The sequence below is a fragment of the Veillonella parvula genome (assembly GCF_040097785.1).
Taxonomy (GTDB): Bacteria; Bacillota; Negativicutes; order Veillonellales; family Veillonellaceae; genus Veillonella; species Veillonella parvula_D.
The window spans coordinates 230,685-461,370 of the sequence record NZ_JBBNNS010000001.1 but is presented as its reverse complement, the minus strand read 5'-3'; the positions used below and the strand labels follow the sequence as shown (position 1 = coordinate 461,370).

Here is a 230,686-nt window from a genome sequence, read left to right as displayed (position 1 = left end):
TGTGAAAAAAGGTGACAAGATTGTCATTACTGTTGCTGAACATCATGCGAATCTTGTAACATGGCAATATGTGGCAGAACAGACGGGGGCAACCTTAGAATACATGTATCTTGATGAACATGGGCACTTAAAAGATGGTGAAATCAATAAAATTGATGAAAAGACTAAAATTGTTGCTTTCGCTCATGTTAGTAACGTGCTTGGTATGGAATTCCCAGTAAAAGAATTAACTGAGAAGGCTCACTCTGTAGGTGCTATTGTTGTTCTAGACGGTGCTCAATCTACACCTCATAAAAAAATTGACGTACAAGCATTGGATTGCGATTTCTTCGTATTCTCTGGCCATAAAATGTGTGCATCTCAAGGGATTGGTGTACTATACGGTAAACGTGATTTATTAGAAACTATGCCTCCATTCCTATTGGGTGGCGATATGATTGAGTATGTAAAAGAACAAACTGCTACATTCAATGAGCTTCCATATAAGTTTGAGGCAGGTACTCCAAATGCTGATGGTGCTGTTTCCTTGCATGCAGCTATTGATTATTTGGAATCCTTTGGAATGGATGCTATAGAAGCCTATGAAGAGGAGTTAGTAGCTTATATTCTTCCTAAGATTGTTGAATTGCCACATGTCCATGTTATTGGTTCTCAAAATCCTAAGGAAAAACATGGCGTTATTGCGTTCACTGTAGATGAGGTACATCCTCATGACGTAGCTACGATTTTGGATTCTAAGGGAATCTGCGTTCGTTCCGGTCACCATTGTGCACAACCATTAGGTGCGTTCTACAATGTATCTGCATCTACTCGTTTAAGTATGTACTTATACACTCGCAAGGAAGATTTAGACGCATTCCTTGAAGTATTAAAGACTGTTCGTTCAGTAATGGGTTTTAAAGATTAGGAGAGTTACCACTAATGGAAATGGATCAATTATATACGGAACTTATTTTGGAACATAACCAAGATAAACGTAATAAGCATGAATTATCTGAATTTACAAATTCTGAACATGGACATAACCCTAGTTGTGGTGATGATCTAACATTACAACTCAATGTAGTAGATGGTATCATTAAAGATGCTGCATATACAGGTTCTGGTTGTGCTATTAGCCAAGCATCTGCATCTATGATGATTGATATCATTAAAGGCAAATCTGTTGAAGAAGCGCTTCGTTTGGTAGAAATTTTCTTAGGTATGATTAAAAAAGAAATTACCGATGAAAATGAGTTAGAAGAATTGGAAGATGCTATGGCATTAAAAAATATTTCTAATATGCCAGCACGTGTGAAATGTGCAGTTCTTGCATGGCATACATTGAAAGAGGCTTTAAAGAAATAATATGAAGAAAACGATATTATTTGATTTAGATGGAACCTTAACTGACTCTCAAGAAGGTATTCTTAAAAGCATTAAATTTGCATTGGAACATTTCGGTTATACTGTACCTGATGAAGAAACATTACAATTGTTCTTAGGACCACCATTGGTAGATGCTTTCCAAGAATATTGTGGTTTGACCTTTGAGCAAGCGGAAGAAACATACTTTAAATTCCGTGAACGTTATGGTACCATTGGTAAATTTGAAAATAAAGTATATCCGAATATTGTAGACTTATTGGCTAAATGCAAAACTGAACAATATACTATAGCTGTAGCTACTGCAAAACCAGAGCATTATGCTAAAGATATTCTTGATCACTTTGAATTGACACCATACTTTGATGTTATTGTTGGTGCTAATTACGAAGCGGGATTGTTACACAAAAAAGAAATTCTTGAAAAAGCTCTCACGCTATGTGGTAACCCATTAACTGATGAAAATGGTCGTCGATTGACATTCATGGTTGGAGATCGTAAGTACGATGTAGAAGCAGCTAATGAACTTGGCTGTATCTCCATCGGTGTTACCTATGGTTACGGTACAGAATCTGAGTTAAAAGAAGCGGATGCTGAATATATCTGTGATGATGTTGATGAAATTGCTGATGTTCTCAATCTTGAAGAAATGATGGTTCGTAGATAAGCTATATAAATAGAATTACATATCAACCCAAATAAAAAGCTAGAGGAAATCCTCTAGCTTTTTTGCATTTTCATTTTATGTTATTTTTTTAGGCCACTCTTTTTAGCTAATGTTTTGATAACCTTAGCACTTTGTTTTTTCAACTTGCCTCCTGTTTGTTTGAGTTGGATACGTGTACGAGAAACACGACCAAGTGTAGTAATCTTAGTTTTGCGACGTGGCTTCATATCACGTTCGTTACCAAAGTCGCCACGTTGCACACTTGTTGCCTTTACTTTTTCAGCTCTAAAAGATTTACGTAAGGCTTTCATAATTAACGTAAGCGGTAATGTTTGCTCGAAGGAATACAAATCAACTGCTACATAACCAAGTGCAGGATATGTGTGCAATGTAAAGTGAAAACCTGGTGCGACAGAAAGAAGGGCGATTTCCTCATCCATAACCTGACAACTGATTTCATCTACATCAAGTTCAGCTAAGTCAAATGCGGTTGCTACACTTTCCTGTACAGCTGTAGCGGATGAAATTGCGTCTTCATCGCAGGAATATAAATCAATTAACAGTTCTTGTCCTAATGCTTCTGCCATAACAACACCTTCCTTCAGAAAATAATATCTCATTTATTATACATAGATTTAAGCATTAAGTCCAATTATATGAGAATACATTAAAAGTCAAACGTTATTTTTATGAAATTTGACTTTTATGTTGACTAAGGTTAAAAAGTCAAATATAATAAAGTTATGCTAAAGAACAAATAGTCAAAACTATAGTAAATAAACTTTAAAGGGGTGTTTTTTATGAGTATGATAGCTGATAAAATAGAAAAATTTATATTAGACCGTATGCGTGAAGAACAAGAAAAGCTAATTTTAAAGCGTAATGAATTGGCTGATGAATTAGATTGTGCGCCATCCCAAATTAGTTACGTGTTAAGTACGCGTTTTTCTAATGAGCGCGGTTTTGATGTTGAGTCAAGACGTGGCTTGGGTGGATATATTCGAATCAAAAAAATTAACCCAGAAAGTTCAGATTCTTTACCTGCTGTTACAACTTATCGGATTTATGAAGGTCCAAATACGGTAGAACGATTAATTGATATGCGAGATGTAGATCAATCATTATTTCAATTATTACAATCTGAAAAGATTACCCGTCGTGAAGCTCAATTGATGCATAATTCTTTTGCTACATTAATTGAAAATGTAGACGTAGAAGAACGTAATGATGCTGTTCGTCAATTATATGCATCAATGGTGGACACTTTACGGAAGGAGTGATGATTTGTGTTATGTGATCATTGCCATAAAAATGAAGCTACTATCCATATGACTAATATCATAAATAATCAAAAGACTGAGCAACATCTTTGCAGTGCTTGTGCCACCGAGTTACAACAAGCTGGGAAATTATCTCCTTATAGTTCTTTTATGAATGATATGTGGGATAATAACTTTTTTACTAATGATTTTTTTAAGAATATGGTGTATCCAGATAACTTATTAAAAGCTCATCAATCTAAGAGATGCCCTCAGTGTGGTATTACTTATGATGAATTCAATCGGGTAGGTAAGTTTGGCTGTGGTCAATGTTATGAGACTTTTAATAGTGAAATAAATCCATTATTAGAACGAATACAAGGTAGTTCTGAGTATGAAGGGGCTATACCTAGTCGTGGTACTAATGTATTTAAAGCAAAGTATGAAGTAAAGCAATTGCGCCGTCAATTAGATACAGCTATTCAAGCTGAAAACTTTGAAGAAGCCGCAATTTTAAGAGATAAAATTAAAAATCTAGAAGTTATCATCGATGGTGATAACGAATAGGAGGTTCTTATGTTAGATACTATATTGGACTCTCCGCTAAGTCAGTGGCTGTGTCAGGATACAGAGGCGACTGACCACATTGTAATTTCAAGTCGTATACGATTGGCGAGAAATTTTGATGATATATTGTTTACGAATCGTGAAGATATAGTTTCCTTAGAAAAAGTGAATACAATCTCTCGAGGCCTATTGCCAATATTAAAAAAGGCTGATGAGCATCAATATACAAATATTAGCCTTGAGCAATTAAGTCAACGTGAACGTGCTGTCTTAGTTGAAAAACATTTAATGAGTCCTGCTTTAGAGGAACAATTACCGTATCGTAATTTGATCGTATCTGATGATGCTTCTATCGCAATTATGATAAATGAAGAAGATCATTTACGTATTCAATCTATGGCTTCAGGACTTAAATTGCAACAAGCTTATAATCATGCAGTTCAAATTGATAAAGCTATCGAAGCAAAATACCCTTATGCCTTTGATGAGCGATTTGGTTATTTAACTGCTTGCCCCACTAATGTGGGTACAGGTTTACGGGCCTCTGTTATGTTACACTTACCCGCATTGACGTTATCTGGTCGTATTACGAGACTCATTCGTAACATAATACAATTAGGTTACTCTGTACGAGGTTTGTATGGGGAAGGTTCCGAAGCTTTAGGTTGTATTTACCAGATTTCTAATCAACGAACGATGGGGATTAGTGAAGAAGCAACTATTGAGCAATTGATTAAAATCGTAGAAGGAATTATTGCAGAAGAACGAAAGTCCCGGCAATCTTTATTACACAATGATAAAGAAGGTTTGGAAGATATACTTTGGCGATCCTATGGAGTTTTACAATATGCACGACGTGTAAGCGGTAAAGAGGCACTTAGTAAGCTTAGTGATATTCAATTAGGTGTAGATTTAGAAATATTACCATTCTGGGGTAAAGATACTTTTAATGAGCTTGTTGCTATAACTAGACCAAACTTCCTCTCTAAATACTTAGGTAGTGAAAATTTGACAGATACCGATCGCGACAGCTATCGTGCAAAGGTGATACGTCAAAAAATTTCAAATTAATATAAGTACATAAATAATTAATGCATGATTATTTATTTTGTATAGATTGATTTATATAATTTTCTTAGTTTACTGTTAAGAGATTTGTAAAAAATAGTAAATATTAATACTAGATAGCATAATAGATTAATAGAGTTTAATAATATTTTTGATATTCCAATGGTTATTTCACCATTGTTTACATATATTTGAAAAGAAATAATTACAATTTACATAGATAGATGAGGTGATATTATGATGCAACGGTTTACAGACGATGCACAGCGTGTTCTTTCGTTAGCTCAAGAGGCTGCTTTGGAGTTAGGACATGACTATGTCGGTACTGAACACGTACTCATCGGCCTTACAAAGGTTAAAAATGGTGTAGCAGCTAAAGCTTTAGAAGAGCTTGGCCTTGTTACAGAAGATATTTTTGAAGCTGTAGAAGAACATGTAGGACGTGGTAATAAAAAGGCAACGTCAATATATATGACACCTCGCGTTAAGCATGTGCTTGAGCTTGCCATTCAAGTAGCAAATCACATGAATCACAACTACGTTGGTACTGAGCATATTCTATTGGGCCTACTTAGCGATGGTAGCGGTGTTGCTGTTGCTATTCTACGAGCTATGAATATACGTAGTAATGACGTAGTAGAAGCAATTCGTAGTATTCTTGGCTCGAATAAAGGTAGCAATAATGGTGGTCAAGAGGGAATAAATAGCAATAATGATTTAGGTGAGCTGTCAGATTTTGCAACTGACCTTAATGAGTCTGCTAAACAAGGTAAGATTGATCCTGTTATTGGCCGTGATACGGAGATTCAACGAGTCATTCAAATTCTCAGCCGTAGAACTAAAAATAATCCTGTTCTTATTGGTGAACCAGGTGTAGGTAAAACAGCTATTGCCGAAGGCTTGGCACAGCGTATTGTGACTGGTAATGTACCGGAGATTTTACGTAATAAACGCATTATTTCTCTTAGTATTGGTTCTATGTTAGCGGGTGCCAAGTACCGTGGTGAATTTGAAGAACGGTTGAAAAAAGCCATAGATGAAGTACAACAACATGATGATATGATTATCTTTATAGATGAAATTCATACATTGGTTGGGGCAGGTGCTACTGAAGGCGCTATGGATGCAGCTAATATCTTAAAGCCTGCTTTGGCACGAGGTGAATTCCAAGTTATCGGTGCCACAACACTTGATGAATATAAGAAACATATAGAAAAAGATGCTGCTTTAGAGCGTCGTTTTCAACCCGTTCAAGTAGGAGAGCCTAACGAAGAGGATGCTCTTGAAATTTTAAAGGGATTAAGAGATCGGTATGAAGCTTTCCATAAGGCTAAGATTACAGATGAGGCATTAACAGCAGCTGTGTCTTTATCTAGCCGATATATTACAGATCGATTCTTACCTGATAAGGCTATCGATGTAGTCGATGAAGCTGCATCTAAGGTTCGTATGAAAGTATTTTCTGCAGCACCTGATGTTAAAGCATTAGAGGATCGCCTCAATACAGTTAAGAAAGAAAAAGAAGCGGCTGTTACGTCTCAAGATTTCGAAAAGGCTGCAAAGCTTCGCGATGAAGAACAATCACTAGTAAAAGAAATTGGTGATAAAAAATCTATCGCTAAAGAAAAAAGTGATCAAAAGTTAATAGTAACAGAGGAAGACATAGCTGCTGTAGTAGCGCAATGGACAGGCATTCCAGTGGCTAAAATTGCAGAAGAAGAGTCTGCAACCTTACTACATTTAGAAGAAGAACTTCATAAACGCGTAGTAGGTCAAGATGAGGCTGTTACTGCTGTAGCTAAAGCTGTACGCCGTGCAAGGGCTGGATTAAAAGACCCAAAACGGCCTATTGGTTCATTCTTGTTCCTTGGACCAACAGGGGTTGGGAAAACTGAGCTAGCAAGAGCGCTTGCATCCTCCTTGTTCGGCGATGAATCTGCTATGATTCGACTTGATATGTCTGAATATATGGAAAAACATACTGTGTCTCGCTTAGTCGGTGCCCCTCCAGGTTATGTAGGCTATGAAGAAGGTGGCCAGTTAACAGATGCGGTACGTCGTAAACCATATAGCGTTATCCTCCTCGATGAAGTGGAAAAGGCACATGCAGATTTCTTTAATATTTTGTTACAAGTTCTTGATGATGGTCGTCTTACTGATAGTCAAGGAAGAAATGTAGATTTCAGAAATACAGTTATTATTATGACAAGTAACTTAGGTGCTAAAGCTTTACATAAAAACTCTCCAGAACTTGGTTTCTTAGCAGCTAAAAAGGCTGATTCTAATGTTGATGAAAATAAAGGAATTGATTTTAAAGAGGCTAAGAAGTCGGTAATGGATGCGGTAAAACGTTATTTTAGACCTGAGTTTTTAAACCGCATCGATGAAATGATTGTATTCCATCCATTAACTGAAGAGGACTTAAAAGAAATTGTAACTATCTTGATGAGTGATGTTACAAAACGTCTTGAAGAGCGTGATTTACAATTAGAAATCTCTCCTGAGGCTATGAAATTACTCGTTAAGGAAGGCTCTGATTTTACGATGGGGGCTCGACCATTAAAACGTGCTATTCAACGTTTAATTGAGGACCCAGTGTCGGATCTTATTTTGAAAGGAGATGCAAAAGAAGGCAAAATTATTAAAGCAGATGCAAAGGATAATGATCTTGTTGTATCAATATGATAAAAAATACAAATTATACAGTTGATGACTACCTTTCATATAAAAAATATAAGTTAAATGGTATACTATAGAATGATGATAGTTAACCATGTAGTAAAATTATGCATAAAAGGTCATGAATGGTTATCATTCATGACCTTTCTTTTTAAATGTATTGAGGTGTTATGGCAAAAGCAAAATCTGTATTCTTTTGTCAAAATTGTGGGGCTGAATCCTCTAAGTGGATGGGCCGTTGTCCACAATGTGGAGAATGGAATACATTAGTTGAAGAAATCATTAAAGAAACTAAACATAGTCGAACACCTTCTCGAGGTGTTGGAAATCAAACGACGAAGCCTACCGCCTTGCCAGATATCGAAATTTCTTCTATTGCACACGTATCTACAACCTTTGGTGAAATTGACCGTGTATTAGGTGGGGGCATAGTGCCTGGTGCTCTAATGCTTTTAGGTGGTGATCCTGGTATTGGTAAATCTACTCTGTTACTACAAGTATCCCAGAAGGTAGCCGATACAGTAGGAGCAGTTCTTTATGCATCTGGTGAAGAGTCTCAGTTACAACTTAAACTTCGAGCAGAACGACTGCATATTAATAGTGAACGGTTACAAGTTATTGCAGATACTGATCTAGATCATATATTGGAGCAAGCTGAAGCAATGACTCCTTCTTTACTAGTCATTGACTCTATACAAACTATGTATACGGGAGATATAGATGCTGCGCCAGGCAGTGTTAGTCAAGTTCGTGAATGCACATCTCGCCTACTTCGCTTCTGTAAAGAACGAAATATACCTACTGTAATCATTGGTCATGTAACAAAGGAAGGCAATATTGCAGGGCCTCGTATGTTAGAGCATATGGTAGATGTAGTGCTTTACTTTGAAGGGGAGCGTTCCTATCAATTCCGTATATTACGGTCTATTAAAAACCGTTTTGGATCTACATCAGAAACAGGCATTTTTGCCATGGTAGAGGAAGGGTTACAGGAATTGTCCAATCCGTCTGCTTCTCTTTTAGCCGAGCGTTCCGATGAAGAAAGCGGCAGTGCCGTCATGATTTACCTTGAAGGGGTTCGTCCCATCTTAGTAGAGGTACAAAGCTTGGTAGTTACTACGGCCTTTGGTATGCCACGACGCACGGCGATAGGTTACGATCTCAATCGATTAATCGTATTATTGGCTGTTTTAGAAAAACGCTGTGGCTTTACATTAGGTAATAAAGACGTGTATGTAAATGTTATCGGTGGTCTCAAGGTAAATGAACCGGCTTGTGATTTATCTATGGCGGTTGCTATAGTATCAAACTTAAAAAATCGTATCGTGCCAACAGATATGGTTATCTTAGGTGAAGTAGGCTTAACTGGTAATGTTCGCAGTATTCCTCGCATTGAACAGCGTATTAATGAAGCTAAGAAATTAGGTTTTAAAAAGTTTATTATTCCTGAAGGCAACTATAAACAAATCAAGGATAATGATAGTTCTATCAAAATTAAAGGTGTCAAATCTATACAAGAGGCGATGCAACTCGTATTTTCATAATTAGGAGGTGATTTCATGATTTATCGGATTTTACGCTATGTAATAGCCATTTTAGTAGGTACAGCAGCCTACGTGGGAATGGATAGCTTAGCACCTATTATTGACCCGTATTTGGTTTCTCAATTTGAATCTTTTGGGGACATGTCATTAACAATTGCACGCATTGCAGTATTAATCGTAGGTACTCTATTAGGCCTTGTTATTGGTTATCTGATTTCATCATTTATTTTGAAACAAGGTTTAGTAATTGCTAAAAGATTAGAGCGTATTCTTACTCATATTCCAAATCAAGAATTGATTGCAGGCACCATCGGTTTATTATTCGGCCTTATTATTGCAAATCTAATTGGTGTTGCATTCAATCAAGTACCTATTATAGGACCTTATATTCCTATAATTTTGAGTGCTATTTTTGGATATAGTGGACTTAAAATTATGGCTCGTAAAGGCCCCGAAATGTACAATAATTACGTACAACAATGGGGAGGAGATAGCACTAAAAAAACAAGTCGTTTTAAAATGTTTTCAACTCATAAATTAGATAAATCCTCTAGTACGCCAAAATTACTAGATACTTCAGTTATCATTGACGGTCGTATCAAAGAACTATGTGCTACGGGTTTTATTGAAGGTCCTCTTATGGTGCCACTATTTGTATTAAATGAGTTACAGGTAATTTCTGACTCTGCGGATGCTACGAAACGCAACCGTGGTCGACGTGGCCTTGATATTTTGAAGGATATGCAAGATGCCAATAAGGTTGCTATAGAGGTCGTTGAAGATGATTATGATGATCTTGTAGAGGTTGATTCAAAACTTATGCGACTTGCTTTAGATAAGCAATGGAAGTTGATGACAAATGACTTTAACTTGAATAAGGTGGCTCGTGTACAAGGTATAGAAGTACTTAACCTCAATGAATTGGCAAATGTATTAAAACCTGCTCTAATCGCTGGAGAATGGATTCGCGTTCAAATCATGAAAGAAGGTAAGGAAGTACACCAAGGTGTGGCTTATCTCGACGATGGCACGATGATTGTCGTAGAGGATGGTAAGCCTTATGTTGGTCAAAATGTAGAGGTTATGGTTACATCCATATTACAAACGAGTGCTGGTCGTATGATCTTTGCTCGTGTAGATGGAGGACAAAATGGGCAAGGCAATTAGTTGTATCGTTCTCGCTGCAGGTGCTGGTCGCCGTATGGGATACAAAGAAAATAAGATATTTATTCCTTTAGGAGGATATTCTATTATTCAACGTACCATACAGAATGTAGAAAAGATTGAAGGTTTAAAAGAAATTATTCTTGTTGTAGCTGAAGGCGAACAAGAATATATGTCTAACCATATTCAAGGGTTGGATTTGCATATTCCTGTAAAGATAGTACTTGGTGGAAGAGAACGTCAACATTCTGTGGCATATGGACTCAAAGCTGTATCAGAAGATAGTAATATTGTGCTGGTTCATGATGGAGCGCGTCCATTAGCATCTAGGGAACTGTTTGATGCTGTTGTTAGGGCTGCAATAGAATATGGAGCTGCTACTGTAGGTGTCCCTGCTACGGATACGATTAAACGGGTTAATACAGAGCATACTGTAATAGAAACATTAAAACGCAGTGAATTATACCAAATTCAAACGCCACAAGGCTTTCAAAAAGAACTATTTAAAGCGGCCCATCAAAAGGCTCATGATAAAAAATATTTAGGCACTGATGATGTGTCCATCGTTGAGTATTTAGGGCAGCCTGTACATATAGTAGATGGAGATTACTGTAATATTAAAGTGACTACACCTAATGATATTGTTGTAGCAAAACGATATTTAGGAATTGAGGATAAACGTATGCGCGTTGGATTTGGTTATGATATTCATCAATTAAAAGCAGGTCGTCCTTGTATCTTAGGTGGTGTTCAAATCGAATCTGACCTTGGCCCTGATGGCCATTCCGATGCGGATGTTCTCATCCATGCCTTGATGGATGCCCTGTTGGGAGCTGCAGGTTTACGGGATATTGGATACTATTTTCCGCCTGAAGATGACCAGTATAAAGGGATTTCTAGTATGCTTTTACTAGAAAAAGTAAATTTCTTATTGAAAGAACGTGGGTTACAAGCCTATAATATTGATATTATGGTTATTTCTGAGACACCTAAATTAAAACCTCATATTGATATGATGAAGGCTAATTTACAGTCTATTTTAGAGATATCATTAGATCGCATTAGTATTAAAGCGACAACAAATGAAATGCTCGGGGCTATTGGACGCCGCGAAGGCATTGCTGCACAAGCTGTCGTTTCTGTATATGAAGGAGAGATTTAATCATGAGTTCCATGAAAGTTCGTTTTGCTCCAAGCCCTACGGGTCCATTCCATATTGGTGGTGCTCGTTCTGCTTTATTTAACTGGTTATTAGCACGTAAGGAAAAAGGCACATTTGTATTGCGCATTGAAGATACAGATTTAGCTCGTTCTACACGTGAAAGTGAAGAGAATATTAAAGCTTCCTTACAATGGCTTGGCATGAACTGGGATGAAGGCATTGATGTAGGTGGTAATAATGGTCCTTACCGTCAAACAGAACGTCTTGATTTATATAAAGAAGTAACACAACGCTTATTGGATGAAGGTAAAGCTTATGAGTGTTACTGCACACCTGAAGAGTTAGATGCGGTGCGTCAAGATCAAATGGATCGTGGGGAAACACCAAAATACAACGGTCATTGTGAACACTTAGATGAAGAGACAAAGGCTAAATACATTGCTGAAGGTCGTAAACCTACAATTCGTTTGCGTGTACCGTTGAATAAAACTTACGCTTTTGATGATATGGTACGTGGGCATGTATCCTTTGAATCTAATGGCGTTGGTGATTTTGTAATTGTAAAATCTGATGGCATTCCTGTATATAACTTTGCTGTAGTAATGGACGATCATATGATGGGGATTACTCACGTTATTCGTGCAGAGGAACATTTATCCAATACACCTCGTCAAATGGCTATTTATGAAGCTTTAGGTTGGGAGGTCCCTAAGTTTGGTCATATTTCTTTGATTCTTGGTAAAGATTACAAGAAAATGTCCAAACGTCATGGTGCTACCTCTGTTGAACAATATAAACAATTAGGCTACTTGCCAGAAGCACTTGTAAACTTCTTGGCACTTCTTGGTTGGGCTCCTGAAGGTGAAGAAGAATTCTTCACACAAGATGAATTAATTCAGGCTTTCTCTATGGATCGGGTAGCGAAAAATCCTGCTGTGTTTGATATTGATAAATTGAACCATATAAATTTCCACTACATGAAGAATTTGAGCGATGAAGAATTATTCCACCTTTGTTTGCCGCATTTGAAAGAGGTTGGTTTAGCTCCAGATAGCTTGAATCAAGCTGATATTGATTGGTTGACATTATTATGCTCTACATTCCGTGATCATATTAGCTATGGTGCTCAAATCAAAGATCATGTAGGCTTGTTTATGGGCGAAACAGTATTCCTTGAAGAGGGGCATGAAGAGGAGTTGCGTGCTGTATTGAATGAAGAAACAGCTCCAACAGTTCTCGGCGCTTTCCGGAATGCATTGGCTGAACTTGATGAAATTACACCTGAAGTTGTAAAAGCAACAATCAAGGCCGTAATGAAAGAAACCTCTTTAAAAGGTAAATTCGTATTTATGCCAATCCGTGTAGCTTTAACAGGTCAAATGCATGGCCCGGATTTGAATAATATTGTTACATTACTTGGTAAAGAAAAGTGCTTACATCGTTTAGATAATGTAGGTGCATTAACAAAATAAATTTGATCAATTAATCAAAGGAGTTCACGTAACAGGTGTTATGTGAACTCCTTTTGTATATGTTGTTAATATTCTATAGAAATGCTATAATAATCGGCGTATTAAATTTTGATTTATTATGAAAGCGAGTGTTTTTATGAGTGTTATTCGTTCTATTAATCACTTATTCAATAGTTATCTATCCTGGATAGTACTATTGATGGCTGTTTTAGCATATATGCTACCTGCAGTATTTTCTTGGATGACTCCTTATATTGCTTACATGCTACAGTTTGTTATGTTTGCGATGGGGTTAACATTAACGGCTCAAGTCTTTATTGATGTATTTAAGCAACCAATGAAGGTTATTCTCGTATCCGTAATCCAATTCTTATGGATGCCATTGGCAGGTTTCTTAGTAGCCTTAGCATTTAATTTTCCTCCAGAAGTTGGGATTGGTTTTATCTTGTTGGGTGCATGTCCTGGTGGTACTGCTTCTAATGTAATGACCTTCCTTGCAAATGGTAATGTTCCCTTATCCGTATCAGCAACAACTGTATCCACATTATTGGCACCTATTTTAACGCCTTTATTTGTCGTATTATATGCAGGTGCAACATCTTCTATTGAAATTCAATTTATGCCAATGTTTATATCTATTGTAAAAATCGTGTTAGTACCAATTATTTTGGGGATTGTATTGAATTACTTTATTGGCGCAAAAATTGAACCTGTAAAATCTGTATGTCCAACCATTGCAGCTATCGCGGTATTGCTTATCTTGGCAGCTGTAACTGCAGTTAACCAAAAGCAAATTGCCGAAACCGGTTTCATTATTTTTGTAGCGTGTTTAGTACAAAATTTGAGTGGTTATGTTGTGACATACTTTGTATGTAAAGCTCTCAGTATTGATGTGTCTTCTCGTCGTGCTATGCAAATCGAAGTGGCTATGCAAAATTCTGCATTATCCGTATCTTTAGCACTAAAACACTTTACACCACAAGCTGCGGTAGCAGGTGCAGTATTCTCCATCATTCATAACTTTACAGGATCTATTTTTGCAGGTATTTGCCGTAAACACGATGATCAAGATAAATTAGAAAATGCTTAATATTAATTGATTTGATGTAATGACATTATTATTACTTGTGTGCTATAAAAGCTATTGTTATGAATGATAATAGTAATTTAATATTCTGATTATATATCCTCATCTTTCTAATTAAGCTATTTAAAATACCTATGTATGATATGTGAATAGCTGCCTATGAAAGATGGGGATTTTTCTTGTAAATATTGACATTCTATAGCTTTATTGGTAAAATATTTTTATATATAAATATAGATTATATAATAATAGCTGAGACTGAAAGAAGTACTCTACAACTAACTTTTTAGCGAGAACCGATGGTGGGAGGGTTCATGGATAGGTAGATGAAATGCATTCACGAGCTGACACTCCGATTATAGGTAGGTTTGTCCGGCGACGCACCGTTATGCGATGAGTGGGTATCGCTATTGGTACCTAACAGAGTGGAACCGCGGACCATCGTCTCTGTATGAGATGAGAGGTCTTTTTTATTTTACAAAATTGGAGGCATCGGTAACGATGAGAGAAATTACTGTTTATAATACTATGACGCGCCAAAAAGAGGTATTCAATCCTGTAACACCAGGTGAGGCAAAAATGTACGTATGTGGTGTCACACCATACAATCATCCTCATATTGGCAATGCTCGTCCTTTTGTGACTTGGGACGTAATTCGTCGCTATATGAAACATGTAGGCTATAAAGTAACCTATGTACAAAACTTTACTGATGTGGATGATAAAATCATCAATACTTCTAATGGTGAAGGCATCTCTTGGGATACCATTGCAAATCGTTATATCGATAGTTATTTTGAAGTAATGGATGCATTAGGTGTACAACGGGCTGATATGTATCCACGTGTATCTACGCATATTGATGATATCATTGCTATGATTAAAACATTGATTGACAAGGGCTACGCCTATGAACTCGATGGCGATGTATATTATAGTGTGGAGAAATTTGAACATTACGGTGAGTTATCTGGTCGTACATTAGACGATATGGAAGCAGGCGCACGTATCGAAGTAGATGGTCGTAAGAAGAATCCTATGGACTTTGCTTTGTGGAAAGCAGCAAAACCTGGTGAACCTTATTGGGAAAGCCCATGGGGGAATGGTCGTCCAGGTTGGCACATTGAATGTTCTGCTATGAGCCAAAAATATTTAGGTACAGAATTTGACTTCCATGGCGGTGGTAGCGATTTGATTTTCCCACATCACGAAAATGAAATTGCTCAATCAGAAGGTTGCTCTGGTCAACATCCAGCAGTGCGCTACTGGTTGCACAATGGTTTTATCACTATTAATTCTGAAAAAATGTCTAAGTCCTTGAATAATTTCTTTTTGGTAAAAGATATTTTAGAACAATATAGTCCTGATGCATTGCGTTACTTCTTATTGAGCACGCATTACCGTAGCCCATTAGATTTCTCTGATGAGCGTTTAGAAGAAGCTAATAAATCTTTGGAACGGTTAAGCACGGCTATTGAAAACCTTCTTTATCTTGAAAAATGTGAACCAGGTGCATGTGATGAAGCTCAACGTTTATTAGAAAAAGCGAAAGAATACGAAGAAGAATTTGAGGCTGCCATGAGCGATGACTTCAACACGGCTTTAGCAACATCTAGCATGTTTGGTCTCGCAAAGGAAATAAATATTTATTATCAAGCAGTAACAAGTAGAGAAGGCGTTGTTTGCCAAGAGGCAATTGCTGAAGTAAAACGCATTTTCAAATTTATGACAGATGTTATTGGCGTTCTCGAAAAAGCTTGGGAAGGCAACACGGGCGCCAATGCTGCTGAATACGAAGAATTAATGCAAGTTATTCTTTCTGTACGTCAAGCTTGTCGCGAACAAAAACAATGGGCATTAGCTGATTGTATCCGCGATCGATTAGCTGAGATTGGTATTACCATTGAGGACTCTCCTCAAGGTGCACGGTGGAAAAAACGTGAAGTTTAAACAATTTCAATTCTTAAAGAATGAAGCGATAAAAAAACTAACGGCTCTTGAAGAAGAGCCGCTTCGTTTGCGCAAACGAACAATAGAGGAGTGCTTAAGTGCTGATGCAGTTATGCTAGCATATATCGGTGATGCAGTATACTCCATGTATGTGCGTGAACGCGTGGTACAAATGAATATTACAAAAGTACAGATTTTACATACTATCGTTACTGAATTTATTTGCGCTAAATCACAGGCGAAAGTATTGCTAGAAATAGAAAATACTTTCACAGAAGATGAACAAGCTCTTGCACGCCGTGCTAGAAATAGTAATGTAAACGTGCCTAAAAGTAGTACTGTTCAAGAATATCGCAGTAGTACGGCCTTTGAAGCAGTACTAGGATTTCTTTATGAAACGCGCCAAGAAGAGCGCTTACAGCATATCATGGGGCAAGCCTTTTCTATAACTCTACGAGGTATGTAGTATGGATAATTATATTGTAGGTCGCAATGCGGTTAAAGAAGCCCTTAAAAGTGGTCGTTCTATTCAACGTATTTTGGTCAGCGAAGATAGGGTAAAAACAGGGCTAGCTGATATTGTAGATCTTGCTAAATCTCAAGGGATTGAAGTTAGACCAACACCAGTTAAGCAGATGAATAAGTACGATTTAGAGGTACCACATCAAGGGGTTATAGCTCTTGTATCGGCCGTTCAATTTAAAGAATTGGGAGAGGTATTACAAGAAACAACACATGAGGTTCCTTTACTCATCTTAACGGATGGTGTTGAAGACCCACATAATATGGGAGCGATTATTCGTACTGCTGAATGTGCAGGAGCTACGGCTGTACTCATTCCTAAACGACATAATGCGCCTATTAATGCTACTGTTGCAAAGACATCTGCAGGTGCTATTGAACAAATTCCACTTGTACAAATTGGTAATGTAACGCAAACCATTAAACAACTTCAAAAACAAGGGTTTTGGGTAATGGGGGCTCATATGGAAGGAGATCGTACCTTGTATGAAGCTGATATGACAATTCCTACGGTTATCGTCATTGGTAATGAAGGTAAGGGGATTAGTCGCGTTGTAAAAGAAGCTTGTGATTTCCTTGTAACAATTCCTATGTATGGGAATTTGAATTCTTTGAATGCATCTGTTGCAGCTGCAGTTCTTATGTATGAGGCGGTACGTCAACGCCAAGCGAAATAACTATGCTGAAAGATATCTTAATTGTAGACGGATACAATGTAATTTTTGCATGGACTCATTTGAAAAAATTGGCTCATGAGTCTTTAGAACATGCGAGAATGGAACTTCGAGATAGATTGTTAAATTATGGTAAATTCAAGGGCTATGAAGTAATCCTTGTGTTTGACGGTAAATATACAAAATCCGGAGGCTCCATTGAATCCATCACAAGTGGATTCATTGAAGTATATACTGAGGATGGAGAAACGGCGGATTCATTTATTGAACGAGAGGTATTTTTACGTAAAGGCAAATATACTAATGTATATGTTGTAACCTCCGATGGGGCAGAACAGAATCAAATTCTAGGCTCTGGAGGGTTGCGTATTCCTGCTCGTGAGTTGCAAAATATGATTCGTATTGCTAAGGAAGAAGAACGACTTCAATATGCTCATGAACATAGACGTGATCAATTTTCAGTGCGTCGTAATGAAGTGGGAGGTTTATTATCTCCTGAAGTGGCTGAAAAGCTTGAGAAATTGCGTCGAGGTCATTGATAGTTGAAAATCGTATACTGTTCCAGTATAATAAATATATTGGTTTTTCTCGCTCAATTGTAAGGAGGAGCTTATGAAAATGATTCATACACGCAAGTCCGATTACAATTTCAAGGAAATGACCGATGAGCAAGTTGTGGCCATAGCTCAGGAAGAGCAAAATGAGTTTGCAATCGATTATATTGTTAATAAATATAAGAACTTTGTTCGAGCTAAGGCTCGCTCCTATTTTTTGGTAGGTGCCGACCGAGAGGATATCATCCAAGAAGGGATGATTGGACTCTATAAGGCGACGCGAGATTTTAAACATGATAAATTAGCGTCTTTTAGAGCTTTTGCGGAACTTTGTATAACTAGACAAATTATTACAGCCATTAAATCGGCTACAAGACAAAAACATGCGCCTTTGAACTCCTATATATCCTTAAATAAACCGGTGTATACAGAGGACTCGGAGCGTACATTGATTGAAATGCTATCTTCAACAAAGATTACAAATCCTGAAGACCTCATTATCAGTCAAGAGGAATTAGATGATATTGAGCGCAATATTGGCCATATTTTAAGTGATCTTGAATGGGAAGTTTTGGAAGGATACCTTGATGGACGTTCCTATCAAGAAATGGCTGAGGTTACAGATCGTAGTATTAAATCTATTGATAATGCGCTACAAAGGGTAAAACGTAAATTAGAGAAGTATTTAGAACATCGTGTATTGGGCTCGCATCGAGCATCACAGGAAGGATGACAGTCGTGACAAATTTCTTAATGATTGTAGAAGTAATCGTATCTATTTTATTAATTGTAGTAGTTGTTGCACAAAATAGCAAAAACGCAGGCATGGGCGGTGCTGTTTCTGGTGCAGCAGACTCTTCTTTTGGTGGTAAGCAACGCGGTTTAGATGCCTTCTTATCTAAATGTACGATTATATTGGGGATTATCTTTGCTGTGTTGAGCTTAGTGTTAGGGGCAATGATTAATCAATTCTAATGATGAAAGCCTGCATTGCAGGCTTTTTATTTTTTCATCCTAATAAGGGGGTGCAGACTTGAAGAAGAAGGTATTGGACTTTTATAAATCTATACAACCACATGCATACCATATTGAGGATGCAGCAATGGATAATCGTATTCAAGGTGGCAAAGATCTTGAAATGTTTATTCGATCTGCGAAAATGCTCGCCCGTGAAGGCGTATTAACTTCGTCTCGACCAGATGTATATCGGTATGAAGATCAACAACATGAAGAATATGAAGGTATCTATAAAGGTTATCGTAAGTCATATGGCTTTGTTATCATGCTAGATGATGAAGATATTTATGTAGCCGAACAAAATAAAGGTACAGCCATGCATAATGATAAGGTGCGTGTTCGCGTTGTACCATCAGATTATACTAAGCATAAACGTGAAGGCATCATCGTTGATGTTATTGAGCGTGCCAACGAAACTATTGTGGGTACTTACGATAGACAACAACATTTTGGCTTTGTTGTACCTGATGATGAACGCATTGGTACTGATGTTTTTGTGGACTTAAAAAATACTTTAGATGCTCGTAGTGGAGCTAAAGTATTAGTAAAAATTACAAAATGGCCTGAAGGCGACAAAAAGCCTGAAGGAATTATTACAGAAATCCTAGGTTATAAGGGGGATGTAGGCCTAGATATTAACTGTATTATGGCTAACCATAAGATTCCTTTTGCCTTCCCTAAAGAGGTTATTAAGGCTAGTAAGAAGATAGATACTGTTATCCATGAGGATCCAAAACGTTGGGATCTTAGAGACTTACAAATGGTAACTATCGACGGAGAAGATGCAAAAGATCTTGATGACGCTGTAAGTGGTCGCAAATTACCAAATGGTAATTACGAACTAGGTGTACATATTGCGGACGTTAGTCATTATGTCACTTCTGGTCAGCCTATTGATAATGAAGCGTATAAGCGTGGTACTTCTGTTTATTTGGTAGACCGAGTGGTACCAATGTTGCCAGAGGTATTATCGAATGGCATTTGTAGCTTAAATGCACATGAGGACCGCTATGCTATGACGTGCATGATGGAGATTGATGATTCGGGTACAGTTGTTAATTATCGTATTCGTCCGTCTATTATCCACGTAGGACGCCGTTGCAGCTATAAGGAAGTTTATAAAGCGCTTGAAGAAAATATTATTCCTGACGATTTAGTAGAGTTTATACCTATGCTTCGCGATTTAGCAGAGATTTCAAAGATTTTAAATCGGATGCGTCGTCATAGAGGGGCATTAGACTTTGATTTTCCTGAATATAAGGTATTACTTGATCTCGACGGTACACCGTTGCGTATTGTAAAACGCGACCGAACTATGGCAGAGCGACTTATCGAAGAATGTATGCTCATTGCCAATGAAACGGTAGCAACACATTTGAAAGATACTGAACGTACATCGGTATATCGTATTCATGAAAATCCAAGTGAAGAGAAATTGGATTTATTCCAAAAGGTATTAAATTATTTAGGTCAAAATCTCGTCCTCAGTGCTGATGGCGTAACGCCACGAGATTTCCAAAAAATCCTTGATGTGGTGAAGGGACAAGATATTGAGCAAGTAGCGCAAATTATGATCTTACGCTCCATGCAGCAAGCAAAATATAGCATTGAAAATGTCGGCCATTTTGGGTTAGCATCTACATGCTATACGCATTTCACATCTCCCATTAGACGGTATCCGGATTTGATGGTGCATCGTCTTTTAAAAGCGGATATGCACTGGAAAGGTGGATACTCTAAACGAGATGTAGATGAAGCCTTCTTGGCAGGTGCTGTGGAACATTCTTCCATACAAGAACAAGTAGCAACCGAAGCGGAACGTGAAACTACAGATCTTAAGAAGACTCAATACATGGTTCCTTTTGTAGGCGAAGTTTTTGAAGGTACTATTGCGAGCATAACCTCTTTTGGCATGTTTGTAGAATTAGAGAATGGTATTGACGGTCTCGTGCATATTAGCATGATGAACGATGATTACTATTTCTTTGACGAAGAACACTTTGTCCTCGTTGGTAAGCGTACAGGTAAAACCTATCACTTAGGTGAAAAGGTTACGGTTACACTTGTAAAAGCCGATGTAGAAAAGAAACAAATCGACTTTGTCCTTGGTGAAGTAGATAACCTGATAGCTATCCAAGAAAAATTGAACAGTGGTTCCGATTATGCTACTAGTCGTGATGGTTTTGGCAGTTCTAAGGATCGTAAATCATCCCGTAAAAGCGGTAGAAAATCGTCTAAACGAGATGACTCAAAAACTGGACGTTCTAGATATGATGCTTTCAGCAAAAAATCTAAAAAAGGTAAATCGAGTCACAAGAAGTCAAATAAAGCTACAAAACGTGGTCAATCTAAAAAATCTAAAAGTAAACGTAAACGATAGAGGAGAATATGGCAAAGAAAACTAGCCCATCGCTTATTGCTGATAATCGTAAAGCACGTCATGATTTTCATATTCATGAAACCTATGAAGCTGGCATTGCTTTAACAGGGACAGAAATAAAATCTATCCACCAAGGTAAGCTCAATCTTAAAGATAGCTTTTGTCGTATAGATAAAAGGGAACTCTTGTTGTATGGCGTTCATATTAGCCCATATGAACAAGGAAATCGCTTTAACCATGAACCAGAGCGGACACGTAAGTTGTTGATGCATAAATCTGAAATCAATAAGTTACATGCTCAAGTTAAGGAGAAGGGGTTTTCTTTAGTACCACTTAACTTTCATTTCAGTCACGGTTATGTCAAAGTTACCGTAGGTCTAGTAACTGGTAAGAAAATTTATGATAAGCGCCAAGATATGGCAGAACGTGATGCTAAGCGCGATATTGCTAAGCGAATTAAAGAACAACAAAAATATTAATGATTATAAGGAATCAAGTCGATATGGCTTGGTTCTTTTTTTATATATTTGTTAACTATATTGTTTTTGGTGGTTGATAAAAATACAGTAAGAATTTATAATGTAAACAATAAGAGGTGTTTGTAGTTGACATTTTCTAAGTAGAGGAGATACATTATGAATCAGAATATTCGGTACATTACAGAAATTGCTATCTTAACGGCTATGATTACAGTATTAGGGGCAATTAAAATACCTAATATTATTCCTGGTATAGAGTTTCAACTATCTGCGCCGTTAGCGGTCGCTATATGTGCTGTATTTGGGTTCAAAAAGTATATTATTAGTGGATGTTTATCTAGCTTGATTGGATTAGCATTAGGGACACAATCTATTCTTAATGTTATGATTGCCATGCAATTCCGTCTCATCGTAGGTCTTATTCTTTGGATGTGTCAAAACCATATGATTGGTATCATGATTTCTGGTCCAATTGCATCTGCTTTAGCGCGATTATCTTTGTCTTTATATGTTGGTAAGGCTGCATTACCTATGATAGCTCTCGCAGCTCCAGGTATGATCTTTACAGTAATTATGGCACCAGTATTTGTGAAAGTATTCCATAAAATTCACAACCAAGTACCTCAAAGTAATGTAGTTAAAGGTAAGGTATCATAATGGATGAATTATATAGTGTGCGTATGCGCGCAGCTCAAGGTGGTCCCCATGAAAACGGGGGCCACCATATTTCTGGCGCAGAACGCATGGTGACCTTAAATCAAGTTGGATTTATAGCCCAGTCTTTAGCTGAACGAGCTTTGCATCACAGTAAAGGGACTGCTGATTTTATTAATATTACAGTGGACTTAATTCCGTCGGAAACAATTACATATATAGATTGTTTAAAAGTAAAAGAACATACGGCAAACACAGTTACTGAAGCACATCAATTAGCTGTAAAACTTTTACAGGGGACTGATATTAGTGAGTCAGCTATTAGAAATTCTATTTTTTTATTAAAAAGTCTAGTTTCATCTATGCGGGGAGCTATGTTAGTTGACGCAATTTCTGGTGAGCGCCTCGATGCAGGTAATCGTGGTGTTCGCGTAAGTCATATGGACTCCTTTGATTCTGATAAACTAGGAGATAATGAACATATGAGAGAGGCCTTAGTATTGGCGTCTAAGGTGCAATCTGCAGAAGGGATTGTAGGCGAATTATGTTGGTCTGATGATCCAGATTACACAATAGGCTACGTTGCTTGTAATGGTGTTTATCATCGCATCCCTAATATGAAGGAAATTGGCTCTAATTTAGGGGGACGTGTATTCTTTGTAAAGCCGAATATTGATTTGGAAGGCGTAATTGAGTACTTGGAAAAAAAACCTGTACTTGTTCAGTGGTGATCGTATGTATAAATTCTTCCAAGAACAATTAGATAGTAAAATAAATAACCATAATTTGCGTACTCTAATGGAATACTGCCCTATAGATGCAGTACGAGTTAAAAAAGATGATAAAGAATATTTGATGATGGCGTCAAATAATTATTTAGGTCTTACCTTTGATCAACGTGTAATAAATGAAGCCGTTAAAGGGGCTCAACAATATGGTACTGGATCAGGTGGATCGCGTTTGGTATCCGGTACATTTCCCTTGTTTACAGATCTTGAAAGAGAACTAGCAAAATTTAAGAATACAGAAAAAGCTCTTGTGTTTAATACTGGATACATGGCAAATGTAGGTACTATTTCTGCCATAGCAGATAAAAATATGACCATTTTTAGCGATGAATTAAACCATGCTAGTATTATTGATGGTTGTAGATTGAGTAAGGCTACTGTAAAAGCCTATAGTCACTGTGATGTAGAGGAGTTAAAGTTTTTACTTAAACAAGTAGATCGTAATGCACGTAAGCTCATTGTCACAGATGGGGTCTTTAGCATGGATGGCGATATAGCCCCATTAGATAAGCTTTACGAGGTTAGCCGTGAGTATAATGCTTTACTTATGGTAGACGATGCTCATGCGACGGGGACCATTGGTAGCGGTCATGGAACGGCTGCTTATTATGGTCTCGAGAAAGAAGTGGATATTCAGCTAGGTACATTGAGCAAATCGTTAGGTTCTGTTGGCGGCTATGTAGCTGCTAATAGCACCATCATTGATTATCTTGTGAATATGAGTCGTAGCTTTATATTCTCCACTGCATTATCTCCTGCTGACATAGGGGCAGCCCTGGCTGCGTTGCATATTCTTGAGTCTGATACATCTGTATTAGGACGTTTACAAGAGAACGTAAACTATATGGCTCTTCAATTGATTGCCATGGGAATTGAAGCGACCAATGAAACTCCAATTTTCCCAATATTAATCGGAAGTAATGAAGATACACTAGCAGTATCTGATTATCTATACAATGCTGGAATTATAGGTACAGCGATACGTCCGCCTACAGTTCCTGTTGGTGAAAGTAGAATTCGTTTAACCGTTACAGCTGCTCATAATAAAGAACAAATTGATTATGTGTGCCGGACATTGGATAAAGCTATCAAAGAATTGAATTAATTTTATGATTCTATATAATAGCTTCATTTGTAGTAGTGGATAAAGTAATCTAGAAGTTATAGATTTAACTGAATTATAAAGGCTCTATATAATTGACAGCTGTATTAAATGGGCTTATAATTATGAGACCGACGCACGGGGATGTAAAGGTTTCGACAGGGGTGCGTGTGGTATAGATAGCGAGTCGGCGTTCCATGAGGCCGTTAAACGGTGGGAAAACATTTAAACGCAGAAGAAAATTTTGCATTAGCTGCATAAGCTACGTCCCTCATACTTGTGCCTACCAAGTGTGAATGGACGTCAAACAGTAGGCTGGTCTAATTTAGTTGTTCATATGAATTAGGCGAGACAATATGAACTGGGGTTGTGTAGCTTGTCTGTGAGCGATAGCAACCCGAGATCTCAATCATAGACTGTGCTCGGAGAAGTCTATATGGCAACACTCTTGGACAGGGGTTCGACTCCCCTCATCTCCACCAAATAAGAAGCGTACATTTTAAGAAATAAGTTTGCGCTTACAGATAAATTTGTGATTATTCGGCTATAATAGATAAAGGAAAGCAGATTAAGTGGTTTTAAAACCGTCTAGGTAGATTCTTAGGCGGTTTTTTGTATATTAATAATAAAATTTTCAAATTAATTTAAATAAAGAGTCTTTGAGGTGATAAAGCATGGAAATTTTACTTATGTCATATTTAGCAGGAACAAAAAATATAACAAAAAAGTATCTTTCAAAAATGATTTCGAATAAAATAGTTTTTATTCCTACTGCTGGAAATGTTGAACCATATACTGGATATATTGATGAAGGTGTTGAGATGTTAAAGTCTTTAGGATATGAATTGGAAATTATTGATATTTCTAAATATGATGAAGATTATTTAAAGAATAAACTTTCAAAGACTGAATGTATCTGTATATCTGGTGGTAACACATTTTATCTATTACAAGAGCTGAAAAAGAAAAATCTTATAGGCCTACTTTATGAAAGAATCAAAGAAGGCTTATTATATATTGGTGAATCTGCTGGCGCAATTATTATGTCTGAAAATATTGAATATAATCAGATAATGGATGATAAAAGTATAGCATCTGAATTAGATGATTATATGGGTGTAAATGTATTTAATCATTATGTTGTGCCTCATTTAGGAGAGTATCCATTTGAAGAGACTGCTCAGAAAACATTAGATACTTATCAAAATAAGATACCATTAGTGCCGATAAACAATAATGAAGTAATCTTAGTTGAGGATCATGGTTATACGGTATTAACTGAAAAAAAGTAAACTAGTAATATATAGTTTTATAATTCTAAAACTATTTAAGTTCATATTGAATATAAAATGTCAATAGTTTTTAACATTTTTGTTGTATACAATATATGTGGGTTTAATCAGATTTTATCTATGTTCTACAAAGGTAGAGGGGTATCGGAAAAATTGACTTTGTCTATAGAATCCTGTATAATATATAAAGACATTTATGTAATTATGACACATAGATGATTAGTTTCGTGTAAAGGAGTACAGATAATGAAGTTCCGTTATTCCCGTATGTTAGCGGCTCTCGTTGTATCCGCTGTAATGGTTGCTGGTTGTGGCAGTAATCAACAGCAAGCAGGTGATGTGAGTGTCAATGCATACAAAATTACTGCAAGTGATGCACAGGTAAACCAAACCTATGCTGGTACTGTCGTTGCAGAAAACTCTGTAGCTGTACATGCTCGTGTAACTGGTTACGTTGTTGAAAAATATGTTAAAGGTGGGGAGCAAGTTGTAGCTGGTCAACCATTATATCGTATCGATTCTCGTCAGTACGAAGCTAGTCTTGCTAATGCAGAAGCACAAGCTGCTCAAGCTAATGCGACTTATAAAAATGCTGAAGTAGATCTTAATCGTTATGAAACATTGGCTCAACAAGATGCGATTGCGCAGCAACGTGTAGATACGCAACGCAGTACTACAGAACAAGCTAAAGCAGCATATGAAGCATACCAAGCATCTGTAAAGATTGCTCAAGATAACTTGGGTGACACAATGGTATATGCACCATATTCCGGTACATTACGTATGGATGATATTGATATGGGTGCATTTGTACAAGCTGGTTCTACAACATTAGTTACAATTGACTCCATTGATCCTATCTTTGTTGAGTTTAGTATGACTGAACAAGAATATCTTGACTTCATGAAAAATCCAACTGGCGATGATTCCAATGGTCCAAACATTCAATTAAAACTTGCAGACGGTGAAACATATAATCAACCGGGTTCTATTGTTCAAGCAGCAAAAAGTCTTGATCAATCAACAGGTAAGCTTGTGTTGAAAGCATCTTTCCCAAATCCTGATCATTTGTTATTGCCAAATATGTTTGCTACAGTGATTTCTCCTGGTCAAAAACTTAAAGATGCTATTCTTGTTCCTAGTCGTGCCATTCTTCAAATCATGGATAAAAACTTTATCTATGTTGTAAATGCTGATGGTGTAGTAGAACAAAAAAGTGTTGAAGTTGGCGGTACAAGTGGTAGCGATACAATTATTAAAGCCGGTTTAGCACCTGGAGACACAATCATCGTTGATGGCTTAACTAAGGTTAAAAACGGTGTGAAGGTTAATGCTAAATTGCTTTCAAAAGAACAATTAAAAGCTACAAAATAGAAGGGGGCTAGATCGTGTCGAAATTCTTTATTAATCGACCTATCTTTGCCATTGTAATAGCCATTGTTATTACCTTGGTAGGTCTCATTTCTATGATGAACCTTCCGATAGCTCGATATCCACAAATTTCTCCACCTACAGTTCGTGTAAACACTGCCTATACAGGTGCAACGGCTCAAGTTGTTAATGATACGGTAGCCAGTGTTATTGAAACACAAATCGTAGGCGTACAAGATATGGACTATATGACATCTAGTAGCTCTAGTAATGGTAGTTACTCTTTGACTGTTCAGTTCAATCAAGGCACAGATGCCGATATGGATACGGTTAATACACAAAACCGTGTACAAGCAGCACTTGCTCAATTACCTGCAGAGGTACAAGCAGTTGGTGTTACAACTACTAAATCTTCTGGTGATATGGCTATGGTATTTTCCTTGAACTCACCTGATGGTACTTATGATTCTACATTCTTAAAGAACTATAGTACCAACTATATGATGGATGCTATTAAAGCCATTAAGGGTGTCGGTTCTGTACAAGAGTTCGGTTCTGATTATGCTATGCGCATTTGGTTAGATCCAGCGAAGATGCAAAATCTTGGTGTTACCATTTCTGAAGTAACAGCAGCTATTAAGGGACAAAACTTACAGGCTGCTGCAGGTACAGTTGGTCAAAATCCTACTAATGGGGAACAAGCATTTCAATACCCTATCAAAATTGAAGGTCGTCTTGTAACACCTGAACAATTTGGTAATATTGCTATTAAAAGCTCTAATGGTAAGGTATTGCATCTAAAAGATGTTGCTCGCATTCAAATTGGTGCTAAAGGATATGACTTTATTGCTAAGTCCGCACATAAAGAGGTAGCAGGTTTTGCTATTTCCTTACAAAATGATGCGAATGCATTAGAAACTATTGCGAATGTTAAGAAGGTACTAGATGAACAATCTAAATCTTTCCCACCAGATATGCAATATAACGTAGTTGTAGATAATACTAAATTCGTAAGTGCTTCCATTAAAGAGGTAGAGCATACATTTGTAGAAGCATTGTTACTCGTTCTTATCGTAGTATATGTGTTCCTACAATCTTGGCGATCTACGATCATTCCTATGATTGCTGTTCCAGTATCCTTGCTAGGTACATTTGGTGCTTTCGTATTACTTGATTTCTCTATCAATACGTTAACATTATTCGCCATGGTATTGGCTATCGGCCTCGTTGTTGACGATGCTATCGTAGTAGTAGAAGCGGTAGAGTATGAATTAAAATATAATGGCTTACCTCCGAAAGAGGCGGCTATTAAAGCGATGGAAAATGTACAAGGCCCTGTAATTGGTATCGCCTTTGTATTGGTAGCTGTATTCGTACCAGTTGCCTTCATGGGTGGTATGACAGGTATTCTTTACAAACAGTTTGCATTAACAATCGCTGTATCTGTTGTTATTTCTGCGATTGTTGCCCTTGTATTAACACCAGCACTATGTGCTACGATGTTAAAACCTCACACACCTAAAGAGCGTGAAGATTGGGTACATCGTCAGTTAAATAAATTCAATGCAGGCCTAGAACGTTTCAGCAATTGGTATGGTATCCAATTGGCTCGTTTAAGCCATCGTTTGAGCTTAACCGTTATTGCATTGCTTATCTTTGCGGGGGGAACAGGCTTAGTATTCCACTTCTTGCCTACATCCTTTGTACCTGCAGAGGATAGCGGTTATTACATGATTGCTGTTAATGAGCCGCCAGGTTCCACATCTGAGCGTACGATGGCGACCCTTGAAAAAATTGCCTCTTTCTTGGAAGGTAAAAATGATCCTGAAAAGCCAAAAGATGAGCAATTATTCCAAGAAGTATTTACAGTAGCAGGCTTTGACCTCTTAGGTGGTGGTCAAAAATCAAGTGCAGGTGTAATCTTTGCTACTATGTCTGACTGGAAGTATCGTACAACACAAGCAACATCAATTAATGCCATGGTTGGTCAAACATTTGGCTTTGCTGCTGAAAAGGTACCAGAAGCAACTGTAATTGCTATGAACCCACCATCTATTCCTGGTCTAGGTTCTACAGGTGGTTTCAGCATGTACCTCATTAACAAAGCTGGTGACAGCCCACAAGTTATGGCGGAACGTGCTAATGAATTCTTAGCAGAAGCTCGTAAGAGTCCAGCAATTCGATCTATTTACACTACATTTGATACATCTACACCATCCTTACAATTTGATGTGAATCGTGAAAAAGCGGCTCAAGATGGCGTGGCATTAGCTGATATCTTTACTACATTGCAAGGTTTCTATGGTAGTATTCAAGTCAATGACTTTACTACATATGGTAAAAACTATAAAGTAGTAGTTCAAGCTGAAGACGCTTACCGTCAAAATGCGGAACAGCTTAATATGCTAGCTGTTCGTAATAGCAAGGGCCTTATGGTTCCAGTTTCTAACTATATTACGAAAGAACAAACAGGTACACCGTCTAGTATTACTCGTTTTGATAATGCGATGGCTGTACAAATCGGTGGTTCTCAAGCGAATGGTTACTCCTCTGGTGATGCGATTAATGCATTGAAAGAGGCGGCAGCTAAAACATTACCAGCCGGTTATACATATGACTGGGCAGGTCAATCTCGTGAAGAGTTGAAAGCTGGTTCTCAAACCATCATGATTCTTGGTTTAGGTCTAGTATTTGTATTCTTAATTTTGGCTGCCTTGTATGAATCTTGGAAGGTACCATTTGCCGTATTGTTCTCCGTACCATCTGGTATGATTGGTGCTTCTTTAGTTCCATTCTTGTTGAACTTTACAGGCAGATATTCCTTAGCTAATGATATTTACATGCAGATTGGTCTCTTAACCCTTGTTGGTTTGGCTGCCAAAAATGCGATTTTGATTATTGAGTACGCTAAGATCCGTGTTGACGAACGTGGTATGAACGTTGTTGATGCCGCTATCGAAGCTGCAAAAATTCGTTTACGTCCAATTTTGATGACATCCTTTGCGTTTATCCTTGGTGTATTGCCATTGGCAGTATCTACTGGTGCTGGTTCTGGTGCTCGTACATCCATGGGTATTACTGTAGTAGCAGGGATGACAACAGCAACATTGTTTGGTATCTTTATCATTCCAATGCTGTTCATCATCATTGAAACACTTGGGCCTGGTTTGTTTACAAACCGCAAAAAAAATCACGACTAATCATTTACATTAGATAATTTTTTAGAATGATAAAAACACGTCACTACTTAGTAGTGGCGTGTTTTTTTATATAATTTATGATATAATAATAGAGTTAAAAATCGGATTGACGTAAGTCGATATTAAGTGTGAAATTTATATAAAAGAGGTATATTATGAGTGATGTAAAAACATATGTAGCAGGTCATAAAAGCCCTGATACAGATTCTATTTGTTCTGCTATTTCCTTTGCTAATTTCTTAACACAAATGGGTACACCAGCTACTCCAGTATGTGCAGGTGAAGCAAATAAGGAAACAACATACGTATTGAATCATTTTGGTTTTGAACACCCTCAAATCGTTAAGAATTGGGAAGAATTTGCTCCAGAAGGTGGTAACTTATATTTAACAGACCACAATGAATCTAAACAAATCATTGACGGTTACAAGTCTATGAATATGTGCGGCGTTGTGGATCATCACCGCATTGGTGATTTCGAAACTGATGGTCCTGTATTTATGCGTTTAGAACCAGTAGGTTGCTCTAATACAATCATTACTAAATTGTACATGGAAAACAATCAAGAAATTCCTAAAACTATTGCTGGTTTGATGTTGTCCGCTATCATTTCTGATACTGTTTTATTCCGCTCTCCAACATGCACAGAAACAGATAAAGAAATGGCACATAAATTGGCGGAAATCGCTGGTGTAGATATCGAGTCCTATGGCCTTGATATGTTAAAAGCTGGTGCAGATATTTCTGATTTGACTAACGACGACATCGTTCGTACAGACATGAAAGAATTCTCCGAAGCAGGTAAAACAATTTCTATCGGTCAAATTTCCGTTATGGATACAACAGACGTATTGGCTAAACAAGGTGAATTAGTACAAGCGTTAGAAGCTCTTCGCAGTGCTAATAACTATGATGCATCTTACATCATGATTACAAATATTCTTGATGAAAGTACTACATTGTTATTCAGCGGTGATGTAGAAGCTGTAGTAACAAAAGCATTCGAAAAAGAAGTTAAAGATAATGGCGTATTCTTGCCAAATACTATGTCTCGTAAAAAACAAATCGTACCACCAATTCTTGGTGCTATGAAATAGTATAGTAGTATACAAAGGGAAAAGAACGTTGCTTGCAACGTTCTTCTTCTCTATTTATATGATTATGAAACTATAGTATATGTAAGGGCGATAGGGGTGTTCCGATGAATTCATTATTAACAGGTTTAAATAAAGAGCAACAACAAGCCGTTCAACATACGGAAGGCCCTTTATTGATTTTAGCCGGTGCAGGATCTGGTAAAACAAAGGTTTTAACTGTTCGTATTGCACATTTATTGGGTCAAGGTGTTAATCCTTATGAAATCTTAGCTATTACTTTCACCAATAAAGCGGCAAAAGAAATGAAAAGTCGTGTAGAAGGTTTAGTAGGTGATGTAGCTAATCGAATTTGGCTCAGCACATTCCATAGCTTCTGTGCGAAATTTTTGCGTTTTGAATTAGATAACTTCTTAGGTTATAACAGTAATTTTACAATCTACGATACATCTGATTCGCAAGCTGTTATTAAGGCTGCTTTAAAAGCATTAAACCTCGACGATAAATATTATCCTGTAGGTGCTATGATTGGTGCCATATCTGATGCAAAAAATAAATTGTTATTTGCCTCAGATTTTAGAAAGCAAGCGAGAGACTTTTACCAACAAAAGGTTGCTGATGTATATGAGTATTATGAACGGGAATTGCGTAAGAATAATGCTCTAGATTTTGATGATCTTTTATTGGTAGCTGTTAAATTATTGCAGTCCAATGAGGCTGTGTTAGATAAATATAGCAAGCGTTTTCGTTATGTTATGATCGACGAATATCAAGATACGAACCATGCTCAATATTTATTGGCTAAATTATTAGCCTCTCATTGGAAAAATATTGCCGTTGTAGGTGATGCTGATCAAAGTATTTACGCATGGCGTGGCGCAGATATTCAAAATATTTTGGACTTTGAAAAGGATTATCCGAACTGTACATCCATCAAGTTAGAACAAAACTATCGTTCTACAAAGATTATTCTTGATGCAGCGAATGCGGTAATTGAAAATAATGAAGGTCGTCCTAAGAAAAATTTATGGACCGATAAGACAGAAGGGGCTAAAATTCAGCATTTTACGGCTCAGTCTGAACATGAAGAAGCTGCTTTTATTGGCGATACAATTGCTAAAAAGCACGATATTCATGGTGTGCCTTATGGTGATATGGCTATTTTGTACCGTACAAATGCTCAATCTCGTGTACTTGAAGAAGCACTGATTAAACGGGCTCTGCCATATACGATGGTAGGGGGCACGAAGTTCTATGATCGTAAAGAAATTAAGGACGTTTTAGCTTACTTACGCGTGTTATATAATCCATTCGATGATTTGAGCTTATTACGTATCATCAATGTACCTAAGCGTAGTATTGGTGCTACTACAGTGGCAAAACTACAAGATTATGCTCGTGCAAATGGCACGTCCTTGTTTATGACATTAACACAGCTGCATCTAGTAGATACGATTAAAGGTAAGACAAAGGAAAAGTTAGAGGAATTTGGTATCCTTATCTTTACTCTCGTAGCTGAAATGGAAGATAAAACTGTACTTGATATCTTAGAATCTATTCTTGATAGAACCGGATACTTGGCACAATTAGAAGAGAGTACAGATCCACAAGATCAGGCTCGCGCTGAGAATATCGGTGAACTTTTATCTGTAGCTAAAGACTTCCAAGATACAAATCCAAATGGTACAGTGGAAGACTTCTTGGAACAAGTAGCACTCGTAAATGATGTTGATTCTTTCGAGCAAGAAGAGTTTAAAGTGACATTAATGACATTACATGCTGCGAAAGGTCTGGAGTTCCCAATCGTATTCTTAGGAGGCTTGGAGGAAGGCTTATTCCCACATAGCCGCACCTTGATGAACCCTGAGGAAATTGAAGAGGAACGCCGCCTTGCTTATGTAGGTATTACTCGTGCTGAAAAGGAATTATATATTTCTAATGCCACTACGCGTACCGTATTTGGACGCACTAGTAGCTATTTACCATCTCGTTTTATCGATGAAATTCCAGAAGAGTTGGTAGATGGTTTGCGTGCTAAGCGTAAAGTACCTGATGATATTAAGCGTCATGTACCGCAACATATGAGTGTTACCAGTCGCCCTGTAACAAAACCAATTGTTCGCAATGAAGTGATTGCCGCTTGGAAAATAGGTGACACAGCTATTCATAGTAAATGGGGCAATGGTAAGGTTATCAACGTTGCCGGTGAAGGGGCTGGTATGAAGCTAACTATTGAATTCCCCACACAAGGTGTACGTGTGGTCATGGCTAAATTTGCACCGGTTAAAAAGGGATAAAACTTGTGTATGGCAGTTAACCTCTCTACCTTGCTTGTAAGGAACGTATAGAATGTTACTGTACAGTAAAAGGGATGTAATATGAATCCGAAAGATAGAATTAAAGAGTTACAACAAGAGCTAACTCATGCGCAGTATTTATACTACGTAAAAGATGCTCCTACAATGAGTGACTTTGAATATGATAAAAAATATCGTGAGCTTGTAGATTTAGAAACAGCTCATCCAGAATATATTGTGCCGTCTTCTCCAACACAACGGGTAGGTATGAAGGTGGAAGGCTCCTTTGAAAAGGTCGTCCATGGCCGCCCTATGTTGAGCTTATCTAATGTATTTAGTGCTGATGAAGTACGTGCATTTGCTAGTCGTGTAGAGAAGGAATTAGGTCATAAGCCTTCTGCTTATGTGGTAGAACTTAAAATCGATGGTTTAGCTGTTAATTTGCACTATGAGAACGGCATGTTTGTACGTGCTGTAACACGTGGTGATGGTCGCGTTGGTGAAGACGTAACTGCTAATGTGCGTACTATTAAATCCATTCCTTTATATCTAGAGGATGCGCCAGAATTTATCGAGGTTCGCGGTGAAGCGTATATGCCTCATAGTGAATTTAAACGTATAAATGAAGAACGTGACGAAGAGGGCTTGCCTACCTTCGTAAATCCTCGTAATGCAGCAGCTGGTTCTTTGCGTCAGCAAGATCCTGCCATTACGGCTAGTCGTAATTTAGCATTCTTTGCCTATGCAATCGGTTCTGAAGTGGGGGCTAATATTCATAGCCAAGAGGAATTATTACAAAGCTTGGAAACGTTCAAGTTTTCTGTAAACCCTCATTACCGCGTATGCAAAACAATTGACGAGGTCATAGACGCTATTAATTATTGGGGTGAAAAGCGCCATGAGTTGCCATACGATACAGATGGTATGGTAATTAAGGTCAATAGTTTTGAGGACCAAGAGGTACTTGGCAGTACTGCGAAGGATCCTAAGTGGGCTACAGCTTACAAATATCCTCCAGAAGAGGTAGAGACCATTCTTAAGGATATTACTATTAATGTGGGGCGTACGGGGGTTCTTACTCCAACTGGTGAATTGGAATCTGTATTCGTATCCGGTACAAATGTAAGTCGTGTAACATTACATAATCAAGACTTTATCAATGAAAAGGATATTCGCATTGGTGACCACGTTATCATTCACAAGGCGGCTGAAATTATTCCAGAAGTTATCCGCGTAGTTCCTGAAAAACGAACTGGTTCTGAGGTGCCTTTCACAATTCCTAACACATGTCCAGTATGCGAATCTCCTACAGTTCGTCGCGAAGGAGAAGCGGCTGTACGTTGTACGAATAAACATTGTCCTGCTATTGAGAAAGAGCAAATTATTCACTTTGCCTCTCGCGATGCTATGAATATTGATGGTTTAGGTCCTAGCATTGTAGAAAACCTCATCAATAACAAATTAATCACTAATGTTGTTGATTTATATCATTTAACAGTAGATCAACTAGTTACCATGGATCGGATGGGTAAGAAATCTGCAGAGAATTTGGTGAAAGCCATCGCAGACTCTAAAACTCGTGGATTAGACCGCGTATTGTATGGCCTCGGTATTCGCCTAATTGGATCTAAAGCAGCCGGCACAATTGCTAACGTTGTGAAATCTATGGAACGATTCTTGACAATTACTAAAGAAGAATTGGTGGCGGTAGAAGAAATCGGTCCTACTATGGCAGATAGTATTGTTGAATACCGTCAAGATCCTGCTCATGTAGAAATCATAGAAGGTTTAACAGCGGCAGGACTTAAGATGACTGTAGATGTTGTTGAAGCAGCAGGCAACCAAATGGAAGGAGAAATCGTCGTTCTCACAGGTAAACTTGAAGTTATGGGCCGCAGTGAAGCTGGTAAGATTCTTGAAGCTCATGGGGCTAAGGTGACAGGTTCCGTTTCTAAGAAAACAACCCTTGTTATTGCTGGCGAAGACAGTGGTAGTAAGCTTACTAAAGCAAATGAATTGGGTATTCGTGTTATGAATGAAGAAGAGTTTGTAGAACTCCTACGCGAACTCGGAGAAATCCAATAGACATACATTCTACAATATTTTGAAAATATATATTATTTGCTTTATAATAAATAATTATGAAAGGATGTGTCTCGATGAAAATCAGCCAAGAGGAAATAAAAAAAATCGCCTTACTTTCACGCTTGGAAGTTAAGGAAGAACATATGGCACATGTAGAAAAAGAGTTGTCCGACATCTTGACTTATGTTGCTGAACTAGATGCATTAGAACTTGATGGTGTGGAGCCTATGGCTCATGCAGTACCATTGCACAATGTATTTAGAGAGGATGAAACAAAACCATCCCTTGATCATGATTTAGCTTTATCCAATGCTCCAGAAGCAGAGGATGGGTACTTTAAAGTACCTCGCGTTGTACAAGAATAGGAGGTTTCGCTGTGGCAACAATTCATGAATTACACAAGAAACTAGTGAATAAAGAAATCAGCGCTGTTGAATTGACGAATGCTGTTATTGCACATAAAGCGAAAGTGGAACCGACTGTACATGCGTACTTATCCGATTCTCATGATCGTGCTTTGGCTACAGCTAAGCTTGTAGATGAAGCAATTGCTAAAGGTGAAGCTATTTCCCCATTGGCAGGTATTCCTGGTGCAATTAAAGATAATATTTGTATTAAAGATGAACCTGCAACATGTGCATCTAAAATGTTGGAAAACTTTGTGCCTCCATACAATGCATCAGTTATTGAACGTTTACAAGACAATCATTACATTAGCCTTGGTAAACTTAACATGGACGAATTTGCCATGGGTGGCTCTACAGAGAACTCTGCATTAGCTAAAACTACTAACCCTTGGAATGCTGATTGCGTACCAGGCGGTTCTTCTGGTGGTAGTGCAGCCGCTGTATCCAGCGGTTCTGCTATTTGGGCTCTTGGCTCTGATACAGGTGGGTCTATTCGCCAACCAGCATCCTTCTGTGGCGTTGTAGGTTTAAAACCAACATACGGTAATGTATCTCGTTATGGCTTAATTGCCTTCGCATCCTCTTTGGATCAAATTGGCCCTGTTACACGTGATGTAACAGATGCAGCGTTAGTATTAAATGCAATCTCTGGGCATGATACAAAAGATTCCACATCTATTCCAGGCACTCGTGTAGACTACACTACAGCACTTGTAAATGATGTTAAAAATCTAAAAATTGGTGTACCAAAAGAATTCTTTGGTGAAGGTCTCAATAGCGAAGTTCGTAAAGCTGTGGAAGAAGCTATCGAAACATACAAAAAATTAGGTGCTGAGATCATTGAGGTTTCCTTGCCTAATTCTAAATATGCATTGTCTGCATACTATATCATCGCATTGGCAGAAGCTAGCTCCAACTTGGCTCGTTATGACGGTGTAAGCTATGGTATGCGGGTACCTGCAGATAACTTAGTAGATATGTCTACTAAAACTCGCACAGAAGGCTTTGGTCCTGAAGTACAACGTCGTATCTTGTTAGGAACTTATGTATTGAGTGCTGGTTACTATGATGCTTATTATTTGAAAGCATTGAAAGTTCGTCGCCTTATTAAAAACGAATTTGACGAAGCATTCTCCAAGGTGGATTTAATTTTGACACCAACTGCACCTAATACATCCTACAAATTTGGTGAAAAAGCTAATGATCCATTAGCAATGTACTTAGAAGATATCTGTACAGTACCAGCAAATCTTGCAGGTATTCCAGGTATTAGCATCCCAGCAGGTATGAGTAGCAATAATTTGCCAATTGGCTTACAATTACTTGGCCCTGCTATGGGTGAAGAAACATTATTACGTGCTGCTTTCACATTTGAACAAGCACGTCCAGACTGTCAATTAGTAGCACCAACTGGGGAGGTTTCTCTATGAGTAGTAAATACGAAACAGTCGTTGGTTTAGAGGTTCATACAGAGCTTAAGACTAAGTCTAAAATCTTCTGTGGTTGTACCACTGAATTCGGCGGCGATCAAAATACACATGTATGCCCAGTATGCCTTGGCTTACCTGGTGCTATGCCTGTGTTAAATAAACAAGTAGTAGAATTTGCTATCAAGGTTGGTTTAGCATTGAATTGTGAAATTCTAAACTTCAATAAATTTGACCGTAAAAACTATTACTATCCAGATTTACCTAAAAACTATCAAACATCTCAATATGATTTGCCAATTTGCTTAAATGGTCATTTGGACATTGAAGTAAATGGTGAAACTAAACGCATTGGTATTACGCGTATTCACATGGAAGAAGATGCAGGTAAACTCGTTCACAGTGGTAACACTATTTCTGATTCTAAATCTTCTAACGTTGACTACAACCGTACAGGTGTTCCTCTTCTTGAAATCGTATCTGAACCAGATATTCGTTCTGGTGCAGAAGCAAGAGCATATGTTGAAAAACTACGTTCCATCTTGCAATACTTAGAAGTATCTGACGGTCGTATGGAAGAAGGCTCCTTGCGTGGTGATTGTAACGTATCCGTACGTTTGCGTGGTACTAAAGAGTTTGGTACACGTACAGAAACTAAGAATGTTAACTCCTTAACAGCTATTCAAAAGGTTGTTGAATATGAAGCCTTGCGTCAAGCTAAGTTGATCGAAGCTGGCGGTAAAGTAGATCAAGAAACACGTACTTGGGATGATGCTCAAGGCATTACGATTGGTATGCGTAAGAAAGATGAAGAAAACGATTACCGTTACTTCCCTGAACCAGACTTGGTACCAATTGTAATTACGGACGAAAAAATCGAAGAAGTACGTCGTGCGTTACCTGAATTGCAAGATGCTAAGATTGAACGCTTTGTATCTGAATATGGTTTGTCTCGTGAAGACGCAACAATCCTTACTGTATCTCGTAAAACTGCAGATTTCTTAGATGCTACTGTAAAAGCAGGTGCAGATGCTAAGACTGTGGCTAACTGGATGCTTGGTGACTTGTCCAAGATGATTAATGAAAGTGGTTTAACATTCGCTGAATCTAAAGTAAGCCCAGAAAACTTGGCTGGTATGATTGCTCTTATCGATAAAGGTACAATCTCTGGTAAAATTGCGAAAAAAGTTATCGTATCTATGTGGGAATCCGGCAAGGATGCTGATACTATCGTAAAAGAAGAAGGTCTTGTTCAAATCACAGATACTGGTGCTATTGAAGAAATCGTTAAGCAAGTTATTGCTAATAATCCACAACCAGTGGCAGATTTCAAAGGTGGCAATGGTAAGGCTATTGGTTTCTTAGTAGGTCAAGTTATGAAAGAATCTAAAGGCCGTGCTAACCCAGGTATGGTAAATCAATTGCTTCAAAAATACTTGAAAGACTAATTTGCCCGTTAGCCTATAGTCACATAAAGTAATACAAACAAAAATATCCCCTATAGATATATGAATTTATATCTATAGGGGATATTTATTTGCATTTTTATCAGAAAAATATGATATAATAAGTTGTATAAAATTAATTATTCTTTTGGTCATATAAAGGACGTAACGATGTCTGATCAACACAATACAAATAACAATCAAAATACATATAGAAGTAGTGATCGTAGTGATAGCTACAGTAGTAATACACGTGCGGCAGAACCTAATACACGGGTATTATCTGATGATGAACGCCGTGACTTTGATGGTGTAACCATTGAAGAGGTAGGAGACTCTGTTCATGTGGACTCTACACCTAGTAATATGAACGAAGAGTATCAACGCGGTGAAGAGTACAATCAATATGGGCCACATGTTAAGGTGTATAGCTTTAATAGTACAAGCTGGCTTAGTCGTATCATTTTGATTATCATATTAGCTGTTGTTTTAGCAGCTGTTGTATTCTTCGGTGGCATTATCCTCTCTGTAGTAGGGGTTGTCATTTTAGTGGGTGCTATTGTTTCCTTTATCTTTGGGCTCTTTTAATGGTATAATATATATATTATGACTAGACGGTGGCTGAGCCATTCGATGATTTAAAGGGGACCTATGAACGTAGTTTTATCCACATTAAACTCAAAATTTATACATTCCTCCCTGGCTTTGCGGTATCTGAAAGCCTACGGGCAGGCTCACGGACAGGCATACGATATAGTAGAATATACTATTAATATGCCTGTTTTACATATTCTTAGCGATATTACAGAGCGCAATATAGATGTATTGGGCTTCGCTTGCTATATTTGGAACATCGAAATGACCTTACATGTGGTGGACATGGTGAAAGCCGTTCGACCAGATATTAAAATCATCTTAGGCGGTCCGGAGGTATCTTTCACTGCCGATGAAATTCTAAATCGTTGTCATGCTGTAGACTATGTTGTACAAGGTGAAGGGGAAGAAGCTTTCTACCAACTCATTAGTGCATTACAAAATGGTAAGGATGGATTAGGAGAAGAAATCCCTGGTGTACGAGGCCGCCATATTACAGGTCAACTTATGGGATCCACTGAGGCCGTAGAGGTTAAAGATCTTAGTACCATTCCATTCCCATATGTAGAAGAGGATATGATTGATTTAGAACATAAAATTATCTACTATGAGTCCTCTCGTGGATGTCCGTTCTCTTGTCAGTATTGCTTATCTGGCAATAAGAATACAGTGCGATTCTTCCCACAAGAGCGAACCTTCAAAGAGTTACAATGGTTTATCGACCATAAGGTAAAGCAAGTTAAGTTTGTAGATAGAACATTTAACTGTGCACCACATCACCATCGTCCGTTGATGGAATTTATGCGAGATGCTAATACAGAGACGAACTTCCATTTAGAGATGGAACCTGAGCTCATGACAGAATGGGAAACAAATATTCTCTGTAAAACACCGCCAGGTCGTATTCAAATCGAAGTGGGCGTACAAAGTACACATAAAAAGACCTTAGATGCTATTAACCGATATAACGATTGGCCGTACATTCAAAAGGCAATTCGTCCTATTATAGAGGCTGGTCGTACCCATGTGCATATGGATTTAATTGTAGGTTTACCTCATGAAAATAAAGCGCGATTTGGATTATCCTTTAATGATTTATTTAGCTTACAACCTCATGCGCTGCAAATAGGTTTCTTAAAATTACTAAAAGGCTCTGGTGTACGCCGCATGGAGGAATACCAATATATTAGTGATCCGTTAGCGCCATATGAGGTATTAACCACTCATGTATTACCTTATAAAGATGTACGCTTCTTAAAGCATTTTGAAGATGTATTTGAGCGCTTCTATAATAGTGAGCGTTTTAGAACCGTCTTTGGCTATATTGGTAGCAAGCTTATTAAGGAACATACTGATACATCAATAACTGGTGAGGATACAGTAACAAATCATGTACCACCTATGAAAAAGTATGATCCTTCTAAAGTAGAGCCTAAAAAAGATGCTTTCACCTATTTCTGCGAAATGACACAGGCTTGGCTCGATGCTGGAAATCATAAGGTAAATTTGAAAGATATCGACCAAATTGAGTTCTTGTATAATTTCTTCTTGTCTAAGGGGGACAATGTGGCCGCTGAATTACTACAATACGATACCCTTGTAAGTTATCGTGGCAAGGTTCGTAGCGAAGCCGTTGGTTTACCAAGACAAACAAAAGAGCTTTTACAAGAAGGGGAAGCATTCTGGCGCAACGAAGATATTGCATCTCAGTATATTCCCAACTATACATTTAAAGAATGGCGTAAAATTCGCCAACAATACGTGGAAATGCCTATGTCTAAGGACACGGCACATGTATTAGGTATAGAAAATGTACCCAATACACCATTTACAGTAGTGATAGACGTTAATAAAGAGGTAAAACCCTTTATACGTCCTGAAATAGAGGCTTGTTAGTAATATAAAAATAGTAATTTTTGATAGTTGAAATATTACATAATAAGCGATGATTGGTTAGTTAAATAGGAGTGTTATGACCGATACAACGAGACCAAAACGATACCGCATGGTATCTAAATATTATAAAGAAACCTATGGGCAAAAGGTTTATAAATTGCCTGTTGCCTTACCGCTTACGTGTCCAAATCGAGATGGTTCGGCCGGCGTAGGGGGCTGCACCTTCTGTGGTGAAATCGGTGCGGGCTATGAAAATCGTCCTGCTTGGATGACAGTGCGCATGCAATTAGAGGAAAATATTGCTCACATAGGTCCTAAATATAAGGCGAAAAAATTTATACCTTATTATCAAAACTTTAGTAATACTTATTTGGGACTTGATGATTTTAAAAGCTATATGGAGCAAGGCTGCATCGACGAAGCCGTAGGTATTGCTATTGCGACGCGACCAGATTGTATAGCCGATGAATACTTAGATATATTGGCTGATATTAGAGATCGCTTTCAAAAGGATATCTATATTGAATTAGGATTGCAAACGGTCAATTATGATACATTAGAGAAAATTAATCGGGGTCATGATTTAGCTCAGTTTATTGATGCTGTATTGCGGATTAAGAGATTTGGATTTAATGTAACAACCCATATGATAGTAAATCTTCCATGGGATACTATGAAGGATACCATTGAAGGAGCCCGTATCTTATCAGCACTCGGTGTGGATCAAGTTAAATTACATGCCTTATATATTGTGAAAAATACATTGATGGCTAAGTGGTACCAAGAAGGTCAGTTCACCTTAATCAGTGCAGAAGAATATGCTGACCGTGTAGTCAACTTTATCCGTCATTTACACCCTGACATTGTACTGCAGCGTCTTGTTGGGCGAGCGCCTGAAGATAATACACTCTTTACAAATTGGTCTATGGGATGGTGGCGCGTACAAGACTTAATTGATGATAAGTTAGACGAACTGGATGCCCATCAAGGTGATTTATGTGATTATTTAAACGGCAAAGCCGTTCGTAAGTTTATAGATTAGGAGGTTGTATGAGCGAACAAGTATTTACATTTCCTACATATGACCTAGCACAATCCATACTAGGTCAACATAATCGATATTTGCATATGATGCTTGAAGTCATCTCTGTAGATGTAGTGGCACGCGGGGATACTGTGGTTATCAAGGGCGATGAAAAGCAAGTAGAGGCTCTGTATCGTACGTTAGAGGAACTGGTATTCTTATATCGTGAAGGCAGTACCATTACTGAGTCCCAAGTTCGTATTGCGGCTAAACTTGTAGCGAACGGTAAAGCTGATGCTGTACATACTATGTTTGAAGATACCTTATCCGTTAATATGCGCGGTAAAAATATTACGCCTAAAACGGAAGGTCAGAAATACTATGTAGATAGCATCCGTAAAAACACCATTACCTTTGGTATAGGCCCTGCCGGTACAGGTAAAACATTCCTAGCCGTAGCGTTAGCCGCATTCTATTTAAAAAACCGCAATGTAGATAAAATTATTTTGACTCGTCCTGCTGTAGAGGCTGGTGAACGATTAGGCTTCCTACCTGGTGAATTACAAGACAAGGTAGATCCTTATTTGCGACCTCTTTATGATGCATTACATGAAATGTTTGGCATCGAGCAAGTACAACGCTTTATGGAACGCGGTACTATCGAGGTAGCACCATTAGCATATATGCGCGGTCGTACCTTAGAAAATGCCTTCGTTATTCTAGACGAAGCTCAAAATACGACGGCTGAGCAGATGAAGATGTTCTTAACACGTTTAGGTAACAACTCTAAAATGGTAGTCAACGGTGATAAGACACAAATTGACTTGCCACCACGTGTTGTGTCTGGTCTCGGCGAGGCTGAAAAGGTATTGCGTCATGTACCTGGTATTAATATGGTTTACTTTAGCGATCAAGACGTTGTTCGTCACGATTTAGTAGGCCGAATTGTAAAAGCTTACGATCAGTATCATGAACGTAAATTAGCTGGTGAGACTGCGGAAACTAACGCAGCATCTAAAGAGCATGTAGCGAAAGGATAAGCATGTATATACACATTAGCTATGATGAAGGAATTCAAGAGGATTCCAATATTGAGGCTGTTATACGCAAGGTCTGCGATGAAGTGAGTCGCGTATATGGCCTCGAAGAAGATGAAATGAGTATTTTACTCTGCAATAATGCTAAAATTCACGAGCTTAATAAGGAATATCGAGGCATCGATAGACCAACGGATGTATTGTCCTTTGCCCTCAATGAAGGGGATGATTACGAAGGTAGTGAAGAGGAACATCACTTACTTGGTGATATGATTATTTCCTTAGAGCGTACTCGTGAACAAGCTATTGAATATGGACATAGTTTTGAACGGGAATTAGCATATTTAACGACTCACAGTTGCTTACATATCTTAGGCTATGACCATATGAACGACGAAGATAAAAAAGAGATGCGCACAGAGGAAGAATTTATCCTAGGTAATCTAGGTTATGTGCGGGAGGATGCACCATATAATGAATAAGAACGAACATTTTAAATCAGGCTTTGTTGCCGTTGTAGGACGCCCTAATGTGGGTAAATCTACTTTAATTAACGCTCTTATTGGCGATAAGATTGCTATCGTATCCGATAAGGCTCAAACAACGCGTAACCGTATCATCTGCGTATATACAGATGAAGCCAAACAAATTGTATTTATGGATACACCAGGTGTTCATAAGCCAAAACATAAGCTAGGCGAATTCATGGTAGATGCTGCTATCGAGTCCTTAAAAGAAACGGAAGCCGTTTTATTTGTCGTAGCAGGCAATGAAAAACGTGGCCCTGGGGATAATTTTATTATTGAACAATTGAAACGTGTAAAGGTTCCTGTATTTTTGGTAGTTAACAAAATTGATACACTCAAAAAAGAAGAACTTTTAGAAGCAATCGTTTCTTATCAAGATGCATATCCTTTTGCAGGTGTCATTCCTATTTCTGCAAAAGATAAAGAGAACTTATCTGAAATTCTTAAGGTTCTAGAAGAATCATTGCCGGAAGGTCCACAATATTTCCCAGAGGATATGATTACGGATCAACCGGAACGCCTTATTATTTCCGATATCATTCGTGAAAAAATCTTGTTAGCTACACGAGATGAGATTCCTCATGCTATCGCTGTAGACGTAGATGAAATGAAAACACGTGATGACGGTACTACCTATATCCGCGCTACAATCTACTGTGAAAGAGATTCTCAAAAGGGTATTATTATCGGTAAAAAAGGTGCTTTATTAAAACAACTTGGTGCTGAAGCACGCGCAGATATTCAAAAGCTATTAGCTACAAAGGTGTACTTGGACCTTTGGGTTAAAGTAAAAAAAGATTGGCGAAATAAATCTGGTATGTTATCTGAACTTGGTTATAGAAAATAATTTGATATAATAAAAAGAAATAAGTGTTTCCATATTCATATGAAAGGAATAAAGATGGATAGTGTAGATGGCCTGTTACCCATAGGGTTTGGTCTGTTATGTATTTTTTTAATTAACTTTTTTGTGGTTGCAAAGTTCTCCTTTGCCCGCCTTCGTAAAGAACATGTAGAGGATATGGACATCCTCTTGGAGAAGGATAGAGAATTTTTATTAAAGCTCTATCAAAATCCTGAGTATTTTCTAAATACTACGCAGTTTTTGATTCTATTTTTTATCTTGGCCCTTGCAGGCACTGGTACATTTGTATTTGATAATATCGTTGATCGTTTAGTGGCGGTTCTTAATATTCATAGTACATGGATGCATTTGGTACTAGATGTTATTTTATTACTATTAATTAGTTTAATCGTTTTAATCTTCGGCGAAATTGTACCTAAAGCATTGGGCCTATCCTTCCCTACGAAATACGTGAATACCTATAGCCGTATCGTGGTGGCTGCAGGTAAATTGGTGTATCCATTTATTTGGATTGCTAGTAAAATCTCCAATGTTATTTTAGGCTTTTACAAAACAAAATATTTAACAGAGCTTGACCTTGTGTACTCAGAGGAAGAAATTCGCATGATGATTTCTCGAAGCCACGAGGAAGGGCAATTGGACCAAGTAGAGTCTGAGTTAATCGATAATGTCTTTAACTTCGTAGATCGCATGGCGAAAGAGGTTATGGTGCCTCGTCAAGATGTAGACTGCGTATTCGTAGAAGATGGTTACGATGAAGCTATGAAGGTTATCCGCTCTAAAGTACATACACGTTATCCACTCTGTGTAGAGGATAAGGATCACATTATTGGCCTCGTTCATATTAAAGATTTAATGGAACGCCCTAATCAAGCCCGTAAGGATTTGCGCAATATTAAACGAGATATTCTTACTGTTCCAGAGGTAATGAAATTATCTACCTTGTTGCAATATATGAGAACGCGCCGTATTTATCTAGCTGTAGTAGTAGATGAATATGGTGGCATGGTAGGTCTTGTAGGTTTAGAAGATATCATAGAAGAGCTAGTTGGAGATATACAAGACGAGCATGAGCCGCATTTACCAGCTACGATGTCCTATGCAGATGGTTCCTTCGAGTTTGATGGCAAGGTCCTCGTTGACGAAGTAGAAGAAATTATGAATATTGAAATTGATAATTCTGATTCTGATACAATTGGTGGCTATGTATTTGGTTTATTAGAACGTACACCAATTGTAGGTGATACGGTGGATGCTCATGGTTACACCTTTGAAGTTACTCAAATGCAAGGCTATCGTATCTCTCGCATTAAAGTAACACCTATACCAGTAGAGGAACCAACGGAAGAAGAAAATGAAGAAGCTTAATGGTGGTTTTAATACGCCAGCCATCGTCATAAGTCGAAAAAAGTATAAGTTGTATTCCGTATTTACGTTTATTACACCTAGCTTGGGACTTATTAAAGCATCGATTCCACATAAGCGAATGATGACGATGCGCAACAGCTCCTATTTACGTCCATTTAGTGCCATGTATATTACAGTCGTACCCGATGGAGAATATGTAAATGTTACGCAAATTGATGGCTCCTATGTAGTGGAATCCTTAGATGTAAACCTCAATAATATTGCCTATGCAGCGGTAGCGAGCGAGCTCATTCAAGAGTTATTTGCCATGTATGACGTAGATCGCAAGGTTTTTGATACCGTTGTAAACTATTCCAAGCAAATTCGACGTCGCAATGTACAATTGGGAACGATAATGCTTGGATGGCAACTATTATCCCTCGCAGGGGTTGTCCCTAGTGCTAATGCTTTTAGCCATCAAGATGGAATCGAGCCATTCTGGATGCAGGTGAAAGAAACAACAAATCTTAGCATTTCTCGTTCTGTGAAAGCCGCATTACCTCAGATTCTAGCTTACCAGTGGGGCGAAGATACGCTTTTAGAATTTCCCAAAACAATTTGGAAGGAACTTGAAAAGCTACTATTTGCATACTGCGAGCAAGAAATTGGTAAGCCGTTGCAAAGCGTAAAGTTTTTAAATTCCATAATTTAATGACAGTAAAAAGGCAGTTTGAGAAATCAAACTGCCTTTTGTTGAAATATATTATGAGGTACTATATGGATACAATATTTTCTTCGTTGCCTATAGACAAAATAAATGAAGATAAAACGTTAGAACTACAAGAAATTCAACAGATATATAATTTTCTTTTAACTAACGACTATTATTATATATTTTCTGATTATGAGTTAGTAAATAAATTATATCAAACGATGGTCTTAAACAATCGTTGGGATTACAAGATAGCACTTAGATACTTTGATTATTTATGTTTTCTAAGTTGGGAATATGAAGCCATCATTGTTAGAGATCTTCTATTAGATAATCATGTTAGCTTAGCTGGTGAATTTTGTTTAGATACAGAATTAGTAAAAGATGGACTAAGTTATTTTAGAGATGATGCTATTTGGAGAGGGAAGGATTATGATAGTGACAGTATTCCGGCATCTATATCTGAATGGGCCATTTATTATGATGAAGAAGAACAAAGATTTCATAAAGTAAAACCATCAATGATAGAAAATATTATCATTGAGGTAGTTGATGCTGAACAGGGTCTTTATATTATTGGAAAAGAATAATTCAAATAGACAAATGTACATCTGTAATTGACACTATAAATAATAATTATTTATAATATAATAATGTTATATTATATGTTTTTATAGGAGGTCATTATGCAGCTTTTGGGAAATCTCAAAATACATTTTCTAGCGCTCGTACTAACTGTAGTCGCTGAATTTATAGGCATAAAAAAACTAGGTCCTGTTGTATTATTGCCATTATTGTACACATTGATTCTAGGTTTATTAATTTCTATTCCTAAGTTTAAAATTCTTACGATTAAACAGATGGAAAAATCTGCCGATTATATCGGTATTGCCGTTATGATCTTGATGGTAAAAGTAGGACTTGGTATTGGTCCAAATCTTGGTATTCTTACAAGTGCTGGCTGGGCATTGTTATTACAAGAATTAGGTCATTTCTTTGGTACTATTGTATTCGGTTTACCTGTAGCTTTATTGGTAGGTATGCGTCGCGAAGCAGTAGGTGCATGTTACTCTGTAGACCGTGAGCCGAACGTAGCGATTATTATCGACAAATTTGGCTTTAGCTCTCCTGAGGGCCGTGGTGTTATGGGCATGTACATCTGTGGCGTTCTTATCGGTGCTATGTGGTCCTCTGTATTGGCGGGGATGTTGGCACAATCTGGTTGGTTCCATCCATTGGCATTAGCTATGGGCGCTGGCGTAGGTAGTGCTAGTATGATGGCGGCAGCTACAGCTCCAATCATTGCGGTATATCCAGATTATGAACAACAAATTATGGCTCTTGCAGGGGCTGCAAATTTGTTGACTACCGTTCTAGGTGTATACTTTGGTCTATTTGTTTCTTTACCAGTTATGGAAAAAACATACAACTTCTTTACAGGTCGTACCCGTGAACAAGATTTAGCAGAGGAGGTAGCAAGTCATGAGTAAAAGCGAAAAATTAACACAATTTGTCATCGTTATTTGTATCGCTGCTATCATCACTGCAGTAGGTAATGTAATGGATGGTAAACATCTATTTAGCGATAGTTTAGTTGGCGTAGCTATCTTGGCAGTTCTTGCTACAATTGGTGCATTGATCTCTAACTTGCCATATGCTAATAAATTACCTATGGTATTCTGGGTATCTTTAGTTGGTGTTATTGCATCCTTACCAGGTATGCCTGGCCAAGAATGGATTATTGCTAAAACTAGCCAAGTTACGTTCCTTGCTACCACAACACCTGTACTTGCTTATGCAGGTTTATCATTAGGGAAAGACCTTGGTGCATTCCGTCGATTATCTTGGCGTATTATTCCTGTGGCACTAGCTGTAACAGCAGGTACTTTCATCTGTGCAACAGCATTAGCACAAGTAGTACTTCATTTAGAAGGTTTAATCTAATACTAAATCATAATGTTAGATGTCTAAATTATGTTAAGATATAATTATATATTTATATTTCAGAAGATATCTATACATTAGGATTCCATGATCGACCGTATTTTATACGGTCGATTTTATAAAGGAGATATTATGAGCCGTATGACAAAGGAAGAAGTAAAACAACGTGTTTGTAAAGCTATTGTTGATGCACAACCGCGTTTACGAGAATTGGCTGAATCTATTATGGCTGAACCAGAATTGGGTTTTAAAGAGGTAAAAACCTCTAAAAAGGTTCAAGCTATGTTTGATGAACTTGGCATTTCTTATACTACTGGCCATGCATTGACAGGTGTAAAAGGTAGAATGAAAGGCCGAGATAGTAAATATACGGTTGCCATGGTGGGGGAATTAGATGCCATTCTCTGTCCTCGCCATCCTCGTGCCGATGATTTAACAGGCGCCGCCCATTGCTGTGGTCATAATGTACAAATTACCAATATGTTTGCCGTAGCTATGGGTTTACAAGGGGTGATGGATGAGCTAGCTGGTGATGTCGTATTATTTGCTGTTCCTGCAGAGGAAATGATTGAAATTGATTACCGCAATAAATTGCGTGAACAAGGAAAACTGAAATATATGGGTGGCAAGCAACAGCTTATCTATGAAGGTGCTTTTGACGATATCGATATGGCCATGCAAATGCATGTAGAGACTGCCAAAACTCCAGCTGGTGAAATGGGGCTTGGTAGTACCTCCAATGGTTTCGTATCTAAACTGATTGAATATCACGGTAAGGTAGCTCATGCCGCTCAAGCACCCCATGAAGGCATCAATGCTCTTAATGCTGCTTTGATGGGTGTAATGGGGGTTAACTCTATTCGTGAAACTTTCAAAGAAAGCGATTATTTCAGATTCCACCCAATCATTAATCAAGGCGGTACATTGGTAAACTGTGTGCCTGATTATGTTCAAGTTGAAAGTTACGTGCGCGCCTCTAATATTGAAGCTATTGTAGATGGCAATCATCGTGTAAATCGTGCCCTAAAGGCAGGTGGTGATGCAGTAGGGGCCACATGTGTTATCAAGGACCTACCAGGTTATTTACCGATGCGTAATGATGAACGTATGAATGCTCTATTACGTAAAAATTCCAATCCTATTTTTGGTGAATCCAATGTATACCAAGGTCCGCATATTACGGCTAGTACTGACATGGGGGACGTATCTCACTTGATGCCGGTTATCCATCCTTGGGTTGGCTGTATCAGTGGTGTACTACACAGTGCAGAATATGAAATCTCTGTACCTGATGTAGCGTACATTAAAACAGCACAAGCCTTGGCTATGACTATCGTAGACTTACTATACAATGACGCAGCAGGCGCTAAAGATGTATTAGACAACTTTACACCAGCCTTAAACAAAGAAACTTATATTGAACTATTAGATCGCATTGCTAAGGGTGAATAAAATAAACCACCTATTGAAGATGAATTGATTATCTTTGATAGGTGGTTTACAATTTATTTATATAACTATAATAGTTCATTTAAGTTTATATTCTCATATATTATATAAGTATATTTAGTATATGTTAGAGGCGGTTATGAAAGAGAATATTGCTTTACTACTAGCCATCTTATATCTGATTTATAGATATAAGACTTATAAGAAAGTTAATAAAACAATAGAAGACAGAATAGAAAATGTACACAAACTATTCTTTAAACGGATACAGCATGCTTTACAGTGTTCTGAAGAAGAGGCAGAGAAAGTTGGTCTAGCATTAGATAAATATTTTGTACCTTTAGAAAGTAAATTCTATAAAATGGATGATAATACTTACTCCTTTATTGATGCAGGCGGCCTTAAAGGACTATTCTCAATAGATAAAAATTATAATTTAGTAACATTAGTATATAATAATGTAGATTTATTAGCTTTAGAGCAAAATTAGTAAATTAGATTAATTAGGATTAAAGCAATCCTATAATAATAACATTAATGTTATACCTTTCGTATTTATATCTGAGGAGTTAAAGAGTTTTTATGCCCATTAGAAAGCTTATAAAGATAACTTGTACAGTAGTTTTATCGTTACTAGTAATTATTCTACTTTTTATTGGAATTAGAATATACGAATATCAAATATTTATAAACTCTCTTGTAGATTATGGCAAACAAACAGGGCTCAATAAAAATATGACTGGTTTTGCTACAGATTTTCCCTATATATATTCTAATGGTGATTTCGGTATAGTTGTTGTTAACGTATTACCCTATGGAACAGTACGAATTATTCCAAATCATAAAGGCTTTAGTAAAACATTTGAATCTCCAGCAGATAGTAATTTAGAGTATTTGCAAAAAGCATATGGGGATGAACTTATAATTTTGGACAGTATTGATCAATTTTCAGAAGATGAAAGAAAGATTATATCTGAGATAACTAAGAAGGACTCAAAACCACGATATGATCGTGATACTTGGGTTACTAGATCATACTAATTTAAGGTAAGTATGCTCTTAAATTAATTTGGAGAATAAATTATGTTCGAGATAGTAACAATTTTAGGGCTTATATATTTGTTATATCGTATTAGATTCTTTTATAAAGAGGATAGTATATTTACTAAATAAGCCATGTGAAAATATTCTGGAGGATGAAGAAGAAAAAATGAGGAGTAATTAAATCAATGAACTTTATATATTATTTTGCTACTATATCCTTATTTTTAGCATTTGCCTATAGTGTAATTCAATATATCCGAAGATCTAATGAAGACATAAATGAAAAATATAGATTGATTAGTTTTGGCATATTTTTATTTGTATTGTTTACGGATTTAAAGTTCTTGGATACTATAAATAAAGAATTTAAATACCTAATTGAATTTTTATTGCTATCATTTAGTACATACCTGTTTTCACTAATTTATAAAAATAGTGACAATAAAAGGACTTATTACCTATTTTCTTTTTTTACAATATTGTTATTTTTAATGGCTATCTTATTCTCTATGTAATTGAAAATTATATATATATAATTGTAGTTATGTTTATTTTATGGATTGTATTGCATTAACTAAATTATGTTATTAGAATACATTTTTTATGGCTAGACTATTTCCTCAGGGGGAAACGTGTGGAAAAACAAATAGTAAATATATTTTTATTTTTAGGTTTTAATTATTATATGATTAAATCTTGGGGTACTCGGAAGGTTACAGTTTTAACACTAATTGGCAACTATTTCTTAATCAGTATTTTAATAGAATCGTATTTTGGTTTGCCTAAATTCATTGAGGACTTTAATGCACTATTTATGCTTGGAATAGGTATGGTAGGTACTTATATCTTATGGCGTAAAAATAAAGCTGGAACACTAACGGAGTATGAAAAAAGAGGATGGATTCTGACTCGTACTTTCTTAGCATTATTTGTCTTAGCTGTATTAGTATTTGCTTTAATATTTATATTTATGGAGTATATTTATGGGATATATATTTAGTGTAATAATATATTGAGTTCTAATCTGGAGATTAAATAGTAGAAATATTACCTCTGAAAATAATTATAGTCTTCGTTATAGAGTTAGTAATTTTTGGATTGGTAAGTCTCCTGATTTTAGGTATTTTTATAGAAAAGAGATCTCTATACTTGAGCGATTAAATAACTTGTAATATTAATCTCACAATAATGATCATTTTAAGTTGATATTTTTTATATTTTATTTGATTAAAAATATTTTCTTATATTTTGATAGATAATAGTTAAAGTTTTTGAGGATATTTATGGATAAAATACAAATTATAGAATCTGAATTAATTTCATTGCAGTATGCTGATGAACAAATGTTGGACTTTTTAGTTACTGATTTAGGTAATAGAGCTATTTTAGTGGCAGAGACATTTTATCTAGAATTTAAGTATTGTACTCAAATTAATATAGATAATGATTTAATGAACACACTTTTTTTACCTAGATTTAAAACTGGTAAATCTAGTCTTTTTATTCAAGATATTTCTATAGAGACTAAAGACGTTCGATCAAGAGGTGTTATAAAAAATAGACATGTTGATAAAGGTTATGCTACAGCAGTAGGCTATGAGTTTACTATTAACTTTGCATTTATGGATATAGCTATCGATTGTTTAGATTTTAGCTTAGTGAAGAAAAAAGATTTAGAAAGAGATATTGATTCGTTGATACATTATAAAGAAATCGAGTAATAGAATGTTAATCATTAGTTTTATTAATAATCTTTGATTTCATTCTTATATAGTTGATATATTTACTTGTGTTGACATTCATCCCTCTGTATTGCTACAATATTATCTATAATATATGCGATGAAGCAGAGTAGTAAACCTCTCTAGCGAGTGAGGATGGTGTAAGCTCACATTTGGTTGAAGGCGCTGTAGAGCATTGGCAGGAACGCAGGTATCTGTTAGTAAAGGCCAACATAGAAAAAAGAGGGCGCAAGCCAAATAGGGTGGAACCGCGGGTATACTCGTCCCTGTAACGTTTTTCGTTACAGGGACTTTTTTGTTTGTAACGAAATGGTTGATTTTATGTCGGTTGTGTAAAGTGGAGGCAGCAATGACATTTCAAGAGATTATTTTAAATCTACAAAAATTCTGGAGCGATCAAGGTTGTATCGTTCAAAATCCATATGACATCGAAAAGGGTGCAGGTACAATGAACCCTGCAACATTCTTGCATGCTATTGGTCCTGAACCATGGGCTGTATGTTATGTAGAGCCTTCTCGTCGTCCAGCAGACGGTCGTTATGGTGATAACCCTAACCGTTTGTTCCAACATCATCAATTCCAAGTTATCGTGAAACCATCTCCAGATAACATCCAAGAATTGTACTTACAATCCTTGGCAACACTTGGTATTCATGCTGAAGATCACGATATCCGCTTTGTAGAGGATAACTGGGAATCTCCAACATTGGGCGCTTGGGGCCTTGGCTGGGAAGTATGGCTCGACGGTATGGAGGTAACTCAGTTTACATATTTCCAACAAGTTGGTTCCATCGACTGTAAACCAGTGTCCGTAGAAATTACATACGGTTTAGAACGTTTGGCTATGTACATTCAAGGCGTAGAAAACGTATATGACCTTAAATGGAATGACAACGTTACATATGGTGACGTTTGGCATGCTAACGAAGTTGAACAATCCGTATATAACTTTGAATTAGCAGATACAGATATGCTTTTCAAATTGTTTGATATGTACGAAGCAGAAGCAAAACGCGTTTGTGCAGCCGGTTATGTATTACCAGCTTACGACTATGTATTGAAATGTTCCCACACATTCAACTTGCTTGATTCCCGTGGTGCTATTTCCATCAGCGAACGTACTGCTTTCATCGGCCGCGTACGTGCATTAGCTCGTATTTGTGCACAACAATACCTTGCTAAACGCGAAGAATTAGGTTTCCCACTTTTGAAAGGAGATAAATAAGATGGCAAAGGATTTATTATTTGAAATCGGTGCAGAAGAAATTCCTGCCGGCTTTATGCCAAATATCTTAGGTCAATTGAAACAATTGGCTGAAACAAAATTAAATGATGCCCATCTTCCTTTTGAAAGCATCGCAACATACGGTACACCACGTCGTTTAGCTCTTATCGTGAAAGGCCTTGCTGATGCATCTGCTGAAATCAGTGAACGTCATAAAGGTCCTTCTGCATCTATCGCATATGATGCTGACGGTAATCCAACAAAAGCAGCTATCGGCTTTGCTCGTGGTAAAGGTCTTGATGTAACGGATCTCGTTGTAGAAAACGGCTATATTTACGCTGAAACTAAAACTGCAGGGGTTCCGGCAAAAGATATCGTCACAGACATGTTGCCACAACTGATTACAGGTCTTAACTTCCCTAAATCCATGCATTGGGGTAAATTAGATGCTAAGTTCGTACGTCCTGTACGTTGGCTTGTAGCTTTACTTGATGAAGACGTAATTCCTGTAGAATTTGCTACTGTAAAATCCGGTAATGTAACACGTGGTCATCGATTCTTAGGGGCTGATGAAATTACTATCAAAAATGCATCATCCTATGTAGACACATTAAAAGAAAACTATGTTATGGTTGATCAAGACGCACGTCGTGAATTGATTTCCAAACAATTACATGATATAGCAGCTTCCAAAAATGCATCTATCGTTTGGGATGATGATTTGTTAGAAGAAATCAACTATCTTGTTGAATGGCCTACAGCATTGTGTGGCGGCTTTGAAGAGTCCTACTTGGCACTTCCAGATGCAGCTATTATTACACCAATGAAAGACCATCAACGTTACTTCCCATTGGTTGACCAAGACGGCAAATTGTTGCCAATGTTCTTAACAGTTCGTAACGGCTCCGATCATTCTATTGAAGTAGTTCAAGCTGGTAATGAACGCGTATTGCGTGCACGTCTTGATGATGCTAAATTTTTCTTTAACGAAGACCGCAAGAAACCTCTTATCGACCGTCAAGATGGTTTGACTAAAATTGTATTCCAAGAAGGTCTTGGTAACTTAGCAGATAAAACTGAACGTTTACTTAAATTGGGCCGTGTGTTTGGTGAAGAATGTGGCTTGCACGAAGATACAGTTGTTGTATTGGAACGCGCTACAGAGCTTGCTAAGACTGACCTTACTACAGGTATGGTTACAGAGTTTACTGAATTACAAGGTGTAATGGGGAAAGAGTATGCTTTACTTGATGGTGAATCTCCTGAAGTAGCAGAAGCTATTTTTGAACAATATTTACCTCGTTTTGCAGGTGATGTATTGCCTCAAACGGAAGCAGGTAAAGTATTGTCCATTATCGATAAAGTAGATAATATCGTAGCTACTTTCAGCCGTGGCCTAATTCCTACAGGCTCTCAAGATCCATATGCATTGCGTCGTCAAACAATTGGTATCTTGAACATCTTGCTTGGTAGCGAATGGAATATCAGCTTACGTCCAATCTTCAAAGCATCTATGGAGTTACTTAATGTACCAGCTGAAAAACAAGACGAATTGCTTGACCAAGTAGAAGAGTTCTTCACACTTCGTTTGAAAAATATTTTCCTTGATCGCGAGGTTCCTCATCATGTAATCGACTTGTTGTTGTCCAACAACGAATTGTCCGTTGCTGATGCAGAAGGTCTTGTAAATGCATTGTTAGTTAACCGCATCGATGAAGACGTTGAACTTGTTCAAGCTTATACTCGTATGTACAATCTTGTAAAAGATGTGGAATATACTGGTGTTAATAGCGATTTGTTGAAAGAAGATGCTGAAAAAGAATTGTTCGAAGCTGCTTCTAAAGCATCTGAAGCAAGTAGTGCTGCTTGGGAAGCTGGCGATTACGATGCAGTCGTGGCAGTTCCGGCTACTTTAGTTCCAGCTATCAACAAATTCTTTGAAGATGTAATGGTTATGGACAAAGATGAAGCTATTAAAGCAAACCGTTTACAACTTGTTCGCTTAGCGTACAGTGTAATGGCTATTATCGGTGATATTAGTGCATTAAAATAATATGTTATAGTAAAAGTTTAAATTTTTACAATGATATACAAGAGAAGAGGTACCATGTGTACCTCTTTTTTGCTTTTACGAAGAATATGCAAATTTTATGCAGGATTTTTAGAGACTATAGCGAATACTTTATAATATACAAAGTTGTATGAGGAGATAGATGATTATGAATCATGATGAATTATATAAAGCCTTATGTAAGGTGCCAAGCGGCAAAGAAAAGTCTCGTGATAGAATTATTATTGAATTATATATGCGTTCTCAAGGAGCATCACAGAAGCAGTTAGTAGATGCTCTAAATATGCGTCCCGCTACTGTGTCGGAGCAGACAGATATTCTCATTGAATTGGGATATGTTACAAAACATATTGATTATATGGACAAACGTATATCTGTGGTTACTTTAACAGATGAGGGGAAACGGTTAGGCAAAACTCTTCTACATACATATAACGAATTTCTTAATGTAATGTTTTCTGATTTATCAGATGAAGAACAGGAGAATTTATACCGCTTATTAGATAAGTTAAAACGACCAATTATACGTAAATAATACGTAAATATTTGGATTTTAAAATAATATAGAAAATACTTGCTAACAGTACGTGATTTATGATACTATATTGCTGTTAATTTGAGACAGTCCGCTGCCTATAAGGTGTAGGTATTGAATGTCTGCAAACAGGAGGAAACAATGAACATTATTAACGTACTTGAACAAGAACAACTTCGTACAGACATCCCTACATTCCGCGCTGGTGACACAGTTCGTGTACACGTAAAAGTAGTGGAAGGTACTCGTGAACGTATCCAAGTGTTCGAAGGTTTGGTAATTAAACGTCAAAACGGTGGCGTACGTGAAACTTTTACAGTTCGTCGTATTGCATCCGGTGTAGGTGTAGAACGTACATTCCCACTTCACAGCCCACGCTTAGCTAAAATCGAAGTTATGCGCCGTGGTGTTGTTCGTCGTGCTAAATTGTACTACTTACGTAACCTTACTGGTAAAGCTGCTCGTATTCGCGAAAAACGCTAATGTTCATAAAAGGCTGCCGTTGGCAGCCTTTTATTTTTGCTAAAATTAGATATGAATAGTTCTATTTCATTATTATCTGAATTAAATTATTATAATAGAGAAATATAGAGCTATAAAAGATAGATAAAAATATAAAACATACATATAAATATAAATATAAAATATACTAAGTATTTCTAAGAGTTTAAGTATCTCTAAGAGATGTATATGAGTATGTAGAAAGGAAATACTATGGCAGATTCACCTATCGTACATTGGTTCCCTGGTCATATGGCGAAAGCCACACGTATGATTACGGAGTATATCAAAAAGGTAGACGTAGTTATTGAGTTACTAGATGCGCGTATTCCTCGTTCTAGTGCGAACCCAGTCATCACAGAACTCGTTGGTCAGAAACCTCATATCGTACTGTTAAATAAAGTAGATTTAGCAGATCCTAAAGCTACAAAGGAATGGACTGAGTTCTTTACAAAACAAGGCATCATCGTATTGGCTATCGATTCTAAGTCTGGCAAGGGTAATAAGAAGTTAATATCCACTGTAGAGCGTTTGAGTAAACCTATCATCGACCGTTGGGTTGCAAAAGGTATTCGTAGCCGTTCTGTACGTACTATCATCTTAGGGATTCCTAACGTTGGTAAATCTACATTGATTAACTCTTTAGCTGGTTCTGCTGCAACGCGTACAGCTAATAAGGCAGGTCATACACGTGGTCAACAGTGGGTTAAAATCGGTAAAAATCTTGAATTGCTTGATACACCAGGTGTATTATGGCCAAAATTAGAGGACCAATGTGCCGCGGCTCGCCTTGCTATGACAGGTGCCATTTCCGATGATGTTTATGATTTAGAGCATGTTATAAAACAGCTATTAAATTACTTATTGACGAACACGCCAAATATTTTGGTAGAGCGTTATAAATTAAAAGAAGAAGAGATGACCGATGTTGATACGATTCTTGAAAGCATCGGACGTCGTCGAGGTTGTCTTGTAAGCGGTGGCATTGTAGATTTTGACAAGGCTCGCCGTATTATCTTGCAAGACTACCGCAATACTAAGTTAGGTACAATTACTCTCGATCAAGTTGATGAAGAACCGTACTACCCTGCAGATGGTGAGGAGAGTCATAATGGATAAGGATGTATTTTCTAAGTTAAAAGTAGCAGATATTAAAGCTCTCTTTGAAACTGAACAAGCCTTAGAGATTTTGTCTTTTGCTCAAGAGGATACTCGTAGTTCTGTACAGAAATTGGCTGCTTCTTATATTAAGCGTCAAGAAAAAGAGTTAAAAGAACAGCAACGTCTTATGGGTATGTATGACTATGAAGGCATGTTCTATGATCAAGGTATCTATCATGTGGCTGGTGTTGATGAAGTGGGGCGTGGTCCTATTGCGGGGCCTGTCACGGTAGCTGCTGTTATCTTGCCACCTATGACATTAATTCCAGGCCTTAATGACTCTAAAAAACTAACCGAAGAAAAGCGTGAAGCGCTCTATGATATCATCATGGACGAAGCCGTTGCTGTTAGCTGTATTTCCTACGGCCCAGAAAAGATTGATGAACTCAATATTTATGAAGCAACGCGACAAGCGATGTATGAGGCTATTCGTACGCTCAGCGTACCAGCTGAAGCAGTAGTAGCCGATGCTATGAAATTGCCTGATTTGAGGATTCCCGTTGAATCCATCATTAAAGGTGATAGCAAAAGCGCTAATATTGCTGCTGCATCCATCATTGCAAAGGTTACGCGAGATCGATATATGAAGAGTCTTGATGATGAGTTCCCTGGCTATGGCTTTGGTATTCATAAAGGTTACTATACGGAATTACATAAAGAAGCTATCGAGCAACAAGGGGTAACACCACTACATCGAAAGAGCTTTGAACCTATTAAATCTATCGTTCGTTGGGTTAAACCTGAGTAATTTCTAAGTATTTATTATGGATAATAAATTTATTTTATAATTAGACTATCAAGTTAAGTCCTATAGTCGTATTAGTTTTATTCGTATTATCACATTATAAATTGCATATAGTTCATAACTGTAAAGAGGTTCCTAATAGTCACCTATGTGACTATTAGGAACCTCTTTTGTATTTACTTTTACATCTTACGTATCTTACTCTACAAGTAAGTATTACCTGTTGAAAGATTAATATAGTGTAGATATTAAAATTCTATGAGTTATTGTTGCAGATACACCTTATTAGGAGGTATATATGAAAACGATTAGTACTGGTAAAGCATTTAATGAACTCGATTCAAAAGAACTGGGCAAATGGGGAGAACGAGTAGCCACTAACTATATTGAAAAAATAGGACTTACAGTAGTAGATACAAATTATCGAACGCGGTTAGGAGAAATTGACATCATTGCTAAACGTGATTTAGTCTATCATTTTATTGAAATTAAAGCTCGCCGAGGTATGCAACATGGACTAGCACGTGAGGCAGTTACCAAGAAAAAACAAAAGCATATTAAACGAGCTGCCATGTTGTTTCTATATGATCTAAATCAAAAAAAGCGCCGTTGGAAGGAAATATCCTTTGATGTAATAGAGGTGTATTTACACGAAGACTTTCAAAGTTCTATTCATTATTTACCACAGTGCTTTTAGTGAGGTCGGTTTATGTACGCAAAATTATATGGAGCCACCTTGCACGGCATTGATGGATGCATCATTACTGTAGAGGTCGATATATCACAAGGTTTGCCGGTTTTTGATATCGTTGGTCTACCTAATCAATCGGTTAAAGAGGCTCGTGAACGAGTGCGAGCGGCCATTAAAAATAGTGGCTACGAATTTCCAATGAGACGTATCGTAGTCAATTTAGCACCTGCCACAATTCGTAAAAGTAGCGCTGGACTCGACTTAGCGATTGCTTTAGGGATTCTGCTTGCATCAGGACAGATAAAGGGGCGTAAAGCAAAGATTTCGGCTTTATTTGATAAGAGTCTGTTTATGGGAGAGTTAGCGTTAGATGGTTCGCTATTACCAACCTTTGGGACTTTAGCTATGTCGCTAGCAGGATTAGATGCTAACTATTCAAAAGTTTATACAAGTATTGAAAATAGTAAAGTGCTACAAGCTATTCCTAATTTAACCATATATGTTGGATCATCACTACAAGAAATTATTACTATTTTAGAGGAACAAGCTAAGCCAAAGGTAGTTGATAAAAATAAACAAATAAGTATCAAAACAGAACATGTAGATAAACATAATATCAATAAATCAACTCTAGAGTCTATGCCATTAACTGGAACCAATGAAAATCTATATACAATGAGTAAACAGCACGTAAGCGCAATTAGTAATAGTTGTGTTGATACGTCTGTCACGGATGAAAGTATAACTATAAAGACTATTCAAACATATACAGTTGATTTTGGCGATGTACAAGGTCAAGAGTTAGGAAAACGAGCCATGCTCATCAGTGCTGCAGGTCATCATCATTGTATTATGATAGGACCTCCAGGTGGGGGTAAAACGATGATGGCCGAACGATTGCCTACCATATTGCCTCCTATGAATTGGAATGAAATCGTTGAAGTGAGTCGCATACAAGACGTTATTGGGTTACTCGGTGATAATGGGCTTGTTACATCTAGACCTTTTAGACATCCTCATCATACGGCAACTCTGGCTAGTATGGTAGGTGGAGGAATACAGGGGCGCCCTGGAGAGGTAACACTAGCTCATGGAGGCGTATTATTTATGGATGAGGCACCTGAGTTTCAACGTCAAGTAATTGATGCATTACGACAGCCACTAGAGTCTAGGACTATTACTATAAATCGGGCTCAAGGAAATTATATATATCCAGCTAATTTTATTTGTATTCTTGCGGCAAATCCTTGTCCTTGTGGTTATTACCATGATCCCCATAAGGAATGTGTCTGTACAGAAACGATGGTTAAAAACTACCAGCAACGGTTATCAGGGCCGATTATGGATCGTATTGATTTACATATTCCCGTTGAGAGACCGACCCTTGAACAGCTGTTAGATACATCAACTTCAAATATGACGAGTGAAAGTATGAGACAACAAGTTATCATGGCTACTGCTATGCAGCAAAAACGATTTGAAGGTTTTGACTTTAATTCGAATGGAGCAGTTCCTCATAAGGCAATTAGTGAACTATGCAATATTACAGATAAGGCCTGGAGTGTTTTAGGCAATATATTTGACCATTTTCATTTAAGTGGGCGAGCTTTTGATCGCATATTAAAGGTGGCTCGTACAATTGCTGATTTAGAAGAAAATCCAAAAGTAGAACCACATCATATTTCTGAAGCAATGTTATTTAGAACTGGCAAATAAAGTAATTATCTTATAAATTTAGTAGTTGTTTATTTGCCAAAAATAGTTGTTTAATTCTATATAAAACTAAGGCTTATATACATAGAAAGAATTACTAGGTGTTTATATGATTAGATACGATGACAATATTTATATTGCAGGATTACAAAGCTTATACAATGTTGGAGCCACATATGTAAGGCGATTTATAGAGGATTTTGGATCCCCTTATGATGCGTGGCAAGCTATTAAGAATGTAAAAAACTTAAAATCTTATACACATATTTCTGCATCTGATAAACGTGCTATTTCAACATCGGCTAAAGATGAGAAGTTGGATTATATTATCCATAAAGTAGACGAATACCAGATGGATTTTACTACCTTTTTAGACAAAGACTTTCCGTCTATTTTAAATCATATATATAATCCGCCAGCCATTTTATTTATGAGAGGTAATCGGGCACTCTTAGATGGACGATTAAATCGCATTGCTATTGTTGGAGCAAGGAGTTGCTCCTTATATGGCCGGAATGTGGCGAGAATGCTCGGCAAAGAATTGGGTAAATACAGTACCATTATTGTCAGCGGTGGAGCTCGTGGTATAGACTCACATGGTCATGAAGGCCTTCTAGCTAGTCAGGGGTATGGAATCATTGTTATGGGATGTGGTTTAGATATTACCTATCCTCGAGAAAATGCGAAATTATTTGATCGTATGTTACAAAATAATGGGTTACTTCTATCCGAATACCCGCCGGGTACACCGCCGTCCGCAAAACATTTCCCAGCACGGAATCGTATTATTAGTGGATTATGCAGAGGTGTTATCGTAGTGGAGGCCAAGTCCAGTAGTGGTTCTTTGATTACGGCAGATATGGCGGTTAGTGAAGGTCGAGATGTATTTGTGGTACCATGTAATCTATTAGACCATACGGCTGATGGAAATAAATTTCTAATGAGAAATGGTGCATATGTACTTACTGGGTATGAGGATATAGTTGAACAATATCATTTAACATTGCGGGAATATTTTTCTAGTGAACAAAAATTTTTACCAACAAGGAATAATGAAAATAAAGGTGTAAAAGATAGCGTTCAAATAGGGAATCATAGTCAAAGTGTTGATAGAAAAGGGTGCTCTATGTTAAGCTTTAATGTGGATAGGAGTGTAATATTGAGTGAAATACCTCATGATCGATGTATTACGGTTAGTGATATTTTGAAAGCTACTCGTATTCCATTACAACAACTACAGCCCTTATTACTAGAGTTAGAAATGGAAGGGGCTATAGAGAATCATCCGCCGAGAGGCTATATTAATATGACTAGGAGTGATATACTTGTCCATTAAACGATCTATCGTTATTGGCGAGCCGAAAGCAGCTAGTACTAGTAATGACACAAAAAAGAAAAATACTAAGAAAGAAAGTACTACGATAAAGCGTAAGGTAGCTAAGGAAGCCCTTACTCCAATGGGGATTGTACGGGATAAATCTGTACTACAAACTTCAGTGCCACCGGAGCAACGCGAACCTCGCGTATATAATCCTGATGGCAAAGTATTAGTAATCGTAGAGTCTCCTGCTAAATCTAAAACAATTGAAAAATTCTTAGGTCCCAACTACGTTGTAAAAGCGAGTATGGGCCATTTACGAGATTTGCCTAAATCTCAAATGGGCATCGATATAGAGCATGATTTCACGCCGCGCTATAGTAATTTGGTAACACGTAAAAAGGTTATTGATGAACTAGTTTCTTATGCTGATGAAAGCAGTGCCGTATTGCTTGCAACTGACCCTGACCGTGAAGGGGAAGCTATTTCTTGGCATTTAGCGTACATTCTAAATGTAGATCCTACATCTACATGCCGTATTACGTTCAATGAGATTACTAAAAATGCGGTAGCAGAAGCATTAGGTTCTCCACGTACTATCGATATGAACATGGTAGATGCTCAACAAGCACGCCGTGTATTAGACCGTATCGTAGGCTATAAATTGAGTCCTTTATTATGGAAAAAGGTTTGTAAAGGCCTCAGTGCAGGTCGTGTGCAATCCGTTGCAGTTCGACTTATCTGTGAAAGAGAGCGAGAAATTCAAGCTTTCGTGCCACAAGAATATTGGACTATTGAAGGCAATTTTGAAACGCCTAAAAAAGAGGCTTTCACAGCGGAATTAACCCATATTAAAGGTGAAAAAATCGATATTACTACTGAAAGTGATGCACAAGCCATAGTTGATGCTATTGGCAATGAAGATGCAGTAGTGACTAATATTGAAAAGCGCAAGCGTTCTCGTAAAGCGGCACCTCCATTTACAACATCTACCTTGCAACAAGATGGTGTGCGTAAATTGAACTTTGGTGCTAAGCGTACGATGATGATTGCTCAACATTTATATGAAGGTTTAGAAATTGGCTCCTATGGCCACGTAGGTTTGATTACATATATGCGTACAGACTCTACGCGTATCTCTAAAGAGATGCAAGCTATGGCTAAGGACTTTATTCTTCGCAATTATGGGGAAGACTATTATCCGTCTAAACCAAATGTGTACGGCTCTAAGGGTTCTGCACAAGATGCGCATGAGGCTATTCGTCCTACATCTCTCGAGTTAACACCTAAAATGGTGGAACCATTCTTGAGTCGTGATGAACTTAAGCTATATACGTTGATTTGGAATCGTTTTATGGCTAGCCAAATGGCGCCGCAACTAAATGAATCCACAACGATAGAGTTGAATGTAAAAGATGACTATACATTTAAAGCGACTGGCTCTCGTGTTATCTTCCCAGGTTTCAGTACCGTTTATGAAGATGCAAAAAAAGAGGATGTACCTCAATTACCTGTTTTAAAAAAGAATGATGCTGCCCATACGGTAGAGGTATTGCCTGAACAACATTTCACACAACCACCTCCACGTTACTCCGAGGCGAGTCTTATCAAGACATTAGAAGAACTCGGCATTGGTCGCCCTAGTACATACGCACCAATTCTAGATACTATCGTAAGCCGTAACTATGTGGAAAATACGAATAAACAATTCGTGCCTACAGAGCTAGGCTTTGTGGTGGTAGATTTCTTGATTGCATACTTTGAAAAAATCATCAATACTGGCTTTACCCGTGATCTAGAAGAAGAACTAGATGCTATTGCGTCTGGCAAGGATACGTATGTAAAAGTATTATCTGATTTCTACGAGGTCTTTGCGCAAGAGCTAGAAGATGCAAGTGACGTAGACCGCATTGAAATTGCATCTATGGAAAGTGATGAAATCTGTGAACTTTGCAATAGCCCAATGGTATATAAATTTGGTCGCTACGGTAAGTTCTTAGCATGTTCTAACTTCCCGGAATGTAAAAATACTAAACCTATTACAGTAGGAACTGGTGTAACATGTCCTAAATGTAAAGAAGGGGAAATCGTAGAACGCAAGTCTCGTCGTGGGCGTATTTTCTATGGCTGTAATCGATACCCACAATGCGACTTTACATTATGGGATAAGCCAACTCATGATTTCTGTGAAACATGTGGTTCTATAATGGTTGAAAAGACATATAAAAATGGTACAGTTAAAAAGTTCTGTTCCAATGAAACTTGTCCTACTAGGCCACCAAAGAAAACAAGAAAGAAAAAAAGCGAAGCTAGTGAAGAAACTGTAAAAGAATCTAAAAAGTCTAGCAAAGCTAAAAAAGAGGAAACTACAATTGAATCATAAAAATGTTATCGTTATTGGTGCAGGCCTTGCAGGATCCGAAGCAGCTTGGCAGCTTGCTAACCGAGGCATTCATGTAGACTTATATGAAATGCGTCCTGTTAAGAGTTCTCCTGCGCACCAAACAGATCAATTTGCAGAGCTCGTATGTAGTAACTCGTTGCGCGCTGGTAATATTGAAAATGCGGTAGGTCTTTTGAAAGAAGAAATGCGTCGTCTCGGTTCCATCATTATGGAATGTGCTGATGCAACTGCTGTTCCTGCAGGTGGTGCTTTAGCCGTTGATCGTCATTTATTTAGTGAAATGGTGACGAAAAAAGTAAAAGGTCATCCTAATATTACAGTTCATCTAGAAGAGGTCACTGAACTTCCTACAGAAGCAACTGTTATTTTTGCATCTGGTCCGCTTACATCTGAAGCATTAGGAGATAAGATTAAGGCCTTAACTGGTGAAACAGGCTTTTACTTCTACGATGCTGCTGCACCTATTGTAACGGCTGAATCCTTAAACTATGATAAAGTTTTTGCTGCCTCACGTTATGATAAGGGCGATGCGGATTATCTTAACTGTCCTATGACCGAAGAAGAATATAAAGCGTTCTGGCATGAGCTTACAACGGCTGAAGCCGTACAACCAAAAGATTTTGAAAAGGAAATCTACTTTGAAGGCTGTATGCCCGTAGAAATTATGGCGAGCCGTGGGGAAGATACATTGCGTTATGGGCCCTTAAAGCCTGTGGGCTTAGTGGATAAACGCACCGATGAGGAATCTTATGCAGTTGTGCAATTGCGTAAGGAGAATAAAGAAGGTACCATGTTTAATTTGGTAGGCTTTCAAACTCATTTAAAATGGGGCGAGCAAAAGCGTGTATTCGGTATGATTCCAGGCCTTGAAAATGCCGATTTTATTCGTTATGGTGTTATGCATCGCAATACGTATATCAATTCTCCTGAGTTATTGAATCATGCATTCCAGCTTAAAAAGGAACCGCGTTTATTCTTTGCTGGTCAAATGACTGGAGTTGAAGGTTATTTAGAATCTGCTGCTAGTGGTCTAATGGTAGGCCTACAAGTAGACCGTTACTTAGAGGAACAACCATTTATTGAGTTTCCTAAGACGACGGCTATCGGTTCCCTTAGTCACTATATTTCTAACTACGAAGGCTCTAACTTCCAACCGATGAATGTCAACTTTGGCATCATGGATCCATGGCCTCAAAAAGTACGCAAGAAAAAAGAAAAAAATGCACTGATTGCAAATCGTGCTTTAGAAGAACTGGATGCTCTAAAAGCTAAAGAAAATTTATAAGAAATAGCCTTTTAAGAAATAGTTTTATTTCAAAAAATAGTAAAAGTCCTACATTCATAGGTAAAACCCATGAGTGTAGGACTTTTTTGTTAAGTATTTTTGTATTTATTATTTACGTTTTTTAGTTTTTGTTGTTGATTCTGTAGCTACTATAACAGCTTGATTTTTCTTTTCAAGATAGCCTAGATAAATGAATACACAGATACCTACAATGATGGCTATTAAACTCGTCATTTGAGCAGATTTTAAACCTAGCGTTAAGTTTACGTAATCGCCACGTAAGAACTCTAAGAAGAAGCGAGCCGTAGAATAGAGAATGGCATATAGTACGAACACTTGGCCCTTAGCATGTTTGAAAGATCCAAATAATAGAAGGGCTACAAAGATGAGAATATCAATTTGACCTTCCCATACTTCGGCAGGCCAAAGCGGCTGATTACCGTAGGTGCGATAGGCAAGGGTACTTTCAGGATAGATAATACCATAATTACCACCCGTAGGATGACCGAAAGCATCACCGTTTAAAAGGTTTGCCATACGGCCTACCGATTGAGCTAAAATCAATGCAGGGGCAAATAAATCGGCAAAAGCCCAAAAGTCAATTTTGTTTTTACGAAGATACCAATAGCCAGCAATTGTGCCTAGTACCACGCCACCTTGAATGGCCATACCTCCTTGCCAAACAAAGGGAATTTCTAATAAATGATTACCGTAATAATCCCAATCAAAGAAGAATACGTCCCATAGACGAGCACCGATGAGACCAGCTACGGCTACAGTAATGGAAAAGTCGATGATGTGTTCATGCCAACCGCGGCCATCCTTTTTCAAAAGTACATAGGCAACAGAGGCACCACAAATGATAGCCAAAGCTAACATGGTACCATAGGCTCTAATAGGGAAGTCCCCTATGAAAAATAAATATTGATGCATACAAAACTCCTTATGTGATAATTTTTTATTAGTACATAAATTAAATTATAAATTACATATATCCTTCATGCAAGAAAAGAGATGAACTATATATAATATGGTATAATATAGAGATTGGTATTGTATCCCAGTATGGGACCTAGAATTAGGAGAGTACATGATTCGTAAATCTACTATTATAAAATCATTAACAGCTTTAGTAATGTCTGCATTATCTAGTACAATCGTACAAGCAGAGGTATTGGTACCATTAGATCAATTTTTAGCCACTACTACACGTCATTACGAAGCAAATCAATATAAAACAGCATATACAGTATATATTCCACAAAGTGAATTACAAGGTGATACGGTTATTTTAAATCCTGCAGCCGTAGGTGAACCTGTTAAATTGCCCATTACCAAAAAAGATGGTATATCCTATGTAGATATTGAGTCTGAGCCAGCTATGCTGGGTGTTAGTTATACAAAAAATAATGGTCAACTTATTTTAGGACCTGCACCAGAAGCATCTACGGTGAAAGCACCTTATACATTGCAAACACCATTGGCTTGGGCTTTTGATCCATGGACAACAGAGGGAATTCCGTATCAGGCAAAACTCAATACGAGTGGTGATAATATTATTTCTCCAAGTTGGTTTAAATTGCATAGCTTAGGTTTAGAAGCAAGTTCAAATGTAAATATTGATTATGTGAAAGCGTATAAGGATAAAGGCTATCATATTTGGCCGTTAATTACTAATCGGTTTGACTCTAATTTTACAAGTGGTATTTTGTCGGATCAATCGGTATGGAAGAAATTTGCTCATAACCTTGTTCAATATGCCTATATATATGGGTTTGATGGTTATAACTTTGACTTTGAAAACATTAATTATGCTGATCGTGATCGTTTAACAACATTTGTAGCATATTTGTCTAATCATTTACATCAGTATAATATTAAAACTTCTATCGATGTGACTGGCTATTCTGATAGTCCAGAATGGTCATTAGTGTATAACCGTAAAGCTTTGGCAGATACAGTAGATTATGTAGTTCTTATGGCGTATGACGAAACTTGGGCTAAGAGTACTACTGCAGGTCCTGTTGCAAGTTATCCTTGGGTCCGTAGTCATACAGAAAGAATGCTATCTGAAGTTCCTTCTCAAAAGTTAATATTAGGCGTACCATTCTATATGCGCTTATGGCATGAAACGAATGGTTATGCAAAAAGCGAGACATTGGCTATGAAGAATACAAGTAATTACTTTGCTAATTACAGAGATAAAATGACTTGGGACGATCGATTAAAGTTATACTATTTATCTATTCCAACAGCTTCTGGTTCAGATCGTATTTGGTTTGAAGATAATACATCGTTAGGCTTAAAACTTGATCTGGTAAAAGAATTACACCTTGGTGGGTTTGCAGCATGGCGTAAAGGGTTTGAAGATATTTCTACGATTACTATGATTCAAGAAAAAGACTTAGGACGTGGTATTCCTAAATCTCCTACAGCAGTTGTTCCTGAACCTGTAGTTCAAGAAGCTAAACCATTAACAAAGCTTGAACAATACAAATTACGCTTAGAAGAAAAAGAAAAAGAAAAAGCAGCTAAAGCGGAAGCAAAACGGAAAGCTAAAGAAGAGAAAGAAGCTGCTAAACGCAAAGCAAAAGAAGAAGTTGAAAAAGTAAAAGCTGAGAAAAAACGCTTAGAAGAAGAGGCTAAAGCTAGAAAAGAACACAATAAACAAACTGTTAAAGAGCAAAATGATTTATATACTAGTCATAGTTCTGATCAAAATACAAGCCCTAAAAATGATTTAATAAAAACTATTCAAGTCGTAAAACGCTAGTGTTTGACTGCTTTTACAGTACGTAGTAAAATAAAAATATTAATTATAAAATGGCAACCTATGAGGTTGACCATATGAGGAGGCCCCTACATGAACGAAAAGTATGTAGCCCAAGATATTGAAAAAAAGTGGCAACAGTATTGGGAAGATAACCATACATTTAAAACAGAATATGATGAATCTAAAGAAAAATACTATGTATTAGAAATGTTCCCGTACCCATCTGGTAACTTACACATGGGTCACGTGCGTAACTATTCCATCGGTGACGTAGTAGCTCGTTTCAAAAAAATGAAGGGCTTCAACGTGTTGCATCCAATGGGCTGGGACTCCTTTGGTATGCCTGCTGAAAATGCGGCTATCAAACATGGTATTGCACCTAAAACATGGACTCTTGATAATATCGAGAACATGAAATTACAACAAAAAGCTCTTGGTTTGTCCTACGATTGGGACCGTGAAGTAGCGACTTGCAAAGAAGATTACTATAAATGGACTCAATGGTTCTTCCAACAATTTTATAAAAAAGGCTTAGCGTACAAAAAAGAAGCTAAAGTAAACTGGTGTGAAACTTGTCATACTGTATTGGCAAACGAACAAGTCATCGATGGTGCTTGCTGGCGCTGTGATAACCCAGTTGAGAAAAAAGACTTGTCTCAATGGTTCTTGCGCATCACTGAATATGCAGATCGCTTGTTAACTGATTTGGATACTCTTGATCACTGGCCACAACGCGTTAAATTGATGCAAAAGAATTGGATTGGCCGCTCAGAAGGTACGGAGTTTTCCTTTGAAGTACCGTCTATTAATGAACGTGTATCTGTGTATACGACCCGTGTAGATACAATTTATGGCGTAAGCTATGTAGTACTGGCTCCTGAACATCCATATGTAGAACGCATTATTGAAAACGCTCCTAATAAAGCTGAATTAGAAGCTTTTATTACACGTATGCGGAATATGAGCGATATCGACCGTACATCTACAGAGGCACCTAAAGAAGGTATGTTCACAGGCTCTTATGCAGTAAACCCTATGTCTGGCGAACAAGTACCGGTTTGGATTGCTAACTATGTATTAGTAGACTACGGTACAGGCGCTGTAATGGGTTCTCCTGCACATGATGAACGTGACTGGGAATTTGCTCATAAATACGATTTGCCAATTAAACAGGTTGTAGCTTGTGAAGGCGAAGAATATAGCCTTGAAAAATGGCAAGAATGGTACCATGAAGATGGCATTCTAGTTAACTCTGGCGATTATAACGGCCAAACATCTGCAGAGGCTCGTAAAAATATTACAGCTGCTCTTAATGAACGCGGTATTGGTGAAGGTAAAGTAAACTTCCGCCTTCGTGACTGGTTGATTTCTCGTCAACGTTACTGGGGCGTGCCAATTCCTGTAGTATATTGTGAAAAATGTGGTGAACAACTCGTTCCTGAAGAAGAGTTGCCAGTACGCTTGCCAGAGAATGTTAAATTTGAATCTGGTGCCGTATCTCCATTAGCTACATCTGAAAGCTTCCTAAATACTACATGTCCTAAGTGTGGTGGCCCTGCACGTCGTGAAACAGATACAATGGATACATTTATCGATTCTTCTTGGTATTTCTTGCGCTATGCAGATGCTAAAAACGATCAAGCTCCATTCGATAAAAAAATCGCTAACTACTGGATGAATGTAGACCAATATATCGGTGGTATTGAACATGCTATCTTGCATTTATTGTACTCTCGATTCTTTGTGAAAGTTATTCACGATTTAGGCCTTATCGATGCAAATGAACCATTCCGTGGCTTGTTGACACAAGGTATGGTTCTTAAAGAAGGCAGTAAAATGTCTAAATCTAAAGGTAATGTAGTTTCTCCTGAAGAAATTATCAATACTTATGGTGCAGATACTGCTCGCTTGTTTATTCTATTCGCAGCGCCTGTAGATCGTGACCTTGATTGGTCTGACCAAGGTGTTGAAGGTTCTTATCGTTTCTTAGGCCGTGTATGGCGTATTGTTGATGCGTACAACGAAGAGGCTAAGAAAAATGTAACTGGTGATCTTACAAAAGACGAATTCGGATTGCGTCGTGAATTACACCGTGTTATCAAAAAGGTAACAGAAGACCTCGATAACAACTTCAACTTCAATACTGCTATTTCTGCTATCATGGAACTTGTAAATGCTATGTACGCTCATAAGGATAAAGCAGAAACAATCAATAGCGCATTAGCTAATGAATTGACACATTCCTTATTGCTTCTTTTAGCACCATTTGTTCCTCATATGACAGAAGAGTTGTGGCATGAATTGGGTGAAACTACATCCATCCATACTGAAAAATGGCCTGTATACGAAGAGGCAGCTCTCGTTGTAGATGAAGTAGAAGTAGTATTACAAGTAAATGGTAAAGTTCGTGATAAACTTACTGTTTCCGTAAGTATTACAAAAGAAGAATTAGAAACATTGGCCAAAGAATCTAGCCGTGTTCAAGAATTTATAGAAGGTAAGAATATCGTAAAAGTTATTTACGTACCTGGTAAACTTGTAAATATCGTTGTTAAATAAGGATATTCTATTTGTTTAATATTGTAAGCCCCCAACTACATAGGTAGAAGGGGGCTTATTTTAAGTGAGGTAATTATGGCAAAACGTAGCGATTATATTTCCTGGAATGAATACTTCATGGGTGTTGCCATTTTGGCAGCACAACGTTCTAAGGATCCAAATACACAAGTTGGTGCATGTATTGTTAGTAATGATAATAAAATCTTGTCCATTGGTTATAATGGTATGCCTTTGAATTGCAGTGATGATGATTTCACATGGGAACGTGATACAGCTGATGATAATAAGTATTTCTATACCGTACATAGTGAACTGAATGCAATTTTGAATTATCGTGGCGGTTCTTTAGAGGGCTCTAAAATATATGTAACGCTTTTCCCATGTAATGAATGTGCGAAAGCCATCATTCAAAGTGGTATTAAAGCCGTTATCTATCGCGATGATCTCTATAAGGATACAAAAGAAGTAAAAGCATCCAAACGGATGTTGAAAACCGCAGGTGTAGACATTATTGAATACAAATCTACAGGCCGCACATTGAATATTACATTGTGATATAATAATTTTTTACCACTAATAAGAGCCCCTATATACGCTTGTATATAGGGGCTCTTTTATATGTAGTTTTCTATTATAAATTGATATCAACCAGATCCGTTAGATTGAACGTACAGTTTTTACTATCATCCAATGTAGGATTACACTGTAGTCATGTTTATACTTGTAAACGGCCATCAATCATAATGTCTACTTCTTGGCCATCACGAGTGTAGCCTTTAATATTCATATGTTCATCACCAATCATAAAGTCTACATGTGTTAAGGAGTAGTTAAGGCCACGTTCTTTTAATTCTTCTTCAGATAAACCATCACTATTTTTGAGGCATGTAGGATAAGATGCACCAATCGCTAAATGGCAGGATGCATTTTCATCAAACAATGTTTCGTAGAAAATTTGGTTAGATTGGCTAATTGGGCTGAAGTGGTCCACCAAAGCAACTTCGCCGAGGTAGTGGGAGCCTTCATCGGTTTCTATTAACTCTTTTAATACTTCATAACCTTCTTTTGCAGTATAATCAACGATTTTACCTTCTTTGAAAGTAAAGGAGAAATCAGAAATAGTATTGCCATGGTAAATTAAAGGTTTTGTGCTGTATACAATACCATTAACACCATTATATTGGGGTGCGGAGAAAACTTCCTCTGTAGGAATATTGGCATTAAAAATAGTGCCATCTTTTGAAGATTCTTCACCACCTAGCCATATATGACCTTCTGGTAATTCTAATAAGAGGTCAGTACCATTTTTACAAGTATAACGCAATGCCTTTAAGTCTAATTTATTCAATGCTTCACAGCGGTGACGCAATTTTGCCATGTGATGACGATATGTGTCTTTCGGTTCTACACCTTCAATACGGCAAAGTTTTAATAGGGTAGCCCATAGTTGTTCAATTTTCTCTTCATCTGTACCTTCATAGCCAAGTAAATCTGCCCATAGAACAGTTGGTACAGAAGCAACGCACCACGTAACAGAGGACTTCATAATCGCTGTATGGTAGAAGGATAAAGCTTTATTTAAGTTGCGAGATTGTAGTGAAATACGATTTGTTGGAATACCTTCTAACGCTTTTGGATTCGCACTAATCAAAGATAAGAAAGCGGCCTTATCATCGATGTATTGCTTGTAGAATTCAGGAATCCAGTTAGCCGGTCTTTGTAATACAGATTCCTTAGCATGTAATAAATGTTGACGAGCGATTGGAGAACATCTCCAGTTGAGGACAACCTCTTTGGCACCTAATTCATATGCTTCTTCTGTGACGATAACTGCAAAGTCTTTGTTTTCCACATCTACAGAAATAACAAGAGTTTGATCTTCTTGTAAATTTACGCCATATTTTAACAAGGTATGGGCGTATTTTTTTAATGTTTCTTGATTCATTGTATCTCCTTATATTCGACATCAATTATGAAACTCCTGCTGGTGTGACCAATAGAGTCAACGATAGGAGTTTACTTTTTCATAGGGAATTCTTTCAGTAGGAGGTGCACTATGAAAGTAAAATTGAAGCCATATATGACAATTATATTAATCCTATGTGTTTTAGTAGGAATTTATTTCCTATGGCCTATTATAACAGATGAAAGCGATTCTGTCTTAGTTGAAGGAGCAATAGATGGAAATTCTTCTATATCAACTGTTGAACAAACATCCAACAAACCTATAGCTTATATTACGGGCGCCGTAGTTTCACCTGGTTTATATGAGTTTGAAAGTAGTGCTACTGTAGGTGATGTAGTTCAGTTAGCAGGTGGGCTATTACCTTATGCTGATGTAGAATCAGTTAATATGGCAAAGTCGGTTAATGCGGGAGATCATATCCACATAGTATTTAACTTCCACGGCAATCCAGAGGTTTTATTGCGCGGTAACAAAATTAATATCAATACAGCTTCTGCAAAAGATCTTGATGCATTACCAGGCATAGGACCCGCTATGGCAAAAAGAATTGAAGAGTATCGTTCACAAAAAGGACCCTTTACATCCGTTGAAGGTATCAAGGGGGTGAAGGGCATCGGTGATGGCGTATTTAAGAAGATTAAAGATAAAATTACAATCTAAATTTAGGAATACAGAACGAGCGTTTGAGGAATCAATCTTCAATACTCAAGTTTTAGTTAATACAAAGCCATTTATAACTTATAGCCAATGGGCACATACTATATTGGGATCTATAATAATTGGCACTATATTAGGATATGGTAAATATTATCCCGTACTTAGTCAAATGCATTATATTTTTGCGATTGCCTTAGCTATTATTGGTGTAACTGTTATTAAAATAATGCAATCTTATTGTAGGTGGCGTTTATATGCCAATTTATTAATATTAGTTTTTGCTGCAATGGGATTATCCTATTATCATACAGACTTACAAATTATTAATTATAGTAGCTATACATCATACTATTTACAGCAAGAAGGAGAATATCTAGGTACTGTTGTATCATCTCCTGAAATAGTAAATCTAGATGGACAGGAATATTACAAATATAATGTAGAGTTACATGGATTACATCCCTATAAAGATTCTGCTAAAAATGACTATATTAAGGCACAGGGTCGATTACAGATTTACTCAAAGGTATCTGCTACAAAGTATACAATACGGCTAGGGGAACAAGCAATAATTGAAGGTACACCAAAAAGCTTATTTCTCATTGAAGAGGAAGGACGCATTAATCTTAGAGGCAGATATATGAGCTCTAATACAAGAGGTCGAATCTATGATGGTGTATATCGATCTGCTACTAATAAAGATTTACAAGCATTCCACTTTAAAGAAACATTTTCTGAAAAACTATATGGAAAAAGTTTATATTTATGTGGTCAAATACGAGAATCTATTGAAAAAAATATTGCTAGTAATCTAGATGGTCCACAAAAGGTATTAGCACAAGCCTTATGCTTGGGTGGTCATTATAGTGAGCTAGGGGAAAAGCGAATGAAAGATTTTGCTTATACGGGTCTCATCCATATTTTATCTATCTCTGGCTCACATATTGCACTGCTATTAGCCTTAATTTACGGTTTAGGAAGACTCGTTAAATTAGGGAAGCGCACATGCTTAATTTTAGGTATATTAGTAGCTTGTATATATTGCTGTATCGTTGGTGGAGATGCACCTGTTATACGTGCAACGATGATGAGTATACTCATGTGCATGGCTTATGTAAAAGGACGATTATATCAAGCTAAACAGGCTTTATGTATATGCGCTATACTATGTCTTGTATATGATCCTTTTTCTTTGTTTGATGTAAGCTTTCAACTATCCTTTGGTGCAACCTATGGTTTACTTATATGGGGGAAGGTACTATATGAACGGATACAATGGCTACCAAAATGGATTAAAACACCCCTTGTTTTATGTGTGTCAGCACAGTTGCTCATCTTGCCGCTACAGCTGTATTACTTTCACTATATTAGTATTGCTAGTTTATTAGCAGCTTGCATAGTAGCACCTATATTAGATATATCCATCATTTTAATCTTTATAAGCACTGTTATTAGCTATGTAATGTCTATATCTTTTCCATGGTCTTTGATAGATGTACTATTACGCATATCGTTATATTTAAATCATGTCTTAGGGAGTAGTGATAGTTTACTTTGGCTTGGTATGATGCATCTTTATTGTGTTTATGTATATTATACTTTACTAGGTCTGTTTACGTACTTTTTGACACATAAGAAGAAGTATACTGTATATGTAGTAATGTCCTTATTATGCATGGTTGCAGCCTATGGTGTTTCATACTATGTGACTCATCATCACAAGAATACGTTAATCCATTATATTCCTATGAAACAGTGTAATGTGCTGCTGTGTATAGCACCAAACCATGAACAGGCATATTTGTTAATCGATGCACCAGATTATATTAAAACAATGCCTAATGAAAGTCTAATTAATCAAACTATTAGGGCATATGGCATGAATCCTAGAATGGTAAAAGTTAAGTACTTTCACAGTAACGGTTCGGCAAGGGTAATATATAAAAATGGTATGAACCAAATAGTCGTATATAATGGACAAAGTAGAGAAAAAAATCTAAAATTAAATGATAAGGCTAATGTTTTATTTATAACGAGTCGATTTAGTGTAATGCATGAAATTGATCGTATTTCACCGCGTAGTACTGTTTTGTTTAGTAGTCCTCATGGTGCTTTACGCGATGTGGATCCATCATCAGAACATATGTATATAATGGGATACAGCTTTATTAAAGATATCTATCTGTGAAAGGAGGGAACATGGCACATATTCAACTCATCTATGGCGACGAACCACAATTAATTGAAGAAGAAAAACGTAAATTTTTAAGTGCCTATCCAGACCTTCCAGTGACTGTATTAGATGATGAGGTGGGCCCACAAAAAATAAGTGAAAAACTATGTGAAGATTCACTTTTTGGCGATCAAAAGGTCTTCTGTTTAGTTAATTTGCCTATCATTCGTAAAAGTGGCAAAAATAGTGATGCTTGGATTCCATTGTATGAACTCCTCTTGGAATATAATGGAGATAATCCTATCGTTTTGATTTATCATGATATGATTGATAAACGTATTAAGCAGAATAAAGAGATTTTAGAAAAAATACCAAATCATCAATGTAAGCGTCTTGAAGGGGCAGACCTCGTGATGTGGATACGTCAGTACTGTACGTCTAACGGCTTTAAAATGACGCCTGATGCACAGGAATATGTGGCTCATCTCATTGATTTGTGGCAAGAGGTACCTGTTTCTTTTATGAGAACTGAGTTTGACCGATATTTTTTACAGATTACTGGGGAAAAGGTTATTACCAAAGAATTTCTCGAAGAAAACGGTAGTGACTATGGAGCCAAAAACATTTTTACTTTTAAAGAGGCTCTATTAAAAAGAGATATCGATACATTACTTGAACTATTTCCATTTATGTTCGGCTATAAAGAATTAGACCGTGCTATGAGCTATATTGAGGGGCAATTACGTTTACAGTTGCTAGTTAGCGAATGTCGCCAAGTGGGTATGTCTGTTCAAGCCATACAAAACTTATGTAAGGATCATGATTCGTCATTTAAACCATATCCGATTAAGCTAGCTTACGAGGCGAGTCCGAGAATTTCAATTAAGGCTCTACGAGCTTTATTAAAAGGGCTTTATGAGATTATATTAGATAGCCGTAGCAGCAAGGGCGATATTTGGCGATTTAGAGATTTATGTATTACCTACTGTGGGTATAAGGGATAAAAATGAAAGTACGTTATCGTGTTGTACCAAAACAGAATAAGAAATCATCCTTCTATGTGAACTGTCATAGCCAACATGTGACGATTCAAGCAGCAGACTCTGCATTTTCCACATTGCTTAGTCTACGTGAAAGGTTGTCTGCATGGTATAAGGAAAAAAATATCTCTTTTGATGATATTCCAACAAATACAGATACAGCTTGTTGCTTTGCTTGGAAAGTAGATACTGAAACGGGTGAAGGGTTAGATACCTATTATTATGGCGGTGGCTGTGGTGCTGGTGAATGGATTGAAGCGGCTGAAGCACAACGTGAAGCTGAAGAGGCTAAAAATCAAGAACCTAGAGGCAAGTCTTTTGCGGGTTATGACCAACAACATGAATATGATGATGTAGACGAAGATGATTTTGCCCCATTTGTAGAAGCTATTGAATTAGGCTATTTCAACAATAGTCCAGTTGTTGTGTCTCGTTCTAATCATACGGCTGCCGAATCTAGCAGTAGTGATACTATCGCATCTGTGAGCAGTACACCTAAAGCAAGCAAAGGCTTTGGACCTAAAAAAACTACAAAATCTACGGCTAAAGGAAGTGAAGGGGATGGTAAATATCCTCGTCGTGTACCAAAGGATGCACCTACTGATGAAGGCATGATTTTAGGACCTAAAATTGAAGGGGTCACATCTAAAATCATGGGCACCTTGGATACACCTAGTGTAATTTTTGAAGGTGTCTTTGTTGGTTTAGATAAACGTGATACTAAGACGGGTAAAAGTATCGTTAACGGCAGCATTGTAGATGATACAAATAGCATTAAATTTATCAAGTTTACGAACAGTCCTGAAGAAGGGGATGAATTACTAAAACAACTAAAAGGCTTACAACGGGTTCGCGTACAAGGTAGTGTTAGCTTTGATGATCGTTTTGACAAGGATTATATTCTTTCTATTCGCAGTATTGAAGCAATAGAAACTACTAGTGTGGAACGAACTGAAAATCGTCCGGACTCTCGTGTGGAACTCCACTTACATACCAAGATGAGTGATAAAGATGCTCTTGTATCTGTAAAAGACTTGTTTAAAACAATTAAAAAATGGGGCCATCCTGCGGTGGCTATTACGGACCATGGCGTAGTACAAGCCTTCCCAGAAGCGCAAGCTCTTGGTAAGGAGTTAGGTGTTAAAGTTATCTATGGTGTAGAAGGTTACCTCATCGAAGATGAAACGGTAATAAAAGATGAAGAGCCTGTACTAGATAAAAAGAAAAAGAAAGAAAAAGATAAACGTTACCATATTATTTTATTAGCTAAGAATATGGTTGGTTTGCGTAATTTATATAAAATGATTTCCATTTCTCACCTTGAACATTACAAAGTTCGTCCGCGTTTGCCTCGCTCCGTTATTGAAGAACATCGTGAAGGTATTATCATCGGTTCTGCCTGTGAAGCAGGGGAGCTTATGCAATCCATTGTTCGTGGAGCTACAAAAGAAGAGCTTTTGGAAGTAGCATCCTTCTACGATTATCTTGAGATTCAACCACATACTAACAATACGTTTTTGGTTCGTAAAGGTCTCATGCCCGACGAGCAGGCACTTATTGATATGAATAAGACCGTTATCGAATTAGGAGAAGCCTTAAACAAACCTGTATGTGCTACTTGTGACGTTCACTACCTGACACCAGAAGAAAAAATTTATCGTGAAATCATGTTAACTGCATGTGGTTATCCAGATGCAGACGAACAGCCAGATTTACATTTACGTACTACAGATGAAATGCTTGCGTCCTTCCCTTATTTAAGCGAAGAGAAAGCATACGAAGTAGTCGTTACTAATACACGTGCTATTAATGATAGCATTGAAGATATTAAGCCAGTGCCTGATGGTACATATTCACCTAAGATTGAAGGTGCTGACAAAGCTTTCACAGAAATGTGCTATAGAAATGCGAAGGCTATTTATGGTGATCCATTGCCTCGTGTCGTACAAGAACGTCTCGATTATGAATTGGATTGTATTATTTCCAATGGTTACGGCGTATTGTATTACATCGCTCATAAGCTGGTAAAAAAATCTCTTGATGATGGGTATCTCGTAGGTTCCCGTGGTTCCGTAGGGTCATCCTTTGCCGCTACCATGTCTGAGATTACAGAGGTAAACCCATTACCGCCTCATTATGTATGCCCTAACTGTAAATATTCAGAATTCTTTGAAAAGGGTGAATATGCAGGGGGCTTTGACTTGCCTCGTAAAGACTGTCCTGAATGCGGTCATGCTTTACAAACAAATGGACATGATATTCCATTTGCAATTTTCCTTGGTTTTGAAGGTGACAAGGTTCCAGATATTGACCTTAACTTCTCCGGTGATTACCAAGCAAAAGCTCACAAATATACGGAAGAACTATTTGGTCGTGACAATGTATTTAAAGCCGGTACAATTGGTACTATAGCTGATAAAACTGCTTTTGGTTATGTTAAAAAATACGCCGAAATTCGAGATATACAAGCCCGCAATGGATTCTTTGAACATTTAGCGAAAGGCTTTACAAATGTAAAGAATACTACGGGACAACACCCTGGTGGTATTATGGTATGTCCTCGAGATATGGATGTGCATCATTTTACGCCCATACAACATCCAGCGAATAAAAAGGAAAGTGGCGTATTAACGACACACTTTGATTATCACTCCATCGAAGGTCGTATGACTAAGCTTGATATTCTGGGCCATGATGATCCCACAATTATTCGTATGCTAGAGGATTTGACAGGTATCGATGCTAAGACAATACCATTTGATGATCCAAAGACATTGAGCTTGTTTTCCTCTACAGAGGGGATTGGTTTAACACCTGAACAATTGCAAGGTGACCAGGTAGCCAGCTTAGCCGTACCAGAATGTGGTACGAAGTTTGTACGGGGCATGTTGGAAGACTCTCGTCCGCAAACCTTCTCTGACTTAGTACGTATCTCTGGTTTCTCTCATGGTACGAATGTATGGCTCGATAATGCGCAAGACCTTATTAAAAATGGAACTTGTAAGTTAAACGAAGCTATTTCCACCCGTGACGACGTAATGAACTTCTTGATTCATCGTGGTATGGATAGAAAGCACAGCTTCTTCGTTATGGAAAACGTACGTAAAGGGAAGGGGATTGAAAAACGAAATAAACAAGGTCAAGCTACAACGGAATTTGAAGCAGAAATGCGTGAAAATAATATTCCTGAATGGTTTATTGAGTCTTGTAAAAAGATTTCCTATTTATTCCCAAGGGCCCATGCGGTAGCATATGTAATGATGGCCTTCCGTATTGCATGGTTTAAGGTATACCATCCATTGGCATTCTATGCAGCATATTTCTCCATTCGCGCGAAAGCCTTCGACTTACGAATCATGACAGGAGACCTTAAAACACAATTGACCGAGTTTAACCGTATCAAGGCTCTTGATCGTGCTGCCAGCCCTAAAGACAAGGACCTTATGAGTGCCTTGGAAGTATCTATGGAAATGTATCAACGAGGCTATCGTTTTATTAATGTAGATATTCAACATTCTGAAGCTAGACGCTTTAGCATTAAGGATGGAGCTTTATTGCCACCATTCTTAGCTATTGATTCACTTGGTGAAACAGTGGCTGATGCTATCGTCGAGGAAAGAAATGAACGTCCATTTACATCTCTAAAAGACTTACAACGCCGTTGTAAAGTATCAAATACCATCATTGATCTTATGAAAGACCTCAAATGCTGTGGTGAACTACCTGAAGATGAACAAATGTCACTCTTTGGGGCATAATTTAATACAAAAAAAACTACATACAAAGTAAGCACTATACACCTAAAGAGGAATATAGTGCTTATTTTTATATATTTTGTTACAATACAGTTAATATATATCATTGATACTAGGGAGTTTTGGAATATGATAGAGCGACTTCAAAATCAAGTGGATGAAATAGAACTTTGGGATGTTGAGTTAGAGGATATGCCTAATCTAGAAGCATCAGATATTCCAGGAGTATACTTTAACGAATTCCGAGAATATGTTGATGAAGAGGGGAATATACTGTCCCCATCAGAGGTCGATCGATTACGGTATAAAGGTGACTACGAGGACGATTATTATAGATAGAAATAATTAAAATGTCATATTTATATTATTTTTATATTACAGTGAGTGGGTTAGTTATGAGAGTTCCAATATATGAAGCTTTAGCACACTATAAAAGAAATGAAATGTTACCTTATACAGAGTATTTTGGTTTGGGATTTTTTACGGATATTTCATTGGCTGAATCGACAATAGCTGAGTCTAAAAAATTAGTTGGGTTTTCTGATTTAAATGATAATTCTTTTTCTATAACAACTCACTATTTAAATGATTGTGCTCATATAGGTAATGAAGTTAGTTATGAAATAATAAACAATAAAGTTTATGGTGTTTGGTATGATTATGATATAGATGATTATTATACATGTTCTGGATACATAGGTTTATTTAGCACTTTAGAATATGCAGAGAAAGCATTAAAGTGGTATAAGACCTGGGATATATTTAAAGTATATGGTTTAGATTGTTTAGGAATTGATACAATTACTCTCAATTTAAGGGGCTGGACTGAAGGTTTTATAACAGTATATGATTAAAATTATGCAATAAAAGAGGTATCATCGAATGATGACCCCTCTTTTTGAAAGTTTTGCAGTTTATTTATTTTGGCAGATTTTGTAAATTTTGCAATATTAGTATAAGGATTTATATTTCATCCAGTTTGTTTTGGCCATTTCTTTAAGCTCTGTACCACGGCCATCAAGGATTGCATTTATTAAATATTTGCTAAAGCCTTTAGCTTGTTGATATGCAATTTTAGGAGGCATAGCAAGTTCTTGTTTATCTACGCGAACGTTAACGATGACTGGGCCATTATGGTTAAGGGCTTCCATGATTTTTTCATCAACTTCGCTAGAGTTATGAATGCTCACACCTTTGATACCAGCAGCTTCAGCAAGTTTACCGAAATCTGGATTTACAAAGTCTGTAGCGTAGTCTAGATAGCCGGAAGCCTTCATTTCCATAGCGATAAAGCTAAGTTCTTCGTTATTGAATACAAAGATTTTAATAGGTAAGTTAAGTTGTTTTAATGTTAACATTTCGCCCATCATCATTGTAAAGCCACCATCACCAGAGAGGGAGATGACTTGACGATTTGGACAAGCATTTTGAGCGCCAATAGCATGCATCATAGCATTAGCCATGGAGCCGTGGCTAAAGGATCCTAAAATACGGCGTTTACCATTTGTTTTTAGATGGCGAGCAGTCCAAATAACTGGAGTCCCTACGTCAAAGGTAAAGATCGCGTCTTCTGCTGCTAGTTTATTGAGGCGATTTACGAAGTATTGAGGGTGAATTGCTACACCATCTGGCTCGGCAACGGCATAACTATCTAAATCACCTCTAAATTTAGTGTACGCTTTACGCACTGTGTCGATAAATTCAGTATCACCACGTTGGTCTACAAGAGGTAATAATTCTTTTAACGTATCTTTTACAGTACCAATGATACCTTGTGTAAGAGGTACGCGACGACCTAAAGCACTAGGATCTCTATCTACTTGTATTACTTTCGCATTTTCTGGATAAAATGGACGGTAAGGGAAGTCTGTACCAAGCATTACCAATGTATCACATTGTTCAATAGCACGGTAGCCAGATGTATAGCCTAATAGGCCAGTCATACCTACATCATATGGATTATCCCATTCAACCCATTCTTTACCTCTGAAAGCATGTACAACCGGTGCTTGCAAGCGTTTTGCTAATTCTACCACTTCGTCATGGGCACCTTCACAGCCGGCACCACAGAATAGGGTAATACGTTTGCCTGTTTCTAAATGAGCAGCCATTTCTTCAATATCTTCTCGTTGTGGAACGATATGAGGTAAACGAGGTGGGGTCCATACAGGTAATTCGTCAATTTCCATTTCCATAACGGCAACGTCACCAGGAAGAACGATAACTGCAACATCTTGGTTACCAACAGCAGCGTTCATAGCACGGAATAGAATTTCCGGCATTTGTTTAGGATTGGATACAAGTTCGCAGAAACAAGAACATTCTTTGAATAGATTTTCTGGATGTGTTTCTTGGAAATAGTTCAAACCTACTTCAGATTGAGGAATGTGAGAAGCAATGGCCAATACTGGAACACGATTGCGATGACAGTCGAAGAGACCATTAATCAAGTGTAAGTTGCCAGGACCAGAGCTACCAGCACATACAGTTAGTTTATGAGTTAGGGATGCTTCTGCACCGGCAGCAAAGGCTGCTGTTTCTTCATGTCGTACATGTTCAAAAGCAATTTTACCATTGCGGCGTAAACTATCATTTACAGAGTTTAGACTATCTCCAGTGATACCGTAAATGCGTTCGATGCCCGCATTGGCTAAGACTTCTATAAGTACATCAGAAATTCGTTTTTTTGCCATATTATCACCTATATTTAATAATTACTATCATTAAAATATGGTTATTCAAACCATATATACTATATTAGACTTGTTTAACTTGTAATTATGTGATAAAAGTTACTATTTACTGTATACATAGTTTATATATGTTTATATTAAAAGTAAATATATATTATTATTTATATTATTCTAGTATTTGTGTTCTAAAAATTATATTTTAATCAAATTATTTAATATTCTTTCTCAATACAAAACTATTATTCTTGCATAACATTAATAAAAGTGTTACTATTAATTCATAAACAAAATAGATAAGTCTTTGGGGATAGGTGAAATTCCTTACCGGCGGTAAAGTCCGCGAACCTTTTTGGTATGAATCGGTGCAATTCCGATACCGACAGTAGAGTCTGGATGAGAAAAGACGAGGCACATTTGTTGTGCGCATTTATGATGACCCAAGGACTATGTAATAGTCCTTTTTTTATTGAGGTGATATGGTGGATGACGTAGTATATATGAAGCGCGCCATTGAACTGGCAAAATTAGCCACAGGTCACACCTCACCAAATCCTTTGGTTGGTGCTGTTGTGGTAAAAGATAATACAATAATCGGTGAAGGTTATCACCATAAAGCTGGTACAGCTCATGCTGAGGTGCATGCACTAAATCAAGCAGGTGATAATGCCAAAGGTGCTACTTTATACGTAACATTAGAGCCATGTTCTCATTATGGAAAAACACCACCTTGTGCGCTTCGTATCATTGAGGCTGGCATAGCTAAAGTAATAGTAGGTAGTACAGATCCAAATCCACTAGTTTCTGGAAAGGGAATGGAGTTACTTCGTGAAGCAGGTATTAAGGTTGTTTGCCCCGTATGTAGTGATGAATGTGCTGAACTAAATGAGCATTTCTTTACCTATATACAGACAGGTAAGCCTTTTGTCACTATAAAAAGTGCTATGTCATTAGATGGGAAAATTGCTACATCTACTGGACAATCTCAATGGATTACAAATGAGTCCTCTCGTCGCGATGGACATGTGTTGCGTGCCACGCATGATGCCATGCTCGTTGGAATTGGTACAATTTTGGCAGATAATCCACAGTTAAATTGTCGTTTAACGGATAGTGAATTATCAGATGCGTTATTAGATAAAAGCATACTTGATGAACCGATTACGATTCATCAACCAGATGTAATTATCTTGGATAGTCTTGGTAGAACACCTACTACTAGTCGCGTCTTTGAAATAAATAATCGCAAGATTCATATATTCGTATCTAAAGGTTGTCCTAAGGATCGGATACAAGCATTAGAACAAGTTGGTGCTCAAGTAACCGTAGTAGAATCTATTTCTACTCGTAAAAGCAAGAGCACAGACATTGTGATTGATATTAAGAAATTATCTATCGATGATATTCTTACAAAACTAGGTGAACTAGGTTACACATCTATTCTTGTTGAAGGTGGATCTGCAATTATCAGTTCCTTTGTGGAAACGAAGAACTTTGATAAGGTCGTAACATATATTGGAAATACCATTATTGGTGGTAACGATGCAACACCAGCTGTAGGAGGTCGAGGTTTTGAAAGTTTAAAGGCTTCGCCACAACTAACTTTCACCAAGATTAAAGTATTAGATAATAACATTCGCATTGAAGCGTATCGTCAAGGAAGGAGGGGCGCTTATGTTCACGGGAATCGTTGAAGAAATTGGCCGCGTCGAGAACATTAAAAAGGGCCCTAAATCCTTAACCATAACAATTCGAGGAGAAAAAATTTTTAGCGATTTAAAAGTTGGTGATTCCGTAGCTGTTAATGGGGTGTGCTTGACGGCCACAACGATTGGCAATAGTATATTTACAGCGGATGTGATGCCAGAATCCATTAAGATGACTACGTTTACTAATTTGAAAGTCCATCAACCAGTCAACTTAGAGCGAGCTATGCTTGCTAATGGTAGATTTGGTGGTCACATTGTGGCAGGCCATGTAGATGGTACAGGTCGTATTATTAATCGTGAACAAACCGATAATGCCATTATCTTTACTATCGAAACTCCAAAATCCGTTATGGATTATGTTATCTATAAGGGCTCCATTACCATCGATGGAATTAGCCTCACAATTATGCGACGAACAGAAAGTAGTTTTTCCGTCTCTATCATTCCTCACACTTTGAGTGAAACTATTTTAGGTTTTACTCATATTGGAACAGAGGTCAATTTAGAAACGGATATTGCTGGACGATATATTCGTCATTTTATGAATCTTGGTAGTGAACCTACCGAAGAAAAGCCTAAAAAATCTATGCAATCCCTCTTAGTAGAGAATGGATTTATATAAGTAAGGAGCGTTCCTATGAGCGAACAATTACATTCTATTAATGAAGTCTTACAAGACCTTAAAACTGGTAAACCTGTTATTATCGTTGATGATGAAAGCCGTGAAAACGAAGGTGATCTTATCATTGCTGCAGAGTTTGCGACGCAAGAAAACATTAACTTCATGGTTAAATACGCTCGCGGTATCGTATGTACGCCTATGCGCCGCGAAGCGTTAGAAAAGTTTGGCATTCCTGCAATGGTTACTAAAAATACTGATAACCATGAAACTGCTTTCACTGTTACTGTTGACCATGTAGATACTACAACCGGTGTATCTCCAGCAGAGCGTGCCTATACAATCCAAAAATTATTAGATCCATCTGCAAAACCTCAAGATTTTCGCCGTCCAGGTCATGTGTTCCCACTTGTCTATAAAGAGGGCGGTGTACTGGTACGTCAAGGTCATACTGAGGCATCTATCGACCTTTGCCGTTTAGCAGGTTTACAGGAGGCTGCCGTTATTTGTGAAATTACAAAAGATGATGGTGACATGGCCCGTTTACCTGATTTGATGAAATTTGCTAAGGAGCATGATTTGAAAATTGCTTCTGTAGCAGAACTTATTGAATATCGTAAACAACATGAAGATATGGTTGAGCTTGGTGCTTGTTCTAAGTTGCCTACTAAATTTGGTGATTTTAATATCTTTGTATTTAAAAATGAATTAGATCATAAAGAGCATTTAGCTATCGTAAAGGGTAATGTTCAAGATTGTAGCAATGTGCTTGTCCGTATTCATTCTGAATGTTTAACAGGCGATGTATTTGGTTCTAAGCGCTGTGATTGTGGCGAACAATTAGACAATGCGTTGCGCGCTATTGAAAAAGAAGGCAAAGGCGTTGTTGTATATATGCGACAAGAGGGCCGTGGCATTGGTTTGACCAATAAAATTAAAGCCTATGCATTACAAGAACAGGGCCTTGATACAGTAGAAGCAAATGAACAATTAGGCTTCCCTGCAGATATGCGTGAATATTCCTTAGCGGCTCAAATTATCCGTTTCTTGGGTATTAAAAGCATCCGCTTATTAACTAACAATCCCGAAAAGCGTCATGGCTTAGAACATTGGGGAATCAATGTAACTAGCCGTGTACCACTCATCATTGCTGCAAATAAATTTAATGCAGGCTATTTAAAAACAAAAGAAGAAAAAATGGGTCATATGTTAGAAGACTAATTAACTTTCACCATATAACTCGGTCGTTACATATATATTTCCTTAGATGGAATAGAGGAGGTCAACATAATGATGGTTCAAGAAGGTAACTTATTAGGTACTGGTAAGAAATTTGCTATTATCGGTTCTCGTTTCAACGAGTTCATTACATCTAAATTAATCGGAGGCGCTGAAGATTGTTTACTTCGTCACGATGTTAAACAAGAGGATATTACAGTAATTTGGGTTCCAGGTGCTTATGAGATTCCTTTGATTGCTAAGAAAGCAGCTTTATCTGGTCGTTATGATGCAGTTATTTGTGTAGGTGCTGTTATTCGTGGGGCCACTACTCATTATGATTATGTATGCAACGAAGTGGCTAAAGGTATTGCACATGTATCTTTGGAAACTGGTATTCCTGTTATGTTTGGTGTAGTAACTACTGAAAACATTGAGCAAGCTATTGAACGCGCAGGTACAAAAGCGGGTAATAAAGGTTATGATTGTGCGATGGGTGCAATCGAAATGGTTAACCTTATCGATCAAATCTAAGAATTGTATATATAACACTCAGTATCTTATGGTACTGGGTGTTTTTATATCATCGAAAATATGTTCTTTTAATTTTAAATAAGACTAGACGAACATATATTCTCTATTATTGAAAGTTAAATATTTGACATGATATACTATATAAGCAATATAAAAGTAATACCTTAATAAAATCAGTAGAAATAAGGAATGATAGAATGGATTATATAAAACGTTTTACAACCCGAGAAGGGGTTCGTATGTCTTTAGCTGTAACAACCGATACAGTTGAAACAGCTCGTGTACGTCATGATTTATGGCCTGTAGCAACAGCTGCTTTAGGTCGTGCTATGACGGGAGCTATTTTGTTAGCTGGTGATTTTAAAAACCATGAAAACGTAAGTCTTCGTATCAAAGGTGATGGTCCACTAGGTGTAGTTCATGTAGATGCATACTCTGATAATACGGTTCGAGGCTATGTAGACGAGCCACATGTTGATGTACCTTTAAAGCATGCTGGTAAGCTTGATGTTGGTGCTGCCGTAGGTCATAATGGGGAAGTGCAAGTGACTCGTTTCACGCAGTTAGCGCAAGACTATACTTCTACAAGCCCGATTCAAAGTGGTGAAGTAGCAGAGGATTTGGCATATTATTTATATGCATCTGAACAAGTACCGTCTACGATTAGTTTAGGTGTATTAGTAGATCCAGATTACCATACGGTTGTAGCTGGAGGTTTTATCGTACAAGCCTTACCGGATGCTACAGATGAAGCATTAGCACAAGTAGAAAAGAATATTAATGAACTTGGTCCTATTACAGAATATTTGAAAGCAAACCCAGATGGTAAAGGTCTTATGGAACGCGTTCTCGATGGTTTAACTGTGAATGAAGTATATAATGAACCAATTCATTTCCAATGTCGTTGTGGTCATGATCGCTTTGCCAGTGTGCTAATGACATTACGTGAAGAAGATAAGAATGCTATTTTGGAAGATGACGTAACAGAGCTTGTTTGCCATTATTGTAATGAAAAATATCATTTCACACGTGAAGAGTTACAAGATATGTTCATCCCAAAAGGTCCAATTCAATAAAAACTTTATAATATGTAGAAAAAATACAGGCTACTAGGTTTTTCCTATAGCCTGTTTTTCTATTCTATGAGAAAATAAAAGATAGAGTTATTAATAATAGGAGGTCACAATGAGTGCAATTGGCGTAATTGGTGGTACTGGTGTTTATGATCCGTCCATCTTTGAAAATATTCATGAAGAATCCTTAATGACACCATATGGTGAAATAGATTATGTACAAGGTACATACCACGGAAAAACTGTAATCTTTGTAGCTCGTCACGGTAAAGATCACACAATTCCTCCACACAAAATTAACTATCGTGCAAATATTTGGGGCCTCAAAAAACTAGGCGTTACATTTATTATCTCCACGACAGCAGTAGGTTCTTTAAATGAGAACTTTAAGCCAGGTCATTTTGTGTTGACTGACCAATTCTTAGATTTCACAAAGAACCGCATCACTACGTTTTATGAAGGTGGGGACCGTCCAGTGGCACATCTTGATGTAACAAATCCATACTGCCCTGAATTACGTGATATTCTTCAAAAGGTAGGTACGGAACAAGGCCTTACGATACATAATGGCGGTACCTATGTATGTACTGAAGGCCCTCGTTTTGAGACTCCTGCAGAAATCAAAATGTTCCACATGCTCGGTGGCGATACAGTAGGTATGACAAATGTACCGGAAGTAAATTTAGCGAATGAAGCTGAAATGGCATATGCTACGATCTCTATGATTACCAACTATGCAGCAGGTATTTCTGAATCTGCTTTGACACATGCGGAAGTTGTAGAAATGATGGGCAATATGGCGGCTCAACTAAAATCTCTTATCTTAGGAGCTATTGATGCAATCGATGTGGATGCTCGTTATGATGCTCATAATCGCATGCATGAATATGGTGGTTTTAAACTATAATCAACTCATAATGATACACAATAGTTTATCGAAGGAGAAGTTATGATTAATATTGAATGGCGTAAAGATACGCTGGTACTATTAGATCAAACTAAATTGCCTACTGAAATTACATACGTTCACTGTACAGATTGGCGCCAAGTGGCCGAAGCTATTAAAATGCTTCGCGTTCGTGGCGCACCTGCTATTGGCGTAACTGCTAGTTATGGTCTCATTTTAGCTGCTATGGAAGCAGGACGTTTAGAGGCGCCATTTAGTGAACAACTTACAAGCTTATATGAGTTTAGTGAGATCTTAAAAGAAACTCGCCCTACGGCAATCAACTTAGCTTGGGCTGTAGATCGTGTCATTTCTCTTGTGAAAACTAATGTTGACAGTATGTCCTCAATGAGTGAAGTAGTAGACCTCATTACAAAAGAGGCTATTATCATTCACGAAGAAGATGTGTCTTTGAATAGACGTATGGCCGAAGCAGGTTCTACATTATTTGAAGGTAAAAAGAATATTCGCATCTTAACTCATTGTAATGCGGGTGCACTAGCTACAGGTGGTCTAGGAACAGCACTTGGTGTTGTTCGTAAATTACATGAAAATGGACAACTGGAACGCGTGTATGCTGATGAAACACGTCCATTATTACAAGGTGCTCGACTCACAGCCTTTGAACTTTACGAGGATGGTATTCCTATTACTCTTGAAACAGATAATATGGCAGCCTATGCGATGCAACATGGATTAATTGATGCCGTTATCGTCGGTGCTGACCGCATCACTACAAAAGGGGATGTAGCCAATAAGATTGGTACCTATGGTGTGGCTGTACTAGCTAAATTCCACAATATTCCGTTTTATGTAGCCGCTCCTTATAGTACATTTGATTTTACTTTGGAAAATGGTAGCGATATTCCTATTGAGATGCGTAACGATGATGAAGTAACCGCTTTACACGGTGTTCAAACAGCCCCTAGTGGTATTGATGTACTTAATCCTGCATTTGATGTAACACCTCATGAACTTGTAACAGCGATTATCACCGAAGAGGGAGTATTGACTCCAAATTATGAAGAATCAATCGGTAAGCTACGCCAGATTGTAGAATCTAAATAATCTATTATCTTAATGATTAGCTTATTAAGCATTCAAAATATAAGCAATATATTATCTATATAAGTAAGTATCTACAACGATATTAACAACATTATATAATATCAATAAATCTAAGTAGATTTACTATCAACTATTTATTTTATTGTATCTACTTGTATGAGTAAAAGGAGATATTATGCAATCTTTAATTAGAGACATAAATTTAGCAACAGAAGGTCGCAAAAAAATTGATTGGGTTTCTAACTTTATGCCTACATTAAACACATTAGGTGACCGTTTTGAAGCAGAACAAACTTTCAAAGGCCAAACAATTGTTGTTAGTGTTCACTTGGAAGCAAAAACAGCATACCTTGCGACTGTATTAAAACGCGGTGGTGCAGATGTAATTGTAACGGGCTCCAATCCGTTGTCTACACAAGACGATGTAGCTGCAGGTCTTGTAGATATGGGCATTACTGTATATGCTTGGTACGATTGTACTGATGAAGAATATTTTAACTTCCTCCATAAAGCACTTGATCATAAACCACATATTATCATTGATGATGGTGGTGATTTAGTAAATCTATTGCATACTACACGACAAGATGCAAAAGAACGTTTGTTAGGGGGGAGTGAAGAAACTACAACAGGTGTACATCGTTTATATGCATTAGAGAACGCTAAACAATTAACATTCCCTATGATTGCTGTAAATGACTCTTACTGTAAATATCTTTTCGATAATCGCTATGGTACAGGTCAGTCCGTTTGGGATGGTATCATGCGCACTACGAACTTGACTGTAACAGGTAAGAACGTTGTTGTTGCTGGTTATGGCTGGTGTGGTAAAGGCGTTGCGATGCGCGCAAAAGGCCTTGGTGCACACGTATATGTAACTGAAGTAGATCCAATTAAAGCTATAGAGGCTGTATTTGATGGCTTCAAAGTATTGCCTATGATTGAAGCCGCTAAGGTTGGGGATATCTTCTGTACTGTAACAGGTTGTAAAGATGTTATTGTAAAAGAGCATTACAAAGTGATGAAAGATAAAGCTATCTTATGTAATGCTGGTCACTTTGACTGCGAAGTGAATGTTTCTGATCTTACTGAACTTGCTGTAAGCCACGAAAGGGTTCGCCAAAACATCGAAGGCTATACTATGTCTGATGGTCGTAAACTCTATGTATTGGCTGAAGGCCGTCTAGTAAACCTTGCAGCTGGCGATGGTCACCCTGCAGAAATTATGGACTTGTCATTTGCTATGCAAGCCCTTGCTGCAGAGTATATCTTGAAAAACGGTAAAGAAATGGGTCCAAAAGTATACGTATTGCCTCATGAATTAGATGTGGAAATCGCTAAACTTAAGTTGAACTCCATGGGCTATGACTTAGATTCTTTAACACAAGAACAAATCGATTATCTAACAAAAGTAAACTAATACTGTATTGAAATATAATGGTTTCTGTAATACATTTTGTATCTAAACTATACTAGCTTTCAAATTAAACAAATATAACCGAGCTATCATGGCTCGGTTATACCTATGAGGGAAGACTATGTCTGATTTATTGATTACTCATGTAGACGTCCTCACCGATGAGGGGGTTCTAAAAAATCATGCCATTGCAATTAATAATGGTTATATTACAGCTATTTTAAACGATAGTGAAGCTGAAAAGGTAAAAGTCTCTGCTAAGGAAGTACTAGACGGTAAAGGTCAATTGGCTACGCCAGGTCTTGTAAATACACATACTCATATTGCGATGGGTCTATTTAGAAACTATGCAGATGATCTTGAGCTTATGGAATGGCTTGAAACGGCTATTTGGCCAACAGAAGCAAAATTAAATGACGATTATGTACGGTACGGCACACAACTCGGTATTGCTGAAATGTTGCGCACTGGTACCACTACATTTAGCGACATGTATTTCTTTATGAATACTACTGCTGAGGTGGTAAAAGAAACAGGTATTCGCTCTGTATTGTCACGTGGCTTAGCCGGTGTATCCCCAACAGCAGATCAAGCATTAGTTGAAAATGCTGACTTATTCCGCACTTGGAACGGCTTTGATAATGACCGCATCAAAGTATTGCTTGGACCACATGCACCATATACTTGCCCTGATGATTATATGGAAAAGGTGATTGCCTTATCTCATGAATTAAATTGTGGTATTCATATGCACTTGTCCGAAACAAAAGGAGAAGTGGAGACTGTTATGAAAGCTACTGGTAAGACACCAATTGCGCATATGCATGATTTAGGTTTATTCTGGAATACTACCTTAGCCGCACACTGCGTTCATGTGACAGACGAAGATATGGCTATTATGTCTGAAAATAATGTAGCCGTAGCGCATAATCCACAATCTAATTTAAAATTAGCTAGCGGTATTGCACCAGTACCTGAAATGATTGCCAAAGGTATTACGGTTGGTCTTGGTACAGATGGCTCCGCTTCTAATAATAATGCTGATATGCTTGAAGAAGTACGTCTTGCAGCAACATTACATAAAGCACGTCTTTATGATCCAAAGGCTATTCCTGCTCAAGCCGCATGGAACATGGGCACTGTAGAAGGTGCAAAAGCATTGGGATATACAGATCTTGGTGTATTAGATAAAGGCTATCGTGCAGATATCGTGCTATATGATGTATCTGGTATGCACTGGATGCCTCGTTACAATGATTTAGCAGCTCTTGTATACTCTGCTAATAGCTCCGATGTAAATACTACAATTGTGGGTGGTAAAGTTCTTATGAAAGACAAAGAACTGCTTACAATTGATGAAGAAAAACTACGGGCAGAGATTGATAAAGCTCAGGTATATTTTAGTAATTAGCAGTTAATCTAAACACAAAACCCACTCATGATAATCATAGAGTGGGTTTTGTGTTATATATTATATAGATTTATTTAATTGCTTTCACCAAGAACATGGGTACAGGAATATAAAACTCGTCTTCCTCATTGTAAATACGCGGACCTACAGTTAGATCAATGGTAACAGAACTAGCACCTAATTTAGTAAGTAGTTCTTTATCCCATTGAGGTCGTGTATAAGACGAAATGTCGAGCATATGATAAATGGTATGACACCGTTCTTTTAATTCGTTGCTTACATGTTCATGGGCATGATGAACAGATTGTGGTACATTATGATGATTACGAGCATGTTCCGCATCATAGTTTAAAATCAAACCGCCTGGGCGAATGACGCGAAACCATTCGGCATAGGCTTTGTCAGGATGGGGTAAATTCCACGTTACATTTCTGGCCACAACGATATCAAAGGTATTAGTATCAAATCCTAGATTCTCTGCATCCATCACAGAAAAGGTTGCATCACAATCGAGGGACTCTGCTAGTTGATTTGCCTCATCTATCATATTAGGTGTAATATCAATGCCATGCACTGTATGACCAAGCTGAGATAGTATAATACTAAAAAAGCCGGCTCCACATCCAATATCCAATATTCGTAAAGATCTATCAGAATCAAATATATGACAAGTTAATTCTTCTCTCCATAATTTTAGTTTGGGACTTTCTAATTCTTTTGCACGTAAAGCGCCAAAATCGTGAGATCGATCTGCCCAATAGGCTGTAATAAATTCTTTATCATCCTTCATAGGATGGTTGCGTTCAAAAGTATCATTCATAATTTAGTTCTCCTCATATTCTATAGTATGTATAGTACCATAAAATAATAATGAACTATACAGCAAAAATCACATTAACTCCATAAATACTTACTATTAGATATGATATAATACTCCTATGTTTTTATTTTACTGAAAGGGCAGGGGCTATGATATTACAGACTGGGCAACGTACAGATATTCCTGCTTTTTATGGGCAATGGCTAAGCAATCGTATACGTGAAGGTTTTGTAGATGTTCGTAATCCTTATAATCCCCTACAGGTGACACGGTATCCAATTAATCAAGAAGTGGTAGATGGTATTGCATTCTGTACAAAGAATCCTTTACCGTTTATTCCACTACTAAATGAAATTGTTGATTACAGACAATACTGGCATATGACTATAACGCCTTATGGAACTGATATTGAACCCTATGTGCCAACTTATGCGTCTATTATAGAAGGGTTTAAACATATTTCTAAACAGCTTAATTTTCAATCTATGGTGTGGCGCTATGATCCTATCATTTTAACTAATGAATATACTGTTGATTTTCATTGTGAAAGCTTTTACAAAATGGCTCAAGCCCTTAAAGGTTATACAGATACAGTTGTTGTTAGCTTTTTAGATATATTGGATAAGGTGGCTCAGAATTTTCCAGAAGGATATAGACCAAGTTTAGATGTTCAAACTAAGATCATTAAAGAATTTGTTTCCATAGCTCATTCCAATCATATGAATCTTAAAACCTGTGGAGAAAGGGATATCTTTAAAGAGTTTGGTGCTGATACAGAGGGGTGTTTAACCTTAGATTGTTATGAGAGGGCCTGGAATATAAAATTAAAAGCACCTAAACGCACACCAGCACGATTAGAATGTAATTGTTATTTACATGGTGATATTGGTGCCTATGATAGCTGTAGCCACTTTTGCCGTTATTGTTATGCTAATACTAATCAAGCAGTAGTTCGATATAATCGTTTACATCATGATCCAAATTCTAGTTTACTTATTGGAAGACTTTCAAAAAGAGAAATTATCAAAGAAAGTACGGAAAAGAGCTGGATTGTAAAAGAAACTGTAACACAGGATAGCTTATTTTAGAGAGAATTACGAGGAATTACTAAATTAAATGAATTGACTTATCGTGTAAAATAGATACCAAAGGGGTTGTCAAGCAGGTATCTCAGGAATATAAGAGAGTGTAAATGTATTTTTTGTTTAGTTTAAAAGGAGGTGCATTTATGATAACGTATAAGAAAGATAGTAAAGATAATTTACTATCACCTGACTCGTCTATGCCCGTGTTAGCAATGTGTTATGACTTTGATAAGACATTAACCCCTGACGATATGCAGGCACAAGGTTTTATTCAATCGGTAGGCTATAACGAAGAGCAAATCAAACAATTTTGGCATGAATCAAATCAATTGGCTAAAAAACATGATATGGATAATAACTTAGCCTATATGTACAAAATGATTCAAGAAGCAGTAGGCCATTTCTATGTAACAAAAGATAAGCTCATGGAATACGGCAATCAAGTAGAATTATACGAAGGGGTACGGACTTGGTTTGAACGCATTTGTCAATATGGCTTAGAACAAGGCGTTAAGATTGAACATTATATTATTTCGTCTGGCTTAAAAGAAATGATCGAAGGCACTGAAATGGCAAAAGAGGGGGCTTTCACCAAAATCTATGCCAGTGCATTTATGTTCGATGATAAAGGTGTAGCTGTTTGGCCCGCACAAGCCATTAACTATACGAATAAGACACAATTTTTGTTCCGCATTCAAAAAGGAATTCTCGATATTAATGATACTGGTGTTAATGATTACATTAAGCCTGAAAATCAACGTGTGCCGTTCCGTAACATGATTTATATTGGGGATAGCGATACAGATATTCCTTGTATGAGTCTTGTGAACGCTAATGGAGGTCATTCTATAGGTGTTTATGATCCATTTAAGAAGGATAAAGAAAAGGTATATAAGATGATGCGTCATCATCGTATCCGTTATTATGCACCTGCAGACTATTCTAATGGTTCAAAACTAGATACCTTAGTGAAGCAAATTATTCGTAAAACCGCAGCCTATGAAGTATTAGAAGGCGAATATATTCATTGTAAATACGAAGCCGAGGAGTAATATGGAACAATCTAAATTAACTAGCGAATGGATTCAAACCTTTAACAGATTAGGTTCTGAAGGTAAATTAAAACCTACCGTACCATATCACGATTTATTTAACCGAAAGGAGTTAAAAGGATTTCCGTTACACACATTACCTATGTGGACGGTAAATTTTCCAACAGGTTATATTACGTGTTGTGATCCTCTAGTAACATTGCCAAGCAAACCAGATACATATCTTAGACAGGTAACACCAGGTACGTATTTGTTAGAGACTAAGATAATTGAAATGGAACCAAATGAGTATCGTTATGTAGCTAGTCGAGTTGTTTTTAGTGGCAATGAGCCTGTATACTATGAATTAGCATTAAAAGGGACAGAGGACTTAACCGATTTAGATGATGGAGATACCTATATTGGATTTCCTGTAGATTCGGGTTTAGCTACAATTGTAGATGCACAAACAATTGAAACATATAATAAGTTTTATGAACAATGGCATATAAACTATCCTGAAAAAAATATATACGATGACTATTATAGTGATTTATTCCAATTAAATGCTATGGCCTATCCACAATACCAACGTTCTAAAGGTGATTGGATTAACTTTACAATTCCTGATACAGAATTGACAGTACCGATGATTCAATCTGGATTTGGTGATGGTTTATATCCAGTATACTGGGCATTTGATAAAGATGGTCAAATCTGTCAAATTATTATGGAATACATTGATTGTAGCGAAGCATATGAATAATACACTGGGTGTATAGTTAAGGAACTAATTTTATAAATCAAAATATATAAAAATAAGGCGCTTAGATAACTAAGCGCCTATTAATATGTTCATATTCATCTGAGAAATTAGATACCAAAAACCCAGTTAACTAACACGCGAATAATACTTAAACCAACAACCATTTCAGCAAGAAATCTTAAAGAACTCTCCATGCCATTTCCTAAATGTTTTAAACCGCCAATTTTGGCTTTACTTACAATATCACACCAGCACATAAAATTCCTCCATAAGAGTATGAGTAAATCAGATAATTTATATTACTATTTTACAATCTAATTCTAAAAAATTCAATATAAATTTTATGTAATAATAATACTTTATTGGCATATAGAAAAATTAATTTTTACTGATTATTTTGATTAACTAAAATAAACTAGCTTATAAACTTATAGGCTAGTTTTTGTTTTTAATATGAATAACTTCCGATAACGATATATTATCGGAAGTAATTTGTATAAGAAATTGGGCCTAAATGGCCCAATCCGTTGTGTTATCAAGTTTTTTTCTTATTTTCGCTTATTTACGTTTAAATGTATATGGTTCGTATTCTACATCATTATGACGGTTAGTCCACCAGTTCCAGCCAATTCTTGCTAATTTCCAAGCAATAAATCCTACTATGATCCCTAATACTAGACCTGTTAATACATCTGTTGGATAATGCACAAATAAGTATATTCTAGAGAATGCTACTACTATTGACCCTAACAATGCTAAAATCCCTAAATATCGCTTCTGAGGCGCTATTTGAGTTAAGCCTAGGTAAATAGTCATGGCTGATGCGAATGAACCAAAGCTATGACCTGATGGGAATGAATAGCTTGTAGCTTTTGGTAGTGCAGATTCCAACGGTACCGTTACATTTGGAAAATCAACAAATGGTCTTAATCTAGCTACATTTGGTTTTAAACCTTGGTCGCCAATTATAAAAACAAATCCTAAAGCAATAATAATTGCCACGCCTAAAACACGATATTTTTTTTGTAGCATTAATAATAAAGCTATTATAATCCATAATGCGCCATTACTTGTAATTTTTGAAATAAATGCCATAATTGGTGTTAAAAAACTATATACAAAATGTTCATGTACATAGAAAATTAAAGAGTGATCAAATTGTAAAATTGTGTCCATAAATTCCTCTTCTAGTCTACTTTTTCCTAAATGATAATTATTGAGAATGTCTTATTATGCTTTTTATTTTAATAATTAATCTATACTAATTTATTTACGTATATAATAATTTCTCATTTACAGCCCAAATAATAGCCTAAACTATTTATATTTAATGGTCAATAGTTTAGGCTATATTTCATAAAAGCTATAGTTATGATTTCTTTTTATCTGTTTTCTTAGGTGGCGCTTCAGGTGTTGCAGGCGTTGTAATAATTGTATCTACAGGGTCATATATAGACTCAAAGGAATCAGTTTGAGTAACCCAGTTACCATATGTAATGGTTCTATACGTATTCATTTTTAAGCCTACATGGCCCTCTTGTACCTCTTTTTCTTTTAAAGATGGATCTACCTTAGTTATTGTTTTATTTGGAATCTCACCATAATCGCCTACAGAGATAGATACATTTTTTGGTTTATCTTCAGCTGTACCTATAATGTAAATAGTTAACGTACCATTATTCATAACACTTAAGATATAAATAGAATGTTGGTACGGATTTCTAAACTTAAAGTCTAAATAGCCCCAAGCTACCGTAGCATCTCTACCAGCTTGAATGTATCCAACTGGTTCAAAGTGAGGTGTACGTTCAATAATATTCATGCCAGATAATAAAGCTGTATTGAATATAGTGGAACTTACTTGGCAAATACCACCACCAATACCAGGAACTAATTTGCCATCAATCATAACGGGCGCATCATCATAGCCAGCTTCTGCAGTACGTTCTCCTACAACATCGTTAAAGGAGAATTGTGCGCCGGGCTTAATGAGTGTACCATTTATCTTATCAGAGGCTAATTGGATATTATGTGTTCTGCTTTCATTACTTGGATTATACTCCGTTGTGAAAGATGCTAATACAGTATTTAAAGGTTTTAGATCAGTATCGGTAACTTTTACCGTATTCTGCGTAGTAAATACCATAGAAAGAGAATTTATACTATCGCTAATCTGTAGATCATCTTTTAGCTTTTTCAAGGTAGCATCGATATCAATACGTTTGCCTTTTTTTGACGGATGTATTACTACTTGTCCATTTTCAACAGTAAGATAGGCATCATGACCAGGTGTATCTATTCTTTTTGCTAACTCAGTGAGATATGTTTTACCCTTTACTTCGTCTAACTTATATTGTGGTTTAAAATGATGACCATAAAATAAACCATTAAATCTATGTGACAATACTGTCCACATATCATCCTCATAGCCGTATGCGGAAATAGCTTTTACCATAGCCTCTGTATCGAATTGAATACCTAAATCATGATATGTGGCTTGCTGTTTTTTATTATTTCCCATATCGATAGATATAGTCTGAGGTATCTTATCATTCACCTCTTGTAAACGTGCTTGTAATTCGTTCTTTGGTGTATTTGATAGATCTGTATCATTATAATATACACCATAAGAAATATTTTCTGTTGGAATGTATGAGCAACCACTTGTACCCAAAAGAACAAGTACTGTTCCTACTAATATATATTTCTTCGTCATGTATTCGTAAACGCTCCCGAATAAGTTATTATATTCTCTAATTATAGCATATAAAGATCTAATCTATGGTACAATTATATTGATATTTTATGGGTAAGGGTGAATTATGTCAGAGTCTAAGAAACAACAAAAGCATTTTTATTTGCGCAATAATGATGCGCTTATGAATAGTACAAAGTTGTCTATGAAAGCAAAACAAAGCATATTGTTATCTAAGGCTGAGAATACTGTTGATGCTTACGAATCGGATTGGGACGATTTCGTAGAATGGTGTACTTATCAAAAGGTATCTTATTTTCCAGCTACACCAGAAACAATAGTAAATTATATTAACGATCTAGCAGATTATGCAAAGGCAAATACAATTTCACGGCGTATTAGTGCTATATCTGAAAATTTTAATGCTTCTGGCCAAAGAGATAATCCATGTATGGCTCCTATCGTTAAACAGGCCTTACGTGGTATTAGACGATTAAAAGGAACATTCCAACAAGGGAAAACCCCAGTTTTGTTAGAAGATATTGAAGATATTATAGACTGTATGACTAAGCTAGATGTGCCGGAACTTCAATTATTGCGCGATAAAGCTATTCTTTTGATTGGCTTTATGGGTGCTTTCCGGCGCAGTGAGATTGCAGCTATTACAGTAGAAAATCTTCAATTTTCACCACAAGGTGTTGAAATCTTTGTAGCATCCTCTAAGGCCGATCAAGAAGGTCAAGGTGCAGTGGTAGCTATCCCACATTTATCTGGTTCTCCGTTAGATGCAGTACGAGCCTTACAACAATGGTTACGTGCTTCTGGTATTACTGAGGGACCTGTATTTAGAGGGTTTACAAAAAATATGTCTTTACGTAAAACAGCTATATCCGATAAGATGATTGCAGAAATCGTAAAAAAATATATTTCTCTTATTGGTCTAGATCCGACTATGTATGGCGCTCATAGTTTACGTCATGGCTTTGCAACGACTGCAGCAGCTTATGGTGTTGAGGAGCGTAATATTATGCGACAAACACGTCATCATAGTGTAAATATGGTTCGTCGTTATATCAATGAAGCAAATAAGTTTGTAGATAATCCTATCTCTACAATTTTTGAAAAGCGATTTAGATAACAATCATAAATCAGTTGATTTAGACAATAACTATAAATCGTTTAATAACATACATTAGATAACAAAAAGCAGCTATCTCTGTTAGAGTAGCTGCTTTTTTGCGTGGGATTAACCCATATATATTTAGTTTTGAGCCATATAGTCCAAAGCTCTAACTGGACTATTAGATTTATTTGCTGGTACTTTCAAAACGGTACCAGGTACAAGCGCTCCGGAATCACTAATATTGTTAAGTTCCTTCATAGCATATACCATTTCACGAACATCCATATCTTTATGAGCTGTACGTGCTGCAATATCCCACATTGTATCGCCTGCTTGAACCTTTACTTCACGTACATTATTATGTGTATTTACCTCTGTTACAGAATTTGACATATTATAACCCAATAATACTGTTAAACACATTCCTAACATCATCAATATATTTTTCATCTCATACCTCACATTTACATCGAACATAATATCTGAGAACATTTGTTTGTTTACATGTTTATAATAGCACACGAACGAATGTTCGGTCAAGTGTTTAAGAACAAATGTTTGCAAAAACTTTCAAAATTTCCTATAATAGGTATATAAGTTAAGTAAATATCTTATATTTTTATTATATAGTACGTTATGTGGTAATTTTTACGCATAGATATATTTACATTTTTTGACATTAGATTGACTTTGGAGGTTTATCGTGAGACGCCCTGCTACAGATATTAATACAAAACAGCGCCGTATATTAGACTTTATAAAAGATTCATTACATAATGAATATCGTTGTCCTACAGTTCGTGAAATCTGTACACATGTAGGGCTAAGTTCCACTTCTACTGTTCAATCTCATTTGAATGCGCTAGAAAAATTTGGCTATATTAAACGTGATCCAAATAAAAATCGTGCTATTACCGTTTTAGAAGATACTAAACCTTCTATCTCAGTAACTGGTAATGAAACGTCTAGCTCTGATAACTTTGAGTTTTTAGGGGCTGGACTTAAACAAGTACCTCTTATCGGCACTGTACAAGCAGGTATGCCTATTACTGCAGTAGAAAACCTAGAGTCCACGCTTACATTGCCAGTTCAATTGACTGGCTATTCTGACTGTTTTTTATTACGTGTTCAAGGCGAATCTATGATGAATATCGGTATGTATGAAGGTGATATGCTCATCGTACGCCATCAAAATACAGCAAATAATGGCGATGTAGTTGTAGCACGCATTGATGATGAGGCTACCGTAAAACGTTTTTATAAAGAAAATGGTCATATTCGTTTACAACCTGAAAATGATGATTTTGCTCCAATCATTGTAGATGATTGTCATATTGAGGGTCTCGTAATCGGTCTTGTACGAGATAGAATATAAACAAAAAAACGGCAACATATTGTTGCCGTTTTTTTGTTGCATGTATAAAGTTTATTTTTAATGTAAACTATTTTCTCTCCGTAGAGTAGCAAAAATAGCACCTGATATATTATGCCATACACTAAAAATAGCCCCTACCAGCGTTGCTAATGGATTTAATGCAAAATTTGTTGCTGCCAATGTTACGGCTAAACCACTATTTTGCATTCCTACCTCTATTGCTAGCGCTGTAGTTTTATCATATCTTAATTTAAGCAGTGCTCCTACACCTAATCCTAATAGTAGACCTAGTATATTATGTATACCAACAACAATAAGTGTTTCAAGCCCAGAAATCAATAGTTTCTCTTTGTTAATAGCAATAATGGCTGCTATTAACAGTATAATAGCTATCATTGAGAAGATAGGACTAATACTAGTTAAAGTATTAATATGTGATTTACATACATATTGGATTACTGCACCCAATAAGATTGGCACAATAATAACTTTTACCATAGTAATCATCATAGGTAGTACTTGAACATCTACCCATGCGCCACCGATATATAGGATTAATAATGGTGTAACTATGGGAGCTATTAATGTTGAAGTAATTGTCATTCCTACAGATAAAGGGACATCACCATTGGCAATATAGGTTATAACATTACTGGCTGTTCCACCAGGACAACAACCTACTAATATAACACCAATAACAATATCCGGTGATAAGGTAAATATATGGCAAATTCCCCAAGCTAATAGAGGCATTATTGTATATTGTGCAAGTACACCAATACAAATATCTTTTGGATGCCTAAGGATACTACATAAGCTTTCAAACTTAATAGTAAGCCCCATGCCAAACATGGCTATACCAAGTAAGAATGGTGTATAAGCGATTGCCCAAGTAAAGTATTCTGGTACTATATAGGCAATACATGAAAAGCCTAGGATTATAAAAATTAAGTATTTGGAAAGGACGTTGTTGAGTGTAAGTAAATGATTCATAACTTCTCTCCTTAATTTGGATCGTATGAGAAGTTATCGATAAGTCGTGTAGAACCAATATATATAGCCATAGCCACTAATACTGGGGCAGTAACCTCTTGTACAGGTTGCATAGTCTTAGCATCAACAACTGAAATATAATCTATTTTAGCAAGCGGTTCGGTTTGTATTGTGTCTGTCATAGTATCAATGATACATTTAGCAGGACACCCATATTGTATAGTTTGTTTTCCCAATTGAATAGCTTTATACAATATGGTTGCAGCTTTCCGTTCTTCACTAGACAAATATGTATTACGAGAAGATTTTGCTAAACCATCTTTTTCACGAACAATGGGAACACCAATAATATTGACAGGAAAATTTAAATCAAAGACCATTTTACGTATAATGGCTAATTGCTGTGCATCTTTTTCACCAAAATACGCATTTGTTGGTTGAGTAATATTAAAGAATTTTGCCACCACAGTGCAAACGCCTTTAAAGTGAATTGGTCTGCGAATACCACACAATGTATCAGATAAATCCGCAATGTTTACAAATGCCTTTTTATCTTGGTACATTTCCTCCGGATTTGGAGAAAAAATAAGATCGACACCATGTGATTCACATAACTTTTTATCGCTATTAATATCACGCGGGTAAGTACTTAAGTCTTCATTTTCTCCAAATTGAATAGGATTTACAAATATAGAGACAATGACCTTATCGTTATTTTTTCTAGCTTGATCTATTAATGCAGCATGTCCTTCATGTAAGAATCCCATGGTTGGTACAAAACCAATTGTGTAACCTTCTTTTCTCCAGCTATTTACTGTATTCCGTACATTTTCGATAGTTGTTATAAATTCCATTATATTCCTCCGTTATATTGTAAATACGAAGATAGTCCTATACAGTCTACTGTAATTCGATCAATGACAATTATTTTTGATCAACTAATAAACCATGTTTCTCATAGTTTTTTATATGACTTATCTTATTATTGTTATCTACAAATACAACGAGAGGATTATGGCTCTCAACTTCGCTTTCATCAAGCTGTGCATAACACATGATAATTATCTTATCATGTACTTGTACATGTCGTGCAGCAGCACCATTTAAACATATAACACCACTACCTGCTTCTCCGGCAATAGTATATGTACTAAAACGTGCTCCATTATTAATATTTACAATTTGAACTTGTTCATATTCTCGTATTCCGGATGCATTCAATAAATCTGTATCAATTGTAATGCTCCCTACATAATCAAGCTCTGCTTGTGTCACAGTAGCCCTGTGAATTTTACCTTTTAACATTGTTAGTATCATGCTAAACTCCTTGTGTTTTAAATGTACCCGCCATATTGGTCGGTTCGAACTTTCACAATTTGTCTGTTTATCATGAATTAACAGTAGACTAGAGTATAGTTAAAAATACTATCTCCAGAGAAATTATACCATAATTGTAAATTTTTACATTAAAATACAATTAATATAATACAAATAATGTGACTCTAATCAAAAATAACAGTGATTGTAGTATAAAATAAAAACCAGTAGCTACAATGTAGTTACTGGTTTTTATTTTATACTAATATTTTATTTTAGATATTCTGCTAATGCTTTATCAATATATGCTGCTTCATCAGCCGTTGGTTCACACATTGGTAAATTAAATTTTCCCACAGGTAAGCCAATTTTACGGGCTGCATATTTAACAGGAATCGGATTTGTGGTGATGAACATCGCTTTTATAATTTCTGATAAAGCTTGATGAATACGAATCGCTTCGTAGTTATGGCCAGATTCATAAGCTTGAATCATAGCATTCATATCTTTGCCTGCTACATGAGATACTACAGATACAACTCCACATCCTCCAACAGATAACATCGGTAATGTAAGACCATCGTCCCCACTATATACCATGAAATCATCTCCAGGCATTAAACGCTTAATTTCAGAAGCAATCATTAAATTACCACTTGCCTCTTTGATAGCACAAATATGTGGATATTCGTTATGTAGTTGAACTAAGGTAGTTGGGAAAATACCTGTCCCTACACGACTTGGTACATTATACACCATAATTGGCAATGTAGTAGCTTCTGCAATAGTTTTAAAATGCAAATATTGGCCTTGTTGGTTCGGTTTATTGTAATAAGGTACTACAACTAGCAAACCATCGATACCATCGATTTTAGAGACTTCCTTTACAAATTCTGCAGAAGCCATTGTATCGTTACTACCTACGTTAGCAATAATCGAACCTTTATGTCCACATTCTTTTGCAATCGCATTAAATAGAGCTAATTTTTCGTCTCTAGACATAGTTGGGTTTTCACCCGTTGTGCCACAAACCACAAGACCATCAGAGCCATTATCTAACAGATGATTGGCGATAGCAACACAATTTTCAATATTTGCGGATCCATCACTATTAAAGGATGTCACCATAGCTGTTAACACTCGACCAAAGGTTTTCATATATGTCCTCCCCTTGATAGATTAAAATGCTTGTTTTTCCACCAAGTACTCAGCAATTTGCAACGCGTTAAGAGCTGCACCTTTACGAATTTGATCCCCTACAATCCAGAAGTTCATACCTTTGTCATTATATAAGTCTTTACGAATACGACCAATTTCACAGTTGTTTTGATTAGATGTATACAATGGCATAGGGTAAATTTGTTCAGCAGGATTATCTTTAACTTGTAACCCAGGGAATTTTTCACATGCCACCTTGAAAGCCTCTACAGATACAGGTTCTGCTGTTTCTACCAAGACAGATTCAGAATGGGAGCGATATACAGGAACACGAACTGTAGTTGGGACTACTTGAATAGTTTCGTCATGAAGAATTTTTTGCGTTTCGTAAACCATCTTCATTTCTTCTTTAGTATAATCATTTTCTAAGAACACATCAATTTGTGGCAATAAGTTGAATGCTACAGGATAGTGTTTAGGAGCAGAGCCGGTTGGCAACAGATTTGCTGTCATTTCTTCGCCTGCAGTATATTGTTTTACTTGATTTTCAAGTTCTTCAATACCTTCTTTACCTGCCCCAGATACAGCTTGGTATGTACTTACAACTACACGTTTAATTGGAGAGAGATCATGAAGAGGTTTTAATCCTAAACTCATGATAATTGTAGAGCAGTTAGGATTTGCAATGATACCTTTATGTTTCAAGATATCTTCTGGGTTAACTTCTGGTACTACGAGTGGAACTTCAGGATCCATACGGAATGCACTAGAGTTATCGATTACAATAGCACCGCGTTTAGCGGCTTCTGGCGCTAATGTTTTAGATATAGAGCCACCTGCAAATAGCGCAATATCAATATTATCAAAAGATTCAGGTTTTGCTTCTTCTACAATATATGTTTTACCATTCACAGTAAGTTCTGTACCTGCAGAACGAGCGGAAGCTAATAGTTTTAAGTTTTCATAAGGAAAGTTACGTTCTTCAATAAGTGTAATAAATTCAGCACCTACTGCACCAGTAGCACCTAGAATTGCAATATTAGGTTTTTTCATTGATACATCTCCTTGCACAAATATTATAAATAATGTTCTAAACCGTATGTTAAGCCAGTTTTAGAACTAATTTTTTTACATGCTAATACTACGCCTGGCATAAAAGATAAACGGCTTAAGCTATCATGACGTATGGTTAATGTTTCATCATAACCACCAAATAAAACTTCTTGATGAGCCACATAACCTGGAAGGCGTACACTATGAATTGTTATATCGTCAACCTTAGCACCACGAGCACCTGGTAAGCTTTCACGAGTTAAATCCTCATCAGCAGTTACCTTAGCAGCTTGTTTAGCATCGTTAATCAATTTAGCTGTTAAAATAGCTGTGCCAGAAGGCGCATCGTATTTGTGATTATGATGTAATTCTATAATTTCTACATTAGGGAAATATGGAGCGAGCTCTGCAGACACTTTCATCATCATTACCGCCCCAAGAGAAAAGTTTGGCGCCACTAAGCAATTCGCTTGATTGGAACGACCTATTGTATCAAGTTCATCACGTTGTTTTGCGGTCAATCCTGTAGTACCGATGACTACATGAATACCAGCGGATAACATTTTCTTCGCGTTTTCATAAATAACTGCAGGATTAGTGAAATCTACAATCACATCAGGTTTATTTGTATCTAATACCTCATCGATGGAGGCATTCATCTTGATACCTAATTGTTCGATTCCTGCTACAGAGCCTACATCTTCCCCTGCCTTAGTCGGATCAATACCACCAACTAATGTTAAATCAGGATCGTTATGTACTGCTTTGACAACTTCACGACCCATTTTGCCGCCAGCGCCATTTACCATTACTCGAATCATATATACCTCCAAAAAAGCCAGTGGATGCATCCACTGGCCTTATAGATTATATAGCTATATATACTCTTACGAAAAGCTCAATGATAGCACTCCACCAATACAAGATTGATGACAGTTGTCTATCTATTAAATAGACAACCAGAACGATGAGTCGCAATCATCGAACTTCGGCAAGCATCCCTTTTATCATGGATCAATGCATGCCTACTCCTCATGATTACTCTTAATACTCGCACCTCTATCAACATATTCATTTAATACTATTAGTATAAGTAATTATGCGATTTTAGTCAATTAAAATGGTCAATAAGTTCTTTCGCCGCCGCAAGTGCTGTAGTAGACATTCCCTTACCAGACATCATAGACGCGATTTGTGTTACTCGTTCTTCCTCATTTAAGACTACTAATGTAGAGAGTGTGCGATCATTTTGCTCAATTTTAGATAGATGATAGTGTTGTTTCGCAATACTTGCAGTTTGAGGCAAATGAGTAATACAAAATACTTGATTTGTTCTAGATAAATTAAGTATTTTTTCTGCCACCTTAAGTGCTATATCACCGCTGATACCAACGTCAATTTCATCAAATACCATAGTTTTAAAAGCGTCACTGCGGAATACTGATTTAAAGGCTAATGCAATGCGAGCTAACTCCCCGCCGGATGCTACTTTATGTAGAGGTAATAACTGTTCCCCTTTATTCGCAGAGAATAGCATTTCAATAGACTTTGCACCTAATGAGGATAACTCAGTCCCCTCTTCAATATGAAATTGAATATCCCCTTTGGGCATCCCTAGATCCACTAATTCTTGATGTAAGGCCGTAGCAATCTCTTTTGCATTTTTTTGACGTACCTCGTGTAAAACAGTTAACGCTTCTTCTGCTGCCCTTTTTGCTTCTTCAAGACGTGTTTCTAATTCATCTTGAGCAAATACAAGGCCTTCTAGTTCTTCTAAACGAGATTGCGCCTTTTCTTCGTATGCTAGAATATCTTCTACGGTTTCACCATATTTTTTCTTTAAGCTATAAATTGTGGTATCTCTGTCTTGGCAATACTTATAACGTTCTTCATCGTAGCTGATAGTATCCCTGTAACGATCTAAAGACTGTGCAGCTTCTTCTAGTTGGAAATAAGCAGAGTCAACCATTTCAGATACTTCTTTTAACTCGCCATCATATTTTACTAGATCGTTAACCTCTACCTTAATAGAGTTAATCGTATCAAGTAATGGTTGGCGACCATTATAAAAGGCATCATAACAAGAACCTAATACCTTATCAATATGTTCAAAACTATCTAGACGCTTAAGTTCCTCAGCAATAGAAGTATCTTCACCAATGCTTAAACCAGCATCTTCGATTTCGTCGATTTGATATTTAAGCATATCAAGCTCTCGTGCTCGTTCAGACATATTTTCTTGTAAATGATCTACATCTTGTTTTGCTTGCTTATAAATTTTATACGCATCAGTATAAGCTTTATAGGCTTCTTTTCCTTCTTTATTAAAAGTATCTAAATATTCATGATGTGTATCAGCGTCTAGTAAACGTTGGTTGCTATATTGTCCGTGAATATCTGCTAAGTATTGACCAATCTCCTTTAAAGCTTTTAAAGGTATTGGTTGATCATTAGCCAATATACTAGATTTGCCATTACGATTAAAAGATCTAGATAGAATTAACTGGCCTTCTTCTATCATGATATTTTTAGACTCTAATAGGTCTTGAATACTTTGGTGATTAGCAATATCAAATATTCCATCAATAACAAAACTATCTTTACCGTGACGAATAAACTCGCTACTTGCGCGTTCTCCTAATAGGATACTAAAGGCATCCATAAGAATGGATTTCCCTGCCCCAGTTTCGCCGGTAAAGATAGTAATGCCATCATTAAATAAAATATTCATTTGCTCAATCAACGCAAAGTTGCGAATGCTCATTTGCGTTAACATATTATTAGTCCTTCATTAAATCTTGAATTTTCGCTAAAATTGCTGGAACTTCAGCTTCAGATTTTGCAATTAACAAAATAGTATCATCCCCTGCTAATGTACCAATAATTTCAGTCCATTTTGCATGGTCGATAGAAAATGCTACAGATTGAGCAGAACCAGGGATTGTATGTAATACAACTTGGTTTAAACTGTGATCAACCTTAATCAAAGAATCTTGGAATAGTCGGTTAATACGACTACGAGATAAAACTACATTTTCCTCTGGAGATAATGCATAACGATAATGTCCATCGCCTGTAGGAATTTTGATTAACATCAATTCCTTAATATCACGAGAAACTGTAGCTTGTGTTACTTCAATACCTTCCTCGAGTAAAGCCGCAGCTAATTCCTCTTGTGTTTCAATCGCCTTGGACTGCACGATCTCTTTAATTTTGTTATAGCGATAGCGTTTCATTTTGAACTCCCTTTTTTAAACCTTGCACATAAAAGAGAATAGTATCTTTCTGATAATATTATACCATATATTCATAATTAATATATGGTATAAATCGCATATATTATACGTCTTATGCATATTATATTAATATTTAAAATATTGTTAATATTCTATATATTGATAACGTACAAATTCATAGCTCATAAGGTTCATCTATTTATAGGGAATTAATAATTTAAAAATAGAAAAATATACATGTATAATTAAAATTCCCTATAAAGGGGATTTTACTAACTGAGTATGAGTTTTATTCATAATGAATAAAGATATATTTCGTTTTATCGTTTTTGCAATATAAATAACTCAGGTGGATTATGTATTTGGTTCATCGGATGCCAATGACATACATTATATATTTTCTGATCTAAATCTGATAAATACGATTTAAGAGACTGCATTTCTTCAAATCCCTCTGTTGTTCCAGGGTAAGCAACTATTGTAATAACTCCAGACTTGGAAAGTTTTTGTAAACCTTCATTTATGGCATCAATGGTTTGGTGCGGTTTTGTTACAACTTGGTGATCTCCTCCAGGTAAATATCCGAGGTTAAAAATCATTAAATCAATAACTTCATCTTTTAATTGATGAGCTACCGCCAAATCATGAGAGTCATGAATAAACGTTAAACTTACTTCTGGCGCAATATCATTTGATTGTAAAAGCTCCTTGCTAGTTTTAATAGCTTTCATTTGAATATCAATTCCATATAGATGGCATGCTTTCTGTGCCCGTTTAGAAAGGTATAAAAGATCATGTCCATTACCACATGTAGCATCTACTACCACTTTGGCATTTTCCATGCATCGATCCCAGATTAAATGTTGGAATTGAACAGCATTGTTAATGTTAATCACAAAACCACCCCACTTGAGATTTGGTTATAATAATTCATCTCGACGAGATGCTAACTTTTTAAATAGAGTACCAAAGAAACATTGATCCTTGAATCGTACAAATAAACAATATACAGGGTTAGAACTTATATGTAAGGTTTCTTTATTTGTAAAAGTATAGTCAAATGTACCATCAATACAAATATGTAATTGTGGTTCTCTTTCCGGCATTGTAATTTGAATCGTATCATGTTCCTCTAAAACAAGGCTTACACCTTGAATTAAATGTGGTGCTACTGGGGTGACAATGATAGATCGATTATCTGGTTTCATGATTGGACCACCAGCCGATAGATTATAGCCGGTAGAACCTGTAGCAGAGGAAATAATTAAACCATCCGATGGATACATTTGCGTGTGTTGATTATTTATGGACATATTAATTCGAGCCATTTTAGCAGGCTCAGCACGTGTGATAACAATTTCGTTAATGATAGGAACTAGTTCTTCCTCTTTACCCTCATGACGTTCTATATAAGCATATAAATGTCCACGCTTTTCAATATTATAATCACCATTAGCAATACGTTTAATATGACTTTGCATTTGATGAATTTCAATTTGATTTAAAAAACCTAGTTCGCCAAGATTAATACCACAAACAGGTACATTATATGGATAAATTTGTCTTGCAAGATGGATGATGGTACCATCACCACCAAAACTAAAGGCAATATCGATTTGTTTGAAGATTTCTGGGCGACTTAAAATATGAGTTTCAGGAATCTTAAGTACTCGTGCAGGTGCATCTGATTCGAGATCATCTGGCAAAAATACTTCGATACCTTCATCTTTACAAATATGTGCAGCCATTTTTAGAACTGCCATAATATTGCTTTTCCCCATATTGGGGAAGAATCCGATACGCATAGTAATCTCCTATAATGAATGGGCTTCTGCAACCACTGTATCAATTAAAGTATCATCAATGGTTAAGGCCCCTTCTTCGTACTTTTTAAAATAACCTAAAAACTCTATATTACCTTCCATACCTTTAATTGGTGAGAAAGTTAAGCCATGTGTATATAATCCACAATTATACGCAACGTGTAGAATACGATGTAAAACTTCTTTATGGATTTCACTATCTCGCACTATACCGCCCTTACCAACATTTTCTTTACCAGCCTCAAATTGTGGTTTTATTAAGGCCACAAGTGAGCCCTTATCTTTTAATAAATTAGTAGCTACTGGTAAAACTTTGTCTAAAGAAATAAATGCTACATCAATAGAAATAAAATCAACAAGTTCACCTATTTGTTCAGCAGTAACAGTACGGATATTTTGTTTCTCCATATTAATTACACGTGAATCCTGGCGTAATTTCCAAGCTAATTGATTATATCCTACATCGATGGCAAAGACCTTAGACGCACCGTTTTGTAATGCGCAATCTGTAAAACCACCTGTACTAGCTCCTATATCAATCATCACAGCCCCATGTAAATCGATAGGGTAAGTTTGAATAGCCTTTTCTAATTTAAGTCCTCCACGGCTTACATAAGGTAAAGTATTGCCTTTTACAATAATATTAGCATCCGCAGGAATCTTGGTGCCTGCTTTATCTATGCGCGTAGTATCCATAAATATAAGGCCCGCCATAATAGCTGCTTTTGCTTTTTCTCTACTTTCAAAAAGGCCTCGATTAACGAGGAGTATATCTAATCGTTCTTTATTGTTCATATTACACCATGATAAATACAATAAAACTGAATAAAGGCCACAAGAACACCGAGAATTAAGCCACCAAATACTTCGATAGGTGTATGTCCCAACAACTCTTTTAATGCTTCTTTACGTGTAATGACAACAGGTATATTCTTTTTGGTAAAATAATCTACAATTTGATTAAGTATTTGAGCTTGTCGTCCTGCCTCTAATCGTACACCAGACGCATCATACATAACAACAATTGAAAATACTAAGGATAATATAAATAGATCCGTTACACCATTTTTAAGGTAAATCGCTGTTGTTGTAGCAATTACAAATGATGTATGTGAACTTGGAAAACCACCAGATCCAACAAGGCGCTCTGGTCGGAATTTACCATGTCTTAAGAGTTGCCATACAAATTTGATAGCTTGAGCCGTAAACCAGCCCCAAAATGCAGCTTGTGCGATATAATTATGTGCTATTTGTGGTAATATATCAATCATTGTTTATACCTTCTACAGGTAATACCCATTAATTCGTACGTTCTAAAAGATAATCAATTAATGCTGATAGTATAGTTGTATCATAAGAAACCAAGTTTAACGCATCATGAGCTTGGCTACCTACTAAGTAGGCTTGATGTTTTGCTTGCTCTAAACCTAGTAAAGATACATAGGTAGATTTATGTTGGCGAATATCACTACCGGGTGTTTTTCCTAATTCTTCAATAGTACCGGTTACATCTAAAATATCATCAGTAATTTGGAATAATAATCCCAGACAATTAGAATATTCCATAAGGGCTGTTCGCGTAGTATTATTAGCACTTCCAAGAATAAGACCTAATTCTACAGAAGCGTTAAATAGTGCACCTGTTTTACCAGTATGTAAAACCTTTAATTCTTCTAAAGGAATATGTTTGTCTTCGCTGAGCAAATCAAAGGCTTGTCCCCCAACCATACCTTCAGGACCAGCCGCAGTAGCAACACATTGTATAGCATCTAGTTTTTGCTGTGCACTAGCAACTGTATTTGAAGTCATCAATTGAAATGCATATGTTAATAACCCATCACCGGCTAAAATAGCAAGTCCCTCGCCGTATACTTTGTGATTGGTCAAATTACCTCTACGATAATCATCATTATCCATAGCTGGTAAATCATCATGAACTAATGAATACGTATGGATACACTCCATAGCACATAGAAATTCCTTATAATCAGCTGGCTTTTTATGAAGCATTTCCAACACAGCCTTAGTTAAAATAGGTCGTATTCGTTTGCCACCTTGCATTAAACTATAATTCATAGATTCATAAAGTTGTTCAAATTCTTGATTTGGGCTATTAAGTACTTCGCCTAACCATTGTTCAATATTTTGTTTGCTAGATGCTAAATAATCTTTGAACATAGAATCTCCTTATTCACTGATGCGGACTTCTTCGATAATTTGTTGTACTTCATCTTCAACAGAGTCAAGCATTTCAGCACATTCTTTTACCAAAGTTAAGCCCTTTTTATATTGTGATAAAAGCTCAGAAATGGTCATATCCCCATCGTCTAATTGCTTAACAATATCTTCTAAGGCCTTATATTTTTTCTCATAACTTTTTAGTGATGCGGCCATCCTTGTGCGCCTCCTTTACCGTAGCAGTAATATAACCATCAGCTAGTGTAACTCGTATATCATCATTTGGTTGTAATTGGGCAACCGATGTAATAGGTTTGTTATCATGCTCAACCTTTGCAAAACCTTTAATCATTATTTGTAATGGATTTAGCGACTCTAACTGTTGTGCCAATAATGCTAAGCTATGTCTCTCTGCATTACATCGTTCTTTAGTTGCATTAGTTAGAGTTTGTGAAAGCTCTTGTAAGTGTGATTTTTGCTTATGTAAAAATTGCAGAGCTGGAATGCCAAGTTTTCGATTAAAGAGCAATGTTAAATCTGTACGTTTTTGTTGTAGTGTATAGCGTATATATTCGTGTAAGTACTCTTCTTTTTCTGTCAGCTGATCTTGTAATGTAGTAATTGGAAGTACTGCCATTTCTGTAGCATGGCTAGGCGTAGCCCCGCGTGCATCAGCTACATAATCACATAAGGTGTAATCTGTTTCATGACCTACCGCCGAAATAATCGGTGTATGAGCATTATAAATTGCCTCTACAACAGCTCTATCATTGAAACACCACAAGTCCTCCATAGATCCACCACCACGACCAACGATGATGACATCAATATCTGGATCAGCATCTGCCGTAGCAATCCCTTTTGCTATAATTGGGCCTGCGGTACTACCTTGTACAGGAACGGAAAACAATTTAAATTGAACTAGTGGATTACGTTGTTTACTAACATGTAGAATATCATGTAATACAGCACCAGATTGGGATGTAACAATACCAATGCAACTCGACATATAGGGTAAACCTACTTTATGGCTATCATCAAAGTACCCCAAAGCAGTTAACTCTCGTTTTAGAGCGTCAAATTCAAGCTGTAACGGACTTTTAGCACCTATCTGCATATCTGATGCAATGAGATTTAAACGGCCCATTTTATTGTAAAAGTTAACAGATGCTTTTACAGTTACTAATAAACCATTTTGAATGGCATTAGCTAGTCCCTTTTGCATGACTGTACTAGACCACATTGTCACATCAATAGCAGATTCCTCATCTTTTAAAGAAAAATACATGTGACCACTACTATGACGTTTTGCATTAATAATGGTACCACTTACATATACATTCTTTAATAGATATTCACGATCTAAGGTACGTTTTATGAGATTGTTTAATTGTGTAATGGTTAATACATTCACGATTATCCTCTAGATTCTTGTAAATAAGCAGCACCAAAAGCATTACCTGTGGCATTATCAACAGAGAATTGTGGCTGCGCCACATGTAATTGGAGATGATTTCGTTTACAATAGGTTTCCATCCGCTTACGAAGTAAACTATTACCCATCACACCACCTACAGCAATGAGTGCACGTACAGATTTCTCTTTAGTATGATAAGTAATCATTTTTTCTAGAGCATTTCCAATGGAAGTAAAAACAGCTCTAGCTAACTTAGATTTATCTATATCACTCATAGCGTTATTTATACGCCGCATAGCAGCACTACAAGGACCGGCAAAGCTAATCCATCCGTCTTTTACAGATGATGGCAATGGTTCATATTCTGTAGTTTGTAATGCTAAAGCCTCTAAATGTTTACCTGCAGGAAATGGTAAGCCCAATGCGACACCTATGCGATCAACATATTGCCCCCCTTGTAAATCTTTAGAACCACCAACGATGTGAGATTCAAAAATACCGTTTCCTTGATAATGGCAATATACTAGTTCTGTCGTGCCACCTGATAGATGTAATGCCAAAAATGGCTCATTAGAAATATTTTTTAAATCTCTCAAAGCAGCTAATATATGATTCTCTTGATGTGCAAAAATATGTAAAGGCACATTCATAAGATGACTCAAGGTTTGCCCCTGTCCTAACCCGACCATAAAGGCAGGCATATAAGAGCGTTCTTCACGGCGCGGAAAGCCACTAACACCTATACCGCTAATTGGTACCTGAGGCAACTCTGGCATTAACTTAGGCAATGCCTTTATATGCTGAAAGACCATATTTGATTGTTGTAGTCCTCGCTCACCTAGTTTTACCTCTAAGATTTTACGTGCTTCCCCTACTATGTGAAAGTCACTATCTACAATGGCACAACTTGTAGTGTAACAACTCGTATCAATGCCTAAGTAATATCGTTTCATTATTTACTCTTATTATATGCGTCTAAGATTGCATTAATTAATTTATAAGATGCATCAGAGCCAAACTCTTTAGCTAATTGAATGGCTTCATTAATAGCAATAGATGGCTCTAAAGGTTCCACTTTATTGTTCATTTCCCAAACGGCAATACGTAAAATAGAACGATCCACCTTATCTAAATTTGCTACTTTACGAGATTTACAGAATGGCTGTAATGTAGCATCAATTGCTTTAGCGTTTGATAGTACACCCTCTATAATACTATTTGCATATGCCTTATCCATTGCTTTATGAATATTTCCTTCGGGAAATTGAACATCATTTTGATCAGTATGAAATTCATTGGCATATAACATTTGGAATGCGTATTGACGAGCCTCTCGCCGATTTCGCTTAGTTACCATGTAAAACTGGCTCCTTTTCTTTTACAATACCTTCAATATGCACATCAACCTTAATATGATCAAGATCTAGCATATTTTTTAAGGTTTGTTTGATTTCTAATTGCAATTGTTTCGATAATTCAATGAGATTATATCCATACAATGCTTTAATATAAATGTTAATTTCAATAAAACCTTTACGATGCTTTACATTGATACCAGGTAAGCTACGCTGACCAAAAGCATGTGTAATACCCTCTACCAACTCATCGTAAAAGCGTGGGCTTAAAGAATGAATACCAGGAATGGTCCCTAAAGTTTTTGTTGCTACATCAATTATGACAGAATCTGCAATATCAATGGTATCCGTGTCTAAACCATAATTTAATTGATTATCTGAACTCATAGAGATACCTCCTATGGCTGTTGAGGTGTTACTAAATCATCAAAAATAATGTCTTGTACAACTACATCAATAGTTTGAACCTCAATTTCTGTATAAGAGACTAAAGCAGTTTTAATGCGCTCTTGTAGACGTAAAACAACATCAGGAATACGATATCCATACTGAATGCACACATATAGTGTAACTGATATTGCTCCTTCATCGTTAAAGGATATCTTAACACCTTCATGATCGGATTTACGTCTAAAGAAAGTGTTAACACCATCATTAAAGGTGGAACTCATATGATGAATTCCCTTTGTGTCAAGGGCTGTCATTGTTACAATTGTAGCATACACATCATCGTTAATCTTAATTTTACCCGACTCTAGTTCAGTATTTTTCTTGGTCATACTGGCCTCTTTCAAAAAAAGCACCTGTCCCTATATATAATTACATAGACGACAAGTGCTTACAGTGCAAATGTTACGATATATGGGGAATAAGATTCCTTGAAAAGATCTTGCCCCAATACATATCAATGAGTATTAGGCACGTTCGATGTATTGTCCTGTACGGGTATCAATACGAAGTACATCATCTACTTCAATGAAGAGAGGTACTTTTACAGTATAGCCTGTTTCTAATACGGCTGGTTTATTACCACCAGTTGCAGTATCACCACGGATGCCAGGATCTGTTTCAACTACACGAAGTTCAACAGCTACAGGTAAATCGATACCGATTACGATACCTTGGAAGAACATGATGGATACTTCCATATTTTCAAGAAGGAAGTTTTTAGCATCACCTAATTGTTCAAGGGTAAGTTCAACTTGATCATAAGTTTCGTTATCCATGAATGTATAAGAGCCATCAGATTCATATAAGTATTGCATACGACGACGATCAACATGTGCTTTAGGCACTTTTTCACCTGCATTAAATGTACGCTCAACTACAGAACCAGTTTGCAAGTTTTTCATTTTAGTACGTACGAATGCAGCACCTTTACCTGGTTTAACGTGTTGGAAATCAACTACTTGCCATACATTACCGTCAATTTCAACGGTTACACCTGGACGAAAATCATTACTGGAAATCATCTAACTCTTCTCCTTCTAAATACCTATTTCAATTAACTCTTTTGGACTATGTGTCAACACCTCATAGCCGTCAGATTTGACGATGACACTATCCTCTATTCTCAATCCGATAGTACCTGTTATATAAATGCCAGGTTCTACCGTAATGATCATATTTTCTGTAAATACCGTATCGGATTTAGTATTGGCTACTGGTTCTTCGTGAATCTCAAGACCTACGCCATGTCCAGTACCATGATTAAATTCCTTGGTATATCCATGTTCTTTAATATAATCACGACAAACTGCATCAAGTTCTTTACCAGTAATACCAGCCCGAACTGCAGCTACGCCACGTTTTTGTGCTTCTAAAACTATACCATACAGCTTCTTTTGTAATTCAGAGGCAGCCCCCATTACAATAGTTCTAGTCATATCAGAATGATAACCCTTATATACTGCACCAAAGTCAAAGGTAACAAAATCACCTGCTTCAATGACCTTATCACTGGCTACACCATGAGGCATACTAGAACGATTACCAGAAGCAACAATGGTTGCAAAGGAAGGTTCCTCTGATCCACGTTTTAACATTTCTGATTCTAATATAATGCGCGCTTCGTTTTCTGTCATCCCTACCTTTAGTTGTGGTAGCAAGGCAGCAAAAGCATCATCACCAATTTTAGCAGCTTTACGCAATAAGTCTAATTCGTCTTCACGCTTAACCGCACGTAGTTTTGCAAAATTGATAGATGTAAAATTAAAGCGTTCATCTAATGTATCACATAAAGTTTCATACGTATCCACAGGCATTTGTTTGCCTTCTATACCGAATAAACCTTCGTGAATATGATGTTCATTGAATATATCTACAAGAGTATCCATAACAGTTGTTTCATATTGAATAACTGTGTACCCTTCACATTGTTTTGTTGCTTGTTCAGTATATCTGAAATCAGTAATCATAAAGGCTTTATCTTGAGTAATGATAGCAAAGCCTGTAGTACCAGTAAAGCCTGCAAAATAATGTAGATTTATAGGGCTTATTAAAATGACGCCTGTTAATTCTTGCTCTTTAATATACTGTTGTAGCAGATTTAATCCATTCATAATCTTGCTCCTAGTCTATAAAGTACAATTAATCTTACCATAAAATACCTATATTGAATAGAATTTTATGCTATTTTTTAAAGCCCTCTATCTGTTCAACGGTCAATTCCATTGCAGAACCAACCTCTTCAATGCCACTTAAATCAATATGACCAATCGTAAGACGTTTCAAATATGTTACAGTACCACCTGCAGCACCAATCATGCGCTTAACTTGATGATACTTACCTTCTTCAATTGTTACATGTACTGAATGTAACGATACAAATTCAATTTCTGCCGGTTTACATTGCGTACCATCTCCAAGAAGAATTCCCTCTTTAATACGTTGTATACCTTCATCAGATAGCGTTCCTTCAAATTCTACGTAATAAACCTTAGGCACATGTTTATTACCATTGATGATAGAATGTCCCCACACACCATCATTAGTTAATAGTAAAAGTCCTTCTGTATCCTTATCTAATCTGCCTACTGGAACTACTCCCATTTTTATGAATTCTGGAGGAAGTAAATCCATAACAACAGGGTGACTAGAATCTTCTACGGCGGTAACATAGCCCTTTGGCTTATGAAATTTTACATAATATAGTTGAGTAGTACTAACAATCTTACCATCAACAGCAACTATATCAACATCAATATCAATATGAGTATCTTTTTTCGTTGTTATACTACCATTGATGGTAACCCTTCTATCTTTTATGATTTGATGGACTTCTTTTCGACTACCATAAGCTTTATTGGCTAATAATTTATCTAGTCGCATTATGCATGACCTTGTAATACATCTACGTGTGCTGTATCATTGAGCAAGTTTAAAATATTATGATCAAATTCTCCCATGCCATTATAGAATATACGATTTATTGCTGTATTACCTTGACTAAAATTCCAACAATGACTAATGGAAATATCTAATAATTTACACAATAATGTTCGTATAGTTCCACCATGACAAGCAATGAGAAGTGTTTCCTCCTCATTATTAACATTGATGAATTCCTCTAGACCTGCCCATGCACGGTCTTGTAAATTCTTAAAGCTTTCACCATTAGGAACCTTAACTAGATGTGGTCGCAAATACATTTCATCTATCAAACCAGGCCAACGATCTTCGATATCTGAAAATAACATAGCTTCCCAGTCGCCAAAATTAAGTTCTCGTAAGCGTTTATCTACTGTAATAGGAGTAGTACGTTCACCGCGAATGACTTCAGCTGTAACTAAAGCACGACTCAAATCACTAGATAATATGCGATCAAATTTAACATCTTTAAGAGCCTGACCACATGCCTTTGCTTGATTTAAACCATTTTCATTAAGTGGAACATCTGTGATGCCTTGGTATTTTCCCATTTTGTTCCAATCAGTTTCACCATGGCGCACAATATACAATGTTTTCATAGTCTTCCTATACTTTCAAAATATCTGTTAATTTTTCTACTAACCTAACATTAGTATCATGATCTTTTATTGCAACGCGAACCCATTGATTATTTAATCCCATATAAGAATCACAGTTGCGAACAATCATATTATATTTTTTAAGCGCTTCATTAATCGACTCTGCTGTTATTCCTTCTTGTTCAATGTGGAACAATATAAAATTAGCTGAAGGCGGATATACAGTAATACCATTTATAGTATCTAATGAGTTATACATAAAAAGTTGCTCTTCATGTAATACTTGTTTTGTTCGTTTCACATACTCTACATCATTCAAAGCCGCCTCTGTATAGGATTGAGCTAATGTGTTAACAGACCAAGTTGGAATAAAACTATTTAGTTGCTCAATGATAAGAGGATTGCTGAAAGCAGCACCAATTCGTAGCCCTGGCACGGCATAGAATTTTGTAAAAGAATGAACCACGATAATATTATCAAACTCGTTAACTAGGGAGCGCATGGAGTATTCATTATCTTGTAATGTGTCGTTACCAACAAAATCGATAAAGGACTCATCTATAACAAGTAAACTATTAGCATCTTTCAGCATGCTTGCAATAGTACGAATATGGTTCTTATCAAGTAACGTACCATCTGGATTATTGGGATTACCTAGAAATACAATAATACGACCATCTTGCCCTTTTAACTCGGCTGCAAAAGTTTCTAATGCTAAATAAGGAACCTCAAAATAAGGTTTTCCATGTTCATCTTCCCGTGGTCTATAATAAATATCGCGTACTGGAATTCTACTTGCTTCTAAAGCAGCTTTATATTCAGAAAAACCTGGTGCGGGAACAAAAGCGCCCGTATAGCCAGGTAACCGACAAATTGCATATAATAGCTCTGCCGCTCCATTGCCAACTACAATTTGATTTTTATTCATACCATAGATATCAGCAATGGCATTTAATATATCATCATTTGTAGCATCCGGATAATGTGATATATATCGCAATTGAGGTTCTAATGCAGATAAGCCACGTTGGCTAGGGCCTAGTGGATTGATATTAGCACTAAAGTCAATAACCTCATATGGTTCAATTCGTTGTTCATGGGCAAACTGAAAGATATTGCCCCCATGTATTTTAGACATACTATTCTCTTTCTATGAAATACTTTATCGTTTGATATAAGTTAATCCTTCATTCGTAGTTTCAACCGTATCTACATAGGATAATTGTGGCAACTTACGCAAAATCTCATTCTTACAATCATTAATACGACCATAATCAACGGGGAATAATAGTCCCATAATGGTTCCGCTATGAGCGATGATTGTTCCTACACTATTATAAGAATTACCTACATCGTGAAAGTCATATAAATTAGGTTTATATAAAATACGCTGATTGCCAAAGGCACTCAATGTAGCAGCTTGGCCAATAAGCTTTATATCATGCGTTGTAAGCCCCTGTTTAAACAAATCAAAGGATTCTTGTATAATAGATTCTTTTTCTAAAATTTTATTTTGTAAATCTGCTTGTTTATTAAAGCTAACTGTATCAATGCTACCGCCTTCGTCAAAAACGAGGATTTTTAAAGGTGGGCACATACCTAATGGCTTAGAGATAGTCCCTTTAATATAATCAAACTGAGTTACACCTTGATAAAAAGAGGCATCTGTAGGCTCTACAGATAGACAAATTTGCTCAAGTTCTTTTAATGATAAATCATAGTCCATGGCCAAAGCTGTAGCCATAGCTGTTACAGAAATATCTGCCGAACTTGAAGCCATGCCTTTTCCTTGTAGAATATCAGATCTTACATACACAGGCGGGCAAATTTGATTTTTATTTTTTTGTTGGACCAACTCTTGTACTAATTCACGAGCTTGTGCAGACTTTGGTTGAAGTGCACAAAATTCTTTAGAAAAAGGTTGTATTACATTACTCAATGCATAGGAGTATCGATTAATTGGACATGTCACTAAAAATGACTGACCATCAATAGAACCTTGTAGAAATTCCCCACATGTACCTGGGGCTCTTACATAATAGGTCACATTAAACTCCTTTCACATCAAATAAAGTATACGTTCTAAAAATATTAAAACTTTGAAAATCAAAAATTTAGAGTTAGAACATAGTTGGATTATTAACTACCGTAGCTGATAGTATAGATAAAATTATGCTATATACCAGTATCAATAATACTTCAGTTACTTCCACAACAAATCCATATGTATCACCAGTAGTGCCACCTAACGCTTTTACAATATAGCGGTTTAATAATCGGTTAATAATATACGTAATAATCATGCTAACAATATTGATTTGGAAAATACCTATAGTAGCATATACTAACACACCTAATCCTACCAAATATCCTACATCAGGTGCTGATAAAATTGCATAAGCACCATATAAAAGTGTATATAATACTAAACCGATTAATAGTAATAGAATAGGCATAAAGAACGTAGATATGGTGTTATAAGTAATAACATGTTTAGGTGCTAAATTAGCAAATGCTGCCCCCATCCCCTGTTCTCTAGCATATGGATAGGATCGAATACTAAAAACCATAGACCAACGGCTCATTAAAGGCATCATAATGAGTGCCATAGGTATAAATTCAGCCGATGGAATCGAAGCTAATAATTGCCATTTCAAAAGTGTAACAAATACAAAAGCAACAACTCCAAAGGAGCCTATACGACTATCTTTCATGATTTCTAGTTTACGTTCTCTTTCACGGCCGGAAAACAAACCATCGCTTGTATCCATCAAACCATCAGCATGAAGGCCACCAGTTATTAAAAACTCAGCCACAACGATAATTAACATCAATGGCATAATCGGAATAAATGGCGATAATACGCCATATAATATAGCTAATATGAGACCAATAATAAGGCCCACATAAGGAAAGGCTACAACAGATTTACCAAAGTCCTCTACAGACCATTCAGTTTGATTTACAATTTTTAAACGCGTTAAAAATTGTAGTGCTATAAAAAAAGGTGTCATTATACATTCATCCCATAGGTAATGACTGTACTAATGATAACCATTAGTATAGTCGTAACATACATCATATAAATTGTTCGAGTAATATGGTTACGGTTTAGCTTTTCAATAGGATCCCCCATATATTCACGGAAGGTCATTTTTTTGAAATACTGATTGTAACCACCTAAACGGATATGTAAGGCCCCTGCCACAGGTGCTTCTGCATACCCCCCATTAGGACTAGGATGTTTTTTTGCATCACGTAAACCGATTTCTATTGCCTTTTTAGCATCAAAGCGTAAAAAGAATGCAGAAATTACAAATAATACAAAGGTAATTCGGGCAGGAATCCAATTTAATATGTCATCAAAGCGTGCAGCTACGCGACCAAAGTACAAGTACTTTTGATTCTTATAGCCTAACATAGAATCCATAGTATTAGCAGTTCTATAAAGAATAGCCCCCATAGGGCCACCGATAATAAAAAAGAAAAAAGGTGCAATAATACCATCTACCGTATTTTCCGCAATCGTTTCTACTGTAGCCCGAGTGATTTCGCTTTCATCTAAGTCTTCCGTATCTCGTCCCACAATCCATGATAAACGTTTGCGAGCATCTACAATATTACCTTGTTTTATTAACTGACTAATGGTAAAACCTGCGCCAGCCAATGAACGTGGAGAAATGGCAATGTAGAGGATCACTACTTCGAAAGCATAGTATACCCATTCGTCTACTACTCCACCTAGCCATAACAATAAAGATACTATGATATATACCGATATAAGAATTAAACCTACTGCAATACCACCGTACCACAATTTCTTCGTATCATTATCAGTGTCTTTATAAAGAACGGCTTCAAAAAAAGATATTATACGTCCAATAATGGCCACTGGATGATATTTACTATTGGGATCTCCAATAATTAAATCCAATAAAAATGCTAAAACTGGTATGCACACAAAGTTATACTTTGAAAACCAGTGAAAAATTGCTAAATGTTCCATATATCTCCTCTACTATCCCAAGGTAGACATAATATAATCCATATCTAGATGTTCCTCCACAATATCAGCTAAGCGATTATATGCCGCATTTTTATGGTCAAAATAATGGAATACTACATCTAATGGTTGTAATCCCTTGCGTTCACGTAATTGATTGATAATAAAACGTCTAAACTCGTCATTATCAAATACACCGTGAATATATGTACCCATTACTTGATGATTACCATCAATAAAACCATCAATAACATTGACAGCCTCTTCACTGCGACTTGTAATTGTAAAGCAACGAGACACCGAATCTGCTAGTGGCGTAGTATCCCCCATATGAATTTCATAGCCTACTAATTTTTCACCCCTGAAAGTACCATTTAAAAACTGTAAATTAGATACATTGAATTGTACTTGATGGGTAGTTTTTTGAGCCTTCATAGTCGTGGAGGATTCAACAAGGCCAAGTCCTTCAATTTCCTCGATATCACCTTCCATATGATGCGGATCATAAATAGTTTTACCTAACATTTGGTTACCGCCACAAACACCGATAATAGGTGTACCTTGAGCAGCCAATTTTTTGATTTCATCAGCAAAGCCTGTATCACGTAAATATGTTAAGTCAGCCAATGTATTTTTAGAACCAGGTAATATAATTAAATCTGGCGTACCGATAACATCTCCAGGGCCTACAAAACGGACAGATACATCTGGCTCATAATTAAGTGCATCAAAGTCTGTAAAATTAGAGATTTTAGGTGTTTGCATAACTACGACCTGAATATCTTTAGTACCACTATTGCGTTTGTTCTCTAATGCAACAGAATCTTCTTCATCAATATCGAGGTTCTCAATGGCAGGAATAACACCTACCACTTTTTTACCTGTTTTTTCTTCAATAAATGTAAGAGCTGGTTCTAATAGTTTGATATCACCACGGAATTTATTGATAACGATACCTTTAATAAGATCGCGTTCTTCTGGTTCTAATAATTCTAAGGTACCAACAATGGACGCAATAGCACCACCTCGGTCAATATCTGCAATGAGAAAAACTGGAGCTTGAGTCATCTTGGCAATACGCATATTTACAATATCATTTGCTTTTAAGTTAACTTCTGCAGGACTACCGGCACCTTCGATAACCATCATATCAAAATTTGAGTCTAAGAAATCAATAGATTCTTTAACCTTATCTAAAGCGGTTAGTGAATATTTTGTATGATATTCTTTGGCACTATATACGCCAACAGGTTTCCCCATCAATACAACTTGAGACGATTGATTTCCTGTAGGTTTTAATAACACAGGATTCATTTGAACAATTGGATCAATACCAGCGGCTTCGGCTTGAGCGACTTGAGCACGGCCAATTTCATCGCCCCATTTTGTCACATAAGAATTGAGGGCCATATTTTGTGCTTTAAAAGGAACGGTCTTAAAACCTTTTCTATAAAAAATACGGCATAATGCAGTACAAAGAATACTTTTACCTACATTAGAACTCGTTCCTTGAAACATGATTTTCTTAGCCATTTATATGAACCTCCTGTGATTTCAATTCAATGGTAACACCACTAATTGTTAAATAGAGTTTATCTGCAACAGAAGCTACTGCTCGATTCACACGACCAGCAATATCTCTAAAATATCTAGCCAGTTTATTATCCGGCACAATACCTAACCCAATTTCATTGGTCACAAATATAACTGTTTTACCTTCACATGATTGTATCGAGTCTAATAAAGTGTCTAATTCTGAAAGTATTGTCTGTTCTAATCTATTAGCATCTTCTTGACCACGAATGGAGCCATAAGCCATCATGTGATTGGTAGTGAACATGGTTAAACAATCTATAAGAATTACATCTGCTGATTGACTGATATTTTCCCATTCATCAGCTAAATGTAAAGGTACTTCAAAATTATTCCATATTTTTCCTCGTCGCTCTTGATGTTTTTTGATGCGATCCACCATTTCCTCATCAAAAGCTTGGCCCGTAGCTACATAAGCTTTTGGCCCCTTTGTAGCCAATGCTAAACGTTCAGCAAATTCACTTTTTCCACTGCGTGCCCCACCGGAACACAATATAATTTGTGATTTCATAATGCACCTATACAAGAATTTATAATTTCAGTATCATTATAAGTATAACAAAGGAGCGATACTATGGAAATTATGAATATGAAACTAAAAATGATGGCTACGCTATGGGATAATACATATCGTGTTGCCATCGATGACGGACAAGGTAAATATATTGGTACTGCACGAGTAGTAGTGAATGTTCCTCTACCACCAGAAGCTTTACCTGAAAATGCACCGCAAGTTGAAGCACAACTATTAGTATTAGTTGAAGACTTTGATTTCGGCGCTGATAAAATTATAAACTTTGAAACAACATTAGCCAATTTATTAAGAGCAAAATTCCGTTATGAAATTCCTCATATCTTCTTTTACTATCCTAGCCCTCAAGATGTTTTAAACCAAACAATTTCACAATAGGTCTATAACGAGCAAAAAGCTATGTAAAATACATAGCTTTTTTTGTTTATTCAGCTCCAAGTTCTTCCTCTACACGACACAAGATAAAGCAAAGGTCGGATAGACGATTTAAGTATTTTAAATTAGATTCGTGAACACTTTCACCAGCGTCTAATACTCGCCATAAAGCGCGTTCCGCACGTCGAGTAATCGTTCTAGCTACATGTAAATAAGCAGAAGATTGTTTTTCACCGGGAATGACAAAACTAGATAAAGGTTCTAACTTTGCATCAAAGCGATCAATAACTTTTTCTAAATGCTTTACATATTGCTCAGTAATTACCGGAGCAGTATTTAAACTTGCAATATCAGCCATTAATGTCCATAAGTTTCGCTCAATATCGTATAATTCAGCAGCAACACGTGGATTTTCAGCATAAGCGCGAGCCAATCCTAAAAAAGCTTGTAATTCATCGATTGTACCATAAGCTTCTACGCGTAAAGATGATTTCTGTACACGTTCTCCCGTGTATAAACCAGTTGTACCAGCATCACCTGTTTTTGTATAAACGCTACTTGCCATATGATTACCTCCTATAGATAACATGGATGTAGAAATAAAAGCTAAAGAATCCCAACCTTGAGATTATTTGTATTCAGGGAACCAAAGATGAATTTCACGAGCAGCGGCTTCTGGAGAATCAGAAGCATGTACTACGTTAGCATCCATTGTTAGGGCATAGTCACCACGAATACTACCAGGGGCAGCATCTACAGGATTTGTTGCTCCGTTTAAAGCACGTACGGATACAATTGCGTTCTCACCAGCTAACACAAAAGCAAGAACTGGTCCTGATGTAATAAAATCAACTAATTCACCAAAGAATGGTTTTTCCTTATGTTCTGCATAATGTTCTTCCGCTAATTCACGAGGTACTTGTAAGAGTTTTAATGCTTTAATAACAAGGCCTTTACGTTCATAACGGCTAAGAATTTCACCACTTAATTGACGTTTAACTGCATCTGGTTTAATTAAAACTAATGTTTCTTGCATAATACCCTCCAGTAGATACTAATTATAATATTGCCTTTTCTTTATACTTTGGATTTATAGCTTGTTTCTTTAACTTTTGAATACGTTCTTCCGTGCGAGGATGTGTACTAAAAAGATTGCTCAAGCTTTCACCAATTCCCATCATAGGGTTAATAATAAACATATGGGCTGTAGCATTACTTGCATTAGGCAATGCACCATGTTTAGAGTAGTAGTCAATTTTTGCAAGTGCAGAAGCCAGTGCTAATGGATTGCGACACATATCTCCGCCCCCCTCATCAGCTAAAAACTCACGAGTACGGGAAATACTCATCTGAATAAGACCAGCTGCGATAGGTGCAATAATGATTGTACCAAGAAGTGCCAAAGGGTTAGTGCCTTCTCGATCATCGGAACGCCCAAATATGGCAGTAAATTGAAGTATATTGGCTATCATAGAAATAGCACCAGCCATCATAGCTGCAATTGTACTAATCAATGTATCTCGATTCTTAACATGTGTTAATTCGTGTGCAAGCACACCTTCTAATTCTTCATCAGTTAATAGACGTTGGATACCTTCTGTAACAGCAACTGCTGCATGACTAGGATTTCTACCTGTTGCAAATGCATTCGGTACTTCACTGGGAATGATATAAACCTTTGGCATTGGTAAATTACCATTTTTAGCCAATTGATCTACCATTGCATATAGTTTTGGATTAGACTGTGCAGTAACAGGTTGAGCATTGTATTGGGCTAAAACGATTTTATCGCTGTACCAATAGGACATAAAATTCATACCCATGGATATGACAAACATCATAATCATACCGCTTCTGCCGCCAATCATATCACCAATAACCACTAAAATGGCTGTTAGAGTCGCTAATAAAAGTGTTGTTTTTATATTGTTCATAGTTTCCTCCAATTATTGTTATGGACTGTGCCTAACACTATAATTATACCATAAACTATATAATTAACGCTCCAGTTGTATCAGCTTCTAAGCAATATATTTTATTTTCAATCTCATTTGCTGTGAATACGGCCCCCATAGCCTTTGCTACCTCTTGTACATGAGTTTTATCAACATATGCAATCAGAGTAGAACCCGATCCACTGATAGTAGCACCGTAAGCTCCAGCAACTTTTGCGGCTTCAAAAACTTCATCACAATGAGGAATCAATGTCTTACGATAAGGTACATGCAAGTTGTCATCTAAGGCAACAGATAAATTACTTAATTGATGCGTAATTAAGCTTGTTACAAATAATGAAGCATGACTTACATTTTGTACAGCTTCTTTAAATGGAATATGATTTGGTAGCACAGAACGAGCATATTCAGTAGATACCATGACTTCTGGTACTACAACAGCAAAATGTAGCTCCGGAGGAATAGAAATGACCGTGTTTAGTACCTTATTTTTTAAACCTGTAGCACAACATAAATTTCCGTAAATAGCTGGCGCCACATTATCTGGATGACCTTCCATACGATTTGCTATAACTAGTAACTCTTCTTTTGAAAGTGGATGCTTTACCAATGCGTTCGCCAGTAAAAGCCCCCCTACGATAGCCGTACTACTACTACCTAGTCCACGAGAGGGAGGAATCAAGGTTTCAGAAGTTATATGACCATATCGAATTGGTTCTTGAGCAGTAGCAAAAACTTGATCCATAGCGAAACCAATTAGATTCTTTTTAGGATCTTCAGCGCGTAGAATATCTGCACCAAAACCTTCAAAAGTATATGTATATTCTGTAGCATTTTCATCTGGTGTAAAGCTGAATATATTATAAAGATTTAGTGCTAATCCTAAGCAATCAAAACCTGGGCCACAGTTTGCACTAGTGGCAGGTACTTGTACACGAACAGTATTCATAATTAAGCTTCCATAATACGAATGACACTATTAACAGCCTTAACGGAGCGCAAGCTATTAAAAGAGTCTATAAGATTTAAAATATAAGATCTTGGGCATTTAGATGTAACAATGGCAAGAACTGCAGTTTTTGGATCCATATTTCGTTGAACGATGGATAAAACAGAAATCTTTTGTTCTGCTAATTTTGCAGAGATTTTTGCTAGTACACCTGTTTTATTATCTACTGCTAAACGCAAGTAGTAGCTAGATTGAATTTTACCTGGAGAATAAATATCTTTTTGATCATAATAGAACGGTTTCAAACGTCCCGTTTCATTATAAGAAACATTCTTTGCCACTTCCATAATGTCAGATACTACAGAACTACCTGTCGGTAAGCTACCTGCACCACGACCATATAACATGACATCGTCGATACCATTCCCCTTTACATAAATCGCATTATAGGATCCGCGAACAGATGCCAATGGATGTGTAGTAGGAATAAATGCAGGGTATACATTTAGAGATAATCCTTGAGCAGTTTCTTTAGCAATACCTAATAATTTAATATTGTAACCAAACTCTTTCCCAAATTTTATATCTTCAGTATCAATACAAGTAATACCTTCTACAGTTACATCTTCAAAGAAAATACGACGGTTAAAACTAATGGATGCAAGTATTGCCAATTTACGAGCTGCATCAAGGCCTTCAACATCAGCTGTAGGATCTGCCTCTGCATATCCTAACTCTTGTGCTTCTTTCAATACATCTTGATAGCTTAAACCTTCTTCAGACATTTTAGTCAAAATAAAGTTTGTAGTACCGTTCATAATGCCAATGATTTCAGTAATACGATTACCGGCTAACGATTCATATAATGTGCGGATTATAGGAATACCACCTAAAACAGATGCTTCAAAACGTAAGTCTACCCCATTTTTACTCGCTAAGTCTAATAAGTATGGACCAGCTTCTGCTAATAAGTCTTTATTGGCAGTTACCACATTCTTCTTAGCTTTTAAAGCCCCTTCTACACAATCTTTTGCAAAGTTTGTACCACCCATTAATTCCACTACCATTTGAATGGAGTCATCTTTTAATACTTCATCAATATCAGTTACATATTTAGCTGTTTCTGGTAATATAATATGACTATATTTTTCTGGATTTCGTACGTAAATTTTAGAAATTTCAACATTGACACCTGTACGATTTTTAATTAATTCAGCATTGTCTTGCAATAAGTTAAAAGTACCTTGTGCAACAGTACCAAAACCTAATAAAGCAATTTTTATAGTGGTCATAATCGTCCTACTCTCTTAATTAGCCTATGCTTGGCCTAAAATCTCTACCTTTATAATACCCTTCATAGAGCGAATATCTAGCAATAAATCTTCTAATGAGCCTTGTAAATCCTTGGTTTCAAAAGAAATGCTACTATTCGCAATGCCTTGTAATGGAATATCTTGATTAATCGTTAAAATACTACCGTTACGTTCAGCAATGGCTTTCAAAACGCTTGATAACATACCAGATTCATTTGACATAGAAACATAAATACTAACAATTTTTCCTTGAGCAATTTCAAAAAATGGAAAAACATAATCCTTGTATTTATAATACGCAGATCGACTTAAATCCATTTTTTCAACTGCTTCGTTAATTGTTTTAACCTCACCTAGTTTTAGAATTTCTTTTACTTTTATCGTCTTTTTTATAGCCTCTGGTAAAATATCTTCTTGAACCAGATAAAATTTATCTTTTTTTGGTTTAGACATAGAGCACACTCCCTTATTGTTCTCTTGAAGTTTCTTGGGCAACGAATTGTCGTCCATATAATGTTAATACTGCATACATACCGATGAAGAATGGCATATACTCAGCCACAACACGCCATCCTACAGCGATGATGCCCACTGTTCCATTAGGTACAAAGGCACTAAATAATACTACAAATAGACCTTCTGCAATGCCTGTTCCCCCTGGGGTTGGTGCAAAATACAAAATAAGATTTAATAAAATCATGCGATCTAAAATATCGATAATAGGAATATCTGGTGTGAAAGCATACATTAAGGCGGGTGCAATACAATATAAGCATAATAAACTCAAACCAGATTCAATAAAAACTATTAAAGATTGGACAGGTTGTTTATAAAGTAAACCAAGACCTTGATTTAGTGTTTCTAATTTAGAAAGCCAATCTTTAGTGTTATGTGCTTTAAATCGTTGTGCTAGATTATAGACAAATTGACGCATATACTTAGTCTGTAATATATAAGTTCCCACTAAGGTTGCTATAACAGCAAGCACGGCAAAAATCAAAAGCATATCACGAGAGATATATGGAATTTCAATAGCATCTCGTAAGAATACTAATGGCAGCATAATGACCAAAAACATAATGGAAAATACGGTACGTATTAATACAATCGGTGTACCTTTAGATATAGGTACGCCATAACTTCTCAACACCAGTACTTGCGCGACAGCACCACCGCTAGCTCCAGGTGTCAACATAGCCATAAAATAATTACTAAAAATAACTCGTAGCACTGCTCGTATCGATAACTTGTAACCACCAATTTTTACGAGCCTTTGAAGTCGTAATCCATCAAAATACATACCTGCTACTAAAGCAACTAAAGCTAATAATAAGGAAATACTATTAAAAGATGATATGGCTTTCAATGCATCTAAATCAATAGTATAGTAAATAATACCAATTGATACAGCCAATAACAAGAGAAACATAAAGATGCCTCTCTTCATCATTTTACTCATACCAAGTCTCCATAATTAATGAGCTCTATATCATGTTGACTTATATATAATCGCGTATGACTGGAACAGAGTGCATGCAACTCATCTTCCCAATGATAACCCCAATTATAAAGCTTACTAAGAATACTACTATTACTACCTGGGTGAACCATCAATTCATGTGTACCAGAATGTTTATTTACCGCTTTTAGGATACCCATTAGAGATTTCTGATTTATATGACCTCCATTTACCATGCCCCAAAAATATTGGGTTGTAGTCATACAATTATTTCGTATGATTGGTCGCGCATTAGCCGCAACCGTTGATAAACCAACTTTACCAAGAAATCGAATTGGGGAATACATATAATTCATAAAACCAGTAGACTCATCGGGTATACGTATAGCATGTATACCAAAGGATTTTGCCTGTTCAATCACAATTGGCAATACCGTTGGTAACACATGCAAATCTTGATGTCCATCAATATGAGTTACCCTTAAGCCGGTATCCATTATTTGAGCTATTTGTGCATGAATCTCTTTACGTAATTCACTATAATTGATTTTGCCAGAGTAAATACGTTTAATAAATTCTACATAGTTCTCTGGAAATACACCTTCTGGTGTGAGAAGTGATGAAACTTCTGATGGATCACATACTGGTTTGACCCCACCCACCAAGGTAATATGAATACCAATGCCCAACTTAGGGTTTTGTTTTGCCATACTTACGGCTTCTGTAAAAGCTTCTCCTCCTGCCATTAAAGAGGTACTGGTAATAATACCTCTACGGTGACCATCAATAATACCAGCAGTAACTGCACTATGAAGGCCAAAATCGTCTGCATTTACAATTAATTTGGACATAGTTATCTTCCTTTTCATGAAAAAAAGGGAGAACTTTGTTCTCCCACAAAGGATATATGTTATTTTACCAAATACACAACTAAAAAATCAATACAAAAGCCCTCTACTTGTTTACTAGTAGAGGACTTTTTATAAGGTCATAAAATTTTATCATATATATACTAAGGCATCAATTGTTCTTGTACTTTATACATACATAATGCAGCAGCTACGCTTACATTTAAGGATTCCATATCACCATACATAGGAATCATAATACGATTTGTACATAGATTCATAACCCCTGGTGTTACACCATTTCCTTCGTTTCCTAATACTAGCATAGTTCGCTTAGCATAACTTACAGTATGATAAGGATTGGAATGTTCTAAAGCTGTTACATAGCTAGTCATATTAGACTCGGTTACCATATCATGTAACAGAGATAAGGTAATGTCTTCATATAAAGGTATTTTATGTAAGGCGCTCATAGTACTGCGCACTGTCTTGTCATTAAAAGGGTCCACAGTTCCTTTCATCAAAAATATCCCTTTAACACCTGCTGCAACAGCAGTACGAATAATGGTACCTAGATTGCCGGGATCTTGAACACCATCTAATGTAATATATAAACCATCCACAATAGAAATTGATTCAATATCATATGTAGGCTTTGATACAATAGCAACTACACCTTGTCCATTTACGGTATTATCTACTTTATCAAACACTGGATCTTGTGCGATATATTTAGGTACAGATTGAACAGTATCTAAGTCTAATAAATCTAATATATTTTTATCTTGCGCTTTAGATTCACGTATAACGATTGTTTTTACTGCACCCATAGCTGCAATATCTCGAATAGAGCGAATGCCTTCAACGATGTACTCTCCATTTTTTTGGCGATTTTTACGCTGCCTTAATGAGATAATTCGCTTAATCGTTTTATTATCTTTAGATTGGATAAATTCCATACTAACTCCCACTGTGTTGATTATTCCATAGATTATAAAAGGCCCCTTTTAAGTTGATAAGCTCATTAAAAGATCCTTTTTCTATTATTTTACCATATTCCATATACACTATTTTATTGGCATCTTCTACTGTTGAAAGACGATGAGCAATACTTACGATTGTTTTACTACCTCGAATATTTTCAATACTTGCTTGAATTTGCTTCTCCGTATGACTATCGATATTAGCCGTTGCTTCATCTAGCAATAGAATTGGTGTTTTTTTAATCAAGGTACGGCCAAAAGCCAATAATTGTTTTTGCCCATCAGATAATAAGGAGCCTAAATAACCAACCGGTGTCTCATACCCTTCCGGAAGTTGTTCAATCATAGAATCCAAATTAACTTGTTTTGCTGCATTGATCATTTCCTCATTAGAAATTGATGTATCAAAAAGTGTTAAGTTATCTCTAATGGAACCCTTAAATAGATAAGCTTGCTGAAAAACATATCCCATTAAATGGCGAAGCACAGAATTGTCATATTTGGTAATATTTATACCGTTAATATAGATAGTCCCTCTTGTTGGTTTGTAGACCCCCATCAACAATGCTAAAAGTGTAGATTTACCACTACCAGAAGGACCTACAATCCCTATGAATTCTCCAGCTTTAATGTTTAATGTAAAGTCTTCTAGCGCATAAATGTCGTTATTATTATAGGAAAACCACACATGCTCAAATTCAATGGTCTCTATATGTTTAAATTCATCAGGAACTTCATTAGCCATCTGACGCTCTTCTTCCTCTAATAAGGGAACTAATCTTTCAGCACCAGCTAATGCACTTTGTAGTGAGTTATATTTATCTGCAATTTCCTTTAATGGTTGGAAGAATCGGTCCATATATTGGATAAAGGCAAATACTGTACCAGCGTCAGCTACAGAGTCTATTAAATTCGTAGTTGTAAAAATAACAATTAACGCAACAAAGAATAGACCATCTACGAGTGGTCTAAAAATAGAAAATGTAGTAACTTCAAAAAGGCCTGCTTCTAAGAAACCTTTATTAACAGTATTATAACGTTCCTCAATTGCTTTTTCGCCACCATAGGATTTTACGATTACAATATAATTTAACAGTTCCTTGATACTCGCATTAGATGCAGCTACAGAGCGTCTTACCTGACGAAATGCTTTGCGGGAAAACTTTTGAAACACCCAAATAATTCCACCCATTATAGGTAATAAAATTGTCATGATGATAGCTAGGGGTACATTAATAGCATACATAAATCCTAATATACCAATAATCATCAAACCGCTACTAGCTAAATTCAAAATTACATCTGTATATAATGTACGTAATGACTCTACATCATTAGTGATGCGAGTTACCCAATTGCCAATCGGCAACTTATAAAATTCATCATGTGGTTTATTAAGAATCTTTTTAAAGACAATACTACGAATATTATAAATTATTTTTTGACCAAAACTTTTTAAAAAATAATTCTCTACAAAAATAAATAAAACACTACCAATTATAGTAAGTCCATACATTAGAGCATAGTATTCAATAACAGCGATATCATTAGTGGCAAAGCCAAGATCGATGACTTGCTTTGTTATATACGGTCGTAAAAGTAATAGCACTAAATTTCCTGCTAGCGCAACCGTTGCTAATAATAGAATACCTAAATAAGGCTTAATGTAGCCAGTTATATAGGAGAACAAAGCCCAGTCATTTCTTAGATTACGCTTCTTCATAATGGGCCTCTCCTTTCTGCGCTTCATATAAGGTGCGGTATAAACCATTGTTAGCTAATAATTCTTTATGAGTACCTTCTTCTACGATACGCCCCTCATCGAATACTAGAATTTTATCTGCTTTCTCTACAACCTCTAATCGCTGTGAAATACATAAAATTGTTTGTTCTTTTACATTATGTAATGTATTTAAAATAGTTGTAACTGTTACTGCATCTAAAGCAGAAAAACAATCATCTAGCAATAAATATGGTGCATTTTTATAAAAGCCGCGAGCCATATTGATTCGCTGCTTTTGTCCACCTGATAAATCATGACCTTCTTCAGCGAGCTCATGTAAATCATCGTTTAACAAATCGCCTAAATCTCTATATAAGTCTGCCTTTTGTGCCGCAACCTCTACAGTTTCGTGCATAGGTAAATTTTTACCAAATTTAATATTATCTGCAATGGTCGTACTTAAAAGGTAAGATTGTGTTGGCACATAAGCAATTGAGTTTCTAAGTTTTGATAAAGAAACAGCAGCTAAATCTTGATTACCAAAATAAATGGACTGTTCCGGACATTCTTGTAATCCAATAAGCAATTTAAACAATGTACTTTTGCCAGAACCGGGTTTACCAACTAAACCAATAAAAGAACCTTTTGGTATTGTCGTTGTCAACTGAGATAATGCATGCCCTTTAGAGTTTTCATAAGTAAAATCTAAGTATCGAATATGAATATCCTCAAGCGGCAGTACTTCATCGGTATCATCTATTGTTTCTGTAGGCAAATGTAAGAAATCCATAATACGATCTAAAGAAGCAAGACCTTTTTGTACAATAGAAATAAGGCCACCAAACCCTATTAAAGGTCCCACAATTAACATTATGAATGAATTAATAGTAACAAATTCGCCTATAGTCATTTTGCCTTCTACAGCTAAATGTCCACAAATAAAAATACTAATACTGATACAAATAAAGGGTGCAATTCTTGTCAACGGTGTTAATATTGCATCTAGTAGTGCAACATCCATATTCTTCTTATAATTAAGTTTATTTATTTTTTCAAAAGAATTAGAGATAATGCTTTCACGATTAAAAGCGCGAATAACATCCATCCCTTGAAATAACTCTTGTCCAAACTCTGTTAAATCGCTATAAGTAGCTTGTGCACTACGTTGTTTAATACGTAGCTTTCTGCCTAGTACAAATATAGCCACAATAATTAAGAATACAGGTGTCATAATTTTAAAAGCTAATACAGTATTAATCTTTTGAATTAAAATTATGGAGCCCACAATGGAATAGAAAATAATATCCACTATAATCATTACACCTAGACCAAGGGCAACACGTAGCGATGTTACATCGTTAGTCATGAGCGCCATAACCTTACCAGGTCCATTAGCCTCATAGTACGTTGTTTTTACTTGTAATGCTTTACTACACAAAATCTCACGAAAAAGATACTCCATGCGACGAATAGAGCCTAATAGGGTTCTGCGTGAGATAACTTTTAAAATAGTGATAATAATAAATAATAAAATGAAATAAAAAATATAAGTGACTAACCCTTCCTTATTATTGCTCAACGTATCTATAGCATTACCAATAAATTGAGGAACAAATAAAAAAGCCACGTCAATTGCCATCAACATAGTTAAGCCAATGGCATAGATCCAGCCTTCACGCCGGAAAAACTGCATAAATAAATCTATTGGTTTCATAGGTCCTCTCTAACATATCCTATTAAGTCTAATCAAAATCATTGCCTATATAATTACTAGTATCATTATATTGTAAATGAATTTAAATCAATACTGTAAAAGCTAAATCAACAAATTTTATTACGTTAACTTTTCTCTTTATAGTATACACATTTTTTATGATACATTAATACACCTATACGTATAACAGTTAGATTAAATATTTTATTACAGTAGTAGTTCTATTTCATCAATATTAATATTAGTTAAATGGCCTCTTTAAATTTTTACAGTAATCAATCGTAACGATCTTTTTAATTAATACTATATCGAATTTTTTAGTTTACTTATGGTAATGTAAATGTTATACTATGCATATAAAGAAATTATATTTTACATAATTAGAATTAAAACTCTTAGGAGGAATACAACATGGAAAAACGTACTGGCGTAGTAACATTTGCAGGTGGCCCTATCACATTAGTTGGCCCAGAAATTAAAGTAGGTCAACAAGCTCCAGACTTCACTGTATTGAGCAATGACTTGCAAGCTAAAACTTTAAAAGACTTCGAAGGTAAAGTAAAAGTTATCTCCGTTGTTCCTTCCCTTGATACAGGTGTTTGTGATGCTCAAACTCGTTGGTTCAACCAAGATGCAACAGCACTTTCCGAAGATGTAGTCGTATTGACAATTTCTATGGACTTACCATTCGCTCAAAAACGTTGGTGTGGTGCTGCAGGCGTAGATAAAGTTGTTACTTTGTCTGACCACAAAGATGCTTCCTTCGGTGAAAACTATGGTTTCTTGATTGAAGAGCTTCGTCTTTTAACTCGTGGCGTTGTAGTAATCAACAAAGATAACAAAGTAACTTATGTTGAATATGTACCTGAAGTAACTCAAGCAGTTAACTTCGATGCTGCATTAGAAGCTATTAAAGCTGATATCTAATTCGTAGATATTCATTTGATTATAGTACAATGTAATCGAAAAAGACCGTACGGTGTACGGTCTTTTTTATGTAGTATAATATTTAGATTTTTATTGTAGGTGAATTATATATGTGGATTCGTATTTCTAAACTATTATTAACGATAAAAAATATAGCCCTTGTAGGCGTTGGTATTGCACTTTGTATTGCACTTATTAATACATTGATTAGTCTTGTCTATGTTACGTGGGCGAATATTCAAGGTTATAGTACATACTCTTTATTGATTGAAGAACTAATTACCTTCTTTCTATACTTTGAGTTTATTGCACTCATCGTTAAATACTTTAAAAATAACTTCCACTTTCCACTTAACTTCTTTTTATACATTGGCATAACTGCAATTGTAAGACTTCTAATTATCAATCATGAATCATCATTTGATAATTTAATTTGGTCTGTTGCAATTTTTGTACTTGTATGTAGCTTAGTATTAGTAGAAAAATTTATTGGACATAACGAATAAAATTTAAATCGTTTTGTTTGAATATATCTAATTTATTTAGATATATTTAAATGAAAAATGGCCTCTACCGTAGTAGAGGCCATTTTTATTAATAAATTGATTTTATTAGAAGATATTTTTAGCGTAGTTAGCGTATTTAGCTTCTAATTCTTCCATTTTATCATTCATTTCGATTTGTAATTGGGATGCTAAATCATATTCACCATCATTAAGTGCATCAATTAAACGAGTGAATAAGGATTTACGATCATCACTATCTTTAGCAAGGTAGAAACGTAAGTCATTAACTTCTGCAAAGCGTTTATCATCTACACTATTTCGGCTGTCAGTATGAATTGCAACCATGCTACGAACTGTATCCAAATTGTTTGGGATTAAGCGGTTAGCCAATACTAGTTTCCAGCGTTTAAGAATGGAGGCAATAAAGGAGTCCATTAAATCTTTAGCAAATGCATTGCCTTGAGCCAATGTTTCTACTAATTCAGGATTATTTTGGTAACCCTTTATGTTTTCCCATACAGTAGCTGGAGCAACACCAAACATTTGATTACGTTCTTCTTGTGTGAAATCATCAAACACATCTTTTTCAGTACGGTATGCACGATTTGTAGCAAGATAATCAGATGTTTCACCTACTTCTTTGGAAAGCTCTGCTTCCAATTGAGCTTGTGTTTTACCAGATGTAATGGCATATTTCATACCATCAAATGCAGAAATAAAGATCAACGCTAAAGCAGTATATGTATTGGTGTAAGGATTTGGAGAACGCAATTCATAACGTGTCGCCATAGGATTATCGATATCTCGAATTAAACCGCAAAGGATTGTACGGTTACGGCTAGGTTCAGATGGATCAGTACCTAAAGATGTAACAATACATACTGGCGCTTCAAACCCAGGTTTTAAACGGTTTAAAGAATCTGTTGTAGAGCTGATGAATGGATTAATGGCTTCATAGTGTTTTAAAAGTCCCATAATTGCACCAATGCCTAAAGAGCTAGCAGATTCTTTACGCATATCTTCTGGGCTAAATAAGTTAACAACTTTACCAGATTTTAATTTAGCCATAACACCAAAATGAGTATGTTCACCAGAACCAGCTACACCAATTATTGGTTTTGCATTAAATGTTACATCAAGACCATTTTCACGGAATACTTCACGAACAATGATACGAGCTTGTAATTCATTATCTGCTGTTTGTAATGGATTATTTGAGAATTTCCAGTCGATTTCTAATTGTTCTAATACAACGGCTTCATGACCATCTTCATCAAGTTTAGCTTTAACGCCACCTACTTCTTTATGCCCCATTTCAGCAACCATACCATATCTATCAAGACGTTCAACAGCTTGTTCTAATGCAGTGCGAACTGTACCATGAGTACGTTGCCAGTATTGTTCTTGTAATTTTTGGGATACGGATAATTCTTTTTTGGTAACTGTTCTAGATGGAGTTTTTACCCAGAATTCTAGTTCTGTTGCAGATGTGAAAATGATATCTACAACTTCATCAGCTTTCACATGCGGCATACCAGGTAAACCATGTTCTTTAATCAAAGCCAATAATTCAGCACGTACATAGTCGCAGCTGCGTTTTAAAATAGAACGAGAATCTACATAGCGATAGTTATGCATCAAGAATGCAGGAATACGAAGTGTACCAGTTGGTAATCCTGTAACAGGATCAATATTTTCGTAGTTGTAATCAACAAACCAGTTTACACTTGGATCGCCCCACATATCTACACGAGCATTATTTAATGTAGCAATATTTGTAAGTACTACAGAGGAACCATCTGTTTGAACAGCACGACCTTCAAAGAAAGATTCGTAGTCATCGAAGAATGCTGACATAGGAATCTTTTCATCAGTATCATTACCTGCTAAGTCAATACCTACAAGAGATACGAACTTGATTTCAGGATGTTGTTCTAATAATGCAAGAACGCCTTCTTTCCCATATTGACCCGCCGGAATGTAATATAATAATTCGTTAGTTGTCGACATATTTGTTCCTCCTAAAAGAAAAAGACTCCAACAAATAAATATATAAATCTATATATCTAAAGTGGAGTCTTCGTTGACCAATTATTTTATTGAGTTCATATTATCATATGTTGAAAATATATGTCAATAACTTTCTATAGAATTTCATTATTCTTTTAAAGTTACATCTAACACATCCAATACTATCAACTTTAATCAATAACTGTATATAGAATGGTCGTTGATATCACTATATATTATCCAAGTAATTCTTTAACAATATTATTGACAACCTTACCATCTGCACGCCCTTTTGTTTTTGGCATTACATGTTTCATAACATTGCCCATATTTACGTTATCACCACATGCAGCAATGGCTTCTTGTACAATTGTACGAATTTCATCTTCTTTCAATTGCTCTGGTAAGTATTTTTGCAATACAGCCATTTCTTCTTTTACATGACTAATTAAGTCCTCACGTCCCGCTTTTTCAAATTCTGTTAAGGAATCTTGACGAGTTTTCATTTCTTTAGCTAAAATGCCAAGAATGCCAGCATCATCTAGCTCAATTTTGTCATTGATTTCTGTATTTTTTATGGCACTATTGACCATACGAATTACAGATAACGCTGTTTTACCTTCTTCACGAGCTTTCATAGCTGCTTTCATATCTTCCTTTAATTGATCTTTTAAACTCATATTTCCTCCTTATGTATATAATAAAGAAACCCTAATTCTGGATTTCATAAAGCCATGAAAAGGCAGAATTAGGGTAATCATCTTATGCTCTGAATTTGCGTTTTCTTGCTGCTTCAGATTTTTTCTTTCTTTTTACGCTTGGTTTTTCATAGTGTTCGCGTTTTCTTACTTCAGACAAAACACCCGCTTTTTGGCAGGAGCGTTTAAATCGACGAAGAGCACTTTCAAGCGTTTCGTTTTTACCGACTTTGATTTCAGACATCTATATCCCTCCCTCCAAAAATAATCTCGGGAAGTGCTGATAATTTACATACGCACATATAATATTATATGTATAGGTATAGATGTTGTCAATATTTTCAAGTATATTTTATAGGTTTTTTAATGAGTATTATAAAAAGAATACATAATACTCAAAATTAGGCTTCTGGCCAGCCCATTTCTTCTCCACCTAAAAGGTGTGCATGCATATGGAATACCGTTTGACCGGCTTTTCCGCCAGTATTAAAGATCAAGCGATAACCATCTTTAGAAATACCAAGCTCTTTTGCTACATCGCGAACAAATGGTAATAATCCTTCAACATAATCTGCATTCTTTTCAGTAAGATGTGCGATATTAGACACATGATTTTTAGGTACGATTAGAACATGCACCTTTTTCACCGGTTGAATATCATGAAAGGCATAAAATTTATCGTTTTCTAACACTTTTTTAGAAGGTATTTCACCACTAATAATTTTACAAAAAATACAATCGCTCATAATATAACTCCTTACTCAATAATTAAATAATTATCTTCTAAACCTACAACAGTTCCACCAACGAGATCACCAATTTTACGTGTCCCATCTGACTTAACTTTACCATTTATATATTCATTTGTTAAGCCCATGTAGTATCCATTCTCTTCCTTTTCGATGAGAATCTCACCAGGCTTACCAATGCGTGATTTTGCGTATCGTTCATAACCAGATTGGCTAAGACCATTTAAAAGTGCTACACGAGTTTTCTTAACAGCTTCTGGTACTTGATCCGCCATAGTGGCTGCAGGTGTACCCTCACGAATGGAGTATGGGAAAGCATGAATGTGCGAAAATCCAATTTCACGTACTGTATTCAATGTTTCTTCGAAGTCTTCATCAGTTTCTTGAGGGAAACCAGCAATAATATCAGTTGTAATTGATAAATCTTTAATACGAGAACGTAAACTTGTAATTAAATCTTTATATTCTTGTAATGTATAATGGCGTTTCATCAACTTTAATACATGGTCAGAACCTGCTTGTAACGGTAAATGTAAATGTGGACAAACACGTTTATTCGTAGCCATTAATTCTACTAACTCATCAGAAACCTCTACGGATTCAATGGATCCGAAACGAATGCGGTATAAATTAGGAATCTCTAATAAAGCTTTTACCACATCAGCTAATGTTGGACGACCTGGTAATTCGACACCGTAATTACCCAAATGTATACCAGTTAATACGATTTCATGGAATCCATGATCTACTAAACGTTTTGCCTCTTGTACAATATCATCAACTTTACGAGATTTTAACTTTCCTCGAGTATAAGGAATGATACAAAAGGCGCAATAGTTATTACAACCTTCTTGAATTTTCATGAACGCACGAGCTTTGTCAGATTCATTACCATATAACGGCATTTCCTCGAAGTTAGATTCCTTCATGATATCCCGAACAGCATTAATTTGTCGTTCTGTAGATTCTAATTGCTCTACTAATTCAACAATTTTAGAGCGATTATTGGTACCAATAACGAGATTAACACCATCTATAGCGGCAATCGCATCTGGATCAAGCTGAGCATAACAACCAGTTACAATAACATAGGCATCTTCATTTTGACGCTTTGCCTTGCGGATTAATTGACGGGATTTCTTTTCCCCCATATTCGTTACAGAACAGGTATTAATTACATATATATCAGCTTTTTCATCGAAGTCTACCGCTTCGTAATTATTTTGTAAAAATAAACCTTTCATGGCATCTGTATCATATTGGTTTACGCGACACCCTAAGGTTGTAAAAGCAACGGTTTTCATTGCACCTCTCTATTCTTATTTAATTTATAATTCTAATTCATATCGAATCATCGCTAACGATCCAATAGCAGCAGTTTCAGCCCGTAAAATTGTATTTCCCAGCGATACTGATTTTCCACCATATTTTATAATAGCATTGATTTCCTTCTCTTGATAGCCCCCTTCAGGACCTATACAAATTAAAACATCAGTTACAGACTTATCGGAATGTAAAGTTTTAAGTACATCTTTGATAGTCTGCCCTGCTTCATTTTCATAGGCTACCAATTTCAACGCCTCAGATTCAATGTCTAATGCTTGTAAAAGCGTCTCTCCTACTACGAGTGTAGGCAAGTGATTTCGTCCACATTGTTGAGCTGCTTCTAGCATTATTTTTTCCCAACGATTTACTTTTGATTGAAGCTTTTTTTCATCATATTTAGCTACGCAGTTAGCTGTGGGCACAAGATAAATTGTATCCACATTTAACTCCGTCGCCTTTTGTAACACCCATTCTAGCTTTTCACCTTTTAATAATGATTGAACTAGAATAGTACGATACGATGCTAGATTTGCATCTACATATTCAATCAGTTTTGCTTGAGCTTTACCGTCTACTTCTTCTGTAATTTGATATGTACCACAACGATTGTCACTACCTGTTACAGTTATAGGCTTCTCAATATTATGGCGAAATACATGTAGTACATGATGGGTCACATCTTTCGGCAATTCTATTATTTCATCTAATGGTGTAGGAATAAAAATCTTTTTCATCGTTTTTCTAGCGCAAATGTATGCCAAGGTCCTGCAACGCGCTCCTCAATAATATGCCAATGAGCCTCAATATATGGCATGATTTCATCATAACGATCATCAATAATGCCACTAATAATCAAAATGCCCTTATCATCCAGTTTCTTACCAATTTGAGGTAATAGTATTTTAAGGGGATCTACTGTTAAATTAGCTAAAATTAATTGGGCAGTACTATTGAAATCACTATCCAAATTACCACAAATGATTTCAGCAGATACATGATTATTCTCACAGTTAATTCGAGCTTGATTTGCAGCATACTCTTCTATATCTATACCAACTAAATTTTTAATACCTAAATGGGCTGCTACTAATAAAAGAATACCTGTGCCAGTACCAATATCCAAACAAGTAGCTGTATCAAGATCCATAGATTCACTATAGGATTTTAATAACTCTGCACAAGTCCGTGTTGTCTCATGAGACCCGGTACCAAAGGAAATATCTGAATCGATTATAATAATAGTTTTATTATCTACATTATTGTATTCCTGCCATGCTGGTTTAATGACTAAGTTAGGTAAAATTTCTGTAGGTTCAATATACTGTTGCCAAGAGTTTAACCAAGTTGACTCATCAAGAATATGTGTATCTATCGATATAATTCCAATATTTGCTTCTGTAAGACGTTTTTTCAAATCAGACTTAATCATATCGGCATCTAGTGATGGATCACTGTACATAGACAATTTTATTAAATTAGGCTGATTTTCAACATCTTCTTCTATAATTCCATTGTCTGCATAATCGTCAAAAAGAGTAGTCACCTCATCGGTGGCTACTCTTTCACAGACAATGGATACTTCTATCCATTGCATATATGCTCCTTTATAGGGAATGTGATGGAACAAACCATTCCTTCACATGAGCTGTTCATTTCGTTAAACAGTCCTTGATTTTTTCAAAGAGACTTTTGCTCACTTGTAAGTTATTTACATCTTCATTACTTTCATTTGCAAAGCGTAACAATAGCTCACGTTGAGTGTCTGTCAACTTCTTAGGCGTTTGGACGGTTACCACAATGTGTTGGTCACCCCTTTGGTTAGGGTTACGCAAATATGGTATACCTTTGCCCTTTACGCGGAATGCCGTTCCCGTTTGAGTACCTTCCGGAATCTTTAACTCTACTTTACCATCTAAGGTGTTAACTTGTATAGTCGCACCAAGAGCAGCTTGAGCAAAGCTAATATTTACACGGCTAATAACGTCATTACCATTTCGTTCAAATTCCTTATGCGGACGAACAAAGATATATACATAAAGGTCCCCTTTAGGGCCGCCTAAAATACCAGGTTCCCCTTCATTAGCTACACGTAAGCGAGATCCGCTATCTACACCAGCTGGAATCTTAATGGAAATCTTCCGTTTTGCCAACATTTCGCCAGTACCACGACACTTTGAGCAAGGTTTTTCAATGCTTTTACCCGTACCATGACAGCGAGAACAAGTGCGAACGGACTGCATACGTCCAAATGGAGTATTTTGAATAACCGCTTCTTGACCAGAACCATGACAGTTTGGACAAGTATCGACACGAGAGCCTGGTTCACCACCAGTACCATGACAGTGATCACATTCTTCATGACGATGCACTTCAATTTCCATAGATTTACCAAAGGCTGCATCTTCAAAGGAAATATCGATATCTTCACGCAAGTCATTGCCTTTTTGAGGGCCTTGTTGGCGTCCACCACCAAACATGCCACCAAAAATGTCGCCAAAGATATCACCAAAGCCTCCAGTTTGACCACCGAAACCGCCGAAGCCACCTTGGAAACCACCGGCACCAGCGCCGCCGCCTTGTTTGAAGGCGTCATGGCCGAATTGGTCATATTGAGCTTTTTTAGTTTCATCAGACAAGACTTCGTAAGCTTCGTTAGCTTCTTTAAACTTTGCTTCCGCTTCCTTTGGATTGTCTTTATTTACATCTGGGTGGTATTGGCGGGCCTTTTTACGGAAGGCTTTTTTGATTTCATCTTGAGAGGCATTTTTACTAACCCCTAGGATGTCATAATAATCACGTGCCATTCGTTACCAACCCTTCTTATTTCTTGTCGTCATCCACTACTGTGTAATCAGCATCAACTACATTGTCATCAGATTTAGTTTGTTGTTGACCTTGATCTGTAGCACCAGCTGCTTGTTGAGCTTGTTGAGCTGCTGCATACATTTGTTCTGCTAATTTATGTAATGGTTGTTCCAAAGCTTCACTATCTTTTTTGATGTCTTCGATATTGCTAGCTTCGATAGATTTTTTCAATTTATCTTTCGCTTCTTCTACTTCTTTCATCAAAGCAGCATCGCCTTTACCTTCAAGGTCTTTCAATGCTTTCTCAGCTTGATATACTAAGGAGTCCGCATTATTTTTAATGTCTAATTCTTCTTTTCTAGCTTTATCTTCCGCTGCATGAGCTTCAGCTTCTTTAACCATGCGGTCGATTTCTTCTTCTTTCAAGCCGCTAGAAGAAGTAATGGTAATTTTTTGTTCTTTTTGAGTCCCCAAATCTTTAGCTTTTACATGTACGATACCATTAGCATCGATGTCGAATGTTACTTCGATTTGAGGAACCCCACGAGGAGCAGCTGGGATACCATCCAAGTTGAAACGACCCAATGTTTTATTATCTGCTGCGAATTCACGTTCACCTTGTAATACATGGATATCTACAGATGGTTGGTTATCTGCGGCAGTAGAGAATACTTGAGATTTAGATGTAGGGATTGTAGTGTTACGATCGATAATACGTGTGAATACGCCACCCATTGTTTCGATACCAAGGGACAATGGCGTTACGTCAAGTAACAATACGTCTTTAACTTCACCTACTAATACGCCACCTTGAATAGCAGCACCAATAGCTACACATTCATCAGGGTTAACATTTTTAGTTGGTTCTTTACCCAATACTTTTTTGATTGCTTCTTGTACAGCTGGAATACGGCTAGAACCACCAACTAACAATACTTTATCGATATCGGATGCAGATAAACCAGCATCGCTCATAGCCTTACGAGTAGGTTCAATAGTTGCTTGTACTAAGTCAGCAGTTAATTCTTCAAATTTAGCACGAGTTAATGTTACATCCAAGTGTTTAGGGCCTGTAGCATCAGCTGTAATAAATGGTAAGTTGATATTTGTGCTAGCTACACCAGACAACTCAATTTTTGCTTTTTCAGCAGCTTCTTTTAAACGTTGATCAGCTAATTTATCATTGGACAAATCGATACCAGTTTCTTTTTTGAATTCTTCGATAAGGTAGTTCATAATACGTTGGTCGAAGTCATCCCCACCAAGGTGGTTATTACCAGATGTTGCTAATACTTCAAATACGCCATCGCCAAGTTCAAGGATAGATACGTCGAATGTACCACCACCAAGGTCAAATACAAGAACTTTACCGTCTTCATCTTTATCTACACCATATGCAAGAGCAGCTGCTGTAGGTTCGTTGATGATACGAAGTACTTCAAGACCTGCAATAGCGCCAGCGTCTTTTGTAGCTTGACGTTGAGCATCTGTAAAGTATGCAGGAACTGTAATAACAGCTTGTTTTACAGGTTCGCCCAAGTAAGCTTCTGCGTCAGCTTTGATTTTTTGAAGAATCATTGCAGAAATTTCTTGAGGAGTATAAGATTTACCTTCTACAGTTACTTTGTAGTCTGTACCCATGTGACGTTTAATAGAAATGATTGTATTTTCTGGGTTGGATACAGCTTGACGTTTAGCCAATTGACCAACTAAACGTTCTCCATTTTTTGCGAATCCAACAACGGAAGGAGTTGTACGTGCACCTTCTTGATTTGTAATAACCGTAGGTTCGCCGCCTTCCATAACAGCAACACAAGAGTTTGTTGTCCCTAAATCAATACCAATTACCTTTGCCATAATATATACCTCCTAAAACTTTATAATCTATTCAACAACTTTTACCATTGCTGGACGTATACAACGACCATCAACAGTATAGCCAGTTTGCAATACTTCACACACCGTATCGGATTCATATTCATCTGACGGTACACGCATAATCGCTTGATGGAAATTTGGATCAAATGGTTGCCCCACAGCCTCAATAACCGCTAAACCATGTTTAGATAACATAGCCATCAAATTTTGATGAATCATAATGAATCCATCGAGGAATACTTTTGCTTCCCCCTCTGCAGGACTTTGAACAGCCCGTTCAAAGTTATCCAAGACAGGAAGAAGGTCTGTTAATACATCCCCTTTTACATATCCTGCAAGTTGCTCTTTTTCCTGATTAGTACGTCGTTTGAAGTTTTCAAAGTCCGCTTGTAACCGTTTATAGCGATTATCAAAGTCGGCTTTAAGTTCTTCTAACACTTGAGCAGCATCAGCCACAGCTTCTTCAGTTTTTTCAACAGTTGGTTCCTCTACATTCGTAGTATCCTCTGTTTCCTCCACTGTTTCTTGTTTAATGTCTTGTTCTTCAGCCATTATATGCCCTTTCTGTTTTGTTCTTTTACCATAGTTTCCATTATATGTTTCATATGGGACAACATGCCGATGATACGTCCGTATTCCATCCGCGTTGGACCAAGAATAGCAAGAGTTCCAATAGGCTGATCTTGATTCGTAAAATCAGCTTGTACCACACTCACTGAATGTAGCGCTTCAGTTTCATTCTCAATACCAATCTTGACCTTAACAGGTGTTGGAGAATCATCTTTTAATAGCTGTCCTAATTGATTTTGTTCTTCCACTAAGGAAAGCAAGGGTTGTACCTTCTCAACAGACTTAAACTCTGGTTGATTTAACAACTCTGTGGTACCTACCGAATAGAACAACTTACGTTTATTAATAGCTCGTAATAATGTCTCCGAAAGGATTAATAAAATTCCCTGTGGTCCTTCCATATGGACCAATATAGATCCTAAAGCCTCAGCCGTTACATGACCAATACTTACATTCTGTAGTGCATTGCTAAATTGTATGGCTAAACTCTGTAAAAGCTCTGGTGAAACGCTTTCACCAAAGTACATCAATTCATTATCGAGTGCTCCTGTTTCAGTAATAACTACCATAATGGCTTGATGACTATCTAGCGGTAATACATGAATGTATTTGATTAATGCTCTATCATGGGCTGGTGCTAAGAATAAACTCATGCTATGACTTACCTGTGAAAGTAGTTTAGCCATATTGAGAAAGAGTTCACTCGTTGATCCATTGGAACGTTTCCATAACATTTCAATTTTTTCAGCATCCTGTAATGGAACAGGTTGTCGACTCAGCATAGAATCAACATATAAGCGATAGCCCTTAGCTGAAGGAATACGTCCAGCCGATGTATGAGGTTGCTCTAAATAGCCTAATTCCTCTAAATCGGACATTTCGTTCCGCACCGTAGCAGGACTGATGCCAAGATCATAATTTTTAGCAATCGTTCGAGATCCTACAGGTTCTGCGGACTTAACATAGTCTTCAATTATGGCTCGCAAGATGCGCTGTTTTCTTTCATCCATAATGACACCTCTTGTTAGCACTCATAAACTTTGAGTGCTAATCGCATGTATAATATTATCATATTCAAAAAAAATGTCAAGCAGAAAAATCCTTAAAAAGTCAAATAATATCTATTTAGTCAAAAAGACAATTCAATATTTTTAATTAATTGGTCAAAAAATCAAAGTACAAAAATAAGAAAACACTTATACTATCTACATTTATGACATATCCCAAAATTTAAAGATTAGAATATGTTGGTCTAATAAAATTTCTATTATTAAAACCTGAAATAGTATAAGTGTTTATATTTGTAATAATTTTATTATAATTCTATTGTTAATGGACTCTTAGTTAGAATACTTTTTGGGCCCTGACTATTTACAGACTAAAACCATAAATCAATAAGTACTAGAAATATAATAATTTATAGTTCTACACCTTCTAATGGATTACCAAGTCGTTCTAACAATTGTCCCATACGTTCACGAGGTTCCCCATGTTCCGCATACCAATCAATCAAAATGTCTACAGCTTTTTTAGATTGCTCAATAGTTAGTTTTCTTGCTAAAATTTTTCCTGCTTCTGGTCTCATGCCTGTATTACCGCCAACAGCCAACATAAAACCTTGAGATGTACCAATAAAAGCAATATCTTTCACCATCGCATCAGGGCAGTTACGTCCACATCCACTGATGCCAATCTTGCACTTATGAGATGTTTTTCGGCCGTAGTGTTTTCTCTCTACATAATCAGCCAATTCTTTAGTTTCCATTTGTCCATTTTTACAATGGCCTTTACCTACACAGGCAATTAAGGAATTAACACCTCTATGAATAACAGTTGTCACGCCATCAGGCAATTCAGAAATTAGCTGTTCCTTATCATCTTTTTCAATACCTGTAATTTGTATACCTGTTACAACATGGCGAAAGGATCCGCCATATTTTTCAGCAAGTTCTATGCATGCTTTCATTTGATCTAAAGTAAATTCATTATGTAAACCGTGTAATATTACAGATGTCTTCATCGTTCCTCCTCAAATCTAGCATGCTTATTCATCATCATCCTATTTATACTAACATATTAGATTTTGAGAAACTGTGAGAAATTACTCACGAATAAATTGACTAAATACATAGTTTCCATGCTTGGCACCTTCAGCGGTTAAATGATAACTTCCACTTTGATATTCTAATAGATCTTTACTAACTAAATCCTCTAAAGTAGTACCAAATAAATTATGGACAGATACGCCAAATTTATCTTCAAATTTTCGCTCATCAAGGCCCCATTTAGTGCGAAGAGCTAAAAAGCAAAAATCCTCTTGAGCTCGCTCTAAAGTAATCGTCTCCGTATCAATAGTAGGCATAATATATCTGTCAACGGATTGTATATAGGGCATTACATTACGATTATTACTACGGCGTACTCCGTCATAGAAGGAATGAGCACCAGCACCAAAGCCTAAATAATCTACATAGTGCCAATATTTTAAATTATGACGGCTATAGGAATTAGTCTTGGCGAAATTTGAAATCTCATATCGTTCAAAGCCTAAAGCTTTTAATCCGTCCATCATCATGTCATACATGGATTCATCAATGGTTTCACTAGGAATAGAAATAAGGTTCTTTTGTACTAAATGATATAGATACGTTCCTACCTCAACTTGAAGTCCATACGTTGAAATATGATTAATCGGTAAGTCTTTTACAATATCTAAATTATATTGAATATCCTCTAATGTTTGTCGTGGCAAACCATAAATCAAATCAATATTGATATCAGTAAAGCCCGCCTCTTTAGCATCATAAACGGCTTGTTTTGCCTGTTCTCCGTTGTGACTACGATGAAGCATGGTAAGCAACTTATCGTCAAATGTTTGAACACCAAAGCTAATACGATTAAAACCAAGTTTAACTAATTTCGTTAAGTAATGTAAATTTACTTCCCCAGGATTCGATTCAATAGTCATATGACAATCGTCAGTAATTGTAAAAGTATTTTTAATTTTATCAAGAATCATCTGTAGTTGTTGAATCGATAATTCTGTAGGCGTACCTCCACCAAAATAAATTGTATCAATAGCTTTAGATGTAGACTCTGGATGTTCAGAGACCCATAAATCGATTTCTTGAACTAAAGCATATACATAGGTTTCGTAATAATCTTGTAAATTTTGATAAGCAGGAAAATCACAATACATACATTTCTGTTTACAAAAAGGGATATGGACATACAGCCCCATATCCCTCAGTGTAGACAGATTCAGAATATCAGAATCTGTTTTCATTTTATTAGTCCTCAACCTTGAGAATCGCCATGAATGCTTCTTGCGGGATCTCTACGGAACCGACGGACTTCATGCGTTTCTTACCGGCTTTTTGTTTTTCAAGTAATTTACGCTTACGAGAAATATCACCACCGTAACATTTTGCCAAAACGTCCTTACGCCAAGCTTTTACAGTTTCACGAGCCACAATTTTTGTACCTACCGCCGCTTGAATTGGAATTTCAAACATTTGACGAGGAATCAATTCTTTCAATTTCTCAGCTAATGCACGTCCACGTGTAGCTGCACGGTCCTTGTGTACAATAATGGACAATGCATCTACAGGATCACCATTTAAGAGAATATCCATCTTAACCATTGGAGATTGTTTATATCCAATCAATTCGTAGTCAAGAGATGCATACCCCTTTGTAGCAGATTTTAATTTATCAAAGTAATCATAAATGATTTCACTCAATGGCAAGTGATAAACGACAGATACGCGTGTTTCATCCAAATATTCCATAGATTGATATTCACCGCGTTTATCTTGAGATAATTCCATGATAGTACCAACAAAATCTTTAGGTACAATTGTAGTCGCCTTTACATAAGGCTCTTCAATGTAATCAATTTCTGTTGGAGGTGGTAATTTAGCTGGATTATCGACTTCGAGCATTTCCCCATTTGTTTTGTACACTTTGTAATTTACCGATGGAGCCGTCGTAATAAGCGTCAAGTTATATTCACGTTCTAAACGTTCTTGAATTACGTCCATATGCAAAAGACCGAGAAACCCACAACGGAAACCAAAGCCCAATGCCAATGATGTTTCTGCTTCATATTCTAAGGCAGCATCATTAAGCTGTAACTTTTCTAATGCATCCCGAAGGTTTTCATAATCTTTAGACTCTGTTGGGTAAAGGCCACAGTACACCATAGATACAGCCTTACGATAACCAGGCAATGGTTCTGATGCAGGATTATTAGCTAATGTTACAGTATCGCCTACATGGCAATCTTTTACATTTTTGATGCTAGCTGCAATACAACCTACTGAGCCACATGGTAATTCTTGCACAGGTACAAGATTTGGAGTAAAAATACCGAGTTCTGTAACATCAAAGTCCTTTTTATCATGCATCATGCGAATTATATCTTTTGCTTTTATGGACCCTTCTTTTACACGGACATAGGCAATAGCACCTTTATACGCATCAAAACGGCTATCAAAAATCAAGGCTCTTGTTGGCTCATCAGATTTATCTGGTGGTGCAGGAACTTTATTTACAATAGCTTCTAAAATATCAGGAATACCGATACCTGATTTGGCAGAGCATAATACAGCATCAGATGCGTCTAAACCAATAATATCTTCAATTTCTTGTTTAACACGATCAGGATCTGCTGACGGCAAATCAATCTTGTTAATAACAGGAATGATTTCAAGATCATGTTCTAAAGCGAGATATACATTTGCCAACGTTTGTGCTTCTACACCTTGAGCAGCATCAACAACAAGTAATGCCCCTTCACAAGCGGCAAGAGAACGAGATACTTCATAGCTGAAATCGACGTGGCCCGGAGTATCGATGAGATTCAAAATATATTCTTCACCATCTTGAGCTTTATACAAAATACGAACAGATTGCGCTTTAATAGTAATGCCGCGTTCACGTTCAAGGTCCATGGAGTCCAAAACTTGAGCCTCCATTTCACGTTTTTGTAATGTACCAGTATATTCAATTAATCTATCAGCAATGGTTGATTTACCATGGTCGATATGAGCTATAATACAGAAGTTTCGAATCTTTTTCGTTGACATACCATGTAAACAAGTTCAAAGAACTTGCATTCTCCTTTCTAACATACGTGATCGATAACAGCACCTCCCAATAATTGAGTGCCATTATAAAAGGCTACAGACTGACCTGGGGTAATAGCCCGTTGTGGTTCTTCAAAAATAACCTCCATTGTATCGTCATCGAGGATACGTGCTGTGCAAGGAGAAGGATTAGCTGCATAGCGAATTTTTCCTTCTGCCTTCAATTCCTTATGAATTGTATCATCTAAGAAGTTATAGAACTTACAAATCATGCGATTTGTAAAGAGATGTTCGTTAGGACCCACGATGACCTCATTACGATCCCCATTAAATCCAATAACATATAAAGGGTGTTTATAAGCAATACCAAGGCCTTTACGTTGACCAATCGTATAATTAAATAAGCCGTTGTGCTTACCTAATACCTCACCATCTTCGGTAACGATATTACCAGACTCTGGCTTACCCTTCATTTCTTCTACCACAAGCTTTTGATAATTCCCATGAGGCAAGAAACAAATATCTACACTATCTGGTTTTTTAGCGACTGGCAAATCATATTCAGCAGCTAATTTACGTGTTTCAGTCTTACATTGACCACCTAATGGGAACATAAGATGACTCAAAATACGTTGGTTCATATTGTACATAACATAACTTTGGTCTTTTGTAGGATCAACACCTTTATGTAACTCATATAGACCTGTTTTTTCATTATAATTTACTTGTGCATAATGACCAGTTACCATATGTGTGGCACCTAATTCAAGAGCACGATTGAGCATCAAGTCAAACTTGATGTTCTTGTTACAAAATACACAAGGATTTGGCGTACGACCATAGGCATATTCTTTTACAAAGTAATCTACTACGTTTTCGTAGAATACATCACGAGCATCGATAACATGATGCTCGATACCAAGAAAATCACACATCTTCTTAGCATCAGTTACGGCAAGAGGCACCTCATCATAGGGCGTACCACTCACCCATAACCATAGGGTAATACCAAATACTTTATAGCCTTGTTTTAATAGCATTGCAGCAGTTAAAGAACTGTCTACGCCGCCACTCATAGCTACAGCGATAACTTTTTCCATACTTTCTCCTTTTAATGATCTCTTGATCATAAAACTAATCAGGGTGAAAGCCTGACGTGTAAAACACTAGTTCGGTGTAAAAGTCCGAGTAGTATTGCTATAAAATTATAGCAACTTATATTATAGCCTAGAAATAGGTATATTGAAAAGATTTGAAATAAAAAGAATCCCTTTCACAAAAGAAAGAGATTCTAAATATTATCTATGTTTTAATAGTTCTTCAGCAGCTCCTAAAATACCAAGCATGGAATGTTCAAATACTAGGCCACCCTGCATGAAAATTGTATATGGTGGACGTATAGGACCATCGGCACTGAGTTCAATAGAGGAACCTTGTACAAAGGTACCACCAGCCATGATGATTTTATCTTCGTACCCAGGCATATCCCCAGGAATAGGATGTACGTGAGCATCTACAGGAGAATAGGCTTGCATACCTACACAGAAATGCTCCATTTCTTCCCCATTTTTCAGATTAATGGCTTGAATCAAATCATAGCGATCAGCATTTACCTTAGGGAATACATCATAGCCTAGTAACTCACCTACAGCAGCCGTATATACAGCACCTTTAAGAGCTTGTAATACTACGTGAGGTGCCATAAATAAACCTTGGAAGAACAAGCGATAACCAGGAGCATATGAACCCATATGATCGCCAAGTCCAGGAGCTGTCAATTGATACGCTGCATCCTCTACAAGGTTTTCTCTACCAACAATATAACCACCAGTTGGTGCTAAACCGCCACCTGCATTTTTAATGAGAGAGCCAGCCATAATATCAGCACCAGCTTCTAATGGTTCTTGCAGCTCTGTAAATTCACCGTAACAATTATCTACGAAACAAATCGTTTTAGAATTTTTAGCTTTTACAGCATCTACAATAATCTTAATATCTGCAATAGATAAAGGTTCACGAGTGCTATAGCCTCTAGACCGTTGAATGACTACTACCCGCGTATTATCGTTAACAGCGTTAGCAATAGCTTCAACATCATAAGTATTATCTTTCAATGGTACCTCAGTATAGGTAAAGCCTTTTTCTACTAAAGAACCACGTACTTCACGAGCGGCACCGATAACAGATTGCATCGTATCATAAGGAGCCCCTACGGCATAGATAAACTCTGTCCCTTTAGAGCCATTTCCCATCAAAGAAATTAATGTAGTAGCTAACGCATGTGTACCAGAAACAAAATGAGGACGAACGATAGCCTTTTCACCTTTAAATACATAGGCAAATACTTCATCTAATTTCTCACGCCCTACGTCGTTATATCCATAACCAGTAGTACCAGTGAAATGATAATCAGATACTTGGCATTCCTTAAAGGCTTCTAATACTTTTTTTGTATTGGCCAATGCAATAGGTTCAAATTTCTTAAATTCTGGTTCAGCCATTTCTAGGGCTTTACTACGTATTTCTTCTAATGTCATGCTAATCCTTCTCTACGGATTAAATCCATAGCTTTATTAAATATAAAATCTTTAGATGTATTGCTATCAATATGTATCCATTCTATATATGGCATACGTTTATACCATGTAATTTGGCGCTTAGCAAAGTGACGTGTATTCTTCTTAATTAAGTCACGACACTCATCTAATGTTATATTGCCATTTATATAGTCTACAACCTCTTTATAGCCAATACCTTTAAAAGCTTGGCAATCTGGATTCACTCCAGATTTTATGAGTTGTTCCACCTCTTCAATTAAACCCACATCAAACATCATATCAACGCGTAAATTGATACGTTCATATAATTTATCACGATCTCTCATGAGACCGATGACAGGCCCTTTATAGGATACACCATCTTTTGTCTGATTTCGCAACGAATCTACATCACCATGATGCAATATCTCAATAGCTCGATACAAACGATGTTTGTCGCTATATTGTATCTCTATATTATGCTCTTTACCTAATGTGAAAGCATAGTCTCGTAAGCCTTCAATACCTTTTGTACTATAGAGCTCATCAAGTTCTGCTCGCAAATATTCGTCAGGTTTAACATCATTAAAGTTGTAGTTCTCCAATAATGATTGGACATACAGTCCTGTACCACCAGACAGAATAGGAAGAATATTTCTATCTTTTAATCTTGCAATTATTTCTTTAGCTTGATCTTGAAAAATAGATACCGAATATGAATCATTGGGTTCCAGTATATCGATGAGATGATGTTTCACCCGATTAAGTTCATCCACCGATGGTTTAGCGGTACCAATATTGAATTGTTTATAAACCTGGTAAGCATCACCAGAAATAACCTCAGCATGTAGCTGTTCTGCTAAGTCCAAGGTAAGATCTGTTTTGCCTACCGCAGTAGGTCCAACGATGGTTATTAAGGGATTCACAATAACTCCTTCATATATACTCCATAACCTATACGGCTATATTTCCCCCCCACCCATTGGTGAGGTGGATATTTCTGAAAGACAGAACTAAATGGTCGTTCTTTAATGATAACACCATAAGAGGCAACACGCATAGCTTCCTCCATAATTTTATCATCAATACGACTTTCCACAGTATGTCCACGAAGTGGTTTAAATTGAGGACTATCCTCTACAGGGACCTCAAACATAGGATCAAAATAAATAATATCTATACTTTCATCTGGTAGATTAGGTACATAGTTTTCAAAGGTATCATAACTTACCTCAATACGACGTAATGCGTCCGTCACACTTTTCACATTATGCGAATAATGAGCTAAACCATAAGATGTGGCAAGCCATATAGGTAAAGAACCTTCTAGACCTTTTATTTTAGCCTGAAGAAAAGCATAGCTCACGACGATACTGTCACTACCAAGACCAATTGTACAATCAAGAAACGAAAATTCTTCTTTATCAGTTATTTCATTAGTACTTAGTATTTTCTGAACAGCATTAATTAAATAATCTCCTTCTCCACGTTGCAAACGTAGTATACGTAATTGAGCCATGGATAAATGAAAGCTATGTTGCTGATTATCAGGAAAATGAATAGTTAAGCCATTACCAGAAAGAACAGCAATAAAATCACATGGATGAGCATTAAATAATGCTGGTATAGATAATTTTCCTCTTTTTATATAGGCCATATGCATAGAGGAAGCCAAAGCTTTGGCTTCCTCTTGAATGGCCTCATTAGATTTTTGAGCTGTAGTTAATATATTCATATTAAGACCGTAAGAATAATTTACCTAATTCATCAGGTGTAAATTTGATAATCGTAGGACGACCATGAGGACATACATATGGTTTTTCGGTACTAAATAAGTCCTCAATTAAGGTAGTCATTTGATACATATTTAAATTATGACCTGCCTTGATGGCCCCTCTACAAGATGCATAAGCTAACATTTCATGTCGTAATTGGGCCTTAGTAGGCTGTTGATGATCATGTAAGTAAGAGAATATATATTGCAGAATTTCAAATGCTTTTGACTCTACTAAATCTACTGGAGCCCCTACTAATTTTATCTTAGTAGGACCACCTAACTCTACATCAAATCCAAGATCAAGTAATGTTTCTCGTTCTTCCTCTACTAAATTCATTTCATCATCTGTGGCCTCACTATACTGAGGAACCAAAATAGATTGCATAGGAATCGATTCAGAAGACTTACACAACTTATCATAACGCACACGCTCATGTGCAGCATGTTGATCTATGATATATAGATCATCACCTTTTTTAGCTAATATATAACAAGATGCAACTTGACCCATTGGTAAAAAGCCCGAGTTTTGAATTGTACGATCTTCTATCTCTTCGTTACGAATATCGTGAGACAAGGATTTAAACATCTCTACATCTTCCGAAGTATAACTAGTGTAAGCAGTAGGAACAGCTTCAAAACTTTTATCTACAAAAGAGGATTGTTCATAAGTAGCCTTAGGTGCAGGTGGTGTATACCCCTTTGTTTTAAGGTTTTCCACAAACTGCGAAGTTTCACCGCGCATGACTTCATAGCCTTTTGTACGGCGTCCACCAAAAACCTTATCATAATCTATAGCTGTTGCTATATGTTCAGCAGACTGCATTGAATCGTGTACAACAGTAGGTACTTGATAAGAATCATAAGTAGTATTACCAGCTAAGAATGTACTATTAGAACTAAAATTCTTAATATCACTATTACTATTACTATTACTAGCAATATCATTACCATATTTATCGGATATGTTAGCAACTGTACCAGTCATATAAGATGATGACTCTCGTTCGTATCTCTCATGGAGTGGATTATTTAAAGCATTTAAGATACCGTGATATACGGCTTTAAATATAATCTTATCATCTGAGAATTTAACTTCACTCTTGCGAGGATGTACGTTTATATCAACCATTCTCGCAGGCACAGTAATATTTAGTACCACTAAAGGATGACCATTTTTCGGCAATAGTGCATGGTATGCATTATCGATAGCCTTCATTATGGTTTTATCAGAAATCACGCGATTATTGACGATAATGGTCTGCCATATCCTTGTACTTTTAAGAAGTGTGGGCTTACTCACTACGCCATCGATATAGATAGAATCACTTTCATAAGCAACAGTAAAAATATCATCTTTGGTTTTATATCCATATAGCGCAGCTACAGTATCACTAATATCGCCATTTCCTGGTGTGATAATAGCTACCCGATCATCTATGATAAGCTTAAAAGAAATATGTGGATTACTTAGAGCTAATTTCCCTACAATATCTTGAATTTTAGAGGCTTCTGTACGCTCCGTTTTTAAGAATTTACGACGAGCCGGCGTATTATAAAATAAATCTTTAATTTCGATAGTTGTACCAGGTGCCGCACCATAAGGAATGCAATCGGTAAAAGTGCCGCCATCAACAGTAATACGAGTCCCCAAATCAGAGTCTGCTTTACGAGTAGTCAAAGAGAAATGAGATACAGAGGCAATACTAGCCAAAGCCTCCCCACGGAAGCCTAGGGACGCAATATCAAAGAGGTCCTCTACTTGTTGAATTTTAGAGGTTGCATGACGTAGAATCGCCAAGCGAGCATCTTCCTCCGTCATACCGATACCATTATCAGTAATCCGCATATAGGCCACACCGCCTTCACCAATTTCAACCTCAATATTAGTGGCAGACGCATCAATAGAGTTTTCAATGAGCTCTTTAATAACTGATGCGGGACGTTCAACGACTTCACCGGCAGCTATCTTATTGATTGTCGTTTCATCCAATACGTGAATGGTTGCCATTATTTCCCGCCTCCTTTACGAGCCTCCTCTTGTAGTTCATATAATTTATTTAATGCTTCAATTGGAGTCATGCTCATTACATCGACTTCCAGTAAGCTATCTACTACGGAATGGGTAAATAAATTGCCTAGTGGAGAATCACTAACTTGCTTAACCGCTGGTTTTGCCACATTAGTAAGTTGAGCACCCATAACTCGATTATTTAAGTCACTTGCATCATGACTTTGATCTTCCAAGGATTCTAAAATCACTTCAGCTCGTTTTAATACAGAGTTAGGTAGGCCCGCCAGTCTGGCAACATGGATACCATAACTGCGATCTGCACCACCTTTAATGATACGACGCAAGAAAGCAACATCTTTCCCTTTTTCTTTAACTGCAACGGTATAATTTTTTAATTTACTATAGCTTTCTTCTAAGCAAATCAATTCATGGTAGTGCGTTGCAAATAAAGTCTTGCTATGAATGTGCTTACAAATATGTTCCACTACGGCTTGTGCGATACTCAAACCATCAAAGGTACTCGTACCCCGACCAATTTCATCGAGAATAATTAAACTATTATGAGTAGCATTTTCTAAAATATACGCTACCTCTTTCATTTCTACCATGAACGTGCTTTGACCAGTAGAAATATCGTCGCTAGCACCGACACGTGTAAAAATACGATCCACAGGTGAGATAGACGCTTCACGAGCAGGGATAAAGGAACCAATCTGTGCCATAATCATTAAGATAGCCGCTTGACGCATGTAAGTAGATTTACCTGCCATATTAGGGCCTGTAATGAGTAAAAATTCTTCTTCATCATGATTTAAAACGATATCATTTGGTACGAATACCTCACGTTTTAAGAACTTTTCAATAACAGGATGACGACCATCACGAATATTGATTTGACCATTCATCACAATAGTTGGACAAATATAGTTTTCTTCGTATCCAACTAATGCTAATGAGCATAATACATCAAGGTCTGCAAGAGCACGAGCCGTTTCTTGCACATCTTTGATAACGAGTTTAATATCATTACGCAATTGTTGATATAGTTCGTGCTCTAAAGCGATGATTTTATCTTTTGCGCTGAGAATTTTAATTTCAAACTCTTTTAACTCAGGCGTAATATAGCGTTCAGCATTGGCCAGGGTTTGTTTTCGTATGAAATAGTCTGGTACTTGTTCTGATTTACTATGGGATACCTCGAAATAGTAACCAAACACTTTATTGTAACCAGTCTTAATTTTTGAAAGCCCTGTAGCTTCTTTAATATCCGCTTCCATCTTAGCAAGCCATTGCTCGCTATTAGTCGCTAAAGAACGTAGCTCATCTAAATCAGCATTAAATCCATCTTTAATAACACGACCGTCTTTTAATGTCAACGCTGGTTGCTCTGCAATAGCTCGACATAATAAGTCATAAATATCTTTATGATCTTGCATGCGCTCATTAATAGATGTTAAAGCTAGACTTGAACATGTACCTAATACATTCTTAATATCAGGTAGAACTGCTAATGACTCACGAAGAGCCGTTAAATCTCTGGGAGACACAGATCCGGTTTCAACACGACCAACGATGCGTTCAAAATCGTAAATACAATCTAAAAAGTTACGAATATGAGAACGTTCAGCACCGCGTGTAATAAGTTCTGAAACGGCTGCTTGACGACGTTGTATTTGATTTATATCAGTTAATGGACTTTCAAGCCATTGTTTTAAAAGGCGTGCCCCCATTGGTGTCAACGTACGATCTAGTACATCCAGTAAAGTACCTTTTTGTCCACCATCGCGTAAATTATGAGTAATTTCAAGGTGCCGCAAAGAAGATGTATCAAGAATAAGGCGATTACCTACACTTAATTGATGTACATAGTTGATATGAGAAATTTCAGATTTAATGATATCCTCTAAATATAAAAGCATATAACCTAATGCTTCCCATACATCCTCTTCCATAAGGCCTAAATCACCGAAATGAGTTACAGCTTTTTCAGCTACTTCACGTTGTGTATAGTATGTAGAAAAAGGAGAAAATACGACATTACTAAATTGATTTTCAATAAAATCCTGAATATCTTGCGGTAATATCGTTCCTTCAGGCAATATGATTTCACTTGGTCTATACATGCTGAGTGCATCGTACATATCACTGCGTTTTTCACAATCAGTAATGCGGTGCCAAATAACTTCCCCTGTAGATACATCAGAAAACACAAGAATCCACGTATCTTTTACCATATAAAATAATGATAAAAAGTTATTTGACCGTGCATCGTTACCATTTTCTGTCATCACTGTACCAGGAGTAACAACTTTAATGACATCGCGCTTAACAATGCCTTTAACTGCTTTAGGATCTTCTAGTTGTTCACAGATAGCAACTTTATATCCTTTTTTTACAAGCGTTTCTATGTAGCTTTCAGCCGCATGAAAAGGAACGCCACACATCGGTGTGCGTTCCTCATCTCCTGTAGGACGACCTGTTAAGGTAATATTAAGTTCACGTGATGCGACTAAAGCATCCTCATTAAATAATTCATAAAAATCACCTAATCGAAAGAACAATAATTCTTCAGAGTATCTAGATTTAATATCTAAATACTGCTCCATCATAGGTGTTTGCTTTTTACTCATATTCACCTCATATATTATGAGTCATATCACAGATTCCGCTTATATTCGTATATTCCCATACGATTATTAAACAAATATATAAACGGGTATAATAATTTATAAACAATAGGTGCTAAGGACAACATACTTCCTGTAAAATTAATCAATCCAGTCTGTTTAAGCTTAGGATTCATAACTACAATTTCATGACCGTCCTTAGTTCCCCACTGAAAAGAAACATTCATTTTACTAAGCATATCATGTTGTTTAGTGCGTTTCGCCACATATGGAGAAATCATATCAAGATATAACGTAAACTCTTCAAAAGAATCAGTCAGCAAGCCTAAAAACTGCTTCATTTCATCCAATGTAAGATACATAACTACACCTTCACTAACAAGCAGTAGTTTTCGTCCATTTATCTCAATATTTTTAGTCCACAATTCATCAGTTATAGAACTCACTAAATTATGGACTCGTTCATGAGGCTCAAAAAATTGTGTACGTGCTTCAATCACTCCGGCAAAATCGATATTATACCAATCAATATAACCGTTGTCGACTCGATAAAACATAGTATCTAAACCGGCACCTAATGATACGACGATACAATCTGGATATAGAGATATAAAGTTTCGTATCTCTTCATCGATTACTTTTGCTCGTCCTAAAATTCCATAATAAGACATCTTAACATCTTTAAATTGATCAAAATCATAATCAATATGCTTTAAAATATCCCAGGATTTCTGATCCTTTAATACAGATTGATCTGACTCATAATCTTTCGCTCTTGCATATAGTGTCAATAATGCCGTTTCGCCTACAGCGTTTAAATCAAGTTTCATAGTTACACCTTCTTTGTAAAAATACAAAATGTAAATGGTGTTCATACCTATGAATGTCTTCAATATACAACTTTTATATTATTTTATTATTATAACACATATGATTTCTAATCAGCATCTATGGTAAAAAAGAACATCGCCACCACATGTTTAGCAAACTAATTTTAGATAAAAATTCTAACCGTAGAGTTAACATAATAGTGACGAGTTCTTTTTGATTCTAATAGTTTATTTTACAATACTACCATAACAAACCCATGTTTGAGCTTTATCGATATGAGCTGGTACAGTTTGACCAATTGATAGGGAGTCATCCTTAGGGAATAAAACCATTTTATTACCAGATGTACGACCGAACCACATGTCTTCATCACGAGGACTTGGTCCCTCTACAATAATATCAAATACTTGTCCTTCCATAGGTTTATTTAATTCATAAGAGATTTCATTTTGTACATCCATCAATGTTTGTAAGCGAACGCGCTTAATCTCTTCTGGAATTTGATCATCCATAGTTGCTGCTGGCGTTCCAGATCGCTTAGAGTAGATAAACGTATACGCCATGTCATAGCGCACATCTTTTAATAATTGTAATGTAGCTTGAAAATCTTCCTCAGTTTCTCCTGGGAAACCTACAATAATATCCGTAGTCACCACCACATCTTTTATTTTTTCACGGCAATAAGAAAGTAATTCTTTATAATGCTCTACCGTGTAATGACGATTCATTTTCTTTAAAATACGATTGGAACCAGATTGAATAGGTAAATGTAAATGCGTCACAATATTGGATGACCTACCAAGAGCATCAATCATAGACTTACTCATATCTTGAGGATGACTTGTCATATAGCGAATACGTTCTATACCAGGAATACCATCAAGAGCATCAATTAATGTACCAAAATCTGTACCATCTTTAAAATCTAGGCCATAAGAGTTTACATTTTGCCCCAATAAAGTGATCTCTTTAAATCCTTTAACCCCTAGGTCTGTAACCTCTTTAACAATGGCCTCTACAGGACGGCTAATCTCTCTACCACGTACATGGGGAACAATACAATAGGTGCAAAATTTATTACAGCCATTCATAATAGGTACCCATGCATAAAAAGAGCCATTTGGTTTTGCCTCTAATTCAGGCAATACAGAGTTATCCATATCTACGCTGATTTGATGCGTATGTCCATGTTGTACTTCTTCAATCATCTCGTTAATATGTTGAATATTATGAGTACCCAATACAATATCAATATGAGGAGCTCGTTTAAACATTTCTGCTTGATTTTTTTGAGCCATACATCCTGTGACGGCGATAATCAAGTTTTTATTATTACGTTTTAGTCTTTTTAGCTCACCTATACGCCCATAAACTTTAGTTTCTGCATTTTCACGCACTGCACAAGTATTTAGCAGAATTAAATCTGCAGTTTCAACATTCTCTGTTGGTATATACCCAACAGATTCCAGCTGATGCGATAATCGCTCAGAGTCGGCGGTATTCATTTGACAACCATAGGTGTAAATATAATAAGACTTCATTCTAACTCCTACACTTTAACAATCTTACGTTTTGTTTCAATAATATTCTTAACTTTAATGGACATGCGTTCAATAGACATGCCGGTAATATATTCAATTTCATTGCGAACAGATTTTTGTACCTGTTGCATCAACGGTTTAACAGGATATCCATGTTCAATAACTACAGCCATATCAACAACAAGACCGTTTTGACCTTTGTCGCTTTTTTTAAAAGAAATTATACTGGTCTCATCGACACCAGCTACTTTTTTTAACCCATTTCTAATCAATTTAATAATTACTTCATCGTCAAAAGTGAGTCGACCATAGTAGCTAAAAGCAGGCCGTACAACAGAACGTTCAAATCCTTCAGAACCAATTTGACCTAAGGTATCTTGATCTTGTTTTTTCAAAGTCCTGCGGCGCCACATGGTTTTGATTGGATCAATCAAATACCCCCTAAAGTGTGGCTTTAATTCCATAGTCGGCACAGGAATTATATGTTTACCCTCTTTAAGACGTGCATGTTGTGCCTTTTCAATTTCCTTAGGTGTTGCAACATCTTCTATACGAATATATCGATCAGGTTCTTGTAAGCCTAAAGCTTTAGTAATCTTCTTAACCATATTATCAGAAGTGCCGATAATCATAAGCTTATTAGGTTTAATCTTATCTAATTGTTCTCGTACGGATTTAACTTGTACTTCGTCTTGAAAAATAGCACGACGAACAGCTTTTAAACGACTAGACTCTTTTTTTGCAGAAAAGCCAGCTACAATTTTATTATCATGAATCAAAATACCATCATCGATGATACATTCAATTTTATTTTCATGAGCAACTACGAGGGCACGATGACTTTTACCTGTGCCACTACTACCTACAAAAGCAACGACTTCCATAGCCTACCTCGTCATTTATAACAAACTAATAAATTCTGATACATCCTTACCAGATACTAAGTAATCACCAAATCTATCAGGTTTCTTGCCTACAATACCATGGTAATCAGAACCACCAGTAATAAATAGCTTATGCTTTTTAGCGAATTCTTTATATCGCTCCACATCATCATCATTATGCTTTGAGTGATATACCTCCATACCATCAAAATCATAATTTAACATTTCCAACACATATTCATCACTAGTAACCAATTTAGGATGAGCCATAACAGCAAGTCCTCCAGCTTTATGTATAATATCAATAATATAAGGAACCTCTACTTTTACCTTAGGAACATAGCAAGGACTATCTTTTCGAAGAATACCTTTAAATACATCATTAATATCCTTGGCATAACCACCATCAATTAAAAGTTTACCAATATGTGGGCGACCATAAGCTTTAGTATCAGGAAATTGTTTAATGAGCTCTTCTTTTGTAATATAATATCCTTCATTATTACAACGACGGATAATTTCATCGATACGTTCTTCACGTTTTCCTTTAAAAAACGTAATAAAATCGATTAAATCTTTATTATTTTCATCAAAACAATATCCTAAAATATGAATTGACTTATCTTTATAATCAGCACTAAATTCACAGCCATTTACGATTTTAATAGATTCATTAGGATCTAACTTCTTTTGAGCAGCACGCAATGCTTGAATGCCGTCTATTTCATCATGATCGGTTAAAGCCATCATAGATACATTACAGTCTATGGCATGTTGCAATAGATCTTTAGGTGTTTCAACACCATCTGAAAAGATGGAATGCATATGAAAATCTACAAGCATATAGCACCTCCATTCCAAATATTCTATCATTTAATTATGACTTATTTAATCTATTAATTCAAGTTTAGAAAGAAAAATTGCGACCCTAATGAACATTCACTAGAATCGCAATTCTATTATAAGTTTTGAAGCAATTCTGTTACTTTATCAGATACAGAATCAATAGCACATGGAAGAGCTTCTCCAGACTTACGGATTTGAATTTCTACTTCGTTATTCTCAAGAGTATTTTTACTTACTGTAATGCGAAGTGGATAACCAATCAAATCAGCATCTTTGAACTTAACACCTGCACGATCTTTACGATCATCTAACAATACATCTACACCAGCATTTTGTAATGCAGTATAAATAGTTTGACTAGTAGACATTAATGCTTCGTCTTTTGCATTAATTGGAACAATAACTGCTTCAAATGGAGCGATAGAACGTGGCCAAATAATACCATTTTCATCGTGATATTGCTCAATAGCAGCAGCTAGTGTACGAGATACACCGATACCATAGCAACCCATAATCATTGGATTAGGACGACCATTTTGATCTAAGAATGTAGCTTGTAATGCTTCAGAATACTTTGTACCCAATTTAAATACTTGACCCACTTCGATGCCTTTAGCATGTTCTAAAGCACCCCCACATTTAGGACACACATCGTCCTTCGTGATTAAACGAATTGGAGCAACAATAATATCTTCTACATTAAAGTCCCGTTTTGGATTGATATTAACGTAGTGAGCATCTTTTTTATTAGCGCCACCACAAACATTGTAAGTTTCCATAACAGATTCATCAACAACAATAGCAAATTCTTCTGTTTGTTTTAAACCAATAGGACTGATGAAACCAGCTATTAAACCTACTTTTTCCAATTCTTCAGGGGTGGCCATCTCAGGCTCTACAGCACCAAGAACGGCATGTTGTACAGCGACTTCATTTACTTCATGGTCACCACGAACAATGGCTAATACCACTTTACCATCAATAGAAAATACTACCGCTTTGATAGTTTTATGTAATGGTAAATTTAACATGTCTGCCACAGCTTCAATAGAACTTGCATTTGGTGTATCCACAACAGATAACTCATGAAGAACTTCTTCGTCTTGCTTCATGATACCAGGCTTGCCGATTTCAATGTTAGCTGCATAATCACACTTAGTACAATATACGATATCAGCTTCACCAGCTTCGGCAATGGCCATGAACTCATGCGTACCACTACCACCGATTGCACCACTATCAGCCTCTACTGGGCGGAATGTAAGACCACAACGTGTAAAAATACGTGTATATGCATCGTACATAGATTTATAGGATTCATCTAAACCCGCTTCATCTACATCAAAAGAATAAGCATCTTTCATAATGAATTCACGGCTACGCATCAAGCCATAACGTGGACGACGCTCATCACGGAATTTACTTTGAATTTGATATAAGTTGACTGGTAATTGACGATATGAGTTAATCTCATTTTTAACGAGGGTTGTAATCATCTCTTCATGTGTTGGTCCTAGACAAAACTCATTATCATGACGATCATTGATACGCATCATTTCTGCGCCATATGCGTTCCAACGGCCAGACTCTTTCCAAATTTCTGCAGGCTGTAAAATTGGCATCATAATTTCTTGAGCACTAGCACGATCCATTTCTTCACGTACAATAGCTTCAATCTTTTTAATACTTCTCCAACCTAATGGTAAAAAACTATATAAACCATTTGCAGTTTTACGCATAAAACCAGCGCGAAGCATAAGCTGTTGGCTTACTACATCAGCGTCAGATGGAACCTCACGCAATGTAGGTGCATATAATTTAGTGGCTAACATAAAGACTCCTCATCTAAATTTTCTAAATATTGGTCAATTTCTCTAAACAATGTATCTACTAATTCGGCTTCTGGTACAGTCTTAATAACTTTCCCTTTACGGAAAATAATACCTTGACCATCACCACCAGCAATACCAAAGTCGGCCTCACGCGCTTCCCCTGGACCATTTACAACACACCCCATAACGGCAACCTTAATAGGCGCTTTTATGGATGCTAGACGTTCTTCTACAATACCAGCCATATCAAATAAATTTACTTGGCAACGACCACATGTAGGACAAGATATCATAGTGGCCCCAAAATTTCTTAATCCTAAGTTACTTAAAATACTTCTACCTACTTCAATTTCGTGAATTGGATCTCCAGTTAAGGATACCCGTAATGTATCACCAATGCCATCGAGCAATAATGCACCAATCCCCATAGCAGATTTAATAGTGCCTTGTTTAATAGTACCAGCTTCTGTTACCCCTAAATGTAACGGATAAGGAATCTTATCAGATAACTTACGATATGCTTCCACCATTAGAGGTACTTCCGTGGCTTTAATGGATAATTTCATTTGACGATAATCGAGTTTTTCTAAAATTCTTACGTGTTCTAAAGCTGTTTCAACCATACCATCCGCTGTAGGATGTCCTCCATGAGCATCGAGAATATGCTTTGGTAAAGAGCCTGCATTAACACCAATGCGAATTGGGATTTGTTTAGGTTTTGCCTTTTCAATAACGGCTAAAACCTTATCTTCACCACCAATATTTCCTGGATTAATGCGCAATCCATCAACATTATTTTCAATAGCTTCTAAAGCTAATCTATAATCAAAGTGAATATCGGCGATCAAAGGAATTGAAATGCCCGCTCTAACAGCCTTTAAAGCCTTTGCAGATGCCATTGTAGGAACGGCGACACGAACCAGTTCACAACCAGCCTCTGCTAAATGATTAATTTCTGCAATTGCCTTCTCTGTATGTACTGGATCCGTAGTAATCATAGATTGAATACTTACCGGTGCATAATCGCCGATTTTAACTGTACCTACATAGATACCATTTGTTGGTTTACGTACAATCATTGTAATCTCCCATCTGTCTTATAGTAAACGGAAAATATCCTGCGTTGTTACATATAAGAATAATGCTACCATTAAGGCAACCCCAACCATTTGTATATACATAAGAGCTTTAGCAGGTAATCTACGGCCTGTTATAGCTTCCGCCAAGATAATAATCAAGTGACCACCATCTAAAACAGGTAATGGTAAAAGATTAATAACCCCTAAGTTAATACTAAGGAATGCAGCAAAACTTAATAGTGGTGCAAATCCTGATTGTGCAATAGTACCTGCCATTTGGGAAATTCCTACTGGACCAGATAATTCGGCTGCTTGTGTGCCACGAATCATATCATAAATCCCACTGACCATAGCAACAATAGTTTGCCCCGTCCGACTAACAGCAAGGCTCAAAGATTCACCAATACTATAAGTTTCACGAGTAAAGCTAGGGTAGATGCCAATCTTAGGACTATCTTGTTCCATTTTAGGTATTACCGTAGTCTCTATAGTTTTTCCTTCACGCTCTACAACAACAGTTACACCATGGTTTGCTGTGCCTTGTAAACTAGGACGAATATCATCCCAAGTACTAATTTTTTTACCATCAATCGTAATAATTCTATCGTTAGCTTCTAAATGAGCCTGCTCTGCAGAACTACCCGCAATAATGTTACCAATTACAGGTTCATTTGTATATGTAAGATTTCCTACAGTCACATTTAGGCCAAAGAAAAGTACAATGGCTAATATAAAGTTAAATACAGCCCCTGCAGAAATAACAATAAATTTTTTCCACGCAGGTTTATTATAAAAGGAGCGCTCATTAAGAGGCTCGTCAGGTGTCATACCAGCAATACGATTAAATCCTCCAAGAGGAATTATACGAATAGAATATAAAGTTTCCCCTTTTTGTACTTTAAATATAGCTGGACCAAAACCTATAGCAAATTCATCAACTTGCATACCTGACATCTTAGCTGTAATAAAATGGCCTAATTCATGAATAAACACGATTAAACCAAATACAAATATTGTGGCTAATGCCGTAATCATATATTCTCCTATAACATCAACGATGTTGCCTTTTCACGGGCCCATCTATCGATGGATAATAAATTATCTAATGTAAAATCATCTTCTGGTCCCATAGATTCAAGAACAGAAGTAACGACTTTATAAATATCACCAAAGGCGATTTTATCTTCTAAAAAGGCATATACTGCCGTTTCATTAGCTGCATTAAATACAGCAGGTTTAAATCCACTAGCACGTCCCACCTCATACGCAAGTCGAAGTGCAGGAAAATCGTCATACCGTGGAGGTAAAAACTCCAATTGTAGTGCTTGACTAAAATCAAGATGATTCATACTTAAAACTTCACGTTTGGGATACGTCAAAGCATATTGAATGGGCTCGCGCATATCTGGATTACCCATTTGCGCTAATATCGCACCATCCTTCATACGTATCATAGAATGAACAATACTTTGAGGATGTACTACTACATCAATATGATCAAAATCAAAACCAAATAACCAATGAGCTTCTATTACCTCTAAGCCTTTATTGAATAAAGAGGCAGAGTCTATAGTTATTTTATTACCCATATTCCAGGTAGGATGTCGCAAACAATCTGCAGCAGTTGCAGTTTGAATTTTACTAGAATCCCATGTGCGTAAAGGTCCACCAGAAGCAGTGACAATTAAAGAATCAACATTGTCACGTTTCTGTCCTTCTAAGCACTGAAATATAGCACTATGTTCACTATCGATAGGTAGGATTTGTACGCCATGTTCTTTAGCTAAAGCCGTAATTAATGGACCTCCAGCAACAAGAGTTTCTTTATTAGCAAGACCTATAGTCTTCCCTTGTTTTATAGCTTCCACTGTAGGCTCAATTCCCGCAGCACCTACAATAGCAGTAACAATCATTGTTGCTTCTTGAATTGTAGCTGCTGCAATGAGGGCTTCCTTACCACCTATCAATTTTGTAGGACCTGTATAGCGTGCTTGTAATTCTTTAAAAGCACCTTCATCTACAAGACCAGCCACCAAAGGTTTATATTCTTTAATCTGATGTTCTAAGAGGTCAATATTATGATGTGCCACTAAGGCAACCACCTTGAATTGATCTGGATGTTGAGACACCACATCAAGCGTCTGTGTACCGATTGAGCCAGTACTGCCGATAATACTTAGGTATTTCATAAGTGTACCTCTATAAAATTAGTACGAAAATAGCAATATATATACTAATGTAATGGGAGCCGCAAATAATAAACTATCAAAGCGATCCAATACACCGCCATGACCTGGTAATAATGTACCAGAATCTTTTACATTACATAGTCGTTTAATCTTTGATTCAAACAAATCACCTAATGGTGCTAATATACCGCTAATCATACCTACATGGATTCCCATCCACCAAGGAATGCCAACGATATACGAAAATACTGCACCTGTAAGGATACAGCCGATAAATCCACCAATAAAACCTTCTAGTGTTTTATTAGGACTAATGGATGGTACTATTTTACGTTTACCAAAAGCTCGACCTGAAAAGTATGCAAAGGTATCGCTAGCCCAAGTAGTAAACAATAATAACCAAAGTGTAATAGTGCCCCAGTTATATAGTTCAAAAGGCATTGATAAATCCATGTAAATTGAGTCATGACGAATCAAGAGTAATGAAGTCATACCCATACCAATATATAATAAACCAAATACACTAAAGGATACACTAGACATCGAGTACTTAGTTTCACCAAATGTACACAACATATAATTGGCAAATAAACTTAATACTAAAATAGCTATAGCTATAATATACTGATGACATGCAAGAGCAATCATTAGCAATAAAATGCTAATATATCCCCATATAATGGATATCCGAACACGTTTAGCTTTACCAAGTAATACAAACTCACGCCACCCTAATAAAGCTAAAAGTGTAATTAGCACATCATATACTAATCCACCAAATGTAATGGCCCCTAAGGCAATAATAAAACCAATAACAGCGGTAATAACACGTGTTTTTAACATTTTTTATTCCTCATCACATAAGCCACCAAATCGGCGTTCTCGTTTCTGATATGCCGCCACAGCTTCAAGTAAAGTTTCCTTAGTAAAATCTGGCCAATGCAAATCGGTAAACCAAAATTCAGCATACGCTAGTTGCCATAACAAAAAATTACTAATTCTAAAATCACTACTAGGACGAATTAATAAATCTACATCACTAAACTCTTTAGTGAATAATTGAGAACTTACATATTCTTCAGTAATTTTGTCCATTGTAATAACGCCATCCGCAACGGATTTTACAATGTCGCGGATAGTTCTAACTATTTCATCACGCCCACCATAGTTAATCGCTAACTGTAATGTGAGGCCTGTATTATTCTGAGTTAATAATTCTGCATCTTGAATGATTTTTTGTAGGTTTTCTGAAAGCCCTCCAATAAAACCAATAAATCGAATGCGTACATTATGTTCATGCATATACTTAACATTATTATTTAAGTATTCTTTTATGAGAGACATAAGTAAAGAAACTTCCTGTTCAGGACGTTTCCAGTTCTCCGTGGAGAAACCATATACCGTAAGAGCTCTAATTCCGATCTCATCTGCGGCCATAACAATTTCTTTTAATACATCTGCACCAGCACGATGCCCCATGGAGCGCGGCATGCCTCTGCGTTTAGCCCATCGTCCATTACCATCCATAATAATAGCAACATGTTGTGGAATTATATTACGATCAATGACAGGCGTATCAGAACGTTTACGGTTAAATAATTTCTTTAGCATAGTCTACCTCGATAGAATTTCCGAAGTCGCTGGCAATCATTGGTCTATATAGTAGTATATGTAAGCACTCATCAACCTTTGTAATACGTGCCACATAAAATCCTTTATCTGAAATTTCAAAGAAGCGATTAAAGGATCCACCAATCATTACCTTAAAAGGAATATGGGCAGCCTGCAAACGAGACTTTGCAAGCTGCCATGGTATTCCAATAAGGCTATTAGAATCAAACATTATACTTCTAATACGTCCTTTTCTTTTACTACTTTTAACTCATCGATTTGCTTAACTTTAGCATCGGTAAGCTTTTGGATTTGATCTAAACCGTCTTTAGCATCATCTTCAGTAATCGTTTTAGCTTTCTCTTCTTTTTTTAATGCTTCATTTACATCGCGACGAATGTTGCGCACTGCAACTTTTGCATCTTCAGCCTTTTTATGAACTACTTTAACGATTTCTTTACGACGTTCCTCAGTTAATTGAGGAATACTTAAACGAATTTGTGCACCATCATTACCAGGGTTCAAACCTAAATCAGATTGTAAAATTGCTTTTTCAATAGCACCAATCATTGTTTTATCCCAAGGTGCAATCACAATCATGCGAGGTTCAGGCACGGAGATATTCGCAACTTGATTAATGGGTGATGGACTTCCATAGTAATCAACCATTACTTTATCAAGTAGTGCTACACTAGCACGGCCTGTACGAATAGATGCGAATTCATGTTTTAAAGCCTCAATAGACTTATTCATGCGGTCTTCTGCTTGTTGTAACAATTCTTTAATTTCCATATGAATTATTCTCCTCGAACAATGGTCCCTATTTCTTCACCTTTAGCAGCTTTTGTAATATTACCAGGAATATCCATGCTAAATACAATAATAGGAATATTGTTATCTTTACATAAAGTTGTAGATGTAGCATCCATTACTTTTAATTCTTTTGTGATAATCTCGTTATATGTTAATTCATCAAATTTAACAGCATTAGGATTTGTCTTAGGGTCAGAATCATATACGCCATCTGCAAATTTCTTTGCCATTAAAATAGCATCGGCTTCAATTTCAGCGGCCCGTAATGCAGCTGTTGTATCTGTAGAGAAGTAAGGTTTACCAAGGCCAGCACCGAAGATAACGATACGTTTTTTTTCTAAATGACGAATAGCGCGACGACGAATATAAGGTTCTGCAATTTCTTGCATTTCAATAGCTGTTTGAACACGTGTATCTACACCAGCTTGCTCTAATGCATCTTGCAATGCTAAGGAGTTCATCACTGTTGCTAGCATCCCCATATAGTCAGCAGTAGCACGATCCATACCTTGATTGCTACCAGCTAAACCTCTCCATAGGTTACCGCCACCAACAACAATCGCGATTTCTAAATCAGTGGATTTTGCTAAAGCAGCAATTTCTTTTGCAAATTCTTCAACAACATCAGGATTAATACCAAAACCTTGTTCACCTGCTAATGCTTCACCACTCAACTTTAAAACAATACGTCGAAACTTTCTTTTTGCCATATTTTTACTCCTCTATTGCAAAATAAGAGAACACTGTACGGTGTTCTCTTATTGTTTATTAATTATTTACCAACAGATGCCATTACTTCTGCTACGAAGTCATCTTGGCGTTTTTCAATGCCTTCACCTAAACCATAGCGAACAAAACGACGTACGTTGATGTTTTCACCGATTTTTGCAATACTTTCATTAATGATGTCTGTAACAGTTTTATCGCCATCTTTAATGAATACTTGTTCTAATAGGCAATTTTCTTTATAGAATTTTTCAATACGACCTGCAACCATTTTTTCTAAAACAGCTTCAGGTTTTGGTTTACGACCAGCTTTAACGTCTTCTTCAGCTTCTACTTTAGCTTGTTCCAATAATACTTGTTTTTCGTGTTCAATTACTTCAGTAGGAACTTCTTCACGGTTCAAGTATGTAGGATTTACAGCTGCAATTTGCATTGCGATGTCGCGTGCTAAATTTTGGAAATCATCAGTTTTTGCAACGAAGTCAGTTTCACAGTTAACTTCCACTAAAACACCGATACGACCACCAGCATGAATGTAGGATTGTACTACACCTTCAGCTGCAATACGACCAGCTTTTTTAGCTGCCGCAGCCAAACCTTTTTCACGAAGAAGGTCAACCGCTTTATCGATATTACCGTCAGTTTCAACCAATGTTTTTTTAGCGTCCATCATACCTGCGCCAGTCATGTCGCGCAATTCTTTTACCAAAGCAGCAGTAATTGCCATTATTTTGTTCCTCCTAGTATTAATTAAGGTAAGGATATAGTCCTTACCCCAATTATATATGTTATAGATTTATCTTTCAAATGCTAATACGACAACGATTAAGCTTTACCGTCTCGAACCATTTCTGCGGAATCAGCTACCATGTTATCTAATGCTTCTTCAAAGGATTCGCCTTGACGACCTTCAAGAACAGCGTCAGCCATTTTACCAGCCAACAATTTAACAGCGCGAATAGCGTCATCATTTGCTGGGATTGGGAAATCAACTTCGTCTGGGTCGCAGTTAGTGTCAACTGTTGCAACTACAGGAATACCCAATTTTTTAGCTTCTGCAATAGCGATTTTTTCTTTTTTAGGATCTACTACGAAAAGAGCACCTGGCATTTTAGGCATATCTTTAATACCGCCAAGGTATTTTTCCAATTTATCCATTTCATGACGAAGACCGATAACTTCTTTTTTAGGCAATACTTCGAAAGTACCGTCTTCTGCCATAGCTTCCAATTGTTTTAAACGTTTAATACGAGTTTCAATTGTTTTGAAATTAGTCAACATACCGCCCAACCAACGTTCGTTAACGAAGAACATGTTAGCACGGATAGCTTCTTCTTTAATAGCTTCTTGAGCTTGTTTTTTAGTACCTACGAACAAGATTACTTCGCCTTGGGAAGCAACTTCACGCAAGAAATTGTAAGCTTCTTCTACTTTTTTAACTGTTTTAGACAAATCAATGATATAAATACCATTGCGTTCAGTGAAGATGAATTTCGCCATTTTAGGGTTCCATCTTCTAGTCTGATGACCAAAGTGTACACCAGCCTCTAATAATTGTTTCATTGATACTACTGCCATTGTGGCACCTCCTGTTAATTAACCTCCGCCGCTTCATCCTTCGGGTCACCCAAAATTAGGCACAGTACCGAAGTCCACTGACGTGCATATTTTTCATACCTAATAATTCTAACAAAAAATCATGGCAAAAGCAAGCAAGGAGTGAGGAATTCTTTAAGTATTCCTCACTCCTTATTTTAAATACATTCTCTTTCTTATTGATGTACGATCTTATGTTCAAATTTGAATTATAGAATATTATGAAAATATTTATTTAATTATTGCGAATGAATTCAATCATACTTGCACGATCTTCAGCACCAAATACTGCAGAACCAGCAACTAAAACTGTAGCCCCCGCTCTTTTAATCGGTACACAAGTAATATCGTTAATACCACCGTCCACCTCAATGACTGCCGTTGAATTGTCTACTTCTTCTAACAATATCTTAGCTTGTTTAACTTTTTTTATGGCATTTTTAATAAAAGATTGTCCTCCAAATCCTGGATTCACAGACATAATTAAAATCATATCTAAATCTGCAGCTACATCTTCTAGTAGAGATACAGGTGTACTAGGATTCAATGCTACACCAGCCTTCATCCCACACTGCTTGATATGTTGAATCAAACGATGCATATGAGGTACAGTTTCTTGATGAAAAGTAAAATATTCTACACCAATTTTTGCAAATTCTTCTACATAATCACCAGGATTAGTAACCATCAAATGCACATCAAATGGTAATTTTGTATATGGACGAATGGCTTTCACAATGGGAGCACCAAAGGTTAGATTAGGAACAAAGTGTCCATCCATGATGTCGATATGTAATAAATCAGCCCCCGCTGCTTCAATAGATTTTAATTCCTCGCTTAACACCGCAAAATTTGCGGAAAGCATAGATGGTGCAATTTTTATCATATTAAAACCTCTTTCGTTGACTTTCTATATCATTACGTATAGACATATAAGCATCATATCGTCCTTGATGAATATGACCAGCTTCTAGAGCAGCTTTAATCCCACAAATGGGTTCATGTTCATGATAGCAAGGACTAAATTTACAAGTATCAACATATTCACCAAATTCTGGGAATAATGTAGGCAATCTTTCAAGGGAAACATCATTAAATTCAATAGCACTAAATCCAGGTGTATCCATGATAAAAGAATCTGCATCTAAACTATATAAAGAAGCGTGACGAGTGGTGTGTTTGCCACGTTTAATCTTATCACTTACCTCCCCAGTCTGGAAGGCGAATTTTGGGTCTACTGCATTTAAAAGACTACTCTTACCAACACCAGATGGACCTGCAAAAGCTGTTACCTTATGTTGAAGCACATGACGTAAATCATCGATGCCTGTCATATTATATGTGGATGTCATCAAAACCTTATAACCAATTGATTTATAAAGATCAACCATAGTTTCCGTCTCTGAATCCATCAGGTCACATTTATTGATACATAGCACGATAGGTATATCCGCATGTTCAATCATAACGAGCATTTTATTAAGTAATAGCTCATTAATATCTGGTTCATGGGCAGCCACAACTAATACAACTTGGTCAATATTAGCTACTGCTGGACGTACCATCGAATTATGACGTCCATGGATGGATTCAACGAACCCATCCTCCGAAATCGTAACGCGGTCACCCACAAGTAAACTATAACGACCTTTCTTAAGTCTGCCACGAACCTTACATTCATGAATGGTGCCCGTATCATCTTGTACATAAAAGTACCCATTCATATTTTTGACAACAATGCCTGTAATCATAGTACCTCTTATAATGCAGTTTCTTGCACTAATGCACCATTGAGGTATACCTCAATACGTACATTACCTACACCGGACACTTTTCGAACAATACGATCTCCAGGTTTATTGGTATCATCATAAATTACTGCGGAACCTTCATCATCTTTTACGACAATTTTAAGTTCTTGATTTTTAGAACCAGCTGGTACAGTAACATCTATAGTACCAGTTGTTTTATTACCACTGTTTCCATCTTTTTTATCAGATTTCTTTTTATCATCTTTGAACTCAGTCGTAAGATTTAATGTGGAGCCTTCGTCAATTTCATCGCCAGCTTTAATGCTTTGCTCTATAACCACAGATTTTTCTTCCACAGATCCAGATACTTGGTTTACACCTAGTTGAATATTACTCAATGTATCACGAGCATCTTTTAATGTCATACCAACAAGATTAGGTACTTTGACTTTCTTAGCCTTCGCTTTATTTACAACGAGATCAATTGTTGTCCCTTTAGACACTTTAGAATCTCCGGAAGGACTCTGAGCAATGATTACACCATCTTTTTTACCATCTACAGATTGCTGTGTTATTTTCCCCACAACTAAACCTAAATCTTTAAGTCGTTGACGGGCTTGATCCACAGTTAAATCAGTTAAATCTGGCACCGTAATATCGCCTACACCTTTAGAAACCACAAGATGGATTGTTCGTTGCTCTTTAACCTTCTCTCCAGCTCCAGGAGTTTGAGAAATAACTTGACCAGCTGGCACATCTGGATTTGTGACTTCACTTGTAGACACACGCAAATGTTTATCTTCTAAGATATTTTTTGCTACAGAAACTTGTTTGCCTACCACATTAGGTACATCTACTGTTGTATTACTCCAGAAATTACCGTAGCTTAAGAAAGCACCTAAAAATGCTACTAAGAAAATGACAGCAGCACCTAGAACGATGTATTTTTGTGGAATCGATGCAATTTTACTTAACATACTCTTCTTTTTACCCTCTTCTTTTCGTTCTTCTTGAATCGTACTAAGATCTTCAAGTGCTTCAGGATCAACAGCAGGAATCATTTGTGTAGCAAAGTCATATGGTTCATGACGTTGTGTTTTGCCCATCGTAAAACCTTGAGATAATCGCAAATCACTGATCATATCAGAGATAGAATCAAATCGATCAGCAGGATTTTTAGATAATGCTTTCATAACAACAGCTTCTAAAAGCGGAGGAATTGATGGATTATATCGTGTTGGAGGTTCTACCTTCTCACGAACATGTTTTAATGCTACCGCAATTGGCGTTTCCCCTTCAAATGGTACACGACCTGTAAGCATTTCATACAATACGACACCCAGAGAATAGATATCTGTATTGCCGTCTACCGGTTTACCACTAGCTTGCTCTGGTGATAAATAGTGTGCTGAACCCAAAATCGAATTCGTATACATAACTGTGTTAGTTGCATTTATTGCACGAGCAATACCAAAGTCAGTTACTTTAACGCGCCCCGTATTGGTAATAATAACATTATGTGGCTTTATATCACAATGAACAATGCCCATTGTATGCGCGTGTTCTAAGCCTTCAGCTATGGCGATAGTAAATTTAACAGCCTCATCTATGGACAGTCTTCCATGACGAGTTATATATTTTTTTAAGGTTTCACCATCTACATATTCCATGACAATGTAATGTAGATTTTGATCAAAACCTACATCATACATATTTACAATATTTGGATGATTTAATTTACCTGCCGCTTGTGCTTCTCGTTTAAATCGAGTCACAAATTCGTCATCATTTGCAAAATTAGCATGCAATACTTTTATTGCTACTTGTCTACCTAGTAAGGTATCTTCTCCAAGGTATACATCAGCCATTCCACCAACGCCAATTTTATCAACAATTCGGTAGCGGTTATCTAGAAGTATGCCTTTTATATTCATAGTACTCATTATTTCTCCATTTCTAGATTAGATTGTTCCCACCACAATGGTCACATTATCTCCTGCTCCGACTTCATATACAGCTTCCATCAATGATTCAATAACCAACATATCATCATCCGTTGATTGTAATGCAGAGGCAATTACATCATCGGATACATAGCCACTTAATCCATCAGTGCAAAGTAAAATACGATCACCGGGAAGAATAGATTCTACGCCACTATCAACCTCTAAGATTTCATCAACACCAACTGCGCGAGTTAATAAATTCCGTTGAGGGTGATTTAGCATTTCATCCTTTGTAATCTCTCCAGCTGTTAATAATTCTTGTACCATAGAATGATCCGTAGTAATTTGTCGTAAATGACCATCTCTATATACATACAAACGACTATCACCAACACTTGCCCAGTAAAGTTGATTACCATTTATAGCTGTAACTACAGCGGTAGTACCCATACCAGCAAGACGTTCTTCACAAGCAACGCGATTTACAATACGTTGATTAGCGTGAATAATAGCATCACATAAGTCTTGTTGACCTATCGTTTCAAGGGAGGACAAATATTCTTTTATTTCATCTACAGCATAGGTACTTGCAATTTCACCACCGCTATAACCACCCATGCCATCAGTAACAGCACAAATATGGCCATCAATGAAGAAACGGTCCTCGTTACGCTGGCGCACAAGCCCAATTTTACTTAAACCAACAAAATTATTCATGATTCTCCTTTTTCCGACCATGAGCAGCCTTTAACTGCCCACATGCGGCTTGGATTGCATCGCCCATTTCCTTTCGTACCGTTACTGATACACCATAGGAACTGACGATGTCTTTAAATGTATTCATATTCGTAATAGATGGTTTATATAATTCAATATGTTCATTGCCATTAACTGGGATCAAGTTAACATGACAATTTGGGAAATCTTTACAGATTTTCCCCAAAGCATGAGCCTCATCCATAGATGCATTTACAGAATCTATAAGAATATACTCAAAGGTAACACGACGCTGTGTCGTATTATAATAGTATTTTACCGCATCTAAGACTTCCGTCAATTCATAACGTGCCCCAACGGGCATAATACTACGACGAACTTCATTATTTGTAGCATGTAATGAAAGTGCTAAGGTTATTGGCAAACCTTCATCAGCTAATTTATAAATATTAGGAACCCAACCACAAGTGGAAATCGTCATCTTACGATAACTAATATTACAAATCATAGGATCATGTAGTAGTTGTAATGCTTGTAATACATTATCATAATTTTGTAACGGCTCCCCTGCGCCCATAACGACAACAGAATGTATTTCCTCTTTAGTAAGAGCCCCAAATATGACAACTTGTCCAATAATCTCAGCGACTGTTAAATCTCTGTATAAGCCACCTTGTGTAGAAGCACAGAATACACATCCCATAGCACACCCCACTTGAGAGGAAACACATACAGAATACCCATAGTGTTGCTCCATCAAAACTGCTTCCACACGACTTTGATCTGACATCTCTACAAGTATTTTGCGAGTCTTTCCATCAGGGGCAATAGACTCTGTAATTAATGTAGGTAAAGAAATAACACAATTATCACCTAGCCATTGACGCAAGTCTTTCGGAAATTGTGTCATGTCTTCAAAATCAAAAATATATCTATGATAGATATAGTCAATTAACTGTTTCGCTCGAAACTTTTGTATATTATGGGTCTTAAAGATAGATTGTAATTCTTCTAAAGACTTACCCAATAATTCTATCATGGTGCTCCATTTCTTATATTATGATAAGCGTTTCATGCGAGCCATAAAGAAACCATCCATATGATCTCGCGGTGGATAGGTTGTAATCATACCATCTATAGCTTGTGGTGCCCCTTTATATGATACAGGATCGATGATAAAGTTCTTATGAATTGCCAAGAATTTATTTAGAACAGCTTCATTTTCACCACTATTCATAGTACATGTGGAATATACTAAATATCCATTAACCTTAACCATTTCAGAAGCTTTTTCTAATATTTCAAGTTGTAACGGCGGCAACTCAATAAGTAAAGACTCTGTTTTACGCCAACGCATGTCTAATTTCTTTTGTAATATACCTAGACCAGAACAAGGAGCATCAACTAAGACGCGATCAAATTGTTCTTTCCAATTATCAGGAAGATAACGACCATCTTGAAGCTTAGTAGAAATAATAGATACACCTAATCGCTCAGCATTTTGATTAATCAGTTCTAATTTATGGTCGTAAATATCACAACTCATAATAGCTCCTGTATTATTCATAAGACTTGCCATATGCATAGACTTGCCACCTGGTGCAGCACAACAGTCTAAGATAAGCTCTCCTGGTTGAGGATCTACCACATGGGCTACTAACATAGATGCTTTATCCATAAAAGTAATATGACCTTCTAAAACAGGTTTAGCTTTTTCTAAATGACCTTGATGTCCATCAATATAAACTACTTCAGGAATATATGTATCCTGTTCTACAATCCAATCTAAATCTTCTAATTCTTTTAAACAATCCTCAATAGATACTTTCACTGTATTTATGCGAGCCGTCAAACGAGGTTGTTCATTAAACCAAGAACAAAGATCTACGGTCTTATCTTTTCCCATTTCTTTTATCCATAAGTTGACAAGCCATAATGGTTGATTGTAGATAAAGGAAATTTCTTCAGCTTCGGACTTAGCTAGTTCACCGATAGAAATGCTATCACTTTCACGTAAAACCGAACGCAAAACAGCATTTACAAAACCAGATAAACCTCTAGTTAGCTTTTTGGCGAGTTTAACAGATTCGTTAACAGCCGCACTTTCAGGAACCTTATCCATATAGATAATTTGATAAATACCAAGTCTAAGGATTTCCACAACCATAGAAGATAGTTTCTTTAAGGGTCGCTTTGCAAAGTGAACAATAATAGCATCCAAGTAATTTTTTCTACGAATGACCCCATACACAAGTTCAGTAAAGAATCTTCGATCTAAATCGGATAGATGATATTTCTGTAAATACTCTTGCAACTTTATATTTGCATAAGCACCATTGCGATTAATTTCACTCAATGCTTTTACAGCGAGCAATCGAATATTTTGTTGTTGATTAGTCTTTACCTCTATCATTACTATTCCTACCAATCAATTGTTCTACTACTGCTCGAACACGTTCAGAATCGACTGTTGTATTACAACATGGCCCATTAGGACGTTCATTTAATACCCCAATAACTGGGATGGGAAATACATCAGCCATTCCACTTGCTAAATCTCGTTCGCAAGCTATTGCTACAATAGCTTTTGGGCGTGCTTCCTTTACCTTCATCCGCGCTAAGGTGCCTCCAGTGACAACTATAAATTGACAACCATAGTCCTTAGCCACTTGCAACAAATTACCAACCTGGCATCGCCCACACTGCTTACAATTATATACATCATGTGTAACCTTATGAACACACGAACTTTCTTGTAAACAGTGAGGAGTTAATAATAATATACGTTCTGGATCTACCGTATACATATCTAGCATTACTAAATGATTGATTAAATCAATCATAGACTGGCGGAGTTGATCCTTAGTAACCCCTCTCACCTTACCAATCGCCAAAGTTAATGGAAATAATCCATAAATAAACTGATTGGCTAGTCTTAAAACAATAGGATGTAACCTTATAATACCTGTGCTAGCAACAATTAAAGATAAGCACAAAATCCATATAATAGCAATAAGTATAGATATAACTACACTACTTATAATTGATGCAAATGGATGCAATTGTAAAAGTCCTGGTTCTAATATATACATTAGAAAGGCTAGTACTGCTGTGAGCAAAGCACATGTAATAGTTGATAAAATCAAGTATAACGGATACGTTTCGTACTGCTTATATTGAGTCCCCAAAAACGATACCTTCCTTTATTTGATGACCATTTATAAAATCAATTGCAGAAATGCGTTTTTTATTTTCTGGTTGGACTTCTGTTAATAGAATTATATTTCCATCACCACAAAATACACCTAAACCGGCTATTTTAGATACGATTGTACCAGGCACAGTTGTGGCTGATATAGCAATTGGTACATGTTTACCATGGACATCTATCAAACAGTGAGTCGTATCACTGGGAACCACTTCTCCAGACCATACTTTTAAACGTTTTCCATCGAGATATGTATAACATCCAGGTGCTGGATTAAGTCCTCTAATGAGATTTGCAATTTCATTAGCCGGCTTAGACCAGTCGATCTGCCCCATTTCCTTTGTAATCTTAGTAGTATGTGTAGCCATTGAATCATCTTGTGGTGTAGCCACAATTTCTCCATTAACCCAACGAGTTAATACAGGCACTATAGTTTCACCCCCCAGTACAGCTATACGTTCAAATAACTGTCCTGTCGTTTCACCGGGTAAAATATCTATCTCCACAATGTCAATGATATCACCTGTATCAAGGCCATCATCCATATGCATTATGGTAACACCCGTTTTAGAGTCTCCATTAAGAATTGCATAATGAATTGGCGCAGCGCCTCTATAACTAGGTAAAATAGAGGCATGAACATTAATACAACCATATTGCGGCAATCGAATAAGCCAAGGAGGTAATATTTTACCATACGCAATAACAATCACTACATCTGGTTGTAATGCTTCTAATTCGGCTCTCACTTGTTCATCACGCAAAGTGACTGGTTGATATACAGGCAAGTCATGCTCTAAAGCAGCTACTTTTACAGGGGGCATTTGAACTTGTTTACCACGCCCTTTTTGTTTATCAGGCTGGCAATACACACCGACAATAGAATGACCAGCTTGAATCAAAGCCTCTAAGGTAGGCACAGAAAAGTCTGGTGTCCCCATAAAAACGATGCGTAATTGTTTATTATCAGACAATTTCTTTCTCCTCTGGATGATCAGTAATTAATCGTAAGTTAGTTGCTTTTTCAATAAACAAATGACCTTCCAAGTGATCAATTTCATGTTGGAAAATACGCGCCAAAAAACCTTCAGCTTTTATAGTTACCTTCTTATTATGTGGATCAATACCTTTAACAGTGACTTTATTAAATCGTTCCACATCTCCGAAATATCCTGGCACACTTAAGCATCCTTCAGGTCCAACTTGAGAACCTTCAGCATGAGTGATTTCAGGGTTAATTAGCGCAATAAGACCACTACCAGATTGGTCATCTACAACGATAATACGTTTAGCTACAGCCACTTGAGGTGCTGCAAGACCAACCCCTTCAGTCTTATACATAGTTTCAGCCATATCATCGATAAGGGCTCTAAGTTTTTTATTAACATGTTCTACAGGTTCCGCCACTTGTTTTAAAACGGGATGACCTGCTTTCACAACATCTAATACAGCCATTGATACTCCTACACTACACGGGATCCACGTCAATCAGCAGTCCTTCTTGCGTGAAAATCCATGAGTTATATATATATTCTTTCAAATTCGTTAAATCTGTACCGCGAATCATAATAGCTAAACGATACATATCGCGCACTTTTTTTATAGGCGCTTCATAAGGACCATTAATCAAAATATCCTGATTTCCTTTATAAGACTCCAAGTCATCGACAATACGATTTGCTATAGACTCTAATGTTTTCATATCTTGATGACGCACAACCATATGAATCATTTCGCGAAATGGAGGATATCCTAAAGCTTTACGGTTTTGAATTTCTTCATTGTAAAAGCCTATATAATCATGAGCCTTACTCTTTATTATAGCATAATTTAAAGGATTATATGTTTGTATTACAACGCTACCCGGTTTTTCACCCCTACCGGCACGTCCAGAGGTTTGAGTAAGTAAATCAAAAGTTCGTTCTGAAGCTGTATAAACAGGAATATTCAAAACTGAATCGGCTGTTAAAATACCAACAGCTGTTACATCTTTAAAGTCATGTCCTTTAGATACCATTTGTGTTCCCAACAAAATATCATATTTATGAGCCCCAAAGTCATGTAAAATATCTTCTGCTAATTGCTTATTTTTTGTCACATCTTGATCAAGACGAGCAATGCGGGCCGATTTAAAGTGACGACGTAACTCTTCCTCTACCTTTTGTGTGCCTGAACCAAAAAACTTAATCCTCTTACTATTACATTTGGGACAAACAGTTGGAATTGGTTCATGATGTTCACAATAATGACAACGCAATTCTTCACCAGCTTGGTGATAAACCATAGCTACATCACAATGAGGACACATAATAGTTTCCCCACAATCCCGGCACATAACAAAAGTACTATAACCGCGTCTATTTAACAGAATAATCATTTGATTATGCTCATCTAATGTATGTTGAATTAAGCGACTCATGGCATCAGAAAAAACGGAGTAATTTCCATGAAGAATTTCTTCCTTCATATCTACTATAGTAACCTTCGGCATAGGTTGCTCAAAAATGCGATTTGGCAATTCTAGTAAATGATACTCCCCTTGCTTAGCTTTATAGTACGAAGTAACAGATGGTGTAGCAGAACCTAAAATAACGGGACAACCATGTGCCTCAGCACGCCACAATGCCACGTTACGTGCATGATACCGAACCATATCCTCTTGTTTATAAGATGGATCATGTTCTTCATCGACCACAATAAGGCCGATATCCTCAGCTGGCGCAAATACGGCAGAACGAGCGCCAATAATAATGTGACTATCCTTACGGCGCAAACGCTCCCAATTATTGTTCCGTTGTTGTACCGTCAATTTACTATGAAATACTACGACTTCGTCACCAAAAGTTTCTACAAATCGTTTCACAATTTGATCAGTCAATATAATTTCAGGTACTAAAATAATAGCCGTCTTATCCTGACTAATACATCTTGCTGTAGCACGTAAATATAATTGAGTCTTACCACTACCAGTGACACCATGAAGTAAAAAGGTTTTATGTTCATGGCTATTCATTGCATCTTGTATTGGTCCATATACAGCTTGTTGAGCTTCAGTAAGAGGAATATTAACTTCTTCTGTTAAAAGCTCATCAAATGTTGTTTTTGTGGCTTTAAAACGAGCTTCAACGACAATACCTTTAGCTTCACTCACTTGTTTAATGACCATACGAGAATAGCCTTTAGCTAGTAGTAATGCCTTAGATGCTCCGCCCACTTCAAGTAAGTATTTTGCTAATTCTCGTTGCTTCTTTTTTCGTTCACTAAATTGTGCCACCGAAAATTCTGGCATGACTACTAACCATTCTTCCTTTGGTGCCTCGTAAGATTTTAATGTCTTATTCACTGTAAACAATCGCAATGCATCGCCATAAGAGAATAAATAATACTCATTTAGACGGCGGGCCGTATCCATCATTTCCGGTGTAAACCAAGGTTCGCTATCTAATACTTGCACAATATTTCGTAAAGTGAACTCTGGTGGCTCAACTAACTCGTCGTAACCAATAAGAATGCCTTCTTCACGACTATGTCCTAAAGGAATGAGTACGCGCGTACCAGGTAAGACATTACCAAACTTTTCAGGCATTAAATAGCTCAAAGGTTTATGAAGTTGTTTGGCCGGTCTGTTAATTATAACTTGTGCTACGCGCATACATTTTTTCCTTTCGTTTATTATAAAAGGTCTCAGTAGAAATTCTACCAAGACCTTTTGTATTATAAGCCAGCTTCTTCTTTTAGAATTTGTGCTTTATCTGTACGTTCCCAAGGTAAATCCACATCAGTTCTACCAAAGTGACCATACGCTGCAGTTTTGCGATAATGAGGCTTTAACAAATCAAGCATTTCAATGATTCCTGCTGGACGAAGGTCGAAATGTTTTTTAACAAGCTCTTGAATTTTTGTTTCCTCTATGCGACCTGTACCAAAAGTATCAACTAAAATAGATACAGGATGAGCAACCCCAATTGCATAAGCAACTTGCACTTCACATTTATCAGCAAGACCTGCTGCTACAACATTTTTAGCTACATAACGCGCTGCGTATGCTGCAGAACGGTCCACCTTAGATGGATCCTTACCAGAAAATGCACCGCCACCATGACGGGCCATACCACCGTATGTATCTACAATAATTTTACGGCCAGTTAAACCAGCATCTCCATGAGGTCCTCCAATTACGAAACGACCAGTTGGATTGATGAAGTATTTAGTATTTTCATCAACGAATTCAGCAGGCAACGCTGCGTCAATTACATAACGCTTCAAATCGGCTTTAATTTGTTCTTGGGTAACTTCAGGGCTATGTTGCGTAGAAATAACAATTGTATCAATGCGCTTAGGTTTACCATCAACATATTCTACAGTAACTTGAGTCTTACCGTCTGGACGTAAGTAAGTTAAGGTCCCATCCTTACGAACTTCTGTAAGTCGACGAGATAAACGATGTGCCAAGGAAATTGGCAAAGGCATGAGTTCAGGTGTTTCATTAGATGCATAGCCAAACATCATACCTTGGTCACCAGCACCGATTTTATCAAGCACTTCACCATTGCCATCTTTTGATTCAAGTGCTTCATCAACACCCATGGCGATATCCGCAGATTGTTCATCGATGGATACAAGTACACCACAAGTATCACAATCAAAACCAAATTTTGCACGAGTATAACCAATTTCACGAATTGTATCACGTACGATGCGAGGAATATCTACATATGTGTGAGTAGAAATTTCACCTACTACATGAACTAAACCAGTAGTAACTAAAGTTTCACAAGCCACACGAGCAGTTGGATCCTTTTCAATAATCGCATCCAAAACAGCATCAGAAATTTGGTCAGCTATTTTATCTGGATGGCCTTCAGTAACAGATTCAGAAGTAAAAAACATATGTTTTTCAGCCATTTTATCCTCCTAATACGAAAAAAAGTCTCTCATGCACTCATGAGAGACCCTCCCATCTAACGACATTTGTCATAGGAATTAGCACCTTTTCCGCTTGGAATGGTTGCTGTAGCTTCACAGGGCCTATCCCTCCACTACTCTTGATGAGTTACAGAAATATTATAGTGTATTTACAGTGAGAAAGCAAGTCATTATTATACCTCTCTTGCCTCTTTTAAAGCTAAATCATGTTCAGCCTTATGAAGGGCACTTTCAAACTGACGATACATATGATGACGGCCCAGAATATCCAAGAAATTAGATTTATACATCTCTCTACGTATATCGTAACTCACATCACTAAGCAAAACTTCTATGCCTCTTTTTTGAAGTTCTTCAATAATACCTCGTAAAATACGTAAACCCGTTAAATCTACAAATGGTACTTTTACAAAACGAATGATTAAATATTTAGGATCTTTATGTATAGAGTTTAACGCTCTATCAAATGCACTTATAGCACCAAAGAATAATGGGCCTTCTACAGTGTATACCATTATTTCTGGATGGATTGTAATCTCATGCCTAATCTGTGCTGATAATTCGGCACTACTTGCTTCATGCACATCAATTGTATTAACCATTTTGCGCATAAACTGCAACACTGCAAGTACTACACCTACATTTACAGCTACTACTAAATCCGTAAAAATAGTCAGGAAAAAGGTAAGCAATAATATTATTTGATCTGGACGAGGTGCGAGAATAAGCATTCGTATAAAACGTGGTACATCACTCATATTGTAGGCTACTACAAATAATATGGCTGCCATAGATGCCAACGGAATATACACTGCATATGGGGCTAAAAATAAAAGAATGGCACCTAATGTAATGGCATGAACAATACCTGCCACCGGAGAATTACCACCTTGACGAATATTTGTAGCAGTTCGCGCAATAGCACCGGTTGATGCAATTCCACCAAACAATGGCGCAAATATATTAGCTAATCCTTGTCCAAATAATTCAGTATTAGATTCATGCTTGGTGCCACTCATACCATCAGCAACAACTGCAGACAATAAGGATTCAATAGCGCCTAGCATGGCAATTGTAAAAGCCGGCCCGATTAAAGATAAGATTTTATCAAAGCTCAATTTTGGTATAGAAAATTCTGGCAAACCTTGAGGTATACCACCAAATGCACTACCAATGGTTAAAACCGTAGGAAATTGGTAGATAGCTTGAATAACCGTAGCAACAATCATAGCTACAATGGGAGCTGGAACTTTATTAATATATGGGATTTTAGGTAAAACTAACAGTAGACTTAAGCTTAAGAGCGCAATCCCCAATGTAGGTAAGTCAGAGTATGGTAAGGACTGAATCATAGCCCATAATTTTTCATGGAAATGAGCCATATAAGGCAACGGTGGAAATCCAAAGAAATATGGCCATTGCCCTACCCAAATTGTAACACCAATACCTGCTGTAAAACCCATAATAACAGGTGTGGGTATAAACCGAATGACTGTCCCTAACTTTGCAACGCTCATTAAAACCAGAATAATCCCTGCCATCATGGTCGCAATTTGTAAACCTTCAAAGCCATAATTGACAACGATACTGCTCAATAGAACGATAAATGCCCCTGTAGGGCCCGCAATCTGAACAGGGGAGCCACCAAACAAGGATACAAATATACCTGCAATGATTGCCGTATAAATGCCCGCTTGCGGTGTAACTCCACTAGCAATAGCAAAGGCCATTGCTAAAGGCAGAGCCACTACCCCTACGACCAATCCAGCAATAATATTGTTACTCCATTTTCCTTTTCCTAATGAGCCGTCTAAATATGCTTTTTGTATAGCAAACATGTAAGAAAAACACACCCTTCTTAAAACAACACACACAAGAATTAATTTATGTCAGCTTTGTTTGCTACTAAATCAATAACTTCTCTAAGGATATGTCGAGCAAGTTCAGATTTTTTCATATTAGGCATTTCTTTAGGCTCTTTATCGGGATATAAAAAATAGCCTTCATTCGTATCTACATTAAAACCTGCATTCGATTTGCTTACATCATTGGCCACAAGCATATCTAGATTTTTTCTAGCCACTTTATCCTGACCATACTTGATTACATGTTCTGTTTCTGCCGCAAAACCAACAAGAATTTGATGATTTTTTTTAGAGCCCAACCCTTGTAGAATATCTGGATTTTTTACAAGTTCTATGGTCATAGACTCCATTTTCTTTATTTTTTGCTCTGCTTTATGAAGGACTCTAAAATCAGAAACAGCGGCAGCCATAATAACTACATTAACATCATTATAACGAGCTTCAACAGCCTCCTGCATAGATACCGCAGAATCTACAGAAATAAAGTCTACGCCACTTGGTATAGGCAAGGATGTGGGAGCACTTACTAATATCACTTTAGCCCCCATGCGTACAGCCTGTTCTGCAATGGCATATCCCATCTTACCGCTAGAACGATTTCCAATATACCGAACAGGATCAATACTCTCCTGTGTTCCGCCAGCTGTAACAAGTATAGTAGTACCTTCAAGCTCATTGGTGCTGCACATTTTAGATTCTAGCCAATCCACAATTGCTTCGGGCTCCGGTAAACGTCCTACACCAGTGATGCCACAAGCTAACCAACCTTCTGCAGGGTCCATAATATGGTAGCCCAAAGAACGTAATCCTTCTAAATTGCGTTGAGTAATAGGATTATTATACATTTCTGTATTCATAGCAGGACAAAGGTACTTAGGTGCTTTGGTAGCCATAATTGTTGTAGTTAACATATCATCAGCAATGCCTGCATAAATTTTTCCGATCACATTTGCTGTTGCAGGCACAACTACATATGCATCTGCCCAAGTGGCCAGTGCAATATGTTCTACATCCCACTGATGAACTTGTTCAAACATGTCTAGAGCTACAGGATGTCCACTGATTTCGCCAAATGTTAAAGGTGACGCAATATGCGTTGCATTTTGTGTCATTACAACCTTTACTTCAGCCCCTTTTTTACGAAGTCTGCTTACCACTTCAATTGCCTTATACGCTGCAATACCTGCAGATACTGCGACAATGATATGTTTTCCGCGCATGTTCTTCTCCTTTTAAAAATTCCTTGTATCAATGATACAAGGAATTGATTTTTTATTTAATGCCTTCTTTAGTGCGTTTATATGTCACTTCACCTTCAGCAATTTCATAAAATGCCAAAGATACAGGCTTGTCAGTCGCATGTGTAGATTCTGCTAAGCAAGGTTCGCCATCTGTTAATTCGCGAGCGCGTTTAGCCGCTAAAGTCACCAATGTATATTTGCTATCTACTTGGCTTTCCAATTTTTTTAATGGAGGTTTTACCATCATACTATCACTTCTCCTTAGACTCTTGATATTGTTTATAAATATATTGAATTTGCTCTTTATTACGACTAATCTTACAAGACTCAGCTCGCAAGATAGAAGCAACCTTTTCAGAAGCCTCTGCTAAATCATCATTTACAACGATATAGTCATAACGATGAGCTAAGGCCAATTCTGAACAAGCCAATGACAATCGTTTATCAATGACTTCTTTAGCATCTGTGCCACGATTATGTAAACGTTCAGATAACTCAGATAGTGACGGCGGTACAATGTAAATAAATACAGCATCGCTAAAACGTTCCTTAACCTGCATAGCGCCTTGAATATCGATTTCTAATAGTACACTTTTCCCATCATCTAATAAATCCATTACATGTTGTTTTGGAGTACCATAGTAATTATCATATACCTTAGCATATTCTAAGAATGCGTCTTCACTAAGTAAAGACTCAAATTCCTCTTTAGAGCGGAAGAAATAGTTAATTCCTTCCTTTTCACCCACACGTGGAGCACGGGTTGTCATAGAAACGGAATAAACTAAATTAGGCATTTCTTTACGAATATTCGCACAAATCGTACCCTTACCTGCGCCAGATGGCCCGGATATAACGATTAATAATCCTCTGTCTGACATATGCACTCCTATGATTCCACTGTATCTACATCCACATCATGTTGCACAAGTCGATGTGCTACGGTTTCAGGTTGAATTGCAGATAATACAATTTGACCACTATCCATAACTAATACAGCACGTGTCTTACGACCATATGTGGCATCAATGAGCAATCCCTTGTCTCTAGCATCTTGAACCATCCGCTTTATAGGGGCGGATTCAGGACTAATAATAGCCATAACACGGTTAGCAGATACCATATTACCAAAGCCTATATTCAGTAATTGAATACTCATTCATAGACCTCCTATTACTCTACATTCTGTACTTGTTCTCTAATTTTCTCTAACTCACATTTAAGTTGAACCACAAGCTCAGTAATAATCGAATCCATTGCTTTGGATCCGATTGTATTTACTTCACGATTCATTTCTTGCAAAATAAAATCGACCTTACGACCGATTGAGTTTGTATCTGCAAGTGTATTTCTTAATTGTACCACATGAGAGGTAAATCGGACAATCTCTTCCGTAATATCCGTCTTATCAGCTAATAGAGCAATCTCTTGTATAAAACGATCCTCACTAATACTCGCTTCTAAAGAAACTAAATATTCCTGAATTTTAGTTTTTATGTGTTCGCGATATGCTTCTACAGCACCAGATTTATTAGTGTCAATTTTAGTAATGATCTTTTCAAGTGTATCGATACGATCTAATAAATCCTGCTTGATATGTTGACCTTCCGCAGTTCGCATTGCTATTAAAGCATCTAATGCTTGAGTCGTAGCTTCTTTCACAATATCTAATAGAACATCTTCTGCAATTGGTGTATCTTGTTGTTGAACCCATTCGGTAGAAATCGAATTTACAGCTTGTAAAGGTACCTTTTTTGAATCATCATAGAATTCTTCTTGTACCAACAACTCTTGTATTTGTTTTCTCAATACACTATTAATAGTAAAAGTTTTAGGTCGCTCCCCTGCATCTAAAATAGAAACTGATACCTCAACCTTACCACGAGTAATACGATCTTGTATCATTCCACGAATAGTACTTTCAAAAGGATTCATTTGTTTTGGACTACGAATAAACAGATCCAAGAAGCGAGCGTTTACGGACTTAATTTCTACCGTACAGGTAATGCCATCTTTGGTTGCTGTGCCAGAACCAAAACCGGTCATACTTTTCATAAATCATCCTCCTTAGTAGTTTTTATTATTGTACCACGAATTACACAATCCGTGTTTAAATACTAAGAATTATATGTACACTATGGTATACTAAACTATACTTCTAAATATATTTGAAAGGAGTACTATGAATTTAGACGGACTTACCATGTCTGTACTCGCTAAAGAATTAAACGAGCGACTACAAACAGGTCAAATACAAAAACTATATCAAATAGATAAAACTACATTATTATTTAAAGTTCGAGCACTTAACGAAGACCAAAACTTAATTATTACCGTAGGTGCCACACCAGCAATGTATCTTAGCCAACCACTTCAAGATCTACCAAAAGAACCAAGCTCACTTTGCATGTTCTTACGAAAGCATATTGAAGGTAGCCGCATCGTAAAGGTGGAACAAATCAACGGTGACCGTATCATGTGTATCCAAACGGATAAACTAGAAATGGACGGTTCTATTACGAGTACATATATTTATATTGAATTAATGGGCAAATATTCCAACTGTATCTTCGTACAAGACGGTATTATTTTAGAATCCTTAATTCACGTCTCCCCTCTCATGAACCGTGAACGTATTATTAGTCCAAAAATACAGTATGATTTACCACCTAATGCTAATCGCGTAAGTTTAATGGACTTTGATAATAATGAAATAAAAAATCTACTTACTTCCTTTGGTAATGGCTCTGTGCAGCAATCTATTCGAGCTATCTTTAACGGTTTTGGTAAACCTTTATTGGATGAGCTTTTATATATTTCCAAATTAAGTGGTGAAGAAATCATAACTGATTTAGATACTTCTCAACTAGATACACTTGCTAAAGCCTTGTACGACCTCAAGGTAAAACTCGAAAATAGCAAAGGTTTATTTACTTTAGTCAACGATAACAATAAAAAAGCTTACACAAGTATTTTATTACATAACTATAAGGTATTAAAAGAATACAACACTATTTCTGAAGCCTTAGAGGAATCTATTCATAATACAAAGGCAATTTATACAGCTGATAAAGAGTTAGAAAAAATCTTAACAGCAGCCATCAAAAAGGAAGAAGGTCGCCATCAAAAGATCAAAGATGAATTAGAAGATACTAAGAAAATGGAAACCTATAAATTATATGGTGATCTTCTAATGATAAATGCACACCTTCAAGTGCAATATGAGCCTTCTATTGAATTACAAAATCTTCTTTCCGAAGAAAATGAAATGTTAACGATTCCTTTAAAGCCAAACTTAACGATTGTTGAAAATGCACAATGGTATTATAAGCTTTATACAAAACTAAAAAATCGTATGGTTAGTGGCGAGTTCCAACTCAATGCTAGTACTACAAAACTAGCATACTTACAATCTATTCTGTACAGCATCTCTTTAGCCACAACTCGTGAAAGCTTAGAAGAAATACGCAAAGAATGCATGGATGCAGGTATCATAAAAAAATCAAAAAAACCACTATCTTACAAGCTTGGCAAATCTAACTACATTCACTTAACAATTGATGAAGGTGAAATATTCATCGGTCGTAACAATCAACAAAACGAATATTTAACACACCGATTTGCAAAGCCAACTGACATTTGGTTCCATACACAGGATATCCAAGGTTCGCACCTTATTTTAAGACTCAATGTTGAGCCAGACGATATGATTCTATCTAAAGTAGCTCAATATGCAGCCTACTTCAGTAAAGCTCGTGATACTAGTAAGATCCCGGTAGATTATACATACATTAAAAATATCAAAAAGCCACCTGGATCTCCTTTGGGATTTGTTATTTTTAATACCCATCAAACTATGATTGTGGAGCCGAAAAAGCCAGAAAACTATAGAGAATGATAAAAGCGAAGGTATCCCTTCGCTTTTATTTTTGGTTTATTATTTCGCTCACATTATTTTTTACATATTGATCTGAAAATTGATATTACTTATCTTAAGTTTTCTATGGAATTTAAAATATAAAAAAAGAGGCTAGATATAATATGATATCTAGCCTTTGTTTAAACTATTGGTTTTCTTCTGTACGTTGTTCAGTTTGTTTCAAACTTTCACGATTTTGACGCAAGCTTTCCAATGTTTTTTCCAAGTTGTTTTCAACATATTTAAGAACATCACCAGCATATTGAATAGAACTAGCTTTCAACTCATCAGAGGATTGATTTGCTGCATTAATAATTTGATTCGCTTGTTCTTGAGCTTGTTTTACAAGTTCACTTTCAGCTGTCAATTTAGCAATGTAGTCTTTAGCTTGATCAATCAAAGTTTCAGCCTGACGTTGAGCATCAGCTAACACTTTATCTTTATCTGCTACAATACGACGAGATTCTTCAAGTTCCAAAGGTAAGGATTCCTGAATAGAATCAATAATACGCATAATTTCGTCTTCCTCAACCATACGTTTTGTAGTCATAGGAATACGGCTGCTAGATTCAATAAGAACCTCTAAATCTTCTAATAATTTTTCTGTTTTCATACAATTCACCCCTATTTATTATGGACCGTATTAAAGCGTTCTTCAAGTTTTTCCTTAACATCATCCGGAACAAGACCATCTAGCTTACCACCAAATTTAGCTAGTTCACGAATACCCGTGGAGCTGACAAAAGAGTATTTGTTATTTGTCATAATAAATACTGTTTCAATGTCATCATCCAAATATTTTGCAAATAATGCGCGCTGAAATTCATATTCAAAGTCGCTCAATGCACGTAATCCTCGAATAATAATAGTAGCATTCTTGGATTTAACATACTCATTGAGTAAGCCACCTGTACAATCAATTTCAACATTAGGAATATGTTTGACAGAATTTCGAATCATCTCAACCCGTTCTTCCATAGAAAATAAGGAATTTTTATTCGGATTTGAGCTGACAGCAATGATTAATTTATCAACCAATCGGCTGCCCCGTTCAAAAATATCAACATGTCCATTAGTAACTGGGTCAAAACTACCCGGACATACACCTATACGCACAGGTTTAGCTCCTTTCGGCTGTCTTTACAAAATAGGAAACCAACGTATAACCAAATTTCTGTTCTTTTATACATTCCCATGATTCTGGTAAGGTAAAAACCTCATCCTTATGATGTTCTAATAATAAAACACCTTCAGGTTTTAACAAATCATAGTTCACAACCAAATCTATGGTATCTTGTATAAATCCATTTTCATATGGCGGGTCAGAAAATATATAATCGAACTGTCGCCCTACTATATAATTTTTTAATTGTGAAAGTTTCCTCGGAATAATTTCTAACCGATCATCCACACGACAATGTTTAGCATTCTCTAAAATTAGTTTTCCCGTTTTAAAGTCCACTGCTACTGCATGTGCTGCACCACGACTTAAGGCTTCAATTGCTACTGCACCAGTGCCAGAAAATATATCTAGTATATCAGAACCAAATATACCTTTATTGGCTAATACATTAAATACACTTTCACGAACACGATCAAGTGTAGGCCTAGTATCTAATCCTTTAGGTGCTTTTATAGCATGTCCCTTAGCAGTTCCGCCAATAATTCGCATACAACCCTCACAAGATTATACTCATTAATTATAGTATATAAATAACCAAATTAAAAGTATCTTTTATTTATGATACTTCAATTTTAATATCACGCCCCATCAACTCAGCTAATGCTATGGATGGAGATTTTTTTTCGTATAAAACCTCATATAAAGCCTTCGTTATAGGCATTTCAATTTGATGTTTACAAGCCATTGTATAAATAATTTCTGTTGCGAAAAATCCTTCTACAACCATATTAGTATGATTAACAATAAAATCCATAGTCTTACCCTCGGCTAGTTTTTGACCAGCCGCACGGTTACGACCATGTGGGCTCATACAAGTAGCAATCAAATCCCCCATACCAGCAAGACCAGCATAGGTTTCTTTTTGGGCCCCTAAGGCCACCCCAAAGCGAGTCATCTCATGAAGACCACGTGTTAATAGTAAAGCCTTACAATTATCCCCTAAAGCTAAACCATCTGCAATACCAGCTGCAAGGGCAATGATGTTTTTCGTGGCTCCTGCTAGTTCAACACCAATCATATCAGTATTTGCATAAATTCTAAAATTTTGACTACATAATGCCTTTTGCAATGTTGTAGCTACCTCTAGGCTTTCAGTACTCAGCACAGATGCAGCAGGTAAGTTGCGACCAACCTCTTCTGCATGATTAGGTCCAGACAAAACCGCTAAATTACACCCTATGGTAGCAAGAACCTCTTTCATCACAGTCGTCAAAAGTTTGCCACTGGTTCGTTCTACACCTTTTGAACATAGAATATAGGCTTGATTTTTATGAGCATACGGTTTAATAGCCTCTAAACTGGTACGTACATGTACAGAAGGAGTAACCATTAATACCACTTCGGCATTACTAATACAGGCCTCTAAATCAGAACTATATTGTAATTCTTCTGGAAGTTTTACACCTGGTAAATAGTCTTTATTCTCTAAGTCTTTTGCAAGTTTATCTGCAAATTCTGGACGACGACAATATATAGTTGTAGTATTTCCAGCTAAAACGGATTTAATAGCAAGGGCCGTCCCCCAACTACCAGAGCCGATAACAACAACATTCATTCTTTAATCCTTTTTAATGCGCTCTACTTTTAACTCATTTCCAGCAAGTAGACGCTTAATATTATCCCAGTGACGTACAATGACAAACAAAGCTGCTAATCCGCCAAAGCCAACAAACCAGAAGGATTCTCCAGTGAAATACATCAGTACTGGTACTAATGCAGCGGCAATGATAGAGCCTAAAGATACAAGTTTAGTGAAGTATACGATAACACCCCATACCAAAAAGCAAATCAATGCTACTATTGGTGAAAGAGCAATAAGTACACCTAAACCCGTAGCAACGCCACGACCACCTTTAAAGCCCAAAAAAACAGACCAGTTATGCCCCATCATTCCAAGAATACCACCTAAGATCATAAACATAGGCCCATAGGGTGAGAGTAGCACTACTCCTGCTGCCCCTTTTAAAGCATCACATAGAAATACAGGTAAGGCTGCTTTAAGACCTATAACACGATATGTATTAGTAGCGCCAATATTTTTAGAGCCATATTGCCGTACATCTGTATTAAAGAAAAACTTACCTATAATTAATCCACTAGGAATCGAACCGATAAGATATGATAATACAGCATATACAATAATCAAAATATCCATTAGTCTTCATCATCCCGTTTCTTGCCACGTAATACTAAACGAATCGGTGTTCCTTCAAAACCAAAGGACTCACGCAATCGATTCTCTAAGAAACGCATATAAGAGAAGTGAATTAGCTCTGGTTCATTTACAAATAAAATGAATGTAGGCGGCTTAACACTAGCTTGCGTCATATAATAAATTTTTGGAATTCTACCATTGCGAGACGGCACAGGGTTTACAGTTTGTGCATCTTGTAATAATTGGTTTAACGTCCCCGTAGATACACGGCGATATTGTTGTTCAGATACGAACTTCAACATATCAGCTAATCGATGAATACGTTGCTTAGTTAAAGCCGAAGCAAACAGGATAGGTGCAAACTGCAAGAAACCTAATTCATCATAAATATCTTCAGTAAAACGCAATGTAGTTTTATCATCTTTTTCAACAAGATCCCATTTATTAACAACAATGACTACGCCTTTACCCGCTTCGTAAGCGTAACCTGCAATTTTTTTATCTTGTTCTGTAACACCATCTTGAGCATCTAGTACAAGAACTACAATATCAGCACGATCTACTGATCGCAAAGAACGAACAATACTATATCGTTCAACAGCTTCTTCGATTTTAGACTTACGACGCATACCTGCTGTATCAATAAGTACAAACTTTTGATTCTCATGAGTCCAATACGTATCAATAGAGTCTCGAGTAGTACCTGCTACATCAGATACAATTACACGATCTTGTCCTAACAATGCGTTAGTCAAAGAAGATTTACCCACATTTGGACGACCTATAATAGCAACATGAATAGTATCTTCATCATCTACATTAGTACCTACTGGAGGAAAATGTTTTACAGTATCATCCAATAGATCACCTAAATTCATAAGATTTTTAGCGGAAATACCAATGGGGTCCCCCAAACCAAGATTGTAAAATTCATAAATATTCGGTTCTTGATTTACACTATCAATCTTATTAACTACGAGTACAACAGGTTTTCCACTAGCTCTAAGAATATTTGCGACCTCTTCATCAGCAGGTACAATACCTTGTTTACCATCAACGACAAATAGAATTACATCTGCTTCTTCAATTGCTAATTCCGCTTGTAGTCGCATCATCTTAGGAATAACATGACTATTGTCAGTAATGAACTCGATACCACCAGTATCGATCATTGTAAACTCACGATTTAACCACTCTGCATCGAAGTAAATACGGTCCCTTGTCACACCAGGAATATCTTCAACGATAGAGATACGTTTATTAACAATGGCATTAAAAAGTGTAGATTTACCTACGTTTGGACGGCCTACAACAGCCACTAATGGTTTTGCCATAGTTTCACCTCATTATCTAATCTAATACATTACTATATTTTATCATATACTAAGTAAAGTACGCAAAAAGGCTAACCAAGGAAACCTTGGCTAGCCTTATATTAGACAATGAATTATTCAGCGTCTTCTGCAGTTTCTTTTGATTCCATCAATTCAGTCAAAGCCAAACCCAATTTCTTTTCATCTTTGTTAAGAGAAATGATTTTAACTTCAACTTCTTGACCACGATTCAAGTAATCTTCAACTTTCGCATTACGTTGTTTTGTAATTTGAGAAATGTGAAGTAAACCTTGGATGTCGTCATTAACAGCTACGAATGCACCGTAAGCTACTAAACGAACAACTTTGCCTTTAATAACATCGCCAACATGCAATGTTTCTTCAGCAACGTCCCATGGGCTCTTAGATAAAGCTTTTAAGGACAAGGATAATTTATTGCTTTCAGCGTCGAAAGATTGTAATTTAACTTCGATTTCTTGGCCAACGGAAAGAACATCTTCCACTTTTTTGATTTTTTGCCAAGAAATATCGGAAATGTGAAGTAAACCTTCAATACCGCCGATATCTACGAATGCACCATAAGGCATAATTTTACGAACGATACCTTTATAGTTTTCGCCAACGTTGATATTTTTCAATGCTTCAGCTAATTTAGCTTGACGTTCCACTTCCAATACTGCACGACGAGAAAGAACCAAACGGTTTTTCTTTTCATCGATTTCAAGTACTTTAGCTTCAAATTCTGTACCAACCAAGTTGTCCAAGGATTTCACGAAATGAACATCACCTTGGGACAATGGAATGAAACCACGAAGAGATTTAACTGTTACTACTAAACCTGCTGGGATAGCATCAATACCTTTACATACGATAGCTTCATCTTTTTCTTGTGCTTCGATAACATATTGCCAATCTTCATCTTTAGCCAAGCGAGTCATGGAAAGATAAATAGGATTATCTTCTTTGATGTGATTCATGATAACTGCTTTAATTTCATCACCATTTTTTAACACATCTTTGGCAGATTCTGGTGCTGGATAAGAAATTTCAGTTCTGTTCAAAATGGCTTCAGTTTTGTAGCCAAAAGATACATAAGCTCGTTCATCTTCGACTTGAACTACTGTACCTTCTACAACGTTCCCTTTCTTAAATTCTTCTTGACCTTCGGCTGCTAATAATTCTGCAAAATCTTTCATTGTCTCAATGACCTCCTTAATAATCCAGTCGGGAGTCGATGCTCCTGCTGTTACTCCTACCGTCTGTACTCGGTTAAACCATTCCAGTTGTAATTCAGTAGAAGTTTCAATGTGATACGTTGTACATCCAACGTCACGACAAACCTCTGCCAATCGGTTTGTGTTGCCGCTGTTCTTACCGCCTATCACTATCATAAGATCTACATTACGTGCTAAATCAACGGCAGAATTCTGTCGTTCTTGCGTTGCATTGCATATCGTTTTGAAAACCTTAAGATTCTTAGATTTTTTCTCTAATATGTCTATTATACTGTTAAATTTGAATTGTGAAAAGGTTGTTTGTACAACAACGCCCATTTTTTCCACAACTTGTAGTTTTTGAGCGGATTCTTCATCTTCGATGATTATTCCTTCGTTATTTGCCCATAAATTAATGCTTTTGACCTCAGGATGGTTTTTTTCTCCCAAAATCACCAAAGTCATACCTTCATCTATAACAGACTTTGCATCTTGCTGTGCCTTTTTTACATGTGGACATGTGGCATCCACAACATGTAATCCTTTTTCTTCTGCCTCTTCATAAATAGCAGGTCCTACACCATGAGAGCGAATAATCATTGTGCCTTCAGCGATATCAGACACTTCTTGAACAGGGCTTACCCCTTTATCTTCAAGACGACCTACAACTTGAGGATTGTGAATAATAGGTCCTAATGTATAGCTTTTACCATCGCTATTTGCAGCTTCATTTGCCATTTCGACAGCCCGTTTTACACCATAGCAAAAACCATGGTTTTCAGCCAAAATTATTTCCATAAAGTCTCCTCTATACAATTGTTATGATAAGAATCTATCATTCGTTGGATTTCACTTTTAACACTATCATTTACTTTTTGAATTGCTTCTGGAGTCGCTTTAGCTTTTTCAACTGGGATTGGTTTACCAATAATACAAGCCACTTTATTACGTTCCATATTGTGAGAGCCAATGATAGCAACAGGCACTATGCTAACACCTGTTCTAAGAGCAATTGATGCTGCACCATCATGGAATCTACCAAGTTTACCACTTTTTTGACGGTTTCCTTCTGCAAATATGCCTAAAACCTTATTGTCTTTAAGTAGTCCCATGGCATGACGAATAGCAACTTTATCAATAGCACCGCGATTTAACGGAAATGCACCAAGCCATGTACAAAAAAAACGTGAAATGGGATTCACAAATAATTCTTGTTTAGCCATAAAGTGTACATGTCTAGGCAAAGCATAGCCGCAGATAGGGGGATCGTTATTACTTAAATGATTAGGCACCACGATAACAGGCCCTTCCATTGGAAAATTATCGCGACCATATACTTTCAACCCATACCCTACCTTATAGCGAAGCCAAAAAGCGGTACGCCATAACCAGGTAGAAAATTTATTCATGATTGATTGTCTCCTGTACTAAATTCAATATATATGCCACAGTTTCATCGAAATTCATATTACTAGAGTCTACAACTACTGCATCTTCAACGCATACAAGTGGAGACTCTTCACGATTTTTATCCATTTCATCACGACTAACAACATTCTTTTTAATTTCATCTAGTGTTTGCTCGTTTGATGTACCTTGTACTTCTAACCATCTACGTTTTGCACGCGCATCTACAGAAGCGGTTAAATAAATTTTTAGCTCTGCATTAGGTAATACGACAGAACCGATATCACGTCCATCTAATATAACTCCCCCAACGGCGGCCATCTCTTGTTGGCGTTCTACCAAATATTGTCGAACCCCTTTATAAGAAGCTATAGTCGATACATTATCATTAATTTGCTGCTGGCGAATTAATGATGTAACATCTTTCCCTTTAATATAGACCTTGCATGCTGTTGCAGTAGGCTCTAAAGTCAAATTTAAAGAAGGTAATAAAGCTTCTACAGCAGCTTGATCCTTAACATCGATTTGACTATCAAGAACTGCCCATGTAACACCGCGATACATGGAACCTGTATCGATATATAAATACCCTAATTCATTGGCCACTACTTTAGAAATGCTACTTTTACCAGCCCCAGCAGGACCATCAATAGCAATGGCAATTTTTTTAGTGTTCATAATAACCTCTATTCTTTATCACCGTGTACGGCATGCATAGCCGCCACATAGCCTGTGGAAAAGGCAGCTTGTAAATTATAGCCTCCTGTAAAAGCATCTATGTCTAGTACTTCACCAGCACCATATAAACCACCAATCAATTTAGACTCCATAGTTTTAGGATTAAATTCTTTTAATGAAATACCACCTGCTGTAACAATAGCTTCCGCTACAGGTCGTAATTCCTTAACAGTTACTGTCATATGTTGCAATACATGGCATAAGCGCAAACGCTCTTCCTTTGTAATTTGATTAATTGGTTTAGCCGGATTTAACTCAGCAAGCTTTATAACAATGGGAATAAGATTAACAGGTAGTAAATCCTTCATCCCATTAGACAATTGTTTTTTAGAGTATAAATCAAAATCCTTTTGCAAGCGCTTATCCAATACTTCTGCAGTTAAAGCAGGTTTAAGATTAATTTCAATGGTAACTTGAGGATTTTTCTTACGAAGCAACTTACCTACCGTGTGACTTAATGATAAAATTGTAGGCCCCGTAAGACCAAAATGAGTAAACATCATTTCCCCAAATTGTTTTGCTTGTACCTTACTTTTAGAAATTACGGAAACCTCAACATTACGAAGACTAAGCCCCATAATTTCCTTTACCCACGTTTCGTTTGTAACGATAGGAACCAAGGATGGACGAATATCAGTAATAGTATGTCCCACTTTTTCGGCTAAAACGTAACCATCACCAGTAGAGCCTGTCAATGGATAAGATGCACCACCAGTACAAATAATAGCAGCATCACAAGCATATTGTTCCTTATCCGTTGTAACACCAACTACACGATTTTCCTGTACAGTAATCGATGTAACAGGTTCATTTAAATGAACTTGAACATTATACTTTTTTAGGATTTTCATAAAGATATTGCGAACTTCTAATGCAGAATCGGATTCAGGAAACACTCGTCCCCCACGTTCTACTTTAGTTTTTAACCCCCAGCTATGCAAAAGGTCCAGAAGATCTTCATTACTAAAGCGTTCATAGGCACCGTACAAGAACTTACCATTACCAGGCGTATTTTTTATAAATTCGGTCATATCTGCACTATTCGTAATATTACAGCGACCTTTACCGGTAATGCCCATTTTCTTGCCAACCATATTCATTTTTTCCAATAAGATGACGCGTGCTCCTTCACGGCCTGCTATAACAGCTGCCATTAGACCTGCCGCACCACCGCCAATGACTATGATTTGCTTCATGCCTTATCTGTCCCCAATGCTTTTAGCGCTTTTACTTCACGAATTGTTAGTTGACGAGAAGCGCCTCGTTTCACACCACCTAAAGTAAGACCAGCATACGCAATACGTTTTAAATTATGAATACGATAGCCAAAGTGTTCAAACATACGACGAACTTGACGATTACGACCTTCATGAATTGTAATTTCTACTTCATGTACACCATTATGATCATCAAAACCTAAATCTACAATTGTCGCAGGTGCAGTTATACCATCTTCAAGCTCTACACCATTTGCAATAATTTGTAAATCATCATCGCGAACACGACCTTTGATGCGAACTTCATAAGTCTTTTCCACGCCTTTAGATGGGTGCGTTAGATTTTGTGCCAACTCTCCATCATTCGTAAGCAGTAACAAACCTTCTGTATATAAATCGAGACGACCAATAGGGTAAATTCGTTTCGTTTCATTTTTTATATAATCTAAAACTGTTTCTCGACCTTGAGGGTCAGACACAGATGTAATGACACCCTTTGGTTTATTTAACAAATAATATACTGGTTTCTCTTGAGCCAATAATTGGCCATTAACCTTAACCTTATCTTTTTGTGGATTAATTTTGACCCCTAATTCGGTTACCTTGCGACCATTGACCTGTACTTTACCTTCTGTAATTAGTTCTTCTGCCTTACGCCGTGATGCAATACCACAACTGGCAATATATTTTTGTAATCGTTCCATGCTATCCTTCTGTTTCCGAAACTTCTTGATGTAAGGCTTCTATCGATTCTACACCAGCACTTCTCAAAAATTCATCAGTCGTGCCATATAGAATCGGTCTACCTACAGTATCCTTATGACCTAATTCAGCTATAAGAGATCGAGTTAATAATTGTTTTATAATTTTATCGCTATTTACACCGCGCACCTCTTCGATTTCAGCCTTTGTAATAGGCTGCTTATAGGCGATAACAGCTAATGTTTCCATAGCCGCATTAGATAATTTATCTTCTCTTTTACGAATATGCCCAACATAATCAGCACATTCAACAGCGCTTACTAATTCAACACCAGCTCCAGATATACGTATTCGAATACCTCGATTCTGTTCTTCTAGTTCTCGTTGTAATTCTTCTATATATTTTTGTGTCGCCTCTGTGGAAAGCCCAAACACTTCTGCTAACATATCTATCGATATAGGCTTTGCCGATGAAAACAAAACGGCTTCTAAATGCATCGTTGGTAAGCTCATATGGCCCCCTTTCTACACGGCCCTCTCTAAGGTAGCAGTGAATATAATATCATCATCTTCATAGCGCATTTCCATAACTTGTTGTTTTAATAATTCTAAAACAGCCATAAAGATAGTTACCATACCACTTTTCGTATCAATTGCTACTAATAACTCCCTAAAATATAGACATTCGCCACGATGTATACGACTAGACAAGGATATAATCATGTCCTCTAAACTATACGTATCCTTTTCAACCTTTACCTCACGAATTGTCTCTTCTTCTGGTAACTCTTTAGCCCGTTTTATAGTTTGATAAAAAATTTGATATAACTGTGAAAGTTCCAAATTATATACACTATCTAATCCAAGCACACTCGTTTCTTCAGGACGACTAAATATATTCGCAGATACAGCGGTACGCTCCATTAATAGAGATGTAATATCCTTAATTTTCTTAAATTCTACTAATTTTGCTACCAACTCGTCACGTGGATCCTCTGCTTCATCAGGCTCAGGTTCAGCCTTAGGTAATAACATGCGTGATTTAATCTGTAATAAGGTAGATGCCATAACAAGAAATTCACTACTATAATGAATATCAAAATGGTTCCAATTGTCTAGATATGCCAAGTATTGACTCGTTATTTCAACGATAGGAATATCGGTAATTTCTATTTTATGTTTTTCAATGAGATGCAAGAGCAGATCAAGGGGACCTTCAAAAACGTCCAACTTGTAGTTATAATCTCCCATAAAACCCAATCCTCAGAAAAAATGTTTTTAACTATATAATTATAAAGCATTTATAGTAGTACTTTCAAATAATTGTTTTTTTTACACTCATCTGCTATCTTTATTATTGTAATTATTTTATATTAAAAAAAGATACGTTATTGTGTATTCCTTTTAGAGAGGATTTATTATGTCATCGAGTGTGAGGCAAATTGGGCGAAATCCAATTTTTCGCTTTGGTATTATAGGTATTGTTTTATATATCATCTTATTTTTAATTTATGAGCCCATAACCTTAGGGCTTGATGTAGAGGATATTACGATTTTAGCTGTACCAACAATTGTAGGTACCTTTTTATTTCAATATTTTATGGGGTGTACCGTTTTCCACAGGCCTTTTTTAGGGTATGGCCTAGTCGGAATCTTATGGGCACTTACCTTTCCTCTTTTATTCCATTGGTCCTATGTGAAGCCATTATACTTCTATGAATTTGCTAATGATTTTTTATTTGGCTTATTAATTTTCATGGGATTATCAGGCATTCAGTTTTTACTGAACCAAACAAATCGCTTCCATAAAACAACATCCTTAATCATGGCTATCATTTCCATGATCTTGAGCTTAATACCATTCTTACAAATTGGCTATTACATGACTACTTGGCATTGCTTAACGCCAGCCAGTCTGCTAGCCGTATATATGACCAATCCAGAAGAAGCATTTGGTTTTTTAAAGAATGCAGCTGGAATACCTGGTCTTATAACAATAAGTATTGGTCTTATCTTATGGACTTATTTATTGTACTGGTCTAACTTAGGGATGAAAGCAGTAGTAAACTTAAATACTACACGCCCTATGCGCTCAGCTATGCTTATCGCATCCCTTGTAGCTTTTTTAGTATATGTACCATTCTTTTTGTTCCCACAAACCTGTATTGTGGCGAACTGGATTGCTGCAGGCGATTATGTAAAACAAATGCAACAATATAATGATAATCACCACTTAGTATTTGATTCCTTTAATTTAGACACAAAGGAAACAGCGGTGAACAAAACACCTGGTACTATTATTCTAGTCATTGGAGAATCTAGTTCTCGAGATTATATGAAAGTATATAATCCAAACTTCCCATATGACGATACTCCATGGCAAGGCAATATGCGTTCGGACAATAAAGACTTTGTCTTCTTTGATAATGCCTATTCATCGTACGTACAAACAGTACCAACCTTGGAGCGTGCACTATCTGAACGAAATCAATATGATGATAAACCATTTCTTGATTCAGCCAATATCTTAGATATTGCTAAAAAAGCGGGATACACGACTTCTTGGTTTAGCAATCAAGGTGTATTCGGTGAATATGATACAGCTATTTCATTAATGGCTAAGACTGCAGACACAACAAAATGGGCCCATGAATCTTATGCATTCTCAGATCGATATGATGAAGCTCTATTGCCATTATTAGAAACTGTAGATCCTACCAAAAACAACTTTATCGTTATACATATTATGGGTAGTCATATTTATTACAATGACCGTTACCCTCATGAATTTAGCAAGTGGAAACAAGGTCCGTATCCTGATGGTCAAGAAGCATATGCTAACAGCCAATTATACACAGACTGGTTATTACAACAAATTTACAATTATGGCAAAGACAAATTAAACCTACAAGCCATGGTGTATTTCTCCGATCACGGTGAAAGTTTAGACAAATCGCATAACCCTGATACATTTGATTTTGTTATGACACATATTCCATTCTGGGTATACCTATCTCCACAATATCGCTCAACCTATCCACAGACTGCTGAGGTACTTGCAAAACACGAGCATCAATTCTTTACTAATGATTTGCTATACGATACATTAGTTGGTCTCATGCATGCTCCAAGTCAACGATATGATGCAACACGAGATTTTAGTAATGCTCAATATCGATTTAATCTACATAACTTAACTACATTACTTGGTGAACAACCATTAGCAAATGATCCTGTTAATGCAAACAAGTAGTCTTTAATTAATATTGTAGCCATTATTTTTCTATTATATTGAGTTATTTTACCAGTAAAATAACTTGATATAATCAAAAAGAGATGAGTTAAACTCATCTCTTTTTTTCTGCAAGTAAAAGCTCTATATCATTTTCAGTATAAATTGTTATATTCTTTTCAAGTAGAGCCTCTACAGTACATCCATGGCCATTTTTCATTGTTCTAGTAAAAGTTCCATCATAAATGCGCTTATATCCACAGCTAGGACTTTTCGCCTTCATCAAAGCTTGCTTGCAACCATATTTTAGTGCAATATCAACTGTTAATTGAGCACCTCTTACAAACTCATCGGTAACATCAGCTCCATTAACAGTACATATACGTTCACCCTGCCGCTCCGCAGGATCACGAGGCGTACTAAGTCCCCCTAACACTTCCGGACATACAGGTACTAATTCATAATATTCCTTTAGAGCCTCTATCGTTTCTATATAATTGTCTTTGCCATCATATCGACAAGGTACACCAAATAGGCATTCACTAATTAATAACTTAGGTTTCTTATTCATAGATTTATCTATCTCTTATATATTTATACGTAACTTATAGTAATAATTTTCACAAATCGTTTTAATTGTATATAAGAAAAAAAGACTAACCCAAAGTTAGTCTTAATTGGTGCCGAGGACCGGAATCGAACCGGTACGGTTGTTTCCAACCGACGGATTTTAAGTCCGTTGCGTCTGCCTGTTCCGCCACCCCGGCATGGGTAACGATTGTGGAGGCGGCACCCAGAATCGAACTGGGGAATAAAGGTTTTGCAGACCTCTGCCTTACCGCTTGGCTATGCCGCCATATAAAATTGGAGCGGGAAACGAGATTCGAACTCGCGACCCCCGCCTTGGCAAGGCGGTGCTCTACCGCTGAGCTATTCCCGCATATAAATGGTGCCTCAGGACAGAATCGAACTGTCGACACACGGATTTTCAGTCCGTTGCTCTACCAACTGAGCTACCGAGGCATAAATGGCGACCCCGATCAGATTTGAACTGACGATCTTCGCCGTGACAGGGCGACATGTTAACCGCTACACCACGGGGCCGTAACCAAAGTACTTGCTTAGTATATCGGTTATCAGGACTTTTGTCAACACTATACTACAATATTTTTAATAAATTCTTCCTCATTTTTTAATATGGTAGATTCCCTATGTCCTGGCTCAACAATCAAATCCTTGGACAAGGTTAAAAGATATTTCAAACTCTTAATCAAATCAGCTGGATCACTTTTATAATTATCTGTATTTCCCACATTTTGCTTAAATAAGGTATCACCAGTAAATAGATACCCTTCAATTTCTAAACAAACCGATCCCGCACTATGCCCAGGTGTATGATGAACTAATATATCAAAAGGATCTAAATTTAATTGCCCCTCTACTAAATCATTACAATGTGTATACATTTTTTTCTTATATACACTTGGTCTCCGTCGAATTAACTGTAACAACTCTTGATCTAAAGGATGTAAATAAGCGGGAATATTATAATGTGTACACACTTCATCCAAGGCTGACACATGATCACAATGACCATGTGTCAATAAAACTGCTATGGGTTCAGAATCTGCAACCATATCAATAATGTGGTTACAATGAAAGCCCGGATCAATAATTATAGATTTTCCCTCTTTGATAAGCACATAACAATTTGCTTTATAAAGCCCTAGAGGACGTTTTATAACTTCCATATAGTTCCCGCCCTTCTATAGAATACGATATCGTTTAGGAACCTCTTTTTTAATAAAATACCCTTCCCAAAACTGAGGGTGAAGCATAACTAAAATCGTAAATAACTCCAAACGACCTAGTAACATGTCTACAATAGCAATACATTTAGCAGTATCCGGCATAACACTAAAGGAGTCAGTAGGACCAAAGCCACCAAACCCTAGTCCTATATTGCTAAGAAAGGCCGTAACCACTTGCATAGAATCATATGTATTAAGACCAGTACAAGTCATTAGAAAAACAGATACCACATAAATCATTAAATATAAAAATAAAAATTGATGTGTCATCTGGATCCATTTAGTAGGCATCGGTTTGCCATTAATACGTACTACTTGAACCATATCAGGATGAATTGATTTTCGCAGATAAATTATAGAACTCTTAATCAAAATAATAAGTCGTATAATTTTTACACCGCCCGTTGTAGAACCACTACAACCACCAAAAAATGTACAAATAAATAACATCATCTGTGCTGCAGCAGGCCACAAATCATAATCACTAATAGCAAAACCACTACCAGTTTGAAGCGAAACTAAATTAAAGGCAGCATTTCTAACAATCTCTAAAGGACTAGAATAGCTAGATTGTAATGCTAGAGATATTGATACAATGGCAATACCAATAAACACTACAAGCCAGTACATACGTGTTTCAAAATCATTAATTAAAACGCGAATTCCTTTTTGAAGTGCATTGTAATACACAGAGAAATTGCCACCAGCAAGAAACATAAAGAATATAAATACGAAACAAATATAATTGCTTTGTTCATAAATAAAAGCCCCTGCTGATGTCGGTGCAAATCCACCTGTGGCAATAATAGAAAAGGCATAGTTTAACGCATCAAAAGGTTCAATGCCGCCAGCCCACAGCATAAGAAAGCAAAGAGCAGTAAAGGCAATATACAACTGCCAAAGCTTGGTGGCCATTGATTGAATACGCGGCATTACAACGCCAGGCTTTGGTACAGATGCCTCTGCATTAAAGAAATGTGCTGCATCTGCTCCTAAATTCTTTAAAAATGATAAGATAAGGACGATGATCCCCATCCCTCCAACCCAGTGCATAAGACCACGCCACAATACAAATGTGTTTGGTAACGCATCAACACTATAAATAATAGTTGCACCAGTTGCAGTAATACCCGAAGTGGCTTCAAATAAAGCATCAAAAACATTAGTCAATATGCCACTCCCCAAAAAAGGTAAAGCCCCCAAAATAACCGTGAATATCCAAGTAGAGGATACAACTAAGAACCCATCACGAATACTAAAGCTTTGACTTTCACAACCGTAATAAGATAAAAGCGTCCCCAAAACTAAAGAAAGGCTTGTAGTTATAAGGAATGACCAATATGCAGTTTCAAACACAACACTGTATATAAAAGGGATTAAAGTAAAAACCCCAAATATATAGAGTAGTCGACCCACTAAGGACATAACGATTTGAATTCGCATAGCCCCTCCTTACTAAGTAAGATATTTAAGCAATTTGCTTACCGATTCAGGTAATGTAAAGAGAACGATATGATCACCATCTAAAATTTGAGTATTACCACGAGGTACGATAGCTTCATTTTCCCGTAAAATTACACCTACCAAGGCCTTCCCAGGTAAACGTATATCTTTTAATTGTTTACCCGCCACAGGCGATTCATTGGTAATTTCAATCTCGATAGATTCAGCTTTACCACCTTCAAAGGTGGAAATAGATACAACCCCTTCTCCACTTCGTACAAAGCGCAAAATTTGACTTGCTGTTAATAAACGTGGAGAAAATACAACGTCAATACCTACTTGCTCCATCAGCATAATATATTCCGGCCGTCCCACACGAACAACGGTTTTAGGGATGCCCATATGCTTACCTACGAGTGCTACTAGTAAATTAAGTTTATCGTCATCAGTTAGAGCAATAATTACATCGCTATCAGCAATTTCCTCAGCTTCGAGCAAATCAAAATCAGTGCCATCTCCATTGATAACCATGGCTTTATCCACTTGATTTGCCAGGTTCTCACAACGGTCAAAGTCTTTTTCAATAACCTTCACAGAAAAACCAGCTTTTTCTAGTAATACAGTTAAGTTCCGACCTAAGAGACCTGCCCCAATAATGACAGCCCGTTTATAGAATGTATTATAATTATGGAACCAAAGGTTCTCTACTTCAGAAACGGACTCTTTCAAACCTAGGAAAAATACACTATCATCAGCCTGTAATCGACTTTCACCATGAGGAATAATCATTTCACCATAGCGTAAAATACCAACTAACAGAACACCTTCAGGAAAGCGAATCTCTTTTAATGGCTGTCCTAATAGAGGAAATTCATTATTCAATTTAAATTCCATAAGGCGCACAGCACCCTGTCCGAACTCCTCAACATCTATAGCTGATGGTGTTTCTAAAATTCGTAATAACTCTTGAGCTGTAACCATTTCAGGATTGATGAAGAGATCAACACCTAATTGAGCTCGTATCTCCTCATCCATATGTTCCGCCACACTATTATCGCGAACGCGTGCAATAGTCGTAGGAACACCTTTTATTTTAGCTACCGAACAGGATAGCATATTAACCTCATCTGAATCAGTAACAGCAATAAACATACCAACATCAGACATATCGATTTCATTCAATAATTGAACATCACTGCCATTCCCTAGAACTAGACTAACATCTAACGTATTTTCAAGATTATGAATGCGTTCTGGAGAACGGTCGATGACATATACATCATGATCATCTTGAATAAGTCGTTGTGCTAATGAATAACCAACCTTACCAGCACCTACAATGACTATTTTCATTGACTTTATTCCTCATCTTGGGACTCATTATTAGCAGGCGGTGTCCACTGCCGACCTATGTCGGTAAGTAATGTCCACCCCTCCTCTTGAACAATCTTTTTCTCTTTCATTAAATGCCCCAAAGCACGTTTGAAGGCAGATTTGCTAATGTTAAATTTATCTTTAATCAACATAGCAGAAGATTCATCACTATAAGGCATCTTACCCCCACGATTTAACAGGTACCCCATGATAATATCTCCATCTGAAACAAGAGCCTTTTCCTTTGTAGGACGCATAGAGACATTAACGCGACCATCATCACGTTTGAAAGTAATACGGCCTTCAATCATTTCCCCTACTTTTAACTTTCTCGTCATTTCGGAACGATGCAAAAAGGCAATCCAACGTTCAGGGGTAATAAAAAAAGCCCCCTCACTAGTTAAATTATAGATTGCCCCCTTTACAAGTTGTCCTACCATAGCCTCTGTTGCAGCTTTAGAAGCACGACGCATTTCATCATCTACATCCATGGATACCGCCAAACGACCGGATTTATCAGTATATAGACGAACCCATACTTTTTCACCTACCTGAGGTCTACCACGCATCTCCGCATGAGGCATAAAGATTCCACGTTCTGTACCTACCTCAACGAAACAACCAAAATTTGTAGTATTGATAACCTCAACATAACCAATTTGGCCAACCTTCATGGCTGGTAGACGCATAGAGGCAGTTAAACGACCTTTTGGATCTCGATATAAAAAAACCTCGACTTCATCTCCGATAGCCACAGGAGCAATTTGTTGATCTTTATGAAGCAATATATCATCATTAGTATTGCCAGTTTGACCATCTAAAAAAGCACCTTGATCACTAGTACGCAACACTTTTAATGTGGCAATTGTATTTTCCAACAATTCTGTAGCCATATTATACTCCTTCAAATGGAACTCGACCAGCATCATTCCACAATTCTTCTAGACTGTAGAATTCACGCAATTCATCACCACCAAAGACATGACAAATTATATCGCCAAAATCCAATAAGATCCATTCACCTTCACGATAACCTTCTCTATGCTGTACTGTTATACCTAATTCGGCTGCTTTATCTTCCATTTCATCAGCAATACTTTGAGATTGCTTACTATTATTTGCACTAACAATTAAGAAATAGTCGCCTAACATAGAAATTCCTTCTAAATCAAGAATCTCAATATCTCTCCCCTTTTTATCAAATGCAGCTTGTGCAAGCTCTAATACGATTTGTTTAATATCTTCTTTCTTTTTCATTATTTAGCCTCTTATCTTATCGCTTACTACCGCTCTCCTCACCAGGTTCTGTTGGCTTTGTAATAGTGCCACCATTATGTTCTGATTCAGGTGCAACCTTCGACGTACTATTAGTTGGTGCAGATATAAATTGTGTCATTTCATTAGCTGGCAAATTACCCATTGTTATCCCTACTAAACGTTGAGCTTCCGTAGGGTTTACCTTCCAATAAGTCGTTTCACCTATAAGCTCTTTTTCTCCAGGAAGAATATAGAAATGAATTTCTTCCTTATTAATTTTGCTCGCATTGTATACCAACTTAATAGCATCTAAAGTAGAAATATTACTATCATAATGATCCCAAATACGCCAAATATGCCATGCATTTGTTAAGAAAAATGCATTATGTTCTTGTTCCACCCACAATTTTAGGAATCTTTCTTGTCGTTGCACACGAGTAAAGGTATCGTGTTTAGGATCTGAATATCGTAAATACGCTAAGGCATTATTACTATCTAAAGTTTGGTAACCACGTCGCAAATCAATATCTATATTGCCTTCTGCATCAATATGTTCCATCGGTTGTTCTACATAAATTTGCTGATTTCCTAACACATCATTAGTTTTCTTGAAGGCAGTTTGATTAACTACTACATAGTACGGGATTGAAATATGGAACATATCCTCAATAACAGCTTTAGTAAGTTCAATGCCTCCTTTTTCATAAATACTATTTAACATAGTCGCATCGGTTTGATCACGATTATCGATTTTACTATTACTTGGAATGCCGATAACGTCCATCGTTTTTTGATCAAGGTTTACAGATAATAGGAATAGACTATCACCTTGACTAGGATTATTGTCATCAGTGCCGATAACCAAAATATATAAAGGTTTATCTAAGCCTTTTTGCTCTACTGATACAGTATTTGCGTCCTGTTTATTTCCACTATCTGTCACGGCTTCAGTAGCTTCAGTAGTTCCTACAATTGCTCTATATGCATAAGATACACCACTATATATGCCATACCCTATCCCACCGAGCAAAGTGAAAACTACAACAATAGCCAAAATAACTCTAGGCCACTTCACAGATGGCTTTTGTTGACGTCTTTTTCTACGTCGGCGAGCTCTTGCACGTTCACGTTCGTCCATATAAAAACTCCATTATTTACAAGATTTTAATACATCATTACGACCAAGAATGGTCAAAGGATAAATTGAAAGATGTTGCTCAATAAGGTGGTTAATAGTATTGTCAAAACCAAGCAATACAGCCTTATTTAGATCTTTTTTAGCCACATTTCGAAGTTCATCAACACCTGGAAAATCACGATTGGGTTCAATATAATCTGCTAAGAATATAACTTTATCTAATTTAGACATTCCCACCTTACCAGTTGTATGAACACGAATAGCTTCTAAAATCTCTGAATCGGTTATAGAGAACTCAAGTTTAGCTCGAATCATACCTGCTAATCCATGTAAAAGATTACCATTGGCTAATAATTCTTCATCAGCTTTGTAATTATTCTCCTTCACCAAATCTTGCATCTCTTTCAAAGGCATTTCTTTAGCACAATCATGTAGCAATGCCGCTAATCGTGCTTTTTCTACATCAACATTATAAAGTTTAGCCAACTGAGTTGCGGATTCAACAACACCTAGAGTATGCTTAAAACGTTTTTTCCCCATCCATTGGCTTACCCTATGTTGTATTTCATCAAACGATAACATCATTTATTCCTTCCCATATATATGGTTTTCTTCTATATAATCCACTACACATTTAGGCAACATATAACGAACGGTCTTTCCAGACCGTAAGCGCTCTCGTAAATACGTAGCAGACAATTTCATTTCAGGCACTTCCATAACATGTATTTTTTCACGTGCTTTAGATCCTAACTCATCCAAAGTAGAATCAATAGCACTTGATCCATCTGGCCTAGTAGCTCCAATAAAATGAACCTCATCTATAAGTTCATCTATAAATTTCCAAGTCGGTAATGCACGAATAGTATCAGTCCCTGCAATAAAGTAAAATTCAACAGTAGGACCATATAGTTTTTTAAAATATTGAATCGTATCAACGGTATACGAAGGGCCTTCTCGGCGCATCTCTACATCAGAAATTTCAAAATTTGGATTATCCGAAACTGCGGCCGCCGTCATAGCATAGCGATGATGACTATCAATCACATCATGTTGCTTATGTGGTGGAATACGAGCAGGTACAAAGATAACCTTTTCTAAATTAAAGCTTTCACAAGCCACCTCTGCAATCATTAGATGACCTAAATGAATGGGATTAAATGTTCCACCAATTATACCTATACGACGTTTATCTACCATAATGTGGTCACTCCCTTAATGACAATGACACAAATAATGATGAATATGAGCAATGCTTTTATATAGGATATCCATTCATATCGTCCCTTTGGTGTTTGAATGTATCTATAGTATGCCCTTAAAAAATAATATAATTTCTTCACGTCCGTACTTGGCCTTCTCCAAATACAAAATATTTATAAGATGTTAGAGCCTGTAACCCCATAGGACCTCGAGCATGGAGTTTTTGTGTACTAATGCCAATCTCAGCACCAAAGCCAAACTCAAAGCCATCTGTAAAACGTGTAGATGCATTATGATACACAGTAGAGCAATCCACTAAATTCATAAACACATTAGCACGCATAGGTTCATCTGTGATAATAGCCTCAGAGTGATGTGTAGTATACCGATTCACATGATCAATAGCTTCTTCAAGATTTTCAACGATACGCACATTTAAGTCCATATCATTGTATTCTGTGCTGAAAGACTCTTCTGTTAGAGGAATTGTATTTACCATATATTGAGCTACAGCCTCATCACCATGAATACGAACACCATATTCTAGTAGTGCTATATTAAGGCGTGGTAAAAACTCTCTAGCCACAGCTTGATGAACTAGTAAGGTTTCCATAGAGTTACATACAGATGGACGTTGGACTTTAGCATTGACTGCAATTTCTAAAGCCATCTCTAAATCAGCAAATTCATCAACAAAGGTATGACATACACCGCTACCAGTTTCAATAACAGGGATACTACTATCTTCTACAACACGACGAATAAGTCCAGCACCCCCACGTGGAATGATTACATCAATATATTCCCGTTGTTGTAAAAGTACTCCAACCAGATCTCGATCAAGCACCTCAACGAGTTGAATAGAGTCACCATTAATACCTAACGACTCTAAGGTATTCCGCATGATAGACACGATGATTTGATTCGTGTGAAATGCCTCCTTACCACCTCGTAAAATTGTAGCATTTGCTGTCTTTAAACAAAGAACACCTGCATCTATGGTTACATTAGGACGGGCTTCAAAGATAATACCAATTACACCAAAAGGTACGGATCGCTTTTCAATAATCAAACCATTAGGACGAGTGATTGTTTCTATAATGGAACCTACAGGACTTTCAAGAGCAGCCACTTGACGCACCCCTTCTGCCATTAAAGCAATGCGACTAGGTGTCAAAGTCAATCGATCTATCATAGTTCGAGGTAAATTATAGTCAACAGATTTTTCTAGGTCTAACTCATTAGCCGCCATAATTTCATCTGTTTGTGCTTCTACAGCATCAGCAATTGCTAACAATGCAGAATCTAAAGTTTCTTGGTCGAGTTGGGCTAATTCAAAAGATGCCGTTTTAGCTCTCTGGCCCATATCTTTACAAATTTTTTCATACTGGTTCATAGGATTTCCTCAGTGTAATAAAACTAGATTATTACGATGTACAGCCTCATCATAGGTCGTATTAATACCCAGAATCTCGGCTATATCATTTGTATTGTGACCTTTAATCGCCTTCATATCATCAATACTATAATTAATAAGTCCACGACCAATTTCCTTATGATCATGATAAATGGAAATTGTATCACCAGGTCCAAAAGTCCCCTCTACTTCAATAATACCAGCGGGCAGAATGCTAGCACCCTTATCTAAAACAGCGCGAGCACACCCGTCATCAATCGTAATGGAGCCTTTTAATCGTTTACCAAAAGCTAACCAATGATGTTTACCAGATAAACTTGCATCATGGGCTTCAAAGAGTGTCCCAATTTGTTCACCCTTACATACACGACGAACAGAATCCTCTACTTCACCTGAGGTAATAACCATTGGTACACCAGAATTTGTTGCCATATGAGCAGCTTTAATTTTTGTATACATACCACCCGTTCCCATATTAGAACCAGCACCACCTGCAATAGCATAGGTTTCATCGTTAATTTCAGAAACAGTTTCTATCAAAGTAGCATCTGGATTAGTGGCTGGGTTAGCTGTATATAAGCCTTCAATATCTGACAAAATGATAAGTAAATCTGCATCTACAATACCTGCAACAGTAGCAGATAATGTATCGTTATCACCGATTTTAAATTCTTCGATAGCAACCACGTCATTTTCATTAATAATAGGAATAACGTTAAGTTGCAATAAAGTATGTAATGTATTACGCAAGTTAAGATAACTATGTCGTCCAGTACTATCCTCTTTCGTTAAAAGAATTTGCCCTACGGTTCGACCATATTCTCGAAACATGCGCTCGTACATATGAATGAGAATACCTTGACCTACTGCAGCAGCTGCTTGTTTTAATACGAGATCTCTAGGCTTTTCTTTAAAGCCTAAAGGGGCAAGACCTGCACCAGTAGCACCAGAGGAAACAAGAATAATCTCTTTACCTTGGTTAGCCAAATCTGATAATTGGCGCACTAATCTTTCAATACGCTCCAAATTTAAATGTCCGTTAGTGTAACAAAGCGTACTGCTACCAACTTTGACTACAATTCGTTTTGCATTAACGATGGCGCTGCGCATAGACTAACCTCCTAAGGTTGAAATTCTTAACTACGATGTATACAAATTTTTATGATCTACTAGATATAAAATTATTTTGGCAAAATGATTTTAGGTTCTTTTTTAGCTTTATATAAAACACCATTAAAACCAATCACTTGAACTAGTTCAGCGCCAAGCATATCTGCTAAGTCTTGAAAAATTGTCTTATCTTCAGGACTATTATTATGTAATTTAACCTTAATAAGCTCACGTGCTGTAATCGCTGCACGAGCACTATCTATAACGCTATCCTCTAAACCATTTTTACCAATTTGGACAACCGGTGGTATTGTAGCCGCCAATGAACGTAAATACCGTTTTTGTTTTCCTGTCATTATTACTCCTACTCTTGGAAAGTAAAGCGCTGATCGCCGATTACAACTTCATCACCGTCTTTACAGCCTTTTTCCTTCAATTTTGCATCAAGCTCCATAAAGCGCCAAATGCGTTGAAATCTACGAAGAGATTGATCATCGTCAAGATTTGTCATAGCTACTAATCGTTCAATACGTTTACCAGTAATGTAGAAAGCAGCATCATCACCACGAGTAATGACAAATTCTACATCTTGTTTTGCTTCGTATACAACTGTGTCATCATTTGCTTCAGGCTCTGGTTCGTAGTTTTCTACATGGTAGTAAGCTCGTTCCATAAGCTCTGACAAACCTTCACCACTTAAGGCGTTAATGAGAAATACTTCATAGCCTTTATCTTCAAAATATTTTTTTGTTTCGGGAATCGTCGTGTCATCAAAGACCATATCGATCTTATTGAGAGCTACAATTTGTTTCTTATTAGCCAATTTTTCAGAGTATTTACGTAACTCTTCATTAATCGCATCAAAGTCGACCTTAGGGTCTCGGCCTTCCATACCAGATACATCTAGAACATGAATTAAAATATTCGTACGTTCAACATGACGTAGAAAATTGTGACCTAAACCTACACCTTCACTAGCCCCTTCAATAAGGCCCGGAATATCGGCCAAAACAAAGCTACGATCTCCAGAAATTGTAACTACCCCAAGTACTGGTGTTAGTGTAGTAAAGTGATATGCTGCCACCTCTGGTTGAGCTTTAGATACTTTTCGCAAAATACTAGATTTACCAACAGATGGATAACCTAATAAACCTACATCAGCTAATACTTTAAGCTCTAATTGTAACCAGAATTCTTCACCAGGTTCACCCTTTTCTGCAAAGGTTGGTGCACGGTTAGCACTAGTTTGGAATCGAGCATTGCCACGGCCGCCACGACCACCTTTGGCAATAACAAAGGTATCGCCATCGTTGACAAGATCGCAAAAGATTTTTCCTGTTTCCTCATCTTTAATTACTGTACCCAATGGAACTGGAATGATAAGAGGATCGGAACCTCGACCGTGCTTATTAGAGCTTTCACCATTACCGCCAGCTGGTGCCTTAAACTGACGTTTATATCTAAAGTCTACAAGCGTATTAATATTCTTGTCAGCTTTAAAAACAACATCCGCACCTTTACCACCATCACCACCACTAGGGCCGCCATTTGGAACGTATTTTTCTCGACGGAAGCTGGACATACCATCCCCACCGTCACCAGCTTTAACAAAGACGCGCGCTCTATCTATAAACATAATTTAACTCCTATGCATTATTGCTGTAATAGCTCTAATGCTTTTTTAATTTGAATATCATCTAATGTACTAGATGGATGTACACCTTTTGGTAAATCGATTTCTACATCAGGTTTAATACCTGTTCCATCAATAACACGATCACTTGGCGTGTGGTACTTAGCAATAGTTACTTTAATTCCTTCATCATCTAAACTAGGGAAAATAGTTTGAACGGTACCTTTACCATATGTATTAGTACCTACGATAGTGCCTAATTTACGATCTTGAACAGCCCCTGCTATGATTTCTGATGCACTAGCAGAGCCCTTATTAACTAAAACAACCAATGGCATAGCTACATCAGGTCCATCTGACTTATAAGTATCCTTTTTACCTGATCGATTTTGTACTGTTACGAGTGTACCTGGAGGCATAATATAGTTAGATATCTTTTCAGTAGTAGATAATAAACCGCCTGGATTATCTCGTAGGTCCAAGACAAGAGCCTTCATACCTTGAGATTGAAGCTCTTTATATTGAGTGGCAAAATCTTCTGCGGTATTTTCTGCAAACTGACTAATACGAATATATCCAACTGTGCTAGTAAGCATTTTACTTTTAACAGTAGGCAAAACTATGGATTCACGAGTGATATCAAAATGCAACTTTTCACCATTACGTTCAATATCTAGAGATACAGTAGTACCAGCTTCGCCACGAATACGAGAAGATGCTTCCTCTACCGGAATTTCAGTAGTGGATTGTCCATCGATAGCAATAATGTGGTCTCCAGGTTTAATTCCAGCTTTAAAAGCTGGTTGGTCTTCCATTACGCTAACTGCATATAGACCTTTATCATCAGTACCAAGGACCATACCAACACCAGCATATGTTGCAGATGTTTGCATTTTCATAGATTTATATTCTTCTGCATTTAAATAAACACTATGCGGTTCTCCCAAAGAGTCAATTAACCCCTTTAGCATACCATCATAAAGGGTAGTTTTAGCCATAGGTGTCATAAAAACTTGACTCGCAGTATAATAGGCTATAAATAATCTTGGTAGCCCCCAGAATGAACCGGAAAGATACCAAAATGTAAGCCACATAATAACAATGCCAGAGCCTATATATTTCAATAGACTCCATAACACTGTACGTGTATCAAATTTCATATTATAAATATCCCATAGGATCCACAGGATCCCCACTTATACGAACTTCAAAATGTACATGTGGCCCTGTACTATTACCTGTGCTACCAGCATAGGCAATAACTTGACCCTTACCTACATCTTGCCCTTCAGAGACAGCAAGTTCAGAATTATGTCCATAAAGAGTAGACATGCCATTACCATGATCGATAACTACGGCATAACCATAGCCACCCATCCAACCCGACCAAGCAACAGTACCACCATCTGCAGCATGAACAGGTGTACCTTCATCAACACCAATATCAATGCCAGAATGATAAATTGTAGTGCCCCAAATCGGATGTGTACGATAGCCATATGGAGAGGTAATTTCACCACTTACAGGCCACCCAAGTTGACCAGACCCTTGTACCCAAGAGTAAGTTGGTGAAGATTGTTGAGCCGCTGCTGCAGCACGAGCAGCGGCACGCTCTGCTTGACGTGCTTTCAATAACGCTGTAATCTGTGCAGAAGATGCATTTAATTCTTCTACTGCTTGCATTGCTGTAGCACGATCATTTTGAGCCTTTTGAAGAACTACCTCACGTTCTTTCTTCTTTTGCTCTATTTCAGCTCGTTTTGCCGCAGCTGCTTTTTCAAGCTCAACTAGTTTTGCGCGAGACTGTTCTAGTGCTTGCTTTCGAGCCGCTATTTCAGCGCGCTCTTTTTTGATTTCCTCAATTAATTTAATATCAGAATCAATAATTCGTTTTAAAATTTCTAAACGATTAGCAAAGTCTGTAAAATCTTTAGATCCAATAACTACATCTAAGTAACTTAAACGACCATTAATATAAATATCACGTACACGCTTATAAAATACGGCTTCTCGCCCTTCTAGTCGCTTTTGTGCTTCAGCAAGTAATTTTTCATTCACTGTAATATCATTTTCAACAGCTATACGTTGTTGTTGAATAGAATCCAATTGTTGCTGAGCCTGACGTAATTGTTCTTCGATTTGACGTAACTGTTCGGATACACTGACTATTACAGTTTCAGCATCTGCCTTTTTAGCATTTTGTTGATTAACTTGTTGTTGAATTGAATCAAGTTGATTTGTTAAATCTTCGTCCTCTGCAACGATGTATAATGGTGTTCCCAATACCACTATACCAGTCAAAATTGCCGCTACGAAGCGAGATTTAAATATACTATTATTCATAAACATTACACCTTCATGTATTGTTTCAAAGAAATAGTACTACCAATAGCACCTACTACTATGCCGCCACCTAAGATATAAAGGGCTACATCATAGAAGAATGGGAACATTGGTACTAAAGGGAAGAATGCTAATGATTCAGAAACTTCCATTGTGATGAAGTGATAAAATTCACCAACGCAAAGAACGGCAATGATAGCACCAATTAAGCCTAACAACATGCCTTCAATCAAAAATGGCCAACGAATAAATCCATTAGTAGCACCTACATATTTCATGATTGCAATTTCTTTACGACGTGCGAATACAGTCAACCGAATTGTATTTGAAATGATGAATAGTGTTGCAGCTGCTAGGAAAGCAATCAATACAATCCCACCAATACGAATTACTTGCGTAATGCGGAAAAGCTCTTCTACAATATCTTGACCATAGTGTGTACTTTCTACGCCTTGGAATGTCGTAGCTAATTTTGCAGTTGCTTTTACATCGCTAGGATTATCAAAGGTTAACACATATGAGTTAGGCAACGGATTTACATCACCTAAAGCATTCACCAATTGTTGCTGATCACCAAGGCGTTCTTTGAACTCCTTCATAGCTTGCTCTTTATTAACAAATTCTAAATGCTTTAAGTTAGGTATAGCCTTAATTTGCTTTCCTACTGCCATAATTTGATCAGTTGTTAAGCCATCCTTTAAGTAAATACTTAACTGTACTTGATTTTCTAGACTGGATGCCATGTTATTCAAATTAATGACACCACAAAGGAATACACCGAGCATAAATAAGGATAAAGCCACTGTAGAAATGGACGCTAATGTCATAAGTCCATTACGTTTCATAGACTTCAGTGCTTCTTTAAAATAGTATTTTATCGTTCTAGGCTTCATTAATTTCTGCACCTCTCATATTATCACTTTGAACACGGCCGTCTTTTAAACGAATAACGCGTTTATTCAAGTATGAAACAAGATCCATATTATGGGTAACCATAATAACGGTAGTGCCGAAATTGTTAATATGCTTAAACAATTCAACAATATCCTTACTAGTATCAGGATCAAGGTTACCAGTAGGTTCATCAGCAATTAATACTGTTGGGCGATTAACAATTGCACGCGCAATAGCAACACGTTGTTGTTCCCCGCCAGAAAGATCCTCTGGTAAATCATTAGCCTTCTCAGATAAACCAACAAGGTCTAATACATGACTCACCTTTTCTTTAATAATTTTTGGTTTTTCTTCAATAACTTCAAGAGCAAAAGCAATATTCTCTGCTACCGTTTTATTAGGCAATAATCGGAAGTCTTGGAATACAACGCCAAGCTTTCTCCGTAATTTAGGAATTTTACTGCGCTTCATACGCGTAACATCAAAGTCATCAACAATGACAGTACCAGCATCTGGCACTACCTCATGTGTTAATAACTTAAATAATGTTGATTTCCCTGCACCACTGTGACCACAAACGAGAACAAATTCACCATCGTTAATGGTTAAACACACATCGTCTAATGCAACAGAACCATTATCATAGACTTTACTAACATTCTTAAATTCAATCATGGGATCCCCTTTGATTATTTACGAGCGATTACACGTTTTACGGCTTCTACAATATCATTGGCAGTTAAGCCATACTTTGCCATTAGTTCTTTTGGTGTTCCACTCTCCCCAAATGTATCTTGGACACCAACGAATTCCATAGGTACAGGCTTATTAGATACTACTACTTCAGATACAGCAGAACCGAGGCCACCAATAATATTATGTTCTTCAGCTGTAACGATAGCACCAGTTTCCGCAGCGGCTTTTATAATTGCTTCAGCATCAATAGGTTTAATAGATGCCATATTAATAACACGTGCAGATATATTAGATTCAGATAAAGTTTTAGATGCCTCTACAGCAGGTCCAACTAATGCACCACAAGCAATAATTGTAACATCAGAACCATCTACCAAAATAGTAGATTTACCTGGCACAAATGAGTAGCCTTCTGTTGTTACATCATCTACACCAGCACGCCCCAAACGAACGTATACTGGGCCGTTATAAGATGCAGCCCATTCGATAACAGCCTCTGTTTCACGCTCATCAGCAGGCACCACTACAGTCATATTTGGCAATGTACGCATACAGGAAATATCCTCTAAACTTTGGTGCGTTGCACCATCCTCACCAACAGTAATGCCCGCATGTGTAGCACATACTTTCACGTTTAATTTAGGATAGCATACAGCATTGCGAATTTGTTCAAATGCACGTCCTGTAGCAAACATGGAGAAAGATGATACAAATGGAATCTTACCTGCCGCTGCAAGTCCAGCACCAACAGAAATCAAGTTTTGCTCTGCAATACCTACGTTAAAGAAACGTTCCGGGCACACAGCTTTAAATGTATCTGTTTTAGTAGATTTGGATAAATCCGCATCTAGTACGATAATATTAGTATTCTCTTTACCAATGCGAGCTAGCGCATTACCATATGCTTCACGTGTTGCTTTACCCATTATTGCACCCCCATAATTTCATTAACAAAGGCTACACCTTGCTCTTCACTTGGTGCTTTACCATGCCAGCCTGCTTGACCTTCCATCTCTTCAACGCCTTTACCCTTTACAGTATGCATGATAATACATGTTGGGCCTTCTGTGAAAGCTTTCGCAGTTTCAATAGCATTATGAAGCTCATCAAGGTCATGACCATTAACTTCAATAACATTCCAATTGAAAGCTTTGAACTTTTCTGGAATTGGTAATGGAGAAAGAACTTTAGTAATATCACCATCAATTTGAAGACCGTTAAAATCGACAAAAGCTGTCAAATTATTCAGTTTATAAAAGCCAGCAAACATTGCAGCTTCCCACACTTGACCTTCTTCAAGCTCACCATCACCAAGAATAGAGTATACACGGTAATCTGCATTATCAATTTTGCCTGCCAATGCCATACCACAAGCCGCAGAAATGCCTTGTCCTAAAGAACCTGTAGACATATCTACACCTGGTGTGTGTTTCATATCAGGATGGCCTTGTAACATATGATTAATTTTACGTAAGTTCAAAAGTTCTTCTTTAGGGAAATAACCTTTTTCAGCCAATGTAGCGTATAGTGCAGGCGCTGCATGACCTTTAGAAAGGACAAAACGATCTCTATTAGGAGCTTTTGGATTTGCTGGATCTACATTCATCTCAACATAGTACAACAAGGCCATCACATCGGCGATGGATAATGAACCACCTGGGTGACCGGATTTCGCTGCCGTTACAGACTGTACAATACCAACGCGAATAGCTTTTGCCTTCTCTTGAACTAATTGTTTAACATCTTGTGTTAATGTAGCCATAGAGACCTCACTTTCTGGATAAAATCCAATATATTAATAATCTTTAAGTAATGAAATAGCAATTTCTGCATTGCGTTGGGAATCTACACGCAATGATTCAATGCGATCATAAGATGCTTGATACTCCTCACGAGAATTCAACAATTTATGACACCATTGATATAAGGCTTCTTCACGCAAATGAGTCATTGTGCCAATAGGCTCTTGACCAATCATATGTAAAAAGCTTGTAATTTTAGGATCATAGGAAATACCAATAACTGGTTTTCCCATTAAAGAACTAAAAACTAAAGCGTGAAGACGTATACCAATCATGAGGTCCACATTTCCAGATAATGACACTTGTTGCTCTGTAGAGAACGGACCTTCTAGCACAATAGCGCCATTCGGCATATAGCTGGCAATGATCTTAGCCTCTTTTGTATCCTCAGGATGTGACATAGGAATAAAGATAATTTCCACATTATCTTGTTCTTGTAATCTGCTCAATACATTAGCTAAGGATTCTCTATACTCTGTATCCTCTTTCCAACTACGAACCGCCACACCAATTCGTTTACGTTGTTCATCTGCTTCAGATATTTTAGATATATACCCTTTCAGAATATGAGAGCCAATTGAAAGATCTGCTGGTTGCATGGCCAATACCGCATCTGCAGTAACTTCTACATCTTCAATTCCCAAAGAAACTAGTTCATCCTTTGAAATAGAATCTCTAACTGTAATAGTATCTACAAAACGCAATACAAATCCAACGGCACGACGTGTTGATGAACGATTTAAAGGACCAATACCTTGGGAGTATAGCATTACTTTTTTCCCAAGCAACTTTGCTAACGCCATAATACTTAAGTAATAGTAAGTATTGCGAATACTAGTAGCATCTTGTAATAAACTACCACCACCACTAATAACAAGATCCGAATGAGCAATTGCTTTTAAGATACCCAATGCAGAAAATGTACCTACAGCATTAATATTATGCTTTTTACTAGTCTCTTTAGGATTACCAGAAATTACAGTAATATGTGCATCAGCCTCTTCTTTACGAATAGCATCGATAATAGCACAAAGCATGGCCTCATCACCAGCATTACCAAAGCCATAATAACCAGAGATAACAATATTACTCATGGTCAACCTCCCTAGCTTGGAACCATTGTGTTACGTACATCATAAACCGTACTGCGATGATAAGAAGCACTCCAAAAAGGGCGCCAATTAACAAACCATCATAACCACGCATGATGGACATGAACACTGGCGTTCTAAGATGACAGAAGGTTTCAACCATCGAAGCAATGCCAATAACACCAGCTAGAGTTAACAAGAAATGAA

General features: G+C 36.8%; 222 protein-coding genes, 5 tRNA genes, 1 other RNA gene, 3 riboswitches and 1 other annotated feature (2 of these 232 only partly in view). Of the genes, 88 read left to right on the top strand and 140 right to left on the bottom strand.

What is annotated here, in order from left to right; translation table 11 throughout:
• The 3 genes in view from AAA071_RS02170 to AAA071_RS02160 are tightly spaced (at most 14 nt apart) and all read left to right on the top strand, a layout consistent with a single transcriptional unit that may run on beyond the window.
• Positions 1–907: the 3' portion of a SufS family cysteine desulfurase gene (locus AAA071_RS02170; RefSeq protein WP_195213190.1), read on the top strand. Its footprint begins 323 nt before the window's first position; only the last 907 of its 1,230 coding nucleotides appear in the window; the start codon falls outside the window, past its left edge; it ends in the stop codon at positions 905–907.
• 14 nt (positions 908–921) lie between these two features.
• Positions 922–1,347, top strand: a complete 426-nt coding sequence (gene sufU, locus AAA071_RS02165; protein WP_195213191.1) for a Fe-S cluster assembly sulfur transfer protein SufU — start codon at positions 922–924, stop codon at positions 1,345–1,347.
• Position 1,348: 1 nt separating this feature from the next.
• Entirely contained in the window at positions 1,349–2,032 is a 684-nt protein-coding gene (locus AAA071_RS02160; RefSeq protein ID WP_012864448.1) for an HAD hydrolase-like protein, read from the top strand.
• 80 nt (positions 2,033–2,112) lie between these two features.
• On the opposite strand, the gene AAA071_RS02155 is transcribed toward AAA071_RS02160, so the two are convergent.
• Positions 2,113–2,619: an S-adenosylmethionine decarboxylase family protein gene (locus AAA071_RS02155; RefSeq protein WP_004696023.1), complete on the bottom strand. Its 507-nt coding sequence runs from the start codon at positions 2,617–2,619 to the stop codon at positions 2,113–2,115.
• A 213-nt stretch (positions 2,620–2,832) separates the two neighbouring features.
• On the opposite strand from AAA071_RS02155, the gene AAA071_RS02150 reads away from it, so the two are divergent.
• The 57 genes from AAA071_RS02150 (at position 2,833) to trmFO (ending at position 66,602) form a co-directional block, all read left to right on the top strand.
• Entirely contained in the window at positions 2,833–3,312 is a 480-nt protein-coding gene (locus AAA071_RS02150) for a CtsR family transcriptional regulator (RefSeq protein WP_004696020.1), read from the top strand.
• 6 nt (positions 3,313–3,318) lie between these two features.
• Entirely contained in the window at positions 3,319–3,858 is a 540-nt protein-coding gene (locus tag AAA071_RS02145) for a UvrB/UvrC motif-containing protein (RefSeq protein WP_012864447.1), read from the top strand.
• A 9-nt stretch (positions 3,859–3,867) separates the two neighbouring features.
• Positions 3,868–4,929, top strand: a complete 1,062-nt coding sequence (locus tag AAA071_RS02140) for a protein arginine kinase (RefSeq protein ID WP_195213192.1) — start codon at positions 3,868–3,870, stop codon at positions 4,927–4,929.
• A 234-nt stretch (positions 4,930–5,163) separates the two neighbouring features.
• Entirely contained in the window at positions 5,164–7,611 is a 2,448-nt protein-coding gene (locus tag AAA071_RS02135) for an ATP-dependent Clp protease ATP-binding subunit (protein ID WP_008601083.1), read from the top strand.
• Between the two features lie 164 nt (positions 7,612–7,775).
• Positions 7,776–9,149, top strand: a complete 1,374-nt coding sequence (gene radA, locus AAA071_RS02130) for a DNA repair protein RadA (protein ID WP_008601081.1) — start codon at positions 7,776–7,778, stop codon at positions 9,147–9,149.
• A 15-nt stretch (positions 9,150–9,164) separates the two neighbouring features.
• Positions 9,165–10,316: a PIN/TRAM domain-containing protein gene (locus AAA071_RS02125; protein ID WP_004696009.1), complete on the top strand. Its 1,152-nt coding sequence runs from the start codon at positions 9,165–9,167 to the stop codon at positions 10,314–10,316.
• Positions 10,300–11,475: a 2-C-methyl-D-erythritol 4-phosphate cytidylyltransferase gene (gene ispD / locus AAA071_RS02120; protein ID WP_195213193.1), complete on the top strand. Its 1,176-nt coding sequence runs from the start codon at positions 10,300–10,302 to the stop codon at positions 11,473–11,475. The genes AAA071_RS02125 and ispD overlap by 17 nt, the downstream gene beginning before the upstream one ends.
• Positions 11,476–11,477: 2 nt before the next feature.
• Entirely contained in the window at positions 11,478–12,947 is a 1,470-nt protein-coding gene (gene gltX, locus AAA071_RS02115) for a glutamate--tRNA ligase (RefSeq protein ID WP_008714033.1), read from the top strand.
• A 136-nt stretch (positions 12,948–13,083) separates the two neighbouring features.
• On the top strand, positions 13,084–14,037 hold the full coding sequence (locus tag AAA071_RS02110; protein ID WP_229055774.1) for a bile acid:sodium symporter family protein: 954 nt from the start codon (positions 13,084–13,086) through the stop codon (positions 14,035–14,037).
• Positions 14,038–14,279: 242 nt separating this feature from the next.
• Positions 14,280–14,486 (top strand) — a binding site (T-box leader).
• Positions 14,487–14,535: 49 nt separating this feature from the next.
• The gene (cysS, locus tag AAA071_RS02105) at positions 14,536–15,984 is read left to right on the top strand and encodes a cysteine--tRNA ligase (protein ID WP_195213194.1); all 1,449 of its coding nucleotides are present in this window, start codon (positions 14,536–14,538) and stop codon (positions 15,982–15,984) included.
• Positions 15,974–16,450 (top strand): Mini-ribonuclease 3, encoded by a 477-nt coding sequence (locus AAA071_RS02100; protein ID WP_195213195.1) that lies wholly within the window; start codon positions 15,974–15,976, stop codon positions 16,448–16,450. The genes cysS and AAA071_RS02100 overlap by 11 nt, the downstream gene beginning before the upstream one ends.
• A gap of 1 nt (position 16,451) precedes the next feature.
• On the top strand, positions 16,452–17,183 hold the full coding sequence (rlmB, locus tag AAA071_RS02095) for a 23S rRNA (guanosine(2251)-2'-O)-methyltransferase RlmB (RefSeq protein WP_012864438.1): 732 nt from the start codon (positions 16,452–16,454) through the stop codon (positions 17,181–17,183).
• A 2-nt stretch (positions 17,184–17,185) separates the two neighbouring features.
• Positions 17,186–17,719 (top strand): NYN domain-containing protein, encoded by a 534-nt coding sequence (locus AAA071_RS02090; protein WP_004695995.1) that lies wholly within the window; start codon positions 17,186–17,188, stop codon positions 17,717–17,719.
• Positions 17,720–17,792: 73 nt separating this feature from the next.
• Positions 17,793–18,467 carry an RNA polymerase sporulation sigma factor SigH gene (sigH, locus tag AAA071_RS02085; protein ID WP_012864436.1) on the top strand — a complete coding sequence of 225 codons (675 nt, stop codon included), beginning with the start codon at positions 17,793–17,795 and terminating at the stop codon, positions 18,465–18,467.
• A 5-nt stretch (positions 18,468–18,472) separates the two neighbouring features.
• A complete protein-coding gene (gene secG / locus AAA071_RS02080; protein ID WP_004695991.1) occupies positions 18,473–18,709 on the top strand; it encodes a preprotein translocase subunit SecG in 237 nt (78 codons plus the stop codon).
• 58 nt (positions 18,710–18,767) lie between these two features.
• Positions 18,768–21,131, top strand: coding sequence for a ribonuclease R (rnr, locus tag AAA071_RS02075; protein ID WP_195213197.1), 2,364 nt, complete (start codon positions 18,768–18,770; stop codon positions 21,129–21,131).
• 8 nt (positions 21,132–21,139) lie between these two features.
• Positions 21,140–21,610, top strand: coding sequence for an SsrA-binding protein SmpB (gene smpB, locus AAA071_RS02070; RefSeq protein ID WP_349234013.1), 471 nt, complete (start codon positions 21,140–21,142; stop codon positions 21,608–21,610).
• A 156-nt stretch (positions 21,611–21,766) separates the two neighbouring features.
• The gene (locus AAA071_RS02065) at positions 21,767–22,267 is read left to right on the top strand and encodes a hypothetical protein (protein ID WP_195213199.1); all 501 of its coding nucleotides are present in this window, start codon (positions 21,767–21,769) and stop codon (positions 22,265–22,267) included.
• Complete coding sequence (locus AAA071_RS02060; protein ID WP_195213200.1) at positions 22,267–22,995, top strand: 6-carboxyhexanoate--CoA ligase; 729 nt, start codon at positions 22,267–22,269, stop codon at positions 22,993–22,995. The genes AAA071_RS02065 and AAA071_RS02060 overlap by 1 nt, the downstream gene beginning before the upstream one ends.
• A 4-nt stretch (positions 22,996–22,999) precedes the next feature.
• Complete coding sequence (bioF, locus tag AAA071_RS02055) at positions 23,000–24,157, top strand: 8-amino-7-oxononanoate synthase (RefSeq protein ID WP_195213282.1); 1,158 nt, start codon at positions 23,000–23,002, stop codon at positions 24,155–24,157.
• Positions 24,158–24,294: 137 nt separating this feature from the next.
• Positions 24,295–24,636: a transfer-messenger RNA gene (ssrA, locus tag AAA071_RS02050) on the top strand.
• A 192-nt stretch (positions 24,637–24,828) separates the two neighbouring features.
• Complete coding sequence (locus AAA071_RS02045; protein ID WP_008714022.1) at positions 24,829–25,446, top strand: Type 1 glutamine amidotransferase-like domain-containing protein; 618 nt, start codon at positions 24,829–24,831, stop codon at positions 25,444–25,446.
• 246 nt (positions 25,447–25,692) lie between these two features.
• On the top strand, positions 25,693–26,820 hold the full coding sequence (locus AAA071_RS02040; protein WP_008601056.1) for an efflux RND transporter periplasmic adaptor subunit: 1,128 nt from the start codon (positions 25,693–25,695) through the stop codon (positions 26,818–26,820).
• A 14-nt stretch (positions 26,821–26,834) separates the two neighbouring features.
• Positions 26,835–30,017, top strand: coding sequence for an efflux RND transporter permease subunit (locus AAA071_RS02035; RefSeq protein WP_008601054.1), 3,183 nt, complete (start codon positions 26,835–26,837; stop codon positions 30,015–30,017).
• Positions 30,018–30,172: 155 nt separating this feature from the next.
• The gene (locus tag AAA071_RS02030; protein WP_008601052.1) at positions 30,173–31,114 is read left to right on the top strand and encodes a manganese-dependent inorganic pyrophosphatase; all 942 of its coding nucleotides are present in this window, start codon (positions 30,173–30,175) and stop codon (positions 31,112–31,114) included.
• 104 nt (positions 31,115–31,218) lie between these two features.
• Positions 31,219–33,408 carry a DNA helicase PcrA gene (gene pcrA, locus AAA071_RS02025; protein ID WP_349234012.1) on the top strand — a complete coding sequence of 730 codons (2,190 nt, stop codon included), beginning with the start codon at positions 31,219–31,221 and terminating at the stop codon, positions 33,406–33,408.
• Positions 33,409–33,489: 81 nt separating this feature from the next.
• Positions 33,490–35,493, top strand: coding sequence for an NAD-dependent DNA ligase LigA (gene ligA, locus AAA071_RS02020; protein ID WP_008601049.1), 2,004 nt, complete (start codon positions 33,490–33,492; stop codon positions 35,491–35,493).
• 74 nt (positions 35,494–35,567) lie between these two features.
• Positions 35,568–35,858: an Asp-tRNA(Asn)/Glu-tRNA(Gln) amidotransferase subunit GatC gene (gatC, locus tag AAA071_RS02015; RefSeq protein WP_004696952.1), complete on the top strand. Its 291-nt coding sequence runs from the start codon at positions 35,568–35,570 to the stop codon at positions 35,856–35,858.
• An 11-nt stretch (positions 35,859–35,869) separates the two neighbouring features.
• Positions 35,870–37,330 (top strand): Asp-tRNA(Asn)/Glu-tRNA(Gln) amidotransferase subunit GatA, encoded by a 1,461-nt coding sequence (gene gatA / locus AAA071_RS02010; protein ID WP_008601046.1) that lies wholly within the window; start codon positions 35,870–35,872, stop codon positions 37,328–37,330.
• Complete coding sequence (gatB, locus tag AAA071_RS02005) at positions 37,327–38,775, top strand: Asp-tRNA(Asn)/Glu-tRNA(Gln) amidotransferase subunit GatB (RefSeq protein ID WP_008714014.1); 1,449 nt, start codon at positions 37,327–37,329, stop codon at positions 38,773–38,775. The genes gatA and gatB overlap by 4 nt, the downstream gene beginning before the upstream one ends.
• Positions 38,776–38,943: 168 nt before the next feature.
• Positions 38,944–39,360 (top strand): hypothetical protein, encoded by a 417-nt coding sequence (locus AAA071_RS02000; RefSeq protein WP_008601041.1) that lies wholly within the window; start codon positions 38,944–38,946, stop codon positions 39,358–39,360.
• A gap of 63 nt (positions 39,361–39,423) precedes the next feature.
• A complete protein-coding gene (locus tag AAA071_RS01995; protein WP_195213203.1) occupies positions 39,424–41,262 on the top strand; it encodes a B12-binding domain-containing radical SAM protein in 1,839 nt (612 codons plus the stop codon).
• A gap of 76 nt (positions 41,263–41,338) precedes the next feature.
• Positions 41,339–42,304 (top strand): tRNA modification radical SAM protein MnmL/YtqA, encoded by a 966-nt coding sequence (gene mnmL, locus AAA071_RS01990; RefSeq protein ID WP_195213204.1) that lies wholly within the window; start codon positions 41,339–41,341, stop codon positions 42,302–42,304.
• 8 nt (positions 42,305–42,312) lie between these two features.
• Positions 42,313–43,326 (top strand): PhoH family protein, encoded by a 1,014-nt coding sequence (locus AAA071_RS01985; RefSeq protein WP_005386516.1) that lies wholly within the window; start codon positions 42,313–42,315, stop codon positions 43,324–43,326.
• A gap of 2 nt (positions 43,327–43,328) precedes the next feature.
• On the top strand, positions 43,329–43,805 hold the full coding sequence (gene ybeY, locus AAA071_RS01980) for an rRNA maturation RNase YbeY (RefSeq protein WP_008601034.1): 477 nt from the start codon (positions 43,329–43,331) through the stop codon (positions 43,803–43,805).
• Positions 43,798–44,697, top strand: coding sequence for a GTPase Era (gene era, locus AAA071_RS01975; RefSeq protein ID WP_039964967.1), 900 nt, complete (start codon positions 43,798–43,800; stop codon positions 44,695–44,697). The genes ybeY and era overlap by 8 nt, the downstream gene beginning before the upstream one ends.
• Before the next feature lie 54 nt (positions 44,698–44,751).
• Positions 44,752–46,083 (top strand): hemolysin family protein, encoded by a 1,332-nt coding sequence (locus AAA071_RS01970; RefSeq protein ID WP_039964966.1) that lies wholly within the window; start codon positions 44,752–44,754, stop codon positions 46,081–46,083.
• The gene (gene recO, locus AAA071_RS01965) at positions 46,070–46,774 is read left to right on the top strand and encodes a DNA repair protein RecO (RefSeq protein ID WP_008601029.1); all 705 of its coding nucleotides are present in this window, start codon (positions 46,070–46,072) and stop codon (positions 46,772–46,774) included. Before AAA071_RS01970 ends, recO begins: the two co-directional genes overlap by 14 nt.
• 65 nt (positions 46,775–46,839) lie before the next feature.
• Entirely contained in the window at positions 46,840–47,364 is a 525-nt protein-coding gene (locus tag AAA071_RS01960) for a hypothetical protein (RefSeq protein WP_101928308.1), read from the top strand.
• Positions 47,365–47,460: 96 nt separating this feature from the next.
• Entirely contained in the window at positions 47,461–48,264 is an 804-nt protein-coding gene (locus AAA071_RS01955; RefSeq protein WP_004697334.1) for a DUF3100 domain-containing protein, read from the top strand.
• Positions 48,257–48,718: a hypothetical protein gene (locus tag AAA071_RS01950; RefSeq protein ID WP_004697493.1), complete on the top strand. Its 462-nt coding sequence runs from the start codon at positions 48,257–48,259 to the stop codon at positions 48,716–48,718. Before AAA071_RS01955 ends, AAA071_RS01950 begins: the two co-directional genes overlap by 8 nt.
• 132 nt (positions 48,719–48,850) lie before the next feature.
• Positions 48,851–50,170, top strand: a complete 1,320-nt coding sequence (locus tag AAA071_RS01945; protein WP_080563430.1) for an amidohydrolase — start codon at positions 48,851–48,853, stop codon at positions 50,168–50,170.
• 136 nt (positions 50,171–50,306) lie between these two features.
• A complete protein-coding gene (locus AAA071_RS01940) occupies positions 50,307–50,657 on the top strand; it encodes a hypothetical protein (protein ID WP_227065298.1) in 351 nt (116 codons plus the stop codon).
• A 92-nt stretch (positions 50,658–50,749) separates the two neighbouring features.
• Positions 50,750–51,208, top strand: coding sequence for a hypothetical protein (locus tag AAA071_RS01935; RefSeq protein WP_008601021.1), 459 nt, complete (start codon positions 50,750–50,752; stop codon positions 51,206–51,208).
• 637 nt (positions 51,209–51,845) lie between these two features.
• Entirely contained in the window at positions 51,846–52,211 is a 366-nt protein-coding gene (locus AAA071_RS01930; RefSeq protein ID WP_038150263.1) for a hypothetical protein, read from the top strand.
• Positions 52,212–52,494: 283 nt separating this feature from the next.
• Complete coding sequence (locus AAA071_RS01925) at positions 52,495–52,932, top strand: hypothetical protein (RefSeq protein ID WP_004697174.1); 438 nt, start codon at positions 52,495–52,497, stop codon at positions 52,930–52,932.
• A 370-nt stretch (positions 52,933–53,302) separates the two neighbouring features.
• Positions 53,303–54,178 carry a glycine--tRNA ligase subunit alpha gene (gene glyQ / locus AAA071_RS01920; protein WP_039964963.1) on the top strand — a complete coding sequence of 292 codons (876 nt, stop codon included), beginning with the start codon at positions 53,303–53,305 and terminating at the stop codon, positions 54,176–54,178.
• 1 nt (position 54,179) lies between these two features.
• Positions 54,180–56,231, top strand: a complete 2,052-nt coding sequence (gene glyS, locus AAA071_RS01915) for a glycine--tRNA ligase subunit beta (protein ID WP_039964962.1) — start codon at positions 54,180–54,182, stop codon at positions 56,229–56,231.
• Between the two features lie 166 nt (positions 56,232–56,397).
• A complete protein-coding gene (locus AAA071_RS01910) occupies positions 56,398–56,784 on the top strand; it encodes a MarR family winged helix-turn-helix transcriptional regulator (RefSeq protein WP_021148181.1) in 387 nt (128 codons plus the stop codon).
• A gap of 141 nt (positions 56,785–56,925) precedes the next feature.
• On the top strand, positions 56,926–57,267 hold the full coding sequence (gene rplS / locus AAA071_RS01905; RefSeq protein WP_004695921.1) for a 50S ribosomal protein L19: 342 nt from the start codon (positions 56,926–56,928) through the stop codon (positions 57,265–57,267).
• A gap of 231 nt (positions 57,268–57,498) precedes the next feature.
• A complete protein-coding gene (ylqF, locus tag AAA071_RS01900; RefSeq protein ID WP_008601014.1) occupies positions 57,499–58,404 on the top strand; it encodes a ribosome biogenesis GTPase YlqF in 906 nt (301 codons plus the stop codon).
• The gene (gene rnhB, locus AAA071_RS01895; protein ID WP_039964961.1) at positions 58,397–59,194 is read left to right on the top strand and encodes a ribonuclease HII; all 798 of its coding nucleotides are present in this window, start codon (positions 58,397–58,399) and stop codon (positions 59,192–59,194) included. The genes ylqF and rnhB overlap by 8 nt, the downstream gene beginning before the upstream one ends.
• A gap of 295 nt (positions 59,195–59,489) precedes the next feature.
• Positions 59,490–59,888 (top strand): YraN family protein, encoded by a 399-nt coding sequence (locus AAA071_RS01890; protein WP_004695915.1) that lies wholly within the window; start codon positions 59,490–59,492, stop codon positions 59,886–59,888.
• A gap of 12 nt (positions 59,889–59,900) precedes the next feature.
• Positions 59,901–61,598: a YifB family Mg chelatase-like AAA ATPase gene (locus AAA071_RS01885; protein ID WP_316581646.1), complete on the top strand. Its 1,698-nt coding sequence runs from the start codon at positions 59,901–59,903 to the stop codon at positions 61,596–61,598.
• Positions 61,599–61,704: 106 nt separating this feature from the next.
• Complete coding sequence (dprA, locus tag AAA071_RS01880; RefSeq protein ID WP_008713973.1) at positions 61,705–62,931, top strand: DNA-processing protein DprA; 1,227 nt, start codon at positions 61,705–61,707, stop codon at positions 62,929–62,931.
• Positions 62,921–65,296, top strand: coding sequence for a type I DNA topoisomerase (gene topA, locus AAA071_RS01875; protein ID WP_038125361.1), 2,376 nt, complete (start codon positions 62,921–62,923; stop codon positions 65,294–65,296). The genes dprA and topA overlap by 11 nt, the downstream gene beginning before the upstream one ends.
• The gene (gene trmFO / locus AAA071_RS01870) at positions 65,286–66,602 is read left to right on the top strand and encodes a methylenetetrahydrofolate--tRNA-(uracil(54)-C(5))-methyltransferase (FADH(2)-oxidizing) TrmFO (RefSeq protein WP_008713971.1); all 1,317 of its coding nucleotides are present in this window, start codon (positions 65,286–65,288) and stop codon (positions 66,600–66,602) included. The genes topA and trmFO overlap by 11 nt, the downstream gene beginning before the upstream one ends.
• A 108-nt stretch (positions 66,603–66,710) precedes the next feature.
• Here trmFO and lgt read toward each other — a convergent pair whose 3' ends face one another.
• Positions 66,711–67,535, bottom strand: a complete 825-nt coding sequence (gene lgt, locus AAA071_RS01865; RefSeq protein WP_008713970.1) for a prolipoprotein diacylglyceryl transferase — start codon at positions 67,533–67,535, stop codon at positions 66,711–66,713.
• 157 nt (positions 67,536–67,692) lie between these two features.
• Between lgt and AAA071_RS01860 the strand changes: the two genes are divergently transcribed.
• The 3 genes from AAA071_RS01860 to AAA071_RS01850 all read left to right on the top strand — a co-directional run bounded on the left by AAA071_RS01860 (position 67,693) and on the right by AAA071_RS01850 (position 72,489).
• Complete coding sequence (locus AAA071_RS01860; RefSeq protein ID WP_060919823.1) at positions 67,693–69,375, top strand: glycosyl hydrolase family 18 protein; 1,683 nt, start codon at positions 67,693–67,695, stop codon at positions 69,373–69,375.
• A gap of 90 nt (positions 69,376–69,465) precedes the next feature.
• The gene (gene leuS, locus AAA071_RS01855; protein WP_195213206.1) at positions 69,466–71,934 is read left to right on the top strand and encodes a leucine--tRNA ligase; all 2,469 of its coding nucleotides are present in this window, start codon (positions 69,466–69,468) and stop codon (positions 71,932–71,934) included.
• Between the two features lie 75 nt (positions 71,935–72,009).
• Entirely contained in the window at positions 72,010–72,489 is a 480-nt protein-coding gene (locus AAA071_RS01850) for a deoxycytidylate deaminase (protein WP_008713967.1), read from the top strand.
• A gap of 160 nt (positions 72,490–72,649) precedes the next feature.
• On the opposite strand, the gene AAA071_RS01845 is transcribed toward AAA071_RS01850, so the two are convergent.
• On the bottom strand, positions 72,650–73,879 hold the full coding sequence (locus AAA071_RS01845) for an aminopeptidase (RefSeq protein WP_118091417.1): 1,230 nt from the start codon (positions 73,877–73,879) through the stop codon (positions 72,650–72,652).
• 111 nt (positions 73,880–73,990) lie between these two features.
• Here AAA071_RS01845 and AAA071_RS01840 point away from each other — a divergent pair, with 111 nt between their 5' ends.
• The 6 genes from AAA071_RS01840 to AAA071_RS01815 all read left to right on the top strand — a co-directional run bounded on the left by AAA071_RS01840 (position 73,991) and on the right by AAA071_RS01815 (position 82,379).
• A complete protein-coding gene (locus tag AAA071_RS01840; protein ID WP_008713964.1) occupies positions 73,991–74,560 on the top strand; it encodes a ComEA family DNA-binding protein in 570 nt (189 codons plus the stop codon).
• Positions 74,517–76,745 carry a ComEC/Rec2 family competence protein gene (locus AAA071_RS01835; RefSeq protein WP_195213207.1) on the top strand — a complete coding sequence of 743 codons (2,229 nt, stop codon included), beginning with the start codon at positions 74,517–74,519 and terminating at the stop codon, positions 76,743–76,745. Before AAA071_RS01840 ends, AAA071_RS01835 begins: the two co-directional genes overlap by 44 nt.
• Positions 76,746–76,756: 11 nt before the next feature.
• The gene (gene holA / locus AAA071_RS01830; RefSeq protein ID WP_024061647.1) at positions 76,757–77,734 is read left to right on the top strand and encodes a DNA polymerase III subunit delta; all 978 of its coding nucleotides are present in this window, start codon (positions 76,757–76,759) and stop codon (positions 77,732–77,734) included.
• A gap of 2 nt (positions 77,735–77,736) precedes the next feature.
• Positions 77,737–81,528 (top strand): PolC-type DNA polymerase III, encoded by a 3,792-nt coding sequence (locus AAA071_RS01825; RefSeq protein WP_302131687.1) that lies wholly within the window; start codon positions 77,737–77,739, stop codon positions 81,526–81,528.
• Between the two features lie 126 nt (positions 81,529–81,654).
• Entirely contained in the window at positions 81,655–81,864 is a 210-nt protein-coding gene (locus tag AAA071_RS01820; protein ID WP_021148165.1) for a hypothetical protein, read from the top strand.
• A 56-nt stretch (positions 81,865–81,920) separates the two neighbouring features.
• Positions 81,921–82,379, top strand: a complete 459-nt coding sequence (locus tag AAA071_RS01815; RefSeq protein WP_118091420.1) for a hypothetical protein — start codon at positions 81,921–81,923, stop codon at positions 82,377–82,379.
• 96 nt (positions 82,380–82,475) lie between these two features.
• Here AAA071_RS01815 and poxB read toward each other — a convergent pair whose 3' ends face one another.
• Complete coding sequence (poxB, locus tag AAA071_RS01810; protein WP_004697269.1) at positions 82,476–84,218, bottom strand: ubiquinone-dependent pyruvate dehydrogenase; 1,743 nt, start codon at positions 84,216–84,218, stop codon at positions 82,476–82,478.
• 293 nt (positions 84,219–84,511) lie between these two features.
• Positions 84,512–84,627: riboswitch (FMN riboswitch) on the top strand.
• Between the two features lie 67 nt (positions 84,628–84,694).
• Here poxB and ribD point away from each other — a divergent pair.
• The 9 genes from ribD (at position 84,695) to AAA071_RS01765 (ending at position 94,210) form a co-directional block, all read left to right on the top strand.
• Positions 84,695–85,909 (top strand): bifunctional diaminohydroxyphosphoribosylaminopyrimidine deaminase/5-amino-6-(5-phosphoribosylamino)uracil reductase RibD, encoded by a 1,215-nt coding sequence (ribD, locus tag AAA071_RS01805; protein WP_195213210.1) that lies wholly within the window; start codon positions 84,695–84,697, stop codon positions 85,907–85,909.
• The gene (locus AAA071_RS01800; protein ID WP_004696980.1) at positions 85,890–86,546 is read left to right on the top strand and encodes a riboflavin synthase; all 657 of its coding nucleotides are present in this window, start codon (positions 85,890–85,892) and stop codon (positions 86,544–86,546) included. Before ribD ends, AAA071_RS01800 begins: the two co-directional genes overlap by 20 nt.
• A gap of 15 nt (positions 86,547–86,561) precedes the next feature.
• Positions 86,562–87,764 (top strand): bifunctional 3,4-dihydroxy-2-butanone-4-phosphate synthase/GTP cyclohydrolase II, encoded by a 1,203-nt coding sequence (locus AAA071_RS01795; protein ID WP_195213211.1) that lies wholly within the window; start codon positions 86,562–86,564, stop codon positions 87,762–87,764.
• Positions 87,765–87,833: 69 nt separating this feature from the next.
• The gene (gene ribH / locus AAA071_RS01790; RefSeq protein WP_004697404.1) at positions 87,834–88,295 is read left to right on the top strand and encodes a 6,7-dimethyl-8-ribityllumazine synthase; all 462 of its coding nucleotides are present in this window, start codon (positions 87,834–87,836) and stop codon (positions 88,293–88,295) included.
• A gap of 197 nt (positions 88,296–88,492) precedes the next feature.
• Positions 88,493–89,371, top strand: a complete 879-nt coding sequence (hslO, locus tag AAA071_RS01785) for an Hsp33 family molecular chaperone HslO (protein WP_195213212.1) — start codon at positions 88,493–88,495, stop codon at positions 89,369–89,371.
• Between the two features lie 109 nt (positions 89,372–89,480).
• Entirely contained in the window at positions 89,481–90,275 is a 795-nt protein-coding gene (mtnP, locus tag AAA071_RS01780; RefSeq protein ID WP_195213213.1) for an S-methyl-5'-thioadenosine phosphorylase, read from the top strand.
• A gap of 42 nt (positions 90,276–90,317) precedes the next feature.
• The gene (gene mtnA, locus AAA071_RS01775) at positions 90,318–91,382 is read left to right on the top strand and encodes an S-methyl-5-thioribose-1-phosphate isomerase (protein ID WP_195213214.1); all 1,065 of its coding nucleotides are present in this window, start codon (positions 90,318–90,320) and stop codon (positions 91,380–91,382) included.
• Between the two features lie 175 nt (positions 91,383–91,557).
• Entirely contained in the window at positions 91,558–92,802 is a 1,245-nt protein-coding gene (locus tag AAA071_RS01770; RefSeq protein ID WP_316581654.1) for an adenosylhomocysteinase, read from the top strand.
• A gap of 118 nt (positions 92,803–92,920) precedes the next feature.
• Positions 92,921–94,210 (top strand): amidohydrolase, encoded by a 1,290-nt coding sequence (locus AAA071_RS01765; protein ID WP_004697167.1) that lies wholly within the window; start codon positions 92,921–92,923, stop codon positions 94,208–94,210.
• Positions 94,211–94,280: 70 nt separating this feature from the next.
• On the opposite strand, the gene AAA071_RS01760 is transcribed toward AAA071_RS01765, so the two are convergent.
• Positions 94,281–95,030, bottom strand: a complete 750-nt coding sequence (locus tag AAA071_RS01760; protein ID WP_004697068.1) for a class I SAM-dependent methyltransferase — start codon at positions 95,028–95,030, stop codon at positions 94,281–94,283.
• A gap of 149 nt (positions 95,031–95,179) precedes the next feature.
• On the opposite strand from AAA071_RS01760, the gene AAA071_RS01755 reads away from it, so the two are divergent.
• The 3 genes from AAA071_RS01755 (at position 95,180) to AAA071_RS01745 (ending at position 97,912) form a co-directional block, all read left to right on the top strand.
• Positions 95,180–96,118, top strand: a complete 939-nt coding sequence (locus AAA071_RS01755; RefSeq protein WP_195213215.1) for a DUF1848 domain-containing protein — start codon at positions 95,180–95,182, stop codon at positions 96,116–96,118.
• 140 nt (positions 96,119–96,258) lie between these two features.
• On the top strand, positions 96,259–97,167 hold the full coding sequence (locus tag AAA071_RS01750; protein ID WP_004697132.1) for an HAD family hydrolase: 909 nt from the start codon (positions 96,259–96,261) through the stop codon (positions 97,165–97,167).
• Position 97,168: 1 nt separating this feature from the next.
• Positions 97,169–97,912 carry a DUF4241 domain-containing protein gene (locus AAA071_RS01745; protein WP_004697361.1) on the top strand — a complete coding sequence of 248 codons (744 nt, stop codon included), beginning with the start codon at positions 97,169–97,171 and terminating at the stop codon, positions 97,910–97,912.
• A gap of 107 nt (positions 97,913–98,019) precedes the next feature.
• On the opposite strand, the gene AAA071_RS01740 is transcribed toward AAA071_RS01745, so the two are convergent.
• The 3 genes from AAA071_RS01740 to AAA071_RS01730 all read right to left on the bottom strand — a co-directional run bounded on the left by AAA071_RS01740 (position 98,020) and on the right by AAA071_RS01730 (position 100,628).
• Positions 98,020–98,169 (bottom strand): hypothetical protein, encoded by a 150-nt coding sequence (locus AAA071_RS01740; RefSeq protein ID WP_004695850.1) that lies wholly within the window; start codon positions 98,167–98,169, stop codon positions 98,020–98,022.
• A 301-nt stretch (positions 98,170–98,470) separates the two neighbouring features.
• Complete coding sequence (locus tag AAA071_RS01735; protein WP_316584085.1) at positions 98,471–99,088, bottom strand: phosphatase PAP2 family protein; 618 nt, start codon at positions 99,086–99,088, stop codon at positions 98,471–98,473.
• A gap of 193 nt (positions 99,089–99,281) precedes the next feature.
• Positions 99,282–100,628, bottom strand: coding sequence for a VanW family protein (locus tag AAA071_RS01730; protein WP_316584084.1), 1,347 nt, complete (start codon positions 100,626–100,628; stop codon positions 99,282–99,284).
• Positions 100,629–100,734: 106 nt separating this feature from the next.
• Here AAA071_RS01730 and AAA071_RS01725 point away from each other — a divergent pair, with 106 nt between their 5' ends.
• The gene (locus AAA071_RS01725; RefSeq protein WP_287517686.1) at positions 100,735–101,745 is read left to right on the top strand and encodes a site-specific integrase; all 1,011 of its coding nucleotides are present in this window, start codon (positions 100,735–100,737) and stop codon (positions 101,743–101,745) included.
• Between the two features lie 123 nt (positions 101,746–101,868).
• On the opposite strand, the gene AAA071_RS01720 is transcribed toward AAA071_RS01725, so the two are convergent.
• Positions 101,869–102,180 carry a LysM peptidoglycan-binding domain-containing protein gene (locus tag AAA071_RS01720; protein WP_287517688.1) on the bottom strand — a complete coding sequence of 104 codons (312 nt, stop codon included), beginning with the start codon at positions 102,178–102,180 and terminating at the stop codon, positions 101,869–101,871.
• A gap of 253 nt (positions 102,181–102,433) precedes the next feature.
• On the opposite strand from AAA071_RS01720, the gene lexA reads away from it, so the two are divergent.
• Positions 102,434–103,105 carry a transcriptional repressor LexA gene (gene lexA / locus AAA071_RS01715; RefSeq protein WP_349234011.1) on the top strand — a complete coding sequence of 224 codons (672 nt, stop codon included), beginning with the start codon at positions 102,434–102,436 and terminating at the stop codon, positions 103,103–103,105.
• Between the two features lie 57 nt (positions 103,106–103,162).
• On the opposite strand, the gene AAA071_RS01710 is transcribed toward lexA, so the two are convergent.
• The 29 genes from AAA071_RS01710 to cobU all read right to left on the bottom strand — a co-directional run bounded on the left by AAA071_RS01710 (position 103,163) and on the right by cobU (position 127,710).
• The gene (locus AAA071_RS01710) at positions 103,163–104,098 is read right to left on the bottom strand and encodes a bile acid:sodium symporter family protein (protein ID WP_287517694.1); all 936 of its coding nucleotides are present in this window, start codon (positions 104,096–104,098) and stop codon (positions 103,163–103,165) included.
• An 11-nt stretch (positions 104,099–104,109) separates the two neighbouring features.
• Positions 104,110–104,952 (bottom strand): pantoate--beta-alanine ligase, encoded by an 843-nt coding sequence (gene panC / locus AAA071_RS01705; protein WP_077708421.1) that lies wholly within the window; start codon positions 104,950–104,952, stop codon positions 104,110–104,112.
• Positions 104,953–105,022: 70 nt separating this feature from the next.
• Positions 105,023–105,415 (bottom strand): aspartate 1-decarboxylase, encoded by a 393-nt coding sequence (panD, locus tag AAA071_RS01700; protein WP_004695834.1) that lies wholly within the window; start codon positions 105,413–105,415, stop codon positions 105,023–105,025.
• A gap of 270 nt (positions 105,416–105,685) precedes the next feature.
• Positions 105,686–106,573 carry a 4-hydroxy-tetrahydrodipicolinate synthase gene (gene dapA / locus AAA071_RS01695; protein ID WP_077708420.1) on the bottom strand — a complete coding sequence of 296 codons (888 nt, stop codon included), beginning with the start codon at positions 106,571–106,573 and terminating at the stop codon, positions 105,686–105,688.
• A gap of 21 nt (positions 106,574–106,594) precedes the next feature.
• Positions 106,595–107,626, bottom strand: coding sequence for an aspartate-semialdehyde dehydrogenase (locus AAA071_RS01690; RefSeq protein ID WP_119562960.1), 1,032 nt, complete (start codon positions 107,624–107,626; stop codon positions 106,595–106,597).
• Between the two features lie 23 nt (positions 107,627–107,649).
• Positions 107,650–108,447 carry a 4-hydroxy-tetrahydrodipicolinate reductase gene (dapB, locus tag AAA071_RS01685; RefSeq protein ID WP_287517703.1) on the bottom strand — a complete coding sequence of 266 codons (798 nt, stop codon included), beginning with the start codon at positions 108,445–108,447 and terminating at the stop codon, positions 107,650–107,652.
• A gap of 76 nt (positions 108,448–108,523) precedes the next feature.
• Positions 108,524–108,696, bottom strand: a riboswitch (Lysine riboswitch).
• Between the two features lie 41 nt (positions 108,697–108,737).
• The gene (gene recN / locus AAA071_RS01680; RefSeq protein WP_287518287.1) at positions 108,738–110,402 is read right to left on the bottom strand and encodes a DNA repair protein RecN; all 1,665 of its coding nucleotides are present in this window, start codon (positions 110,400–110,402) and stop codon (positions 108,738–108,740) included.
• 4 nt (positions 110,403–110,406) lie between these two features.
• Positions 110,407–110,862: an arginine repressor gene (argR, locus tag AAA071_RS01675; RefSeq protein WP_004695825.1), complete on the bottom strand. Its 456-nt coding sequence runs from the start codon at positions 110,860–110,862 to the stop codon at positions 110,407–110,409.
• A 320-nt stretch (positions 110,863–111,182) separates the two neighbouring features.
• Positions 111,183–111,758 carry a tRNA 5-(aminomethyl)-2-thiouridylate-methyltransferase MnmM gene (gene mnmM, locus AAA071_RS01670; RefSeq protein WP_021148148.1) on the bottom strand — a complete coding sequence of 192 codons (576 nt, stop codon included), beginning with the start codon at positions 111,756–111,758 and terminating at the stop codon, positions 111,183–111,185.
• A 24-nt stretch (positions 111,759–111,782) separates the two neighbouring features.
• Positions 111,783–112,667, bottom strand: a complete 885-nt coding sequence (locus AAA071_RS01665) for an NAD(+)/NADH kinase (RefSeq protein ID WP_024061669.1) — start codon at positions 112,665–112,667, stop codon at positions 111,783–111,785.
• Between the two features lie 9 nt (positions 112,668–112,676).
• Complete coding sequence (locus AAA071_RS01660; RefSeq protein WP_287518289.1) at positions 112,677–113,480, bottom strand: TlyA family RNA methyltransferase; 804 nt, start codon at positions 113,478–113,480, stop codon at positions 112,677–112,679.
• Complete coding sequence (locus AAA071_RS01655) at positions 113,477–113,956, bottom strand: divergent PAP2 family protein (RefSeq protein WP_287518292.1); 480 nt, start codon at positions 113,954–113,956, stop codon at positions 113,477–113,479. The genes AAA071_RS01660 and AAA071_RS01655 overlap by 4 nt, the downstream gene beginning before the upstream one ends.
• Positions 113,957–113,984: 28 nt before the next feature.
• Positions 113,985–114,863 carry a polyprenyl synthetase family protein gene (locus tag AAA071_RS01650; RefSeq protein WP_287518295.1) on the bottom strand — a complete coding sequence of 293 codons (879 nt, stop codon included), beginning with the start codon at positions 114,861–114,863 and terminating at the stop codon, positions 113,985–113,987.
• 9 nt (positions 114,864–114,872) lie between these two features.
• Complete coding sequence (gene xseB / locus AAA071_RS01645) at positions 114,873–115,079, bottom strand: exodeoxyribonuclease VII small subunit (protein ID WP_004697322.1); 207 nt, start codon at positions 115,077–115,079, stop codon at positions 114,873–114,875.
• Positions 115,054–116,277 carry an exodeoxyribonuclease VII large subunit gene (xseA, locus tag AAA071_RS01640; RefSeq protein WP_287518297.1) on the bottom strand — a complete coding sequence of 408 codons (1,224 nt, stop codon included), beginning with the start codon at positions 116,275–116,277 and terminating at the stop codon, positions 115,054–115,056. The genes xseB and xseA overlap by 26 nt, the downstream gene beginning before the upstream one ends.
• 2 nt (positions 116,278–116,279) lie before the next feature.
• On the bottom strand, positions 116,280–117,233 hold the full coding sequence (locus AAA071_RS01635; RefSeq protein WP_349234010.1) for a Kae1-like domain-containing protein: 954 nt from the start codon (positions 117,231–117,233) through the stop codon (positions 116,280–116,282).
• Entirely contained in the window at positions 117,233–117,637 is a 405-nt protein-coding gene (gene nusB, locus AAA071_RS01630; protein ID WP_287518302.1) for a transcription antitermination factor NusB, read from the bottom strand. The genes AAA071_RS01635 and nusB overlap by 1 nt, the downstream gene beginning before the upstream one ends.
• Entirely contained in the window at positions 117,627–118,022 is a 396-nt protein-coding gene (locus AAA071_RS01625) for an Asp23/Gls24 family envelope stress response protein (protein WP_004695803.1), read from the bottom strand. Before AAA071_RS01625 ends, nusB begins: the two co-directional genes overlap by 11 nt.
• An 11-nt stretch (positions 118,023–118,033) precedes the next feature.
• A complete protein-coding gene (locus tag AAA071_RS01620; RefSeq protein ID WP_004695801.1) occupies positions 118,034–118,414 on the bottom strand; it encodes an Asp23/Gls24 family envelope stress response protein in 381 nt (126 codons plus the stop codon).
• A 135-nt stretch (positions 118,415–118,549) separates the two neighbouring features.
• On the bottom strand, positions 118,550–119,107 hold the full coding sequence (gene efp, locus AAA071_RS01615; protein ID WP_004695799.1) for an elongation factor P: 558 nt from the start codon (positions 119,105–119,107) through the stop codon (positions 118,550–118,552).
• Between the two features lie 15 nt (positions 119,108–119,122).
• Complete coding sequence (locus AAA071_RS01610; protein WP_287518305.1) at positions 119,123–120,196, bottom strand: M24 family metallopeptidase; 1,074 nt, start codon at positions 120,194–120,196, stop codon at positions 119,123–119,125.
• A gap of 70 nt (positions 120,197–120,266) precedes the next feature.
• Positions 120,267–120,965 (bottom strand): pseudouridine synthase, encoded by a 699-nt coding sequence (locus AAA071_RS01605; RefSeq protein WP_008713895.1) that lies wholly within the window; start codon positions 120,963–120,965, stop codon positions 120,267–120,269.
• A complete protein-coding gene (gene cobC, locus AAA071_RS01600) occupies positions 120,965–121,603 on the bottom strand; it encodes an alpha-ribazole phosphatase (RefSeq protein ID WP_004697091.1) in 639 nt (212 codons plus the stop codon). The genes AAA071_RS01605 and cobC overlap by 1 nt, the downstream gene beginning before the upstream one ends.
• 7 nt (positions 121,604–121,610) lie before the next feature.
• Positions 121,611–122,741, bottom strand: a complete 1,131-nt coding sequence (locus AAA071_RS01595) for a pyridoxal phosphate-dependent aminotransferase (RefSeq protein ID WP_349234009.1) — start codon at positions 122,739–122,741, stop codon at positions 121,611–121,613.
• 24 nt (positions 122,742–122,765) lie between these two features.
• Positions 122,766–123,650 carry a GHMP family kinase ATP-binding protein gene (locus AAA071_RS01590; protein WP_287518309.1) on the bottom strand — a complete coding sequence of 295 codons (885 nt, stop codon included), beginning with the start codon at positions 123,648–123,650 and terminating at the stop codon, positions 122,766–122,768.
• 73 nt (positions 123,651–123,723) lie between these two features.
• Complete coding sequence (gene cobS, locus AAA071_RS01585) at positions 123,724–124,617, bottom strand: adenosylcobinamide-GDP ribazoletransferase (protein WP_004695787.1); 894 nt, start codon at positions 124,615–124,617, stop codon at positions 123,724–123,726.
• On the bottom strand, positions 124,617–125,609 hold the full coding sequence (cbiB, locus tag AAA071_RS01580; protein ID WP_004695785.1) for an adenosylcobinamide-phosphate synthase CbiB: 993 nt from the start codon (positions 125,607–125,609) through the stop codon (positions 124,617–124,619). The genes cobS and cbiB overlap by 1 nt, the downstream gene beginning before the upstream one ends.
• Before the next feature lie 12 nt (positions 125,610–125,621).
• Positions 125,622–127,139, bottom strand: coding sequence for a cobyric acid synthase (locus AAA071_RS01575; protein WP_004695784.1), 1,518 nt, complete (start codon positions 127,137–127,139; stop codon positions 125,622–125,624).
• Entirely contained in the window at positions 127,132–127,710 is a 579-nt protein-coding gene (gene cobU / locus AAA071_RS01570; RefSeq protein WP_004695782.1) for a bifunctional adenosylcobinamide kinase/adenosylcobinamide-phosphate guanylyltransferase, read from the bottom strand. Before cobU ends, AAA071_RS01575 begins: the two co-directional genes overlap by 8 nt.
• Positions 127,711–127,773: 63 nt before the next feature.
• Here cobU and AAA071_RS01565 point away from each other — a divergent pair, with 63 nt between their 5' ends.
• Complete coding sequence (locus AAA071_RS01565) at positions 127,774–128,109, top strand: hypothetical protein (protein WP_287519250.1); 336 nt, start codon at positions 127,774–127,776, stop codon at positions 128,107–128,109.
• 46 nt (positions 128,110–128,155) lie between these two features.
• Here the strand turns inward: AAA071_RS01565 and AAA071_RS01560 are convergent, their stop codons facing one another.
• The 11 genes from AAA071_RS01560 to AAA071_RS01510 form a co-directional block, all read right to left on the bottom strand.
• On the bottom strand, positions 128,156–128,671 hold the full coding sequence (locus AAA071_RS01560; RefSeq protein WP_004695779.1) for a cob(I)yrinic acid a,c-diamide adenosyltransferase: 516 nt from the start codon (positions 128,669–128,671) through the stop codon (positions 128,156–128,158).
• Between the two features lie 63 nt (positions 128,672–128,734).
• Positions 128,735–129,142, bottom strand: a complete 408-nt coding sequence (gene ndk, locus AAA071_RS01555) for a nucleoside-diphosphate kinase (protein WP_004695778.1) — start codon at positions 129,140–129,142, stop codon at positions 128,735–128,737.
• A gap of 22 nt (positions 129,143–129,164) precedes the next feature.
• Positions 129,165–130,040: a zinc metalloprotease HtpX gene (gene htpX / locus AAA071_RS01550; RefSeq protein WP_278471551.1), complete on the bottom strand. Its 876-nt coding sequence runs from the start codon at positions 130,038–130,040 to the stop codon at positions 129,165–129,167.
• A gap of 55 nt (positions 130,041–130,095) precedes the next feature.
• Positions 130,096–131,010, bottom strand: a complete 915-nt coding sequence (gene thrB / locus AAA071_RS01545; protein ID WP_278471549.1) for a homoserine kinase — start codon at positions 131,008–131,010, stop codon at positions 130,096–130,098.
• A gap of 2 nt (positions 131,011–131,012) precedes the next feature.
• Positions 131,013–132,302, bottom strand: coding sequence for a homoserine dehydrogenase (locus tag AAA071_RS01540; RefSeq protein ID WP_287518234.1), 1,290 nt, complete (start codon positions 132,300–132,302; stop codon positions 131,013–131,015).
• 24 nt (positions 132,303–132,326) lie between these two features.
• The gene (locus tag AAA071_RS01535) at positions 132,327–132,776 is read right to left on the bottom strand and encodes an ACT domain-containing protein (RefSeq protein WP_004695770.1); all 450 of its coding nucleotides are present in this window, start codon (positions 132,774–132,776) and stop codon (positions 132,327–132,329) included.
• A 13-nt stretch (positions 132,777–132,789) separates the two neighbouring features.
• Positions 132,790–133,782, bottom strand: a complete 993-nt coding sequence (locus AAA071_RS01530) for a lysylphosphatidylglycerol synthase transmembrane domain-containing protein (protein WP_120054765.1) — start codon at positions 133,780–133,782, stop codon at positions 132,790–132,792.
• Complete coding sequence (locus AAA071_RS01525) at positions 133,779–134,633, bottom strand: ChbG/HpnK family deacetylase (RefSeq protein ID WP_349234008.1); 855 nt, start codon at positions 134,631–134,633, stop codon at positions 133,779–133,781. The genes AAA071_RS01530 and AAA071_RS01525 overlap by 4 nt, the downstream gene beginning before the upstream one ends.
• A gap of 161 nt (positions 134,634–134,794) precedes the next feature.
• Entirely contained in the window at positions 134,795–135,589 is a 795-nt protein-coding gene (locus AAA071_RS01520; RefSeq protein ID WP_349234007.1) for a TrmH family RNA methyltransferase, read from the bottom strand.
• Between the two features lies 1 nt (position 135,590).
• Positions 135,591–137,336: an ABC transporter ATP-binding protein gene (locus AAA071_RS01515; protein ID WP_349234006.1), complete on the bottom strand. Its 1,746-nt coding sequence runs from the start codon at positions 137,334–137,336 to the stop codon at positions 135,591–135,593.
• On the bottom strand, positions 137,323–139,050 hold the full coding sequence (locus tag AAA071_RS01510) for an ABC transporter ATP-binding protein (protein WP_287518241.1): 1,728 nt from the start codon (positions 139,048–139,050) through the stop codon (positions 137,323–137,325). Before AAA071_RS01510 ends, AAA071_RS01515 begins: the two co-directional genes overlap by 14 nt.
• 411 nt (positions 139,051–139,461) lie before the next feature.
• Here AAA071_RS01510 and tpx point away from each other — a divergent pair, with 411 nt between their 5' ends.
• On the top strand, positions 139,462–139,977 hold the full coding sequence (tpx, locus tag AAA071_RS01505) for a thiol peroxidase (RefSeq protein ID WP_004695758.1): 516 nt from the start codon (positions 139,462–139,464) through the stop codon (positions 139,975–139,977).
• A gap of 110 nt (positions 139,978–140,087) precedes the next feature.
• Entirely contained in the window at positions 140,088–140,483 is a 396-nt protein-coding gene (locus tag AAA071_RS01500) for a phosphate-starvation-inducible protein PsiE (protein ID WP_004695756.1), read from the top strand.
• Between the two features lie 105 nt (positions 140,484–140,588).
• Here AAA071_RS01500 and AAA071_RS01495 read toward each other — a convergent pair whose 3' ends face one another.
• The 52 genes from AAA071_RS01495 to AAA071_RS01240 form a co-directional block, all read right to left on the bottom strand.
• Positions 140,589–142,493, bottom strand: coding sequence for a type I glutamate--ammonia ligase (locus tag AAA071_RS01495; protein WP_004695754.1), 1,905 nt, complete (start codon positions 142,491–142,493; stop codon positions 140,589–140,591).
• 236 nt (positions 142,494–142,729) lie between these two features.
• Positions 142,730–143,173 carry a GatB/YqeY domain-containing protein gene (locus AAA071_RS01490; protein ID WP_004695753.1) on the bottom strand — a complete coding sequence of 148 codons (444 nt, stop codon included), beginning with the start codon at positions 143,171–143,173 and terminating at the stop codon, positions 142,730–142,732.
• 82 nt (positions 143,174–143,255) lie between these two features.
• Positions 143,256–143,435 carry a 30S ribosomal protein S21 gene (rpsU, locus tag AAA071_RS01485; protein ID WP_004695751.1) on the bottom strand — a complete coding sequence of 60 codons (180 nt, stop codon included), beginning with the start codon at positions 143,433–143,435 and terminating at the stop codon, positions 143,256–143,258.
• Between the two features lie 157 nt (positions 143,436–143,592).
• On the bottom strand, positions 143,593–143,937 hold the full coding sequence (locus tag AAA071_RS01480) for a histidine triad nucleotide-binding protein (protein ID WP_156697541.1): 345 nt from the start codon (positions 143,935–143,937) through the stop codon (positions 143,593–143,595).
• Between the two features lie 11 nt (positions 143,938–143,948).
• Positions 143,949–145,244: a tRNA (N(6)-L-threonylcarbamoyladenosine(37)-C(2))-methylthiotransferase MtaB gene (mtaB, locus tag AAA071_RS01475; protein WP_024061685.1), complete on the bottom strand. Its 1,296-nt coding sequence runs from the start codon at positions 145,242–145,244 to the stop codon at positions 143,949–143,951.
• 24 nt (positions 145,245–145,268) lie between these two features.
• Positions 145,269–146,000, bottom strand: coding sequence for an RsmE family RNA methyltransferase (locus AAA071_RS01470; protein ID WP_060919782.1), 732 nt, complete (start codon positions 145,998–146,000; stop codon positions 145,269–145,271).
• Positions 145,997–146,860 (bottom strand): 50S ribosomal protein L11 methyltransferase, encoded by an 864-nt coding sequence (locus AAA071_RS01465; protein WP_349234005.1) that lies wholly within the window; start codon positions 146,858–146,860, stop codon positions 145,997–145,999. Before AAA071_RS01465 ends, AAA071_RS01470 begins: the two co-directional genes overlap by 4 nt.
• A gap of 55 nt (positions 146,861–146,915) precedes the next feature.
• The gene (gene dnaJ / locus AAA071_RS01460) at positions 146,916–148,070 is read right to left on the bottom strand and encodes a molecular chaperone DnaJ (RefSeq protein WP_278457567.1); all 1,155 of its coding nucleotides are present in this window, start codon (positions 148,068–148,070) and stop codon (positions 146,916–146,918) included.
• Between the two features lie 16 nt (positions 148,071–148,086).
• Positions 148,087–149,928 carry a molecular chaperone DnaK gene (gene dnaK / locus AAA071_RS01455; RefSeq protein WP_008600875.1) on the bottom strand — a complete coding sequence of 614 codons (1,842 nt, stop codon included), beginning with the start codon at positions 149,926–149,928 and terminating at the stop codon, positions 148,087–148,089.
• 27 nt (positions 149,929–149,955) lie between these two features.
• A complete protein-coding gene (gene grpE / locus AAA071_RS01450; protein WP_004696996.1) occupies positions 149,956–150,501 on the bottom strand; it encodes a nucleotide exchange factor GrpE in 546 nt (181 codons plus the stop codon).
• The gene (gene hrcA, locus AAA071_RS01445) at positions 150,501–151,529 is read right to left on the bottom strand and encodes a heat-inducible transcriptional repressor HrcA (protein ID WP_004697456.1); all 1,029 of its coding nucleotides are present in this window, start codon (positions 151,527–151,529) and stop codon (positions 150,501–150,503) included. Before hrcA ends, grpE begins: the two co-directional genes overlap by 1 nt.
• A gap of 407 nt (positions 151,530–151,936) precedes the next feature.
• Positions 151,937–152,539, bottom strand: a complete 603-nt coding sequence (locus AAA071_RS01440; RefSeq protein ID WP_004697060.1) for a nitrite/sulfite reductase domain-containing protein — start codon at positions 152,537–152,539, stop codon at positions 151,937–151,939.
• A gap of 81 nt (positions 152,540–152,620) precedes the next feature.
• Positions 152,621–153,805, bottom strand: a complete 1,185-nt coding sequence (hemW, locus tag AAA071_RS01435; RefSeq protein WP_008600870.1) for a radical SAM family heme chaperone HemW — start codon at positions 153,803–153,805, stop codon at positions 152,621–152,623.
• A 4-nt stretch (positions 153,806–153,809) separates the two neighbouring features.
• Positions 153,810–155,609 carry a translation elongation factor 4 gene (gene lepA, locus AAA071_RS01430; protein WP_008600869.1) on the bottom strand — a complete coding sequence of 600 codons (1,800 nt, stop codon included), beginning with the start codon at positions 155,607–155,609 and terminating at the stop codon, positions 153,810–153,812.
• A 38-nt stretch (positions 155,610–155,647) separates the two neighbouring features.
• Positions 155,648–156,709 (bottom strand): tRNA 2-thiouridine(34) synthase MnmA, encoded by a 1,062-nt coding sequence (mnmA, locus tag AAA071_RS01425; RefSeq protein WP_039964943.1) that lies wholly within the window; start codon positions 156,707–156,709, stop codon positions 155,648–155,650.
• 198 nt (positions 156,710–156,907) lie between these two features.
• Entirely contained in the window at positions 156,908–158,146 is a 1,239-nt protein-coding gene (locus AAA071_RS01420) for a methionine gamma-lyase family protein (RefSeq protein WP_279007858.1), read from the bottom strand.
• Positions 158,143–159,072, bottom strand: coding sequence for a tRNA (adenosine(37)-N6)-dimethylallyltransferase MiaA (miaA, locus tag AAA071_RS01415; RefSeq protein WP_060919776.1), 930 nt, complete (start codon positions 159,070–159,072; stop codon positions 158,143–158,145). Before miaA ends, AAA071_RS01420 begins: the two co-directional genes overlap by 4 nt.
• Positions 159,069–159,881, bottom strand: a complete 813-nt coding sequence (locus tag AAA071_RS01410; protein WP_024061694.1) for a class I SAM-dependent methyltransferase — start codon at positions 159,879–159,881, stop codon at positions 159,069–159,071. Before AAA071_RS01410 ends, miaA begins: the two co-directional genes overlap by 4 nt.
• Position 159,882: 1 nt before the next feature.
• Positions 159,883–161,934: a DNA mismatch repair endonuclease MutL gene (mutL, locus tag AAA071_RS01405; protein ID WP_349234004.1), complete on the bottom strand. Its 2,052-nt coding sequence runs from the start codon at positions 161,932–161,934 to the stop codon at positions 159,883–159,885.
• Positions 161,934–164,567: a DNA mismatch repair protein MutS gene (mutS, locus tag AAA071_RS01400; protein WP_004697306.1), complete on the bottom strand. Its 2,634-nt coding sequence runs from the start codon at positions 164,565–164,567 to the stop codon at positions 161,934–161,936. Before mutS ends, mutL begins: the two co-directional genes overlap by 1 nt.
• A gap of 26 nt (positions 164,568–164,593) precedes the next feature.
• On the bottom strand, positions 164,594–165,394 hold the full coding sequence (locus tag AAA071_RS01395) for a class I SAM-dependent methyltransferase (protein WP_004697379.1): 801 nt from the start codon (positions 165,392–165,394) through the stop codon (positions 164,594–164,596).
• Positions 165,395–165,622: 228 nt separating this feature from the next.
• Entirely contained in the window at positions 165,623–166,936 is a 1,314-nt protein-coding gene (gene miaB, locus AAA071_RS01390; RefSeq protein ID WP_004697437.1) for a tRNA (N6-isopentenyl adenosine(37)-C2)-methylthiotransferase MiaB, read from the bottom strand.
• A gap of 8 nt (positions 166,937–166,944) precedes the next feature.
• Positions 166,945–167,820: an Asp23/Gls24 family envelope stress response protein gene (locus AAA071_RS01385; RefSeq protein WP_004695710.1), complete on the bottom strand. Its 876-nt coding sequence runs from the start codon at positions 167,818–167,820 to the stop codon at positions 166,945–166,947.
• Positions 167,821–167,835: 15 nt separating this feature from the next.
• Entirely contained in the window at positions 167,836–168,663 is an 828-nt protein-coding gene (locus AAA071_RS01380; RefSeq protein WP_004695708.1) for a PHP domain-containing protein, read from the bottom strand.
• 116 nt (positions 168,664–168,779) lie between these two features.
• A complete protein-coding gene (locus tag AAA071_RS01375; protein ID WP_008600855.1) occupies positions 168,780–170,498 on the bottom strand; it encodes a proline--tRNA ligase in 1,719 nt (572 codons plus the stop codon).
• On the bottom strand, positions 170,492–171,577 hold the full coding sequence (gene ispG, locus AAA071_RS01370) for a flavodoxin-dependent (E)-4-hydroxy-3-methylbut-2-enyl-diphosphate synthase (RefSeq protein WP_195213232.1): 1,086 nt from the start codon (positions 171,575–171,577) through the stop codon (positions 170,492–170,494). The genes AAA071_RS01375 and ispG overlap by 7 nt, the downstream gene beginning before the upstream one ends.
• 18 nt (positions 171,578–171,595) lie before the next feature.
• On the bottom strand, positions 171,596–172,612 hold the full coding sequence (gene rseP / locus AAA071_RS01365; protein ID WP_077708387.1) for an RIP metalloprotease RseP: 1,017 nt from the start codon (positions 172,610–172,612) through the stop codon (positions 171,596–171,598).
• An 8-nt stretch (positions 172,613–172,620) separates the two neighbouring features.
• Positions 172,621–173,766 carry a 1-deoxy-D-xylulose-5-phosphate reductoisomerase gene (locus AAA071_RS01360; protein WP_008713852.1) on the bottom strand — a complete coding sequence of 382 codons (1,146 nt, stop codon included), beginning with the start codon at positions 173,764–173,766 and terminating at the stop codon, positions 172,621–172,623.
• An 18-nt stretch (positions 173,767–173,784) separates the two neighbouring features.
• On the bottom strand, positions 173,785–174,609 hold the full coding sequence (locus tag AAA071_RS01355; RefSeq protein WP_008713850.1) for a phosphatidate cytidylyltransferase: 825 nt from the start codon (positions 174,607–174,609) through the stop codon (positions 173,785–173,787).
• 3 nt (positions 174,610–174,612) lie between these two features.
• On the bottom strand, positions 174,613–175,377 hold the full coding sequence (gene uppS / locus AAA071_RS01350) for an undecaprenyl pyrophosphate synthase (RefSeq protein WP_008713849.1): 765 nt from the start codon (positions 175,375–175,377) through the stop codon (positions 174,613–174,615).
• Positions 175,358–175,609 carry a hypothetical protein gene (locus tag AAA071_RS01345; RefSeq protein ID WP_004697100.1) on the bottom strand — a complete coding sequence of 84 codons (252 nt, stop codon included), beginning with the start codon at positions 175,607–175,609 and terminating at the stop codon, positions 175,358–175,360. Before AAA071_RS01345 ends, uppS begins: the two co-directional genes overlap by 20 nt.
• On the bottom strand, positions 175,609–176,169 hold the full coding sequence (gene frr, locus AAA071_RS01340) for a ribosome recycling factor (protein ID WP_008713847.1): 561 nt from the start codon (positions 176,167–176,169) through the stop codon (positions 175,609–175,611). Before frr ends, AAA071_RS01345 begins: the two co-directional genes overlap by 1 nt.
• A 5-nt stretch (positions 176,170–176,174) precedes the next feature.
• The gene (pyrH, locus tag AAA071_RS01335) at positions 176,175–176,900 is read right to left on the bottom strand and encodes a UMP kinase (RefSeq protein ID WP_008713845.1); all 726 of its coding nucleotides are present in this window, start codon (positions 176,898–176,900) and stop codon (positions 176,175–176,177) included.
• A gap of 62 nt (positions 176,901–176,962) precedes the next feature.
• Positions 176,963–177,643 carry a translation elongation factor Ts gene (gene tsf, locus AAA071_RS01330; protein WP_349234003.1) on the bottom strand — a complete coding sequence of 227 codons (681 nt, stop codon included), beginning with the start codon at positions 177,641–177,643 and terminating at the stop codon, positions 176,963–176,965.
• Between the two features lie 98 nt (positions 177,644–177,741).
• Positions 177,742–178,494: a 30S ribosomal protein S2 gene (gene rpsB / locus AAA071_RS01325; protein WP_004695687.1), complete on the bottom strand. Its 753-nt coding sequence runs from the start codon at positions 178,492–178,494 to the stop codon at positions 177,742–177,744.
• Positions 178,495–178,747: 253 nt separating this feature from the next.
• Positions 178,748–179,398, bottom strand: coding sequence for a ribulose-phosphate 3-epimerase (gene rpe, locus AAA071_RS01320; RefSeq protein WP_008713843.1), 651 nt, complete (start codon positions 179,396–179,398; stop codon positions 178,748–178,750).
• Between the two features lies 1 nt (position 179,399).
• On the bottom strand, positions 179,400–180,263 hold the full coding sequence (gene rsgA, locus AAA071_RS01315) for a ribosome small subunit-dependent GTPase A (protein WP_012864314.1): 864 nt from the start codon (positions 180,261–180,263) through the stop codon (positions 179,400–179,402).
• 8 nt (positions 180,264–180,271) lie between these two features.
• Positions 180,272–182,197: a Stk1 family PASTA domain-containing Ser/Thr kinase gene (gene pknB / locus AAA071_RS01310; protein WP_042466902.1), complete on the bottom strand. Its 1,926-nt coding sequence runs from the start codon at positions 182,195–182,197 to the stop codon at positions 180,272–180,274.
• A 27-nt stretch (positions 182,198–182,224) separates the two neighbouring features.
• Entirely contained in the window at positions 182,225–182,926 is a 702-nt protein-coding gene (locus tag AAA071_RS01305) for a Stp1/IreP family PP2C-type Ser/Thr phosphatase (RefSeq protein ID WP_004697417.1), read from the bottom strand.
• On the bottom strand, positions 182,919–183,965 hold the full coding sequence (gene rlmN / locus AAA071_RS01300) for a dual-specificity RNA methyltransferase RlmN (RefSeq protein ID WP_021148108.1): 1,047 nt from the start codon (positions 183,963–183,965) through the stop codon (positions 182,919–182,921). Before rlmN ends, AAA071_RS01305 begins: the two co-directional genes overlap by 8 nt.
• 18 nt (positions 183,966–183,983) lie before the next feature.
• Entirely contained in the window at positions 183,984–185,339 is a 1,356-nt protein-coding gene (rsmB, locus tag AAA071_RS01295; protein WP_004695675.1) for a 16S rRNA (cytosine(967)-C(5))-methyltransferase RsmB, read from the bottom strand.
• The gene (locus AAA071_RS01290; protein WP_004695673.1) at positions 185,320–186,114 is read right to left on the bottom strand and encodes a DUF116 domain-containing protein; all 795 of its coding nucleotides are present in this window, start codon (positions 186,112–186,114) and stop codon (positions 185,320–185,322) included. The genes rsmB and AAA071_RS01290 overlap by 20 nt, the downstream gene beginning before the upstream one ends.
• Entirely contained in the window at positions 186,098–187,108 is a 1,011-nt protein-coding gene (fmt, locus tag AAA071_RS01285) for a methionyl-tRNA formyltransferase (protein WP_004695671.1), read from the bottom strand. Before fmt ends, AAA071_RS01290 begins: the two co-directional genes overlap by 17 nt.
• Entirely contained in the window at positions 187,101–187,589 is a 489-nt protein-coding gene (gene def / locus AAA071_RS01280) for a peptide deformylase (protein ID WP_004695669.1), read from the bottom strand. Before def ends, fmt begins: the two co-directional genes overlap by 8 nt.
• A 13-nt stretch (positions 187,590–187,602) precedes the next feature.
• Positions 187,603–189,786: a replication restart helicase PriA gene (priA, locus tag AAA071_RS01275; protein ID WP_004695667.1), complete on the bottom strand. Its 2,184-nt coding sequence runs from the start codon at positions 189,784–189,786 to the stop codon at positions 187,603–187,605.
• Between the two features lie 62 nt (positions 189,787–189,848).
• Entirely contained in the window at positions 189,849–191,039 is a 1,191-nt protein-coding gene (metK, locus tag AAA071_RS01270; protein WP_004695665.1) for a methionine adenosyltransferase, read from the bottom strand.
• Positions 191,040–191,088: 49 nt separating this feature from the next.
• Positions 191,089–191,189, bottom strand: a riboswitch (SAM riboswitch).
• Between the two features lie 44 nt (positions 191,190–191,233).
• Positions 191,234–192,898, bottom strand: coding sequence for a SulP family inorganic anion transporter (locus AAA071_RS01265; protein WP_195213233.1), 1,665 nt, complete (start codon positions 192,896–192,898; stop codon positions 191,234–191,236).
• A 41-nt stretch (positions 192,899–192,939) separates the two neighbouring features.
• Entirely contained in the window at positions 192,940–194,145 is a 1,206-nt protein-coding gene (coaBC, locus tag AAA071_RS01260) for a bifunctional phosphopantothenoylcysteine decarboxylase/phosphopantothenate--cysteine ligase CoaBC (protein ID WP_004695662.1), read from the bottom strand.
• A 52-nt stretch (positions 194,146–194,197) separates the two neighbouring features.
• The gene (rpoZ, locus tag AAA071_RS01255; RefSeq protein WP_004695660.1) at positions 194,198–194,413 is read right to left on the bottom strand and encodes a DNA-directed RNA polymerase subunit omega; all 216 of its coding nucleotides are present in this window, start codon (positions 194,411–194,413) and stop codon (positions 194,198–194,200) included.
• A gap of 4 nt (positions 194,414–194,417) precedes the next feature.
• Positions 194,418–195,047, bottom strand: a complete 630-nt coding sequence (gene gmk, locus AAA071_RS01250) for a guanylate kinase (protein ID WP_004695659.1) — start codon at positions 195,045–195,047, stop codon at positions 194,418–194,420.
• A gap of 8 nt (positions 195,048–195,055) precedes the next feature.
• Positions 195,056–195,325 (bottom strand): extracellular matrix/biofilm regulator RemA, encoded by a 270-nt coding sequence (gene remA / locus AAA071_RS01245; protein ID WP_004695657.1) that lies wholly within the window; start codon positions 195,323–195,325, stop codon positions 195,056–195,058.
• Positions 195,326–195,339: 14 nt separating this feature from the next.
• Positions 195,340–196,221 (bottom strand): YicC/YloC family endoribonuclease, encoded by an 882-nt coding sequence (locus tag AAA071_RS01240; protein ID WP_008600822.1) that lies wholly within the window; start codon positions 196,219–196,221, stop codon positions 195,340–195,342.
• 127 nt (positions 196,222–196,348) lie between these two features.
• Here AAA071_RS01240 and AAA071_RS01235 point away from each other — a divergent pair, with 127 nt between their 5' ends.
• Positions 196,349–198,064: an Rqc2 family fibronectin-binding protein gene (locus AAA071_RS01235; RefSeq protein ID WP_195213234.1), complete on the top strand. Its 1,716-nt coding sequence runs from the start codon at positions 196,349–196,351 to the stop codon at positions 198,062–198,064.
• A gap of 166 nt (positions 198,065–198,230) precedes the next feature.
• Here AAA071_RS01235 and AAA071_RS01230 read toward each other — a convergent pair whose 3' ends face one another.
• The 13 genes from AAA071_RS01230 to AAA071_RS01170 all read right to left on the bottom strand — a co-directional run bounded on the left by AAA071_RS01230 (position 198,231) and on the right by AAA071_RS01170 (position 209,286).
• The gene (locus AAA071_RS01230) at positions 198,231–198,698 is read right to left on the bottom strand and encodes a hypothetical protein (protein WP_004693228.1); all 468 of its coding nucleotides are present in this window, start codon (positions 198,696–198,698) and stop codon (positions 198,231–198,233) included.
• A gap of 11 nt (positions 198,699–198,709) precedes the next feature.
• The gene (gene coaD, locus AAA071_RS01225; RefSeq protein WP_004693226.1) at positions 198,710–199,201 is read right to left on the bottom strand and encodes a pantetheine-phosphate adenylyltransferase; all 492 of its coding nucleotides are present in this window, start codon (positions 199,199–199,201) and stop codon (positions 198,710–198,712) included.
• A 4-nt stretch (positions 199,202–199,205) separates the two neighbouring features.
• Complete coding sequence (rsmD, locus tag AAA071_RS01220; RefSeq protein ID WP_004693225.1) at positions 199,206–199,757, bottom strand: 16S rRNA (guanine(966)-N(2))-methyltransferase RsmD; 552 nt, start codon at positions 199,755–199,757, stop codon at positions 199,206–199,208.
• A gap of 67 nt (positions 199,758–199,824) precedes the next feature.
• Positions 199,825–200,823 carry an NAD(P)H-dependent glycerol-3-phosphate dehydrogenase gene (locus tag AAA071_RS01215; RefSeq protein ID WP_004693223.1) on the bottom strand — a complete coding sequence of 333 codons (999 nt, stop codon included), beginning with the start codon at positions 200,821–200,823 and terminating at the stop codon, positions 199,825–199,827.
• A gap of 3 nt (positions 200,824–200,826) precedes the next feature.
• The gene (plsY, locus tag AAA071_RS01210) at positions 200,827–201,423 is read right to left on the bottom strand and encodes a glycerol-3-phosphate 1-O-acyltransferase PlsY (protein ID WP_004693220.1); all 597 of its coding nucleotides are present in this window, start codon (positions 201,421–201,423) and stop codon (positions 200,827–200,829) included.
• A complete protein-coding gene (gene der / locus AAA071_RS01205; protein ID WP_008600817.1) occupies positions 201,423–202,757 on the bottom strand; it encodes a ribosome biogenesis GTPase Der in 1,335 nt (444 codons plus the stop codon). Before der ends, plsY begins: the two co-directional genes overlap by 1 nt.
• A gap of 113 nt (positions 202,758–202,870) precedes the next feature.
• A complete protein-coding gene (locus tag AAA071_RS01200; protein WP_008600816.1) occupies positions 202,871–204,769 on the bottom strand; it encodes a bifunctional 4-hydroxy-3-methylbut-2-enyl diphosphate reductase/30S ribosomal protein S1 in 1,899 nt (632 codons plus the stop codon).
• Positions 204,760–205,380, bottom strand: a complete 621-nt coding sequence (locus AAA071_RS01195) for a lysophospholipid acyltransferase family protein (RefSeq protein WP_008600814.1) — start codon at positions 205,378–205,380, stop codon at positions 204,760–204,762. The genes AAA071_RS01200 and AAA071_RS01195 overlap by 10 nt, the downstream gene beginning before the upstream one ends.
• The gene (gene cmk / locus AAA071_RS01190; RefSeq protein ID WP_004693214.1) at positions 205,373–206,056 is read right to left on the bottom strand and encodes a (d)CMP kinase; all 684 of its coding nucleotides are present in this window, start codon (positions 206,054–206,056) and stop codon (positions 205,373–205,375) included. The genes AAA071_RS01195 and cmk overlap by 8 nt, the downstream gene beginning before the upstream one ends.
• Positions 206,057–206,064: 8 nt before the next feature.
• Positions 206,065–207,312: a BaiN/RdsA family NAD(P)/FAD-dependent oxidoreductase gene (locus AAA071_RS01185; protein WP_024061799.1), complete on the bottom strand. Its 1,248-nt coding sequence runs from the start codon at positions 207,310–207,312 to the stop codon at positions 206,065–206,067.
• On the bottom strand, positions 207,309–208,037 hold the full coding sequence (locus AAA071_RS01180) for a pseudouridine synthase (RefSeq protein ID WP_004697430.1): 729 nt from the start codon (positions 208,035–208,037) through the stop codon (positions 207,309–207,311). The genes AAA071_RS01185 and AAA071_RS01180 overlap by 4 nt, the downstream gene beginning before the upstream one ends.
• A gap of 1 nt (position 208,038) precedes the next feature.
• The gene (scpB, locus tag AAA071_RS01175; RefSeq protein ID WP_004693207.1) at positions 208,039–208,548 is read right to left on the bottom strand and encodes an SMC-Scp complex subunit ScpB; all 510 of its coding nucleotides are present in this window, start codon (positions 208,546–208,548) and stop codon (positions 208,039–208,041) included.
• A 12-nt stretch (positions 208,549–208,560) separates the two neighbouring features.
• Positions 208,561–209,286, bottom strand: a complete 726-nt coding sequence (locus AAA071_RS01170) for a segregation and condensation protein A (protein WP_024061798.1) — start codon at positions 209,284–209,286, stop codon at positions 208,561–208,563.
• Positions 209,287–209,455: 169 nt separating this feature from the next.
• Here AAA071_RS01170 and AAA071_RS01165 point away from each other — a divergent pair, with 169 nt between their 5' ends.
• Positions 209,456–211,288 (top strand): phosphoethanolamine transferase, encoded by a 1,833-nt coding sequence (locus AAA071_RS01165; RefSeq protein ID WP_024061797.1) that lies wholly within the window; start codon positions 209,456–209,458, stop codon positions 211,286–211,288.
• 94 nt (positions 211,289–211,382) lie between these two features.
• On the opposite strand, the gene AAA071_RS01160 is transcribed toward AAA071_RS01165, so the two are convergent.
• The 26 genes from AAA071_RS01160 to AAA071_RS01035 all read right to left on the bottom strand — a co-directional run.
• Positions 211,383–211,838 carry a 2-thiouracil desulfurase family protein gene (locus tag AAA071_RS01160; protein ID WP_004693200.1) on the bottom strand — a complete coding sequence of 152 codons (456 nt, stop codon included), beginning with the start codon at positions 211,836–211,838 and terminating at the stop codon, positions 211,383–211,385.
• 107 nt (positions 211,839–211,945) lie between these two features.
• Positions 211,946–212,034 (bottom strand) — tRNA-Leu (locus AAA071_RS01155).
• A 14-nt stretch (positions 212,035–212,048) separates the two neighbouring features.
• Positions 212,049–212,123: transfer RNA gene (locus AAA071_RS01150), tRNA-Cys, on the bottom strand.
• 9 nt (positions 212,124–212,132) lie between these two features.
• Positions 212,133–212,207, bottom strand: a tRNA-Gly gene (locus tag AAA071_RS01145).
• Between the two features lie 7 nt (positions 212,208–212,214).
• Positions 212,215–212,290, bottom strand: a tRNA-Phe gene (locus AAA071_RS01140).
• A gap of 5 nt (positions 212,291–212,295) precedes the next feature.
• Positions 212,296–212,371 (bottom strand) — tRNA-Asp (locus AAA071_RS01135).
• 50 nt (positions 212,372–212,421) lie between these two features.
• Positions 212,422–213,018 (bottom strand): MBL fold metallo-hydrolase, encoded by a 597-nt coding sequence (locus AAA071_RS01130; protein WP_021148086.1) that lies wholly within the window; start codon positions 213,016–213,018, stop codon positions 212,422–212,424.
• Between the two features lie 15 nt (positions 213,019–213,033).
• A complete protein-coding gene (locus AAA071_RS01125) occupies positions 213,034–214,521 on the bottom strand; it encodes a TrkH family potassium uptake protein (RefSeq protein ID WP_195213235.1) in 1,488 nt (495 codons plus the stop codon).
• 12 nt (positions 214,522–214,533) lie between these two features.
• Complete coding sequence (gene trkA / locus AAA071_RS01120) at positions 214,534–215,874, bottom strand: Trk system potassium transporter TrkA (protein ID WP_008713810.1); 1,341 nt, start codon at positions 215,872–215,874, stop codon at positions 214,534–214,536.
• A 5-nt stretch (positions 215,875–215,879) separates the two neighbouring features.
• Positions 215,880–216,788 (bottom strand): CvfB family protein, encoded by a 909-nt coding sequence (locus tag AAA071_RS01115; protein WP_024061794.1) that lies wholly within the window; start codon positions 216,786–216,788, stop codon positions 215,880–215,882.
• 1 nt (position 216,789) lies between these two features.
• On the bottom strand, positions 216,790–217,152 hold the full coding sequence (gene rsfS, locus AAA071_RS01110) for a ribosome silencing factor (RefSeq protein WP_021148083.1): 363 nt from the start codon (positions 217,150–217,152) through the stop codon (positions 216,790–216,792).
• A 16-nt stretch (positions 217,153–217,168) separates the two neighbouring features.
• Entirely contained in the window at positions 217,169–218,290 is a 1,122-nt protein-coding gene (locus AAA071_RS01105) for an LCP family protein (protein WP_021148082.1), read from the bottom strand.
• 12 nt (positions 218,291–218,302) lie between these two features.
• On the bottom strand, positions 218,303–218,872 hold the full coding sequence (gene yqeK, locus AAA071_RS01100; protein ID WP_004693186.1) for a bis(5'-nucleosyl)-tetraphosphatase (symmetrical) YqeK: 570 nt from the start codon (positions 218,870–218,872) through the stop codon (positions 218,303–218,305).
• A gap of 3 nt (positions 218,873–218,875) precedes the next feature.
• Positions 218,876–219,490 (bottom strand): nicotinate-nucleotide adenylyltransferase, encoded by a 615-nt coding sequence (gene nadD / locus AAA071_RS01095; RefSeq protein WP_004693184.1) that lies wholly within the window; start codon positions 219,488–219,490, stop codon positions 218,876–218,878.
• A 139-nt stretch (positions 219,491–219,629) separates the two neighbouring features.
• Complete coding sequence (locus AAA071_RS01090) at positions 219,630–220,889, bottom strand: glutamate-5-semialdehyde dehydrogenase (RefSeq protein WP_004697040.1); 1,260 nt, start codon at positions 220,887–220,889, stop codon at positions 219,630–219,632.
• 9 nt (positions 220,890–220,898) lie between these two features.
• Positions 220,899–222,020, bottom strand: a complete 1,122-nt coding sequence (gene proB / locus AAA071_RS01085; protein ID WP_004693178.1) for a glutamate 5-kinase — start codon at positions 222,018–222,020, stop codon at positions 220,899–220,901.
• A 71-nt stretch (positions 222,021–222,091) separates the two neighbouring features.
• A complete protein-coding gene (gene yhbY, locus AAA071_RS01080; protein WP_004693176.1) occupies positions 222,092–222,376 on the bottom strand; it encodes a ribosome assembly RNA-binding protein YhbY in 285 nt (94 codons plus the stop codon).
• Between the two features lie 8 nt (positions 222,377–222,384).
• Positions 222,385–223,656, bottom strand: a complete 1,272-nt coding sequence (obgE, locus tag AAA071_RS01075) for a GTPase ObgE (RefSeq protein WP_195213236.1) — start codon at positions 223,654–223,656, stop codon at positions 222,385–222,387.
• Between the two features lie 17 nt (positions 223,657–223,673).
• Positions 223,674–224,813 (bottom strand): S41 family peptidase, encoded by a 1,140-nt coding sequence (locus tag AAA071_RS01070; RefSeq protein ID WP_008600791.1) that lies wholly within the window; start codon positions 224,811–224,813, stop codon positions 223,674–223,676.
• 1 nt (position 224,814) lies between these two features.
• The gene (locus AAA071_RS01065) at positions 224,815–225,996 is read right to left on the bottom strand and encodes a murein hydrolase activator EnvC family protein (protein ID WP_004693169.1); all 1,182 of its coding nucleotides are present in this window, start codon (positions 225,994–225,996) and stop codon (positions 224,815–224,817) included.
• Between the two features lie 5 nt (positions 225,997–226,001).
• Positions 226,002–226,889 (bottom strand): permease-like cell division protein FtsX, encoded by an 888-nt coding sequence (gene ftsX / locus AAA071_RS01060; RefSeq protein ID WP_004693167.1) that lies wholly within the window; start codon positions 226,887–226,889, stop codon positions 226,002–226,004.
• Complete coding sequence (ftsE, locus tag AAA071_RS01055) at positions 226,879–227,565, bottom strand: cell division ATP-binding protein FtsE (RefSeq protein ID WP_004693165.1); 687 nt, start codon at positions 227,563–227,565, stop codon at positions 226,879–226,881. The genes ftsX and ftsE overlap by 11 nt, the downstream gene beginning before the upstream one ends.
• Before the next feature lie 14 nt (positions 227,566–227,579).
• Positions 227,580–228,512 (bottom strand): transketolase family protein, encoded by a 933-nt coding sequence (locus AAA071_RS01050; RefSeq protein WP_004697368.1) that lies wholly within the window; start codon positions 228,510–228,512, stop codon positions 227,580–227,582.
• Positions 228,512–229,348, bottom strand: coding sequence for a transketolase (locus tag AAA071_RS01045; protein ID WP_012864276.1), 837 nt, complete (start codon positions 229,346–229,348; stop codon positions 228,512–228,514). The genes AAA071_RS01050 and AAA071_RS01045 overlap by 1 nt, the downstream gene beginning before the upstream one ends.
• 33 nt (positions 229,349–229,381) lie before the next feature.
• Entirely contained in the window at positions 229,382–230,482 is a 1,101-nt protein-coding gene (csaB, locus tag AAA071_RS01040; protein WP_004693157.1) for a polysaccharide pyruvyl transferase CsaB, read from the bottom strand.
• Positions 230,475–230,686 carry the 3' portion of a DUF5693 family protein gene (locus AAA071_RS01035; protein WP_195213237.1) on the bottom strand. It continues 1,831 nt past the right edge of the window, so only the last 212 of its 2,043 coding nucleotides appear in the window; the start codon falls outside the window, past its right edge; its stop codon occupies positions 230,475–230,477. Before AAA071_RS01035 ends, csaB begins: the two co-directional genes overlap by 8 nt.

What these genes read in the sequence shown, in the direction of transcription:
- ftsX (WP_004693167.1), bottom strand. Translation starts at nt 226,889, where the DNA reads ATGAAGCCTAGAACGATAAAATACTATTTTAAAGAAGCACTGAAGTCT.
- rlmN (WP_021148108.1), bottom strand. Translation starts at nt 183,965, where the DNA reads ATGATAGAATTATTGGGTAAGTCTTTAGAAGAATTACAATCTATCTTT.
- AAA071_RS01420 (WP_279007858.1), bottom strand. Translation starts at nt 158,146, where the DNA reads ATGACATTAGAAGAAATACGTAGTAAAGCCCTAGAAATGGCTGAACCA.
- ligA (WP_008601049.1), top strand. Translation starts at nt 33,490, where the DNA reads ATGAATCCGAAAGATAGAATTAAAGAGTTACAACAAGAGCTAACTCAT.
- AAA071_RS01375 (WP_008600855.1), bottom strand. Translation starts at nt 170,498, where the DNA reads ATGTTAGCCACTAAATTATATGCACCTACATTGCGTGAGGTTCCATCT.
- AAA071_RS01500 (WP_004695756.1), top strand. Translation starts at nt 140,088, where the DNA reads ATGTGGATTCGTATTTCTAAACTATTATTAACGATAAAAAATATAGCC.
- AAA071_RS01200 (WP_008600816.1), bottom strand. Translation starts at nt 204,769, where the DNA reads ATGGAAATAATTTTGGCTGAAAACCATGGTTTTTGCTATGGTGTAAAA.
- AAA071_RS01180 (WP_004697430.1), bottom strand. Translation starts at nt 208,037, where the DNA reads ATGGAACGATTACAAAAATATATTGCCAGTTGTGGTATTGCATCACGG.
- AAA071_RS01195 (WP_008600814.1), bottom strand. Translation starts at nt 205,380, where the DNA reads ATGAATAAATTTTCTACCTGGTTATGGCGTACCGCTTTTTGGCTTCGC.
- hemW (WP_008600870.1), bottom strand. Translation starts at nt 153,805, where the DNA reads ATGAAAACAGATTCTGATATTCTGAATCTGTCTACACTGAGGGATATG.
- radA (WP_008601081.1), top strand. Translation starts at nt 7,776, where the DNA reads ATGGCAAAAGCAAAATCTGTATTCTTTTGTCAAAATTGTGGGGCTGAA.
- AAA071_RS01840 (WP_008713964.1), top strand. Translation starts at nt 73,991, where the DNA reads ATGAAAGTAAAATTGAAGCCATATATGACAATTATATTAATCCTATGT.
- csaB (WP_004693157.1), bottom strand. Translation starts at nt 230,482, where the DNA reads ATGAGTAATATTGTTATCTCTGGTTATTATGGCTTTGGTAATGCTGGT.
- yhbY (WP_004693176.1), bottom strand. Translation starts at nt 222,376, where the DNA reads ATGACAGGAAAACAAAAACGGTATTTACGTTCATTGGCGGCTACAATA.
- AAA071_RS02135 (WP_008601083.1), top strand. Translation starts at nt 5,164, where the DNA reads ATGATGCAACGGTTTACAGACGATGCACAGCGTGTTCTTTCGTTAGCT.
- era (WP_039964967.1), top strand. Translation starts at nt 43,798, where the DNA reads ATGAATAAGAACGAACATTTTAAATCAGGCTTTGTTGCCGTTGTAGGA.
- AAA071_RS01860 (WP_060919823.1), top strand. Translation starts at nt 67,693, where the DNA reads ATGATTCGTAAATCTACTATTATAAAATCATTAACAGCTTTAGTAATG.
- coaBC (WP_004695662.1), bottom strand. Translation starts at nt 194,145, where the DNA reads ATGCGCGGAAAACATATCATTGTCGCAGTATCTGCAGGTATTGCAGCG.
- AAA071_RS02150 (WP_004696020.1), top strand. Translation starts at nt 2,833, where the DNA reads ATGAGTATGATAGCTGATAAAATAGAAAAATTTATATTAGACCGTATG.
- AAA071_RS01910 (WP_021148181.1), top strand. Translation starts at nt 56,398, where the DNA reads ATGAATCATGATGAATTATATAAAGCCTTATGTAAGGTGCCAAGCGGC.
- argR (WP_004695825.1), bottom strand. Translation starts at nt 110,862, where the DNA reads ATGAAACGCTATCGCTATAACAAAATTAAAGAGATCGTGCAGTCCAAG.
- plsY (WP_004693220.1), bottom strand. Translation starts at nt 201,423, where the DNA reads ATGGATATTTTGATTATTGTATATGCTGTATTATCATATCTTATCGGT.
- AAA071_RS01845 (WP_118091417.1), bottom strand. Translation starts at nt 73,879, where the DNA reads ATGAATCAAGAAACATTAAAAAAATACGCCCATACCTTGTTAAAATAT.
- AAA071_RS02000 (WP_008601041.1), top strand. Translation starts at nt 38,944, where the DNA reads ATGTCTGATCAACACAATACAAATAACAATCAAAATACATATAGAAGT.
- AAA071_RS01540 (WP_287518234.1), bottom strand. Translation starts at nt 132,302, where the DNA reads ATGACCACTATAAAAATTGCTTTATTAGGTTTTGGTACTGTTGCACAA.
- AAA071_RS01620 (WP_004695801.1), bottom strand. Translation starts at nt 118,414, where the DNA reads ATGACCAAGAAAAATACTGAACTAGAGTCGGGTAAAATTAAGATTAAC.
- AAA071_RS01730 (WP_316584084.1), bottom strand. Translation starts at nt 100,628, where the DNA reads ATGACGAAGAAATATATATTAGTAGGAACAGTACTTGTTCTTTTGGGT.
- cysS (WP_195213194.1), top strand. Translation starts at nt 14,536, where the DNA reads ATGAGAGAAATTACTGTTTATAATACTATGACGCGCCAAAAAGAGGTA.
- AAA071_RS01125 (WP_195213235.1), bottom strand. Translation starts at nt 214,521, where the DNA reads ATGCGAATTCAAATCGTTATGTCCTTAGTGGGTCGACTACTCTATATA.
- AAA071_RS01535 (WP_004695770.1), bottom strand. Translation starts at nt 132,776, where the DNA reads ATGTCTAAACCAAAAAAAGATAAATTTTATCTGGTTCAAGAAGATATT.
- AAA071_RS01355 (WP_008713850.1), bottom strand. Translation starts at nt 174,609, where the DNA reads ATGTTAAAAACACGTGTTATTACCGCTGTTATTGGTTTTATTATTGCC.
- dnaJ (WP_278457567.1), bottom strand. Translation starts at nt 148,070, where the DNA reads ATGGCACGTGATTATTATGACATCCTAGGGGTTAGTAAAAATGCCTCT.
- mnmL (WP_195213204.1), top strand. Translation starts at nt 41,339, where the DNA reads ATGACCGATACAACGAGACCAAAACGATACCGCATGGTATCTAAATAT.
- AAA071_RS01360 (WP_008713852.1), bottom strand. Translation starts at nt 173,766, where the DNA reads ATGAAATACCTAAGTATTATCGGCAGTACTGGCTCAATCGGTACACAG.
- AAA071_RS01490 (WP_004695753.1), bottom strand. Translation starts at nt 143,173, where the DNA reads ATGAGTTTAAAAGATCAATTAAAGGAAGATATGAAAGCAGCTATGAAA.
- ylqF (WP_008601014.1), top strand. Translation starts at nt 57,499, where the DNA reads ATGGCAGATTCACCTATCGTACATTGGTTCCCTGGTCATATGGCGAAA.
- AAA071_RS01725 (WP_287517686.1), top strand. Translation starts at nt 100,735, where the DNA reads ATGTCAGAGTCTAAGAAACAACAAAAGCATTTTTATTTGCGCAATAAT.
- AAA071_RS01940 (WP_227065298.1), top strand. Translation starts at nt 50,307, where the DNA reads ATGAAAGAGAATATTGCTTTACTACTAGCCATCTTATATCTGATTTAT.
- mnmA (WP_039964943.1), bottom strand. Translation starts at nt 156,709, where the DNA reads ATGGAAAAAGTTATCGCTGTAGCTATGAGTGGCGGCGTAGACAGTTCT.
- AAA071_RS01565 (WP_287519250.1), top strand. Translation starts at nt 127,774, where the DNA reads ATGGAAATTATGAATATGAAACTAAAAATGATGGCTACGCTATGGGAT.
- rsmD (WP_004693225.1), bottom strand. Translation starts at nt 199,757, where the DNA reads ATGCGAATTATTGGCGGAACTGCTAAGGGACATGCTATAAAAGCACCT.
- rlmB (WP_012864438.1), top strand. Translation starts at nt 16,452, where the DNA reads ATGGATAATTATATTGTAGGTCGCAATGCGGTTAAAGAAGCCCTTAAA.
- tsf (WP_349234003.1), bottom strand. Translation starts at nt 177,643, where the DNA reads ATGGCAATTACTGCTGCTTTGGTAAAAGAATTGCGCGACATGACTGGC.
- rpsU (WP_004695751.1), bottom strand. Translation starts at nt 143,435, where the DNA reads ATGTCTGAAATCAAAGTCGGTAAAAACGAAACGCTTGAAAGTGCTCTT.
- AAA071_RS01440 (WP_004697060.1), bottom strand. Translation starts at nt 152,539, where the DNA reads ATGAAGACATCTGTAATATTACACGGTTTACATAATGAATTTACTTTA.
- AAA071_RS01605 (WP_008713895.1), bottom strand. Translation starts at nt 120,965, where the DNA reads ATGCGACTAGATAAATTATTAGCCAATAAAGCTTATGGTAGTCGAAAA.
- dnaK (WP_008600875.1), bottom strand. Translation starts at nt 149,928, where the DNA reads ATGGCAAAGGTAATTGGTATTGATTTAGGGACAACAAACTCTTGTGTT.
- mtnP (WP_195213213.1), top strand. Translation starts at nt 89,481, where the DNA reads ATGAGTGCAATTGGCGTAATTGGTGGTACTGGTGTTTATGATCCGTCC.
- AAA071_RS01070 (WP_008600791.1), bottom strand. Translation starts at nt 224,813, where the DNA reads ATGAAATTTGATACACGTACAGTGTTATGGAGTCTATTGAAATATATA.
- AAA071_RS01635 (WP_349234010.1), bottom strand. Translation starts at nt 117,233, where the DNA reads ATGAAACGATATTACTTAGGCATTGATACGAGTTGTTACACTACAAGT.
- metK (WP_004695665.1), bottom strand. Translation starts at nt 191,039, where the DNA reads ATGGCTGAAAAACATATGTTTTTTACTTCTGAATCTGTTACTGAAGGC.
- ftsE (WP_004693165.1), bottom strand. Translation starts at nt 227,565, where the DNA reads ATGATTGAATTTAAGAATGTTAGTAAAGTCTATGATAATGGTTCTGTT.
- mtnA (WP_195213214.1), top strand. Translation starts at nt 90,318, where the DNA reads ATGATTAATATTGAATGGCGTAAAGATACGCTGGTACTATTAGATCAA.
- AAA071_RS01945 (WP_080563430.1), top strand. Translation starts at nt 48,851, where the DNA reads ATGAGCCGTATGACAAAGGAAGAAGTAAAACAACGTGTTTGTAAAGCT.
- AAA071_RS01825 (WP_302131687.1), top strand. Translation starts at nt 77,737, where the DNA reads ATGAAAGTACGTTATCGTGTTGTACCAAAACAGAATAAGAAATCATCC.
- AAA071_RS01240 (WP_008600822.1), bottom strand. Translation starts at nt 196,221, where the DNA reads ATGAAAAGTATGACCGGTTTTGGTTCTGGCACAGCAACCAAAGATGGC.
- AAA071_RS01230 (WP_004693228.1), bottom strand. Translation starts at nt 198,698, where the DNA reads ATGAAAACAGAAAAATTATTAGAAGATTTAGAGGTTCTTATTGAATCT.
- holA (WP_024061647.1), top strand. Translation starts at nt 76,757, where the DNA reads ATGGCACATATTCAACTCATCTATGGCGACGAACCACAATTAATTGAA.
- AAA071_RS01515 (WP_349234006.1), bottom strand. Translation starts at nt 137,336, where the DNA reads ATGAAGAAGCGTAATCTAAGAAATGACTGGGCTTTGTTCTCCTATATA.
- efp (WP_004695799.1), bottom strand. Translation starts at nt 119,107, where the DNA reads ATGATTTCCAGTAATGATTTTCGTCCAGGTGTAACCGTTGAAATTGAC.
- AAA071_RS01105 (WP_021148082.1), bottom strand. Translation starts at nt 218,290, where the DNA reads ATGGACGAACGTGAACGTGCAAGAGCTCGCCGACGTAGAAAAAGACGT.
- AAA071_RS01850 (WP_008713967.1), top strand. Translation starts at nt 72,010, where the DNA reads ATGGCAAAACGTAGCGATTATATTTCCTGGAATGAATACTTCATGGGT.
- AAA071_RS02125 (WP_004696009.1), top strand. Translation starts at nt 9,165, where the DNA reads ATGATTTATCGGATTTTACGCTATGTAATAGCCATTTTAGTAGGTACA.
- AAA071_RS01130 (WP_021148086.1), bottom strand. Translation starts at nt 213,018, where the DNA reads ATGGAAGTTATAAAACGTCCTCTAGGGCTTTATAAAGCAAATTGTTAT.
- bioF (WP_195213282.1), top strand. Translation starts at nt 23,000, where the DNA reads ATGTATAAATTCTTCCAAGAACAATTAGATAGTAAAATAAATAACCAT.
- AAA071_RS01395 (WP_004697379.1), bottom strand. Translation starts at nt 165,394, where the DNA reads ATGAAACTTGATTTAAACGCTGTAGGCGAAACGGCATTATTGACACTA.
- AAA071_RS02030 (WP_008601052.1), top strand. Translation starts at nt 30,173, where the DNA reads ATGAGTGATGTAAAAACATATGTAGCAGGTCATAAAAGCCCTGATACA.
- AAA071_RS02060 (WP_195213200.1), top strand. Translation starts at nt 22,267, where the DNA reads ATGGATGAATTATATAGTGTGCGTATGCGCGCAGCTCAAGGTGGTCCC.
- AAA071_RS01465 (WP_349234005.1), bottom strand. Translation starts at nt 146,860, where the DNA reads ATGCAATGGATAGAAGTATCCATTGTCTGTGAAAGAGTAGCCACCGAT.
- AAA071_RS01115 (WP_024061794.1), bottom strand. Translation starts at nt 216,788, where the DNA reads ATGGCTACAGAATTGTTGGAAAATACAATTGCCACATTAAAAGTGTTG.
- AAA071_RS01720 (WP_287517688.1), bottom strand. Translation starts at nt 102,180, where the DNA reads ATGAAAAATATATTGATGATGTTAGGAATGTGTTTAACAGTATTATTG.
- pyrH (WP_008713845.1), bottom strand. Translation starts at nt 176,900, where the DNA reads ATGGCAAAAAGAAAGTTTCGACGTATTGTTTTAAAGTTGAGTGGTGAA.
- AAA071_RS01970 (WP_039964966.1), top strand. Translation starts at nt 44,752, where the DNA reads ATGGATAGTGTAGATGGCCTGTTACCCATAGGGTTTGGTCTGTTATGT.
- AAA071_RS01760 (WP_004697068.1), bottom strand. Translation starts at nt 95,030, where the DNA reads ATGAATGATACTTTTGAACGCAACCATCCTATGAAGGATGATAAAGAA.
- rsmB (WP_004695675.1), bottom strand. Translation starts at nt 185,339, where the DNA reads ATGATAGAGGTAAAGACTAATCAACAACAAAATATTCGATTGCTCGCT.
- cobS (WP_004695787.1), bottom strand. Translation starts at nt 124,617, where the DNA reads ATGACACCTTTTTTTATAGCACTACAATTTTTAACGCGTTTAAAAATT.
- AAA071_RS01655 (WP_287518292.1), bottom strand. Translation starts at nt 113,956, where the DNA reads ATGATTGATATATTACCACAAATAGCACATAATTATATCGCACAAGCT.
- AAA071_RS01595 (WP_349234009.1), bottom strand. Translation starts at nt 122,741, where the DNA reads ATGTCTAAAATACATGGGGGCAATATCTTTCAGTTTGCCCATGAACAA.
- AAA071_RS01530 (WP_120054765.1), bottom strand. Translation starts at nt 133,782, where the DNA reads ATGAGTAAAATGATGAAGAGAGGCATCTTTATGTTTCTCTTGTTATTG.
- dapA (WP_077708420.1), bottom strand. Translation starts at nt 106,573, where the DNA reads ATGAAAACCTTTGGTCGAGTGTTAACAGCTATGGTGACATCCTTTAAT.
- AAA071_RS01960 (WP_101928308.1), top strand. Translation starts at nt 46,840, where the DNA reads ATGGATACAATATTTTCTTCGTTGCCTATAGACAAAATAAATGAAGAT.
- ybeY (WP_008601034.1), top strand. Translation starts at nt 43,329, where the DNA reads ATGTATATACACATTAGCTATGATGAAGGAATTCAAGAGGATTCCAAT.
- AAA071_RS01050 (WP_004697368.1), bottom strand. Translation starts at nt 228,512, where the DNA reads ATGGGTAAAGCAACACGTGAAGCATATGGTAATGCGCTAGCTCGCATT.
- xseB (WP_004697322.1), bottom strand. Translation starts at nt 115,079, where the DNA reads ATGGCCGCATCACTAAAAAGTTATGAGAAAAAATATAAGGCCTTAGAA.
- AAA071_RS01510 (WP_287518241.1), bottom strand. Translation starts at nt 139,050, where the DNA reads ATGAAACCAATAGATTTATTTATGCAGTTTTTCCGGCGTGAAGGCTGG.
- AAA071_RS01265 (WP_195213233.1), bottom strand. Translation starts at nt 192,898, where the DNA reads ATGTTTGCTATACAAAAAGCATATTTAGACGGCTCATTAGGAAAAGGA.
- AAA071_RS02160 (WP_012864448.1), top strand. Translation starts at nt 1,349, where the DNA reads ATGAAGAAAACGATATTATTTGATTTAGATGGAACCTTAACTGACTCT.
- hrcA (WP_004697456.1), bottom strand. Translation starts at nt 151,529, where the DNA reads ATGGATGAAAGAAAACAGCGCATCTTGCGAGCCATAATTGAAGACTAT.
- pknB (WP_042466902.1), bottom strand. Translation starts at nt 182,197, where the DNA reads ATGAATATAAAAGGCATACTTCTAGATAACCGCTACCGAATTGTTGAT.
- AAA071_RS02065 (WP_195213199.1), top strand. Translation starts at nt 21,767, where the DNA reads ATGAATCAGAATATTCGGTACATTACAGAAATTGCTATCTTAACGGCT.
- panC (WP_077708421.1), bottom strand. Translation starts at nt 104,952, where the DNA reads ATGGAATTTATAACAACTATCGAAAATGTACGGAATACAGTAAATAGC.
- AAA071_RS01470 (WP_060919782.1), bottom strand. Translation starts at nt 146,000, where the DNA reads ATGAAAAAGATTTTTATTCCTACACCATTAGATGAAATAATAGAATTG.
- AAA071_RS01575 (WP_004695784.1), bottom strand. Translation starts at nt 127,139, where the DNA reads ATGGCTAAGAAAATCATGTTTCAAGGAACGAGTTCTAATGTAGGTAAA.
- htpX (WP_278471551.1), bottom strand. Translation starts at nt 130,040, where the DNA reads ATGAACAATATAAAAACAACACTTTTATTAGCGACTCTAACAGCCATT.
- AAA071_RS01345 (WP_004697100.1), bottom strand. Translation starts at nt 175,609, where the DNA reads ATGTTTGATTCTAATAGCCTTATTGGAATACCATGGCAGCTTGCAAAG.
- cobU (WP_004695782.1), bottom strand. Translation starts at nt 127,710, where the DNA reads ATGAAATCACAAATTATATTGTGTTCCGGTGGGGCACGCAGTGGAAAA.
- pcrA (WP_349234012.1), top strand. Translation starts at nt 31,219, where the DNA reads ATGAATTCATTATTAACAGGTTTAAATAAAGAGCAACAACAAGCCGTT.
- AAA071_RS01185 (WP_024061799.1), bottom strand. Translation starts at nt 207,312, where the DNA reads ATGAAGCAAATCATAGTCATTGGCGGTGGTGCGGCAGGTCTAATGGCA.
- grpE (WP_004696996.1), bottom strand. Translation starts at nt 150,501, where the DNA reads ATGGCTGAAGAACAAGACATTAAACAAGAAACAGTGGAGGAAACAGAG.
- rpoZ (WP_004695660.1), bottom strand. Translation starts at nt 194,413, where the DNA reads ATGATGGTAAAACCTCCATTAAAAAAATTGGAAAGCCAAGTAGATAGC.
- AAA071_RS01090 (WP_004697040.1), bottom strand. Translation starts at nt 220,889, where the DNA reads ATGAACCAGTATGAAAAAATTTGTAAAGATATGGGCCAGAGAGCTAAA.
- glyS (WP_039964962.1), top strand. Translation starts at nt 54,180, where the DNA reads ATGGCAAAGGATTTATTATTTGAAATCGGTGCAGAAGAAATTCCTGCC.
- scpB (WP_004693207.1), bottom strand. Translation starts at nt 208,548, where the DNA reads ATGAGCTTACCAACGATGCATTTAGAAGCCGTTTTGTTTTCATCGGCA.
- AAA071_RS01625 (WP_004695803.1), bottom strand. Translation starts at nt 118,022, where the DNA reads ATGAGTTCAGATAATCAATTAAATTATGGTTTAGACACGGATACCATT.
- AAA071_RS01750 (WP_004697132.1), top strand. Translation starts at nt 96,259, where the DNA reads ATGATAACGTATAAGAAAGATAGTAAAGATAATTTACTATCACCTGAC.
- rsfS (WP_021148083.1), bottom strand. Translation starts at nt 217,152, where the DNA reads ATGAAAAAGAAAGAAGATATTAAACAAATCGTATTAGAGCTTGCACAA.
- AAA071_RS01995 (WP_195213203.1), top strand. Translation starts at nt 39,424, where the DNA reads ATGAACGTAGTTTTATCCACATTAAACTCAAAATTTATACATTCCTCC.
- rplS (WP_004695921.1), top strand. Translation starts at nt 56,926, where the DNA reads ATGAACATTATTAACGTACTTGAACAAGAACAACTTCGTACAGACATC.
- gatC (WP_004696952.1), top strand. Translation starts at nt 35,568, where the DNA reads ATGAAAATCAGCCAAGAGGAAATAAAAAAAATCGCCTTACTTTCACGC.
- AAA071_RS01740 (WP_004695850.1), bottom strand. Translation starts at nt 98,169, where the DNA reads ATGTGCTGGTGTGATATTGTAAGTAAAGCCAAAATTGGCGGTTTAAAA.
- remA (WP_004695657.1), bottom strand. Translation starts at nt 195,325, where the DNA reads ATGAGTATTCAATTACTGAATATAGGCTTTGGTAATATGGTATCTGCT.
- AAA071_RS01690 (WP_119562960.1), bottom strand. Translation starts at nt 107,626, where the DNA reads ATGAAAAAACCTAATATTGCAATTCTAGGTGCTACTGGTGCAGTAGGT.
- glyQ (WP_039964963.1), top strand. Translation starts at nt 53,303, where the DNA reads ATGACATTTCAAGAGATTATTTTAAATCTACAAAAATTCTGGAGCGAT.
- AAA071_RS01755 (WP_195213215.1), top strand. Translation starts at nt 95,180, where the DNA reads ATGATATTACAGACTGGGCAACGTACAGATATTCCTGCTTTTTATGGG.
- AAA071_RS01985 (WP_005386516.1), top strand. Translation starts at nt 42,313, where the DNA reads ATGAGCGAACAAGTATTTACATTTCCTACATATGACCTAGCACAATCC.
- frr (WP_008713847.1), bottom strand. Translation starts at nt 176,169, where the DNA reads ATGGAAATTAAAGAATTGTTACAACAAGCAGAAGACCGCATGAATAAG.
- poxB (WP_004697269.1), bottom strand. Translation starts at nt 84,218, where the DNA reads ATGGCAAAAAAACGAATTTCTGATGTACTTATAGAAGTCTTAGCCAAT.
- AAA071_RS01385 (WP_004695710.1), bottom strand. Translation starts at nt 167,820, where the DNA reads ATGGAAGTCGTTGCTTTTGTAGGTAGTAGTGGCACAGGTAAAAGTCAT.
- thrB (WP_278471549.1), bottom strand. Translation starts at nt 131,010, where the DNA reads ATGAATACTGTTCGTGTACAAGTACCTGCCACTAGTGCAAACTGTGGC.
- def (WP_004695669.1), bottom strand. Translation starts at nt 187,589, where the DNA reads ATGGCTGTATTAGATGTTGTGAAAGCAGGTCATCCCGTTTTAAAACAA.
- AAA071_RS01735 (WP_316584085.1), bottom strand. Translation starts at nt 99,088, where the DNA reads ATGGACACAATTTTACAATTTGATCACTCTTTAATTTTCTATGTACAT.
- gltX (WP_008714033.1), top strand. Translation starts at nt 11,478, where the DNA reads ATGAGTTCCATGAAAGTTCGTTTTGCTCCAAGCCCTACGGGTCCATTC.
- lgt (WP_008713970.1), bottom strand. Translation starts at nt 67,535, where the DNA reads ATGCATCAATATTTATTTTTCATAGGGGACTTCCCTATTAGAGCCTAT.
- AAA071_RS01160 (WP_004693200.1), bottom strand. Translation starts at nt 211,838, where the DNA reads ATGAATAAGAAACCTAAGTTATTAATTAGTGAATGCCTATTTGGTGTA.
- AAA071_RS01745 (WP_004697361.1), top strand. Translation starts at nt 97,169, where the DNA reads ATGGAACAATCTAAATTAACTAGCGAATGGATTCAAACCTTTAACAGA.
- ribH (WP_004697404.1), top strand. Translation starts at nt 87,834, where the DNA reads ATGATGGTTCAAGAAGGTAACTTATTAGGTACTGGTAAGAAATTTGCT.
- AAA071_RS01795 (WP_195213211.1), top strand. Translation starts at nt 86,562, where the DNA reads ATGAGCGAACAATTACATTCTATTAATGAAGTCTTACAAGACCTTAAA.
- AAA071_RS02040 (WP_008601056.1), top strand. Translation starts at nt 25,693, where the DNA reads ATGAAGTTCCGTTATTCCCGTATGTTAGCGGCTCTCGTTGTATCCGCT.
- der (WP_008600817.1), bottom strand. Translation starts at nt 202,757, where the DNA reads ATGGCAAAACCATTAGTGGCTGTTGTAGGCCGTCCAAACGTAGGTAAA.
- AAA071_RS01525 (WP_349234008.1), bottom strand. Translation starts at nt 134,633, where the DNA reads ATGTCCAAATTAATTGTAAATGCAGACGATTTTGGCCTTCATAGTGCA.
- AAA071_RS01410 (WP_024061694.1), bottom strand. Translation starts at nt 159,881, where the DNA reads ATGAATATATTAACTACAGCTCAAAAATCTAATGAGGCCATTCAAGAG.
- AAA071_RS01480 (WP_156697541.1), bottom strand. Translation starts at nt 143,937, where the DNA reads ATGAGCGATTGTATTTTTTGTAAAATTATTAGTGGTGAAATACCTTCT.
- mutL (WP_349234004.1), bottom strand. Translation starts at nt 161,934, where the DNA reads ATGGCAACCATTCACGTATTGGATGAAACGACAATCAATAAGATAGCT.
- gmk (WP_004695659.1), bottom strand. Translation starts at nt 195,047, where the DNA reads ATGTCAGACAGAGGATTATTAATCGTTATATCCGGGCCATCTGGCGCA.
- gatB (WP_008714014.1), top strand. Translation starts at nt 37,327, where the DNA reads ATGAGTAGTAAATACGAAACAGTCGTTGGTTTAGAGGTTCATACAGAG.
- AAA071_RS01890 (WP_004695915.1), top strand. Translation starts at nt 59,490, where the DNA reads ATGAAAACGATTAGTACTGGTAAAGCATTTAATGAACTCGATTCAAAA.
- AAA071_RS01560 (WP_004695779.1), bottom strand. Translation starts at nt 128,671, where the DNA reads ATGGCAAGTAGCGTTTATACAAAAACAGGTGATGCTGGTACAACTGGT.
- proB (WP_004693178.1), bottom strand. Translation starts at nt 222,020, where the DNA reads ATGCGCAGCGCCATCGTTAATGCAAAACGAATTGTAGTCAAAGTTGGT.
- recO (WP_008601029.1), top strand. Translation starts at nt 46,070, where the DNA reads ATGAAGAAGCTTAATGGTGGTTTTAATACGCCAGCCATCGTCATAAGT.
- AAA071_RS01610 (WP_287518305.1), bottom strand. Translation starts at nt 120,196, where the DNA reads ATGAATGGATTAAATCTGCTACAACAGTATATTAAAGAGCAAGAATTA.
- ispD (WP_195213193.1), top strand. Translation starts at nt 10,300, where the DNA reads ATGGGCAAGGCAATTAGTTGTATCGTTCTCGCTGCAGGTGCTGGTCGC.
- AAA071_RS01305 (WP_004697417.1), bottom strand. Translation starts at nt 182,926, where the DNA reads ATGAATAATTTTGTTGGTTTAAGTAAAATTGGGCTTGTGCGCCAGCGT.
- nadD (WP_004693184.1), bottom strand. Translation starts at nt 219,490, where the DNA reads ATGGTAGATAAACGTCGTATAGGTATAATTGGTGGAACATTTAATCCC.
- AAA071_RS01215 (WP_004693223.1), bottom strand. Translation starts at nt 200,823, where the DNA reads ATGAATGTTGTTGTTATCGGCTCTGGTAGTTGGGGGACGGCCCTTGCT.
- dapB (WP_287517703.1), bottom strand. Translation starts at nt 108,447, where the DNA reads ATGATTCGAGTAATGGTAAATGGCGCTGGCGGCAAAATGGGTCGTGAA.
- tpx (WP_004695758.1), top strand. Translation starts at nt 139,462, where the DNA reads ATGGAAAAACGTACTGGCGTAGTAACATTTGCAGGTGGCCCTATCACA.
- AAA071_RS01045 (WP_012864276.1), bottom strand. Translation starts at nt 229,348, where the DNA reads ATGGCTACATTAACACAAGATGTTAAACAATTAGTTCAAGAGAAGGCA.
- panD (WP_004695834.1), bottom strand. Translation starts at nt 105,415, where the DNA reads ATGATACTAACAATGTTAAAAGGTAAAATTCACAGGGCTACTGTGACA.
- sufU (WP_195213191.1), top strand. Translation starts at nt 922, where the DNA reads ATGGAAATGGATCAATTATATACGGAACTTATTTTGGAACATAACCAA.
- AAA071_RS01815 (WP_118091420.1), top strand. Translation starts at nt 81,921, where the DNA reads ATGAGAGTTCCAATATATGAAGCTTTAGCACACTATAAAAGAAATGAA.
- obgE (WP_195213236.1), bottom strand. Translation starts at nt 223,656, where the DNA reads ATGTTTATAGATAGAGCGCGCGTCTTTGTTAAAGCTGGTGACGGTGGG.
- AAA071_RS01710 (WP_287517694.1), bottom strand. Translation starts at nt 104,098, where the DNA reads ATGAATCATTTACTTACACTCAACAACGTCCTTTCCAAATACTTAATT.
- AAA071_RS01665 (WP_024061669.1), bottom strand. Translation starts at nt 112,667, where the DNA reads ATGCGTATCGGATTCTTCCCCAATATGGGGAAAAGCAATATTATGGCA.
- cmk (WP_004693214.1), bottom strand. Translation starts at nt 206,056, where the DNA reads ATGAACACTAAAAAAATTGCCATTGCTATTGATGGTCCTGCTGGGGCT.
- AAA071_RS01650 (WP_287518295.1), bottom strand. Translation starts at nt 114,863, where the DNA reads ATGTTCAAAGATTATTTAGCATCTAGCAAACAAAATATTGAACAATGG.
- rsgA (WP_012864314.1), bottom strand. Translation starts at nt 180,263, where the DNA reads ATGATTACAGGCATTGTTGTCAAAAATATGAATGGGTACTTTTATGTA.
- AAA071_RS01820 (WP_021148165.1), top strand. Translation starts at nt 81,655, where the DNA reads ATGATAGAGCGACTTCAAAATCAAGTGGATGAAATAGAACTTTGGGAT.
- rseP (WP_077708387.1), bottom strand. Translation starts at nt 172,612, where the DNA reads ATGATTACGGCATTAGCCACAATATTTGTATTTGGTTTAATCGTGTTT.
- AAA071_RS02140 (WP_195213192.1), top strand. Translation starts at nt 3,868, where the DNA reads ATGTTAGATACTATATTGGACTCTCCGCTAAGTCAGTGGCTGTGTCAG.
- AAA071_RS01935 (WP_008601021.1), top strand. Translation starts at nt 50,750, where the DNA reads ATGCCCATTAGAAAGCTTATAAAGATAACTTGTACAGTAGTTTTATCG.
- AAA071_RS01660 (WP_287518289.1), bottom strand. Translation starts at nt 113,480, where the DNA reads ATGAACAATAAAGAACGATTAGATATACTCCTCGTTAATCGAGGCCTT.
- AAA071_RS02090 (WP_004695995.1), top strand. Translation starts at nt 17,186, where the DNA reads ATGCTGAAAGATATCTTAATTGTAGACGGATACAATGTAATTTTTGCA.
- leuS (WP_195213206.1), top strand. Translation starts at nt 69,466, where the DNA reads ATGAACGAAAAGTATGTAGCCCAAGATATTGAAAAAAAGTGGCAACAG.
- AAA071_RS01800 (WP_004696980.1), top strand. Translation starts at nt 85,890, where the DNA reads ATGTTCACGGGAATCGTTGAAGAAATTGGCCGCGTCGAGAACATTAAA.
- AAA071_RS02045 (WP_008714022.1), top strand. Translation starts at nt 24,829, where the DNA reads ATGGAAATTTTACTTATGTCATATTTAGCAGGAACAAAAAATATAACA.
- AAA071_RS01925 (WP_004697174.1), top strand. Translation starts at nt 52,495, where the DNA reads ATGGATAAAATACAAATTATAGAATCTGAATTAATTTCATTGCAGTAT.
- uppS (WP_008713849.1), bottom strand. Translation starts at nt 175,377, where the DNA reads ATGCTAAAGAAATTATTTAACCGTAAACGTTCTGATACGCCTGTCATT.
- AAA071_RS01520 (WP_349234007.1), bottom strand. Translation starts at nt 135,589, where the DNA reads ATGGAATTTATCCAATCTAAAGATAATAAAACGATTAAGCGAATTATC.
- AAA071_RS02110 (WP_229055774.1), top strand. Translation starts at nt 13,084, where the DNA reads ATGAGTGTTATTCGTTCTATTAATCACTTATTCAATAGTTATCTATCC.
- trkA (WP_008713810.1), bottom strand. Translation starts at nt 215,874, where the DNA reads ATGAAAATAGTCATTGTAGGTGCTGGTAAGGTTGGTTATTCATTAGCA.
- AAA071_RS01955 (WP_004697334.1), top strand. Translation starts at nt 47,461, where the DNA reads ATGCAGCTTTTGGGAAATCTCAAAATACATTTTCTAGCGCTCGTACTA.
- AAA071_RS01380 (WP_004695708.1), bottom strand. Translation starts at nt 168,663, where the DNA reads ATGCTTGTAGATTTTCATATGCATTCCATCTTTTCAGATGGTGTTGAA.
- AAA071_RS02155 (WP_004696023.1), bottom strand. Translation starts at nt 2,619, where the DNA reads ATGGCAGAAGCATTAGGACAAGAACTGTTAATTGATTTATATTCCTGC.
- cobC (WP_004697091.1), bottom strand. Translation starts at nt 121,603, where the DNA reads ATGAAAACATTGTATATTGTGCGCCATGGTGAAACTGATTGGAACAAA.
- ribD (WP_195213210.1), top strand. Translation starts at nt 84,695, where the DNA reads ATGGTGGATGACGTAGTATATATGAAGCGCGCCATTGAACTGGCAAAA.
- smpB (WP_349234013.1), top strand. Translation starts at nt 21,140, where the DNA reads ATGGCAAAGAAAACTAGCCCATCGCTTATTGCTGATAATCGTAAAGCA.
- sigH (WP_012864436.1), top strand. Translation starts at nt 17,793, where the DNA reads ATGAAAATGATTCATACACGCAAGTCCGATTACAATTTCAAGGAAATG.
- rnhB (WP_039964961.1), top strand. Translation starts at nt 58,397, where the DNA reads ATGGATAAGGATGTATTTTCTAAGTTAAAAGTAGCAGATATTAAAGCT.
- AAA071_RS01770 (WP_316581654.1), top strand. Translation starts at nt 91,558, where the DNA reads ATGCAATCTTTAATTAGAGACATAAATTTAGCAACAGAAGGTCGCAAA.
- cbiB (WP_004695785.1), bottom strand. Translation starts at nt 125,609, where the DNA reads ATGGAACATTTAGCAATTTTTCACTGGTTTTCAAAGTATAACTTTGTG.
- mtaB (WP_024061685.1), bottom strand. Translation starts at nt 145,244, where the DNA reads ATGAAAACCGTTGCTTTTACAACCTTAGGGTGTCGCGTAAACCAATAT.
- ispG (WP_195213232.1), bottom strand. Translation starts at nt 171,577, where the DNA reads ATGATTGTACGTAAACCAACAAATGGTATCTATGTAGGTACAGTTAAA.
- nusB (WP_287518302.1), bottom strand. Translation starts at nt 117,637, where the DNA reads ATGGTAACTAAGCGAAATCGGCGAGAGGCTCGTCAATACGCATTCCAA.
- miaB (WP_004697437.1), bottom strand. Translation starts at nt 166,936, where the DNA reads ATGAAGTCTTATTATATTTACACCTATGGTTGTCAAATGAATACCGCC.
- lepA (WP_008600869.1), bottom strand. Translation starts at nt 155,609, where the DNA reads ATGTCAACGAAAAAGATTCGAAACTTCTGTATTATAGCTCATATCGAC.
- priA (WP_004695667.1), bottom strand. Translation starts at nt 189,786, where the DNA reads ATGCGCGTAGCACAAGTTATAATTAACAGACCGGCCAAACAACTTCAT.
- AAA071_RS01170 (WP_024061798.1), bottom strand. Translation starts at nt 209,286, where the DNA reads ATGGGAGATTATAACTACAAGTTGGACGTTTTTGAAGGTCCCCTTGAT.
- yqeK (WP_004693186.1), bottom strand. Translation starts at nt 218,872, where the DNA reads ATGTTATCGTTTGATGAAATACAACATAGGGTAAGCCAATGGATGGGG.
- ndk (WP_004695778.1), bottom strand. Translation starts at nt 129,142, where the DNA reads ATGCAAGAAACATTAGTTTTAATTAAACCAGATGCAGTTAAACGTCAA.
- dprA (WP_008713973.1), top strand. Translation starts at nt 61,705, where the DNA reads ATGATTAGATACGATGACAATATTTATATTGCAGGATTACAAAGCTTA.
- hslO (WP_195213212.1), top strand. Translation starts at nt 88,493, where the DNA reads ATGGATTATATAAAACGTTTTACAACCCGAGAAGGGGTTCGTATGTCT.
- mutS (WP_004697306.1), bottom strand. Translation starts at nt 164,567, where the DNA reads ATGAGTAAAAAGCAAACACCTATGATGGAGCAGTATTTAGATATTAAA.
- AAA071_RS01765 (WP_004697167.1), top strand. Translation starts at nt 92,921, where the DNA reads ATGTCTGATTTATTGATTACTCATGTAGACGTCCTCACCGATGAGGGG.
- AAA071_RS01235 (WP_195213234.1), top strand. Translation starts at nt 196,349, where the DNA reads ATGAATTTAGACGGACTTACCATGTCTGTACTCGCTAAAGAATTAAAC.
- AAA071_RS01495 (WP_004695754.1), bottom strand. Translation starts at nt 142,493, where the DNA reads ATGTCGACAACTAACGAATTATTATATTACATTCCGGCGGGTCAATAT.
- AAA071_RS01065 (WP_004693169.1), bottom strand. Translation starts at nt 225,996, where the DNA reads ATGAATAATAGTATATTTAAATCTCGCTTCGTAGCGGCAATTTTGACT.
- AAA071_RS01885 (WP_316581646.1), top strand. Translation starts at nt 59,901, where the DNA reads ATGTACGCAAAATTATATGGAGCCACCTTGCACGGCATTGATGGATGC.
- recN (WP_287518287.1), bottom strand. Translation starts at nt 110,402, where the DNA reads ATGTTAACGCAAATGAGCATTCGCAACTTTGCGTTGATTGAGCAAATG.
- rpsB (WP_004695687.1), bottom strand. Translation starts at nt 178,494, where the DNA reads ATGGCAGTAGTATCAATGAAACAATTATTAGAGGCTGGTGTACACTTT.
- AAA071_RS01165 (WP_024061797.1), top strand. Translation starts at nt 209,456, where the DNA reads ATGTCATCGAGTGTGAGGCAAATTGGGCGAAATCCAATTTTTCGCTTT.
- AAA071_RS01950 (WP_004697493.1), top strand. Translation starts at nt 48,257, where the DNA reads ATGAGTAAAAGCGAAAAATTAACACAATTTGTCATCGTTATTTGTATC.
- rpe (WP_008713843.1), bottom strand. Translation starts at nt 179,398, where the DNA reads ATGATAAAAATTGCACCATCTATGCTTTCCGCAAATTTTGCGGTGTTA.